Here is a 230,686-nt window from a genome sequence, read left to right as displayed (position 1 = left end):
ATCGTGACGTCAGTTGGCTTAATACGAGGTAGCTTCTCAAAGCCTTTCACGTAATACGCGATTTGCCCCATCATTGTTTTAAGCTTGCTTGGGACTTCGTAGGTAAGCTCCGTGAGAGTACCAGCTCCAGCTATATTTATAAAGTACTTAGGACCAACTTTGCCGACATCCACGGCGCGAATTTGACCCTGTACAAGAGTTTGCACTGCCTCTTCAATGTTTTTTGGAATATGTAGCGCTCGTGCAAAATCATTTGTCGTACCTCCAGGTAGCAGTCCTAGTAGTGGACGATTCTCCTGTTCTGCCATACCATTTACAACCTCATGAATCGTACCGTCTCCTCCGGCTGCAATAATTAAATCAAAGCCTCGCTCACAAGCAAGAGCAGCTGCATTTTTGGCACAGTCCGGTCCCGTTGTTGCGTGCGCAGACGCTTCATAGCCAGCCTTTTCTAACGTCTCTAAAATAAGTGGCAAATGCTTTTTAACATGCTCTCGTCCTGAGGACGGATTGTAAATTAGTCGGGCTTTTTTCATTGTTAACATCCTCCAACGTTTTCCATAATCGCCTGTTTAGTATACCACGTCTTTTGTCCTGAGAGAATTATCTTGACCATTAGACACATGAAAGCGGTCCTTTGTTTAACATATGTTAACAAAGGACCGCTATTCTATCCAATCATCTAACATGCAGGTAAGATTCCCTCCTTAAAAAAGATTTTGTGGTAAAAAGCACGCTCTTATCGCAAAACCCCTTTCATCGGATCGTCGCAGTGTGTCTGCGTAGAATTAAAGATACACCATTATCTTTGTATTGTAAATATTCAGATATTAATATTATGAACGAATTATGACTATTTTGCTCTCTCAAGCTCTTGTATTCTAGGTCTTTCGGCGATTTTTATTTTTTTTCGAAAATTCGAATTGTCTCACCTAAGGTCATCTTGTAAAATGAACTTGTAAAACGTAATCAACAAGTAAGGAGAGGATCATGATGTCATCGACTAAACAACGCCTTGCTCTCATCATGATGCTGTCTATGACGGTAATTTGTCTATTCTTTGTAGGCCTTAATGAAAGCAGCATTCAAGACGCTACGGAGCTTTGCCGTGAAGCCGGAGGAACCCCCCTTGTCTCACGAGAACTCTTCGTCGTAAACTGGAGCTTCCGGTGTGATGGAGCTTAAATCGTACATATAGAAAAGAGGGCTGGATGTTAAATCCAGCCCTCTTTTTGATAGTTGGGTTTTATTCACATTAATTTTTGGTTTGTATTAAACCAAGTTAATTTTAGTGCGCATATCTACTGCTTGAATGCGCGAGCTTTAACCCTCATCGCATGAAATTAGCTCCTCATTGCGTAAATCTCTCCACACATTGCGTACCTCTTTTAAAAACGCGCACATTTCTCGTCCAATCGCGCGAGTTTTCATTCCCATTGCGTGAATCCAGTACTTTATTGCGCGTATTTCTCCATACACTGCGTATCTCTTTTTAAAACGCGCACATTTCCCGTCCAATCGCGCGAGTTTACATCCCCATCGCGTATATCTCGTACCTCACTGCGCGAATTTCTCCATACACTGCGTATCTTTTTTTAAAACGCGCACATTTCCCGTCCAATCGCGCGAGTTTTCATTCCCATTGCGTGAATCCTGTACTCCATTGCGCGTATTTCTCCATACACTGCGTATCTCTTTTTAAACCGCGCACATTTCCCGTCCAATCGCGCGAGTTTAATTCCCCATCGCGTGAATCTAGCTCTTCATTGCGCGAATTTCTCCACAACTATCTCAATCGTTCCTTCACCACTACCAATTCCCCTACAAACCTTACTCTTCCACAACCTGCACACGCGGTTCCTTATATTTTCTCACCGAACGGGCTAGTTGAACATACGCATAGCGTGCGAGCATGATGATAGCTAGCGTGAATACTCCTAATCCGACGTTAGAAAAGAACACGTCACTCATAACGTTTGTCATTGTCACGATATAAAGCGCGAATGCAGTCACGTGAATAAGCGTGATCAAGTAAGGATACATGATCCGTAAAGGACGTCGCTGTACTCGGACGAGTTTGAGCCAATCAATCAGTTGAACCGGAATGATCCATAGTACAACCGCTGCCGAGAACGCTAAAAGAGCCGTCCATGATTCTATAATAACTTCTGCACCCATAATGGCCGAAGTCGTTTGTACAAGTAATGCGATAACACCTGTTATTGCTACTAACACTGCTACTGTCAGCAGTAAAAATCTCGTTAAAAATGACATTCCGTGCCTCCTCACTTACACACGAGTTTGATTATAACAAGCCTCACGATCCTAGTAAAACCGCCTGATCGCGACTATTACATGGCTAACTACGGCTATCCCCGTTCGTCGTGGCTATGTGTAGTTACTCACAAACATGCTCCTAAATACTCCGCTTTAAACACTAACTCAGTAAATACTCGTTAAACTCTTACAGATATTGCAAGAAAACACCGAATATTCTATACTTACAGGAGACTTATTTACATATATAGGGGGAATCACGCATGCAGCACGAGCAGTATTTACACGGCATTCAACAGGAAATTGGGAAGCGACTTGTCGGTCGAAACGACACAATTGAACTCTTATGGATCAGCATATTAGCAAAAGGCCATGTCCTTTTAGACGATCTACCAGGGACAGGTAAATCCGAGCTCGCTAAATTATTAGCTACCGTCCTCGGCGCAGAATTTGGACGCGTCCAAGGCACCTCTGACGTCACACCATCAGACGTCACCGGCTTTTATTATTACAATCAGCAAACAACAACGTTCGACTTTAGAAAAGGACCAATCTTTAACTCTGTCCTGCTATTTGACGAGATCAATCGCGCCTCTCCAAGAGCTCAGGCCGGACTACTCGAGGCTATGGCCGAGCGCCAGGTTACCATCGATGGACACACCATGCCTTTGCCTGAGACCTTCTTTGTCCTAGCAACACAAAATCCCGTTGACCAAAACCAAGGCACCTTCGCCTTACCTCACGCTCAATTAGACCGCTTTTTGATGAAACTCTCGTTGGAGGAGCTTTCAGAAGACCATAAACGCGACATTTTACGTCAAAGCAGACAACCCGAGGAGCCAGTTAAAGCCGTTCTCACACTAGCTGAACTTCAAAAGCTACAGGAAGAAGTGACCCGCGTTTCGGTCAGTGAAGAAATCGATACATACTTACTCGCTATTTTAGCAAGCTTGAAGGAGCAAGAAGAGACAGCTCACGACGTTGGACCACGAGCCGCACTAGCTCTACTTCGAGCTGCTCAGGCACGTGCCGCTGTGCACGGCAGAAGCTATGTACTCCCTGAAGACGTCTTTCTCCTAGCAGAGCACGTGCTGGCTCACCGCATTCAGCTCCAAGGGCGACTCACGTCAAACCAAAAGGACGTGGTGGAGCGTGCAAAAAACAGCGTCCCAATTACCATCAACTAGTTATTCACTCGATCAGTCGCAGCCTGAGCTCCTAGTAACACCGATTGGCAAAGCCTTTGGTATTATTGGTGCCATTATGCTCTTACTAGGTATTCTCATGCTCGATTTTTATGTGACGCTAGCAAGCCTTATAATCCTTTTTTATATGGTCGTGTCCAAAATTTTCCTATATTACGCAATTAAGCACACGAGCTTTTTTGCACAATCCACCGAGGTAGATATGCTACGAGGAGAGAGTGCCGTCTTATCATTTAGACTTCGCAACGCAAGCTACTTCTCCTTTCATATTCGAGAGATCGACGTTCTCCTCTCTACTGGTAAAGAGAGCGTCGCGCTATCAAAGCTCAAGCACGACGTGACGATGCACGCTAGGAAGCAAGCGAACTGGAAGCTGCCGATTACTGGTCTTGAGCGTGGTCATACGTATATCGTCGGTCAAGAGATCAAGGTTGAGTCGATCGGCGGTTTGTATGCATCAAAGCCAACCATTCATTTATCACCGGCGATTCCCGTCTACATTTTTCCTAGACACAGCCCTCTCGTTGTTTCTCAAAATACGAGTAAAGCCGCGGCGGAGGTTAGGGCCTATGATCCGTTTGAGGAGAAGGTGATGACGAAGGATTATGAGAACGGCGATGCCATTAAGGATATCTTTTGGAAAGAGCTTGCCGCGAAAAATCGCCTTGTGGTTAGGAAGCCACCTCCGACTGAAGCTCCAATCGCGACGCTTGTGTTGAGTCTTCATAACGAGACGAGCCCAAGTGGCTGGTCGAATATAGCCGAAGACTTGATCGAGGAGACTGCGAGCATTGCCCACACCTGGACGCAAGCTGGCAAGGTGTTTGAGGTGTATATCAATGATGATGCTGGTCGATACCGCTACGTTCACATTCCACCAAACGCTGGCAATCGTCATTTTACTGAGATCATGCGCGCACTCGCTCATTTGCGCTTCGGTAGTCGGCTTTATTCCGTGCGATTGCTTTTGGAAGAGCTACCTCACGATCGCGCTATTACTGTCATTGGGCACGTCCCTACCTCGGTGACGAAAGGTGGGAAGCGCTATGCGTAAACTATGGATCATCCTACTAATCACGTGGTCTGTTATCCTTGTCATCACACAGCCTCTTTTTGGAGCCATTGTCGGCATCATCTTTTTAGCGATTTCCATGATCCGCCCTATTTATTTAACTATCCCGATCTTCTCGTTAGGTGGCCTGCTCTTTTTAGCCATCCCAACGCTACTTCTCGGGGTTGTAGCAGGACCACTCGCCTGGCTTACAGTATCGTGCGTCCTTCTCATTAGCTATATCATCACCGTCCCAACAAGCTATATCCGCTCTGTCCTCCCTGCTTTCCTTTTAAGCGTTGGGACAGCAGCACTATTCGGCGTCCTAACACTCAGCACGCTCTCTTTCATCCCCTTCCTATCTCCACTAATCGGTAGTCTGGGAGAAACCATGTCAGAGCCTCTGCTAGATGATATGGTTGGCTTCTTATCGACTGAGCTCGAAGTTATCGAAGAAGAAGCGGAACCTGTAGAAGAGTTAGCTGAGCCAACGCCCGCTCCAGTAGGGCAATCACTCACACGAGAAATAGCCCCTTACGCTATTATTGTGCTTGTCTTAGTTATTGGCGCTACGCTATGGCTTCAGCTGAAATATTTAAAGAAGCGCTCCTTAGATGCGTACAGAGACCCTTCCGCCGAGGCGATTATTATTGAAGAAGCACCTTTAGAGAGGGTCGTTTCGCCACGTAAGAAAAAAGCCCAGACTCGACATATGAGAAAGGGAAGAAAATTGGAACAGCTACTCGCAAAGCACGGCTACGAGCGCCCTGAAGCGATGCCCCCATCCTACTGGGTCAAGGAGCTACCCGAGCATTTAGACGACGTCAAACGCGTTTATCACACATTAGACAAAGTCCGCTATAGCAACACCCCACTAACGAGCGAGGAACAAAAAGCCTTAGATGATGCCTATAAAAACGCTCTTAATAAACTTAAACAGAGTAGCTAAGCTACTCTGTTTAAGGGTGCGTTCATGTTATAGAATAGTGAATGCGCGTAACTTCTTCAACATATTGCCGAAGTACGCTCCGTTATTTTGTCGTTTGTTCATCTTCTCCTGTATTTTGAGGAAATGTGTTCACGTTCTCCAATAATGTGTTTAACTTCTTCTTCATTTCAGCAAAGTGTGTTCAACTTCTCCAATAATGAGTCCAACTTCAGCTACAGCGTCTGCTACTCATACACAGTCCACCACCAGTGGACACATCCATTGCCCAACTGCCACTTATCAAGACCATCCACGCGGCGGTAGCACATAGCAACTTCGCTTTTTTATCTAATAAGGATAACTTCACCTCGTGAACGGTTTACCTACCCCAACGAACGGATAACCTCAACATTTCTCATCGATCAAAACCTCCCCCAAACAAAAAAAGATCAGGCCACGTAGCCTGATCCCATCTTTTCAATCCCTTCCCTTACAGAAAGGGAGAAAGTCACCTATAAATGTAAAGCGCCTCTCGGTTCCCCGGAGCGTTTGGTGGCGACTCGAGGAGGGCTCTTTCGCGCAACGAAAATCCTTTCTGGCGCTCTTCAAGCGCCAGAAATAGTTGAGTAAGCTCCTCCTGAAAGCGTCCGCCAAAAAGCGTAGGGGAACCGAGAGGTTCCGCCCTTGACCTTAATCTCTTGATCTTACGCATTTGACCTTCCGCCCTTGACCTTCCGAACTTACCTCTTCTGAATCTCTTCCATCAACAGCTGATTCACAACCTGCGGATTCGCCTTCCCCTTCGACGCCTTCATCACCTGACCAACGAAGAACCCAATTGCCTTGTCCTTCCCGTTCTTGTAATCTTCAATCGACTGAGGGCTTCCGTCAAGCGCCTCGTTTACCATATCGCGAATTGCACCCTCGTCGCTAATTTGCACGAGACCTTTATCCTTCACGATTTGCTCCGCGTCTCCGCCGTTTTCAACAAGCTCTTTAAACACTTTTTTCGCAATCTTAGAAGAGATCGTCCCCTTCTCAATCAGCTTGATCATGCCAACAAGCGCTTCAGGAGTCATCGGAATCTCCGTGATTTCCTTGCCCTCTTGATTCAAGTACGCACTCACTTCACCCATAAGCCAGTTAGAAACCTGCTTCGCTGGGCCGTCCGCTTCAATCGCGCGCTCGAAGTAATCGCTCATCGCTTTTTGCGCAGTCAATACGGCTGCGTCGTACTCAGGAAGCTTATAGTGACTCACATAGCGCTTCTTACGAGCATCAGGAAGCTCTGGAATCTCTGCTTGTAAACGATCCTTCCAATCCTGCTCAATGTAAATGTTCATTAAGTCTGGATCTGGGAAGTAACGATAGTCGTCAGAGCCTTCCTTCACACGCATTAAAATCGTCTTCTTCGCGCTATCATCCCAACGACGTGTTTCTTGACCGATTGTTCCGCCACCAGTCAGCACTTCTTCTTGGCGCTTCTCTTCGTGCTCAAGACCCTTTTGCACGTGCTGGAACGAGTTTAAGTTTTTAAGCTCCGTCTTCGTACCAAATTCCTTCTGTCCCTTTGGACGAATCGAAATGTTGGCATCACAGCGTAACGAACCTTCCTCCATCTTACAGTCAGATACCTCTGTATACTGGATGATGGCCTTTAGCTTTTCTAAATACGCATACGCCTCTTCAGGTGTACGGATGTCTGGCTCTGATACGATCTCAACGAGTGGCGTACCTACGCGGTTGTAGTCGACAAGAGAATAGCCTTCTCCATCTGCGTGAGTCAGCTTACCAGCATCTTCCTCTAGGTGAAGACGTGTAATACCAATGCGCTTCTTCTCGCCACCAACCTCAATATCAATATAGCCATTCTCCCCTACCGGACGGTCAAATTGAGAAATTTGATACGCCTTTGGGTTGTCCGGATAAAAATAGTTTTTACGATCAAACTTTGTCATGTCCGCTACTTCACAGTTAAGCGCTAAAGACGCCTTAATCGCAAATTCTAGCGCCTGCTTATTTAATACCGGCAGGACACCAGGATGCCCTAAACAAATAGGACATGTATGTGTATTTGGTGGTGCACCAAACTCTGTGGAACAGCCACAAAAGATTTTTGACTTCGTTTTTAATTCGACGTGGACTTCAAGTCCGATGACCGTTTCATAGCTCATGCTGTTGTTCCTCCCAGATTTGGCGTTTGTTTATGGTGATCTGTTGCTTGCTCAAAGGCGTGTGCAACGCGGTATACCATTTGCTCATCAAAGTGACGACCAATGATCTGAAGACCAACTGGTAGTCCATCAACAAGCCCACACGGCACGCTAATTGCTGGCACACCTGCAAGGTTAACTGGGATTGTTAAAATATCGTTTGCATACATTGTCAACGGATCGTCTAGATTTTCGCCAATCTTAAAGGCAGTAGTTGGAGCAGTAGGACCAATCAGCACATCGTACTGGATAAACAGATCCTCAAAATCCTGCTTAATCAGCGTACGAACGCGCTGCGCCTTTTTATAGTAGGCATCGTAATAGCCCGTGCTGAGCGCGAATGTTCCAAGCATGATACGACGCTTCACCTCTTCACCAAAGCCATCCGTACGGGATTTACGGTACGTCTCGATGAGGTTATCATCTTCTTTACGCACGCCGTAACGAATTCCGTCAAAACGAGCTAGGTTCGCAGACGCCTCCGAGGATGCGAGTAGATAGTACGTGGCAAGCGCATATTTAGAGTGCGGAAGTGACACTTCCTCATACGTTGCGCCAAGCTCCACTAACTTATCTAAAGCCTCTTGAATCTTTTCGCGAACGCCTTCACTAACACCGTCGCTCAAGTACTCTTTCGGCACACCAATTTTAAGACCTTTTACGTCACCCGTTAACGCATGTAAATATTTTGGTACATCCACGTTAGCAGAAGTCGAGTCACGGTTATCATGACCAGCAAGCTCCTGTAGTAAAAACGCATTGTCTTCCACTGAACGTGTAATCGGGCCAATTTGGTCTAATGACGATGCAAACGCAACAAGTCCAAATCGAGACACACGACCGTACGTCGGCTTTAATCCAACGACGCCACAGTACGCCGCAGGCTGACGAATAGATCCACCAGTATCGGATCCAAGCGTAAACGGTACTTCGCCAGCTGCAACAGCAGCAGCAGAGCCACCGCTAGATCCGCCTGGTACGCGTGAAAAGTCCCATGGGTTCTTCACCGTTTTAAAGCTAGAATTTTCGTTCGACGACCCCATCGCAAACTCATCCATGTTTACTTTCCCGACAGTAATCGTTTCAGCCTCTACAAGCTTCTCCACAACCGTCGCATCATGCATCGGAATAAAGTTTGCTAGTAGCTGACTCGCACACGTTGTACGGAGTCCCTTCGTCACGATATTATCTTTTACACCGATCGGCATGCCGAATAGCGCTTTACTAGCGTCTACTTCGCCACGCTCAAGCTTCTCATCAAGCTGCTTCGCTTTATCTAACGCAGCTTCTTTATTAAGCGTTAAAAACGCCCCAACCTCTTCATCTACCTCTTCAATACGAGCAAAAGCCTGCTCCACTAGAGACGTAACCGTCGTCTCCTTATTATGTAAACGCTGCTGGAGTTCCTTCAGCGAATAATCCATCCATTCCATGATGTAAGCCTCCTATTCTAATACAGACGGCACTTTAATTTGACCGTCCTGATCATCCGGTGCATTCTTTAAAACTTCCTCATTCGTAAGCGAAGGCTTCACTTCATCCTCGCGCAGCACATTACGCACATCAATCACGTGCGAAGTCGGCTCCACATTCTCTGTTGAGACCTCATTCAATTGCTCCACAGCCATGATAATTTTATCTAGCTGCTCCCCAAACTTCCCAATCTCCTCTTCCTTAAACTCTAAACGCGCAAGATCCGCCACATACTTCACTTGCTCCTTCGTAATCCGCTCCATAAACTGCGCCTCCTCATGTAATTCACATACGTTTGATGATAGCAAATAAGTCCTGTATAGGCAATTGTCCGCGTCCTAAAGACAACTATTTTTCCCCGGTGAGAAACCACGTGGGGTTCTTTGTGGCGTAACACTTTAACAGACTGCTTTTGGACGAGCGTGTCCGATGTTCGTAATTTCGGCAATTTGCGTGTCGTTTCTTCGATATTGCGCGTCGCTACTTAATACTTTCTGCGTATTGCACGTCGTTTCTCTTCTTTAGCGTGTCACTTGTTTATTAATAGTGCGTGCGTTTACGTTCATCAATACTGCGTTCATCTTCTCATGAAAAAAGCGCCCCTTTAAAAGGGACGCTCACCGCTATTTATAGGCTTTCTTTAAACTTATCAAACGTATCTGTCACTGTCTTTTCTGGCGCACCAGAAGCAAGTGATACAACATATACTGCGATCCAAGCAAAGATGAAGCCTGGTACTAGCTCATATAGTGCAGCTAGAGCAAACGTTTCTGGTAGGAAGCCCCATAGCATAACTGTCGCTCCACCAACGATCATACCAGCTAAAGCGCCCCACTTCGTCATGCGTTTCCAGAACAGCGCAAGAATCACGACTGGTCCAAACGCAGCACCAAAGCCAGCCCACGCATATCCTACAAGCTCTAATACCGAGGATTCAGGATTATATGCGAGGAAAATCGCGAATAACGCAATCGCAACAACGCCAAGACGACCAACTAATACAAGCTCTTTTTGTGACGCATTCTTACGGAATAACGCCTTGTAGAAGTCCTCTGTTAATGCACTAGATGATACGAGTAACTGAGAATCAATCGTACTCATAATCGCTGCTAAAATAGCTGCTAGTAAGAAACCAGATACAACTGGATTAAAGAGAATCTGTGTGAAATCAATAAAGACAGTCTCTGAGTTTTCTAGCGGCGCACCAGCGAAATAAGCGATACCGACAAAACCTGTGAAGATCGCACCAAACAGGGCAAATACCATCCAAGACATACCAACTAGGCGTGCCTTTGGAATTTCAGCCTTCGACTTAACAGCCATAAAACGTGCCACGATGTGTGGCTGACCGAAGTAACCTAGTCCCCATGCTAATAGAGAAATAATTCCGATTGCAGATGTACCAGCAAATACGTCAAGGTACGCTGGATCAATTTCTCCAACACGTTGCACCGTATCGTTCCAGCCACCCATTTCCATAATCGCAACTACAGGGACAATAATTAATGCTAAGAACATGAGAATACCTTGCGCAAAGTCCGTCCATGATACAGCAAGGAATCCTCCAAGGAACGTGTACGAGATAATAACAGCCGCACCGATCCATAGTGCTGATGTGTACGAAAGTCCGAATGAACTTTCAAATAAAATGGCGCCACCTACAAGTCCTGAAGACGTGTAGAAAGCAAAGAATACTAAAATAACAAGTGCAGATACAATTCGTAATACCTTTGATGTATCATTGAATCGATTTTCGAAAAAGTCCGGTAACGTAATGGAATCCCCAGCAATCTCCGTATACATACGAAGGCGGGATGCAATAAACTGCCAGTTTAAATAGGCACCAACAGCAAGACCTACAGCTAACCAAATTTCCGACATACCACCTGCGTACATCGCACCTGGTAAACCTAGTAATAGCCAACTACTCATGTCTGATGCACCAGCACTTAATGCTGCTACACTTCCGCCAAGGCGGCGGCCACCTAATACATAATCGGATAAGTTACTTGTCATCTTGTAGGCGACGAGTCCGATTGCTAGCATCCCTACAAGGTAAACGATAAACGTAATTAACGTTGCAGTTTCCAAAGTTAAGCTCTCCTCTCAGTAAAGTACGTGATGATTGATAACACAACTAATAATGGCATTGGAACAAAGAGCCAAAATAATGTAGCTCCCGTGAGTGCAAATTCCATGTTTGTCACCTCCGCGCTTTTTTCGTTCGTTATACATTCATATACATTTTTGTATTGCTTCCCATTCGCCGTTACAGCACCTTTTCTAAGGCACAAGCAGAATCATAACACATTTTTATAGAAAGAACATTCAGAAATTTGCATAGTTTAAGTTCAAATGAATAAATATGCATATATTGATCGAATTTAAACGTTTTCTTCGCTATATAGACATATCTATTCATTAAAAAAAATGAAAATAAATTTGAGATTTTCACATTTTCGTCACTTTTTTAGTGAAAGTGCGTTAGCTCTTCGAGCTAAATTAATGAATTGCCAGCTAGTTAATTCAAGTGCCTTAGCTCTCCGAGCTAAATTGCTAAAGTGTCGACTAGTTTAGTTCAAGTGCCTAGCTCTTCGAGCTAGATTAATTAAGTGATAACTAGTTTAAACCTGCTCTCCGAGTTGTCAGCCCTCCAGACACTCTCCGACATCCATAGGGCCGGTCTTTGAGCTTCCTCGTCGGCAGGGTGCGGCTGTCGCCTTCCCCTTAGCGCCTCCTGTGGGATCTCAAAGACCTCTTTCCCCTATGGATTGTCTCCGAATGTCCTTCGGGTCTGCCAACTCTGCGTTTGATTTAAATAATATGGAATTATAAAGAATGGTGACGGCTTTTTTGAAGTCCCTTTAAAGAGAGAGATTGGTAATTTTAAAATTTCCTTTGTAGTATTTTAGGTTGAGATAGAAATGTTGATATTTAGTCAATTCTATGCAAAACCCTCGTTAACTCCTGTTAAAGTCATCGAGGGCTAATTATAGATATGAAATTACCTTTTTACTAAATGAAACATCTGGGGCTAGCAAACTTTCTTACTCGAATTACATTGTAGTGAAGATAGGCACATAAAGTAAGAGAGGAATTAACAAGGCAAGAATTGGAACAAGCATTTCTGATGGACTTAAATTTTTCTTCTTTTTTAATGTCCATAGCATCACTATAGTAAAAAGGGGATATACAACGAACGAGAAGATAAAAACTCCAGTAATAACATCTCGCGCCGATTCTGTTATTGCAGCTAGAAAAGGGACTAACGCCCATTGTAAAACACAGAATGAGACCAGACTAATCCAAAACCAAATAGGAACTTTATTGATCAAGTAGACCCCTTTAAAAGATGGTTTTTTAAAAAGAGCCTGTATCAATTAATTGCAGATAAACTATTTCATGTCATTATACCTGTAAATAAATCCCAATACCAGTTCCCTATTATGCTAAACTAAGCCTATAGGAGTAAAGCGCACAATTATTCAAAATAACATACTTAAAATATGGAGGAGGTTCGATTTCATGTTACTTATATTAGGTAGCATATTTTGCGCTATTATTATTTTCCAAACGATTTATTACTTAAACAAAGCTTTAAAAACAGCTCGCTATAAACATGAAATTACAGTCTCTAAACAAAAATCTCTTTTAACAACCTTTATAGTAACCGGATTACTCATTGCATTGATAATGCCTTTTGGTATAGACAAACTATTAAATTATTTATATTAAAGAAAGAGAGGCTCCCAGCATTGGGAAGCCTCTCTTTGTTATACACAAAAAAGTCAATTAAGGTTCGTATGGTTTGAAACCAACGTTACCTTTAAATAAATTAGCGTAACCTGCTCGTAGAGCTGGCAGACCCGAAGGACACCTGAAGACAATCCATGGGAGCAGGAGGTTTTTTAGGGTCCCACAGGAAGGCGCTTAGGAGAAGACGACAGTCGACTCCTGCCGACGAGGAAGCTCAAAAGCCGACCCCATAGATGTCGCAAGGTGTCCGTAGGGCTGACAGCTCGAAGAGCTGTTATGAAACTAGTTTATTTTTAATTAGTTCCCATAAACGTGCACAAACGGCTCTTGGTCCGGCATACTCGTGATCAGCGCCTCCGGTCCATTGATCGACTCCACGTAAACATTTACAGGTGCATTCACCTGGAACGTCGAATCTAAACGCCCACGAATAAACTGCGTTAACGCAATGATCTCTGCCTTCCCGTGTGACTGCAGATTTAACTCAATCTGAAGCTCTGAAAGCGTATCGTTCTGATAACGACCCTTTCCTACAACTCCAACCGTTCGACCAAAGAACGTTTCAATCTCATCTCTAAACACCGTAAAGCTATCCGATAGCGCAGGCTGCGCTTCACGAGCAGCACCAGATGGGAAGATCAGATTATCTTCATTAATCGCATCCCAGCCACTGATTTCGTTTTGACCTTGCCCTACCTCAGCAAGTGAAATAAACGAACCTGGAATAATCGATCCACGCGGTTCTTCACGATACAAGGCAAACGTAATCGGAACCTCTTCTAAGCCCTCGCGCTGTCTTAGACGCTCCAACATAATGCCAGCAGCATTACGCGCATACTCCTCCGCCTCAGCTGAATCAATCGCCTGCTCGAAGAAATTCAGACGACCATCTTCTGTTTCCGTCTGAAAATAATACACTGAGCGCACGCCAATACCGATCACAACACCGCCAAGATTCACGCCATCCTCTTCATTTCCCGAGAAATAATTGTGCTCCATAATATGAGAAATCATCAGAGGCGCATTACGCATTTGGTCCTCCATCGATTCCCCGCCTGCAAGCTGCGGATTGAGCCCGTTCACGTTATTCTCGTTGTCCGGATCATAGCGACGAAGCCAGCTATTAATCACCTCACCAGAAATATACGAACCCTCACGGAAATAAAATTCATCCTGACCAAAACGGTTACTTGCAATCTCCATCAGCCCAAGCTCAAACTGATCTAAATCAACGCGATTTTGCATCGCATCAGCGACCACACCACGAGCCTGACTACGGAAATATTCACCATCACCAGACAGCATATTACGATAGTAGCTATCCGGCGTATCAATCGAAGGCGTCACAATAAACTCCTGCTCCTCTTCAATCTCCGTCTCTTCGACGACAATAACCTCTTCCTCCGCACGCTCCACCTGTGGCAAACAACCAGCCAAAAGCACAGTAAAAGCAAGACTCGCCCCAATAACAATCCTCTTCATCTATATCCACTCTCCCAGCCTACAAAGGCATAAATCCAAAATTAACATATCCATCATATTTTCTCACAAACAAGCCGTCCGGTCTAGCCCGACCAAACGCTTAGGACCACTAGCCCTACTTTTGCCTAACCACACATGCGCTCTCAGCAAGCAGCAACAGGACATAACCTCACGCAAAAAGGACCGCCAGATAGCGATCCTTCCTCTATTAGCCCTTCTGAAGCTCCTCCAAAAAGGCCGCTTCGTCCAGTACTTTAATGCCAAGCTCCTCCGCTTTTGTAAGCTTCGAACCAGCCTTCTCTCCGGCAACAACCAGATCCGTCTTTTTTGTAACAGAAGACGTCACTTTACCACCGCGAGCCTCGACTTCCGTTTTTGCCTCCGCACGACTCATCTGCTCCATACTACCAGTTAAGACGACGGTCTTACCAGCAAACGGCGAATCTCCGCCAGTCTGTGGTTTAGGTCCCGTGTACGACATATTAATACCAAGTTCACGAAGCTCTTGAAGTAGCTCGGTGACTTCCTCCTGCTCAAAGTAAGTCGCAATAGAGTCAGCCATTTTCGATCCGATTTCGTCAACAGCCACAAGCTCTTCAACCGTCGCTTTTTCTAGGTTGTCCATCGTATCGAACTGCATCGCAAGCGTCTTTGCGGCTTTTGAGCCAACGTAGCGAATGCCTAAACCAAATAATAGCTTCTCCAGTGAATTTTGTTTAGATGTGTGAATAGCTTCAAGCAAGTTGTCGACTGACTTTTCGCCCATACGCTCAAGAGCTAATAGTTCGTCTCGATCTAAACGATAAAGATCCGCCACGTCGCTCACGAGAGAATGGTCAAAGAGCTGCGTGATCACGCGCTCACCGAGCCCATCGATATTCATCGCGTTACGGGATACGAAGTGAATCAAACCCTCGCGAATTTGCGCTGGACACTTAGGATTCACACAGCGAAGCGCAACCTCACCTTCGATACGCACAAGCTCACTCTCGCACTCTGGACAGTGAGTAGGCATGTGAAAGTCTTCCTCATCACCAGTACGTTGCTCGACTAACACAGCTACAACCTTTGGAATAATGTCGCCAGCCTTTTTAATCGTTACTTTATCTCCGAGTTTCACATCCTGTTCGCGAATGAGGTCTTCATTGTGAAGCGACGCACGTTGTACCGTTGTACCAGCTACCGTCACAGGATCTAAAATCGCCGTTGGCGTAACTACGCCGGTGCGCCCAATGCTTAATTCAATACGACGTAATGTCGTCACAACCTCTTCAGCCGGAAACTTGTATGCCGTCGCCCAGCGCGGACTTTTAGCAGTAAAGCCTAAGTCAGACTGATCGTCGAAGGAATCAACCTTTACGACAATCCCATCGATTTCATACGGAAGATCCGCGCGCTTCTCTACCCACTTTTCACAGTACGCAATGACTTCTTCAATCGTCTCGCAGCGCTCTGCTTCCTTGTTGGTTTTAAAGCCAAGCTCACGTACGTAGTCCAGTCCCTCCGAATGAGAGGAAAGTTGCTTTCCTTCTATAGCTCCAATTGAATAAATGAAGATATCAAGGCTTCGATCAGCAGCAATCTTTGGATCAAGCTGACGCAAAGAGCCTGCGGCTGCGTTACGAGGATTAGCAAATAGCGCTTCCTCACGCTCTTTTTTTGCTTCGTTTAGTCGTTCAAATGATTTCTTGGGCATGAACGCCTCACCGCGTACTTCCAGTGTTGCAGCTTCTTTTAAGCGCAATGGAATGGAGGGAATCGTCTTTAGGTTATGGGTAATATCCTCCCCAATCGAGCCATCGCCCCGTGTGGCACCTTGAATAAACCGACCGTTTTCGTATCTCAATGTGACGGCCAGTCCATCAATTTTAAGCTCACACATATAAGTGGGATCATGATCTAGACCTGATTTCACACGTCGGTCAAAGTCTCTCAGCTCATCCGCGTCAAATGCGTTTGATAAGCTTAGCATAGGCACCGTGTGCTCTACCTTTTTAAATTGTTTAAGTGGTTCACCACCGACTCGCTCTGTTGGTGAATCATCGCGTTTATGCTCTGGATTCTTCTCTTCAAGCTCCATCAGCTCGTGCAAAAGCTTATCATACTCGGAGTCCGGCACGGATGGATTATCCTCGACATAGTATGCATAGGCATAGCCATTCAATAAGTCCGTTAATCGATCTATCTCTTTTTTAGACACTGTCATCACCTTCAGACCTTCGTTATTGGCGCAAATTTAGCAGCAAGTCGCTTAATTCCAACCTGTGGGAACGCAATATCAAGCTCAATGTGCTCTCCCTCACCTTTGATGCTCACTACTGTACCTATACCCCATTTTTTATGCTCGGCTTTACTTCCAACACCCCACTCAAAGTCAGCGCCAGCTGTTGTATTCGTTGTTTGAAGTGGGCGACTCGTCGTAGCTGTTTTTCCTACAGATGTCGGACGAGTTTGCGCGCCTCTTGAGCCAGTCATCCAAGGCAATGCCTTCTCCGCCTTTTCTTCCTGCTTAATCACATCGTCTGGGAGCTCACTTAAGAAACGAGAGGCAGGGTTCACATTCGTACGTCCGTATAGTGTACGCATTCTTGCTCTACTTACATACAAAAGTTGCTCTGCTCGCGTGATACCAACATATGCCAAGCGACGTTCCTCTTCCATCTCCATCTCTTCCATGAGAGATCGACTGTGTGGGAAGACACCCTCTTCAAGCCCAATTAAAAATACGATCGGGAACTCTAACCCTTTAGCCGAGTGTAACGTCATTAATACGACCTTATCCTCTTCCTTCGTCTCATCGTCCTTACCTAGTGAATCAATATCTGCAATGAGCGCTAAATCTGTTAAAAACGCAATCAGTGTCTTATCTTCACTTGCTTCTTCAAACTCCTTCGCGACAGAAACAAATTCGTTAATGTTCTCAAGACGAGCCTCTGCTTCTAACGACTTGTCCTGCTTTAGCATATCGCGATAGCCCGTCTTATCAAGCATTTCTTCAACAAGATCCATTACTGTTAAATAATCCTGCATCGCAACCCAACCGTTTAGTTGCGTCGCAAACTCTTTTAACGTGTTTGTAAAGCGCGCACTAAGTCCAACCTCTTCAATCTCCTGCACAGCCTGGTACAGAGACAGGTCGTTTCTTGTTGCATACGCTTGGAGTTTATCGACCGTCGTCGCACCGATTCCTCGCTTTGGCACGTTGACAATTCGACGGAAGCTCAAATCGTCATCTGGGTTCGCAACAAGTCGTAAATAAGCAAGTACGTCTTTAATCTCTTTTCGATCGTAGAACTTCGTGCCGCCAATAATGGAGTAGGACATATTTGACTTTACAAGCAGTTCCTCCATTACACGCGACTGAGCGTTGGTACGATACAATATAGCTACATCCGACGCCTTGTATTTCCCTGTATCTAAATGCTTTTTCATCGTAGAAATAACAAACTGCGCTTCCGCATGCTCATTATCCGCCTCATGCAACGTGATTTTTTCTCCATCTACGTTTTGCGTCCAGAGATTTTTAGCCTTGCGATTTAAGTTATTATCAATCACGTGATTGGCAGCCTTTAATATCGTTTTTGTGGAACGATAGTTTTGTTCAAGGAGAACGACTGTCGCGTTTTTATAGTCCTTTTCAAAAGAGAGAATGTTTTTGATATCCGCTCCACGCCATCTGTAAATAGACTGGTCGGAATCCCCTACAACACAAAGGTTTTTATGCCGATCTGCAATGAGCTTTACAAGCTCATACTGCGCTTTGTTTGTATCCTGATACTCATCGACCATGACATAGCGGAAGCGTCGTTGATAGTACTCCAGCACTTCTGGTACTTGCTGAAACAGCCTGATCGTCATCATAATAAGGTCATCAAAATCAAGCGACTGATTCTTCTTCAGCTCTTTTTGATAAGCTTCGTACACTTTCGATACCGTATCCTCATAGTAGCCATTTGCAGTTTTAGCATAGTCTTTAGGTGTCATCAGCTCGTTTTTTGCGGAGCTAATGGACCCTAGCATGGAGCGAGGATCAAAACGCTTCGGATCAATATTTAAGTCCTTTACAAGTCTCTTTATTAACGTTTGCTGATCTCCACCATCTAAAATCGAGAAATTTCGATTAAAGCCAATTCGATCAATATCACGTCGCAGTATTCTTACACACATGGAGTGAAACGTAGAAATCCACATCTCCTCTGCCTCGCCACCAATAATATTCGCAACTCGATCCTTCATTTCTCTTGCAGCTTTATTCGTAAACGTAATCGCTAAAATAGACCAGTGCGGGGTACCCATCTCACTGATCAAATACGCAATACGGTGCGTTAACACGCGTGTTTTACCACTACCTGCACCAGCCATAATAAGGAGCGGTCCCTCGTTATGCTTCACTGCGTCTTTTTGCTGCGGATTTAAGCCTTCTAATAATTGTTCTCTCACAGTTCCACCACCAAACGTTTGTTCTTGTAAAATTCAGTATAGCCGATTCGAGGACGTGTGTACACTATTTTCTCCCCATAGAAACGGTTTTAATCGCCGCCTTAAAATCGCTATAAATAATGTTGCCAACGACGATCGTATCAGCGTACTGCGCCATCTCTTCGGCTTTGTCGACAGAATCAATGCCACCGCCATAAAACAATCTCGCATCCTCCAGCACATCCCGCACATCCTCGACAATCGTCGGATCCCCATACATCCCACTATACTCCAGGTAGAAAATTGGGAGACGGAACAGCTTATCAGCCATTCGTGCGTACGCAATAATATCCTCGCGATCAAGCTGCGTCATGCTAGACGTCACCTTCGCCACTTTCGCATCCTGATTCAACACACAATAGCCCTCGGTTAACACTTCCTCAAAGTTCATCATGTGTCCAAATTCCTTTAACGCTCGATGATGAAGCCCGTTCATCCACGTCGTTTGCGTCGTATTAAGGACGGACGGAATCAAATAATAGTCAAAGCCAGGAATGATTGCATGCAGATTTGATACCTCTAGCACACATGCAACGCTAAAACGCCGAACGCGCATGAGTAAATCAAGCGTATTGTCCTCCGTCACCCCATCGGTTCCTCCTACAATTACAGCGTCCGTGCCCGACTCACAAAGTGTTTGCAGGTTTTCATCTGTAATTTCCTTTGCAGGATCAAGCTTGAACACGTGCTTCCATTCGTTGTATTCTTTCATTCGGTTTGTCTCCTAACTGCTTTCGGTATTGTCTGTGGTTAGTATAACAAAATGTGTAGGGGTTGTCGTGAGGGGGTTGGTTAAACCATTTATATTCGAATCTTCGATTCTCCTGAGCTTAACGTTGAAAGGGGTCAGCTCTACGAACGCCCTACGACATTAGCAGGGTCAGTGCCTGAGCCTACTCGTCGGCAGGTCGCGGCTAATGCCTTAACCTAAACGCCATCCTGCGTGGTCTCATTCCCTGCCTATTCCTGCTAATTGTCTTCGGGCATTCTCCGAGTCTGCCTCCTCTTGAGCTTCCATACTTGATACAAAAGCAGAGACGCCAGCCTTCGCTCCTAAGAATCGAAAGGAACAGTTCCTTGATTACACGAACACCCTTTTTTTAATTTCATTACTAGGCGAAAGGTCGTTGCCTAGCTTTTGAAGAACTCTATAGTTTAGTAATGAATTTCGTTCGCAGTACATTTATCTTGTATATGGTACATAAAATTTTTATACGGTACGTAAATCTCGCGTAGCGTACATTTACTAAAGAAAGAAAGCCTTAACGTACATTCATTCCGAATACGGTACATTTATTTTGTACGCGGTACATTAATCTTAAATACAGTACATAAAAATCCTAATTGCCAAACAGCCACTTATCTTAACTGACAAATTCACACGAAGAAAAGCCTCTTTCATTATAAAAGAAGGCTCTTTTCTCGTGTACTTTTTAAATCAAACGTAGAGCTGGCAGACCCGAAGGACATTCGGAGACAATCCATGGGAGTAGGAGGTTTTTGAGATCCCACAGGAGGCGCTCTTTACCTCCGAGGAAGCTCAAAGGCCGACCCCATGGATGTCGTAGAGTGTCCGTAGGGCTGACAGCTCGGAGAGCAGATTTAACTAGTTAGCAATTGATTATTTTAGCCCGAAGGGCTTCTCTTAAAACTAGTTAGCACTTAGGTAAATTAAAAACCGCCATCAAGGAGTCTCACTCCTAATAGCGGCTTTCCTTTATTCCGACTTCTCATGCACACGATCAAGCGTAAACTTGTACCCATCGTTACCGTAGTTAATGCAACGCTTTACGCGAGAAATCGTCGCCGTGCTTGCACCAGTTTGGTTTTCGATACGCTGATATGTATCGCCATCCATGAGCATACGTGCAACCTCTAAACGCTGAGCAAGAGACTGGATTTCATTCATTGTACAAAGATCATCAAAAAACTGATAGCATTCTTCAAGATCCTTTAGGCTTAAGATCGCTTGGAAAAGCTGATCAAGCTCTTTTCCTCTTAGTTTATCAATTTGCATGCGATCACACTCCTTTATTCATTGATTAATGTTACGTCGTCAAGGCTCGGCACGATGCTGATCCACGTGCGGCCTGGTAAAAAGGAAAGGGCTTCCTCGTCTTGGAATGGAAGAATAATACCTTCTTCGTTTTGCCAGTCGACCTCTACTGCCTGACCGTCATAAATTAAATAGCCACGACCACCGCTCTCAATATCGATATCACGTCTTCCGACATCATCGATAACGCGATGATTTGCTTCTACGATAAAAAGGTTTCGTGGAGCTACCGGATTGTCGTCGATGTAATCATTCATTGGTTCACCACCGACAGACCTGATATATCCAGAGAGTTCCTCGTAGTAGTCAAATGATACATCGTTTAACGCGCTGCCGTAAGAAATACTGACCTCATTTACGTCAATCGTATTTTCTGAAATAGCATTGTCATTAAACGGCAGTGCTGGTGGCTCCATGTCCTCTGTTGTGAAGCCTAAACGCTCGGCTGCTGCAACAAGATCGTCATAGCTTGTATACAGATTGTGCGGAGCGCTTCTGTCTGAAGAGCGCCTGAAGTGAATACCGTCAAATTCAAGTCCGCTGATGGCGTTAACGGCACCGCGTTGAATCAGCTCGAAAGCCTGAGGACTCCCTCCAGCAGAAGCATAGATAGCATCAAAACCATTATTTAAAAAGATGTAGTAGTCACGGGCGCTTCTTACAGGACCAACATCATCAGGGCGTGTGCTGTGGTAAATAGCGAGCATTCGTGTAATACGCCCCTCGCTAAGTACCTCATATACAACGTCTGCCTGATATAGTCCGGTTTGCGGACGCGCTTGAGCAGAGTTTTCGATCATAACACCAAAGGCACGATGAGTCGTCTCATCATTCGTCCCAACTCCCGTTAAAGGTGACGTGTACGTGAAGCTCTCTTCCTCCGCCTCATCGTTACTGTTGTTTGGCGTAGTAGCTTCCTCGTTCACCTCTGGGGAATCTGACTCGTTATTAGCCGACGGCTCCTCATTGTTTTGGCAAGCAGTACATGCTATGATGACACCGATTATTGCCATCCCCTTGATCCATGCTCTCATTCTCCCGTACCCTACCTTTCCATTATATACACTTTAATAGTTTACCGCATAATCGAAGGAAAGAGTACCTTTTTCTTCTTGACATCAAATATCCCCTTTTGCGTCAATCGGACGTATGGGAGATGCGTCGCGGAGAAAAATAGTAGGCTATAAATAGGACCTGAGAACTTGTAGCCTCGTTCCTCTAACGTGTGCTTCATATGATTTTCCTGCTCCACAAGTGACGGGAAGGATGCGTCACTTAATCCACCACCGATTGGGAGAGGAATTGAAGCTGCCACATCGTCGCGGTTCATAACCACTATACCGCCATTTTGACGGTTCAACTCCTTAAAGGCATCAAGCAGCCCTTGCTTGCTCTTCCCAATTAACAGGATATCTCCTGTGTTCGAGAATGAACTTGCGAAGCCGTGAATAGAAGTCGCGAAGCCTTTAAGCAAGGTTTCAACCGACCACTTTCCGTTTCGATCAAGGAGCATCATAAAATGCTCATCACAGTCGAGCGGAAGCTCCTCGCACGTCAAGTCGCGACTGATTTGATATGGCTTCATAATTACTTCGTTTTCCATCTCTAAGCCTACAGGCATCGAGAATTTGAAGTCTTTTCTTGTTAATTCAAAATCTAGGTTAAACGGTTCAAAACCAAAGCGTGACCAATCGAATGTTGAGATATCTGGATACATGCTGTCTTGATCTCTTACCACCCATTTCCCTTTAGCTAACACGCTCTCAGGTTTAGGGTCATTCTCACTTGATAAAATATTTAGGCTAGCTAAGCGACCTGGAGCGATCATACCCAGCACATCATCTAAATACAAATATTTCGCCACATTATATGTGCACATATGCACGGCATCAATAAACGGGACGCCTTCCTCTACTGCGAGTGAGATCAAGTGATCCATCATGCCTTGAGACATAAACTCTGGTGGCGAGCCATCCGTTGTCATCATTAGCTCGTCATAGGACTTTAGCCCAGCAGCGTGGAGATCACGCAGAAGCTTTGGTAAATCCGGACGAATGGAAGAGTAGCGTAAGGACGACATAATACCGTTATCAAGACGCATTAAAACATCATTCGCCGTCATAGACTCGTGATCCGCCTCCACTCCAAGTAGCGCCATTTGAGCGAGCGTCGTTTCGCCTGCTCCTGGAAGGTGACCTTCAATTGGCTTCCTAGCATCCTTTGTCTCGAGCATCCAATGAAGCATCTGGTCGTCTCCCTGCAAGACACTCGGCCAATCCGTGAGCTCGCCGCCTTGAACGACATAAGGATGGTCAATCCAAGCTCTCATATTTGAATAAGAAAACACGTCGCTGTTATTCTTCAATTCCGTTTGGCCATCGTACCTCGCCCACCACAGGAACGTTGTAGGCATGCTTTGAAGCTCCTCTAGTAAGTGGAAGGCCTTCTCACGCTCAAGATGGAACATGAATGGCATATTATCGCATACAAGCGTTGTAGTGCCACGTTCAGCAGCAAACTCAGCTAGCGATAATGGATTATACAGTTGAAATGGATGCGCATGGTGCTCAATGTAGCCTGGTACGACATATTTGCCTGAGGCATCGACGATTTCTGTATTATCTAAATTAGTTGGCATATTTTCTCCCACATACACGATGCGGTCATGATGAATCCATATATTACCTGACACAAAGCATTTGCGCATACTATTTAAATACTGCGCGCCTTGAATCACCATTGTTGGAGCGACTTTGCCTTGAATCACGGCAAGTTGCTCACGAATTTGTCTTTTAGTCCAATAATGGGAAAAGCCTTTTACCATGATGTATCACCCTGTTCTATTCATACTATAGTCTTATATTTATGGAAGGAAATCTAACAAGATTCTCAAAAAATCTACAAATACTTTTCCCTTTATACCAATATAGAAAACGTTTTCATAATTGTAGCACACTTCATCTTAAAACTGGTAAATATCATGTGACAAAATTATTAATTCGTTATTACTGATTTTTGACCAATTGCATGAAGCCTAAACCTTTCGAGCATACTACCTTTTAAAGAAGGGAGTGGAGTTATATGATTAAGCAAAATATCGGTCTTGTTCAAGCTCTAATTCGTATTACAATAGGTTTTGTTTTAGTCGGTTATGGAATCGCTAAGCTCTCTGAGCGCTTCGCTCGCAATTGGCCCGTTTGGACGCTTATTGCTGGCGGGATGAAAATCGGAGAGGGTATCACTCGATTTTGTCCGGTTATATACTGGTTCACACGTAAAGAAGAAGATGATAAGCACGTCCTCTCTCGCGACATGTACGCTGGAGAATAAACATGAGTCAGTGGCAGTGGGCAATAGCAACAGAGTCTCTGTTTCTGTTTTTCTTCTTTTTTGGTAGCGTTGTGTTTGGCATGATGTTTTGGGTACGACTGCGAGCAAAAGCAGCAAAGAACTCTGCGAAGTAATGGGTTGGGACAAGGTGGTTAACTGTCCCGGCCTTTTCCTATTTCATGCAGGGAAACTGGGCTTAGTCATTTAGTTGGTTGGTGGCTCTTGATTAACTGGGTGTTGGCTTCGGTTTTCCGTTTGCGGGCTCGGATTATCCGCTTACTGCCTTTAATTATCCGGAAGTATGCTTCAATTATCCGTTTAATGCTTTCGATTATCCGTTTATCTCCCTCGATTATCCGGAAATGTGCTTCAATTATCCTTTTAATGCTTTCGATTATCCGAAGTCGAGGTTAAGCATCGGAATCAGGTTGATACTTCAAACAGTCGTTGTACCACCTTCCTTGCTATGACGAAGCTATGTTATAATAAGGAAAAAAAGGAAGTGACCTGATGTTTACTCACCAATTAGATGAAGCGACGTATTTAAAACCTCTACATATGAATGATGCCGAAGAAATTTTTACGCTTATTCAAAAGTCTGATAACCTCTCTCCTTGGTTACCTTTTGTAGAATTTACGAAAGAAGTTGCGGACACCGAAAGCTATATAAAGTCTGCTTTAGCGGAGACAGCAAAAGGCAATGGCTTTCAGGCTGTTATTGTACATAATGAACACGTAGCCGGTCTGATCGGTTTTCATTTTATTAATAAAGGAAATAACTCAACAGAAATCGGCTATTGGTTGGGTAAAGATTTCGAAGGCAAAGGTATTATGACGAAGGCTTGCCAGGCTATGGTTGATCATGTCTTTCGTGATCTTGATTTATACCGCGTGGTGATTAAGGCCGCTGTTGAGAACGAAAAGAGCCTTGCGATTCCAACTCGTCTCGGCTTTAAACAGGATGGTGTTTTACGTGCGAACGAAAAGCTAACTACGGGATACTCTGACTCTGCGGTCTTTAGTTTGCTGAAGCCAGAATGGGAGCAGCGTGCTTCCCTTGTTTCTCAAAAAAGTCGTGTACGCTAATCCAACCAAAGGCTTGCATAAACATGTCTCAAGACGTATGATTAGTTCACAAGAGTCTGATAATTAAGGGCAACCGTCCAAGATGGAAGGGGATTTGGCATGAGAAAAATTGCTGTATTTTGCGGATCTAGTAGTGGGCAATCTGAAATGTACACCAAAGCAGCGCAAAAGCTAGGAAATGAATTTGCCAGCCGCGATATCAAGCTCATTTATGGTGGCGGCGCCGTAGGAATCATGGGAGCTGTTGCGAACGCTGTACTAGAAGGCAAGGGTACGGTAACTGGGGTTATGCCAAAAATGCTTGAAGAGCGAGAGATCGCTCATCCAGAGTTAACGGAGCTTGTTATTGTCGATTCTATGCACGAACGTAAATCCACGATGGCAGAGCTTGCCGATGGCTTTTTAATCCTTCCTGGCGGCGCAGGCACGATGGAAGAATTCTTTGAAGTGTTCACGTGGGCGCAGCTTGGTCTGCATGCAAAGCCAATCGGTATTTTAAACATTGATGGCTATTATGAGCCACTCCTTAACATGCTTGATCACATGGTCAGAGAGTCGTTTTTACACGAGAGCTTTCTTTCTATGCTTCTAATTGGATCAGATTCTGGCCGACTCGTAGACACGATGATGACGTACGAGGCGCCATCGATCCAGCGTTATGTAAATGATAATAGTATTGACTACGACGACATGTAAGAGAGCTTCATTTTACTTTATGTTAAGAAAATAGATTGTAGAACCTCCTTTTTAAAGGGGGTTTTTTGTTTTGGGTGAGGGGGGGGGTTGGACTCGTAGAAGCGTGGTTGGCGGTATTAAAGTGAAGCAAACGGATCCTCACCTGATGCAAGGCAAATGACCAAATGCAAATGGAGAACGAAGTGACGCACTCACACCTCGATTTGGTGCAAATGAGGGTCAAGGTGATGCAAACGCCCCTTCAACTGACACAAGCAAAACGGCAATTCATACAACTACCAAAAACGCTCTAACTAACAGACATTAACCCACAAAAGTACAATGTCAGAATCCCCTTCTTTACATAAAAAGAGACCAGGCAGCAAACGCACGCCTGATCTCTTTTTCTTCTGGTCAGTATCGTATTTAGATCCCCACATACACCGGAGTATCTACCTCAATAATAACCGACTTCACTCGACGCCTTCGAACCTCTTCGACATGAATACGAATATGCTCATAGACGACAGATTCGCCTTTTTTGGGTAAATAGCCAAATAGCTCCGAAATCCATCCGCCTAACGTATAGGAATCTGTTGCTGGTAAAGAGATATCTACCGATTCACAGAAATCTTCTAAGGATATACTTCCGTCCATTCGGAAACGACTAGCATCCAGTGCCTCAATCAGAAGCTCTTTGTCGTCATGCTCATCCCAAATGTCGCCTACAATTTCTTCTAGAATATCTTCGATCGAAATAATACCAGCAGTACCACCATATTCGTCAAGGACGATGGCAAGATGTACTTTATTATTCTGAAGATCCTTAAGCAATCCGGATATTTTTACGGTACCAATTACGAAATACGGTGCACGCATCGTGTCTTTTAATGCGAATGGTTCGTTCTCTACATATTTTGTCATAAAGTCTCGGTAAGAAAGAACACCGACTATGTTATCAACAGACTCTTCGTAAATTGGGATACGTGAAAACTTTTCACGTATAAAGATATCTTTGACTTCTTCAATGTCTGCATCCACACCAACAGCTGTAATGTCCGGTCTTGGTGTTAAGATGTCTCTTACAATCGTGTCATCAAATTCGATGGCATTGTGTAAGAGCTCACGTTCTTGGATTTCAAACGTTCCCTCTTCTTCCCCTATTGTTACTAAAGCTTTTACATCTTCATCTGTTACGCTTGGCTCCATTTCAGACTTAATGAGACGATTTAAGCCCTTTTTAAGCTGAACGAATAACCATGTCACTGGTGTTAAAACAACAAGTACAGTCTGCAAGCTCCAAGATACTCCTAGCAGAAGCTTCTCTGGGCGCTGCTTAGCAAACGATTTTGGCAAGATTTCTCCAAAAGTTAAGACAACAACTGTAATAACAACTGTCGTTAATAACAGCGTCGTTGCTGTACCGCCAAATATGCTAGTAGCGATTGCTGTACCCATCGCTGTTAAACCAATGTTGACGACGTTGTTCCCAATTAAAATGGTCGATAAGCTTCGGTCAAAGTTTTCCGTTAATGCAAGGGATCGCTTTGCTCGTGGGTTGTTTTCTTCCGCGAGTGTTCGTAAACGAACCTTATTTGCACTCGTGATCGCGGTCTCTGATGCCGAAAAGTAAGCAGATAAAAATAAAAATGCCCCTAACAACAAAATGGAGCCATAGGGTATACTGTCCAAAATTCCATCACTCTCCTGAATAGGTAATAAGAATAGTATATAAGAAGTCAGGCAAAATTAGAAACAAAATCTTCAAAAAAATGTCGATTATCATTTAGTTAAAATTGGATGCCAAAAATATTTAAGTACCCCAATTGATAGGAGAGGATAAACACCGCTACTAACGCCACGTTCATGCTGGCTAAAAACGTCCAATCGCGTGTTTTAACCGTCATGTGGTGGTAGTGCGTTCGCGTTGTTGACCCAGTAAAGCCTTTGGACTCCATCGCGACAGCGACACGCTCGGCCTTACGAATCGCATTGGCCATGAGCGGGATCACATAGCGTCTAAACTGCGTGAGGCGCCCTTTAATTCCTTTAGCGCGACCGACTCCTCGCACGCGGTGTGCCTGTTTTAAAACCTCTAGCTCGTGACGGAAGGTCGGCAGGAAGCGATACCCTGCGAGAATGCCGTACGTGAGCTTTGGTGGTAGCTTGGCCTGTTGCATGAGGCTGAGCATAAATTTGGTCGAGTCTGTTGTTAAGATAAAGAGGAGAGACAGCGCGATAAAGCAAAGAGAGCGCAGCGCGAGGCTTATTCCGACCATAATCGAGCCAGTCGTAATATCAAAGCGCCAGAAGGTGAATAGCACTTCACCGCTCACAAAGTCTGCGTTTGTATATAAAACGGCCATCCAGCCAAACCCTAATGAGAGGACAAGAAATGGACTCATGTAGAGTGCCCATTTTTTAAAAGTAATGGGACTTAGGAGCATCGTGACTGCAAAAATAAAGAAGAGATAGGCAAGCGGTGTAACGATATCGAAGCTAAAGCTTAGAATGACACCTGGAATCAGGACTGCGATACCTTTAATCGTGGGGTTAATGTCTTGAATCATTGTCCAACCACCTCCAGTGCCTGTCTCATCCGGTACGGCTTGCGAAGTCTCGCTGCTTGAAGAAGCGCCTCGTTATGAAATAGCTCTTCTGGTGATCCATCAAATGCCAACTCTTGCTCGTGGAAAACGAGCGCTCTATCACAGTATTGATCAACGAGATCCATATCATGCGTAACAAAGACAATTGCTGTCCCCTGCTCCTGAAGTGATTTAACGATTTTAAGTAGCTCACTCGACGTGCGCGCGTCCTGACCAAACGTTGGCTCATCAAACAGCAGGATATCCTGCCCTTCGTGGAGCATTGTTGCCACGCTCAGCCGCCTTTTTTGACCGCCACTTAAAGAAAACGGGTTGGCTCTGCGGTGGTTTTTAAGATGAAAGCGTTGAAGCAGGTCATCAACTCGTGCTCCAATTCCACTCTCATCTCGAACCTCCATCCCAAAGGCTACCTCTTCTTCTACTGAATCCGTAATAAATTGATGCTCTGGATTTTGAAACACGAAGCCCATTTTCTCACGAAGCTCTAGCTCCTGAAAGGATGTAATAGCAGTTCCATGAAGCTCAATAGACCCTCTTGTAGGCTTTAGAAGCCGAGATAGGAGTTGTAGCATTGTTGACTTCCCTGCACCATTCCCACCAACAATCGCAACAAATTCTTTCTCATGAATCGAAAAGTCAATATTAGTTAAAATGACGTTCTTCTTTCGTTTAAACTGTAGATTTTGCACGCGTAAAATCTCGGAACCATGATCGACGTGAGGGAGTTCTTCATATACGGGAGAGAACGTGATGCCCTCCGCTTCGAGTTCGTTCTTGTGTTTACGTAATAGCTCCATCGGTTTTCCTTCAAGTACGAGCTCTCCACTTCGAGATAAGACAAGCATGCGATCTGTGAATCGAAGCCAATCCTCTAGCTGATGGTCAATAATAAGCGTTGTCATCGATAAACGTTCGATCAATTCAACAAACTCTAGTCGTGACTGAGGATCCAGATTCGCAGTTGGCTCATCTAAAATAAGCATCGTTGGCTTTAGTAGTAGCACGGCTGCGAGCGCGACTTTTTGCTTTTGCCCACCTGAAAGAGAGTGAATATCACGATGACGTAGCTTTGTTATTCCGATTTTTTCTAACACATCAGAAATGAGGTCGGCCATTTCCTCTCGCGGTGTTTCGATATTTTCGAGCGTAAAGGCTAGCTCATCCTCTACCTTAAGCATACAAAACTGGCTCTCAGGATCCTGAAACACAATACCGATTTGTTGATTGAGCTCTCCCTTCTCAAAGGACGTAACGCTCTTATCGCGGAAGAAAAGCTCTCCAGTACTGTAGCCTTCAACAGCCTCTGGATATAAACCATTTAAACAAAGTGCAAGCGTGCTCTTCCCAGAGCCGCTTGCACCTGCCAATATCGTGGTTTCTCCCTCTGAAATAGTCAGAGAGAGGTTGTTTAAAAGAGGGTGGTCTTGCTCATACGAAAACGAGTAGTTAACTGCCTGAACGAGTGTATTAGGAGACTTTACGCTCATAGCGTCCCTCGCGCTCCTTTCCTAACGCATAGCCGCGCAGAACGCCTGTGTTTGCGAGCTGATCACTTAGGAATTTACCGAGTAATCCAGCAAGTAGAGCACCACTGATCATTCGCACGATAAAGGTTGTAATAATGAGCCATGGCTCCATTGCCAGAAGACCGGACTGGAAGATTCCCCATACGTAGCTGAAAAGCGCTGCCGACATACCCGCCATCATTAACACGTACAGGTTATAAACACGATAGCGAGTCGCTGCAAAGACAAGCTCAGCGCCAATACCTTGAATAGCAGCAGATATGATTAGCATTGGACCTGCTGGCGTTCCAAGAAGTACTTGTACGGTTCCTGCAATAAGCTCCGACCAGAAGGCAGCCCCTGGCTTTCGAATAATATAGGCGGCGATGATAGAGACAATAAACCATATTCCAAAGATGACTTCATAGCCGAACGGGCCTAAACCAAACGGAATTAAGAAGCTTGTTAAGCCTTGTCCTGCAAAGAAAAAGAGCAGGTAAACAACAGCAAACACAACTCCTAAGATGGACATTAAGACAATCTCTTTAAGCTTCCAGGATTTCATCATGACGCGTTGTCCTTCTTTGATGGACTATTTGCTGAAATGTGAGCAGTCATTGTCACATGTGCGCGTTCTTTTGTTTTAGAGGCATTAACAAATGCTGTCTCAAGCGTATGGAAGACTTTATTTGCATCACCATCTAAACGAGACGCGTAGTGAACACCCTTCGTAAACGTACCGTGCTCTTGTGCAACTGCACACTGATCGGCAATAACCTGCATGTAGTTCGGGTTATCCATTGGGTAAAGTGCAAAGTGAGATGCCGCTTCGACAGATTCCTGTTGAGACTTTTCTTCGTTTAGACGCTCATCGTTCTCCGACATATACGTGTCTCCCTCGCTGTCACCAGGACATCCGATTGAAAATGTTCCGCTAAAGACAACGTGCGTTCCAGTTTTTGCTGCGTGGATAAAGATCGCTTTCGCCACGTCAAATACGTGTTCACTTCGACCTCGCACACATGTTGTCACGTCATCTGTTTGCATCCACACTTTAGATGTATCAACTTCTTCTAAAGCCCCTTTAATGATTTCGACAAAATTATCTGCCATTGGGTAAATAGCAAACCTTACTCCTACGATATTACTTGTTCCACATGATAGTCCTTGCATGCTAAACTCTCCTCCATCGTGATTACTTACAAACTAATTTGCCGTAAGCATCCCTTTTCTATTTCAACACAAGACGAAACGCAAAAAAGCCTGCACGCTCCTAAACTAATAGGAAGGTGCAGGCAATCGTTTACGAATAAGTGCGTGAATCGTATGATTAACTGCACTTCCCCACGCTAGTATTATCTAGTTCGGGTTCAAAGGGTTAACAGGACAAGCCTGTCTCTCAGCAAGATAGATGCACCCCTAGTGCGTTCGTGTCATTGTATTGTTACGTTCATTGTACCTATTGTCTGAAGATTTGTAAACAGCCGGCGGTTATCGAAGCGTTGAATCCGATAACTCGAACGCTAACTGCGCAAACACGCGACCAAGCTTCTCCCGCAGCTCTGACATCTGCGCGCGTTCCTCCTTGGTCGGCGCAACGCCACTTTCCTCGCTCATATATAGCCTTCGATTTATCTCCAGCTGAACGAACGGCTTATCTGTTTGTGCACCGTGTAATTGCGTCACATAGCCACCTTTAAACGGAGCATTGATCACACACAGCTCTACCCCGTCAATCCCGTAGTCAGCAAATGCTTCTTCTATTAGCTCTCGCATTCTGTGCATAAACGCAGGACTTGCCGTGACAGGCTCGTCCTCCTCTATGCCATCTTCTCCTCCACGGTTACTAATACAAAACAGCGGACGCGTTATCGCCTCTCCACCACCTATTACAGGACTTTCTGCAAGCATCGTGTGACAGTCTACACCAAATGAAATTGGTTGTAGAAGACCCTCACGCATAGCTTCATGATAAGGTGCGTGAATGGTCTCCACTAAATCCCTAATCTCTTCCTCTGAAAGCGATGGCTTCCATACGTTCTCACCTGTTACCGCAACCGTCTTTACGACACCGTCCACGTTATGCGGCGGCAGATCACCCGGCGCCCGGTTCATATCAACGACAATCCTCGCCACAGACTGACTAACAAACACGTGGGCAAGCTCCTTAAAGTCAAATAGCTCCCCTGTCCATGTGTCACCGTCGTGCACAATCTCAAGCTCGGAAAGCAGTAGTTTGTTGCGTAAACCCTCAGGCACCTTCGTTCCACCATGTGGCACCGACACAAAAATAGGTAGCTTGTCCATAAGCGTTATTCTCCCTGCAAATAAAGCGCTAATAGCAATGATCGTTGCACGAGCTCAATACGGTGTAGCGCCTCGTTCGGCGTATATAAATCTCTACTTGCCGGCGAAAATCCACATACTACTGGTGTTTCACTTGGAATGACTCCCGCCGCAGTCGAAAGTAGACTAGACTCAATGCCGAATGGAAGTTGCTTTGCCTCTGTCCACTCCTTTAACCTTGCAATGATTGGATTTAGTTTCTTCCTCAAGAGTGGTGGTCGATCGACGACCTGTTCCATGTATGTTTTCATTCCTGATTTCGCCCCCGAGAAGAGCTTTTTAAGCTCCTGCTCGACCTCCGTCGCAGTCGTCTCATCTAAATATGTGACAGAGAGCGTTGCCGTCACTCGGTGCGGCATAAGCACGCTATATCGCTCTGACTTCATATCCTGAACCGATACAGCTACCTTCTTCTTCCGACTATTTAAGCTCTTTAGCTTCTCTGCATTCTCAATAAAATAGCTCAGCACATCACTACTCTTTGATTCCTTCCCAATGCGCAACGGATCTCCCTCAATAATGAGCTGGAATTCCTTTGTTCCTCGGCGTTGGTCGACAACCTTCCCCTCCGCAAATCCAGGCTGCATGACAAGCACCTGCTTCGCCCGACTCGCCGCTTTTACAAGCATTTGCGAACTGTAGCGCATCCCTCTTCCTTCATCTGCATAGAAAAATACGCCGACCTTCGTTTTACTAAGTAGCTTCTCTTCCTTCAACGCCTGCAAAGCCGCTAACACAGTCGCAATACCACCGCGACTTGAAGCAATTCCTTCTCCAAACACCCACTCCTGCTCGCGGCGGTATGGAATTGGGAAGCCGTTACGTCCGCCCGGTACATCAATAGGAACGACAAGTAGCGTTCCGTCCGTTAGTCCTGCCTTCGTCTCCCACGTCCACGCAGAACGACCATTCGTCAGCGCATCGACTTGATCAAGCTTTAGCTTCCCTAAACGCTCCTCAAACAGCTTGCGTACGCTACTAAGGCCAACAGCATCCTCTGTGCGACTCGACATGTTCGTCCACGTCTTTAAATCGGCTTCGATCTTAGAGCGACTTTGCGTGACTCGGCGGAAAAGCTTATCAGCGGTTGAAGACGATTTGTGGCTTTCTTCATCAAAAAAGTCTTTGCCAAAATATCTCTCGCACGTAACATCTATTAATCTATTAACGAGCTTCGTATAGTCTAAGCCAATTTTATCTGCAGCAAATACGAGCGATCCGTCGCTACCTAGGCTCGCCATGGAATTGACCTCTAAAATATACGGGTTCCCATCCTGGTCAATACGAAAATCAACGCGAGCCGAGTCATAGCAGTTTAGTGCCTTAAACGTTTGCACCGCTAAGTCCTGCACACGCTTCGTTTCCTCTTCTGATAAAGGTGCTGGACATACTTTCTCTACCGTACGACCACTCGTATTCTTTTTATCTTCATACGTAAAAATCTTTGGACCATTGTGGAAAACAAGCTCCACGGGTGGTAATGGCTCGACGGGATTATTCCCAAGTAGGGCAACGTTTACTTCCCGTCCTTCAATATATTCTTCGACAAGCGTCGGCGCATTGAATTGTTCATAAATCACACGAACACCCTCGCGAAGCTCTTCTTCGTTATTTACGATACGAAGTCCAAAGGAAACCGCTTCGTCCTTAGGTTTTACGATTAGAGGATACTTCAAATTCTCCACAAGCGGGCTATCTGGTTTATTAAGCACCGCAAATTTAGGCGTTGGTAGCCCTTGTTGCATGAGCAAAATCTTTGTAACAACTTTATCTAATGCCAGCGCATGCGTTTCAGGACCAGACCCAACATAAGGGACACCAAGCATTTCAAGCATACCTGGTACATGCATATAGCGGCCTCTACCTTGAATGCCGTAGCTTAAGTTAAAGACAAGACCCGGTCGCTCTCCTGAAAGTACGGATGGCATAAAGTCCTCTAAATTTTTGATGAGATTTTTATCTCCCTCAAATGTCTTCACTTCGTGACCACCAGCAGTCAAACCGTCCTTAATACGTTTAATTGTCTCAAGTCCGTACTTCTCTCTGTTTTGTGTACCGAATAAATTGATGACCGCCTGACTTTCACGGTTATATACCACAGCAATTTTCACTATATATCCACTCCCAATTCGTTTAATTCTGGTCCTCTGGCTGTACCATCCCGTCTTGGATCTGCGACTCCAAAAAAGCGTTCTCGTTTGTTCTTAGGGAGCTGAATTCCTTGGACACACCCTAAATAAAAGCTATAGTCTCCGCGCTTTGTTATTTTAAAACCAGCAAGTCTGAGTGCTTCATTTACTTCTTCACTAAATCGATTGTGCTCAATCATCAATGACCCTGTATGTGATGCGTGGAAACGTGGGGATGCGATAGCATCATCGAGCGGCTCCCCTTTATCGATTAGCCTTGTAATGACTTGGGCAAGCGTCGTGGAAATCCTTGCGCTACCTGGACTTCCTAATAAATAACGAGCCTTTCCGTTTTCAAAGAGTAATACTGGCGCCACACTACTCCACGGACGGCCGCCAGGTAGCAAATAGTACGGATGCGACGTGTCGGAATAGTTAAACGCACTCATATAGTTGTTGTAAAAAAATCCGAGATCCTTCGCCATTGTTTTGCTACCGAATACAAGCTCAATAGACTGGGTGATCCCAACCGCATTCCCGTCACTATCTGCAGCGGAGAGGTGCGTGGTTTCTCCAGAAGTAGGTGGTGGTAGGAAAGTGTCCTGCAAGGCGAGCTTGTAAATATCGTTGATGCGCTTGACGGTCTCCTTGGCGTAGCCTTTGTCGATGAGCATTTGGTTGACGAACTGCAAATAATGGTCGGGATGCATCGGCGTTCGTTCACGATAGTTGAGCGCAAATCGGAACGCGAGCGCGGAGATGATGGCTCCGATCGCTTCGTCTGTATCGAGATTATCTGGTGGGAAGCCCTCTAATATTGCAAGAATTTGTACGAGCACGCGTCCTGCTCCCGGTGGCGGATACGTGTAAAGCTCATAGCCTCGATACGTGCTGTGAAGGGTCTCGCGTTCGACTGGAATCGGGATTTGATTCATGTCGATCTCCGTGATCAACCCTCCGCGCTTTTGCATGTCTTCGACAATCGCTTTGCCGATATCTCCTGTATAAAAGTCGCGCCAGCCGTGCTTCGCCATGCGCTGGAATGTGCGAGCAAGCTCTGGCTGATAGACATACGTACCAATATCTACGGGCTCTTTCTCGTGGAAAAAATTTTTAGTGATCGATGGATCCTTGATCAAATGCTCTTTTTCTTTCACGAGCATGCGGTGAATAAGCGGTGTAATTTCGATTCCTTCACGGCACGCGCGAACGGATGGTTCTAATATGTCGTGTAACGGTAATTTTCCATAGGTTTCGTGCAAATAACCAAGTGCTGCAACGGTTGACGGTACCGTGGAGGATTCAAGTCCAAGCATGATTGGTCTCTCCGGATTCTCTGCAGGAGAGAGCTCGAAAGGGGCTCTCGAGGAGCCGTCTAATGCAAAGATGCGGTTCTCTTCTTTTAAATAAACGAGCGCCATCGACTGTCCACCAATACCTGATGCCTGTGGCTCTGATACTCCAAGGCAAAATGCCGATGCAACTGCTGCATCAATGGCATTGCCACCTTTCGCAAGCATTTCAACTCCTGCGTTTGTTGCCTGTCTCGAAGCGGTTGAGACCATTCCTCCACTCGCTTCCATCGTGGAGGATGCTGGAATTTGCTGTTTCATGTAAACCACTCCATTCGTAAGAAAATTAGCACAATTCAATGAAGGACTGTGATGTGGTTGTTGACGGCTGTTGATTCAACTTTTTTAGTTATGTAGTGCAGGTTTGAAGACTATTGTTATCGTGTGATGTCATTTCAAGTTGTATACTCCTACTTTAGAGCCTATTCCCTCTTTAAGATAGGTATAACCGCTAGGGTATGAGCGATTTTTTCGCGAAAAAAATGGGACGTGTGCTCGCCATGGCGTCACGATCCCGAGAGTGATTGCTTTCATTATATTCCAACAAGGATGCGGTTACAATTAGATTTTGTTTTGTGAAAATAATTTTGTTTTTTGGGGTTGGGTGGGGGATGGAGGTTGAATAATTGGAATGCGTGTGAACGGGGTGGTAGTGCGCGTCGCTCGACTTAGAATGCATTCCGGCATAGTGGAAATGCATGTCGCGGATGGGGAAATACACACGGTTAAATAAATGCACGTAGAGCAGGGTGAAATGCAGACTGCGCGACTTAGAATGCACACCTACAAGGTAGAAATGCACGCCGCGGACCACGAAATGCATACTGTCAAAATTAATGCACACGAAACCAGGTGAATTGCAGACTGCGCGACTCTGAATGCAGAAAGACAAGGTGAAAATGCGCGTCGCGGACCACGAAATGCACACGGTCAAAATTAATGCACATAGAGCAGGGTGAAATGCAGACTGCGCGGCTAAGAATGCACACCTACAAGGTAGAAATGCACGCCGCGGACCACGAAATGCATACTGTCAAAATTAATGCACACGAAACCAGGTGAATTGCAGACTGCGCGACTCTGAATGCAGAAAGACAAGGTGAAAATGCGCGTCGCGGACCACGAAATGCACACGGTCAAAATTAATGCACATAGAGCAGGGTGAAATGCAGACTGCGCGGCTAAGAATGCACACCTACAAGGTAGAAATGCACGCCGCGGACCACGAAATGCACACGGTCAAAATAAATGCAAACAGAGCAGGGGGAAATGCAGACACCACTACTCAGAATGCACACCTACAAGGTAGAAATGCACGCCGCGGACCTCGAAATGCACACGGTTAAATAAATGCACGTAGAGCAGGGTGAAATGCAGACTGCGCGACTTAGAATGCACACCTCCATGGTAAAAATGCGCGCCGCCGATCACAAAATGCACACCAACAGCATTAAGAAAAACTCAACAAAAAGCAAACACCAAAATTAACAACACACTACCTAAAAATCCTCAAAAAATAGGCTAGGAAAGATGCACGAACTCTGTCCTAGCCTTTGCTTACTACCTATCCCGAAACTCTAAAAGCTTGTGTCCAATATCTTTTCTGTAAAAGAGACCTGGCCACTCTCTTGTCATTAAGATCTCGTATGTGTCCTCGAGGGCTCCTTCGAAGCTTGTGCCGAGTGTGGACAATAACAAAACGCGTCCGCCCGCATTTGTCCAAGTGGCATCTTCTTTAAAACGAGTCCCTGCGTGGAACCACTGCTGACCGACTTTAGTCAAATTAGGAATCGTAAATTCTACACCTTTTTCATACGAGCCAGGATAGCCTTCTGAAGCTAATACAACGCCTACGCAAACTTCGTCGCGCCAAACGATTGGGATTTCGTGACCGTCCATGATGGCTTCCATAATATCAACGAGGTCCGTTACTAAACGAGGCAAGACTACCTGCGCTTCTGGATCGCCGAAGCGCGTGTTGAATTCGATAACCTTCGGGCCTTCGTTAGTCATCATGAGGCCTGCGTATAGAATACCAGTAAACGGCATCCCTTCCTTGACCATCGCAGTAGCCATTGGACGTAGCACGCGTTTCTCCGCTTCCTTCAGCAGTGCATCATTAAACTGAGGAACGGGAGAGTAAGCACCCATGCCGCCTGTGTTTGGACCTTGATCGCGGTCAAATGCACGTTTGTGATCCTGTGCTGTGACCATTGGGATAACGAGCTCGCCGTGGACGAATGCCATAAAGGAGAGTTCTTCCCCGATAAGACATTCTTCGATGACGACTGATTCCCCTGCGTCACCGAAGGCGCGGCTACTCATCATCATCTCAATGGCTTCGTGCGCTTCTGCCACAGTTTCCGCTACGACGACGCCTTTGCCAGCAGCAAGACCGTCCGCCTTTACGACAATCGGTGCGCCTTGCTCTGTCACGTACGCTTTTGCTGCCTCAAGATCTGTAAACGTGCCGTAGCGAGCAGTTGGAATATCATATTTTTGCATAATGTCCTTCGCGAACTGCTTACTTCCTTCAAGCTGTGCTGCTTGTTTAGATGGTCCAAAGACGCGTAGCCCAGCATGTTCACACATATCCGTAAAGCCAGCCACAAGAGGTGCTTCTGGGCCTACGATGACAAGGTCTGCTTGAAAGTCTTTTGCAGCTTGAAGAAGTTCGTCATGATCGTCCACGCTGATGTTTACGACCTCACACTTATCTAGCTGTGCAATCGCATCGCTCCCCGGCGCAGCAAGAATTCCTGTCACTCGGTCAGACTGTGCTACCTTCCACGCAATGGCGTGCTCGCGACCTCCGCCGCCCACAATAAATATGTTCACAAACATGCCCTCCTCGTTGGTCGATTAATGCTTAAAGTGTCTTACTCCTGTTAGAATCATCGCGATACCGTGTTCGTTCGCCATGTCGATGGAGTCCTGATCTTTCTTTGAACCACCCGGCTGTACGATCGCTGTAATACCTGCTTTAGCAGCTGCTTCTACCGTATCATTCATTGGGAAGAAGGCGTCAGAAGCAAGAACGGCTCCTTTCGCACGTTCGCCAGCTTGCTCTAATGCGATTTTAGCTGCGCCAACACGATTCATTTGGCCAGCACCGACACCGATCGTTTGATCCTCACGACCTAATACGATCGCGTTTGACTTCACGTGCTTAACGACCTTCCACGCCATTTTAAGTTGCGCAAGCTCGTCTTCCGTCGGTGCTCGATCCGTTGCGACGGTAATCTCTGCATCCTCAAAGCTTAGCGCATCCGTTTCTTGAATGAGCGCTCCGCCGGAAACCGTTGTCACTCGGTTCTCCACCTGATCAGCTGGAGCCATTACGTCAACTGTTAGTAGACGAAGATTTTTCTTTTCTTGTAAAATCGCACGCGCTTCGTCAGTGAACGACGGTGCGATAATAATTTCTAAGAAGATTTCCTTCATTTTTGTTGCTGTTGCCGCATCTACTTCGCGGTTACACGCAACAATTCCACCGAAGATAGACGTTGGATCTGCTTCGTATGCTTTCGTATAAGCTGCCTCAATCGACGTTCCAACTCCAACACCACATGGGTTCATGTGCTTAATCGCTGCAACAGCAGGCTCCGTAAAGTCGCGTACGACAGCGATTGCCGCATCTGCATCGTTGATATTGTTGTAAGAAAGCTCTTTACCGTGTAATTGTGTCGCACGCGCAATGGAAGCCGACGCTCCAAGTGGTTTCTCGTAGAACGAAGCCTTCTGATGCGGATTTTCTCCGTAGCGTAAGGTTTGCTTTAAATTGTATGTAACCGTTAATTTCTCCGGATTTTCTTCCCCAGTTTGCTTCGTTAAATATTCCGCGATCAGCGCATCGTATGCCGCTGTGTGGCGGAAGGCTTTTGCTGCAAGCTTGCGACGTGTTTCTAACGAAATGTCTCCTGCGCGCACTTCTTCTAAAATACCCTCATAGTCGGCTGAATCCACAATAATTGCCACGCCCTCGTGGTTTTTCGCTGACGAACGAATCATCGATGGTCCACCGATATCAATATTTTCGATCGCGTCCGTAAATGTCGCATCCGGATTCTCAATCGTTGCTTGGAATGGATAGAGATTCACGATCACAAATTCGATCGGCTGGATCTCTTGTTGCTCTAGCGCCGCCATGTGCTGCTCGTTATCTCGAACCGCTAAAAGTCCCCCGTGAATCGCTGGGTGCAACGTCTTTACTCGACCGTCCATCATTTCAGGAAAACCAGTCACTTCCTCAATTCCAATGACAGCTACTCCTGCTTCTTCTAATGCTTTCTTCGTTCCTCCAGTCGAAATAACCTCGACACCTTCTGCTACAAGTCCTTTAACAAAGTCTACGACTCCGGTTTTATCTGATACGCTCACAAGCGCTCGTTTTGTCATGATCGTCACACTCCCTGAAGATGTTGGAGCATTTGCTCCACTGTTTTTGGATATAGGCGATGCTCTACTTCGCGAATTTTTTTCTCCACGTCGTCTCGCGTGTCACCAGGCTCAATTGTAACAGATTCCTGCGCTAAAATAGGACCCGTATCCATTCCAGCATCAACAACATGAACCGTAACTCCTGTCACTTTCACACCAAAGTCTAACGCTTGTCCGATCGCATCGAGCCCCTTAAAGGACGGTAACAAAGACGGATGAATATTGACGATGCGACCTTCAAACGCGTCTAAAAGCGTTGGGCCTACTAAACGCATATACCCTGCTAACACTAAAAAAGAAATATCGTATTTTTTAAGCTCTCGTAACAGCTCCGCTTCATAGTCTGCCTTTGAAGAGAAGGTCTTAGGAGAGAGCGATACAACCGGTACACCGTGACCTTCTGCTCTAGATTCCACAAGTGCGCCTGGCTTATCACAAATAAGTAACGATATTTTACCAGACAGCAGACCTTTGTCTGCTGCCCGCTTCATTGCTTCAAAGTTTGATCCACTGCCAGATGCAAATATCGCAATATTCATCGAAGCTCCCCCTCGATCGTGAGACCAGGAGCGTCTGTCACGTGTCCAAGTTCTACTGGATTTTCGCCTGCAGCAGTGAGCGTTTGTAGTACATGATCCTTGTGCTCAGGTGAGACAGCTAAGACCATGCCAATGCCACAGTTGAACGTCTCGAGCATGTCATCCTGCGTAAGACCACCGGCCTCCATGAGCCAGCGGAAAACAGGTAATAGCTCCACCTGGCTAACATTCACAGATGCACCGCACGTCTCCGGTAGCATGCGCGGGATATTCTCTACAAAGCCGCCACCTGTAATATGAGCCATACCGTTTACATACGGAAACAAGCCCTTCACCGCCTTTACGTAAATACGAGTTGGCGTAAGTAACGCCTCGCCTAAGAGTTGCTCAGGCGCAAATGGAGCAGACTCCATCAAATCTAATTCACTATCTGCAACGATTTTGCGCACGAGCGAAAAGCCATTAGAGTGAATGCCATTAGATGGAATTCCTATCAGCACGTCACCAGAACGAGCCTGGTCGATTAGCTTTGACTTTTCAGCCGCACCGACGACAAAGCCTGCAATATCGTACTCTGTCTCGTCGTATAGCCCAGGCATCTCCGCAGTTTCGCCACCAACTAGCGCACAGCCAGCCTGACGACAGCCTTCTGCAACGCCCGCAACAAGCTGTTCTACCACCTCAGGATCATTTTTACCGAGCGCTAAATAATCAAGGAAAAATAGCGGTTCCGCTCCCTGTACGAGAATATCGTTAACGCACATAGCGACCGCATCAATCCCGACTGTGTCGTGCTTATTTAACGACTGCGCAAGCATAAGCTTCGTCCCTACACCGTCTGTTCCAGACACTAACACAGGCTCTTTTAATCCAAGCTGTGATAGGTCAAACATGCCACCGAACCCACCAAGTGCGCCAATGACTTCCTTACGCATCGTGGATTCGACGTGGCGTTGCATCCGCTTCACGCCTTCGTAGCCAGCTTCAATATTTACTCCTGCAGATTCATAGGCTTTCGACATGACTATTTGCCTCCCATAACTTTATCGTACGGATGATCCGCTTCTGGGAATACTTCCGTTGGGTATTCTCCTGTAAAGCACGCTAAACACTGTCCGCAGTTTGGTGAGGAATCATTGCGACCAATTCCTTTTTTGAGTCCATCTACGCTTAAATAGGACAGAGAATCTGCGCCCATATCATCACGAATCTCATCGATTGATTTCGTCGATGCGATTAATTCTCCTTTAGTGGACGTATCGATTCCGTAAAAACACGGATTGACAATCGGAGGCGAACTGATTCGCACGTGTACTTCTAGCGCACCTGCCTCGCGAAGTAGTTGCACAATACGTCGTCCCGTTGTTCCGCGTACGATGGAGTCATCAACCATCACGACGCGCTTTCCTTCTACAACACCACGCACAGCGGATAGCTTCATCTTCACACCCTGCTCACGTAGTGCTTGAGATGGCTGTATGAACGTTCGACCAACGTACCGATTTTTGATTAAACCGAGCTCATAAGGAATACCTGATGCCTCTGCATACCCAATTGCCGCGGAGATACTTGAATCTGGCACACCAGTGACCACGTCTGCCTCGACCCATGCCTCATCTGCAAGCTGCTTACCTAAACGCTTCCGAGCTTGGTGCACGTTTACCTCATCTACGTTACTATCCGGACGCGCAAAGTACACATATTCCATCGAGCAAAGCGAACGATTTGTCGATAGCGAAAAACGGTCTACGTGAACGCCATCATCATCAATGGTAATAAGTTCACCAGGCTGGACTTCACGTAGGAATGTCGCACCAACAACGTCAAACGCACACGTCTCTGAAGACACCACGTACCCATCGCCAATACGACCAATGGATAGCGGACGAAGTCCATTTGGATCTAAGGCAACGATCATTTTATTTTCGACTAAAATAGCAAGGGCATAAGCGCCCTTTACCATCGTAAGGGCATTCCGTACAGACTCCTTCAGCGTCGGATAGCCACTACGCTTAATTAAATGCGCGATAACCTCCGTGTCAGATGTCGTCTGAAAAATACTACCCTGATGCTCCATCTGACGCTTAAGCGCCGTCGCATTCACTAAATTCCCGTTGTGTGCAAGCGCGAGACTACCCGTCTGCGAGTTAAAGAGGAGCGGCTGACAGTTAATAAAATCACTATCGCCAGCCGTCGTGTAGCGCACGTGCCCAATCGCACCTGTACCACCTAAACGATCCAAAATCTCCTCGTTAAATACATCATTCACAAGACCCATACCCTTATGGACCTTCAACTTCTCCCGGTCAGACACAACAATCCCTGCGCCCTCCTGACCGCGATGTTGCAAGCTATGCAAGCCGTAGTACGTAATCCGAGCAGCATCTTCATGCCCCCAAACGCCAAACACACCACATTCTTCGTTTAATCCTTTGATTTCAGTGCGCATCCAATAGCCCCTCTCCAAAGCGACTCCAACCGAGATACCTGCTGATTCACAAGCTCTTTTCCTTCTTGGCTAACCACAAGCACACCGCTATCAGTAGTACTGCCTAAACGGACTGCCTTTGGTACCAATTGTTGAAACGCTTCTTGGTCCTCTTCTGTAACAGTAACAATATAAGATGATGCCTTTTCACCGAATAGCATAGCTTCTGTATCTCCCGCAGGTAACGTAACAGTTGCACCAAAGTCTGTTCCAAACAGCTTTTCCGCAATAGCAACAGCTGTACCACCCTCTGATACATCATGAGCTGACTGAATAAGACCCTTGCGAATAGCGGTTAAAATCAGTTGCTGATTTTCTTTCTCGACGTTCAAGTCAATTTCTGGCGCTTGTCCAAAAATATCTCCTTCAAGAAGCTTTTGTAGCTCACTGCCACCAAACGTTCCTTCAAGTGCACCAACGTGATAAATGACGTCATTCGATGATTTTGCTTGTTGTGTCGTAATATGAGCCTGGTCATGAATCAGTCCAACCATCCCAATAACTGGCGTTGGGTAAACGGCGCCTTTTGCCGTTTCATTATAAAGTGACACGTTCCCTCCGATAACTGGTGTAGCAAGCTCTCGACATGCTTCACTTAGTCCATCTGTTGAACGCTCTAGTTGCCAAAAAATTTCTGGCTTATCAGGACTTCCGTAGTTTAGGCAGTCGGTTACGCCAAGTGGCTCTGCTCCTGATGCAACAAGGTTACGCGCCGCTTCTGCTACTGCAAGCTTTCCGCCTGTGTATGGATCGAGGTACAGGTAGCGAGAGTTACAGTCTGTTGTCATCGCAAGTGCTTTATTCGTATCGCGAATACGAAGTACAGCAGCGTCAGATCCTGGTGCGACAACCGTATTTGTGCGTACCATGTAGTCATACTGCTCATAGACCCACTCTTTACTCGCAATCGTCGGTTGTTGTAAAAGCGCCTTTAGCGTTTCGTTCGCGTCCTTCACTTCCGGCTTGTACGTTGTTTGTTGGAATTCCTTAAAGTACGCAGGCTCTGACGAAGGCTTATGGTAAACTGGCGCTTCCTCTGCTAATGCGTCGACCGGAATGGAAGCAGCAATTTCACCCTCGTGTTCAAGCGTCAGCATTTTATCGTCGGTTACTTCTCCAATAACGGTTGCATGAAGTCCGTAGTGCTCGAACGTTTCAATAAATTCCGCTTCGCTACCCTTTTCCACAACTAAAAGCATGCGCTCCTGTGACTCCGATAGCATCATTTCGTAAGGCGTCATATTTTTTTCACGCTGAGGCACGTCATCAAGGCGTAGCTTAATGCCAGACCCCGCCTTGCTCGCCATCTCGGCAGAAGAAGACGTTAGGCCTGCTGCTCCCATATCCTGAATCCCAACAAGCTTCGGATGCTTAATCGCCTCGAGACACGCTTCAACTAGTAGCTTCTCCATAAATGGGTCTCCAACCTGAACAGCTGGTCGCTTTGATTCGGATTCTTCGGACAGCTCCTCAGAAGCAAACGTTGCTCCGTGAATGCCATCACGTCCTGTGCTCGCCCCAACGTATAGCACGGGGTTCCCGACACCTTTTGCTAGACCTTTTTGAATATCTTTATGGTCGATAAGACCAACGCACATCGCGTTTACGAGCGGATTTCCCTCGTAGCATGGGTCGAACTGAATCTCGCCGCCAACCGTTGGAATTCCAATACAGTTCCCGTAGCCTGCGATGCCAGATACGACTCCTTCAAACAAATATTTCACGCGTGGATTTTTTAGCTCGCCAAATCGAAGCGAGTTTAGAAGCGCAATTGGTCTTGCGCCCATGGAAAACACGTCACGAATGATGCCTCCAACCCCAGTTGCCGCGCCTTCATATGGCTCGACTGCCGATGGGTGGTTATGACTTTCAATCTTAAACACAACTGCCTGTCCATCATCAATATCGATGATGCCGGCTCCCTCACCTGGGCCCTGTAAAACGCGCTCTCCGCTAACAGGAAACTTCTTTAAAAGCACCTTTGAGTTTTTGTAGCTACAGTGCTCCGACCACATAACAGAGTAAATACCAAGCTCCGTGTAGTTAGGCAAACGACCGAGTGTCTTTTCTATTAACGCAAATTCCTCGTCCGTTACGCCCATTTCCTTGTAGCCTTGCTGCTCTTTAATCATCTGTGGTGATGGTTCACGAAGTAATGGCATGTGAGTCCCTCCAGTGTGTCACTAGTGATTGAAATAGTGTTAAGCCGTCCTCTGATCCAAGAAGCGCTTCAACAGCTCGCTCCGGATGCGGCATCATTCCTAGCACATTCCCATGTTTGTTTGTAATTCCTGCAATGTTAGCGACCGATCCATTAATGTTATCCTCATACGTAAACACGATCTGATTATTCGCTTGAAGCTCTTGTAACGTCTCTTCGTCACAGTAGTAGTTGCCCTCACCGTGCGCAACAGGGACCGAAATACGTTCGTTGGCCTTATAACCCTGTGTAAACATCGTCTCATTGTTGGCGACGTTTAATTTGACTGGCTTACAAATGAAATGAAGATTTTCGTTACGACGCATGGCTCCTGGTAGTAGCCCAGACTCTAGCAAAATTTGAAATCCGTTACACACACCAAGCACTGGCTTACCAGCCTCCGCCGCTTCCTTGACTGCCTCCATGATCGGGGAGAAATGAGCAATAGCACCTGCGCGCAAGTAGTCTCCGTACGAGAAGCCTCCAGGAAGTAGCACCGCATCAAAGCCTTCTAAACTCGTTGTATCATGCCACACAAATTCGGTTTCCTCTCCGAGAGCATCCTTCGCTGCGTGGTACATATCAATATCGCAGTTAGAGCCCGGGAATACGATCACTGCAAATTTCATGTGCGAACAGCCTCCTCAATTTCAAACGTATAGTCCTCAATAACCGGATTAGCAAGTAGCTTTTCACACATCGCCGTTACCTTTTCCTCTACGTTCTCTGTTGCTTCTACTTTGAGCGTAATCATCTTGCTAATTCGAACGTCCTCTACCCCATCAAATCCGAGCTTATTAAGTGACGATGTAACAGCAGCCCCCTGCGGATCTAATACGCCTTCCTTCCACGTTACATAAACCTTCACATCATATACCATTTGTCTCGTCCTCCTCATGAGTTGATCTTAGCTATGCGCTTCTATAAGTCTCGATAAAATCGTTTCGTAACCTTCCTGCAAATCTCCCTGCTGGAAGCGGAATAAATCTTTATCAAACGAATCACCTGTATCTTTATCCCAAAGTCTGCACGTATCTGGAGAAATCTCGTCTGCTAGTAAAATCTCGCCGTTCGTTTTCCCAAACTCTAGCTTAAAGTCCACAATATCAACGTTAATCGTTGCAAACAGCTTTTGAAGCTCTTCGTTCACCCGTAATGCCATTTGCTGCATTTGCGCTAGCTCTTCAGGCGTTGCAAGAGCAAGCTCTTTGATGTGTGCCTCTGCTAAAAGGGGATCTCCAAGCGCATCATCCTTGTAGTACCATTCAACGAGTGGCGTCTTAAGCTTATGCCCGCGCTCAAATCCAAGTCGCTTCACAAGACTTCCAGCCGCAACATTACGTACAACAACCTCAAGCGGAATGATAGTCACCTCTTTGACTAGTTGCTCCGTCTCCGAGAGCCTACGTACAAAATGACTCTCCACACCCGCCTCTTTTAGGATAGAAAAGATGAGTGAACTGATCTCATTGTTGAGACGACCCTTGCCCAAAAGCGTATCCTTTTTCTCACCGTTAAATGCAGTTGCCTCATCCTTATAGGAAATCCTCAGGACACCCGGCTCTTCTGTTTGATAGATTTGTTTTGCTTTTCCCTCATACAACAGCATATGTGCGACCTCCATGTAGTCGGAATAGTAGGACTTATTTTAAATCAAGGTGGAAGAAAGCATGGGGCGAATTCGCCCCGCTTTATCCCATTTATTTTTGTAGTCCAAGACGTTCAAAAATCGTATCGACGTGCTTTAAGTGATAACGATAGTCGAAGCAATCCTCAATTTCTGCTTCAGACAGCTTGTCTGTAATCGTCTCATCTGCTTCCACAAGGCTTCGGAACTGAACGCCCTCTTCCCATGCTTGCATCGCCTTCGGTTGCACGAGGTCATACGCTTCCTCACGCGCCATACCCTTATCAATAAGTGATAGCAACACACGCTGAGAGTAAATAAGTCCGTATGTGCGCGTCATGTTACGCTTCATATTCTCTGGGAAGACGGTTAAATTCTTCACGATATTACCGAAACGATTTAGCATGTAGTTTAATAGAATGGTGGCATCTGGTAACATAATTCGCTCTGCAGAAGAGTGAGAAATATCACGCTCGTGCCATAGCGCTACGTTTTCGTAAGCTGTTACGACATGCCCACGTAAAATACGTGCAAGCCCCGTCATATTTTCAGAACCGATTGGGTTACGCTTATGTGGCATTGCTGAGGATCCTTTTTGACCCTTTGCAAAGAACTCCTCTACTTCACGCGTCTCGGATTTCTGTAAGCCACGAATTTCCACAGCCATCTTTTCAATCGAAGAAGCAATCAACGAAATCGTTGCAATATAGTGAGCGTGACGATCACGCTGTAAGGTTTGAGTCGAGATAGGAGAAGCCTCAAGTCCTAGCCCCTCACAGACGTGCTTTTCGACAAATGGATCGATATTCGCATACGTGCCAACCGCGCCAGAAAGCTTACCAACGCGAACAGTCTCACTCGCCGCCTTAAAACGCTCAATGTTACGCTTCATCTCTTCGTACCAGAGCGCAAGCTTTAACCCAAATGTAGTCGGCTCCGCGTGTACCCCATGTGTACGACCCATCATGACCGTATCCTTATGCTCGATCGCTTTATTCTTTAAAATCTCTAAAAAGCGCTCCAAGTCTGCGAGTAAGATTTCATTCGCCTGCTTGAGTAAGTACGAAAGCGCCGTATCGACCACGTCTGTTGACGTTAATCCGTAGTGCACCCACTTTCGCTCCGGTCCAAGCGTCTCCGATACCGCTCTCGTAAATGCCACCACATCATGGCGCGTCTCTGCTTCAATTTCTAAAATACGATTTACATCAAATGAGGCGTTCTCTCGAATCTTCGCAACGTCTTCCTTTGGAATATCACCAAGCTCTGCCCATGCCTCACATGCTAAGATTTCTACTTCTAGCCAAGCTTGAAAGCGATTATGTTCTTCCCAAATTTGTCCCATCTCCGGACGTGTATACCGTTCAATCATGATTTTGCCTCCTCTAATACGTTCAACTGCTCTAATGTCGCCTCAACGTCTGACGTCAACACGTTTACGTGCCCCATCTTCCGTCCAGGTCTTGCTTCTTTCTTTCCATATATATGTACGTGGGCTGCACTCCCTAACTCTTTGCGCATCTCCACCGCACGCTCTACTTCGTCACCAATCAAATTCACCATCACTGTAGGAGTAAGTAACGTCGTTTCCCCCAGCGGCCAGTCACAAATCGCACGAATATGCTGCTCAAACTGCGACGTCGCACACGCATTCATCGTGTAATGCCCAGAGTTATGCGGTCTTGGCGCGATCTCATTAATGACAATCTCTCCGTCTCGCACAAACATCTCAACCGCTAGTGTCCCAACTAGTGAGACCGACTCCGCAAGCGTCAACGCTGCCTTTCGAGCCCTCTCCTGCACCTCATCCGAGACTCTAGCCGGCACAATCGACTGATGCAAAATGCCATTCCGATGAATATTCTCAGCAACCGGGAACGTCGCCGTCTCCCCCGACACACTGCGCGTCACAATCACCGACACCTCACAGTCAAACGGAATCCACTGCTCCGCCACAAACGGCCCATTATCCTCTAGCTCTCTGACAGAAACCTCGTCACCCTTATTGATAACAAGTTGACCTTTCCCATCATAGCCACCGCGCGTTGTCTTCACCACTAGAGGAAGCCCCAGCGCCGACACCGCATCCGCTAAGTCGGTATCAGACTCTACCTTTTTGTAAGGCGCAACCGGTAACCCGTAAGACTCAATCGCCTCTTTCTCACGCAGCCTGTCTTGACTGATTAAGAGAAGCTTACTCCCCTGCGGGAAATGAAGCGAGCTTGCTAGATGATCGGCTGTCTCAGCACTTATGTTTTCAAATTCGTACGTAAGCACATCACAGCTCAAATCCTCGGCACCTTGCTTATCATCGTAGGCTGCGACCACTTCGTGATCTGCTACTTGCCCACACGGTGAATCCTTTTGAGGCTCAAGGACAGAAATACGATAGCCCATATTGCGAGCAGATAACGCCATCATTCTTCCAAGCTGGCCTCCGCCTAAAATTCCGATCGTGCTCCCTGGCTTTATAAACGTCACGCTAAGTCCCCCTCAGCTAGGATTTCTTCACGTTTTTTATCACGGCGCGCCTGAAGCTTTGAACGGATTTCCGCGTCATGTACCGCAAGCTGTTGCGCTGCTAAAAGCCCAGCGTTCGCAGCTCCAGCTCTCCCAATTGCAACGGTCGCCACTGGAACTCCAGCTGGCATTTGTACAATAGATAGTAAGGAATCAAGTCCATTCAATGCTTTAGATTGAACAGGCACTCCGATAACGGGTAGTAGTGTCTTGGCTGCAACCATTCCTGGAAGGTGCGCAGCACCACCTGCACCTGCAATAATCACTTCAATTCCTCGATCCGCCGCTTTTTCGGCGTAATCAAACATCAAGTCTGGCGTTCGATGCGCGGATACAACCTTTGCTTCGAACGGGATGTGGAGTTCTTCTAATACGTCTGTTGCATGCTTCATTGTCTCCCAATCGGAGGTGGAACCCATTATCACGCCAACCTTCTTCGTCATCAAATCGCTCCTTTTTTGGCCATAAAAAAAGTGTCTTATGCCCTGTTTAGGAGGACAATAAGACACACGACGTCAGATTATTGCACACGGTTAAACGTGCAGCATCCTGCGAAGCACATCGAATCTGTCGACGTGCGTGCATCGTATTCTCCTCATAGTCCATCGCTTTTCGGGCATTGGGTAGAAACTGTTGGGCCATATTCCCAACTTTATATGAGGTCATTTCATCTTTGTTTATCATAGCAGGATTTTGTCGAACTGGTCAACCTATTTTCGAACAATAATACATGTCTGACGTTTCATTGTTCGGTTTTTGGTTGTTTCCTTGCGTTCTTTGAGCTGCAATTGATCAAGTGCTAACTAGTTTTTAAGAACAAGCCCTTCGGGCTAAATTGATTAAGTGCTAATTTGTTTAAAACTGCTCTCCTAGCTGTCAGCCCTACGAACACTCTACGACATCCATAGGGCCGGTCTTTGAGCTGCCTCGTCGGCAGGGCGCGGCTGTCGCCTTACCCTAAGCGCCTCCTGTGGGATCTCAAAAACCTCTTTCCCCTATGGATTGTCTCCGAATGTCCTCCGGGTCTGCCAGCTCTGCGTTTGATTTAAAAAGAGCATTAGAAAAGAACCTTCCTCTTTGTGGAAAAGCTCTTCTTTATTTGAAAAGATGGTTGTATATTAGTGGCTCTTTAGCAATGGAGGTTTTTATGTACCGTACGCAAGATGTATGTACCGTATAAAAAATAAATGTACCGTATTCAGAATGAATGTACGTTGAGGCTTAGTTTCTTTAATAAATGTACGCTATGCGAGATTTATGTACCGTATAAAAAGTTTATGTACTATATACGAGATGAATGTACCGTGAGCAAGAGGTGCTCTTGAATAATGGCAATGACCATTCACCTAATAATGTAATTTTAAAAAGCGTTCGTGAAAAAAAGGTCGTTACCTTCAATTCTTCGTAGCGAAGGTCTGTCTTGTTTAAAGGATGTATAGCAATCCTGCTATTCCGAAGAAAATTAATCCAACTAGTCCTAAGATCATTGCGGCTTTCGTTCTGAAATGACGATGGTCAGCCGTTTCGGAGTGAAAGTCGGGTCTACGTTGCACATGTGGTCTCGGTTCGTTTGGGAAAGCTCCAATAAATATGGCTGAAATAATAATACAAATTAATCCGATGATAAGTAACGTATGTACCATTTGCGTTCCTCCTCTATTAATAAATACATCTACGTTATTGCGCACTAATACGATTCAAAAAAATACATTCATCAACAATTAGCAAAATCAACTAACTGCGTGACTTTTAGCAAACGAACATAGTAGCACTAAATCGTTTGAAACTTTTTACATAAATGATCGTACGTGTAAAAGAGAGGAGTGACATAATGTTAAAGAAATCTAGTTTATTAGGAATAGTGTTAATTGCTTCAGCATGTTCCTCCGAGGAAAAAGAAGTATTAGTCGAAAAAGAGTTACTAGAAAACTTATCAACCAATAATGATGTAAATACCTGGAGAATAGTTTACGAAAGTGACGACTATCTAATAGAGGGATTTGTGGCTAGTCCTAGCAATACAGAAGAAAAATATCCTACTTTAATTATTAATCGTGGTGGCAATCGGGATTATGGTGAGATAGAAGAAGAATGGCTACATTATCAATCCCTTTGGGCTGAAAGAGGTTATACAGTTATTTCTAGTCAATATCGTGAAGGTGGTAACAGCGAAGGTATAGATGAATATGGCGGCGATGATGTGAATGACGTCCTTCAACTTCAACATGTAGCAAGGGAATTGGAATTTGCTGATGAAGAGAATACGTATATGTTGGGTATTTCTCGTGGGGGGCTGATGACTTATCGTGCAATCCAAGAAGGCATGCCTATTAATGCAGCGGCTACGACAGGTGGGGTTTCAGATTTGCTTGGATCATATGAAGCGCGAGGTCTTGCTATGAGACAAGAGTTAGTTGAACTGGTCGGACATCCATCAGAAGTTCCTGAAGAATATGAGAGACGTTCCGCTATTAATTGGTCCGAAGATATTACTTCGCCACTTCTTCTCATTCATGGTGAGATAGATGAACGTGTTCCTTTTGAGCAATCCTTACAGCTTTATCAAGCCATGAATGAAAACGGACAGGTAGTTAAGTTAATTAGCTACGAAGACGGGGATCATGGACTTGATAATTATTTCTCAGAATATCATAGGGCAATTGAAGAATGGTTTGAAACGTATTAGTAGGTAGCTTTCTTTAAAATGTTTGATTTTTTGTCTAGTGCATGGCTCCTACATATAAATTAACCTTAAAGTTAAACCATTGACCACTTCGCTATGCTTGTAGTGAAAGTTCTTTCACCTATTTTTGATAATTCACCGTGACCTCCGGTTCTCCGGAGCGAAGGCTGGCGTCTCCTAGAGGAGTACTTTCGCGCAGCGAAAATCCTTTCGAACGGCCATTGGTTTGGCCGTTCGAAATAGTTGAGCTAGCTCCTCAGGAAAGCGCCAGCCGGGAGCGCAGGAGGACCGGTGGTCCTGGTGCTGCCTTTGAACTTAGAAAACAAAACTAAAGAAAGCCATTCCCTAAAAAATAGAGAATGGCTTTCTTTGTATAAAACGGATGGGTTTGGCCCCAGCCTCGTTCGCTGTGAATACCTAACAACAGCATGGAATTGATTTCTTCGCCTTCACTGGTTGTTAGCTTAAACTCGCCTACGGGGACTCCATAAAGGGCGACAACTTCGCCTTCTTCGAGTGCGCCTGGCTGCTTGTATTGGAGTTGTGTATAGTGGTTACCTTCAAGATCAATGATCGATATAAATGCATAAGACATGCCGTCACGTAGCATGGATTCGTAGCGATCGACCATGCCTGCCGTCGTGACAATTTCTCGGTTAAACGGCTCAATGCTATCAGAGAGCTCACGGTAGTTTGCTGTCGTTGCATTTTCAATAACATTGTCGACCTCTGATTCGGGTGAAAATAAGAGGACATTGTCTGAGACGAAATCAAACGTGCGCGCTGGTAGCTGTATCTGTCCATTCGTGATACTAGGTACGTCTTGCGCAAATCGCTCTGCGTAATTGTTCGTTGCGACAGGGTTGTCATCATAGGTGTTCTCTTGGTCGTCTAATACTAAAAGGAAGATAATTAAGGACAAAACCGAAGAGATGAGAAGTGCTATCGATAGTCGTTTGGACTTCTTATTCACTAGCTGCCATGAAAACAACGTTACTCCAGCAACTAATAGTCCGAAGCTAACGATAAATAAAAACACCTGCAATACAACCCCTCCTTTCTAAAAAAATTCTCCATCTATGTATACCTTTTTTTAATATATTCGTAAACCTCTTTTAAATAGACGTCAGAATGCGGCACAAGTTGCGATTTTTGCACAAAAATTTGTGTGGAATCATCTGTAAATGCCTGTGCGTTCTCACCGTTAATAAGCTTCTTCATTTCCTTAAGAGGCATAGAGACAATGCTATCTACTTCTTCTACTTGTATATCGAACGCAATCGGCCACGTGTGAAGCTCATATGTAAAAACGTGAGCAAACTCATAGTCCCTAAAAGAGTCTGTTATGATCACGTCCTGAATGACCCCAACCTTATCCAAATCTGTAAAGGATACATCAATCCCTAGCTCTTCGTGTAACTCTCTAATGCCGTCAGTGACCGTTTCATTCGAGAGGAGATGGCCTGCGGCAGTGATGTCGTAAAGACTAGCAAAATCCTTCTTACTCTCACTGCGCTTTTGGAAAAGGACGTGGACCTCTCCCCCTTGTTTATACACAAGCCAGCACTGAAAGGTTTCATGCCAGAGTCCTAAACTGTGAATCTCGTCGCGTGAATAAGGGCGGATAGGTTGTCTATTTTCGTCTACTGCCATGATATATTCCATTATGACAGCTCCTGACCAACAAAAACGATACGCTGGTGGCTAACCTCGACGTCCATTTTGCCATTACGTTTTACTTCTTTTAAGACAGGCTCTTCCATCCTTCTTACTGGCATGTAGCCTTCCTGTTTCATTCGTTCTAAGCATTGATCAATTGTTTCGTTCTCATTTACGTAAAATTTCTTTTTAGCCAACAGAAAAGCTCCTTTTTCTTTCCATCATAACAGATTTATGCGCATTCGTTGTACGTCTTAAGAACTAGAACACCTACATGTTAAGCCCTATTCTCTCGACCAACGTAATGCTTGTTCTTCTAATGGAATACGAATATAGGTGAGGAAGAGTAATTTAAACAGCAAAAATACAACTCCTGTAAAGTATGCTTGAAATAATAGAACAAGTACAAACATTTCAGCCATTACTACTACATAGTTCGGATGCTTTAGCCAATATTTGTACGGTCCCCGTTTAATTAGTGGTGCTCCTGGTATAACTAACACTTTCGTATTCCAATGATCACCTAATGAATAAAGGATCCAAACTCGTATAAATTGAAGCAAAAAGAAAGCGACGAGCAGCACGGCACTGTAGGCATGAAGCTCGCCCGCGCCTGTCAGCCACTCTGCCGCTAACGATAGGAAAAAACCTGCGTGAAGTGCAATCATTAATGGATAGTGCCGTTTACCAAATTCAACGGCTCCTTTTGCTTTTAAAGACCGTTCATTTCGCTTTGCTAAGACAAGCTCTAAGAGCCTTTGTATGACAATAAAAACTAGTAGGATAATCATCTTACCGTCTCCCTCCACTCTAATGCAAGTATTTCCGCACAAAATCCTGGTCCCATTGCAACCATAAGGCCACTTCCTTTTGATTCAAGTAATTCTTTTAGTACAAATAGTACGGTTGGGGACGACATGTTTCCGTGGCGCTTTAGGACCTCTCTAGCTGGCTTTGTTTGCTCGGGTGTTACCTGCAGCGCTTCTTCAAAGGCGTCTAACACCTTTCTCCCTCCAGGATGAGCGACTAAATGATCAAACGAATACCCAAACGCGTGCAAAACGCCTGGCATAAAGCTTTGGACAATGCCAGGTATGTCCTTGGAGAAGATCACTCGCAGCCCGTCTTCCTCTACTCCCCATCCCATCACGTCCTCTGATTCTGGAAGGAGGAAGGATGCGGTTTTTAAAATAGTAGGGGTTGAAGTTGGGAGCTCCCATTTGGACCAGTCGGCCAAATCTCCCCCAAGGACGGCGCACGCGGCTCCATCGCCGAAGAGGCAGGTGCCGATGAGATTACTTTTAGTGAGGTCTTGAGGGGTGTAGGTGGTGCTACAGCATTCGACTGTGACGAGGAGCACTTTGGCATGTGGATGAGCTTTGCAATAATCATAGGCTCGGCTCATACCAATGGCTCCTCCAGCGCATCCGAGGCCCCAAAGTGGCATACGCTGGATCTGGAAGTGAAGCGGTAGCTCGTTGATCAAGCGTACGTCTAGAGATGGGGTTTGAATACCGGTGCTTGTTACGCAAATAATTGCGTCGATTTCACCCATGAGTGCTGTAGGGACTGTCGCTTCTATGGCGTTCTTTGCGAGGGTGAACGCAGCGTCATGGTAGATGGCATTTTTCGTTGCAAAGCTTCGATTCTGCTGGATATTTTCAAGCGGTTCAACAAACTGTCTTGTCTCCATGCCATTGTCGTCAAAGACACGGAGGAGACGTTCTGCCTTTTTGGTTCCGACCGCTTCTTCAAAGATCGGCGCGATTGCCTGCTTCACCTGCTCCTGTGTGTAGGAGTATGGGGCTTCTGCTATTCCAACATTTGCTATCATGACCATGCTACGCCCTCCTTTTTGTTTAGTATGGAAAAGATGGATAGAGATCATGCACGCTGAATTCGCGCATAAAAAAAGACGCTCAAGGCGATGAAGCCTTGAGTCGTCTGGGGTTAACGGTTATTCTCCTAAGAACACAAAGTAAAGAACAAAAATTACCAGGAGTACGTACATAATTGGGTGAACCTCTTTTGCACGTCCTTTTGCTACCATCGTGATCGGATACATGATAAATCCGAGTGCAATTCCTGTCGCGATGCTGTACGTAAGTGGCATAGCGATCATCGTAAAGAAGGCTGGTACAGCAATCTCAAACTTCTTCCAATCAATATTTGAAATTGCTCCGGCCATTAAGACTCCAACGATAATGAGTGCTGGTGCTGTTACAGACTCTGTTACTACTGCGAGTAAAGGTGAAAATAGAAGAGCAACTAAGAACAATGCCCCTGTAACGATCGACGCAAATCCTGTACGAGCTCCTGCAGCAATACCAGATGAAGACTCAATGTACGCTGTTGTTGTAGAAGTACCAAGAATAGCTCCGATTGATGTTGCAGAAGAGTCTGCAAGTAACGCGCGCTGCGCGCGTGGTAGCTTATTGTCTTTTACAAAGCCAGCTTGATTGGCAACGGCGTAAAGCGTTCCTGCTGTGTCAAAGAAATCAACGAATAAGAATGTAAGGATAACGACTAATAATTGAATCGTGAAGATTTCTCCTAAGCTTTGTGTCGCAAACGGTTCAAATGCTGCTCCAAATGTTGGTGCAATGCTTGGAATTGGTCCAACGATAGCCCCTGGCATCGGGATGACCTGGAAGATCACACCGATAACAGCTGTGATGACCATTCCGTAAAAGATACCGCCCTTAAGGCCAATCGTCATTAAAATAACGGTGATTACTACACCGAAGATAGCAAGTAACGTAGCTGGATTTCCAAGGTTACCAACTTCAACAAGTGTTGCCTCTGACATAACAACGATCTCTGCGTTTTGTAATCCGATAAATGCAATAAATAGTCCAATACCTGCTCCAGCCGCATACTTTAGCTCTGCTGGAATGGCGTTTATAATAAACTCACGAATTCCTACTAATGTAATAATAATAAAGATAATACCTGACATAAATACGCCGAGTAATGCGGTTTCCCAAGGAATACCTAGGCCAATTACAACGGAATAAGTGAAGAATGCATTTAGCCCCATACCTGGCGCGAGTGCGATTGGATAGCGAGCTAATAGCCCCATAATTATTGTTCCGATTGCAGCTGCAAGTCCTGTTGCAACAAAGACAGCTGACTCATCCATTCCTGCTCCAGCTAAAATGGACGGATTGACGAATAGGATGTACGCCATAGCAAGGAAGGTTGTGAGTCCTCCCATAATTTCTCGGTTGTAGTTTGTGCCTAATTCATCAAAGCGAAAGTAACGATCCATCATTCAAACTCCTTCATAGTTGTTTTTTCTGTCTCACATACAACAGCAAAGGCCTAGATCTATGAGGGTTACTCACAGAACTAGGCCTTTGCTTCACATACGAGACGATGAAGGAAATTTGCGCACAAAAATGCCCGTTTCGCTTCATCGTTCGTAGTCGAATCATTTACGGTGATTCGGTAGAAACTTTTGGGCCTTATCCCCAATATTATACGAACGTTCGACAGATTTTTTATAGGTGTAAGTGTAGCAGGTGGAGTTGAAGATTGTCAATGTAAAATCCGAATGAAATTTTAATTTTGGATGTTTTTGTTAGGAAAACGGTTTATCGTTAGCCGGAATAATAGTGGAAGAGGTAGACGACGAGGAACATGCTGATGATGCCCCACGCTACTGTGAGCATAATCCATCTTATGATGGAGTTTGTTTTTGCAGTGCTTTGTGCGTTTACTGTGTCACCTTGGATGGAAGCTAGCTTCGTCTCCATTGCTTTTTTTCTAGAGATGAGAATAATAAAGCCTCCAACGATAAATGTGAGTGTGATGGGTAATAATAATTCCATGGGTAGGCCTCCTTTTTGAAGTGGCTGATTCGTCATGGTTAGCAGTTCTTTTGTTCAAGTATAGCATGATTTCCCATTAATTTGTTAAATGAATGTGTTTTGTCGTAGCTGTTGACCTCAAATGCTTATTATATCGTCTGCTTATCTTCCATTACGATGGCGATGCCCCTGCGTCGACAGTGTTACTCGTTGGAGGCATGATTTTGACGCGGGAGGTCGTATCGTTTGGGAGACTGCTTTCTAGCAGGTCTGTTATGTGGTTTCTGTAAAAAAGGCTAGGCAGTTGGACGCTTGATCAGTGATGTGATGGTTCGTCTCGATCAATTATTGTCTGGCTGATATTCTAGAATGTCACCTGGCTGGCAGTCTAATGTTTTGCAGATTGCTTCGAGTGTGGAGATGCGAATAGCTTTGGCTTTTCCATTTTTAAGAATAGAAATATTGGCCATTGTGATGCCTACTTTTTCAGATAGCTCTGTGACACTCATTTTTCTTTTGGCTAGCATGACATCGATGTTGATAATGATTGGCACGTTGTTCACCTCAGACTGTTAATTCGTTTTCTGACTTAATTAATAGAGCTTGGAGTAATAGCTTTTGAAGCAGCGACGCGAACACTGCAATAATTACAGATGCGAAAAGGATAGCTAAACCAACGAGCGCGATGCTCGGATGGAGCGCATGGAGGAAAAATAGAGCAATGATTCCAAGCGTATAAAGACCGGCTATTGTCATTGCGCATTGTTTAATATTTTTTAATGCCTTAACAGAAAAATAAGAGAATGCATTGTGTTCGTCAATTCGTTTTAACAGGGCAAACGATTGGTAGAGAGCTATAAAAAACGGTATGGCTGTGACGTATATGCCGATTAACACTGGGTATTGCAGATAGCTTAGATCAGGAGAGATTACGATGGCTTCTTGAGATAGCCACGGGAGTAAAAAGAGACTCATACTAAGAATAATGATACCAACTACTACTAAACTGATCTTTAAGAACAGTGTGGTTCCTTGTTTCATTATTTGACACCTCATTTCATAATATTTACAAGTAGTATATGCTATATTTTATCGTTTTACAATAAATAATTATTGTATTTTATAAATTCTTGCGTTTTATACAGGTTTGTTCGTTCGGTCGGTCTTCCTTTGCACTTTTTGGACCTTCGTTTGTCCCTCCGCTTAACCTGTTTGTCCTTCCTCGTACCTTGTTTGTGCCTTCTCCTATATCGTTTGCACGTCCTCGAGCATCATTTGCCAGCAGCCTTTAAAAAGCCTCCTAACATAAAATAAGCTAGGCATTCCTCAGCGGATGCCTAGCTTATTTAAAAAGTCTATATTCTTATTCCCACTCAATCGTTGAAGGTGGCTTAGACGTTACGTCGTACACGACGCGGTTGACACTCTTTACTTCGTTTACAATACGAGTTGAGATAACTTCTAACACGTCATAAGGGATACGTGCCCAATCGGACGTCATTCCGTCGATGGACGTTACGGCACGAATACCTACTGTGTAGTCATACGTACGCTCGTCACCCATTACACCTACGCTGCGCATGTCTGGAAGTGCCGTGAAGTACTGCCAGATTTCGCGGTCGAGGCCTGCTTTTTTGATTTCGTCGCGAAGGATTTGATCCGATTCACGAACGATCTCTAGTTTTTCTTCTGTAATCTCGCCAAGCACACGGATTCCTAAACCTGGGCCTGGGAACGGCTGGCGCCATACGATCTCGTCAGGTAGTCCAAGCTCAGAACCAACTTCACGTACTTCATCCTTAAAGAGGGTGTTAAGTGGCTCGATTAAATCAAACTTCATGTCTTCTGGAAGACCACCTACGTTATGGTGAGATTTGATTGTTTGAGCTGTGTCTGTACCACTCTCAATGATGTCTGTGTAAAGTGTACCTTGCGCGAGGAAATCAACGTCTTCAAGCTTGCTAGCTTCTTCTTCGAATACATAAATGAATTCGTTTCCGATGATTTTACGCTTTTGCTCAGGGTCGCTTACTCCATCAAGCTTAGATAGGAAACGCTCTTGTGCGTCGATTTTGACAACGTTCATGTCAAAGCCTTCTCCGAATGTCTCCATGACGCTTTCTGCTTCTCCTTTACGAAGAAGACCGTGATCGATAAACATACAGATCAGCTGATCGCCGATTGCTTTATGAATAAGAGCTGCTACGACAGAGGAGTCTACTCCGCCACTTAATGCGCAAAGAACTTTGCGATTACCAACAGCTTCTCGTACTTTTTCAATTTCAATCTCGATGAAGTTTTCCATCGACCAGTTGCCTTCACACTCGCAAATTTCGTACACAAAGTTACGAAGCATTTCGTTGCCGAATTCGGAGTTACGAACTTCTGGGTGGAACTGTACGCCATAAAGGTTGCGTTCTTTATTGCTCATTGCAGCTACTGGGCAAGAGACGTTTGTTGCATCAACCACAAAGTCTGCAGGTGGCGCTTTTACTAAATCTCCGTGGCTCATCCATACAGATTGCTCGTTTGGAAGACCTTTAAATAAAAGAGATTCTTGCTCGATTGTAATAAGTGCTTTTCCGTACTCACGATGATTCGCCGCTTCAACTGGTCCTTTGAAGTGGTGTGTCATAAGCTGCATTCCGTAGCAAATCCCAAGTACTGGGATGCCTAAGTCAAAAATCTCTTCGTCGCAGCGAGGTGCGCCGTCGGCATATACGCTACCTGGACCTCCTGAGAAAATGATGCCCTTCGGATTCATTTCCTTCACTTCTGCCGCTGTAATCTTGTGAGAAACGAGCTCACTGAATACTCCTAAGTCGCGGATTCTTCTTGTGATTAACTGATTGTACTGTCCACCAAAGTCTAGGACAATAACCTTTTCATTGATTTCCATGCATGCTCCCCTTCCTGCCTTATTAGGCAATGCAGATCAAATTCATGTTGAAAACAAAAAAGCTGGAACCTCGCACTCCGCATAAAAAAATACGAAGGCAGAATTCCAGCATAAGCAGAAAGACCACCTTCATAGTCAGACCCTTTACGGCGGTCCGGTAGAGACTCTCGAGCCATATTCTCGAGGATATATGAGGTAACACGTTTTCGTCTATAAATACTGCATCATTTTATCAATTCCTTTGATATAGGTCAAGTCTGTAGCGATTTGACGATTTGTTCCCAATCTTTCTGCAATTTCTCCCACTGTCCTTCTGTCGGCTGACCTCCATAGTAAAGCTTCTCATATTGAACGGTCAGCTTCATCATCGCCTGTGAGCTTAGCACCGAATCGACGCGCTTTGCGTACTCGCGAAGCGTCTCTCCTTCTGCTTTCGGTAACCCCTCATTTTCTAATAGCCAAAGAAGGCGTTTGTAGGCACCGGCAAAGGATTTATCGGTCTTTGTCGCGCGATAACGATAGATGAAGAATTGGCTTATGAGCAGCGACTGTTTGTTATACATGAGCATGACAAAGAGTAAAACGGGAATCGAAATGAGCACATTTTTAACGGTAAAAAGTGGTCCGATGGACGGTCCATTGCCTCCGCCACCAGCTCCAGCTTCGGCGTCATTTGTGTCTGTGCCTTCGTCTAAAAGATCATCCATGCCATCTGCATCCGGCATATCTGGACGCTCTGGCATTTCAGGTTCGTTTTGATTCTCATCGTTAGTGTCAACTTCAATATCAACTGGTTCTGCTTCAAAATCAGCGTAGTTCTCAAAGCCTTGCGTTGGCTCGAACGGAACCCAGCCAACCTCTGGGAAATACACTTCTACCCAAGAGTGTGCATTTCCACTCGACACTTCATATAGGTAACGCTCATCGTCTAGCTCCTCAATTTCTTCACCAGCTGTAAAGCCTTTTACCCAGCGCGTTGGGATATCTAACGCGCGAAGCATGACGGCCATCGACGTCGAGTAATTATCACAATACCCTACCTGCGTCTCAAATAAAAATTGGTCGACGTAGTCCTGCCCCTCCTCTGGGATTGGTACGTCCGTCGTTTGATACGTAAAGCCGCTTTGAGAAAAGTATTGTTCAACGGCAAGAGCCATATCGTAACGGTTATCTTCTTCAGCTGTAATTTCTTCTGCAAGCTCTACCACACGCTCTGGAAGATCATCAGGTAATTGTAAATAGCGATCTCTAATAGCTTCTGGGTCCTCACCAGAGCTACCTCGTAACGTCTCGATTGGGAAGGATGGATCCTCATATGTTAAATCGTACGATTCAAAAAAGACGTTTTCGCCGTTTTGTTGCGCTTGTAGACGTCCATTATTAATATCTGTAAAGAACGTCAGATCGCTCGGTTGCACGGTCTCCTGATCAACATCAACGAGCTGTCCAGGATAAAACAATAAAGCGAACGAGCTGTCCTCTGCCATATTGATCGAGACTTGCTCACGTTCGAGCTCCGCTCCATCTTCAAACATCGGGTAGTCCACGTTTTCTGTGTAAACAAGGGTTGATTCTACATAATCGGAGTCGGAGAGCCAGCCTCTGCCCGTGTACTCGTGCTTTGATTCGCCTCTCCAGTAATTAGCGCGATCGGTCTCAGCGGTGAAGACCACACGCTCGTCTTGGATAAAGCCTCCGCCTAACTGTTCATCGTTATCGCCATATCCTACTCGTCGCACCGTTTGACCTCCACCAGATCCACCGCCCTCGCCTAAAACAGCGCCTCGAAGAGATGGTACTGGATCACTCCATTGTGGACCAGGTTTAGGTGCAACGACGCCAACTAACACACCGATCCCAATGACACCAACGAGTGTGTAGAGCCACGGCGCAGATAAAAAGGCATTGCCGCGCTTTCCTATCCGAATTTCTTCTTCTTGGATGCGAAGCATGTGAAGAAGTGTCATAAGGAAGAATCCGATAATAACGATTCGGATGATCGCTGATGATGCATTAACAATCGTAAACGTATCTAAAATCGTCACATAAATAATCGTGCTCATGATGTATAAAAATGCTCGTCTGATGCGAAGCACCCAGAAATAAAGTAGATACGCAATGAGACCTAGCAACAGCAAGAGCAAGATCGTTCGAAATAAATCGGTCAAAAGTGCAAATTGACCGCTCATGATGAACTCGATATTTATTCGTACATCACTGATAATCATGCGGATCGTATCGCCCGCTCCTTCTCTCGTAAAGAACGATCCAAACGAAAACATTAAGTGAATGCAGTACACCATCGCCCCAAGTAAAATCGGGAGTAAGGCAAACAGTGGCACTCGTAGGAAAATTAATAATGCGCTTAAAAACGCAAACCACACAAAGATTTCTATCTCTCCAGTTGCTGAGATAACTGGAATGGGCCGAAGCCACTCCCAGAGAAGAAGCATCGTTAATAGATAAATAAACAGCTGTGTGACGGTCGTTTGGGATGTCATTTTTAGCCGATCCATCTCATCACTCCATCGTATTTATTGCACCATTGGACACATATATCGCATCAGCGCCTAATCCGCGCAGTTCCTTTAATCGTTTGTATTCCCATGTATCAATGTCTTTCCCTTTATCAATCAACGCAACAAGAACCTTCACACGTCTCGATAAAAGAATCTTTAATCGATCGAAGGTCGCATCATCAAGCACTGTCGTGACATAAATAAACGTAACTCCACTTGGAATAGCGTCCTCTTTATCCTTTAGCTCATAGGAGGCACTTCCGTCCTCTGGCCGTAGCTCCGCTAAGTACGTAATAATTTGCTTTTGTTGCTGCGACACTTCACTAATAGGGAATTCTTTATGCACCTTACTAAAGCTCCATAGCCCTGCATGCATATGGTGCTTTTGAGCATGCATGATAATGGATGTTACAAGCTCAATGCCCTTTTCATAGGCTACAAGTGTCTCATAATCATAATTCGGGACATAGTTATTCCAAGCAACGAGGAAGTTTTGTCCAATATATTCTTCAAACTCCTTTGTCATGAGCTTACTCGCACGTGCAGACGCCTTCCAATCAAGGCTCGTCAATTTATCCCCTGGCACATATTCTCTAGCACCAGATATAGATGTCATGTCCTCAATAAAGTCCTGCAACGATAGCGTCGTCTCCGAATCATGCTTCTCGTAGGCGTCCCATCTATCTAAGTCATAGTAATTTGGATAGACTAGTAGCTCATTTGTAAGTGGTATAAACGTACGTTTCTCGATAATGCCAAACATATCGCTCGTACTTAAATGCACACCAAAATGCTCATATTTGCCTCGCTCCAGCGCAGGGATTCGATACGTAAATGCGAGCGTGCGCTGCATCGATGGATAGAAAATCATTCGGGCGCTGTTAGCAGACAGCTGCTTGGACAGTCCCGCATCCATATCATCCATTACATGAATATAGAGGAAAGGAAAACGAAGGTTACGTGTGACAGTCAGCTTCGTCTCAAGCGCTGACCCTGCAGGTAAAGCCCCTCCACCACTGTCTCGAGATGCTCGAAAGCTTCCTAAAGGAATAAACGCATAAATAGCCATAAGCAAAATGATCGTTGTAATACTATAGAATAAAAACCAAGCAACAAAGTTACCTTGGAACATCGCGTACGCAAAAAGTGCACCGACTAAAACAAAAATAAGCAGTACCTTTAATACCCTTTTTGTTCGATTCCAGGCTATTAGCAGGTGGCGCCTATTCATTGCGCTCGTTCATTTCCTACTGGAATATGCACCTGCGTTAAGATGTCACTAATCACACGCTCGTTCGTTGTGTTTGACAATTTAGCATCAGAATTAAGCATGATGCGGTGCTGCAACGTAAATGGTGCTAGGAATTTGATATCATCTGGAATGACATACTCTCTACCTTGAATATACGCATACGCTTGTCCTGCCTTCATTAACGCAATTGATGCACGCGGACTTGCTCCGAGTGCGATAGAATGGTGCTGTCTCGTTGCATTAATCACGTTCACAATATATTGCTTCACGTTCTCACCTACGACGACGGTCTTTACTTGATCCTTCATGTGCAAGAGCTCTTCTAAAGTGAGGACCTCCGTAAGTGTATCGATCGGATGTTGCTTCTCTACTCGCGTTAAGACGTCTAGCTCCTCTTGCTTCGTCGGATAGCCAATGCGGAATTTAAATAAAAAGCGATCTAGCTGCGCTTCTGGCAGTGGGTAGGTGCCTCCGTATTCGATTGGGTTTTGCGTAGCCATTACAAAGAACGGTTGGTCGAGCTCACGTGTCTCGCCATCCGTTGTGACGCTCCCCTCTTCAAGTGCCTCAAGAAGTGCTGCCTGTGTTTTTGGTGATGTTCGGTTGATTTCATCAGCAAGAACAATATTAGCCATCACCGGTCCAGGTCTAAACTGGAACTCCATCGATTTTTGATTGTACACAGATACGCCGGTCACATCTGATGGAAGTAAATCCGGTGTAAATTGGATTCGCTTAAACTCTGCACCTAATGATTTCGCAATCGCCCGCACCATCATCGTCTTACCTACGCCTGGCACGTCCTCTAACAGCACGTGTCCCCCGCTTAAAATCGCAATTAAACTTAATTCTATTTCACGTCGTTTACCAACAACAACCTTCTCTACGTTGGAAACTAACGTATTTATCTTTTCATCTGTTTGACCCCAATAATCTGAACGACTCTCCATGTTTTCTTCCTCCTCATTCTTAAAAAGAAAGCTGTATATATTGCTTTTTCCAGTCTATTTCTATCATAGCATGTTAGGCAGAAAATTTCGTCGATTACCCCTTTAGGTAAAGTGACTTTTTTTGGCTGAGTATGAATGTAAAATTGCGGTCAACTAATTTAAGAGTGTGATCCTGACCAGTAATCTTTATCCGACCAACAAAAAAAGAGACGGCTACACGTTCTCTAGCCATCCCTCTCTCGGATATTTTCTATAATCCTTGCTTCATCTGATGATGCGGCATATGGTGATGCCCTTTTGGTGTACGGTGCTGATCGATCGTGTCTACATCCTCGACTGGGATTCTACCGATCTCTCGTTCCACTTCAACAAGCACGACAAAATTTCCATGTTCAAAGTGCTCATCGTACGCAGATGCTCCTTCATCCTCACGTGAGAGAATGTATACGTCATCCTTGTCGACACCTTTTATCTCAAGCTCTCTCATCACTGCTTCCTTTTGTTCTAACGTTTCTAACACGGCAACAAGCTGTCTATCCATGTTATCTCCTCCAAGAGTATAATACTTACTCTTTACCCTTTTCTTCCATCGATAAACGTTTCGGAATTCGAAGCGCTCATGCGATCGTTTACTCAACTACGATCCCTAAATGCTCCTTTGCCTTTAGCTTTAGCTTCGGGATCGTTACATGATTCGTTGGATCCTTATCAATCCAGTTCCATACAACCTGCTGCGATTCATCAATCAACCACGTTCCGCCTTGAATGTAGACATCCTGGGTCTTCATCGATTTCATCGCAAAATCCTTTTGTGCCTTTTCTTTCGGCAAGAAATTTTTCACCTTGCCAGTAACGGCTCCTAACGTTGCCATCGCCAGAAGCTTTGCTTTCGGCATCGTTTTGTGACCAGCTTCCTTATACAGCTTTCTAGAAGGGTCGCTATAAATCGCAAACGGATAGGCGCCAAAAGCCTCTTCAAACTGTGCGATGTACGATCCTTTGGATGGTACAATCACCTTTATTTCTATGCCTGCGTCTTTAAAATCATGATAATTCTCACGCAACTGCGCGAGGTGTTCTCGGCAAATCGGTCAGCCAAGGTGGCGTACAAAAACAAGCGCTGTTGGTTGGTTTAATACTTCCTGTAAACTCGTTTTGCCCCCATCAATCGTATCTAGCTCATAAGAGAGATTCATAGGCTTACCTCCCAGTTAATTATTTAACCTTGCACGTCTAAGTAAGAGTGACACACCAATAATTAATACCGCCATGACACTTAATAAAATGATAAATGTAGGTCCATGCATCGTACCATTCCCCTTTGCATCATCTTTAAAAATAATGCCATTTTACACAACGAATTATGTAAAATGGAAAAAATGCTTTTACCATGTTAATAATATGGTAATCTAAACTAGTTAATTATGCTAGTGAAACGAGGTATACCTGTTATGATGAAAGCTTTATCAATTATTCTTATTCCGATCATTGCTATTTTCTTTTTTATCTTTGGGACAGGCGGTGCAATGCTTGTAGCCACAAATGGACACGGCACGTTTGGTATCCCACTAATCATTATTTTTTGCTTGGGAACGCTTATTCTTTACACTATTGCTGTTTTGGATCTCTTATCTTCTAAAAAGCTCCGAATTGTATCTGTTGGATTCTTTGGTTCAATCGCACTTGCCCTTATTTCTTACGTAGCATTTGATTCTTATCAAGAAAGCATTACCATCGCCGATGGGCGTGGAGTTGATTTAAAAGAGTATGAACCATTCTCGTCAGATATGGTAGCAGAGCTAGATGGGCCTGCGACTTTGTCACTCACGGAGAATCTTCCTCGCTTAGATGGAGCAACAGCTTTGTACCCTATTTATTCCGCATTTGTCCAAGCAACTTATCCAGAGGATGACTACGACGTCAACTCTCCAGGAAACAGTCCCGTTGTTTCCACACAAACAGATGCAGCTTACGAGCGATTGATCGCTAAAAATGCGGACATTATCTTTGTCGCAGGTCCTTCTGCCACGCAAGAAACTATGGCTGAACAGGCTGGTGTCGAGATGCGCTTCACACCGATTGGGAAAGAAGCATTTGTCTTTTTTACTCACGAGCAAAACCCTGTCGAGTCTCTAACAATAGACCAGATCCAGCAAATCTACGCTGGTACTATCACTAACTGGTCCGAGGTTGGCGGAGCAAACAACCAAATCCGCGCCTTCCAACGACCGGAAGAAAGTGGTAGCCAAACTGCTTTGCAAAACCTTATGGGTGACATTCCTATTATGGATGCACCAACAGAGGACCGTCCTGCAGGGATGGGCGGGATCATTCAAGAGACAGCTGATTATCGTAACTCGCAGTCGTCCATTGGGTTTTCCTTCCGCTACTTTTCTACTGAAATGGTAGATGACTATGATATTAAGCATTTACAAGTAAATGGCATAGATCCAAACGTTGACACAATTCGTGATGACAGTTATCCAATTGCAAGTGAATTTTACGCGGTGACGCTCGCTGGCGAAGAAACGCCAGAAGTAGATGCTCTCATTGAATGGATTCTATCGCCAGAAGGACAGACACTCGTCGAACGAAGTGGCTACGTGCCAGTAGGAGCAACGGAATGAAAATAGCTATCGTAACGGGAGCCAATAGTGGGCTCGGATTTGCAACATCTGTCGGGCTACTTAAGCAAGGCATCCATGTGATTTTTGCTTGTCGTAGCGAAAAGAATGGGCATGAGGCAGTAGAGAGGGCGCAACTTCTCACTGGCTCTGACCAAGCTACGTTTATTCCCTGCGATCTCTCTTCTTTATCTAGCATTGATCGTTTTTGTGAGCTTGTGATGGATTCATTTGATCACATCGATATTCTCGTCAACAATGCCGCTATTTTGCCAACAAAGCGCACCGAGACAAAAAACGGCTTCGAGATGCAACTTGGCGTGAATCACCTTGGTCATTTCTACCTCACGACCAAACTTTTGTCTTTAATCGAAAAATCAGAGGATGGTCGCATTGTTGTGATCAGCTCCGATGCGTCAAAATGGGGATCTATTGATTACGAAGACCCCCATTTCACAAAGCGACGCTATCGATTATTTAAGGCATATGGGCAGTCTAAGCTTGCCAATTTACTATTTACAGTAGAGCTTGCGAAGCGATCCCATGTCTCTGTCAATGCTGTTCACCCCGGAGCAGTGGCGACACAGCTTGGCGTGAACCGTCAAACCGGTTTCGGCAAAACCATTCACCGCGTACTGCGTCCGTTTTTCCAAACGCCTACTGCCGCTGCCGAGACAGTCTTATACTTGGCAACAGATGACGACGCGATTGGACTTTCCGGTGGCTATTACTATAAAAAACAGGAGCGACCATTTAAGCCTCCCGTCGACCCAAGCGAGTTCTGGAATTGGAGCGAAGAACAGCTCCGCACAGCTAAACATATATAAAAAAAAGACCCTTCAACCTGGCTCGGATAGGTTGAAGGGTCTAATAACACCGCAGCGAAGCGTATACTCTCTACAAAAATGATGTTGCTCTATGCCAAGGGATCGTGATTAGCGCTGTTAAGCATCAAGCAAGTTTTCTTCCAGTATTTTAGAGAAAGCCTCGTCTATTACCTTCTTCAAAACTCCCCTGTACCTAATAAATCAACCTCCATTGACTGTGATACAGATAGCCAATTGTCTGCTGAAGCGGTGCCTCTGAGTAATCATACGCCTCGCTATCCTTAACAGGTGCCCATCCTCTCCCTTAAGCCTGAGGATCGAATGCCTTACACTAAAGATAACGAGACAAAGGATCAATTGGATCACTTTTTGGATGAAAAATATTCAAAACGTTAGCTCACCGAGATTTGCACGCGCGCAAGTAATTTTTTCAGTAGCATAAAGATAAGCCCTGAGGCTACAAGGGTGAGTAATGCAGCGAGATAGAGGTTAACTCCGTCTCCAAGCGAGTGTAATCCACTGAATATAGATTCTGTTCCGAATAGATAACTCTCAATAATTGTGATAAAAATAGCAACACCTACACCTAGTATTCCGATAATCCAGCCAAATCGGTAAAAGATCGAGGTGATAAACATGCCAAGCGCAAAGTAAAACACGTACGTACTTACCATGATAAGTGCCGCGTCGATGCTCAAATAATGAACAGCCGTCTCATTAATAACCGCCTGTGTTGGTTGATCAAAGATTGGTGTCAAGAGGGCGCTGACTAAAAGCGCACCAACAGAAAGGGTCACCGCCAATAATAATCCGCTTATTGTTAAAGCATGGATGTAGTCCTGACGAGTTTTACCGAATTCAATAAACAAGTTAAGAAATGTGTAAATGGCCATAATCCCAACTACTAACATAAACACTTTAGAGGATTGGTATATCGCTTCTAAAGCCGATGTGTCTGGGATTTCAATTCTCGAGACAAACGCAGGAATAACCTCCATTCCAATGACCACAAGCGTGAATCCTCCTATAAACCATAAGGTCCAGATATGTGTATCTGCAACTACTACCTTCGTCGCTCGTTTATCAATCATCCTGCTGCTCCTCCTTTGTTAAACTCGTAAATAAATCCTGTAGCGTCAAGCTGCCGATTTCAAAGCCAAGCTCCTCTGCTTCTTGCTTCAGTCCATCTGCATCCTCTTTAAAAATGACTACCTGCTTCGTGCCACCCAACGTCTTTTCCTTCAACACCTCAAGGCCTTTAGTAAATGCATCAACCTGACTCGCCTCTCCAGTGACAGAAAATCCGGACGAAAGTAGTTCCTCGTAGCTGCCCTCTTTAAGCACGCTTCCGTTATGAAGAATGATCGCGTGATCAAATAAATACTCTACCTCCGAAATATAGTGAGTGGAGATAATAAAGAGTCTCGGATGATGCTCTTGTTCCTCCTGAATTGCCTCATAAAAGATCTCTCTAGCTGGTGCATCCATACCTGCATACGCCTCATCAAAGATCGTAATTGGCGCTCTTGTTGCGATTCCTTTTACCACTTGAAACATAGAGGCCATACCTGTGGAATAGCTACTAGCTCGTTTGTTTAAGTTTAAATTAAACCGTTTTGCAAGCTTCTTCGCTACTTCCATATCAAAAGATGGAATCATTCGATCCATACGTTTTAGTAGTTTACTCGCTTTTTCTGTCTCTGCCGAAATGTCTTTGGGGTAGCAAAAATACACTTGGCTCGTTTGTTTCTTTTGCTCGAATAAAGGCTCTCCGTCAATATAAACGGCGCCATCTGTTGGGAATAGGTAGTTTGCCATGACGGAAAGTAGCGTTGTTTTACCTGCGCCGTTTCGACCTAACATTCCATACACGCCTGGTCCATTTAGTGTTATCGTAATATCGTTTAATGCTTTCTCTTTTTTAAAGTCGACGGATACGTGTTGTACTTCCATTGCTTTCATGAACGATCCCTCCCTTTCTGATAGGTTGAAATAATATCGATTAACTCCTCCTTCGTTATGGAGAGTTTCTCCGCTTCCGCAAGTAAATCGGCCACATAGCTATCCGCAAACGCTTGACGTCGTCCTTGCATCAGCTTTTTGCGAGCTCCGTCAGTCACAAACATTCCAACACCCCTCTTCTTGTATAAAATTTCCTCATCCACAAGCTCGTTAACACCCTTGGCAATCGTCAAATGGTTTACTTTATAAAACTTAACTAGCTCATTCGTCGACGGTGCTCTCTCCTGCTCCTTGATTCGGCCATCCAAAATTTGATCCTCAATCTGCTCTTTAATCTGCTTATAAATCGGCTTTTTATCGTGAAAATTTTGGCTCACGCTCTTCACCACCTCATCGTTTTGGCGTTCTATAGTTATAAGGTTATATAGTTATGTATATAAGTATATGTATGAAGTTTGGAAATGTCAACTAGGGTAGAAAAAATTATTTTTAAAAGAGGCATCATACTTACTACCGCAACAACCAATCAGGTAAAGATAGCTGGCTTTTGGTTCATTTGGGTTTAGGTCGTTATGAATAGGTCTAAAATGTTTAGAAATTTTGTTTTGATTCAAATAGACATTTTCCCTCTAAATAAGAGAAAGGCTTTACCCTATTAATCAACCGTAACCGTAGGTGCCCCGCAGTGGCGTTTGCGTACTACCAGTGGTAACCCTTCCGCGCAGCGAAAATCCTTTCGTTCGGCCATTGGTTTGGCCGAACGAAATAGTTGAGCTAGCAACCACAGGAAGTTGCAAACGCCACGAAGGGGCACCGAAGGTGACAATTTTTGATCTTGAGTTTGACCTTGAACTTAACCCCATCCTCAAAACAAAAAAAGCCCAAGCACATCAGACTCGCTGACATACTTGGACTTTCCATACTATTTACATGATTTTTACTGTGATGCAAGAACAATGGCACCTTGAGGTTGCTCACTGTTTGGCGCTGGCTCTAAACTAATTGCAAATTGACTGATTTCCATATCATCTAAATCACTTAAACGATAGGTAATCGCGCCATTTCCATTTTCATCTATATTGAAGCTACCTGCGGATACAGGGACGTCTTCATCGATGATCCATGCTTGGAAGGCTTCCGTACCTGTGAGCTCTGGCATACCAGTTACTGTAATAACTAAATCAACGTTACCATTTTCGGTGATAATCGTTGCTGTACCTGCTCCTTCAAAGGTTTCTTCCGTAGATGCTAAGTTAGATGCCAAAAGGACATCGGATACCCCACCTACTTCTTCACCTGGCTCGAGCGCTGCTTGTAAGTCAGACTCTAACACGTCTCGTTCAAACGCTAGCTGACTATTCGATTGATTAAGTTCCTGTGCTTGATTATACAGCACACCATTTCCTACTAATGATAGTAGAAGACCTGCAGCTAATACTCCAGCAACCCATGGACCACGCTTAATCGGTGCATTGGCTTTACGTTCTTCTATAGAAACAGGCTGATTGTTTGATGCTTTGCGTGTTTCCTTTGCTTTAGGCTCAACTGTGTTAGAAGTAATTGGTGCGGCCTCTGCTTTAGTTGGCTGTTCAACTGGTGCTTCATCAAAAACATTCGAAAGTACGCGCTTCTTCATACCCGCGTCTGGTTCGACTGGTTCTGAAATAAAAGCTAAGTCACCTGCAAGCTCCTGCCATTCAGCAAGTTCTGCTCGGCAATCTTCACACGTTTCTAAATGCTTTTCAAATGCTAGCTTCTCTTCGTCTGAGAGCTGTCCGTTAAAATAGTCAATAAGCTGATCATGCTGTTCTGTCACTGCAAATCCCCCCTTTCCTGATACAATTGATTGCGGAGGTTTTTAAGCGCTAATCGTATCCGCCCCTTGACCGTGCCAAGCGGGATGTCTACCTCATCTGCAATCATTCTCTGCGAATAACCTTTAAAATAAAACATCTCTATAATAACCTGCTGTTCGTGCTTTAGGTGCTTCATCGCTTGTCGGAGCCGGTCTCCTTGCTCCTTCCATTCCACTAATTCCTCTACTGACTGCTGCGTATCTGCCGTGTCAAACTCCTGATGCACTTCTTCTGACTTTACTCTTTTTTGCTTTCGCAAATAGTCAATGGCTGTATTTCGTGTAATCGTCAGTAGCCACGAGGAAAACTTCCCTTTGTCAGCGGCATAATCTCCTATACCTCTCCAAAGCTTAATCATTACTTCCTGAACAACCTCTTCTGCCGCTCCAGGATCTCGGACCATTTTATACGCAAACGAATAAAGCAGCTTTTCGTACTTATCATATAACGCCTCAAGTGATGCTTTATCACCTGAGCGGAGCTGCTCGTACAGCTGCAGATCTTCTGGCTTCTCCATACTTACCTCCCACCTGTAGGACTGCTCCTACCTATAATAACGAATTAGTTGCGTGTTTGGATCACTTATTTTTATTTAGAAAAAACAATCTTACTCTTTTACCCTACTGAATCCCCAAATAAACCACTTTCTTCAAGTTTATACGCTAATTGGAGAAGGAGATCTTCTCTTCCTTTAGAAGCTATTGCTTGTACACCTATTGGCAGCCCTTCCGTTGTTTCGTAAATAGGATAGGAAGCTGCTGGTTGTCCAGTTAAATTGGCTAGCTGAGTAAAGGGTGTATAGGTGAGACTCGGCAAGAACATGTCGTAAATAATCGCTTGCTTATCCTCTGCATGCATAAGTCTCTGCGCCCACTCTTCATAGTCGGCTTGCGATGGTGTGAGCTCGCCAATTTTTGGAGCATGGTTAGCAGTCGCTGGCGTAATGAGTAGATCATACGTGTGATGGTAGCGCGTCATGTCATAGGAAGCTCTATCCCAAGCAGCTAGGCTATTGGAGTAGCTTGCTGCAGATAACTCCTTGCCAGCTGTGTGTAATAGCCACGACTCCATCTCCAAATCCTCCTTGCCTAACGTGCGACCAAACGCTTGTTCAAGGGACATCACAACCGCATTCATCTCTCCACTATTCATGGCATAATAATGTCGCATAAGATCTATTCCATCAATTGGCGGCGTAGCTTCTGTGACCTCATGTCCCTCCGCTTCAAGCCATTTAATAAGCTTAAAGGTCGCATCTTTTGCGTCTTGAGAAACAACGGTATCAACAGGCGACTTTGTCGTAAAGCCAATACGCAGCGTTGGTAGCTTCTTTTCAGCGAGATCGGTGTAAACACCCTCATACTTTGGCGTGTGAAAAGCAGCAGATGGCTGATACGTTTGCAGATGATCAAGCATGGCTGCGCTATCACGCACAGAACGTGTTAATACAAAGTCTATCGCTGCTCCTTGCCATTGACGTCCTACAGCTGGACCTACTGGCATTCTGCCTCGTGTTGGCTTCAATCCAAAAACCCCCGTAAACGACGCTGGAATACGTATCGAGCCTCCACCGTCACTTGCTCCAGCAATTGGCACAATGCCAGAAGCAACAGCAGCTGCCGCTCCACCACTAGAGCCCCCTGGAGAATAGGCAGGATTTATAGGGTTCTTAGTTGGTCCGAACGCCTTCGGCTCTGTTATATTCTTAAGTCCAAACTCAGGTGTATTCGTTTGCCCAGTAGCAATAAACCCTTGATCTAAGACAGATTGTACAAAAGCCGAGTTTGCCTCCGCCTTCGATTGTAATAATGCTGATCCGGACGACAGTACCTCGCCCTTTATTGCCTGGGAAATATCTTTAAAAAGAATAGGCACCCCTGCGAATGGTGCATTGTCTTCGACTAATTGAGCTTCCTTTTTAGCAAGTTCTCTCCGCTCTCTCGTGATCGCGTTTAACTTGGTGTTATGTATATCAATCATACTGAAGTGAGCTTCTAAAACTTCTTCTTTTGAAGTGAGGCGCTTTTTGATTAGCTCACTGAGTCCAGTGGCATCAAGCTTTCTATATTCGTCTACTCTCATGAACATTCCTCCTCACTCTCTATCATAACGAAGTCTAGACAAAAAGGACATTAATCTGACGTGATTTGTAGGGAAATGACAATCTTTAGCACTATTCTTAGTAGTATGTCATCTGATTTTAGTTTTTATTTATGTGGAAAGTACTAATGAATGACGCGCATGGAGTAGCTTTATGCGCAAATTGCCACTGTATGTTAGTTAAAATTGCTCTTATCGCGCTAGTTGAGGTTCAAATAACGCATTTGTCTTTGGAAACTTGGGGTGATGTATGGGTTTTTAAGGAGGAAGAGGGGCATACTTTGGGTTTATGTACCTCATCCGTGAGTTATGTTCCCCATCCGTGAATTATGTGCCGCATTTCCAAGTTATGGACTTCCCCACTCGTAAAGTGGATGGACGCACCCCTGGTCATAAAGAAAACCAGACACCTTAACCAGTGTCTGGCCCCTTCATAAAAACTTACACTCCAAATAAGGAATCTTCGATAGATTTTAATTCATAGAAGTACCCTTGTTTTTGCATAAGCTCCTCGTACGTTCCGTATTCTACTAGTCTTCCATGATCCATCACTGCGATGCGGTCCCACGTTTCTAACCCGCGGATGCGGTGGCTAACAAATAGGACCGTATCTCCCTCAGAGGCTTCACGGATGTGATTTAGCACAGTCGCTTCTGTAACGGCGTCTATAGCAGATGTAGGTTCATCTAATAGCCAGAGGCGTGCCTCGTTTTTTCTTAATAGCGCACGGGCTATGGCTAAGCGCTGGCGTTCACCGCCAGAAAGATTCTCGCCACGCTCGAGTATCGTATCGTCGAGACTGAACGGGAGCTGCATCTGCGCTAAAACAGATGTTAATCCGTCATCTGTTACATCTGATTTAGCTAGTAACAAGTTATCTCGAACCGTGCCGAAGAAGAAGTGTTGGTCTTGAAGAATCGCGTTTGTGCGCTCCCACACCGCCTCCTCTTTTAGCGTAACCAAGTCATTGTTACCTAGCTTTACATGCCCACTAGCTTGCGCAATCATTCGAAGGATGAGCTGAAGTAACGTCGATTTACCGGACCCCGAGGCACCAACAATCGCGACGTTCTCTCCCTCTTTGATATGCATAGAGATGTCCTTAAGTGTTGCGCGGTTCTCATAGGCAAACGAAACGTGATCAAGTGTAACCGAAAAGGCTGTCGGCTTCTCTGTTCCTTCCGGCATTCCCTCAAGCTCGGTTACCTCCTCTAAACGCTCTGTTGCACGTTTCGAGTCCTCCTTGTACGACGGATAGGCAGCCATAGGTGCAGCGTTCTCAAATACGGTTAGGGAGACCATCACCATCATAGCTAAAAACACGCCGTCAAGCTGATCACCTGAGACTAATAAGGAGCCGATCAATAGCACGACCCAAGAGACTAATAGCGTCACACTTTGATTAAAGGACACGTTAAAGACGCGTCTTGCTCCTTGGACACCCTGTTCTGATACGTACACATCGGATTGTTCCAATAGCTCTTTTTCTTTTTGTTCTAGCCTTTGATGTAACTTCAAGTCACGATAGCCATATAAAAGCTCCGTTGCTTCTGTTGATAAATGACCTCGCTCTTTGCGAATTGTAGATGCGACTCGTCGTTGTCTGATCGAAAAGATAGCCGGAATCACTCCACCTGTAATCGCTACTCCAATCACAACAATGACAGCAATCTGCCACGAGAAAAACGACAAGAAGAATGTCGTTCCTAAAAAGATTGTCACCATCACGACTGGTGGATACCAAACGCGAAGGAAGTAATTTTGTAAGCTTTCTACGTCTCCAACAATACGTGCTAGTAAGTCCCCGCTTCGAAAGCGTTGCGACAAACTTGATGCTAACGGTTCAATACGGCTAAAGAAATGGACGCGAATATTGCTTAACATCGTAAACGTTGCTCGGTGCGATACAAGTCTTTCACCATAACGACTCAATGCTCGTGTAGCACTAAATAGCTGGAGGAGTGCAATACTGATCGTGATGATAAAGAATGGAGGCGAAATGGCCGCTACTGAAATTAAATAGCCACTGTTTGCAAATAAACTAACTGCACCAGCCCCTGCTAAAAAGCCGAGCAGAATCGATAAAAAGACATCCCGCCGTTCCTTTAATACCATTTTGGATAAAGAGATCATGATGCGTCACCTCCATGTGCACGGAACATTGCCTGATAAGTTGGTGAGTCGTGTAAGAGTTCCTCATGTCGGCCGATGCCTGTCACTTGACCGCTCTCTAAATAAACAATGCGGTCTGCTTCTTTAATCGTGTGTAGACGGTGAGCAACGGTTATCACTGTTGCGCCTTCGGAGAGCTCCTGAATAGAACGCTGTAAAATACGCTCGGTTTTGACATCTAATCCAACTGTAGGCTCGTCAAATAGAATGAAATCAGGCTTCTTAAGAAAGGCTCTGGCGAGTGCAACTCGCTGTTTTTCCCCACCTGACAACGCTCTTGCCCCTTCTCCTATCTTGGTGTCTAGCCCCTCAGAAAGCTCAGTTACTACATCCTCTAAACCAGCTTTTTTAACGGCTTGCAGGAGTTCTTGCTCACTTTTACCCAAGCCCATAGAGATATTCTCTCGTAAGGTGCCTGAGAAGAGATACGGTCGTTGCGAGATGTAGCTTAATCCGCTGAACCACTCGTGCTCGGCGAGGTCCGTGAGTGGCGTGCCGTTGACATGCACCGCACCGTCTGTAAGTGGGACCATGCCAGTGATAGCTGCGAGTAGCGTTGACTTGCCGGACCCGGTTTGACCGACTATCGCGATTCGTTCACGAGCGTTGATGTCTGCTGTGATTGGTCCTAGTGTAAATCGTTCGTCATAGGCAAACGTTAGGTTTTGAAGGCTAATAGCAGGTGCTCCTGACGCGCGCTGTGCCTGACCGAATGTAACAGGCTGCTCCTCTTGATCGAGCTCTGCTTCTATTCGCTTATATGCGGCCATTCCTCCTCTACCTGCGTGGAAGCCACTGCTCATATCCTTTAAGGATGCGAAGAATTCTGGTACGAGTATGAGCACAAAAAAGGCTGCAAAAAACGTGATGGAATCGTAAATAACGAGTCTTAATCCTACTTCGAGGGCCACAAGAGCGATGCTCAGCATGCTGATAAATTCGAGCATGAGTGAAGACAAGAAGGCGATTTTAAGCACACTCATCGTTGTGTCTCTATATTGTAAACTGCTGTATTCAATATCCTGCTGTTGCTTTTTACCTTGTCCGAATAGTTTTAACGTCGGCAACCCTTGAAGTACGTCTAAAAACTTGCCTGAAAAGGCGTTAAGCTTCTCCATTTGCTCATCTGATTTTGCTTGTGTATTTCGACCGATAATCGCCATGACGACAGGGATAAACGGCGCTGTAAAGATAAGGATGAGTCCTGATAGCCAGTCCATATAGAGGATTGCTCCGAGTAAAAAGAGTGGCACTAAGGAGGACTGCATCATAATGGGATAGTATTGACTAAAGTATGGATCGACCTCATCGACTGAGTCGAGCAATACGCTAACTTTAGACCCTGACTGTCCTTTTAAGGATGCCTGTAATGGGTTCTTTGTGTACTTTTGTACGAGCTGTTCCCGTAACGATCGCTTTGCTTTTCTAGCCATTTTTTCACCTGTGATATTATTCACAAACTGAAGCAATGCACGTAAAAGAAGCGCGACAAGTAAACCAATGAATAGCATGGCCACATCTTGTACTGCTCCTTGTTCTAGAAAAATCGTATCCACGATTGCCACAATAAAATACGCTTGGGCAATAATCGTAAGTCCAATTAGCATCGAGACGAACAGCAGCGTATAGCGATTTCGCGAATCCTCGCGTGCAAGTTGCTTGAGCTGCTTCGCCATAAAAGATCATCCCTCCGAATTTACATAGTACTATCATTATACGTCATAAAAGTCCTGCTATCATCCTTAACGCTTGTCGATTTTTTGACGAATTTAACGCCTGTACCACTCAAGCGCTTGCTTTTCCGTTGCGATCACAAAGGATGCTTTCCCATTAATATATGCTTCGATATCATCTGGATAGAGTGCAGCAAGCTGTTCTTTGAGGGTGCCATACGCGCGTTTCACTTCATGAAATTCTCTTAGATAATCGCGAAAGGCGAGGTGTCTCTCTACGTGCTCGCTGCCTTCTTCAAATACGTGAACATGGTGCGTGCGATCCATTTCGCCCTTCATAAAAAAGCGTCTATTCGGGATGCCGTTCTCTCCTCTAGCGATATAGTTCAACTCGCTCATTGCTGTGTTATAGCGATCCACTTCCTCTACATCCTTTACTTCTATTAGAAAATCAATGATAGGCTTTGCTGATAGTCCGTCAACGGACGTACTTCCGATGTGGTGAATATGAGTGACATTTTGTCCTAGTGCTTGGTGTAATGCTTTTGCTTCTTTGCTGAATTCTTCTGTCCATTGTTTGTTATAAGGAGTAACGATTACTTTTCTCATTTGTTGGTTTCTTCCTTTCTGTTTTTAATTAAATTGATCAAGTTCTAACTAGTTTAAATCAGCTCTCCGAGCTGTCAGCCCGCCAGACACTCTCCGACATCCATAGGGCCGGTCTTTGAGCTTCCTCGTCGGCAGGGCGCGGCTGCCGCCTTACCCTAAGCGCCTCCTGTGAGATCCGGGAAACCTCTTTCCCCTATGGACTGTCTCCGCATGTCCTTCGGGTCTGCCAGCTCTCAGTTTGATTTAAAAAGTGAAAAAGATTAGAGTCTTTCCTTGATAGAGAGGCTCTTTTTTATAGTTTTTTGGATTAAGTTAAGTGCCTTTTAGGTAATTAAAGCTTTTATGTACCGTGTGGAGAAAGAATGTACCGTATACGAAATTTATGTACCGTATTTGAGATTAATGTACCGTATAAAAAATTTATGTACCATACACAAGAGAAATGTACCGTAAGCAAGAGGTGCTCTTAAAGCTAGGCAAAGATCTATCGCCTAATAATGTAATGGAAAAAGTTTTTGTACAAGTAAAGAACCGTTCCTTCGATTCTTCGGAGCAAGAGCTGACATCTCCTAGAGGGGCACTATCGCGCAGCTACAATCCTTTCGACCGGTCTTTGGTTTGGCCGATTGAAAAGCCCGCCTAGCCTCTAAGGAAAGCGCCAGCTGGGAGCGCAGGAGAATCGAAGGGCCTTGGGTTTAACTATGTAATAAATGTAAGATGATCGAACAAAAAAGGCTGCTATGCAAGAGGAGTCTCTTGGAGCAGCCATTATGATGTTAATTTGCCATCCACTTCGGTGGCGTATTTTTATCCCAGTAGACTTCACCTATTGGGTGATGTTCTTCAAAGCCATCGTCGCTTAGATGATAGTGAAAATTAAACCAGTAGCCTTGCTTCGGCTTCATGTCTCGTCTCACGTGAAAACGAATGACGTCTTTTTCGGCGTGTTGATCATAAATATGAAAGATCTTCTCTCCGTAGCCAGAGCTTGTTGCTTCCGTAATGGTGTAATTCGGAATTAAATCATCGTCCGCTTGTTCATAAAGAGTTGTGATAACATCTTCAATCTGTGGCAAAATTTCCGTTAGGATTTCGTCTTCCACGCGATCAACAATTTTAGGACCGAGCTTCGCGAATGTTTGCTCGCGAGCAAGAGTTGTCATTTCGTCGACGTACTCATCTATGGACCACAGGGTTTCCTCACTATCTAAATGAGCAAACTCATTGCTTGTATCGTATTGATCGGTTTGTTGATCATTGCCCCCACCCGAGGACTCCCCCTCCATGGCAGATGCATCTTCATCTGCAAAGGAAGGTACGTAAAAGCCTAATGTAAGAATCGTTACTAGTACAACTACTACTCTTTGTAACCACAGTTTCATTGCCATCACCTCTTTGTGAAATCCCTTTCTCTTATTCTATCACGTCGGTGTTTTAAAAGGTATGACTAAATGGTCACAATTTTCCACCTTTTCGTGCAAAGCTTCTTAACATTCTCTTGAATTTCCTCTCTACATCATTCAATATAGAAACATGTGTATACATGAATGGATGAAATGAGGTTTCTATACATGACAGAAGAAAATGTGACCCGTATAACGATAGGTGAGAAGGAGTACATTTTAATTGGTACTGCCCACGTATCGAAGCAAAGCGCTGAGCAAGTAAAGGAAGTTATTGAGCGCGAGAAGCCAGACACCGTCGCAGTTGAGCTTGATGAGCAACGCTATCAATCGGTGATGGAGAATGATAAATGGCGCAACATGAATATTTTTAAAGTCATTCGCGAAAAAAAGGCGACGCTACTCTTTATGAACTTGGCGATTTCATCCTTCCAAAATCGGATGGCAAAGCAGTTTGGCATTAAGCCTGGTCAGGAGATGATCCAAGGCATTGAGTCAGCGAAGGAGCACGATGCAGAGCTTGTGCTCGCTGATCGGAATATACAAACGACGTTTGCGCGAATTTGGGGCAATGTCGGCTTTATGGGGAAGGCGAAGCTCATGACGCAAGTCTTTGGAAGTGTCCTTGTTCAGGAGAGCATTTCAGAAGAGGAGCTTGAGCGTATGAAGCAGCAGGACACACTAAACGCTGCGATGAATGAGTTCTCAAAGGCATTCCCAAAGCTTAAAACTCCGCTAATTGATGAGCGTGATCAGTATTTAGCTCAAAAAATCAAGGATGCGCCGGGCAACAAAATCGTTGCCGTGTTAGGTGCAGCTCATATACCTGGGATCTTAAAAGAAATTCACAATGAGCAGAATATGCAAGAGCTTGATTCTCGTCCACCAAAGTCAATTGTACCTAAAGTAATTGGTTGGGCGATTCCACTACTTATTATTTCGATCATTGCCTATACATTTATGAACAACCCTGCTGCAGGCTGGGATCAGACGATAAGCTGGCTATTGTGGAACGGGTCCTTTGCGGCTCTTGGAGCAGCCATTGCTTTTGGACACCCGCTTGCTATCATAACTGCTTTTATAGTCGCACCAATTAGTAGCTTAAATCCCCTTATGGCCGCTGGTTGGTTCTCCGGAATCGTGCAAGCAGCGTTAAAAAAGCCTAGCGTTGGCGATTTAGAAGCTTTGTCAGACGATGTACAGTCATTCAAAGGCTTTTGGCAAAACAAGGTCACTCGTATTTTATTAGTAGTAATCTTAACGAATATCGGTAGTACATTAGGTACCTTTATTGGAGGCGCCGATGTTATTCGCACCTTCTTCCAGAACCTATAAGACACATAAAAAGCATCGGAGATCTTCATGAACGTTGTGAAGATCTCCGATGCTTTTTTTATCTAAAATTCCACCTTCCTTCTATTAATTTGCGACACACTTCTCTATTGGTATCATTTTCCAACATGCAACCTCCTCCTTTATTCAAAACCTTCTGCATCTTTCCACCTAAAATCGCTTTCATCCCTTTTTTTAGTTGGGCTACTAGTTTACACTAGAGTTATCTTAAAATATTACGGAGGTCGAAATGAATAAAAAATGGATTGGTTTATCAGCTGCAACACTTTTCCTTCTCACGCAACAGGTGCACGCCGAGGAAGAAGAGACACACTCGTTTTCTCTTATCACATCTGCCGATTTGCACGGCTACATCATGCCCTATGACTATCGAACAAATGAATACACAGAGCATGGTATTGCAACCTTACATACGTTAGTTAAACAGCTTCAAGAAACAAGAGAGCAAACGTTATTTGTGGATAACGGCGACTTCATTCAAGGTAGTGATCTAGCAGAATATGAAGCTGTCACAAACCCAATTGAGCCTGGCCAAAAGCCAGCGGTCGTCCGCGCGATGGAAGTACTCGGCGTGGATGTATCCGTAGTGGGTAACCATGAATTCAACTTTGGACTCGATTTTCTAGCCAATACAATTGAAGTTGCTGAATTCCCTATATTGGCAGCAAATGTTTACGACGAAGCTACAGACGAGCGCGCTTACACGCCTTACGAGCTATTCAGCTATGACATAGGTGCTGAGGAGGAGCTTACTGTAGGCGTCATGGGTCTAACACCTCCAGGCTCCATGCAGTTTGACGGATTTTACTTAGATGGTGTGCAGTACATCACGGATATGGTTGAGGAAGCTGAGCTACTCATTCCGGAGATGAAGGAAGCTGGGGCGGATATTATCGTCGCAAATGCCCACACAGGAATTGACGCGGAATTTACTACTGGTGGCGACAATGCTGCCTATGTCCTTGCACAGGTCGAAGGAATTGACGCATTAGTGTTAGGACACCAGCACGCGGACTTCCCAGGGGGTAGCCGCTTCGATAACACAGAAGGAATTGACAACGAGAGTGGACATATCTTTGGCGTACCAGCAGTCATGCCTAACCGCTATGGCACAAAGGCAGGTACCATTGATTTCGACCTTACGTTTGAAAATGGGGAATGGGGCGTGGCTAATTCAGACGTAGCCATTCACTCTACGCAAGGCTTAGAGCCGTCTCAAGAAGTGATTGAAGTAGCTCAAGAGACTCATGAAGAAGTTATTTCGTTTTATCAAGAAGAGGTGGGTCAGTTTGAGACACCAATCACAGGATTCTTTGCACGCGTAACGGATTCTCCTTTAACGCAAATTATTAATGATGCACAAACTTGGTACGCAAAACGTGAGCTCGAGGGAACGGAATACGAAAACCTACCTGTCCTCTCAGCAGCTGCACCTTTTAGTACCTCTGTTAACATTGCAGCAAACGAAACGTTAACACGTGCTGATATGAGTGCTGTCTATCGATTCCCAAACACTATTCAAGTCGCAAAAATTAACGGGGATCAACTTAAAAACTGGTTAGAAGTGAGCGCTCGTAACTTTAATCAAATTGAGCCAAACGGTGTTGCTCAGCCACTTGTATCGTCTAACTTCCCAGGCTTTGATTTTGATGTCATTGATGGAGTTACGTACGAGATTAATCTGACGAAGCCAGAAGGCGAAAGAATTGAAAATCTTCGCTACGCGGGCGAAGCAGTAGCCTCCGATCAAGACTTTGCGATTGCACTAAATAACTATCGTGCAGGCGGTAGCGGTGGTCACGTCGAGCTTGATCTAAATGACGATATCATCGTCCGCACAAATGTGCTAAACCGTGACGCAATCATGGCTTACCTAGATGAATTCGGTCAAGTTGCGGCTGAGCCTACAAACAATTGGACATTAACTGGTGTAGAAGGCACACCACTAACGTTCTCAACTGAGGCTGCTGGCGCATCCTTTGTTGATCTATTCCCTGGCATCACTCATCAAGGGGAACGCGAGTTTACGTTTATGACAAGTGACGCTTCAGAGCCAGGCGTTCCATCGCCAACCTTCTCTGACTTAACGTCAGAGAGCTTTGCCTATCATGCGATTACAACATTAGCTGATCAAGGCGTTATTAATGGCTACCCAGACGGCACTTTCCGTCCAGAGGCATCTATTTCTCGCGCGGAGGTCGCGATTCTTTTATCAAACTACCTTGATTTACCTGAAGGCGAGCATGGATTTACGGATGTCGATACCTATCATCAGCACCTACCGGCGATCTCCGCAACCTACTCGGCAGGCATCTTCCTAGGTGATGATCGCGGTCGCTTCCACCCAGAGCAAGCTATTACTCGAGGCGAAACAGCAGCCGTGCTAGCTCGCGCATTCGCGCTTCAAAGTGACGGTGAATCAGGCTTTAACGATGGCGGTCAATTTGAAGAAGAGATTGCAGCGCTAAGTCAAGCAGGTATTACAAACGGTATTTCAGCAACGGAGTTCGGTACAGACCTTTCTGTTTCCCGTGCACAATTTGCGGCGTTCTTGTATGTACTTTCGCAAAATAGCTAATTTAGATATGTCAGATGAATGTTTAGAAGCAAAGGCTACTAGTTTTAGTAGTCTTTGCTTTTTTGTTGTGTTAGAAGCTTTGAATCTTCGATTCTCCTGCGCTCCCGGCTGGCGCTTTCCTGAGGGGGCTTACTCAACTATTTTGCCCGTCCAGGGGCCGTGCAAAAGGATTTTCGCTGCGCGAAAGGGCTCCTCTAGGAGACGCCAGCCTTCGCTTCGGAGCATCGAAGGTAACGGTCTTTAATTAAACGTACACTTCTTTTTTATTATATTACTAGGCGACAGATCGTTGCCTAGCTTTTGAAAAATGAAACTGCGGTGATTAGTAGTTTATAGTTCATTAATTTTGAGTACTGTTCATAAATTTTGGATACGGTTCATTCTTTCATCATACCGTTCATTTCTCTCTCATACGGTTCATAAAATCCTGATTGCTAAAGAGACACTTATTCAAGATCTAAAAAACCAATTAATAAGAGCCTCTTGGTGGCTACCCCTAAAAGTTAGAGTTTTTATTATGCAGCTAATTGGCTGGTTTGTGTTCGGTATTCGACTGGACTAAAACCAGCCAATTTTTCTTTTGATCGTATATGGTTGTACCAGTAAATATATTCTTCAATCTGCCTTTTTAATTCTTCGTAGCTCACTAATTTTTCTCCATAATACATTTCTTGTTTTAATATACCAAAGAAATTCTCTATTGAAGCATTGTCTGCGCAGGTTGCTTTACGTGACATGCTTTGAAATACTTTATTTTCTTTTAATGTCCTCACCCATTGGTTGTGCTGATAATGCCAGCCTTGATCGGAGTGGATAGTCGTACGATAGGTTGCCTGAGCTCCTAGTACTTCTATTGTTTCTTTTAAAGGTTCCATGACAAGATCTAATGTTGGACGTTTCTTGATACCAAACGCGATAATTTCCCCATTGTAAAGATCAAGGAGTGGATTTAAGTACAATTTCTCTTCTCCTAGACATTTGAATTCTGTAATGTCGGTTACTAATTTCTGAAAAGGAATAGGCGTGCTAAATCGGCGGGACAGTCGATTCTTCGCTACCTTTCCAACCTTACCCTTATAAGAATTGTATCTACGAGACTTCCTCATAAACTTTACGCATTTTAACCCTAATTCCCTCATAAGTCGATACACTTTTTTGTGATTAATACACCAGGCTGATTTCTTTAATTCCTTGGTAATGCGTTTATAACCATAACGTTCATGAAACGCCTTAAACAGCTCAGTAATGACTTCTTTTAGTTCTCTATCCGGATCTTCTTTCCCAAAGTTTTTCACATGATAGTGGTAGGTTGATTCTGGAATACCTACAATAACTAGAATATCTTTTAATCGGTATCCTTCTTCTTTGAGTTCGAACGCCACTGTTGCTTGTGCTTTTCGTGGAAGGCATTCGGATTCTCTCGAAAAGCTCTCAACTTTTTTAGGTAGGCATTTTCTAGCCGCAACAGTTCATTCTCGCGTTCTAGTTCGTCTTCACGTGTTAACTTCTTCTCTTCTTTTCCCTTTGATTTATTACTGTTTTTAGACATAGAAGGTCGCTCCTTTGATCTTGGTTTCAGGCCTCCTAATCCTTGTTCATTAAATGTTTTCATCCAACTGTAAATTAAAGCAGGATTATTCAATCTAAATTGTTCAGCAGTTTCCTGAAAAGAAGCACCTGTCTCAAGCATAAATTGTATCGTATCCACTTTAAATTGAACAGAGTACGCCTCATTCGTTCTTCTTCGTTTTAATCCTTCAACCCCTTGCGTTTTATAGGATCTTACCCAATTTTGTAGTGGAGTTCGAGAGGGCATATTATACTTTTTAGCTAATAATTTATACCCGAGATTTCCATTCAAATATTCGCTAACAAGTTTCATTTTAAATTCTTCACTATATTTGGCCATAAAAACACCCCCGAAAGTTAGATTATCTACTCTAACTTTCGGGGGTCGGTACCCTTTCATAATAAAAGAAGGCTCTTTTTTCATGCTCTTTTTAAATTAAACGCAAGCTTACCTACCCGGAGGACATTCGGAGACAATCCATGGGAGTAGGAGGTTTTTGAGATCCCACAGGAGGCGTTTAGGGTAGAGCGACAGCCGCACCCTGCAGGGCGAGGAAGCTCAAAAGCCGACCCCATGGATGTCGTAGAGTGTAGGTAGGGCTGACAGCTCGAAGTGTTGTAATTCTCCTTTAAAGCAAAGCATCAACCGCTAGCCTGAAATCAGCGGGAAAATCACCCACTGCTTTCTAAAGGCAAGGCTAGCTCAAAAAGCTTGCAAAGAACGCACCCTTTTTGTGATGCTTTTCAGACCGTGAAGACCACACGGTCCATGGATGTCGTAGAGTTTACGTAGGGCTGACAGCTCGGAGAGCTGATCTAAACTAGTTAGCTCTTGATCATTCTAGCCCGCAAAGCTAGTCTCAAACTAGTTAGAACTTCATCAATCTACTGCTCTTTTTCCCGATTCATTCCATACGGCATCGTATATAAATAATAGTCCTCTCTCTTATAAAGAGAATAAAACCCCTTCTCCTCGGTCGTCTCAAAGTACGATGCCGGCAACCTCTTACCTACACAAGGCGGAATCAACTTCCCCATAGTTAAAGGCGTTGTCTCTTTTGCTATAATACCTTCATAAACGAGCCCGTAAGAGAGCTTATCCTCGATCTCGATCATAATTTGATTAAATGACAAAAATGACTGACCGTCTTTACCTGAATATGCTGCATACAAGTAATACAATTCAAAATCAAGCCTTAAGAGCGTTAACAAAAAGGGTTTACGCTCCTTCTTCTTTTTAATCGCCATCATCTCCGCAAACGTAGCCTCTGCCTGCTTATGACGAGACAAAATCGCCTTTTCGATCGCCTGAAAGGTAGGTTCGATGTAGACACGTTTAGGCTTTTTAATTCCGTTATGAGCATGAAGCTCCACTTCAAATAAATAAAAGCCCTTATAATCCTTATAAATTGCTTCGTTGTTGTACATACGGCGAATATCGACGTCATGGTATCTCCTTAACGCCTGTAGCGATTCTACTGTTGGGGTTGATGGTAATGTGACCGCTTTACTCATGCTGACACCCCCTATACTAGCAGTTTATCCCGATTGAACAGAAGTCACAATTTTCTCGCACAAAATCACGCAAATCACGACTTTCTTCCTAACCTTTCCTGTAGGAAAATCAATGTACTTAGTACAAGGTGCGAGCGTTTTCCTAAACGTGTATAGTAGGCTTGTAGATAGTTAACATATAAGGAGGGCAAACTAGATGACTGAAAGAGAAAAAATGCTAGCTGGAGGCATGTATTTTCCTCAAGACGTAGAGCTCATAGCAGGTCGTGCTCGCGCAAGAAAGCTTTGTCGAACATACAATCATACGGATGAAGAGAACCTTCAGGAGCGAACCGCGATTCTTAAAGAATTACTTGGTGGCACCGGTAAAGACATTTATGTCGAATCCTCTTTTATCGTTGATTACGGGGCGAATATTTACGTCGGAGAAAACTTTTATGCGAATTTTGACTGTGTCATGCTTGATTGCTGTGAAATTCGCATTGGTGATAATTGTATGATTGCTCCAGGCGTACATATTTACACAGCTACTCACCCACTCGATGCAACCGAGCGTAATAGTGGATATGAATTCGGAAAGCCGGTAACAATTGGCGATAATGTGTGGATTGGCGGCCGTGCTGTTATTAATCCTGGCGTAACGATTGGTGATGGCGCCGTGATTGCATCAGGTGCTGTTGTCACAAAAGACGTACCAGCTAAAACAGTTGTTGGTGGCAACCCGGCTCGACCTTTAAAATCTATTTAGTTATTTTAATCAGTATCGATAGTGATATGCAAAAACGGACAACCCATTGGATTGTCCGCTTTACCTATTTTAAGATGAGAGCTCTCTTCCTCTAAACGTTACTTGGCGCCTACCATTATTTTTAGAGAAGTAAAGCGCTTCGTCCGCTCGAAGTAATAAGTCCGAAAGTGTGTCTCCCTCTTCAAAAGAGGACACTCCTCCGCTCACATATATAGGCTTCGTTGCCCAGTTTCTTATCTCTAAAAACTCCGTAAAGTGCTGTGCAAATTCATAAGCTCTGTGTCCGTTTGTCGAAGGGAGAACAAAAATAAACTCTTCGCCCCCCATTCTCCCGACAATACGTGTGGAGTTAGCGAATTCACTTAGGACTTGTGATAGCTCTTGTAGTACCTCATCGCCAATCTGATGACCAAATTCATCGTTGATACGCTTAAAGAAATCAATATCTAATAGGATAATCGAAAACGGTACATGATCAACAATCGCTCGATGAAGCATCTCTTCTAGGCGCTCCTGCATAAAACGTCGGTTATAAAGACCTGTTAGCGGATCGATTGTTGCAAGTCGCTGCAACTCCTCATTAAGCTTCGCTAGCTCCTCTTGCTTTTCTTTCGTCTGCTTTACGATATTCTCCAGCTCTTCATACGCTGTTTTGCGATCTTTCATATCCTTCTCTATCTTTCGTTTATCCTGAAGAAGATTATTTTCATACACATCTCGCGTTTTCATTTGTAGCATGACGCACATAATACGATCATCATGTACCTCTGCATTCACTAATACCGGAATCTTCATTGCGTTTTTCCCGTTAATCGTTAAATACATTTCATTTACTTTCCGATTAATTGATAGCATAGGAGGGAAGTAAGTCTGAAAGTAAACACGAGAAATATTTGTTAGCACCATATGGAAATGTCGATCGACTATTTGCTTGCGATCAAGCCCAATCCATTCAAGTAGCGTTTGATTTAGGTCAATGATGATTCCGTCTAAATCGAGCTCTAAATAGCCACACGGCGCAAAATTAAGATTAGCTTCCATATTACTTCCCCTCGTTCCGTTCTTGCAGATAATTGTTTATCCCTGTTAACAACTCTTCTGGTGCACTTAAGTGCGGGTTATGTCCCTTAGCTTCCATAATAATAAGTGTACTGTTTTGCATATTACCATGTACAAATTCACCTGATTCTATTGGCGAGATATTATCCTCTTTAGTCTGAAAAATGAGCGTTGGTGTAGTAGGAATAGATAACTCTTGTCGCAAATCAATGTAAAACGTCACTTCAGCAAATTTTTTAATAATTTTAGCATCATTATGTAAAAGACGCTTCTCAAAATCCTCTGAAAGCTCAGGACGATCAGGGTTGCTACTAGCAATCGGTGCTAGCGTTTTTGTCCACTCAGAAAAATTTCGTTCCATCATCTCAATTAACGCTTCGATCTCGTTTTCTTTAAATAAATTTGGTATATCTTCATTCGCAATATAAATGGGAGACGGTCCTACCATAATAAGATCTCTTATTAATTCTGGCCTTTTGATTGTGACAAGTAGACCTATCATAGAGCTTATAGAATGTCCGATCAGTATAAAGTCTGCGAGATCAAGTTCGTCTGCAATATCGATAATATCCTGAGCATATCCATCTAACTCTCCGTAACGGGCCTCATTATATGCTTGTTTATCAGAGTGTCCCGACCCAACGTAATCAAATAAAACAAGGCGGTAATTTTCTTTTAAGTGCGGCACTATTAGATGCCAGACTTGCTGATCTGTACCAAAGCCGTGCGCGAGCATTATTGTCGTTGTACCTTCACCTACAACCGTCACATTATTTCTTCTTAAAATTGGAGTCAATTAACTTCCCCCTTACTCACATCATTTCTAGAACTATTTAATTACATATTACCAGTAACTGCTTTCTCCTGTCACGAAATGTCTGTTTTTGTAGTATTTTTTAAAGACAAATCATTAAAGTACTCATGCCTTTTGATGTGCTTAAGATCACATCCAATACATGTAATACGATCGCTAACTTGGTATTCTTACGTAATAAAAAGCGAATGTACACGTTGTTTATACATTCGCTTCATTGTTTGATTTACTTCTTTAGTAATTGTACTAAATCTTCTACTTGGTAAGGCTTTGTTAAATATCCTGCTATTCCTGAGCTTTCAATCTTTGCTACATCAGGCTCTAAAGCCGAAGTTACAACGATAGGTAGATCTTTAAACCCTAGCTCATGCTGCAAGTTAGTAATAACATCCCATCCGAGAACCTCATCATCAATGATTAAATCTATTACTGCACCTTTTAAATTTTCGCCCTTTAACACATCACTAATATCGGTAGATTTAGCTTGATGTATGACGCGATACCCATGCTGTTTCAAATTTTCCGCTAAGAGAAAAGCTGCTGTATAGTCATCCTCTAACACAAAAATCGGATCAAGCTGACTAATCGTCCTACCTACCTCTCTCAATGGCAAAGGTAAGGTAAACGTAAAGATAGAACCTTTTCCTTCTTCAGAAGAAATGGAAATGTCACCATGGTGAACTTGTGCAATCTCCTTACAAATAGCTAGACCTAAGCCAGTCCCACTAATTTTGTATTTAGATGCATTATGCACACGTTGAAACTTATTAAATAGCTTATCCACATACTCTGCCGGAATGCCTAGCCCTTCATCTTCCACAGATATAGCTAAGTCATTCTTATTATTTGTAACAACGATGGTGACCAAGCCACCTTCTGGAGAGTACTTTACCGCGTTACTGATTAGATTTACTAAAACTTGACGAAGCTTTTCACGATCACCTTTGACCGTTGTCATGTGAGCCCTATCATCAACAACGATACGGTGTTTGTCACTTATCTCCATACTATCAAGCGTTTCTCGTAAAACAGTTAAAATGTTTACTTCTTCCATAATAAATTCCTGCTTCCCTTGCTCCATGCGCTGAAGATCTAGGAAGTCGTTAATGAGACGTGTTAAACGTTTTGACTCTGAATAAATCGTACGTAAATATTTATCTGCCTTCTCCTTTTTTAGCTCCCGTGTCATCAAGAGCTCCGTAAATCCAAGGATACTGGACAAGGGAGTTCGTAATTCATGGCTTACAGTACTAACTAGCTCCGATTTCATCTTATTCACTTCGAAATCCCGTGTGATATCTCGGTGGACAAATAAGGTGCCCTCTCTTTGTTTACCACCATTTACTTTTACAGCGTATAAACTTACATGCTTTTCCTGCGTAGCGTAGACTACACGATAAGTCAGCTGATCAATACCGTCAAAACTGCCCATGGTTGCCTGTTTAACAAATTGCTCAACCTCTTCTTTTTCGACAATATGGGTCAAAAAATGTGGTAACCACTTAAAACCCTGTTTTTCGTCCTGAGTCACGCGTTCATTACAGCTCGTAATCTCACAAACAGCGGTATTAAATTGAATTAAATCTCCGTCCTTCGAGATAAATAAAATCCCTTCTGTAACGTTATCCAAAATATCCTGATTAAGCTGTTGAGAAAGCTTAATTTCTCTATAAGAGTATTGTGCCTCAATTGCTAAAGCCGCTCGTTGGAGGATAGATTTTAATGTCAGTACCTCGTCTGAAGTCTGCTCGCGACCAATTTTAGCAAAAGCTAGTACAGCAAGTAGCTCACCGCGACTTGTCATTAGAGGAAAATATAGCTCCTCTACGAATAGTTTACCTTCTGATAAAGTTTGTTCTGCTTCTGTCGCGTCACGTTTTGAGCGATACATCCCATCCGTCATAAGTACTTCCTTTATTTCAGGAACTCTAGTATCGCAAAATAATGCAACCTGTTCTTCCGTTATCCCTCTGTATTTTGCATAGCTCCCATCAACTAATGACAAAACTATTTTTTCAGCCCCCGTGAAGGATTGGACAAATGTGAATACTTCTTTCACTTGTTCATCAATGGAATGGCTCGAGGCAAGCGCCGTATTAAGTTGATTCATTCGAGCAAGCGACTCTTTTTGATCTTCAAGAAGAAAATTCTTTTGAAGAATATCCTTCTGTGAATCTTTTAATGATTTTGTCATACCTGCTAACGCAGTCGCAAGGCTACCGATTTCGTCCTTTCTCTCCTGAAATGGAATAATTCCAGATGGCTTCCCATCGCGAATAGATGTTGTTACCTCTTCTAACGATTCAATAGGTTTAATAACTCGTAGGAGTGTCCTAGTGAAAAGGGCAATGACAATTATTAATAACGCGACGCCCACAGATGCTAAAAGTTGTTCAAACAAAATCGCCTCTTGGAGAGACCGATCAAATATTCCATTTAATTCTGTTTGGGTTTCTTCGTCAAATTGCCTTGTGAATTCTAAAAATCTATTAACCGTAGTATTTGTGCCACTGTTTGCAAAAGCTTGTAATTCTTCATATTGCCCCGTCTCTGCTAACATTCTCGCCTGAGGAAAGAGCTCCGCCTCATATACAACAATAAACTCGGATAGCTCCTCAGCAATTTGTTGCTCTTCTAAAGAATCAGCAACTCTATCAAACGCCTCAATCTCAGCCGGTAAGTCGGCTATTGCCTGCTCGACGCCTGCAAGCTCCGCTTCGTTTAAAAAGGCATAGTAACCTCTTGCGCGTAATAACAAGTCATTAAACGTTTTATCTAACTCCTCAACGACTTCCGCTTTCTCTAAAAGCTCATCACGTTCATTCTCCAGTTGATTTTGATTATAAAGTGAATAAGAGATTAGCGAGACAATAATTAATAACGATATAATTAACGTAATGATAACCGTGTTATAATGACGTTTACGGATACTCTGCGACTTCATTTATCCTCACCCCTGCGGTGTAAATCATAATACTTCCTAGCTTAGTTATACAATTTTTGACGGTTATTTACAATATTTACTTTCGAGAGAAGTGTCCTAATTACAAACATATATTTGAATAAAAGAGGTTATACGAATGAAGAAAAAAAGAATTCTAGTAGGCGAGCGCCTCAATGAAGTAGCATGGTTGTTACGATGTCCTATCTGTAAAGAGCCTTGTACTGTAGATGAGGGCACCATTTATTGTATACATCAGCATTCCTTTGATATCGCAAAACAAGGTCATATACATGTAGCGACAAAATCTATGGATTCCTTGTATACAAAAGACCTTTTTGAAGCAAGACGACAGCTCTTAGTTCATTACGGACTGTTTACCCCTTTTCTTAAGAAAGTAGCGGAAATAATAAATAACTTAGCTTTAGATAAAGAGTGGACGATCGCGGATATGGGTAGTGGAGAGGGTAGCCCGCTTATTATTATGCAAGAGTACTTGGGCACTAGACCGCGTGCAAGCTTTGGATTTGATCTTGCGAAAGCTGGAATCGTAGAAGCAGCAAAAGCATATGAAGAAGCTTTTTGGTTTGTAAGCGATCTTGCGCAAACACCGCTTAGCGACCATTCGATATCAATTGTTTTAAATATTTTATCGCCATCTAATTACGAAGAGTTTGGACGTGTGTTATCTGACAGAGGTTACATCATAAAAGTTGTTCCACGAACGAATTATTTGAAGGAAATTCGCGAAGCTGTTAATAAGCCCGCTTATTCGAACGAGGACACGGTAGCTCGATTTAATGACCGGTTTCACCTACTTCAGACAGAGCACATGACATATACGGTTGATTTGCCTGTGGAGGCGAGCCAATTGCTAATTGCCATGACACCACTGGCTGAGCATGCTACTCAGGAGCAAAAAAGTCGTATAGGCCATACATTTACTGTTGATGTGGACATTCTCTTGGGACAAAAGAAATAGTAAAAGCAAGAAACGCGCGATTGACTGCGGCGTTTCTTGCTTTTTATTAGGGTGGTTTAGTGTTATGGACTTCGTGCCAACCACAAGCTTAGTTATATTACGCATCCATCAGGTATAAACCTTCGTCCATAAAAACAGGTACTGTCCCACGCCTGATCACTTCTGCGTTGCTTGACATACCTCGCAAAAGTATAAGCGCCTACTTGCAACTTGTGTCTTTACAACTGGCGTACCACACGTATGACAGGACTGTTCTTCCCTTGCAAACACCCAATGCCGGAACTCTTTTCGTTTACGACCGTCTGCTTTCATCTTATCTGCCAGTGATAAATCATTCGTTATCCCATTATGTCGATACGATTGCCACATTAATTCAATTGTCGCACGAGCAGCAGCCTCCAACTGCTCATCCGTGCAGTCGATTGGGCGCAAACTAGGGTGAATCCTTGCTACATATAAAATCTCACTCCGTAAGTAGTTACCGATACCCGCAATAAAATGCTGATCAAGTAACAGCCCACCCCAGTTACGCTTCACAAAAGATTTAGAGGTAAACCGGTTTAGAAGCATTTCTTCTGTAACATCTTCACTTAAAATATCAGGACCAACCTTCTTTATAAACGGATGATCTGCGACTTCCTCGTCACGTAATACTTCTATATCAGACGCACTATATAAAAGCGCTGACTTCTTTTCATTGTGCACCGCAAAACGAAGCTGGCGGTTTGTCTTGGGATAGTTGTATGCGTTGCGGATCACCCATTTACCGTAAAGTTGATTGTGAGAATACACGGTATAACCATGGTCAAATCGCGTGAGCATCGCCTTCCCTTTTGTGTCAACGCCTGTCACCACTGCCCCCGTCAACATTTCCTCATAGCCTGCCAAATGCTCTTTTGCAAAATAGACATCCAGCACTCGCTTACCCTGTAGTGCTTTTTCTACTTGATCTGCCGCTTTACGAATCTCTGGACCTTCTGGCATCTGTATCGTCCTCTCCTTCGATTGTTGAAACAGAGTATATACGCAAGCCCGAATCATTGCAACGATTCGGGCTTCTTGAAGGGTGTTATGTGGTTAGACAAAAGTAAAGGTTAGATATTTAGTAGTAGTCCAAGCGCGCCTAAGACGGATAGCGCTAGGATGAGGTAGTTGAAGGATGCTTGTGGGATGCGTTTTAATGCTAGAATGCCAATAATGGAGCCTAAGAGTACCGCTGGGATAAGCCACACTGACATGGTGAGTGCCTGAGTTGAAAAGAGCCCTAGGTAAGCAAATAGTGGGAGTTTAATCACGTTAACCGTGAGGAAAAACCACGCACCAGTACCGATGAATTGCTCTTTTTTGAGCCCGGCTGCGAGTAAAAAGATGGCCATGACTGGTCCTGCTGCATTGCCTGTGATAGTCGAAAACCCAGCAAGTGTACCCAGTCCAGCTGTAAGTAAAATGGAGGCTTTGGGCTCTTTATTTGTGCGTTGATTATAGAGCTGTAAAGTCACCATTAATAAGATAATACATCCAAGTACGATCTCTAAAGGGCGATTTAAGTCAATTAAAAACAAGAAGAGGAAGCCGAGCATTAGTCCTCCGCTGACCCACGGAATGAGTCTTAGAAGCGTTCCCCAATTAACGCTACTTCTGTAATAAGTAACTGCCACTATATCAGCTAAAATAAGCATAGGTAAAACCAAAGCGATTGATTCCCGTGCGGGGAAAACTGTCGCCATGATCGCCGTGACGAGTATTCCTAATGTTGGTAATGCTGTTTTTGATATTCCGATTAAGATCGCGCACATTACCACGATCATAAACAAGCCTAATTCTAAATCCATTGCCGTTATCACCTATCTCTATTTTGATTGTTATATAGTAGCATAGGTTCTAGACAAATAGATTCTATTTACACAATCTTAATACGAGAGCGGCTTTTGATTTGGTGATCGAAACCGTGCTTCTTCTTTAGGAAACTTGGATAGATGCTTTGTTTGTCGGTTGTTCATTCGTTTTCTCCACATGTTAAAGGAGGATGCCTTCATTTCTTTCCTCATTAATTTAATAACATCCTTCTCTTTGAGTCCGTATTGAATCTCAATTGCTTCAAACGGAGTACGGTCCTCCCATGCCATTTCGACAATACGATCAATCTCTTCTGCTGTAAGTTTAGTTGCCATAAAACTCACCCTCTCATGATGGTAGCTTTATACTATCATGAGCAAAACTTTGACATCTAATTTTCTGCTCGAAAAAAACTGAAAAAATGAAGGGACTATACTGTTTTATATGCCTAATTTTTGCTACTCTATAAGGTAGAGATATATTCACCTACTAGGAACGACAATCGGGGAGGAGATTTCGTGTGAGTAACGAGAAGAAAATTCAAAAAGAAGCGATGAGTATGTTAAAGGACACGAGCAGAACCTTTTACATACCAATCACCCTTCTTCAGCCTACATTAAAGAAGACGGTGGCATCTGCCTATTTGTGCATGCGCGCAATTGATGAGATCGAAGACAGTGAGGTACTGCTACCACAAACAAAAAACTATCTTCTCCGAGCTACGAGCTCCCTTTTAAACGAAGAGCAATTTGATGCTACGGCTTATCAAGAGCTAGTAGCACCTCATAAGGACGTACTTCCTGAGGTAACACTTCGATTAAATGACTGGCTATCAACTTGCCCGGACGGAATCATCCACAAAGTCAAAGAGTTTACAAGCACGATGGCGACTGGAATGGCTGATTGGGCAGAGAAGGAATGGGTCATTCGAACAAAGGAAGACTTAGACGATTATACGTATTACGTGGCAGGTCTTGTTGGCGTTATGCTATCAGATATTTGGGAATGGCACGACGGGACTAAGACAGATCGTGATCTTGCAATTGCTTACGGACGCGGTCTTCAAACAGTTAATATTCTACGTAACGTTGAAGAAGATAAAGAACGTGGTGTTTCTTTCATCCCAGATGGCTGGACTATCAGCCAAACGTTTGATTATGCAGAAGCAAATCTTGCTCTAGGTGACGAATATATGAAGGATATTTCGACTAAAAATATCCTCTTGTTCTGTCGCATTCCTCTAGCTTTGGCTAAAAAAACACTGAAGGCGCTTCGAAGTGGACGTGAAAAAATGTCCCGTGCAGAGGTAGAGCAAACGGTAGAAGAAATTAAGGTGGACAGGTAATACGAGTAAAGGCATGACGCAATTGCGTCATGCCTTTTGTGATGCTACACGTATAAGCTTGTATGTAGTCACCCTTTGCTTATGAATGCTTAGGGTAACGAGATTCTACTTATATTGCTCCGTCGACTCAAAGTGCCCAAATGGACAAGGCTAGAGCGGAAATAGCCGAAGCTGCTACAAGTGATTTAACCATCCATGCAGGCGGCTCGTGGTTACGTACATTTAGTAGTAGACCGATGGCAAAAGCAGAAGCAAACACAATTGCCCCAGCTCCAAGGACTCGCTCTATCGTCATAATCGTTCCAGTCAAAAGAGTCGAGGCAACATAAGACATGTTGAATATGATAACCATCTTACCCGCGAAAATAGATGTTTGTAGCACAGCAGAGTGGCTCGACTGCGTTTCGCGCATAGTTGACATCATTCCTCACCTCTTCCTTTAAATATATATCTGTATTTTATCAGGGATTTTGCTAGTAAAAAGTCGTTGCGTCATTTCTCTACGTTCTTTTATTGTTTGCGATAGTTTCATACAATATGTATTTCTTTTTACCTATTAATGCATCTTAAAATGAGAGTGATTTACGTGACTGTTGCTCTTTATGTTGATGATCGCACATCACACACATGTAGCGCTGACTAAAAATAGAATAAACTGAAGAGCTTCGAGCAAAGCTTCTAGTGCGATACGGTATCGGCTTTTTTTATAGCGACTTCTTTTTTGGACGAAGTAGTGAGGGGCTTGACTATACGGGGGATTATACATTTAAATCAGTCGGTTATATTTGATTCTTGTTCGTTCATTCCACCCACATGTAAAAGTCTCTACATCCCTTCGGCGGCATCGCGCCTATCTACATTGCAACAAGCTATCCATAGATATAAAGGTTATAGACTTCCCAAAACAACAAAAAAGCTAACACCCAATAAGAAGAGTGTCAGCTTGATTCAAATTCAATATAAAGAACATACAGATACGCCATCTTATTCACACGCTTGTTACACCACTAGTTCATCGTGTGAATAGGTTAACTAAGAGATGTATTCTTGCTCTAGTTGTATATGTTGTGATAAAGCTTGATTTAGTAAAAAGTCTCTTACCTGTTCGGGTGGTATTCCTAATTCCCGCGCCTCACTCAATAACCTCTCCCATTCCTGCTTCATTACCATCCAATTTTCCACTGCTCCCTAGGCCTCCCCGTGTCCGCTTCCCTTAGGCAACCCGGCTATCATAGAGTCATTCTCCTTAGACCCGTGGCTTTGCGTCTCTATATTTCTATAGATTTGCTATTTTCTAGTAGAGTGGTTTTCAATTTTTTGTTTCACACAACATAACAACTTACACAAGATCCTCCTCTCTATGCTTCCATTTCAATATTTTGATAACTCCAACAACTTCATATTAATACTGTATCCTATAAAGGTTAAAATGAAGTTAAAAAGAGGTAAATAATTAAAAATTATGGATAAACATCAAAAGCCATCCTTTTCACTATTGTGCATGAACAAATTTATATCCGAACCCTCGCAATGTTTTAATATAAGAAGGGTTGGCAGGATCGTCTTCAATCTTTTTTCGCAAATTTCTAATGTGTACAGAAACTGTCTTAATATCTCCATAAAGACCCACATCCCATATTTGCTGATAAATTTGTTCAGCACTAAAGACTTGATTAGGATGCTTCATTAAAAATAATAGTAGCTGTAATTCTTTTGCATAAAGGGAAATGGATTTGCCCTTAACCTGTACATCAAAACTTGCAAGGTCTACTCTAATATCTCGAATTTGCAGATGATGAGTAGTCTCCTCTTTTTCAACAGTTCTTAATGAGTGCCTTCTTAAAATGGCTTGTATTCGAGCTTCAAGCTCCGCCATATCAAATGGCTTTGTTAAGTAGTCGTCCCCACCAGCATGCAATCCCCTAATCTTATCCGTTGATGAACGCTTGCAACTTAAAAATATAATTGGTACATCTAACTCTTCTCTTATCTTTTCACACACCTCATAGCCCTCCATGCCTGGTAGAAGGACGTCGAGTAACACTAAACACGGCTTTGATTCCTTCACTTTATTTAAAGCAACTAACCCATCCTCCGCGAGATCAACTTCATATCCTTTTTTCGCCAAGTAAAAAGCCGTTAAATCTCGAATGTCTTTGTCATCCTCCACAATCAAAATCTTATTACCCATACGTACCCTCCTCACTAATAGGCTGTGCTAATGTCGAAATATACAATGGTAAACGTATATAAAAGACTGTTCCAACACCTAACTCACTTTCTACCCAAATGCTGCCCTTGTGATAATCAACAATCTGTTTTGTAATAGCGAGCCCTAACCCAGTTCCGCCACTACTATTAACAGAGGATGATTTAAAAAATCTTTCAAAAATATACGGCAGTTTATCTGCCTCTATTCCCGCTCCATTATCACGGATTTCTAAGATTAATTCCCCATTAAATCCAAGCTCCTCTCCTGATTCGTTTACTGTGATAGAAAATGTAAGTAAGCCTCTCTCATCTGTATGCTTGATCGCATTTGAGACTAAATTTACAATCACTTGATTCATACGTTCCATATCAATACTTAATTCAGCTTCTTTTGCAGGTATATCTCCCTTATTCCCTAAAAAATAAAAGTCGCAGGAAGTGTGTTCTGTCTCACCCTCAATGACAAGTTGAATACTCTCAATCCACTCTTCGACGTTAACTAATTCAATATCCATACTCATACGACCTGATTCAAATTTTACAAGGTCAAATAAGTCATAAATAAGACGATCTAATAATTTAATTTTTTGTTGCACAAGCTCTAAGTAATGATGGTCGTTGTAATCAATAATTCCCTCTCTCACCATTTGCAAGTACCCTTGTAAGAAAGTAATCGGTGTACCAAGCTCATGGGAGATATTAGACAGTAATTGCATACGTGATGATTCAATCTCCATTAATTCTTTATTTTTCTTTCGGAGCTGCTGATTTATTTCTTGAATTTCCACGGTTCGCTCAAACACTTTCTCTTCTAATCGATCGTTTACTTCTGTTAGCTCATTTGCTTTAATAGTTAACTCTTTTACAGACTCTTTAAGCGATAAATGTGTCGCTGTCCGAGCGAGAAGTTCACGTCGGTCGAAAGGCTTTACAATGTAATCGTTAGCGCCTATCTCAAAGGCATCAATTCGATCCTCTGAGTGGTTTTTTGCTGTCAGTAAAATTATCGGCAATTCCGTAATAGAATACGATTTGCGAATTTCATGACATACTCTAAGCCCAGACAGCTTCGGCATCATGACATCTAATATGACAAGATCAATGTCCTTTCTTTCATGTAGTACTTCAAGCACTTCTATCCCATTATTAACAGCTATCACCTCATACCCTTCCAAGGTTAAATAATTTCTCAACACTTGAATGTTTATCGGCTCATCATCTGCTATCAAAATCTTTCTACCCCTATCGCTCTTCCTTCCCTCGTCTTGCATAAGAAAATAGTCAGATACGATTGGTAATTCCTTTTTACTTACTGGCACAGCTTGACTTACTTGGGATTGAGTTTTGTAAACTGGTAAGGCAAATGTGAATGTCGTGCCTACTTCAAGAGTAGATTCGACCTCTAACTTTCCTTGTTGCATAGACAATAAACGCTTCGTCACACTTAATCCAATCCCAAGTCCATTGGTTTCCATAGACCCTGTTTCGTAAGGAAGAAAGATACGTGTTAAGTCATCTTTACTAATTCCTTGACCTGTATCTTCAATATGAATATACACGCATCCTTCTTTTTCGGAACTAGTAAGTGTAATTGTGCCACTTTCTGTGTATTTGATCGCATTATGTAGCAAATTATAGAGGATTTGCTGCGTTCTATTTTCATCTGCAAACACCAGTGGCAATGATGGAGAAAGCTTATTAATAATCGTAATCTCCTTGTCACCAATAAGTGTCTCTGAGATAGCAACTACTAAACTAGTTAACTCCACCAAATCAACTTTACTTCTAAACAGCTCAATCTCATTATTTTTCATTTTAGAAAAATCGGTAATATCATTTACCAGCTGCGATAGTCGTCGACCACTTACAATGATCATCGATAAGTTTTTTCTCATTAGAGGAGATGTCTCTCCAGCAGCCCCATCATAAAGGGACTCCGCTATACCGATGATACCTGCTAAAGGCGTGCGGAGCTCATGTGAGGTAACTGTTAAAAAATCGTCCTTGAGTCGATCTACTCGCTCCAGCGTTTTTAGTCTCTCAAGCTGGTTCTTTTGACGATCAAATTCAAGCTCTTCCTTTTCTTTACGCATGCTGTTAATTTTGTCTGCTAAGGCAAATGATAAAAGCAAGAGCTCCACAATACTCGTTATTTGCCATGCATATTTAGTAATAAAGGTAAATGGAATAAATCCTAAATCTGTAAAAATAGAAATTAAGACACCTATAATAAACACATACCACGCCAGTAAAAAGAACCTGGCAGGGACGAAGCCATTATTCTTTGATATGTAGGCTACTGTAATATTAAAACTGAGTGTCATAATCGTACCGATCAATACAAGATTTAATGCTAGTGGGTAAGAGAATAAAAGAATAGCTATAATCACAAGATTAGAAGCTACAGTAATGTAATAAAACTTATTTGCTCGAGGAAGTCTTTGCGGTATTTCTAAGAAGCTATTAGCAAATATTACGGCGAATAGATTTGTTGCAGCGATAAAAAAGACAATGGATCGGTTGTTCCACCAGGTAAGTTCAGGCCAAAAGAATTGATAAGCAAGACCAGAGAAGGCCATGAATGTCATTAAATTCACTGCAATAAAAACAACATAGTATAGATAGCTTTTATGACGCAGAGAAAAATATAGGAAGAGATTGTATAGCCCCATTACAGCTGTTAACCCAGCTAGTAACCCAAGAATTAAATAATCTAGCTGAGAATATGTAATAAAGCGTTCCTCTGCCATTAATCTTAGAGGGATCTGCATCGCTCCTTCAGATTGTAGCTTCATATAGTAGGTTTTTATCTCATCGCCTGACAAATCAAGATGAAATACAAAAACGCGATTATTTATCGGTCTCGTTTCATAAGGTAATAGATCACCTGATACAATCTCTTGATAGGACCCGTCCTCCAATGGCTTGTACAACCAAACTCGGTCCATCGTTGGGTTATCTAATTGTAAAAGGGAACGATCATCAAACTCGATCGGATTGATAGAAAACGACACCCAATAGCTCGTATTATTTGTATAGCCATAGCTAGGTATCGCGTCTCCTGTATAGTCAAATTGTTCTGAAATTTCAACCTGTAAAATATCTTCTAAAGACATCTCGCCTGACTCATCTGTAAACAAGCTCATATAAGGGTTCACTTCAATCAGCGGTTGAAATTCTGAAATAACAGAGTTACTCGCTTTGGAAGGATAAGAGATAAAGCTTAACATGAACAGGCCTATACAAAGTAACAAAATACTCTTTCGCCCCATATACGAGATCCTCCAAGGTTTATCATTTTCCCTATTATCTCAATAGAGAACAAATTTAGCAATATTATATTTGTAAAATAGATGAAAAATAAAATTTTATTGCGTGAATTAGTTATCATATAAGGGTTTAAGGAAAATATCGGAATATAGGGGGTCGTGTTGATACTTGGAGGTTTTTGTTCTTTATAATGAACTTTTCGATGCGATTAAATTAAAGTCATTTGTCGATTTTACATGTATGTGTCCTTTTAAAGAGAAAATTAGGAGGCTAATATAAGGTAAATTAATTTTTTATTTTAATAGATAGTAGTCATTCTACACAGCTATTTGTAATTTGAAGTCAATGCCTTACATATGGTACATAAATTCATTGCAAGATTTCAACGAACAAAAAAAGCCGTGAACAGGGGGTCCCTTTCACGGCTTTTCATTCGTTTTATTAGTGGCTGATAGATACAGAACGAGTTTGAGCATTCCAGTTAACTGATGCGCCAAATGCTTCCGCTACAACACGTAGTGGCACAAGTGTACGCCCGTTAACGATTTGAGCTGGCTCATTAAGTTGTACAGATGATGTTGATGTGTATGCAACGCTGTTTCCGATAGTTAGACTAATTGTCGTATTGCCTTGAGTTCCTCTAACTGTTTTAGAAGCATTGTTGAAGTCGACATTTGCACCTAATTCTTCAAAGATGGCTCTCATTGGCACTAACGTGCTACCGTTATTTGTCAAAACTGCACTCTGATCAGTGCTTAATGACGATCCATTAATAGCTACGTCTACTTCTTCGTAAGAAGCTGCTGCTACTTGAACTTCCTCTTGAATAACACGCTTAGCACCAACGTAACGTGGAGACCAGTATGTATTACTCATGCTTGCGATTGAAACGCCGCGAGATGATGCTGAATGAATGAATTGATTACCACCAACGTAGATTCCTACGTGTGAAATGCCGCTGCCTGTGTTAAAGAATACCATATCTCCGCGTTGGAGATTCGAGCGTGATACAGGTGTCCCTACCTGATACTGCTGTGCTGCTGTGCGTGGTAATGAAATACCTGCTTGACCAAACGCGTAACGTGTAAATCCGGAGCAATCAAATCCGCTAGTTGTTGTTCCACCCCAGCGATATGGTGTTCCGAGTTGTGAGTTACCTGCACTAATAACTTGATCTGCGATTGACGAAGCATGTACTTCATTATTCTCGAAAAATGGTACAAAAGCAAAAACAAATGCGACTGCTGCAATAAACCACCGTTTCATAAATAAAATCCCCCATGTGTTTGATTATTCTTGGTGTGAATCGTTCTGTCCCTGTCCACGAGATTTATAGTATCACGTCGAAGAGCTTAATAGATTACAGTAGTGTAACAAAACGATGATAAGTCATTAACATTCCGTTACATGGGGTTTTAAATATATGCAATCGGGTACTGTTATCGGCCATAATTTTATAGCAAAATACTAATAAGTTGTGTGAAATCGTCCCATTATTTTTCACTTTGTTACGAATTGTTGCTGTTTGTATCATCTTTAAAAACCCTGTTATATCAACAATTAATAGCTGTTATACTTTGTGATATTTATTTTTATCATCAATAATTTGCGCTTTATGTTACATTTCGATCTATTTACGTAACAAACCAATATTTTTATCTTAAACTTCATTATTTTCGATAGTAAGGATAAAACATGTTTCACAAGAGAATGTCCACACTTTCGTCACAACATTGTAAATGAGATGGATTTTCAAAGCAGAATCCCCTTCATTACTCAGTATATTCCTAATTGGCCCTCTTCTATAATAGACATAAGAGAAGAGAGCCAGTTTTTATTAGGTTGCTTTTTCAAATAATCTATTCGTACGTGGCACTATCCCTTGTTTCTCTAATAGTACTTGCATGTCTTGTAGCCAAATTCGCCCTAGAGATTGAAGTTTTGGATAAGGATGACGATATCCCCACGTTGTTTTTGGCGAACGTAACCCGATATATGGAATCTGTTCGTAGTTAAGCTTGTCTAACGCTCTTGTAGCTAATCCTTCAATTACTTTGCTTTGACCCCAAACATTAATTACTGGAATATCCTCATTAAAGGCTGCTCCCCATTCATTTGATCGCAATGGCGATAAAAAGCTGTGCCTACTATAGGCAGATTTCTCCACCTCCTTCATAGTTTGACCTAACTCTTGAAAACCTAATGCACATATATCGGTTAAGTAAATAAGATTAGCTTGATTCCATCCCATTAGATCCATTAGTCGTATGAGCTGCTCATGAATCTTTCCTGGCTTTGCTTTTGTGAACGGCGCGAAAGAAGCTTCTCTTGTATGAACAGGTGGGAGATACCAATTATCTACTGGTCTTGTGTATCCTGGTCCTCCTAAAAAGAAAGTGACATCTGGCATTGATTCTTCGTAATCAGAACGGACAATAATCGATCCGCTACACATCATGATTTGATCTTTCTCTTCTCTTCGATAGTACTTTGACCAAAGCGAAAAACGTTCTACTTGATTCGTGTTAGATCCATTCATCCTCATCTCTCCCTTAGCAATAATTGTTTAAGTGGACTTCTCAAAGCCATGTCCTTAGCATACATGCACATGAATACGCACCCTACCAAAAAAATGATAGGGTGCGAGGTGCTTGTTATGTATAGTGAAGATTCATCTTATTAATCTCACTCTGTACCATATCGCGTAGCTTGACAGGATGAATAACTTTAATATTAGCTCCATTCGATAATATCCATCTTACAAGTCCTTTCCCAACCACGGATTCCGCATACAAATGATAGCTACCATCGCCATGCTTTCGAATATCTGCCTGTGTACCAAACTGGTCGATCACGATACGAATCCATTCGGAAGCAAATGAAAGCTCAATAGATTGTTTTTTACCACTGAACATATTAATTCGATTCTCCACATATTTTTCTACTGAAAAATGGGGATCTCTTTTGAAACATTCCTCTGTCATCTCAACGTTGACCATCCGATCGATTCTAAAATGCTTTGTTACATTACTCTCTATTGCTATAAAGTAATAGCGCTCTTTATGCCAATAAACACCTAGTGGAGAAGCTTTATACCAGCCCCCATCCCTTTTTAATGTTCGAGTAGTGGAGTGATGATACGTTTCATAACGAAAACGAACCATTTTATTGTTACTGAGCGCATCATAAATAGTTGATATATGGTAGCGCACACCATTGTTCAACGATTTTTTGTAAGATGACTTACTCACTTGAGCTTTAAGCCCCTCCATATGATGCACACTAATCAAACGAGAGAGTTGCTTTAGTAAATTCTCTGTTCGACTTTGTGTTAAAAACGTGGCTGAACTTATAGCATCCATTAGAATTCTCACATCATATTGATCAAGAATTCTGGTCGCTTTATAATACCGCTTAGGCAAACCGTTTTGTTCATAACACTCTTCAATACCTGCTTCTTCCCAACCTATTAGCTCTAGTAAATCTTGTTTTAATGCTGCAGTTGATATTACTACATCGTAGGTTTCTTCTATTAAACTAGCTAATTCACGAACTGTATAAGTATGATCTTCATCAGAATGCGTGTGTAGTACTTCGAGTAGCATTAATAATCTACGTCTATTAGTGGGTTTCATAACAACACCTCCTCCATCTCTATATTTATACAAAAGGAAGTAATTATCCTTTAATGATCTATTTATTCTAATTAACCTACTAAAGAATGGAACTTACCTGTTAATCAAAGCTATGGAATTGGCTAAAAAGCATTAAAAAAATTCTAAAAATAGGTAATATCTTGTGTTATTAATCTGATATAAGGGGTACATATAATCCGTTGTACTAATTTAATCACTAGGAGGAGTCGTACATGTCTATCCATAAAAAATTTACTTTCATCGTTGCACTGTTACTTGTAAGCGCTCTATTAATCATTTCTATTTCTTTTGCCATTACGTACAACTCAGATCAACTAGAAGCCTCTCAAGAAAATCGATTCGACTCATTTCTATTAGCCGATGAGCTAAGACAAAGCTCGGACGATTTAACCCGATTCGCTAGAACATATGCCGCAACTGGAGATGAGTTGTACGTTACCATGTACAACGAAATACTCGCTATTCGGAACGGCGATCAAGAAAGACCCCTTGATTATCAACAAATTTATTGGGATTTTTACGCGAGTAATCGAGAAGCTCCACGAGGTGATACGCAAGCCATTTCATTACGTGACTTAATGTTACAACAAGGCTTTACAGAGGAAGAGTTTGCGCTATTAGCTGAATCAGAAGAAAATTCAAATGAGCTAGTAGCTACTGAAGTTCTTGCCATGGAGGCCGTTGCAACAAATATTGCTCCAGCTGACGCTGAACCAGGAGAAAGCGCACAGGCTTTTGCTATACGAATTCTTCATGACCCTACATACCATAGTCAAAAGGCAGAAATCATGCAACCAATCAACCAGTTTCTAACAACCCTTGATACACGAACGGCGCAAGAAGTCGCTTTTTATCAAGATAGACAGGTCCTACTCGATACAGTTAAGTACGTTATCTTAGGATTTTTAGTAGTAGCTATGATTACTAATTACTTTTTAATGAGAAGCATTACGCGCCCTCTGTTAAAGCTTGAAGGTGGAATAAAAGACCTAGGGAATTACCAATTAACTACTTCATCCAATGACGCGTTTACGAACCTGCGCAATCGTAAAGATGAAATTGGTTCAATTGCTAGTTCGTTATCTCAATTAAGAAGTAACTTTGTAAGACTGATCAATAAAATCCAAGTAAATATATCAGATACGACTCATGCAGCGGATCAACTATCTGTTATTTCAAGCGAGACAGAGGATGCCTCTCACCAAGTCGCCGAAACCATTACAGAAGTAGCAGAAGGAGCAAATCAACAAGCCTATCACACAACTACTCTCTTTGAAAACGTACATGATGTGACTATTAAAACCTCTGATGCAAAAGCTTTAGCAGAAAAATCCTTACATCTAGCCGAGCAAACAACAGAGAGTGCCTCGCATGGCCAACGTTCCATCAAAGAAGCACGCGAGGAGTTATGCACTGTTATTCAGAGCATGAATAAGATGAACGACTCCATGCAACAACTCTCTGAGCGATCAGATAGCATTGGACAATTCGTAGCATCTATCACGTCAATTGCAGATCAAACAAATTTACTTGCCCTTAATGCATCGATAGAAGCAGCCCGCGCAGGAGAACACGGCAAAGGCTTCTCCGTTGTAGCAAATGAGGTGAGAAAACTTGCTGAAGAATCCAATTATGCAGCAAAGCAAATTACTAGTTTGATAGATGAGATGCAGCACGATACTAAGTCCACCTCACTCGCAATGGATTCTCGCGTAAAAGAAGTTACACAGCAGCTTACTTTAATTGAGACTGGGGAAAAAGTGTTAACACAAGTCGTGACCGATGCAAAACGGAATGAACAGGCTTCTAACGAGACAGTGTTGCTTCTAAATCAATTAGAATCACTTTCAAATGAAGCCAGAGCATCTATTCAAGAAATTTCTGCAATTATTGAACAATCTGCCGCTGCTACCGAAGAAGTGTCAGCTTCAGCACAACAACAGGCCGCCTCAGCAAGTACGGTTAAACATCATGCTTCTGACATCGAGGAGATGGCTAAACAACTTTCCGCGAGTATACACGTTTTTAAAGTGTAAGCTTACATAGTAAAAACAGAGGCCGTGATACGGCCCCTGTTTTTACTTAAATGTGTATAAATTCTTTGGCTTGTCATGACACACTTTTAACTCATAAGGCTTTACTTGTTGCGTCTTTTCTAAACGATCTCTTATTTCAGCCACATGCCTTAAATAAGGCTTATACAAACCCTCCTTAACAGCATCTGGGAAATCAAGTTCTTCTAACGTCCATATATCTGCAGAGTTTTTATCACAAAAGCGGACGCTACCATAGTGATAACAAATGACTTCAACCCCATCCATTTTTACAGTCCCATCGCCATCCATCCATGTAGGAAATAACTCTGTATTCATGACAATATTCCATGGGGCTGCGTTTACACCTTTATGCTCAATCAATTTTATATTCGAGAACGTGTTCGGAATTGTTGTAAGATACTTTTGATCTCCCCACTTACGATGATCACTAAAGTCGTTATAGCACCATTCTTCACAGCGTGCCTTCCACCAGGCGAGCATTGTTCTACTATTTGATTCATTCTTAAATCCAAGCATACCTGCTTGATAAATACCGTATTTATTTTCTACATCACGCGTGCTACGTTGGCGACACATAAAGATAGAATATGTCGACCACTCTTCAAAGACTATTTTAGGATGCTTATGGAAGTAGAGGTCGGCATCACAATAGACTATATGGTCAACTTCACCAAATTTATCCAAAATGTACGTACACAAAGCTGGTTTCATCGACCAGCAGCGCTCCTGCATTGTTTGATCAGGTAAAAGCTTTGCTCCGACCTCGGTATCGTGAATGAGCGTAATATGATCCCCCGCAAGCTTTTTCCACGCTGCATGTGATTCTTCGTCCATCGCACAAACGAATAATTGAAAGCTTGTCGTGTGTTTTTTTATCGACTCATATAGAGCTACGGAGCGACTCAAGTATTCTTTACTAACTATAGTAGCAAAGCAGTAAAAGCTATGGTGTTGATCAATGCTTCGTCTAAAAGGCGTAAACTTATAGTAAGTTTTCGCTTCTGTAACAGCGCCCTGACTATAGTAGTCCTGAGCGTTGACCCCCTTTTTTTCTATCAGGGAAATAACGTCTTGAATTTGAAAGAAGTAAGGCGTGTAGATCGTACTTTTGATCACAGCAGGAATGTCAATTTTATTTAGCATCCAAAGATCAAACTCTCTCTCGTTATAAATCGACATACAGGCAAAATGAAAGGATACAAGACGATCATTTTTTATATAAACGTCTTGCCCGCTTTCTTTAATAGGATAATGATTATTATAGACGCAGTTCCATGGTGCAGCATTAATACCTAAGTGAGAGGAGATTCGAATGTTCGAAAACCTCGTCGGAAATTCATCTAAATATTTTTGGTCACCAAACTTCCCGTCCTGTGGTTCCTTTTGACAAAAAGCAATACATTCCTTCCTCCACCATCGTAAGGCCTTTTTACCTTCCTCATCGTCTTTAAAACCAATAAGTCCCGCTTGATACTTTCCGTACTTTGCTTCTACCCAATCTAAATCTCGTTGTGGAGTTAAATATACAGATGCGTTATTCCATTCACTAAAAATTTGCTCAGCATCACTAAAGAACGCCATATCGCCATCGCAGTAAAGAATTTCGTCCACATCAAAGCTTTCTAAGATATACAGCATTAGAGGTGCTTTAAGCGTCCAGCAGAACTCACTAATACTTCTCGACTTACGAGTAGCTAGAAGCTCTTCATCCTTCAAATCGTCCACCATAAAATAAATCGCATTTTTAAGAGCAATTTTTTTCAGTGCTTGATACGCCTTATCATCAATACAGCAAATCCAAACCGTCATGGTCGGCGAGTGCTTCATCAACGATTCATAAAACGACACTATTTTTAAAAGATAGTCTGCACTTGCAATAATACAAATATGGCGACTCTCTTTCCTCACTTCCATTGCTTCCCCCACCTCGTTTTTTTTCCATGCTTGATAGATCCTTGATAGATAGCTCTGGGCCAATACTCTCCCTCCTTTTAAATCCCCGACCTTCCATACTTCTATATGAGCTTCACAGATAATGTGAACCCCTAGACAAACGTTGATACACGAACGATCGACACGAATACGCTATTCCATAAACAGAAAAGGAGGATTCACATGAAGGTTGTTATACTTGCCGGAGGTTTTGGTACACGCTTTGCAGAAGCAACTAGCAGGATACCAAAGCCTATGATTGAAATTGGTGGTAAACCAATTTTATGGCACATTATGAAGCACTATTCTTCTTACGGATTTAACGAATTTATCATTTGTTTAGGCTACAAGGCACATGTTATTAAGGAATACTTTCTACAATATGCCTATTCAACACCTAGTATTACCGTGAATATGACCGAAGCTCATCCTACTATCACTGTCTTAGACAAACGTGTTGAGCCATGGAAAATTACACTTCTTGATACAGGAGATCAAGCAATGACTGGAGGAAGACTGAAGAAAGCGGTTGACTATGTGGAGGAAGATACCTTTCTTGCAACATATGGCGATGGATTAAGTAACGTCAATATTCCTCAGCTACTTTCTTATCATCAGTCCCATGGAAAGCTTGCCACACTCACTGCTGTTCAGCCTGAAGGTCGTTTTGGCTCATTAGCTATTTCACCAGATAATACTATTACGTCGTTTGAAGAAAAGCCGTTAGGCGATCATCACTGGATTAACGGAGGGTTTTTCGTCTTAAATAAACACATATTTGATGCTGTCCAAGACGAACAAACTATTTTTGAATCAGACATACTCCCTGAACTTGCTAAAAATCATGAATTAATGTCTTTTAAACACACAGGCTTTTGGAAGCCAATGGACATGCTTAAGGATCAACAGGCTCTTGAAGCGATTTGGAATAAAGGACATGCACCATGGAAGACGTGGGGCTAAATGATTAGCACTGAATTTTGGAAGGGTAAACGTGTTTTCTTAACTGGTCATACGGGCTTTAAAGGGGCTTGGATGATGTCTTGGCTCGAGCAATTAGGCGCACACGTAACTGGCTATAGTTTAGAGGCCGAAACGCCGTCTCTTTATCAGCTTTTAGCAACTTCGTTTAAGGGTGACTCCATTATTGGAGATATAAGAGACACAAAAAAACTGACTGATGCACTAACTGCCGCTAAGCCAGATATCGTGATTCATATGGCAGCTCAGGCGTTTGTCGGTGAGTCCTACGATGAACCACTTCGCACGTTTGACGTCAATGTTATCGGTACCGCAAGTGTATTTGATGCAACACTTCACGCTTTAGCAAACGGAGCACCTATACGTGCAGTCGTGAATATTACGACTGATAAATGCTACGAGAATAAGCAGTGGGTTTTTGACTATCGAGAGAATGATCGACTAGGAGGCAAGGATCCCTATTCTGCCAGTAAAGCATGTGCAGAGCTACTCACGACCTCTTATAGAAACTCGTTTTTTACTAACACACAGGCTGGACTAGCCTCTGTGAGAGCGGGTAATGTGATCGGTGGGGGGGATTTTGCGGATAGCAGACTCATTCCACAGCTTTTGCATGCATACGATCAAAAGAGGGAGCTCACGCTTCGTAACCCTAGTGCCATTCGCCCGTGGCAGCATGTGCTAGACCCCCTTCACGGCTATTTGATGCTTGCACAAAAACTGTATCAGCATCCTGATCAGTTTGCCGAAGGATTTAACTTTGGTCCCGAACGAGTGGATTGTGTTCCGGTGAATGAATTAGTGGATAAGCTTTCTCACGCACTCGGTCAACCCGTGCCAACGCGTAGTGTAGCTGCTTCCTATCACGAAGAACAACTATTGACACTAAACTGTACAAAAGCAAAAACCGTTCTAGGCTGGCAGCCTGTTTGGGGAATTAATCAAACGGTAGCTAAAATTGCAGAATGGCATCAAAATACAACGCTCTCTACTAGTGATATCGTGCATAAGCAGATCCACTCCTTCATGCAGGACGCATCGCGATGAGTACGAGTATCTTTGTAACAGGTGCCACTGGTTTTGTAGGTAGACATCTCTTTCATATGTTAGAGGAGCTATCCTATGACGTTCACATCGGGGTAAGAACAGCCTCACCATATTTCCCACCTGAAAAGACGCATTACATCACAACTTCTTACCAATCAATCGCAACCGCCATTGAAGCCGCTAAGCCAGAGGTGATTTTGCACCTCGCCTCCTTTGCGCAACTAGGTCTCAAGGCAAATGAGATAAAAGGAATGATCGAGAGTAATATCACACTAACTGGTCACTTGGCCGAGGCAGCTGTAACTCATGGAGTGAGAGGTTTTATTAATACGAGCTCCTATGCTCAATTCGGAGGGACGACGAGCTATAGGCCTAACAGTTTTTACGCTACGACAAAGCAAGCAGCAGAGAACATCCTCTACTATTATTCTCTGCACAAAGATCTAGCAGTTGTGAATCTCGTACTTTACGATAATTACGGTGAAAACGATACGCGTAAAAAGCTCCTTAATCTTATCAAGCAAGCCCTGATAAATCAGAGTCCCCTCGACTTGACGCCAGGTGACCAACTGATCAACCTCCTTCACGTGGAGGACGTTTGCAGAGCCTTCACGGTCGCACTCGACCACCTTCTCACTCGTCGCCTTACGGACTTTCATCGCTACAGCGTCATGGCTGACCAAACCTTATCTCTCAAAGCGTTGGTAACAAAATTGGAGGAACTCTCCGGAACATCTGTACAAGTTTGCTACGGCACCTTGCCATACAGAGACAGTGAGATTATGATTCCACGTGAGGCTTGCGAAAGATTGCCGGGCTTCACGCCACAAATAACGCTTGATGACGGACTCCGACGTTTTTTAGCCGGTACATCTCCTTTACAGGGGGAGATTTAGGTGGAAAAATTAATTGTGATTAGCGGACCATCCGCAGCAGGTAAGTCTACGTTAGCTCCTCTATTTAAAGAAGGGCTAGATAGAGAGGATTATTTGAGAAGCTGGGTTATCGAACTGGATTTACTCTTTTTAATGCTAGACCCCACTTACACGTATGAAGACCCCTATGTCGTGTGGTCAGAAGCCCGCAAGCAGGCAAGCATTTTGCTAAAGTCTTTGCATCCAAAAACGGAGAATCTCCCCATTTATGTGTTAGGTAGTACCATATTTTCTCCCGCAGCAGTAGCGCAGTTGCTCGAAGAACTTGTAGAAGAGGACATTTTGTTTTACCACTTCACGCTTGCACCATCGATAGACGCGTTGAAAGAACGCTTTATTAAAAGGCAAAGTGAGGTACCCGACTGGATCCTCTCTCATCTGCAGGAGCGAGTGCCCTATTTACATGAACCTTGGACAACCGTCATAGATACAAGCACTCTTACCCCTGCACAAACTCGGGACATGATCGAATCACATGTGAAGCAAGGAATAGGCAATTCCTTCACCATCAAGGACTGGCTAACGAACTATGCATCTCTACCTACTTGAGGAAAAAGAATCATAGCCCAGGCACTAGACACGTGAGCCTTTTATATGATATCATTCCAATAATGAAACGCTTACATTGATCAGGATTGTTACTGTGCGGCAGGCAAAACCTACATGTAAAGCTCCGCTATGTGCGAGGGCTTTTGTGTAGGTTTTTTTATGTCCAAGGATCGAACGGTATGGTGGGCGTGCCAGTTGGTAGCGCAACTCGTGCGATTCTTTGCACGAGTTGTGCATGTAGGTGTTTACAGCGCGCATTAAATTTGGTTTTGTATAGGTATCACGAAATTGAGCTCAGTTATCACCGTTCACCATCTAGTTATCACAAAATCACGCTCGGTTATCACAATATAAACTACTACCAACCCGGAAGGAGGAAGCACCGTGAAGATCGAAAAAATACTGAACAATAATGTAGTAATCACAGAAAACGAACAAGGAAACGAGCTCGTTGTAATGGGGAAAGGACTCGCTTTTCAAAAAAAGGTGGGGCAGCAGGTAGAGGACGAGAAGATTGAGAAGACGTTTGTGCTGACTAATAATAATGTATCGCCGAAGCTTCAGGAGCTGTTGCGCGACGTACCGGAATCATTTTTAGCACTGTCTGAGAAGATTCTGTCGTATGCAAAAAAAGTGCTACAGGCTCCATTAGATGATCACATTTATGTATCATTAACGGATCACTTGAGCTATGCGGTAACTAGACATCAGCAGGGTCTCAAGCTTAAAAATCCGCTACTTTGGGAGGTTCGGAAATTTTACCGGAAAGAGTATGAAGTAGGTCTTCATGCATTGGCGATTATTAAAGAGGAGACGGGGCATGAGCTTGATCAGGACGAAGCGGCTTCCATTGCGCTTCACCTTTTAAATAGTCAGCTTCCTAACCAAGGTATGGACTCCATGGTGAAGGTGACAAAGCTTGTAAACGGCATCCTCACTGTGGTGCGCTATCACTACGGCACCGTTCCGGATGAGTCATCGATTAACTATGAACGTTTTCTCACTCACCTTCGTTACTTTGCGTTTCGCCTGATCGGAAATGAACGACTTGAGCCAACGGATGCAGATGATACCTTCTTATTCCAGCAGGTGTCTAAAAAATATCCTTCTGCTTTTGAATGTAGTGAAAAAGTGACGCACTTTGTTAATCAAACCTTCGGGTACCACGTAACGACAGAAGAGCAGACGTATTTAATGATTCACATTGAGCGTGTCATGAATCGACATACGACCTAAAAAGAGCTACGACACTTGTCGCAGCTCTTTTCTTTATTATGATAGGTTTTGACCGTTTGACGCAATAACGCGCTTATACCAATCAAAACTCTTCTTTTTAATACGGCGATTTGATCCGTTACCTTCACTGTCACGATCTACGTAAATATAGCCGTAACGCTTTTTAAGCTCTGCTGTCGAGGCACTTACTAAATCAATCGGACCCCAAGACGTATACCCAATTAGATCGACGCCGTCTCTTACAGCGAGCGCCATTTGCTCAATATGCGCGCGCAAGTAATCGATTCGGTAATCGTCATTTACGACATCTCCGTCCTCTAGCTTATCAACGGCACCCATCCCATTTTCTACGATAAATAAAGGCTTTTGGTAGCGATCATACAGCTGGTTACACACGGTTCTAAGCCCGATAGGATCGATCTGCCAGCCCCAGTCTGTCGCCTTTAAGTAAGGATTTTTAACTCCCGTCAGCAGGTTGCCTCCAGTCGAGTCCTTCAAAAGCTCCTCATCTGTCGTCGCAACGAACGACATGTAGTAGCTAAAGCCGATGTAGTCAACGGTGCCCGCCTGTAAAATGGCTTCGTCGTCCTGCTCCATCTGAAGCGTGATCCCTTTCTGCTCGAGCATCGCCTTCACATAGCTTGGATAATAGCCTCTTGCCTGCACGTCAGAAAAGAAGAGTGTGTTGCGATCCTGTTGCATCGCTTTTTGCATATCCTCAGGCTTTGACGAATACGGGTAGGTGATCATAGAAGCAATCATACAGCCAATCTGAATGTCGGAACGAAGCTCATGTCCATAGCTTACCGCCTTTGCACTCGCAACAAACTGATGGTGAATGGATTGGTAAATGTCCTGTTCGCTAACTTCTCCATTTTCTACGTATAATCCCGCTCCAGTAAACGGCGCGTGGAGGTTAATGTTGATCTCGTTAAAGGTCATCCAGTATTTCACCTTGTCATGGTAGCGATCAAGCAAGACGTTCGCAAAACGCTCGTAAAAATCAACGACTTGACGGTTCTTCCAACCACCATAATTCTTCACAAGTCCTAATGGCATTTCGTAGTGAGAAATCGTAATAACTGGCTCAATATCATGCTTGTGCAGCTCTGCAATCACATCATCATAAAACTGCAGGCCTTCTTCGTTAGGTGTTTGCTCGTCCCCATTAGGGAAGATTCGTGTCCATGCAATGGAGAAGCGAAATGCCTTAAATCCCATCTCTGCAAACAAAGCGATATCCTCTTTATACTTGCTATAAAAATCAATTCCTTGGTGATATAAGTTGTGCTCGCCTAGCTCAAAGTTTGGTGGGTGCATAATACCGTTTGGGGAGACGTCAGCTGTTGATAGTCCTTTCCCACCTTCGTTAAATGCTCCTTCTAGCTGATTGGCTGCTACCGCGCCACCCCATAAAAATCCGTCCTTAAATGATTGTGTTGCTTGTGTCATATCGATTGTCCTCCTTCTGATAGATCCTCGCCATTTGTCTCTATAACTTGTTTGTACCATGCAAAGCTCTTCTTTTTCGCTCGCTTGAGTGAGCCGCTTCCATCGTTATTTCTATCTACATAAATGTAGCCGTACCGCTTTTTCATTTCACCTGTTGAGGCACTAACTAAATCAATTGGTCCCCAAGAGGTATATCCTAACAGCTCTACGCCATCTAAAATTGCTTCCTTCATTTCCTTCACGTGTGCCTGTAAATAGGCAATGCGGTAATCGTCCTCTACGACAAAGTCGTCAGTCGGTTGGTCGACAGCCCCTAACCCATTTTCCACAATAAAGAGAGGTTTTTGATAGCGCTCATAGAGCTGATTAGCTGTGATACGTAGTCCCTTCGGATCGATTGCCCAGCCCCACTCCGAAGATTTTAAGTATGGATTAGGCACTGATCCAAACACGTTGCCCTGCGCCGCCTGCGCATTTACCTCCGGATCGGTAGATGTCGCACGGCTCGAGTAGTAGCTAAAGCCAAGATAGTCGACCGTGTGCGCCTCCAATATATCCTCGTCTCCTGGCTCCATGTCTGGGAACAAGCCTTGCTCGCGCAGCATTCGCTTGGCATAGCCTGGGTACGCCCCTCTCGCCTGCACATCAATGAAGAAAAACGTGTCGCGATCTTTTTGCACGGCGTCCCAAACGTCCTCTGGATCTGGCGTGTACGGATAAGTGGCACCTGCTGCGAGCATACAGCCACACATCGCGTTCGGAATGATCTCGTGGCACGCTTTGACAGCTAAAGCACTTGCAACAAGCTGGTGATGCGCTGCTTGATACTGAATCTTTTTCTTATTTTCGCCTTCCTTAAACACGAGCCCTGCTCCAATGTAGGGCAAATGCAGAAGCATGTTGATCTCATTAAACGTCATCCAATAGCGCACTTTGTCTTTATAGCGAGTAAGAATCGTTTTCGCATATGTCTCAAACAATTCGACAAGCTTACGATCGCGCCAGCCACCGTATTTCTCCACGAGTGCTACTGGCACGTCAAAGTGCGCCATTGTGACGACTGGTTCAATATTGTACTTGCGAAGCTCATCAAAAACACTGTCATAAAAGGCGAGTCCAGCCTCGTTCGGCTCTGACTCTTCTCCTGTTGGGAAAATACGCGTCCACGCGATTGACAGACGCAATGCTTTGAATCCCATCTCCGCAAAAAGTGCAATATCTTCTTTGTAGGTGTGGTAAAAATCAATACCTTCATGTGACGGATAAAACGTATCAGGATCCGGTGTGAATCCCTTTAAGTCACCTAGCATAATCTCAAAACGGCGTTCCCCTTGTGGAAGTAAATCAACAGTGGTCAGTCCTTTGCCATCTTCTAAATAAGCACCTTCCACTTGATTGGCCGCAACGGCTCCGCCCCATAAAAAGTCCTCCGGAAATCCCTTCATATGCTCTACTCCTTTCATCAAAAAAGAGGGAGAAGCCCTCTCTTTTTAGCGCATTAATGTCATTAATAAATCTCCCGTTTTTAATTCTTTATCAGCTGTCGTTTTGAAGGTATATTCCTTCGAGTTTGAGATCACGACTGGCGTCGTAAGCTCATAGCCCTCGTTTTTAATACCTTCCATATCAAACTCAATTAACAGCTGACCCTTCTCCACTCTATCCCCCTGCTGAATGTGCGAGGTAAAGTACTTCCCATCAAGCTGCACGGTATCCATTCCAATGTGGATTAAAATCTCTGCACCAGAATCAGTCGTAATACCAACGGCATGCTTCGTTGGGAAAAGTGCGGTTACTGTCCCAGAAGCAGGTGCAACGAGTCTACCTTCAGACGGATTAACCGCAAGTCCTGTACCTAATGAGCCTGATCCAAACGCCTGATCCGCAATTTCAGAAAGAGGAATGACCTGTCCAGATAACGGGCTCTCAATTTGCTCTCCTGCTTTGACGATACCTGGCTTCGCTTCAACTGCTTCGCTTGATGCAGTCGCCGTTTCATTCTCAATAGGCGCTTCATCTTTATTGACTCCACCAAAGAAGTACGTGAGGACAAGCCCTAATACGAACGCTACGACCATGGCAATGAGTGCTCCGTAAAATCCAACGGTAATTCCTTCTGTTGGGGAAATAAAGGATGGAATTTGGAAGATACCTAAGCCTCCAATAATATATCCCTGTCCACCAAAGAATCCGATAATACCACCACCGATACCTGCTCCAACACAGCTTAAGATAAACGGCTTCTTCTTAGGTAGCGTAACCCCGTAAATTGCTGGCTCCGTTACCCCAAACATACCCGAAATAAAGGCTGGTACACTTAATGTCTTTAACGTCTTACTCGTCGTTTTCAGATACACACCTAGTACCGCACCGATTTGAGCGAAGGAAGCCGCAAAGATCGTTGCTAACACTGGGTCTGAGCCAAGTGACGTTAAGTTGTTAATGGCAACTGGTACAAGTCCCCAGTGGAGACCAAAGATAACGAACACTTGCCAGAAGGCTCCAAGTAGCGTCCCTGCAACTAGTGGGCTCAGCTCATACACAAACACGGTACCTTGACCGAGTAACTGTCCTGCCCAAGTTGCAATTGGACCAATCACGATAAATGTAATCGGTACAACAATTAAAAGTGTGAAGAATGGAACTAAGAACATTTTCACAACATCTGGAATGATCTTTTTAACAAACGGCTCTACTTTTGACGCGAAGTACGTTGCTAAAATAATCGGAATAACGGATGTTGCATAGCTCATTAAAATAACAGGTATACCTAAGAAAGTGATGTAAACCGGCGATTCAAACACCGTTCCTGCAAAGAGCGTATACAGCGGATCGCCTGTTGTTAATCCCTCTAACGCTGGATACACGAGTGAAGCACCAATCGCGATCCCGATAAATGGCGCTACACCAAACTTCTTTGCGGCCGTATATCCAAGAAAAACTGGGAAGAAGTAAAACAGCGAATCCCCAATCGCATTTAAAATTTGGTACGTACCTGACTCTGTATCGAGCACACCAACCGCGACGAATAACGCGTTAAATCCTTTAATCATCCCGGTTGCAGCAAGTACACCAAGAATTGGAGTAAAAATACTCGCAATAATATCAATAAAACGGTTTAACAAATTTTTATCCTGATCCTTCTCTTCCTCTTGAGACGAAGAGGTATCCTGCGAAAATCCACTTACAGCAAGCACCGCCTGATACACATCAGGCACATGATTCCCAATAACAACCTGGTACTGTCCACCGCTCTTCATTACGGTCACAACACCGTCCATTTGCTTGATCTCTTCTGTCTTCGCCTTACTCTCGTCCTTTAGCTTAAATCGAAGTCGCGTAATACAATGCACAACACTTCTTACATTCTCTTTCCCACCGACACGAGCTAAAATATCCGTAGCTAACTGCTCATACTTCATGCCACTTACCCCCTCTTTGACTTTTGCCAATAAAAAAACCTGTATAAAAAAGCATGTCGAAGCATGGCTCATTCACACAGGTTATGCCCACTTAAGGTAACATTCCAGGTCGGATCGTATGTGCGACGCGTGCCTCCTAGGTTAGGCGCGAGTGGCTCTATTTAAACAAAAAAACCTAACTCTCTACAAAACAACACCGATTCTGTGCTGGCTTGTAGAAAATTAGGTTTTGCCTGATTAAACAGTAACAATCCTTGTTTATTCTTTTGTAAGCGCTTGTTTTATTTTTACCATGATTCTTATATGAATGCAAGCGCTTTATTTATTTTATATTAGTTTTATTATTTTGGAGTTCAAGGTCAAGGTCAAGTTCAAGGGCAGGACCTCCGGTCCTCCTACGCTTTCGGCTGACGCTTTCCTGAGGTGCTTGTTCAACTATTTCGAACGGCCAAACCAATGGCCGCTCGAAAGGATTTTCACTTCGCGAAAGGGCTCCTCTAGGAGACGCCATCCTTCGCTCCGGAGGACCGGAGGTCACGGTAATGACATCAATTTATTTTTTATCATAAAAAAAATTTAATACTTTCTCACCTGTAAATCTATCGAAAAATATTAATTTTAAACTGAATATTCTGATTTTATAGTAGGTAATTATGGTATACTAAATTCAACAAATTTCTGTCGCTCATTTTTTTGTTTCTAGTTACTTATGATACTTAAAATGGGAGGGTATCACAATGGCTGACAAAAAACTCGTTTCTGTACCCGGTACCGGTAGAACAGCTTCAGGAATGGATCAAAATCTAGCAGCATTGTTAACGTATTTACTCGGCTTTATTACTGGGATTATTTTTCTCTTCATCGAAAAAGAAAACCAATACGTCCGCTATCATGCTATGCAGTCTACAATCATGTTCGGTTTTTTGTTTGTTCTCTCCATGGTCGTTGGGATTATTCCATTAATCGGTTGGTTGATCAGTCTACTCATTACACCACTTACTCTTGTTATTTGGATTTATGCCATGTACAAAGCTTACAATGGTCAACGGTTTAAATTCCCATTTGCTGGAGACATGGCAGAAGCTCAACTTAAAAAAATGTAGAGTAGCGTTATACATGATTACATGCATCTAAAACTAGCAAAAAGGAAAGGATTGCTCAGATAGCAATCCTTCCCTTTTTGTTTATACATGAGTAAGCTTTTTTGTCTATTCATGTGATGCTACTACCTTTAGAGAAGTGCAATTTTTATTTTTATGCTCGTAGCTCCTGCACTACTTCTTCTAGTCTCATACCACGTGAGCCCTTTACTAACACAATCGCGTCGCGAGTAACGGTCTCTGAAAGTACTTCTACTAGTTCTGTTTTATCTGTAAACGAAAATACTTTTCCTTCTTGGAATCGTTCACTTGCACCCGTTGCAATGGATTGACCGAGCTTACCAAAGGTGAATACATAGTCGACCTTCTCTGGATTCAGCTCGCGTCCAACCTTTTCGTGGAACGCTTCCTCCTCTTCGCCGAGCTCCAGCATGTCCGCTAAGACGACGATTCGCTGTGAGTAGCCTTCCATTGTTTCTAGCAAAGAAACGGCTGCGGCAACGGAAGTTGGACTCGCGTTGTAGGCGTCATTTATGAGCGTAACGCCGTTAGCGCCCTCAATTAGCTCTGTGCGCATGCCAGTGATCGCGAGCTCACGCAAGCCTTGTTGCATAGCTGCAACAGGGACATGCATCGCGCGACCGACTGCGATACTTGCTAATGCATTATTGACGTTATGTTTGCCTAATACGGGAATATAAAAAGCGTCTCCATCAAACGTAAAGTCCGTACCAGACTTTCCTTGCACAATGTCGTTAGCTACAAGTCCACATTCACTCGACGTACCAAACGTCTCTACCGTAAACGGTACATCTGCTACTAATGGCGTAAGCAACGGCTCGTCGCCGTGAATAACAAGTACTCCGTCAGACTTCAATCCGGCCGTGATTTCAAACTTTGCTTCTGCAATGCCTTCACGTGTCCCGAGATTTTCTAAATGAGACTCGCCAATATTCGTGATTACTGCAACGTCAGGCTTCGCAAGCTTCGACAAGAGCTCAATCTCTCCGCGATGGTTCATGCCCATCTCAAGAACCGCAACCTCCGTGTCCCGCTCCATCGCCAAAATCGTCAGTGGCAAACCGATATGGTTATTAAAATTCCCCTGCGTCTTATGCACCTTATACGATGTACCAAGCACCGACGCAAGCATATCCTTCGTCGTCGTCTTCCCGTTACTCCCCGTGACTGCGACGACACGAGTTGCCAAAGAATCCAAGTAATTTTCTGCTAAAAGCTGAAGGGCATCGAGCGTATCGTCCACAAGCACTAGCGTCATGCCACTTGGACGATCCTTCGCTTGCTTACTCCAAAGCGTTGCTACAGCGCCAGCCTCCGCCGCATGCTCATAAAAATCGTGCCCATCAAAGCGCTCCCCAGCGAGAGGCACATATAGGTTGCCACCGACAAGCGAGCGCGTATCCGTCGACACACCCGCAATCTCTATCGCACCATCGCCAACAACCTCACCGTTCGTCCAGGCCGCAACCTCAGACACCTGACATCTAATCATCCAAACCCCTACCTTCCAAATCTTCTTGGGTTAACCACATTTGCGCTTTATTCATTAAAACGTGTGCTTAATCTTCTGCTTTTCCTCATGTCGTTCGACAGCAAGTGCTAGTAGCTTTTCAATAAGCTCTGGGTAGGAGACACCTGATTCCTGCCAAAGCATCGGGAACATACTAAATGGCGTAAACCCAGGCATTGTATTGACCTCGTTCATTAATACCTCGCCAGCGTCTGTTAAGAAGAAGTCTGCGCGCACAAGTCCAGAGCAGTCGAGTGCCTTGAAGGACTGAATCGCTACTTCTTTAATGGACTCATATTCTGCTTCCGTAATTTCTGCTGGAATAATAAGTCCTGTGCTTTGATCCTCGTATTTAGCTTTATAGTCATAAAAGTCCGCTTCTGGTACGATCTCACCAACAACCGAGCATTCTGGCTCGTCGTTACCAAGTACGGCAATCTCTACTTCGCGTCCAATAATGCCTTCTTCAATAATGACTTTGCGGTCATATTCAAATGCGAGCTCAAACGCTTTTACAAGCTCCTCGCGGTTTTTCGCTTTACTAATCCCAACGCTTGATCCAAGGTTAGCTGGCTTGACAAAGCAAGGATAACCAAGCTTTTCTTCTACTTCTTTGTAGCTCGCTTCAGGATTCTTTGTCCAGTCAGGACGTACATACCACACATAGTTTGGCTGCTTGATATTCGACTGTGCGTAAATGTTTTTCATCATGACTTTATCCATACCAGCAGCTGACGCTAACACGCCATTACCAACATAAGGGATGTTCATAAGCTCAAGCATGCCCTGAACCGTTCCATCCTCGCCGTTTGGTCCGTGTAGTAGTGGGAACACGACGTCCAACTGTGTTTGATTTTCCGTAGTCGTTGGGAAGATTTCTGCATTAAGAGCCGTTGGTGACACAGGATTGTCGTTGAGCTTCAGCTGACTAACGTCATCTACTGGGTTTAAGAGCTGTTCTCCACGAACCCATTCTCCTGTCTCCGTTATGTAAATTGGGTGCACATCGTGCTTTGTTAAATCTAGTGCTTGGATAACTGCCTTTGCAGTTTGTAGTGATACTTTATGTTCTGCGGATTTTCCGCCGTATAGTAAACCAATTTTCATGTTTATTCACCCTCCAAAATATAATTCCGCTAAAAGCCTTCATGGCTCACTAGCTCATTTTACCGTACTATATGCGACTTGTGTGAATTCGCGATATGGTTTTTTGTGAAAAGTCCGTGTATGACGCTGATTGCAAATTGGGGGTATTAGGTTCACCCAATTAAAAGCAATTTCTGGTGATTTAGGAAAAATAACAGGTTTAAGGAGATTCTAGGAGTGGAATTATAGTATACTTATTTCCAGAGACCTAGTTATAAAGCAACTGGTCTTATACATATAACACGCCTATTAGATGAACGAACAGGAGGTACCTCGTGCTTGATTTAGTCAAAGAACTCCTCGCCAATATAGCCATCATTACATCAGGGCTATTCGTATATTCCCAATTAACAAAGGATAAACCGTTAAATCGTCACTCCTCCTTCCTCCGCAAAATGTTTGTCGGATTAACGGGAGGTATGCTTGCGACCGTATTAATGACTTACAGTTTACGACTAGATGAGGCATTGCTTGATTTACGCTTTATTCCTGTCATTATTTTAGTTTATTATGGTGGTGCAATTCCAGCATTATTCAGCATGATCCCTATCATTATCGGACGCTTTTTAATTGAAGTCTCGGAAGCTGCTTTTTACTCTCCGATTCTGCTCATCTTAGTTGTTCTTTTAGGACTTCTTATTACAAAATTACCAGTCTCACAACTCGTCAAAGTATTCCTAATGATTTCGTCGACATTTTTCTGGTTTTCGTTTCTCCTAATTGAAGTAAATATGGAGACAAATGAGCTTTTATCTGTGTTAGCCTTTTTTGCATGCATGTCTTATATAGCCGGTTTTTTAGCTTTTTACACCATCGATTATGTACGAAATGCTCAAAAAATCATGCGTGAGTACAGAAAAGCAGCCTTAACCGATCCACTTACAGGCTTACATAACATACGCCAGTTTGATCAGTTATTTAACAGCTGGTCTAAACAAGCCCAACTTTCTAAAAGCTCACTAGCAATCCTATTTATCGACATTGATCATTTTAAAAAAGTAAACGATACATATGGCCATCCAGAAGGTGATATTGTACTCAAAACGTTAAGTCAACTAATCGAAAAAGAAGTACGGTCAGACGATATCGTTAGTCGTAATGGAGGCGAAGAGTTTACAGTGCTCCTACGAACTATCTCTTTGTCTCAATCTATGCAGCTCGCAGAACGAATTCGTCAACTTGTAGAGCGCACACCGTTTGCTCTATCAAATGGCACAAAAATCTCGATCACTGTCTCTATTGGTTTCGCGCACTACCCAGAAACAACTGCATGTGGTGATCGTATTTTAAAGGATGCGGATGCAGCTTTGTATGTCGCTAAAAACTCGGGGCGTAACCGTGTTGTAAAAGCAACGGGCGTAACCCTATTTTCGCCAGGAAAGGAAGATGAGAAATGAAGGAGGAGCTTTTCTTACGGCCCATGACAAAAGATGATTGGCCGAGCGTCTCACAAATCTACAAAGACGGGATCGATTCAGGAGTGGCAACATTTGAGCATACTGTTCCTTCTTATGACGACTGGGACCGAACGCACTGTAAACCTTGTCGATTCGTTGCAACTTTAGGAGAGAAAATAGTTGGTTTTGCGGCTCTCTCGCCGATCTCTGCTAGAGCGGTCTATGCTGGTGTTGCGGAAGTTAGCCTCTATGTAGCCAATGGCTTTACTGGACACGGTATTGGCAGAACCCTTTTACATACTTTGATCCAAGCAAGTGAACAAGCCTCCTTTTGGACGCTCCAGTCTACTATATTTGCAGTAAATACGCCTAGTACCTCCTTGCATCTTGCCTGCGGATTTAGAGAGGTAGGCAGACGCGAGCGAATTGCGCAGCGCGAAGGCATCTGGCATGATACTGTCTTGTTCGAGCGGAGAAGTGAGAAAAAGTAATGGAATTAGGACATGTTTTGTCGTGCGCACCTTAATTTTATAGGGTGCGCTTTTTTAATTTAGAAGGCACACTTACATGGTTGTTACATAAAATGCCTTATCATCAATGAAAGGGATTGAAAACTATGCATAATGTGCCTTATTTCTATCCAATCTATCCTTACAACTATAGTCGCTCTCATTCTGAAGTGGAGCATCATGGTGCTCCATTTTTTAAGGAGGAGAGTTCAGAGCATCGAAACGACTACGGTGCAAAGCCATTTGTTGTTAATATTGAACAAGCAACAAATCAGAATACTGCGTTTCGTAAAGCAATTTGGACGGGAGACCATTTACAAGTGACGTTGATGAGCATACCACCAGGTGAGGATATTGGTCTTGAGATGCACCCAGACGTCGATCAATTTTTACGAGTCGAGCAAGGGAACGGGATTGTGAGGATGGGCAAAACGAGAAATAACTTATCTTACGTTCGCCATCTTCATGATGGAACAGCTATATTAATTCCCGCTGGGACATGGCACAACATCGTCAATAGCGGAATTGTTCCATTAAAACTGTACTCTATTTATGCCCCGCCTAATCACCCTTTCGGAACGATTCACCAAACAAAAGCCGATGCGATCGAAGCGGAGGAGGCTTACGATTAGCTAGTGGAAGAGCTACGGAGGCGTCGTCCTTTGTAGCTTTTTTTCCTTTCGCGAAACATATTCGGGTGAAAAAACGTATGAGTATGAGATAGTAATACATTTTAGTTTAAGTGCCTTCAACCTTATACATAGTTATGTAACATCTGTTTGCACCTGTCTTTCCACAACTTTCGACATCTCTTCAATTCGTGTCATGATATGATTAAAAAAAGAGTTGATAAAGGAGCGTTGCTACCATGGATACCGTACCTTCCGTGCCAATTCATCAGTTGAAAAAAATAAAAACAGAGATGACTCGGTTTTTAATGACCTATCAATTTGCTATCGATGAAATGACAACGAAAATTGAAATTCTTCAACAAGAGTTTCATTACATGAATGACTACAACCCAATTGAACATGTAAATTCCCGACTAAAAACGCCGGAAAGCATGCTTAAGAAGCTTTATCGTAAGGATCTCCCTGTATCGATTGATTCCATGCGTGCCAATATTAAAGATATAGCCGGAATTCGTGTAACCTGCTCGTTTATCAGCGATATTTATGAGATAAGCCGCATGTTACAAAATCAACGGGATGTAAAAGTGTGTGAGGTAAAGGACTACATCGAAAATCCGAAGCCAACCGGCTATCAGAGCCTGCATCTGCTTGTAGAGGTACCTGTATTTATGTCTGATCGCACGGAGAGTGTGCCAATCGAAATACAGATACGAACCATTGCGATGGATTTTTGGGCAAGCCTAGAGCATAAGATTTTTTACAAATACGATCGCGATGTTCCAGAGCGATTAAAAAGAGAACTGAAAGAAGCAGCCGTCTCCGCAGCAGCTCTCGACCATAAGATGGAAAAGCTACACAATGAAATGAAAGAAATTAAAAGCCAAGACGATGATGAGGACGAGATGCTTGAACTCTTCCTGCAAAATAATCGCCTCCGCCTTCCCGAAGCATTTATTCGAGAAAATGAAGACGAATAAGACCGCCTTTTTTGGCGGTCTTTTTGGTGTGGTGTATCAAAGTGAGGTCGTGCTTAGGTAAACATTCCTTTCCTTCATTTAGCACAGGTTAGTTTGCGTTAAATTGAGGTGCATTTGCTTCACTTCTAACGCTGTATGCATCAACGCAATTTCTATACGTTATCTGCAAGGGCGCTTGCATCAGGTGGATACTCGATTGCACTACTAGTCACTTCGTATGCGTCAAATCAAATCTCGCTTTCATCAATTCGATGCCCGATCGAATCACTTCCATTCCCGTTTGCGTCAACTCACTTACTACCCGAGAAATTCAATCACTACCTTCTCTCCATCAAATTAAATCCAATCCCAGCAAAAACCACGCTCATCAATACGAGTACCGAAGTGGAAAGTAGCATGTCCTCAGTTTGCATACTGCCATAAGTCACTCCAATCAATAGATCCATGCCGTGCTTAAGAGGTATAAAAGAAGCTACCTGTTGAAGGAATTCCATTGAAACGACTTCTAATGGCCAAAAAGCTCCTCCTAGCATGGCCATCGAGACACTAACGAGTGGAATCACTGCATCAAGCATTTTATAGGAGGTGACAATACCACTAATTAGTATTCCAAGCGACACAACTGCCAGAATATATGGTAAGACGACGAGAAGCGTTAGCCAAAAGCCTCCGTAAAAGTCTACTTGAAACACAAATTGAAATAAGAATAAAATGATATACATGTTTAAAACACCAAATCCAAATGCAAATAGTACATGCCCTAGATAGAGCTCTGCTTTAGATACCGCGGACAAAATCATCCTATCCCACGTTCCCTCCTGGCGTTGGACGACAATAGAAGAGATGCTAAATACAACGGTGTTAATCGTAAAAAATAACATAAATCCAAATATAGCATGCAAAGCGCGGTCGTATGCAAAGACAGATTCTGTCGTCTCCATTTCATAGGTAAAGCCAGCTGCTTCTTCAAGTCTCTCTGACCATTCATCCGCTTCAACAAACGCTTCTACCGCGACTTCATACCCCTTCTCTCGATAAAACGCCTGCAGCTCCGATGTAAACAAGACGATCTCTGGCGCGTCATAGACTTTGAGTACAGAAGCATCCGCCTCATTTAATACGATTCCAAATGGAGGACTGCTGCGTCGCACACGATCCTCTAAGCTCTGCATAGTAGTCGGCAAAAGCTCTATATTTTCATCCGAAAAATTCTCGATCTCGGTGGCAATAGTAGCCAATTCCTCCTCCGATAGTTCTTCTGAGGCAACCGGTATGGTAGATGTGTCTCCTCCACCACCTATGACAGCAGCAAAAACGATTGCGAGTACCATGCTCCCAAAAAACGTCAGTGGTCTTCGTATAACCATACGCACGTAATGATATAAAACAGCTCTCATATTACCTTACCTCCTCTCGGGGGAAAATCATGACAGATAGCACTGCCAATACGAGGAAGGATCCAACTAATGAGAGAAAAAATGGGTACAGTAACTCTATTCCGCCTCCGCCCATAACGGTTAAAATCCCTTGCATTGCTGCGCCATTAGGCAGAGTTTGACCAATACGCGCAACTGTTTCAGAAATCTGTCCTACGTTGAAAAAGCTACCGCCTAAAAAGGCTAATATGGTAATACCTGCACCACTAAAAAGAGCAGATGCTTGCGCATTTTGAAGCCTAAAATTAAGTGATGTTAAAAACATCGTCAATGCACCTACAAACAATACCATGCCAAGCCCAAGTAAACTGATGAGACCCAAATTAGGATACTCGACTCCAAAAACGAGAGAACTGAACAAAAAGAGAATCACTAACTGGATCGAAGCAAGCAGAGCTCCAGCCCCTCCTTTTGCACTTAAATATAGCCAAATTGGTACGTTTGTTAATAAAATTCGTTGATAGACATGTGTTTGCCTTTCCACATGCGCAACTCCAGCTAAAAATGTCCCTGAGTAGAGCACAAACATCATCGCCATTCCAACTGTATAGTAGTCAAAGGCACTTAAAATTGTGCGATTATCTACTTCTCGCGTATCGATTTCTACTGGAGGCAGCATAGGTACCTCCTCGCCATTTATAGAAGCAACATAGGCTAACTCTTTTTGGTTATTAAACTCCCTAAAAAACCCCTTTGTAATTGCTGTAAATATAGCGCTTCGAGATGAAATATCTACGTGAAGGGGCATTGCCTCCCCCTCTTGCAAAAACATATTCCGCCACGCCGCTTCCCGATACCCCTCTTCAAAATACCAAACACCGTTATATGCCTCTTCGTCTATCTCGCCATCACGAATAATATCAACGGTAATCGGGCTTACCTCCGACGTGGTATCTAGCATCTCAACGAACTGCTCAGGGACAGAAACAACTTCAGCCTGCGCCATAATTTCTTGCTTCATCCCTTCAGGAACGCCATCAGCTTCTAATCGGTCCTCAAACCTTGCAAGCTCTTCTTCTAGAGACTCTGCCAAGACTACCGCACCAGTGACCTCACTTCCTGACGTTCCCCCTGGAGAAATCATTCCTGAAAGAGCATTTCCAAGAATCGTAATCAGCACGATCGGCATTAATAGAAGGACGAGTAACTCGCTTCGATCTCTAAAAAGTTGCTTTAATTCTTTTAATAAAAAGGATCCATACATCATGATCGTCTCCTATTCTCGCAGTTTGCGGCCGGTTAAATGTAAAAATACGTCCTCTAAGCTTGGGGAACGCACCTCGACAGATTGAATATCGAGATCAGTATTGCGAGTGAGAGCAATAACTGCTTCTAACACTGGCGCATCCTTTTTACAGGCAACCATCATCTCTTTACCAGTCACGTGTACGTTTGTCACATCTTTTCTCTCTTGCAGCTCCGATACAATTTCTTCTGGATCTTTACTAAATGAGATCACGACGCTATCTTCCTCCATGAGCATGCCCTTAAGCTCTTGCTTTGTTCCTGCCGCAATGACTTCTCCGTGGTCCATAATGTAAATACGATCACACAGATACTCGACTTCCTCCATGTAATGGCTCGTATAAATAATCGTCATATTCGTTTTGCGATTGAGCTCCCGCACTGTTTCTAAAATATAATTACGTGACTGAGGATCAATGCCGACGGTGGGCTCATCCATGATAAGTAGCTCTGGTTCGTGCAAAAGCGCGACTGCAATATTAAGGCGACGCTTCATCCCACCTGAGTACGTTTTAACAAATTCATTTGCTCGGTCGGTAAGCCCGACAACGTCTAACACGTGCGCAATGCGCTCCTTTAATACAGAACCCTTCAGCTTGTATGCTCGCCCGAAAAACTGTAGATTCTCCCGTGCCGTTAGATCCAAAAATACGGCTATATCCTGAGGGACTACGCCAATGAGCTTGCGGATTTTTTGACGATCGCGTTTAGTAGATAAGCCAGCGGCAAAGATTTCTCCTTCGTCAGGTGAAATTAGGCTTGATATCATGGAGATCGTCGTCGACTTTCCGGCACCGTTTGGTCCAAGTAGCCCGACAATTTCCCCTTTCTCTATGAATACATTTACTTGCTTTACAGCAGTTCGACCTTTAAATGATTTTGAGACGTCATTTACTTCAAGCATGATCGTATGCCTCCTTCGTTTGCTTTTGTCTATGTATAGCTTACATGCGATTTGTATTATGGGGATGTAGCTTCAGTCATAAGTTGATCGTTAAAAACATGACTTGAGTCATGAAAAAGTTCAGGTGAATAAGTGCTAGTGAGTTTTTAGAGCAGCCCTTCGGGCTTAAATTGCTTAAGTGCTAATTAGTTTAAATCTGCACTTCGAGCTGTCAGCCATCCGGACACTCTACGACATCCATTGACCGTGTGGTCTTCACGGTCTGAAAAGCATTACAAAAAGTTTGCGTTCTTTGCGAACTTTTTGAGCTAGCCTTGCCCTTAGAAAGCAGTGGGTGATCTTTTGACGCTGTTCTCAGGCTAGCGGTCGATGCTCCATTAATTTGCGCCTCCTGCGGGATCTCAAAAACCTTTTTCCCCTATGGATTGTCTCCGAATGTCCTACGGGTCTGCCAGCTTTGCGTTTGATTTAAAAAGAGACTTCCCCTTTGTAGAAAAGCTATTCTTTTATTGGAATTATAGTTTTAGATAAGAGGTATTTCGGCAATTAGGATTTTTATTTACTGTATTTGAGATACATGTATCGTAATCACGTTTTATGTACTGTGAGCAGATTTACTACTAAACTGTAAAGTGCTCTATTGCTTAGTAATGAAATTTTAAAAAAGACTGTTTGTTTATTTGAACAACCGTTACCTTCGATTCTACGGAGCGTAGGAGAGGAGAATCGAAGATTACGAAAAAATCCCGCATAGCCTGTGCTATACGAGATAGTGTCGAATGGCGAAAATAGCTAGTTGTGTTCGATCGCGCAGTTCCAGTTTATCTAGGATGACCGTGATGTGGTTCTTGACCGTTCCGATAGACAAAAATAAATGGGAGGCTATTTCTTGATTTGTTTTACCTTCTCCTACTAATTCGATGATTTCCTTCTCTCGCTTCGTTAGAGGGACGTCGATTTGTTTTGGTCGTTTTTGCTTCATTAGCTCTGGAATAATTCTACCTGCAATGCCTTCGTCGATCGTGATTCCACCTTCGAGCGCTTTTTTCATCGCTGTAATGAGCTTTGTCGCATCGGCATCTTTGAGCATAAAGCCCTTTGCTCCGCTCTCGAGTGCTTCGAGTGCATACGCATCATCATCGAAGGTCGTGAGCATGAGGATTGGGAGATTTGGATAGGCTGTTGCTAGCTTTTTGCAGGCTTCAAGACCTGTCATGAGAGGCATGCGAATATCCAATACAGCAACGTCAATGTGAGAAGATACTCCTTCCACTGCTTCTATCCCATTCGCTGCTTCGACTGCTACATGAAATTCTCCGCTTTCCTCGATCATCATTTTTAGCCCTTGGCGGACAATTTGCTGATCTTCCGCAAGTAACACGTGTTTGGTCATCTTGATTCGCTCCTTTCTATCGGAAATACCGCTTCAATTTCAAATACGTCTCCTTGATGATCCCACTTAAAGCTTCCTTGTAATTGCTCGAATCGTTCCTGCATGCCTATAAGGCCGTTTCCTGCAGGACGATTTGTCTCTTCTGAGCACGAATTTTTCATTCTTAATACGGCCTGCCTTCCTCCACGAACAAACACATGTAGCTCTACCTGGCGTGTGCGACCATGCTTCATCGCATTGGTCATTCCTTCTTGCGCAAACCGATAAATAGCGATTTGCTGATCATTCGTAAACGGCACGGACAAAAATCCATCCTCCGCTCTCCATTGCACGGTCATCTGCGATTCTCGCTCAAGCTTTCTCAGCAAATGAATCACTGCATGAATTCCACCTGGGAGCTCTTCACTGCGAATTTGTCGCACGGCTTCACGCGTTTGTTCTAACGCATCTCCCGCAGTTTGCTCAATTTGCACAACGAGCTTGCGCTTATCCTCCTGATCCATCGATCTCTTTAAAATACCAGCCTGCATTAATAGCGCCGTTAGCTGATGACCAACGGAGTCATGAATGTCTCTCGCGATCCGCAACCGCTCTTCTTCGCGCACTGCCGTCTCCTGAGACGCAACATTTCGCCTCAGTCTCCGATTCTCCCGATCTATTTCTACTAAATCCTGTTCTAGCTTCTCCACCTTCGTTGTCTCTAACCCATACACAAGCGCAAATCCCCCTATCGCCATGACTAATAGCGTATACCCAATCGTTTCCTCCACAGAAAATTGGGGTGGTAAGTAAATTGGTAGTAACGTTGTTAGAATGGCTGCGATTGTTAATAGGAGGTGATGAGCCTGTGCGAGCGATATTATGAGTAAAAATGGCACGATGATGAGCAAAAGAATAGGTTCGCTAGCAGGTAAATAAAGGAGCTGTAGCCCAAGCCACAACACATATGTAAGTAAGATTGGATAATGCGTGTCACGCCACAGCATCGTCGTGAAGAAGGCTGTGAAAAAGAGACTTGTTGTGATATAAAACCCTATAGTTGGTGTATGTAAATCTGCTAGCAGTGCTAGGATGATGCACGTGATCAAAAGCACTGTTGTTACGATGAGAAACCTCCCCACACAGCCACCTCCTTTTAGACTTAGTATAGCGAAAGTGTGAGATAATGGAAATAGGGTCGTTGGGTGCTAGGGATTTTTATTGAGGGATATATATGGAGAGTGATTCGAGTCAGTTTGGGGTCCGATTGCTTTACTTTGGTGGTCGTTTGCACCACATCGCCCTTCGTTTGCATCAAGTCATTTTGCTTTGCTTCTGTTGAGGCTCCGTTTGCTTCACTTACAATGCCGTATGCATCAAACTGAGTTGAAGGTGCGTCAGGTGAGGTATTGTATGCGTCCGTTCAAATAGGTTTGCGTCAAATGCGGGTCTGGCTGCACCAACTGGCTAGTGGTATCCATCAAACGAAGGGTCTGTTGCGTCAGTTGACCCTCCGTATGCATCTACGCAATTTCTATACGTTATCTGCAAAGGCGTTTGCACCAGGTGTGTACTCGTTTGCATCACCTCTCCCTCCGTATGCATCAAACCGCTCTTAGCAACGAAATTACCTCCACCTCTTAAACATAAAAAAACAGGGACTGAATCTCTCATCAGTCCCTGCAAATCTATCTTTAATTACTTCCTGGTAACGGCGCGTCTTTCGAAATAAGATTTTTCTCTCTTAGTTCGTTCCAAAATGCTTCTGGAATCGTCTCTTTTAACGCAGCTATATCTTCTTTGATACGATCTGGACGTGTGGATCCAGGTATTACAGCTGCTACTGCTGGGTGAGCAGTTGAGAATTGTAGAGCCGCTGCCTTTAAGCTGACACCGTGCTGATTCGCAATCTTTTTTAGCTCCTGCGCATGTTGCTTTGTTTCTTCACTAGCAGGCGCATAATCATAGTGATCGCCACCGAGCAGTGCTCCGGAGTTATACGGTCCTCCAACGACGATACCACTACCTTTTTCCTCTGCAAGCGGCATAAGGCTGTTCAACGCGCTGTGATGATTCATTAGCGTATAATGTGTTGCCTGTAACGAAAGCGTCGGAACCGTTTCTTCGAGTCCAAGCGCTACTTCGATTGGGAGCGGTAAATTAACGCCTAGTCCCCAATCACGAATCACGCCTTCCTCCTTCATTTCTTGAAGGACTTTAAACGCACCTTTACGCGCTTCGTCGAACAAGCTAATCCATTCGTCGCCGTGAAAGTCCGGAGAAATGTCATGGACGTAGACAATGTCTAGATAGTCTGTTTGTAAACGTTCGAGACTATCTTCGATTGATTTTCTTGTCCCCTCCGCCGTATAATCTTGAATGATTTTATTTTGATTTCCGTATTCAAAAAGACCTGTTCCTGACTTATCCTCTTTCTCATCAGATATCAAGCGGCCAACCTTCGTACTAATGATGTACTCATCGCGTGGCTTATCTTTTAAAAACTCGCCTAGTCTCGTTTCCGCGAGTCCTGCTCCGTAAAATGGTGCTGTATCAAAATATCGAATCCCTTCGTTCCAAACAGACTCGATCGTCGCCTGCGCTTCCTCTTCTGGTACATCGCGAAACATATTGCCGAGCGGCGCTGTACCATATCCTATCGGTTGATTTAAAAATGTTTTAAGAAAACTCATGGAAAATCCTCCTGTTTTCGAAATAATTCGTTCAGAGTTTTCTATTACCAGTTTGGTTAGAGATTAAACAATGTATTTAATTAAGGAGGAGAGGAGACATGATATTTTGTGACATGGTCCTACTGAGATGTGCCATACTCCACACGAAACTCCCCCCTTGCATTCTCCTCCACAATCTTATACAATCCAATCATAGACATTATGAGTCTGTAATAGAGGGAATAGGTGATGTATCGTGAAATACTCGAAAGCAACAAACTACGCGCTGCATACGATGGTGTTTTTATCAGCAGCAGAGACAAAAAAAGCTACTGGGGTTGAGGAGCTCGCAAAAAGACAAGAGCTTTCGCCATCCTACTTATCAAAGATATTAACAAAGCTTGTTAAAGCTGGTCTTATTGAATCGTCACCTGGTGCTAACGGTGGCTATTTATTAAAAAAGTCCGCTGATGATATTTCTTTTCTTGATGTCATCGAAGCGATCGAAGGAGCATCCTCCATGTTTTCATGCTCGATGTCGCATGAGCACTCAGGCCACTCACGAGGCTGTTTAATTGCTGAAGTGATGACTAGTGCAGAAGACAAAATGAAGCAGCACTTAGAAGAAAAGAAGATCTCTCACGTTACCCCCAAAATGCGTGAGCACCTAAAAAAATAATAATTTTTTTACCTCAATTACAGACATAATGACTCTTTAATATCTATAAAGGAGGCAATACGTATGATAGAATGCGCGATTATTGGAGGAGGCCCTGCAGGGCTTAGTGCTGCACTGGTTTTAGGAAGAGCGAAGCGACACGTCACAATCTTTGATGAGGATAAGCCGAGAAATGCCGTTACAAACAAGTCTCACGGATATTTAACTCGAGATCAAATCACTCCACGTGAGTTTAAAGACATTGCCATAAAAGAAGTCCTACAGTATCCAACTGTCTCGATTGAACAGGAAACAGTTACAGCGATAACAAAGATTTCTAGCGGATTTGCTGTCCACATGTCGAGTGGTCGCGAAGCAACGGCCAAATATGTGCTACTGGCAACTGGGCTTGTGGACGTCCTCCCAGACATCCCGGGTCTACGTGACTTTTATGGGCATTCGCTCTACTCTTGCCCATTTTGCGATGGATGGGAGATGCGCGACAGACCGCTTGCCGTTATTATTGATCAACCTCAAACGATGCACTACGCGATGATGATCTCTAACTGGACGGATGATTTAATTCTATTTACTAACGGTGCCGATCACCTAAACGACATCGATCGCGAGCGTCTAGCTTTTAATAACATTGCCATTATCGAGTCGCCAATCACTAATTTTTCAGGAGAGAATAAGGAGCTACAGACCGTGCACACAGAGGATGGACGCACCATATTACGGACAGGTGGCTTTATAGCACCACATTCGATGAAGCCACCACAGCTTGTGGATTCATTAAACTTAGCTCGTACAGAGCATCATGGATTACAGGTGAATGGTTTTGGAGAAACGTCTTTAGAAGGAATGTATGCGGCAGGAGATACCGCATTGAACGTGCAACCGCAGCTGATAAACGCAGCAAGCGAGGGCAGTAAAGTAGCAAGTATGATCTTAAAACGGTTAATCGAAGAGGAGTTTTACAAACGTCCGTCAGCTATTAGCGAGTGACTTTTTCTTTCTACGGTCGTGTAATTCGTCCTTTTGGCGCACCCAATTCGACTGCACGCGCATAAAGAAACCGATGCTTATACACGTCGTTCCGAGCATCGTCGTAAGCATTGCGATAGCAAAAGAAGCTTCCGTTGTGCCAAATGACGCACCTTGCCACATAAGGAGGATAGCCAAACTTATAAGGAGAATTCCTAACCCATAGAAAACAACTTCCATCTTCGTTTGCGTCATACAATTAGTCCTTTCATAATGGAATTTTTTTCATGATTTACTTACATTAATTTTAGCATTATTTGTATATTTAGACTATCTTTATTTGACAAAACCCACGACAAACATGCCAAGCGATCCTAGTGATCGCTTGGCATGTTTTCTATTCAAGCAGCTCTTCTACCCGATTTTCTAACCGACGAAGTGATGGGTGTATCCACATATATGCGCTAAAAAGGATATATCCGACTCCACTTATTTGTAGCACGATCAACGGATGAAGCCACTCACCAATCACCCCTCCGAGCACAAAAGCAGCTGGACTGAGACATCCTAAAAATGCGGTTAAAAAGCTGAAACCCACGCCAATATACTCCTCAGGAATATTCACTTGAATGAGCGTAGGCAAATAGACGCCGAACATACCGATTCCAACCCACGCAACACCGAACAGTACAAAGGATAAAAAGGAAATTGGGAGCGAAAACGCCACTATCCACGCAATTCCAACAAACATACCTAACGCGCTAAATAGCCATCTAATTGGAACGTCCGCCACACGCTTAGCCAAAAGCGAGCCTACTAACATACCTATTGACGTTGCTAGTAGCCAGAGGCCGTATTGATCAGCTCCGCTCGCGATAGCCGGCAACACTGCGAGCCCCATCGCACCAGACACATTCATCAACACAATTCCTGCAAAAATGGCCAGCAATCTTCGCCTTCCAATTACCACCTTTGCGCCTTGAAGAAAATCACGACGATATGTGTTCAAAAAAGAGGCATAAGTCGTCTTCGATTTCTTATGATCATGCTTCAACCAGACAGCAAAGAGAAGGCCTACGCCGATTAATGTAACGGTACTCAAGCTAAAGATAACGCCAATTCCAACAAGTGCAACAGCAAACCCAGCTAATGCATCTCCTATTATGTCTACCGTTTGATAAGAAAAAGCAAAATATCCATTCACTTTCGTTAAATCCTCATCTATTGTCCACCTACGAATCATCGTCTGCTCCGTTATACGCATACTAACAGAGGCTAGCTGAGCGATGAACAGCATGACTAATAAAAAAGGAACAGACAACGAGGATGCATAATAAGTTCCAGCAATGGACAGAACCGCTATAGATTGTACACCTATCGAAACGATCAAAATAGTCCTCTTTTGATAACGATCAATGATGGGACCGAGTATAAATGATAGTACAACAGGCAAAGCCTGCACCGCACCAGTAACTCCGATAAGCAATGGTGAATTTGTTTCGACCGTCACGTACCATACTGCAGCAATAAAATAAAAACTATCAATCACATTCGTACTAACTCTTCCACCTAATAATAGTTTGAGTTGATTATGCATATTCTTCCTCCTTTGATTGTGTTTTATAAACAACACATCAAAGGCGGACCACGCAATCAAACGTGCTAATGCTCAAACGGACATACAAAACGACGCATACAAACCGCTCCTTTAGATACTTTTTTTTACCATTATATCATATTAGCTGTAAATACAAATCCAGCGAAGCATCGACTTCCTTTGCGCCTTCGTTCTCCCAGTTTGCGCACTACTTCCACTAAGTTCTGTCCAACTCCTTCAACTTTGCACATTGTTTCTTCAGATTTCCGCGTTACTTCTTTATTACGAGCTACTTTGCCCAAGTTCCGTTCTATTTCCCGTTCGTTCCGCGCTAATTCTAGCAACTTCCACCTTACTATTCGTAGTTTCCGCATTACTTCTTCTGACACAATTTAACTTTGCAAATTATGTTGCTCACAAATTCCCAAGTAACCTAAACTAAAAAAGCGATATAGCTACCTAAGTAGTTACATCACTTTTTCTAAAATAGATTTATTTTTAGTTTTTGTTCTTTAGCACTTGATCTTAAATATATCCTTTCAAGCTCTTGATCTTTCTCTCTCACTCTCTCCCTTCTACTATAGAAGCACAAAAGGTGGCAGACTCGGAAGACATCCGCAGACAATCCATAGGAATAGGCTGGGCGTAAGACCCCACAGAAAGGCGCTTAGGGTAAGGCGATAGCCGCACCCTGCCTTTCGAGGAGGCTTAAGACCAGACCCTATGGATGTCGGAGGGTGTCTGTAGAGCTGACGCCTTTCAACTCTAAATAAAACAACAACCTATTTAATCAAATCGGCATTTTATCAATAAAAGCTCAAAGAGCTGCCCTAAACTAATTGGCACTTAAGCAACTAGATCTATTCATTACCGAAACAAATCAACTAGCTTCTGCCAAAATCCAGTCGCCTCTTCTTCCTCTATCTCTTCCGCTTCCTGCTCCTCTACCTCAATCGCCTCCGTGCGAATCACAAACTGTACCGTACCAATATTTTCGTTTTGGTCTGATACAAACGAAATCGGCTCAAAGTCAGAATGGTCAAGCTCCGCTACTAATTCATCAATCTGCACCTGTACTTGATTTGGCAGATCAGACGTTTCTTCCGCTAGCTCTTCTGTCCCGTCGTACAATGTGTTGGCACCAGATAGAAGCTCTTGAACACCGCCACGTAAGTCACCAATACCACTGTTTAGTTCTCTGTAACCGCCAGCAAGATCACTCACACCTGCTGTGTAATCGCGAAGACCACTGTGGAAGCTACCGTATTCTGAGGACAGTTGCTGTAGTCCGCTAGAAAGCTCTTGAATACCACGCTGCATATCGTTAGAATCCGCTGCGGCGTCTAATTCACTAGCTATCGTTCGCAGTCCACTGCTCATTTCTCCTAACGCACCTGTACTTTCCTGTAAAGCAGGCTGAACCGCTGCAAACGCAGCATTAGTTGCGCCATATGTTTCTTTTACTGCTAGTGCTGCACGCTGACTTGCAACGAGCTGGTCAACTACCTGCTGATCGGCTCCGCTCTCATATAATGCCTGAATATCCGCTTCTGAAGCAGCACCTTCAGGAATTGCGTTGATCGCGTCACTCAGCGCACCATACGCCTGAGCATAGCTACTATTTAGCTCAGACAGTCCTTCACTTACTTCATCTAGTCCTCCTGCAATTTCACGCAGGCTACCACTAACCTCCGCAAGGCCTCCAAGCCCCATATCACCAGTGCTACCAGAAAGGGACCCGCTCATTTCTTCTAACGCATCGCGAATCGCTGCAGAGCCACTTACAAGCTCCGAAGAATTTGCGTCTAGTTGATTAAGTCCATCTCTAAAGGAAGCTGATCCGCTTTCCAATTCTCCCACACCATTATTCAGTCCAGAAATCCCATCACGAAGCTCTCCGACTCCTTCACTCACGGAAGCAGTCGCATCTGCTAATGGAACGAGTTCCCCTTGAAGGTCATCCGTATCCGGAGCATCAAATGGAATGTTGGAAGGAACGCCCGCTATTTCAACAGCCGCCATTTCAAACTCCTCTACGTCTGCCGCTACTGTAAAAGTACCCTCCGTCTCTGGCATAAGCGTAAACGTCACCTGTCGATCCTTACCTGCGTTAGCCACGGTGCCATCGGCTGCCTCGATGTTTCTCACCCGATCCGAATCAAAGGTCATGGTTACTTGTAGCAGGTAGTTCTCGAAGAAGGCTGCTTCGCCGGCGGTGTTTTGCGTCACATCGAGCTCAATCTCGACCGGTCCAGTCGCGCCCGCAAGCTCACTCGCCTCGCGCTCCTCCCCGTCTAAGTGATACGTAAAGTCAAAGCTCCACGGTAGTGGCGCCTCCTCCAAATTCCCCTGATAATAAAATTCCTCCGCTGTCTCGGCTTGGAGCGTAATCTCCTCGCCGTCCTGCGTGATCTCATACAAATCCGTCAAGTTTGAGACCGACGTGTAATCACCAAAATCGATGATCGTACCAGGCTCCGTGACAGAAAAATTGTTGACGACGTATAGCTGTTGTTGCTCTCCCGTCGCATTGAGATTGGCGTAAATGACCTCATCCTTTTGCTCAAATTCTCCGGTGCCTTCGGCTAGTGTAGCCGTTGGAGCAACGAGGAGTACGGCTAGCATGATGCTCAATGTTTTTGTTCTATTCATCCCTCACGACTCCTTATAAAAATTCGTTTTTAGTGATGTTTTTTCGATTAGCTTATCAAATACGACGAGCATCGCCGGTAGGACGAATACAACCATTAAGAAGGCTAGTAAAGCACCTCGTCCAAGTAGCATCCCAATAGAGGATACGATTGGATTCGTTGAAGTGAGTCCTAAAATAAAGCCGACGCTTGATAAAATCGATGCAGAAATAAAGATCGCAAACAGCTTTTCATCAATCGTGCGTTTGATCGCCTGCATCGCATTCATACTCTTTCGCAAATGATAGTAGTTTTCGGTAAAGAGAATCCCGTAGTCCACCGTTGCGGCAAGCTGAATCGTACTAATCAGCAAATACCCCACATAGACGAGTGGATCGTCATTAAAGTAAGGAACCGCTAAGTTAATCCATACGGACGTTTGTATCGTGAGTAAGAGAACAACCGGAATGGAAATCGACCGGAACGTAATCATAATCACAAGTCCCACTGTAACGACGGTTAAAATATTCACGAGCGTATTATCCTCTTGGATAATGTCTCGAATATCATAAAGGGAGACACTCTCTCCTAACAGATGACTCTCTTCGTAATAGCTAGCTGCCGTCTCTCTCACCTGTTCAATAAGGGAGAAGGCGATGTCTCCTTCAGGATCTGTCTCCGCAAAGATCGTAATCCGCGCGTAGTCACCTGAATAGAAGGACTGTGTGATAGTTTCGCCCACAAACTCTGGTGGGATGGCGGTCCCGACGGCATTGACGTAGGACATTACGCTTGAGACGTTCGGCAGTCGCTCTAAATCCTGCACGAGCTCCTCTTCAATCCCTCGATCAAGCTCTGGTACGAGTAGCACCATCGGCATCTCCTTGCCAAATATCGCTTCCACTGCCTGTTCATCCTGACCGGCTCTCGTATCCGGCGGGTGCTCCCCTGCTCCGTAAAGGAACGTTGTGTTGCTTTGCGCCAAGAATGCTGGCACGATCACGATCAACACGAGTAAAAGCATCGGGAATCGCACCTTCATTACTTTAGATCCGACGTTTTTAAAGTCCGGAATGAACTGACGGTGCTCCGTGCGATCAATCCACTTATAAAATACGAGCGTTAGCGCCGGTAAGAAAATCATGACGCTCAAAAAGCTAAGTAAAATACCTTTTACTAAGTTAATTCCTAAATCAGATCCAATCCCAAAGTCCATAAACGTCAGTGCCATAAAGCCAAAGAACGTTGTAGACGCACTTGCGACAATGGCTGGGAAGGATCGCTTCATCGCCATCCCCATCGCCTTCGCAGGGTCTGACTCTGTCTTTCTGTAATCAGAAAAGCTGTGTAGTAAAAAGATCGCGTAGTCGAGCGAGACGGCGAGCTGTAAAATTGGCGCCACCGACTGCGTGATAAACGATATCTCTCCGAGGAAAATATTCGAGCCTAAGTTGATAACAATCGAGACCCCAATCGCCGTTAAAAAGAATACTGGCTCAATCCACGATTTCGTCGAGAGCACGAGAATAATGATGATGATCGGCACGAGCAATAGCGCCGCATTTAAGGATTCACTCCCCGTCATCGTCTGCGAGACAGCCGTCGTGACGGCCTCTCCCGTGATCGCATCGTCCTCTTTAATTAGCTCGTAAATCGCGTTTGTCGCGTCTACCTCTCGCTCCTCTTCAATAGCGACAGAAAATAGTGCCGCACGGTCCTGATAGTAAGAGGACAGGAGATTTTGTTCCATCATTTCTAAGGGGATCGTCATATCCATCATGTCATCTAACCATGTGACTGACTCCACCCCATCTATTGCTTCAAGCTCTCGTTTATATTGGAGAGCTTCCGCTACCGAGACATCCTGTACCATGACGCGGGCGTTTTCAACAGGTTCATCAAATTCTTGTTCCATGAGGTCAACGGCTTGTATCGACGGTGCCTCATCTGGTAAGTAGTCCCCCATATTGTAGTTAACGGATACGCCAAATTGAGCGATACCACCTACAACGGCTAGAACAAAAAATAGGACTACAATTTTTGTTTTATGTGCTATGACTCGCTGTGTCCAGTCGATAAGTCGTCATCCTCTCTTGCTCATTCTTCCACTGTCCTTTACTATTGTATGGACACAGTGTTGGATATTCAACAAACAGTTTAGTAACGAACGTCCGTTATCCAACACTATTTCGTAAAGTGTCGGACGTTCACAATTTTTTCACAATCTAAGGAGGCACAAATGAGCAAAAAGCTGGATCATCGCAAGCGCTACACGCGCAAGGTATTAAAGGATAGTTTGATTACATTGATGGCAGAAAAGAAGATAGCGGCAATAACGGTCAAGGAGATCTGCGCGCTTGCGAAGGTAAATCGCTCCACGTTTTACGCTCATTTTAAGGACCCCTTTGATTTATTAGATCACATCGAAGAAGAGATAAGCGAGGATATGCAACGCTACCTTGAAAATATTCCATTGAATTCGGATGAAGTAGCGCAAGAAATGACGGAGCAAATACTCCACTATTTAAAGGAACACCGCATGATTATTGAAACCCTTTTGAACCATGAGGGTGCACCTACATTCGAGAAGAAACTCATGACGCTAACACGACAATATATGGTTAAAGGCGCGCTTCGCGACGCCGAAGTAGATGATACGGAGCTCCGTTACTTAACAACGTTTGTGCTAAGTGGCGCTATTCACGTTATTAAAGACTGGATTGAGCAAGACATGGTGCAATCACCCGCAGAAATCGCGCGGATGATCAATAGCTTTGTTACGAGTGGGTTTTCGTATTTGAGGTAGGGGGAGTTGCTTCTGAGGGAGGTAAAGTAAGGAGGAAACGGGGAGAAGTAAGGCAGAAGTTGCTGGAAGTAAAGCGGAACGGCCGGGAAACAAGGTAGAAAGTTGTGAAAGTAAGACGTAAAAAAGAAGTAATGCAGAAAAGTGGAGAAACGGTACGGAAAATAGAAGAAGTAATGCGGAAAAATGTTGAAGTAAGCCGCAAGTTGCCAGAAGTAGCGCGGAACGGTCAAGAAACAAGTTGGTACTTCTGCAAAGAAGGTCGCAAAAAAGAAAAGGGTTTGTCAAATAAACTGTGTAAGTTTCTTACTCCAGGTACTTGGCAGCCCTAGTCTGTAGGCTTTCATTGATCAATAGCTGATTTAATACTTGGGCCCAGTTAGGAACGAAGCCAGTTGCCCATTTCACTTCTAATTCTCTAATCCGTAAAAAGAGTAGTTTTAATAAAGCATTCTCATGGGGGAATGCTCCTTTTTTAGTGACTTTTCTAAAGCTGGAGTGAACACTTTCGACCGCGTTGGTGGTGTACATGATTCTTCGAATCGCACTGCCATAATCAAAAAGCTGTTCAACGTGTTGAAGGTTTCTTCTCCAGACATCAATAGCGCCTGGGTATTGTGTCCATTGCTTCTCAAACTCATCAAAGGCTTTTCGGCAAGCTTTCAAATTTGGAGCACCATAAACGGTTTTAAGAGATTTAGTGAAAGCACGATAGTCTTTATAAGGTACATAACGGACAGAGTTGCGTATTAAATGAACAATACAACGCTGGACCACGACCTCTGGGAAGACGGCTTTAGCGCCTTCTTCTAATCCACTGACACCATCCATTGAAATAAAGAAGATGTCTTCGACACCTCGGGACTTAATCTCATCGAAGATCTGCATCCATTTGTGTTTACTTTCTGTTTCATTTAGCCACAAACCTAAAATCTCTTTTTTACCTTCAAGTGTATAACCGAGAATCGTATAAACGGCATACTTTCTCGTCTCGTGGTGGTTACGAATGGTGGTATACATACAGTCTACAAACAGAAATGAATAACAGCTTTGAAGTGGACGGAACTGCCACTCTTCAAGATCTGGCATCACACTGTCTGTGATGTCTGAGACCATCTCGTGAGAGATGGAAAAGCCATAGATCTCCTCAATTGTAGAGGAGATATCACGTTGTGACATACCTCTCGCGTACATCGAGATTACCTTATCCTCCATCTCAGAGAGATTCTTTTTACGCTTTGGGACAAGAAGAGGTTCAAATGATCCGTCTCGATCACGTGGCACTTGAATGTCCAGTTCACCAGAGCTCGTTTGAAGCGTCTTTTTCCCATAACCATTTCTTCTGTTTAGTGATTCTTTCTCTTCTTTACTGTTAGATTGGTAACCTAGATGGTGATTCATCTCGCCTTTTAGCATAGATTCAAACATTGGACCAAAGATATCTTTAAGGGCTTCCTGCATATCTTGAACGGATTCAGGCTCATACGTCTCTAGTATCTGTTTTGCCAACTCACTCGCTTTAGCATTTCGATCCTTTTTCACCATACCCATCCTCCTCCAACCATATGAATTTATCTTAACAATAAAAAACTAAACTGCGAAGTAAAAGTCGTACGCACTCTTACTTACACAGTTTAGTTTACAAGGCCAAAGAAAATTAACGAACGTGCTGCGCGACAAACCCAGCTTCAGCCGCGCATCACGTTTGTTCATCTCCTAATTCATTCCCTTTTTTGCACAACTCCCTGTGAATTTGGCACAACCCTTCATCATTTTTGCACCTCTTCACACCATTTTGTCACCAGCCTCCCTAAATTCAGCACCATCCCTCCGTCATGCATCATACACTCACTCTTGTCCAGGTTAGGACTACATGGAAGCACCACACATTATTTAATGCTCCCGTACTTCCCCTCCACAGATCGCTTGAGCTCATCCAGTTCTGCATTACCGGTTGACTCGAATCCGCCATCCGCATCAGATGAAACCTCGAATTTGCCGTGATACGTGGCTATAGGTAAATATGCGATTTCATCTGAATCTTTTTTTCTCAAAAACAATAAGTAAGACGAGTCTTCTTTCGTAACTTCATAGTACTGTGATGCAATCAGATTATTAGACCTTACATAAGCATACGGCTCTATTACCTTTAGTTGCTGCGGCACCTCATTCGGCACCTCACCATGATACACGTGCTCTACCTCAAACATTGTCTCGGTCCAATAATAGTGTGGGAACTTCCCATCCATTTCTACATGATTATACGGCTCACCCACAGGCCTAGCGAGCACAACTAAATCCGAAGCCTCTTCTAACCGCTCCACATCCGTATAAATCTCTACAAAAGATTCAGGCACATCGGTTCGCTTCACTTCCCCGATCGCAGTCACCCCGCCGTTCACAAACACATACCCAATTAAAGCTATCAAGCTAATTCCTAGAACCCCAATTATTTTTTTCATCTACTTCTCCTTTTCAGAAAATAAAGTAAGAACATACATACAAGCAATTACTATTCGATCGTTACAGGCACATCGGTAATTTCGATTTTGTACTCTTTATCTCCATAGTAAAAAGACGCTAAGAAAAACATATCGTACGTCCCAGGCTCTCGTTTGAAAGTCGAGGCTTATGCAAAACCGCTTGAGTCTACTACCGCCTCATTAGCAGGCAATTGGAATATATGTCTTGCGCTATGGAACGAGAAAGATGTTAAAGGATACCCATAATCTACTTTTACATGAGCCTCTTCTCCTAAATAGCGCAACGTTCTCGTAACCTCTCCGGATGGATCTACCATGACCTCTAGCTCAAATAATCCGTCCTCACTTTTTTGACGAAGACTATCATTCGCCTGATCATTCCTATCGTCTTCGATAATTAGCGATACGTCGTTGATTTCCATTTGATAGATTCTACCCTCATGTTTAAACGTCGTATGAAAGAATACTTGGTACGTACCTGGATCCCGTTCAACCCTAGTTGCTTCTACAATACCATTGGAATCAATTTTAGTTATCCCATCTCCTGGTGTATCCGTATAATCAACAGGTTCCTCAATATAATAGTCTATAAGAGGCGTCGGATGTTCAATTTCTATTTCCTCTTCCTCCCCTAAATAATGAAGCGTCCTAGTGAGTAACCCTGTTGAATCCGTTGTTACCTTTAGCTCAAACAAGCCGTCCTCACTTTTTTGACGAAGAATATTATTCTCCTCATCAGTCGTAAACTGTTCTTTCTCATCATTCGTATCGTCTTCGATAGTTAGCTGCACATCCGTTATTTCAATTTGATAAACTCTTCCGTCATACGTAAACCAAGATTGAAAGAATAGTTGATACGTACCTGGATCTCGTTCTATCGTCGTTGTTTCAACAAAACCATCTGCATCCACGGTAGCGGTATTCCCTGGCGTATCAAACGCATATTCCGTATTACCCAGCGAATACGTGGTCAGTGGCGATCCGTAATCTACCTCTACTTCCTCGTCATCGCCTAAATAACGAACCGTTCTACTAATATCTCCAGACGATTCTACCATCACCTCAAGCTCAAACAACCCGTCCTCACTTTGCTGCGTATATACTCCATCTTCGCTCGCATCGGAGCTATTTTCTTCCACTACCATCGGAACGTCTCGTATCTCAACCTCATACATTATGCCATCGTAACTGAATGAAGACCTGAAGAAAACTTTATAAGCCCCTGGGTCAACGTCTAATTGATACGTTTCCGAATATCCTTTAGCATCTAAAGCTGTTCCCATTGCAACATCTTCAGCACTAAAGATATAGTACGTATTATTTACCGATGGAATGGTTAACTCTGTACCGTGTTCAATCATAGCCATTTCCTGATCACCAACATACCGTAGCGTTGATGTCACCTCACCAGTCGAGCCTGTCTCAACTTCCAACTCAAAAAGACCATCTTCGCTTAGCTTGCTCTGAACTCCATTCACGTCTGTAGAATGCTCGACACCCTCAAATTTCATGGGAACATCTCGTATTTCGAGCTCATACCTATCGCCGCCGATATAATCAAACTTTGCTAAAAAGAATAAATCATGCTTTCCTGGTTCCTCATCTAACATAGATATTTCAACAAAACCATCTGCATCTAGCTTCGTTCTATTGCCAATAGTCTCATAAATATAACCCGGTTCATCTATCGAATAGGCAGTCATCGGCGATCCGAATAGCACCTCGACATCTTCTTCCTCACCTAGATAACGAACCGTTCTCCTAATTTCACCTGTTGTCTTCACCATCACCTCAAGCTCAAACAACCCATCCTCACTTCGCTGCGTATATACTCCATCTTCGACTTCTTCTGAGTTGCTCTCAGCTTCTTCCACCATCATAGGAACCTCCCGTATTTCTATCTGATATTTTTGACCATCATAATTAAACTCTGATAAAAAGAAGAGGTCATACGACCCAGGATCTAGTTCAAAATCAATCGTATTCTCTAAGCCATCTGTATCTATCATTGATGTAACTTCCATGTCATCAAACGCATAATTTGGACCATGGAGCGCCACAGATGTAAGCGGGGAGGCCGATGTAACCTCCACTTCATCATCATCGCCAAGATAACGTATAATTGTCGTCACCTCACCTGTCGATTCCGCATTTACCTCGAGCTCAAATAACCCATCCTCACTTTGCTGCGTATATTCGCTCATTCCTCCATCTATCTCCTGTAGCTCACCAGTCGACTCACACGCCACCAGCACCACAGCACAAATCAGCCATATAACATATCTCATACACCTACTCCTTTCAGAAAATCACGTCATTATCTTACTAGTTAGTCGGTTCAAATACACTTTAGTTACAAATTTTTGCAAATCAAAAAGAGGATGCCCCAACAATCTGCGCGACAACCCCTGCACCTCCCGCGCATCACGTTCATTAACCTCCTAATTTATTCCCTTATTTGCACAACTCCTTCTGAATTTAGCACAAACTTCGCTCAATTTTGCACCAAGCCTCGCCATTTTGTCACCACCGACCATACATTCAGCACAACCCCCTCCGAATTTAGCACTACCTTCAAAATCAGCCCCATTGTCAGCATTCCTCACAGAGAAATTCACTTTTCTGAAAATTAGCTCTTTCAATTCTCAAATAATATGGTATCTTACTGTTAACGGAATAATTTCAGACAATGTCCGTTAATATGAATACTAGTGGAGGGATTCGATGTCGAACGAAGGAGCACAAAAGAAGGGCTTTTTCTTACGCATGCTTGATAACGTAGAACGAATAGGGAACAAACTGCCTCACCCGTTTATGCTATTTATTTACTTAGCACTTGGAGTCATTTTATTATCTTGGGCACTCAGTTCCTTAAATATGTCCGTTATTCATCCGCAGGATGGCGAAACCGTTTCGATTCAAAACATGGTTAGCTTATCTGGTCTTGAATTTATTCTGTCGTCCATGCTAGACAACTTTACAGGCTTTGCGCCACTCGGTCTTGTTCTTGTCATGATGTTTGGTATTGGACTCGCGCAAAAGGTTGGCTTAATTGAGACCTTTATGAAGAAGACGATTCTTAATGCGCCTGTGCGCCTCGTTACATACGTAATTATCGGGGTTGGCGTACTTGGTAACCTTGCTTCAGACGCAGCCTTCGTTATTATTCCACCGCTTGCTGCGATGGTGTTTTATTCCTTAGGACGACACCCTCTAGCTGGAATGGCCGCAGGCTTCGCAGGTGTTGGGGGCGGATTTACGGCCAACTTCCTTATCACAGGAACAGATGCCCTTTTATCCGGTATCAGCACAGAAGTGGCACAAACCGTTAATCCGGATCTTGTCGTTACTCCCGTTGATAACTATTTCTTTATGGCATTCTCTGTCTTAATGCTTATGATCGTTGGTGGATGGATTACCGAGCGTGTGATTGAGCCTCGTTTAGGGAAGTTTAACGATAAATATGCGGATCCTGACACGATTTCTCAAACAGCGGAGCATCCATCAAAGCTAGAGCTTAAAGGGCTTCGCAACGCTGGAATTGCAGCTGCTGCATATATCCTTTTAGTCGCAGCAACGATTGTGCCACCTAACGGCATCTTACGTGGCGAAGAAGGAACAGTCGTCCCGTCGATCTTTTTATCTAACATCATTCCAATCATCCTCTTCTTCTTTATCATCATCGCTGTCGCATACGGAGTGACCGTTAAAGCGATCACAAAAACAGCCGATGTGCCAGAGTTTATGGGAAGTGCGATGAAGGATATGAGTGGTTTTATCGTCCTCATCTTTGCGGCGTCGCAATTTATCGCCTACTTTGAGTGGACAAACCTCGGTACGTTTATCGCCGTCACAAGCGCAAACGGCCTCGAGGCAATCAACTTTACCGGAATGGGCTTAATCGTCGGCTTTATCTTGCTTGGCGCCATCTTAAATCTCTTTATCTTCAGTGGCTCCGCTCAGTGGGCGCTGATGGCACCAATATTTATTCCGATGTTTTATTTCCTAAACTACGACCCAGCATTTATTCAGCTCGCCTATCGCATTGCCGATTCATCAACTAACATCATTACACCGATGAATCCCTATGTCCCGATGGTGCTAGCCTTTATGAAAAAATACGATAACCGCGCAGGCTTTGGAACACTATTCTCCATCATGCTTCCTTACGCGATGTCGTTCCTCTTTATTTGGATCGCCATCTTCGTCGTTTGGAACCTGCTCGGTATCCCAATTGGGCCTGGCATTACACCAGGACTCTAAATCAGAGAGACTGTTCCGCTACAGGCGTATTACGCGTCTGTCGGTGCAGTCATTTCTGCTTTTACCTTAACGAGAGAGGATCATGTCTATGTTTATTGGATTAGGTCAAACCATTCATGAGGAGATTATATCTCTAAGACGCGAGCTACACCAATTCCCCGAGCTCTCACATGAGGAAACAAGGACGACTACTCGCATAAAAGAAGAGCTTACAAAAGCCGGCATCCCCTATAAGGACGGCTTTGCAACGCATGGAGTCTTAGGCATCATTAAAGGAGCTCATCCTGGTAAGACGATCGCCCTTCGCGCAGATATGGATGCGCTTCCGATTGTCGAGAAGAACGATCACGACTTTGTTTCTCACAAAAAAGGGGTGATGCATGCGTGTGGTCACGATGCGCATACGGCGATGCTCGTTGGAGCGGGTAAGCTACTAAATACGCAAAAAGACAAGCTGTCCGGCACGATTTTACTCGTCTTTCAACCGGCAGAGGAGGATGCACCAATTGGTGGCGCACAGGCGATGATGGACGAAGGCGTTTTTAAGGAGTACGTTCCTGACGAGATCTACGCGCAGCATGTGTGGCCGGACTTACCTGTAGGCACATTTGGTGTACGCCCTGGAGCGATGATGGGGAATTCCGATCGATTTGAAATCCGCATCACCGGATCATCGGGTCACGCCTCTATGCCACATCAAACGACCGACGCCATTGTGATTGCTGCGCAAATGATTAATTCTTTGCAAACAATAGTGAGCCGGAGCACGGATCCGCTTCAATCTGCCGTTGTGACGGTAGGGAAAATCACCGGTGGCTCGCGCTATAACGTGATCGCAGATGATGTCGTGCTGGAAGGAACCGTTCGTACGTATAAAGCGGACGTCAAGCAAACCGTCAAGGCACGCCTTATGCAAATCGTCGAGCAAACCGCTAGTATGCTTGGTGGCTCTGCTTGCTGTAAGTATCATGATGGCTACCCAGCTACTCGTAACAATGCGGACGCTGCGGCACTAGTCGCAAAAACCGTGCAAGACGCTTACGGAGAAGATGCTCAGCCGGAGATTTTACCGAGCATGGGTGGCGAGGATTTCGGTCGCTTCCTTGAGCAGTATAAAGGCGCCTACTACTGGCTTGGCACCGCGATTCCGTCACGTGAGGTCCAGCGTCCGCTTCACGATCCGCTATTTGATATCGATGAGCGCGCGATTCCTTACGGCGTAGAAATGCTCGCCGAGCTTGCCTACCAAGCCTCTAAGGAGGAATCTTCATGACACACAAACACGCATGGCCAATCGACACAGCTAGCATCACCGAATTACGCCGAAAGCTTCACCTTATTCCAGAGCCAGGGTGGTGTGAATACCAAACGACAGCTGCGATTGTAAACGAACTTCGCGAGCTTCCCCTCACCCTTCATGTTGGCAGTGACGCCGTAAAGCCAGATGGACGCATGGGGCTTCCACCAAAAGACGAGGAGCAACAGTTTTATGAGCTAGCAAAGCAAGCTGGTGTGGACGAGGAGCTGCTAACTCGTATGCAGGGAGGATTAACCGGCGTCGTGGCCGTACTTGATACAGGTAAACCAGGGCCCAATACGGCGCTTCGTTTTGATATTGATGGTTTACCAATAACAGAAGCAACGTCCGATCACCCGCCTTCTAACGAGGGCTTCATAAGTACTCATCACGGCTTCATGCATGCTTGCGGTCACGACGGACACACGGCAATTGGTGTCCATGTGGCAAAGCTTTGCTGTGAATACCGAGATCAACTCTCTGGCACGCTTACGTTCTTGTTTCAACCAGCAGAAGAAGGCAGTCGTGGCGCATTAGCGATGATCGAAAACGGCTGGCTTGATCAGCAAGACTACTATTTGAGTGGTCACATCGGCATTCATGATTTAGAGGTTGGGACGATTGCGAGTGGGACGACGCAGTTCCTCGCAACGACCAAGCTCGACGTCCATTTCGAAGGTGTATCGGCTCACGCGGGCGTGGATCCTTCGTCTGGTAAAAACGCGCTACTTGCTGCGGCAACAGCCTCCTTACAGCTACAAGCCATCGCGCCTCACCGAGACGGCGTTACGCGTCTCAACGTCGGTAAACTTACTGCTGGCGAGGGACGCAACATCGTCGCCGAGCGAGCAACAATGATGATGGAGACCCGAGGCGAGACCGACGAGCTCAATGCCTATGTCGAAAAGGAGGCGAGACGCATCCTTCAAGCAGCCGCCGAAATGTACGATGTGTCCGTGACGATTGAGACCGTTGGACGCGGTAGCACCGCAGAGTCGAGCTCTTCCATTGGCGAACGTCTTCAAGCTGATGGAGACCTCGTAAAAAGGGTGATTCCGCCTCTTTCGTTAGGTGGATCTGAGGATGCGACGCACATGATGAATCACGTCGCCGCCCAAAGTGGCAAAGCTGCCTACTTTCTCTTTGGCACGCCGCTTCCTTTTGGACATCACCATCCACGCTTCACGTTCGACGAAGGCGTGCTACCTAGTGCCGTTGCCGCACTCACCCAGCTCGTTCGCAGCTATCATGCAAAGGAGACCCTATCATGACAATTCAAACATGGCTAGATACAACCATCCGAGCCCTTAATTTGGTGGAAACAATGGAACAGCCGAATGGCTTTACGAGACTTAGTTTTTCGAAAGAAGAACTAGAGGCTCAAGACGTTTTTAAAGAATTAGCGACTTCTCTTGGCATGACTGTTCGCACTGACGCAATCGGGAACGTCATCGCACGACTAGAAGGTCGCAATTCAGGTCCTGCCTATGCGTACGGCTCGCATTTAGATACCGTTACAAACGGCGGTGGATATGATGGCGCTGCTGGAATCCTGACTGCACTAGGTGCGGTGAAACTATTAAAAGATCGAGACCAAACGTTGGAGTATCCTTTAGAGGTAATTTGCTTTGTGTCAGAAGAATCGTCCCGTTTTTCTATGTCGACGGTTGGGAGTAAGGCGATGGCAGGGATGCTTACGGAGGAACAGCTCGAGACGATGGTCGATCAGGATGGGGTGACGCTCGGGGATGCGATTGATGAGGCGGGCTATGATCCAGCTGCATTCCGCGAGGCGGAGCGTGACGCTGATGAACTGCGCTCGTTTGTCGAGCTGCATATTGAGCAAGGGATGCGGATTGAGAATGCGGGCAAGGAGTACGGTGTCGCTCGCGCGATTGCGTGCCCAATTCGGTTAAAGCTGACGATTAAAGGGCGTGCCGGGCACACTGGCACAACCCCGATGAATCAGCGCCAGGACGCACTTCCTGAGGCATCGGAGCTCATCTTATTCGTGCAGAAGCAAGCGAATGCCTTGAATGAATCAGCCGACTATCCGCTCGTCGCAACGGTAAGTACGATCGAAAGCTATCCAAACGCGATGAATGTGATCCCTGGAGAAGTCGTGCTCGGCATCGATATTCGGAGCGTTAGTGATGCGCTAAAGGAGCAAATGGAAGCCGCAATTGATCGCTTTATCAGCGACTCCTCTTTTGATATCGACAAGCAGGTGCTTGTTCGGAATCCATCGGTCACCCTTGATGCAACTATCTGTGATAAACTAATGAAATTAGAGAACGAAACCGGATACACGTGTTTACCAATGGAAAGTGGCGCTGGTCACGATGTGATGAATATGCAGACAAAATGGCCATCAGGGCTACTGTTTATTCCCTGCAAAGACGGATTAAGCCACCATCCAAACGAGCACGCTTCCCTCCAAGACTTGGAGAAAGGAACGGAGCTTCTCTACCATTACATGATTACAGCTGGCAGGTGACGTTAATGAAGGTGCGATTAGGGATACTCGGTCCACGGGACTCCGTCTCGATGATGGAGGAGGTTGTGCGTCCATTCGAAGATTTTGATTGGACGAGCTACTATTACGAGACTACTGAAGAAACAGAAGATCTTATTAAGCAAGCAGAAGGTAGCGTTGACTGTTGGCTCTTTTCTGGACAGGCGCCTTACGCCTATGCTTTGCAAAAAGGACTTGTCCAACCAGAGAACGCCTTTTTCCCTCCTTTACACGGTGCGAGTCTTGTTGGAGCTCTCCTTAACATGTTTTTTCACGAAAAGAATCCAACGCACGTCACCCTCGATACGATTGATGAAGAAGAGTTTTTACACGTAAAGTCGGAGCACGATTTAGTCGGTCTAGACGTGACGAGTTACTCGTACGATGGCTATCGCTCTGCGGATGATATTATTCAGTTCCACTCGGAAGCTCACGCTGAAAATGGAAGTACGATTGCATTAACTTGCATTCGCTACGTGTATCAGACGCTTCGGGAGAGAGGCATTCCTGTTTATCGTATTACGGCAAGCAGATTTGATGTGAGTGAGACGTTAAAATTCATTCGTGAGCGCCGGTCCGCAAGCTGGTATCGCAGTCATCAGCTTGCCATCATTGGTATTGATGTCCGCGAGCCATCAACGAGCCTGGAGGACTACCATTCCTTCCGCCGCAAGCACCGAGAACTTGATTTAAAGCGCATTTTATATCGCTACGCAGAGGATGTAAAAGGATCATTTGTTCAAATGGGCGATGGATTATTCCACCTCTTTACAACAAGAGGCGAAGTCGAACGACGTCCGCTTCCGTTTGCGCTCATGGAAGAAGTGTCCTTGCAGACAAAGCTTCAAATTGGCATTGCAATCGGCTATGGCAATAGTGCGATGCAGGCAGAAACCCACGTCCAAGAGGCGCTTCAGCAGGTGCGTCGCACCGACGAACGCGTCATTTATGCAGTCGATGAAGAGAAGCGTCAAACCGAGCACTTCCCATCGTCAGATAGTGTGACTTACTCTGTGCAAAGTGGTGATCTCCCTGCCGTAGATAAGCTTAAAGGTCGCGTCGCGCCTGGCGTTGTCTCTAAAATTCTCTCCTACGCACGCTACCACCAACAATATGAGGTGACATCCAAAGACCTCGCCGCGTGGCTCGCAAGCTCAGAGAGAAACGCTCGCCGTATTCTTCACGAGCTTGAAGAGGCCGGCTATGCCGAAGCCATCGGCGAAGAGCAAGGCGTGCGCCGCGGTCGCCCACGCCGTTTATTCAAGCTCATGCTAGGAAAATAGGAAGGAACGTATAACCCGCCTGAGGAGGCGGGTTTTGTTATGTAGTCGTGGTGATATGGTGCTATGACGATCTGCGCGACAACTACAGCTTCACCCGCGCATCACGCTTGTTCACCTCCTATTTTATTCCCTTTTTTGCACAAAGTCTTCTGAATTTGGTAAACGTCAAAGGAACCACACCTACGGAGAAGGTGTGGTTCCTTTGACGTTTACGAATTTGGCACAAACCTCCGGCATTTTTGCACCAACCTACCGCATTTTGTCACCACCTTCTCCGAATTTAGCACCGACCTCTCCAGTTTTAGCACCAACCAAAATTCCGCCGCCTTCCCTCTCCGACGACGTTCTACATGTTTTTGCCACTTTTAACAAATTATTTTCTGAAAACTATAGACAAATTTGATAATAAAAAGTACTATTCTTCCTATATAGTAAAATAGGAGGGGTAAATATGTTGATGAAACGGTTCGTGAGAGTATTACTAGTTACTTTGTTAGTTGTTGGATTTGGAGCAGCAAGTGTTGCAACGGCTCACCCAGGTGGGACGGATTCTAATGGTGGTCACAAGTGCCATACAAATTGCTCTAAATGGGGATTAAAGAATGGAGAATATCATTACCACAATGGCGGAGGATCTTCGGCACCGGCTCCAAAACCTGCTCCAACTCCCGCTCCAGCACCTAAACCAGCACCCCTTCCTACCGCAGATGTGTATATTAATGGCGCATTACTAAAGGTAGATCAAAAGGCAGTCATTAAAGATAGTACTACCCTCGTTCCTATGAGAGCGATCTTTGAAGCTTTAGGAGCAACTGTGCAATGGGATGATCAAACGAAAAAGATAGTAGGTACAAAAGGTACGCAAAAAATCACCTTAACAGTAGGGAATAAAGTTGCCTACACATCAGCAGGTGCCATTCAACTTTCTCAGCCGGCTCAAATAGTCAACAAACGTACTCTCGTTCCGCTTCGCTTCATCGCCGAGACGTTAGGAGCAAACGTTCAGTGGGATAAAGATACGAGAACTGTGAAGATTACAAATTAAACATACAAGGCTGGGACAGAAGTGATCTTACTGTTCCAGCCTTTTCTACAGAATGAATAGTAATGACTAGATTGCAGTATTTGAGTTTCTTTTTGCTGGTAATGGTAGTACCTAAGGCAATTGATTGGTAGAGGGCCAATATTGACCACTTCACTTCTGCTACTGACCACACGAGTTTCGTTATTGACCGTTCATCAGCTCTTGACCAGTACAGCGCCGGTATTGACCGCTCCACTTCACTATTGAACACTCGAGTCCCGTTATTGATCGCTCCATCTCCTATTGACCGTTACATCGCCACTATTGACCGCTCCACTTCTACTAATGACCACTCAAGTTACGTTATTAACCGCTTTACTTTTTCTCTATACAATTGCCCGTCCTACTCTACATCAAAAAGGTCGAGACAAATGACTCCCTCTTGTCTCGACCTCTTTCGTGTAAAACTGATCAATTACCCTTCCAGTAACAAAACAACCTTCCCCACTTTCCCTGACTCCTTAAAATATGTTTGCGCCTCACGCGCTTTTTCTAACGGAAACGTACGATCAATTACTGGCTTCACTTTGCCTTCTGAAATAGCCTGTAGCATCTTCTCAAATTCTTCTCGCGTCCCTAATACAGACCCATACATCGTGATATGCTTTAAGTACAGCGTTCTAAAATCGAGCTCTGTTTTCTGTCCACCTGCAGATCCTGAAATACAGTACTTCCCACCATTTTTTAACACGTGAAGAGAAGTTGCAAACAGTGCATCTCCAACTACATCTAACACCGAATCAACTGGACCTTGATTCCATGCTAAAATGTCATCAATTAGTTCCTCTGATTTGTACGAGACAACATAACTTGCCCCTAACTCTTTCATCTTCTTTTCTAAAGCCATATCACCAACCACGGCAATTACTTTTGCGCCAAACACTCGAGACGCAATTTGAATGTTGAGTGAGCCAACGCCTCCGTTTGCACCCGTTACGAGTATCGTCTCACCAGGCTTCGCCCCAATTTGCTCGACCATGTGCCACGCAGTCAAGCCACTGACGCTAAACACCGCGCTCTCTGTATAATCCGCTAGCGGCATATCGTAGCAAAGATCCGCCGGCCAAACGACATATTCGGCATATCCACCATCATATTCCGAGCCGATGAAGGACATATCATTAGCAATATGCTCAAATCCACTCGCTCCACTCGACGTAAATGGGAACAAAACAACATCCTTTCCGACTAAATCCGTATCAGCTGCGTCCCCCGCTTTTACAACGACTCCAGTTATATCAGACCCTGGAATACGAGGGAATTGCACTCCTTCAGGCTTCCAACCAGACTTTGAATCCGTTCCGTATGCCCCCTCCCTCATCCAGATTTCTGTATTATTAATCGCGCACGCCTTCACTTTTATTAATACTTCATCCTCTTTAGGCTCCGGCACAGCTCGTTCCACAACTTCAAGCTTATCAACATCCCCATATCCCACTACTTCAACTGCTCTCATAAATCCCACTCCTCTATTTCTTTGATGAAAATACGATTAAGATCTTCGAACCGCATCGCTCTATTTCCTGCATACCCGTTATTAAGTGCCTTCGGACATCCCTTGGCGAATTGGAAAACCGTTTACTTATTTGCACAACTGACGCTCGTTTTAGCACAGATTAGCTTAATTTTTGCATGCCCCTTCTCCTTTTTGGTACAGCCACCTCCACATTTAGCACCATTGCCCTCCAGCAAGTTGCACCTTATCATTCTAGAGTGATATTCTTAATAGAGACTAACAATCTATTCCTAATTTGGAAGCAGAAAGTTGAAGCCGTCCCCCTAAGACCTTAATTCAATGATACGTGTACGTATAGTACTCTACATAACAATAAGAACCATCTAACATCCACAATAAATTTGGAGGTATCCGCTATGAAAACTAGTTTACTATTAGTACTCTGCGGATTAGTAGTAGCTACTCTCATTTTTCTCAACAGACCGGTATCAGACGATGTAGTTCGTGAAGAATTGCTAGTGGATAGGGAGAATGATTTGCCGGAGGAAGTGATGGAACAAGGTGTTGCGGTTGCGATCACAACCGATGCAACCACGGTAGATCGCGGAGAACACGTGGAGGTTACGGTGCAAAACAATGGCGCGAGTCAAATTAGCACACACGACACAGGACTCTCCTTAGAAACAGTAGACAGTGACAATAGTTGGCGACCGCTCGAAGAGGATCCCATCATCCAAGATGTGTTGCGCACGATTGAACCTGGCGAAGAGGAAGTGTTCGACATGCGCCTACCAAACTCGGCTGGAGCCGGAGTGGCAAGAGTCGTCTTATCCTTTACGACTATGGAGGGAGACGAACACCAGCTAGCAACTTCGATTTATGTAAACTAAACGCGACGGAGGAAATGAATATGAAGAAACGTGTAGCAACCTTTTTTATTGGGGCGACGATGCTCCTTAGTGCGTGCGGTGAGTCTGGGATGGAACTAAGTGGAGGATCATCTATAATTGGAGAATCAGATTTAAGGTTTGGAGATAACACCATTTCGGATCAGGATACGATTGAGCGATACTTAGGAATCGTTGACCGAGATAACGAAACACTAGAAGATGATGAGTATGCTAGAAGAATAGCTGATCACATTATTTTTGTTAATGATCACGATGATGCTTCGTTCTTTAATGGTGTAAGCATCTTTGCGAACGATGACACAATGGTGTATAGACCATTTGCCTCTATGGGACCATTCTACTCCATCAACGAAGAAGACGTAGATTTTATCTTAAACATCATGGCTGAACTTCAGGGTACGAATTCCAACTAATACTCAATACTATCTACTATAAATGGAGGAAATATGATGAAGAAGCTTTTAGTTATTATTTTAAGTCTTGCCTGCTTATTGCTTGCCGCGTGCGGTGACTCTGGACTTGAGTTTACCACCGGCGAATACGTGAACGACTTTTCCATCGATTTTAGTGAGGAGGCAATTAATGACAAGGAGCAGATTCAACAGGCACTCGATATTTTTGCCGAGCAGGAGGAGACCGATACGCAAGCGACCGGTCAGCCTGACCACGTCGTGACAATCAATGACCTCGATAACTCAACAGCCCTCGTGTTCGCAAATATTTGGACAACAGACGATCAAACACTCATTTATAATAGCGCAGGCGCAGAGGATACGTTTTATTTGATCACCGGAGAAAATGCAGATGTGCTGTTAGGCATGATTGAGGAGCTTCAATAAACTAATAACACTTCAAAAAACCCAGAAAAAATGAAGAGCATCATGATTGTGGAGACAACTCCTGTTAAAGGTACGGAAATATGTTTCTTTCCGATGATATCTACAAATAATTTTTTAAAGAAGATACTTAATAAGTAACCTGTAAGTCCCGACACTACGATGAGGATTAGTAATGTTACATGTTCTGGTATGATAACTGTACTGGACCATATAGCCATCATGAATGAGAACGTAGTGATGAAGTAGACGAAGACCATAATTAACACTGCAATAATCAAAAACGCTACCAGTGGTTTTATGTGTATACTCATTTACTCACTCATTTGCAAGGATAATCTAAAGGAATAGATACAGGCTTGCTTGTATTTAAATCGGCTGAAACACTCTAGTAAAAAGGATAAGCATCATGATTCCTGAGCTAACCCCTATTAAAGGTACGGAAAAATACTTCTTTTTAATAATATCGATAAATAATTGTTTAAAAAATGCACTTACTAAGTATCCAGTTAATGCTGACACTCCAACGAGGATTACTAGTATAACAAGGTCTGATACAATAACCGAACTAGACAAAGATATCATTATGATAGAAAACGTAGTTGTGAAATAGATAAAAATCATTATTAAAGCTGCAATAATCAAAAACGCTACCATTGGTTTTATGTATGTACTCATTCACTCACTCCTTTGCTCGATTTTTTGGTGCACACTGCGATGGAATTCCCATGTCCAAAAGCTCCTCCATTTGTTCCATGTGATCCGCAAATCGGAGCTTTTCTACCAGATTTTCGTGCAAGCGTAGGAATTCTGGGTACATGGCGCGCCCTGTCGAGAGTAGCCGCTCCGGATCACGATCACAGTGCCACGTTACTAAAAGGCGCTGTTGCTCCGTTGTCAACGGACTTCTCTCGCCTTCAAGCCTCGCCCAATCGCCAAATGAGTTTGGTCGGATTCCTGCTTCCATCAGCCACCCCAGCACGACCGAATAACGCATCGAATCTATTATCTGCAAGGCATAGTAAAACTCCCCTCTCCTCACGCGTCGATAAAGCTCGTGCGCGTAGGACACAAACTTCGTCCTCCATATCTCCACATCTACCTTGCTCGGTTCGTACGTGATGGCTTGAGATCGCTTCTGCAGTTTCTGGAGAAAATCATGTGGATCATGGGCAATTTTGATTTCCTGTAACCATATCGATGGAGTAAGATCCTCCTTTTTATAGTAAAAAGAATCTACTTTAATAAATGAATCAAAATGTGCAATCGTGTATGGTGCATACGGAAAATCTTCAAAGAATAACACGCTTCCCCAACGATGAGCTCGCTCCTTTTTATTTGTACGATAATCTTCAAATTGGTGATCCTCTACAACAATTCGTAAGTCAATATCTGAGTAAAGATCCTCATTATCCGCTCCTATGGAGCCTCCATAAAACACTCCTAGTACATGTTTATCGTGACATAAGTCCGCTTCAATCGCACGCATTAATTCAGCACGATGCTTAGGTAGCTCTGCGTCTCTTTTGCGTAAGTCGTAGCTATTCATAAAGTTACCTCCTTTGATTTGCATGTCCGCCGATATGGTTCGCTCGTTCTGCCGGGTGCTTTGCACGTGCTGACGCTTCGTTTGCTCGTTCTCATACCTCGTTTACCCCTTTTCCTAATTCCTCCACGCTTCGATCCTATTTTCTCCCCCAAAAATTGCTTGAGGTGTCCGTTCGTGCTACGATGCTCTTACTTATTAGACGTGTGAGGAAGCGTTTGGTTGCACATCCGACTAAACTCGTCGCAAAAATATCGGGTGCACCGCGGCAATCGGCGTTAGTATTAATGCATAAGGAGGGACCTGGCATGCTAAAGCAAATGAACGAGGCCATCGACTACATCGAGGCTCATTTGGAGGACGACATCGATCTTCTCGAGCTGGAGAAAATCACGGGAACGTCTCTCTACCACTTTAAGCGCATGTTTTCGTATTTGTCGGGTATGCCCCTTAGCGCATATATTCGCAATCGAAGGCTGTCGACAGCGATGCAGGAGCTTTTGCGAACAGAGGCGACCGTCACGGATACGGCGTTTAAATACGGATACGATTCCGTGGATGGCTTCGCGCGTGCATTTAAGGATTGGGCAGGATTTCCGCCCTCAGAGGTAAAGGAACACGAAGCGCAAAAGCTTCAAGCCTTCCCAAAGCTATCCTTCCAACTAACTATTCAAGGAGGAATGAACATGAAATACAAAATTGTACAAAAGGACGCTTTCGCAATTGTTGGCGTGAAGAAGAGAGTACCCATTCAGTTTGAGGGTGTAAACAAGGAGATTGAGGAGCTCGCAGGAAATATTACCGATGCTCAATATGAAAAAATGGACGAAATCGCTGATTTAGAGCCACATCAAGTCATGAACGCCTCGTATCAATTCGACGATGGGCGTTCGGAGGAGAAAGGCTACCTCGATCACATGATCGGCGTATTAACAACACAGTCTGACGCAGTTGAAGGACTAGAACGCTTGGAGATTCCTGCTCATACATGGGCCATCTTCTCTTCAAAAGGTGCTTTCCCTAAAACGATGCAAGACACATGGGCAAAAATCGCATCCGAGTGGCTACCAGCCTCCGACTACGAGCTAGTCGATGCACCAGAGCTCTCTTTTGTAGAAGATTACTCCGATATGGAGAACGTGTACAGTGAGATTTGGATTGCGGTGAAACAGAAGTAAGTGTATAAATGATAATCCGAAGAACGATGCCGAATGCTGGCATCGTTCTTTTGTGTTGAGGTTTTTGTATTATGATAGTTGGGCAACGTTGGGTTGGGGTGTGGGTTTATGAACCGCATTTCAGATTTATGAACCGTGTCCACGATTTACGTACCATGTCTCTATAAATGATAACCCTCTTCTTATATCCAGTAACCTTATTCACAACTGGTTATGTATTTATCAATCTCACAAAGACGCCTGCCTTTAAAATAAATTTAATATCATATCTGCAACATACGTTTCCATAAATGCAGCTACAATTATTAATGGAAGTACAAAAACACCGTATGTTAAAAATGTCCCTAGTAATCTCTTTATTATTGTATTGCTTTCTTCCCTTGTATGATCTTTCTTGAATATTCTCTTTAACCGGCTTCTGACAGCTTGATTTAATTTAAAAAGAACTGCTGCAAAAATGCAATAAGCGATAATTTCGAAAAATGTGTATGGAACGGCGCTTAATATAACCTCACTCCCTTGTTTAATATCAAGTTGTAAAACAACTCCATAAACAAATCCAGTTATAATAGAAGTGGAAACGACATTAATAAAGTATAAAAATTGAATAGGGATTAAGGCTATTACGAACATCTGTAAAGGGACCATAAATCCGTTATTAACTATATATGCCCATACTTTAGTTAAACCGTCAGCTTCGCTAACTTGATCGGATGATCTACTATCTAAAAATTCTTGTACTCGACTAATATCAGGATGGATAATTAAAGTTACTATCATTGCAACTATTATTAACGTTACCGATACTATAAAAAAATTCATAGTTCTTTTTACGACGCCTTTTGATATAAAAATAAATTTTCCTCCTTGTTTATTTGTTTCAGTAATTTCTGGTACGAAAATTTGATGCACCTACTTTTTTTCTGCCACAATAAACGTATAATCACCGTTCAAAGACGTGTATTGATTCTGCACATCTACAATATGTCCACTTTTAATATCTTCCTCTAATTGTCGAACTCCTCTACTAACCTCGTCAGGCTGTCCAAACTGCTGAAAGATAGAGATACCTTTACGGACATGCTCATCTACATACATGGCAGGTCGATGCTTTCCACTATAGAGGAAAAAATCTTGAAGATTCGGCTGCACCAGTAGGCTCTCTACTCCATGCACGGCAAATCCACACTCTTTTAACTCCTCTAGTACGCTCTCTACGCGCGGCATTTGCTTGATAGAATCTCGCATCGCCTGTGGGAAATAATGATTTAACCAATAGTGCTCCATTTGAGTAGGACATGATGTAAATAGAACGAATCGACCTGCATCCATTACTCGAAATATCTCAGCAAACGCCTGCTTGAGATCGTTAAAATGATGAATACTTAACATACATGTTACGCCTTGAAAAGTACGATCTTCAAACGGCAGCTGATGCACATCTGCCTGAATCCAATCTAGACGATCATCCTTTTTGCCAGCTCGCTCGAGCATTTGCTCAGATACATCAGCTCCTACCATATTCATGCCACCAGCCGACTTCATCGCAATCGTATAATTCCCGCTACCGCATGCCATATCTAGATACTTCCCCGTTTCAGAAGCATCAAGTAGATGCACCATCCTTCTCGTAATCTCCTGATTCTCTCGCCTTGTCGTATCATAACTAACACCAATCTGATCATACAAAGCCACTATTACCCCCATTTTTTAACTCATATACCATTTTTTAATTATAAACATAATACCAATGCTAAACAATGCTTTCTTTAAGAAAATTGAGTTTAATAGAATTACGACTTAGTGTAAGTCACTTTTAAAAAATCTCCCTCAAAAATCTCGTCCTAAACTGGGAACTTCCTGCCACTCCGACACGTAACTCTTACTATACAGAAAGGTTGTGCTATGATGACGAAAACGAAAATGCTTCTTTCTTCGGTTACACTTGTTGCGTTGCTTGCAGCTTGTGGCAACAACGATGAAGGACAAACGAATGTGAATGCAGATCCAGCAAACAATATCACAAACGAAAACACGAACGTGACAACAGAAGAAAACGATAATGACCTTACGACAGAGGATCCCGATGAGGTTTCTGCAGAAGAAGTGGATTATTCAGGTGACGGCGGATACTTTTATCGTACGGCGAATGGCGATACAACTGTATACATGTTAGGTACGATTCATGTCGGGCACGAGGACTTTTACCCGTTGGCTCCAGAGATTGAAGACGCGTTTGAGGCTTCTGACGTCGTGCTACCGGAGATCGATCTTTCATCGGTCGAGCAGGATGATGCCGCATTTATGAATATGGGAATGTTTGAGGATGACACGACGCTCCAGGATGTGCTGTCAGAGGATGCGTATGAAGAGCTTGTCACCATCGTCGAGAGCCAGGGCCTCTCAAGCGAGATGATCAATCAGTTCCAGCCGTGGATTATCGAATCGATGCTACTTGAAATTCTTATGATGGATAGTGAGCTGTCAGCCTTTGAAGGCGTGGATATGCACTTCCTCCAGCGTGCGCTTGATGATGAGAAAGAAATTAGAGAGCTCGAGTCCGTAGAGGAGCAGTTTGCGATGATGTCTAGCTTTAGCATGGAGACGCAGGTGCAGACGCTTGAGGAGATGATCGAGACGTTTGACGAGCAATCATCCGGGTTAGATGAGCTTGCTTTAGCCTGGATCAACGGTAACGACGAAGAATATCGCAACGAAATGATCGACACACTTGAGGAGAGCTTTGACAACGTAGACGAGGAGTACCGTACGGCCATCAACGACGAGCGCAACATCGATATGGCAAACTCCATCGACGAGATTCTTCAAGAGGATAGCGGCCAAACGTACTTTGTGATCGTAGGTGCCGCCCACTTCCTACTTGATCCAAGCATTCCAAGCGAGCTTGAGGACAAAGGTTACGAGGTCGAGGAGCTTTACTAGGATTTTTTGAGGAGAAAATAACGTCAACAGATCGGCCCACCGCGGGAAGCGGTGGGCTTTTTTGGTTAGGTTATGCATGAAATGGCTGGCTCTTTGGTAATTTGGGGTTGTTTTTGTATGGGATGGGTGGTCCTTTAGCAATTTGAAGTTGTTTTGTATAGAATGGCTGGCTCTTTAGCAGTTTTAGAGTAGATTTAGAGTAACTTGCGCATGCAGCGGGAGAATTATGTTCCGCATTGCAAATTTATGTTCCCTATCTGCTTTTTATGTTCCTCAATCCAGATTTATGTGCCTTATCTGCAAATTATGGACTTCCACCTATTCCTCCACTGAGTTATGTTCCCCATCTAGCTTTTATGTTCCGCATTCCAGATTTATGTGCCTTATCTGCAAATTATGGACTTACACCTATTCCTCTACTGAGTTATGTTCCCTATCTAGCTTTTATGTTCCGCATTCCAGATTTATGTGCCTCATTCGCAAGTTATGGACTTCCACCTATTCCTCCACTGAGTTATGTTCCCCATCTAGCTTTTATGTTCCTCAATCCAGATTTATGTGCCTTATCTGCAAATTATGGACTTCATGATTGCCAGGACCACTATTCAGACAAATTCAAAAACCGTCGAAGGCTCTATACAATAAACAGCCTATGTTTCTAATGAAAACAAAGGGGAATATTTTGTTAAAAGGCGGTGAGGATATGTCTGTTAACATGATTATTATTTTACTAGCAATTGGTTACATAATATTTACGATAGATAAGAAAAAGGAGAACTTTCCCGTCCCTACGATATTGCTTTTAATTGGGATTGCGCTAGCTTTTATTCCTTTTTTCGATGCAGTCGAGGTAACTGAAGATACTATTTATCATATTTTTTTACCAGCACTATTATTTGTTTCGGCCTATCAATATCCAATCAAAGACTTTCTTAAAAATGCTAAAACGATTATTTCACTTGCAACAATCGGTCTCATTCTAACAGTAATTCTATTAGGTTATCTCATTTCGCTTCTCTCACCGCTTGGCTTTATCGAGTCAGCCATTGTTGCTGCTATCCTTACACCAACCGATCCGGTATCAGTTGTGTCGATTATCAAAAAAGCGACGGGAAATAAAGAGATAGCAAGTGTAGTCGAGGGTGAATCAATGTTGAATGATGGCACAAGTATTGTGCTTTTCACCACCTTAATTGCCGTCGCTACGAGCGAGACAGGATTTTCTGTTTCTGCTTTTTTCGGAGATTTCTTATTTGTTTCCTTAGGCGGTGTAGCGATTGGAGTCGTCTGTGGGTATTTAGTAAGCAAGATTGTTCACTACTCTCATCACCGCAATTATCAAATTATGCTCAGCATCATTTTAGCTTATGGAGCTTTTTCCATTGCGGAAGCCGTAGGTATTTCTGGTGTGCTAGCAACTGTAGCAAGTGGGATGATGATCTCCTTTGAGTATGGACAGGCCCAGATGGAAGACCATTTCCGTGAATCAATGGATGGCTTTTGGGAGATTGTAGAAAATAGCTTATTAGCAATCTTATTCCTAGTGATAGGAATTGAGATTACGGAATTTATGGCTATAGATTATTGGATGTATGCTGCAATTATTTTTGTTCTCATGATTGCTGTTCGTTTCATGACGACATATGCCATAACAAAAGTCACTCATCCTACTTCCTGGCGTTATAATGCGCTAGTGTCGTGGGCAGGATTAAAAGGATCCATGTCTGTGTTCTTAATACTTACCTTATATGCTCAGAACGATACTAGTCTAAACAGCGAATGGATGGTTGGAGTCAGCTTTACCGTTGTTTTACTATCATTAATTATACAAAGTTTTAGCATGGTATCCGTATCGCGAGCTATGTTGAAATAAGGCTTAGGATTCGATAGCTGCCTTTACTCGGTTGCTTCTATTCGCTTGAGCTTGATGATTTTGTAAGAATTGCTTATTAAGGTGGTAAATACAATAAGCCAAATCAACGGATGATCGACCCTTAAACCAACAGTAGATTCGCCACCTAGTAAAGTTAAAATGCCTAAAAAGGCAACTAATCCTAATGAAATACTGATACTCAAATAACACTCCTTCATCGGATTCAACGTATTTCCCCACCCTGCAATAACACTAATTATCAAGCTCACTACAAGTACAAAAATCAAGATAGATACAGGTACGGATACCTGTGCAAAATAGTCAGCAATTAAGAGTAATGCCAACATGAACAGAGCTGTAAGTAATGAACTCACATATATGGTTTGTTTCATCTAATTTCACCTCTCAAAATAGAAGGAAACCCTTTTTACTAAGGACTATAAAAAAGTAATTACACTAAGCTAACAACAAATACATGCACAACGATGACAGATGCAAATGCTACCATTCCAACAACCCGTACAGGGTTCGAAAGCTTCATTTCAGCAAACGGTGTTATTCGGTTAAAAATCATACCAAATAAAAAGGTGCCAGCGCCTCCAAGAACAATTTGCAGGAATACAGAAGCATTCATATCTATAAATACGTGGTTTGCAAACAAAATCCATAAATAGCCCAAAAACAAATGAATTGCTACAGTTGTAACTAGGTCGGTTAGTTTCATGAAGAACCTTCTTTATAATAAATCCTTTCCTTCTGAGAAAAAATAACTTCCTTCTAAATCCTATTATAACATTTTTCTGACAACTCCCGACGATCCAACTAGCGCATATCTTCTTAAAATGAACAACTTATCGATCTCTAAAAGAATAATCCGTATATAAATTAAGATTTCCAAAGAATACTACACTAAGTCCAAAGAACGTTATCATAAGAGTGACGTTAAAGTTCGAGGTTACAATCCCACTTATTAGTAACATGATACCTAAGAGCAGATTAATTCCTCCTGAAATAACGCACATTTTGCCGTATGTAGATAATTTATTAATATGGAACCCTCCTTAAATGCTCAGACTTGTACGGAAATATAGCAAACTAAAATGATAAAAGTAAGAGTAAACCACAAATTAGCTTTATCTGAATACTTAAATTACAATTAATTTAAATAATAACCTTTTTTATAGTACTTTACTATGTTAGACTCTCACAGTAGTAATTAATAGGGGGACTTTACATGAAGAAAATGTCAGTAGTACTAGGTACTATCACGTTATCTGCAGCTTTAGTTGCGTGTGGTAATTCAGAAGTAGAAGTAATGGAATCAGAGGACAATGGCAATGTTAACATAGAAGAAAATAACCATCCTGCTAATTCCGGAAATGAAATGGAAGAGAACGATGCCGAAAATACTTCAGATGAAAATAGCGAAAATAACGAACCTGAAGAAGTAGAAATTGAAGAAACCGTAACTATCGGCGATACTATTTCTTTTGACGGATTAGAAATCACCTTAAACGACGCTTATTTATCTGAAGGCAATGAATTTGAAGAGCCTAGAAATGATAGCTTCTTATTATTAGATATGACAATCGCTAATACTAACGAAGAGTCCGCTGATATTTCAACTTTCATGCAAATGTCAGTACAAGATGACGAAGGCTTCACGCACGACCCTGAGATCTATCTAGATGCACAAGGTTCACTTGATGGAGAAATCGGTCCTGGGAGAGATAACCGTGGAGAAGTAGCTTTTGACGTAAACGAGTCTAACACATATGACTTCATTTTCCAAAACCCATTTACATCTGGTCAAGCTATTTGGACTATTGAAGAGGTAGAATAAATATTTCTAAGAATATTTTATAGGTGGCCAATTTTCAAAGTGCTCAGCGAATTTAAATTAAATCGCTGAGCACTTTATACGTTTAAAATACTCTAATATTCTAAAACTATATCCAGTTTCACTTCAAAAGTCTGAACTCTATAGCCATTAAATCTATGTTTCATACTACTTCTTTTCGGGCTTATTTCTCCATTTTTCCAACCTGCTTGTTCACCAAAAAACATCACACATCCTCGTAAACGTTACGAAAACATACGATGCCTTTAAACACTTTTTAAACAGAAACTATTCCATATTTTCTAACTCTAGCCTTGATAAAGAGAGTATACGTGATGAAAATGACCCTTCGCTCTCACCCGCGAAAAATACGCCTGCTGGGCCTTCTACTAATGTATAAACTGGCTCTTCATTCACGCTAATACTCGACTCCTCTAAAAATAGAATATGAGACTCATTGAGCCCCATGAGCGGGTTGCTTAATACTTCTGCCGTTTCTATACCATCTTGAAGTAACAAAACCGTGGAAGCAGAATTGTCCTCAAGGTCTTTAAATACTTCATCTACTTCAAACTCAAACGCAGTCATCGGAAAGCGAGTACCCTCTTCCAAAACTTGATCAAACTCTTCCTTTGCAATAGGTCTCCCGCTAACAACTAGTTTTGCACTCTGATACAATTCATCTACAGTTTCTACCAAAGGATATGTAGCTTCGATTTGATAGTTCCCTACCCTTGGCTCCGCCTTCACAAATCCAGGCATCGCTTCTTCAAGTCCACTCAGCCGACTCCCAGTCGCTTCACTCTCAGCCTGATTCAATTCGATTTCCTCGTCACCCTGTGTCGCTTCCACGTCCGCGTCACCCTGCGAAGCGTCCGCCTCACTATTACACGCAGCCATCAACCCTAGCGCGCTCATCATTACCAAAACCCTTTTCACACAAACTCCTCCTTCAAATAATAACGTTCAGCCGCTTATAGCCAATTAGTCGCCATCTAATTGGTAAAAGTTACATACAGTTCCAGCCTCACATCAATGAAGAAGGAATACGTCATCATCCAACCCGAACCGATCGCTCTTTACCAAGCACCTCTTCCCGCAAAATCTCCATAAACCGCTCCTTCTCCTCTAAATACGGAGAGTGAGCACTGTTTTCAAACGTAAAAAATTGCTTATGAGGCGCTTCGACGTGCTCAAAAAATCGCTTCGCCTCGCTGTGACTCGTTTGATAATCGTATAATCCGTGCACAATATACACCGGTATATCAATCGTCGGAGCAAGTACCGTTGTGTCGGACCCCATCAATGTTTCTGAAATCGACGCATAGGTCGAAAAAAGCGCTATCGGAAAACGAAGTCGCTCCATAATCGAATATTTATTACACAAAAGGACCTGCTTCATCGCCGTATAGTTAGAGAAGCCCTCGCGCTTCATGCCACCACCGTAAGGGATCAAGTAGCGATCCATAATCCGAACAAGGTCACGATTTTTATAAAAATCCTCATCAATTGTCACCGCTCGAATATCCGACTCCGCCTTCGCATCCCCACGCTCCATCGCCGTCTTAAGCAAAAACGCATGCATATCTTTCGTCGACTCCAGCTGACGGCCCATTTGCCCGACACCTATATACGCGTGATAGTGCTCCGGATGGCGATGCGCCATGATACTCCCAAAAAACGATCCCCACGAATGCCCAAATAAATAGACCTTCTCTTTGCCAAACCGCTCCTTCAGGTACTCCGTCACCGCCAACGCATCCGCCACAAGCCGATCCAACGACAACTCCCCCTGCGTCTTCTTGTTATAGGACATCCCAGCACCCCGCTGCTCCCAGTAGCAAACCGTAAACTCCCGCTCCCACTCCAAGGAAGCGTCCTTCGTAATCGCATACTGCGGAAATCCCGGCCCGCCGTGCACCACTAGAAGCACCGGATTCGCCTCATCCGTCGACTCGATAAACATCCCACTCTTATGCCCATCAATCTCTACAAATTCTTTGGTAAAACGTACGTCAGACTTCGCCATATCATTATCCTTCCCCTTTACTTCTCATTTGTTGTATAAAAACAGGCCACACCTGTTAGTATTATCTTCTAAAAATGTAGCAAAACTTCTTTAATAAATTGAGTTAAACCCCTTCAAACCGGGAATAGTATATGTATTCAGTCTACTGGAGGTGAGAAGATTGGACGTATTATGTGAAGTAAGTAACTGTGTACACAATGAAGCAGGCGAGAAATGTGGCGCAACCTCTATTTTCATCGTAAGCGAATCCGGTAAAACAGCTTCCTCCCAGCACGAGACAGACTGCAAAACATTTGAACCACTAGAAAACTAATCGTCCCTCGTAGCCAATTCGTTGGCTACACTTTTTAGCCCATATTGATAATGAGTGTCATTATCGGTCAATCAAATGATGCAACAGCCTCTCTTTATCCTCAAAAAACTGCTTCATTAACGTGTAGTGCCCCGTATTTTCTAAAGACGTCTCAAAGGTCCCGTTCTCACTTAGCTCCAAAATCCGAGCGTATGGATACGCCATTAAAAGCGGCGAGTGTGTAGAGATAATAAACTGCGAGCCGTCCTGCACAAGCTCATGAATTCGAGCGAGCATCGACATTTGGCGAAGCGGCGATAACGCAGCCTCCGGCTCATCTAAAATATACACCCCGTTCCCATCAAACCGATTCATGAAAACAGAAAAAAAGGACTCCCCATGTGATTGCTTATGTAGAGATGTGCCACCGTATGAATTAATCACACCTAACTCTTCTATGTTTGTTGCGACATTATAGAATGTTTCTGCACGAAAGAAAAAGCCGTCCTTTGGACGTTGCGGTCCCTTCGATACACGCAGATAATTTTCTAAATTAGAGTGTGAGTCGAAGGTAGAGAAGGTAAAATTCCGCGTACCTCCTTCCGGATTAAAGCCATAGTGAATAGCAAGTGCCTCCAAGAGTGTCGATTTACCCATCCCGTTTTCTCCGACGATATACGTAACATTCGGGTGAAGCAGTATCTCGGTTAAGTGTTGAATCACAGGAAGATTAAACGGAAACGTATCCGGTGGAGGTGGATCTTGCTTTAAACTAATTCGCTTAATGTATTGATTTTGCTCGTTCAGCATCATCTGTACCAACACCCCTCTTTTCTTTAAGTTTACCACACCAAATTGTGAACAAAATACCAATTTATACTAGAATTAAGCTGGGTTTTCTTGTAAAGTTAAGAGTGGATATACATAGATAAAGGGTGAATTAGCAATGCGTTTACATGTCATAAGCCTCATCGCAGGTGTACTATTATTAACCGGCTGCTCTAATTATGGCGAGCCATTAGGGTTAGACGGCGATCGCGTCTTCGCAGCGGTCAAAGAGCATACGATAGAGTTAGAGGAGTTTGAGAGCGATTATACGGAACGCGATATCGAACTAGAGAGAATCTGCGCGGTAGCTGACGAAGATTTTGAAGTGATCTATCGCATATTCTGGCAAACTTCCGATGCTCCTAGAGCAAATTACGGTGGCTATTATGTCACTTTCATGGAAGAACCTGATTATCAGCTTGTTAACAATGCTCCAAAAGACATATACAACTCAATTGGCTGCCACGAATTTAACTAAGCAGGAGGAATGCGTGTGGTAATACTCATTTTTATGGGGATCATCTTACTTATTGTCGCTATTGACTATGTGATTTTTAAGCTAACTGATTTAAATCGCACCCGCCGTCTGATCGCAGGGGCGATCGCTCTTTTCGTACTACCACCACTTGCATATTGGACCTCTGTTTCCTTGCTCATGCCGCATGATCCAGGTGGGTTTGGCACGGTCAGCGTCGCATTTTTAATTACAGGATTATTTATTATTAATGGCATTATCATCTTCATTTCCTCGGCATTTGCATAGAAAATATGCAGGTGCTTTTTTTGTTTTTAGATTTCGCCTTCTTTGATCTTGTTTGAGCGTGCGTTTACTTTCCTTTGCACTTCCTGGCGCCTTGTTTGCACGTCTACTTTTCTTTGCACGTCCTCACACACTGTTTGTTCCTCCTACCCCTGGCTTTGCGCCTGCTGGCACTTGGTTTAACCCTCTTAACAACTCGTTTGCTCCTCCCTCTCTTCCCCGCATCTAAAAAGGAATGTCCCCTCATCTCAAGCATAAGCTAAAGTACAACCACTCTAAACAAGGAGGAGCGCACATGGATATACTCATTTTACTCGGCGTTTTAGTTCTCATCGCAGGCATCAACTACGCCATCTTTAGGCTTACTGCTTTACATCGTCCAAGCCGTGTTATCGCTGGTGTCGTTACTCTCCTTGCGCTCCCGCCTCTCTCCTACTGGGCTACCTTTTATTTAATGTTGCCCAACGACTCCGGCGCATTCAACTCGGTGTTGGTTGCTTTTTTAGTCGCCAGCTTCTTCGTTATTAACGGCATCGTGCTCCTAATTTCAACTGCCTTCGCATAGAAAATATTATAAATGTGCCATCAACTTTCCTTTGCACATCCTCAAACCCTGTTTGTTCCTCCGACTTTCGTTTACAACTCTATCTTCCTCATTCACTCCTTCGGCTTCAACACTAACGCCACAAAGCCTACAGCTGCATACACAAGAAACACAGCGTCGAATCCGATTGCTCCTGCGAGACCGCCGGCGACTGCTGAGCCAATTACTTGTCCAGCTGCGAGGAAAATGAACGGGATTCCAATACCTAGTGACGGACTGTCTTTAAAGATACGAATGCCCCATAAAATGAGCACGCCACTCATAAAGATGTACGAGCTACCAAATAAAATGGCGGACAACACGCCGATCAAGGCGCTCGTCACCGTTGCCACAATAGTCGCGGAGGAGAGTGCTAATACAATCACGGAAAGTCTAAATGCCACAACGAGTCCGAATCGGTTAATGACCGCTCCAACCGTCCCTCCTAATAACCCCGCTAACCCAATAATGATCCAAAAGCCTTGTCCTAAAAAGGCTGGAGCCTCCTCTAAGTTAACAATATAGTCACGAGAAAACGTCCAATAGGCTGCACTAGAAATACCTAGTAGCATGGAGGCTATAATGAGCTTCAAAGAACGTTGCACATCCGCCTTGCCAAAACGTATCGCACGATTTGCCCCCGAAGAATGATTTTTAGGAAGCACTTTGTAATTTATCGCAAGCACGGCTAGAGCTACGATCATGAACGCGAGGTAGCTCACGCGCCACTGATCCCCGATGACGAGCGCGACGATTCCGGCGAGCGCGGTACCGATGCTCGTGCCGGAGTTGATCCACGAGTTTGTCTGGTTTTGCTCGGTATCGGCGATGTTGGCTCTGACGATACCGGCATATGGCGGGGAGGCAAATCCGGTGCTAAGCCCGGCCACAAAGATGCCAATCCCTAAAATAAGTGGGTTCGGTGAGCCAGCGATGATGCTCAAGCCCACTACGGACGCGGTGCCGGCGACGATGAGAATCGTTTTGGGCGTGACGCGTTTGGAATAGATCATGGCTAACAGAATTGCAACACAGTAGGCCAGGTACGACAGGGACGAGATAATGCCGGTTGTCGCTGGTTGCATCTCTAAAGTTTGATTTATATATGGAAGCATGAGTCCGAAGCTAAATCGCGATAGGCCATAGGATACTGCGATCATCGGGAGCCCTGCTAAAATTAATTTGTATGGATTCATTGTTTTATTGTCCTCCTTCATTCAGATAGAACGATCATTCTAATAAAGGTGAAAATAAAAGGAAGTAGCGAATGGCTATTTCCTTTAAGGCGTTTTGGATTAGTTGCTTGCGCTGCTGAAGATTCCTTCTACGAGCTGATGGGCATGGTGTTTGACGTCCTCTTTATCGACTAATTGAATCATGGAGGTCATGCCTTCTATGATAATAGAAAGGTACAAAATACATTCCTTTTCGTTTGTAATCCCTGAGAGATCCTTCTCGATTTTGTCCATGAGCTTTTGCTTATGAGCCTTGCTTATTGACGCTATCTGCTCATTCGATTCTGCGTACTCCTGCTTCGCACGTAAAAATAAGCATCCGTTTTTCCCGCTCTCCTCAAGCCAGGCCTGGTGCGCGTCAATGAGGGAATGGGCGTAAGTACGTGCGTCTGCGTGCTTGTTAAGTTTGCTATCGATGGTCAGAAAATAATGTTGCTCTCTTCGAAGTAGGATCTCCTCGATTAACTCTTCCTTCGATTTAAAGTGATAGTACATCGTCATAGTCGCCACGCCAGCTTCTTCTAAAATTCGCTTAATCCCAACTGCATGAAAGCCGTGCTTATAAAACAGCGTCTCCGCAGTATCTAGGATAGCTTCTTTCTTCGATGATCTTGCCATATTCACACCTCTTTGTTAGAACGATCGTTCTAGTAACTGTAACAGATGGATGGGTGTTGTGCAATGGTTGGGTGTTAGTAGGAAATTTCACAAAATCACACCTAGTAATTACTTCCAATTAAGGTGCACCTCTGATACAATGGCAAAAAAAGGAGGTGACAGTCCATGAGTGAATTAATCAAGCCAGGCACAGACAACCAACGAGCAGGCACCTATGTAGAAGTTGGTCCAAGAGGCGGAAGCGTGAGCGACGCTCGTACCGTCAAAATCGATCAAGGTGATCGACTCCCTCCCACGCAAGAAGAAGGTAATATGTGGAGAAAACAGTAAGTAAACATGGCTACCCATTTGTGTACATGCAGGTGGGTAGCTTTTTTTGATTGGATAAAGTGATTTTTATTCCATTATGCAAAAAAACGTCCACCCCCTTCGATAAAGTAAAACGGGGGGGACAACCTGTTTACTTAATTGTATGTTTTTCATCCGTTCCACCCACTGATCAATTGAAACTAATCTGATCCCTATAACAAGAACACGCAATATATACATTGAAAAATGCAATATATATGTTACACTAAAAGAAAAAAAGGAGCAGGATATTGAGCAATAGAATGAAAGTTGCGAGAACGGAAAAAGGCCTTACACAACAGGAGTTAGCAAAGCTTGTTGGGATTACGAGACAGACAGTAAGTTTAATAGAAAAAGGAAAATATAATCCATCACTAAAGCTTTGTTTAGAGATCTGCTATCAGCTAGATAAAACGCTTGATCAATTGTTTTGGATCGAAAAGGAGAGGTGACACTAGATGTTTAAAAAGATAACTGATGAAAGAGTCTTATTAAAAAATCTAAAGATGTTCAGAACACTATTTTTAGTGCAGACCGCTGGAATCATCATCGTTTTACTTTTGCATGTATTGGAAAACGGCATGCAGGAACTTACCTCTACTCCTGTGTGGTACGTATTTATCCTAACTGCGATCGTATCTGGTTACTTACAAATGGATGTTACTGTAGATAACGATGACAAGGATAAGGCGCCACCTACATATTTCTATGTCGTCGGATTCATCGGCTGTTTAGCTATCGCGGCTTCCATCTCTTTCATTGCCTTAGCAGAAAATTCATTTGCCGTAAAAACACTTGCGACAGCTTTACTCTTCATTGCTTGCTATGCACCTTTTTCCTATGCTCTTTATTTAAAAACAAAGAAGGCAAAAGAGTTGAATGAAGAGTAGTTCTATTTGTAAGTAACCGTACATACATGTTTCATCTAGACAAATTCGAGAGGACTGATTGAGTGGGTCAAACAAAAGAAGAGCCTGTCATATTAGGTGGCATGGCTCATGCAGACGGAGTGACATTTTTTAGTGAGTCGCATCAAGTGAAAGCATTCTATCAAAAAGACGGCGGGATCTCCGTATCGAGTAAGGAGCTTCGACCAGCTCCTCAGAAGTTAAAAGAACTAGTAAAGATCCCCGTTTTTCGCGGTTACGTGGACGCTCTTCGCGCGATTTACATAAACTGGGTAGCAGGACTGCTCATGATACTGTTTCCTTTCGGAGTAGCCTTCGGTCTATCAATTCTACAAGCTACGTCCCTTGATCAGGCCTTCTCGTTCTTAATTGGTATCGCAAGTGGTCTGGCACTTCCCATAATTATATACATTTTTCTTATTAAATCTCGAACAAACATTACGAAGTTTCACGGCGCGGAGCATATCATTCATAACCTGCATTGGCATGATAAATCGATTGATTCCTCCTACCTAACCTCCTATCGCTTTCATAAGTGGTGTGGGTCGTCCTGGATCGCAATTTTTATGACGTACATGATCGTCATGTCGTTTTTACCCGTGCCACCTATCGTTACGGCTCTCCTCTGGTTCGCATTCTACGGAGAGCTTACGATGAATGAGCACCCAATCGTGAGCAAGCTCCTCAAGCCGATTCACTACATCGGCTTCGCTTTCCAGCTTGTCACAACCTCCAAGCCCAAGGACTACCACCTTTCAGCTGCGAGAAAAGCGGCGAAAGTGTTACTTGCAAAGGAGAGAAAAGTACACGTACGTGCAGAGTCAGAAACAAAAGCGCTCTAAATATGTAAAAAGGAGAACCGGTGCTATCTTTAAGTTAACAGACATGACGTTAAACACGATGACGTTTTTGGCCTTCCCTCTACTACCAACAGGACACTCTGACAGCTGTCTCATTTATAAAGGCAAAAAATCCGTTCGAACTCTGCCGTGTCTTTGCGTTTAATAGATAGTAGGACACGTAGACGAATCCTTTACTTCAATCAACGGAGCCCCTTACCCAACATGTTGGGCAGGGGCTATTAGCTAAGGTTTTGTCACAGTATGTTTTTGCTGATCTATTTCCAAAATCACTGTGTAGAGGTTGATTGACATAACGTTATAAATGATTTAAATACGTTTTGATTGGTTTTTTCTGTTCTATAAACTAATTGACTAAAGAAATCTAAGTCTTCATCCATATAATGAATCCCCTTAAGCTTTTCGTGTTTTTCTATCACGAACTCTGGTAGAAACCCAATCCCCCAATCATTTTGAACGGCTTTCTTTATCGTTTCCACACTACTCAGCTCCATTGAGACATTATAAGTCATCGTTTGTTTCTTTAATTGATCGAGCAAGCGTGCACGGTATGTACACCCCTCTTCCGTTAGGATCAATGGTTGATGTTCTAGGTCTTCTACCTTTATTGACGTTTTCTTAGCCAAAATATGGTGTTGAGGAACAACTATCATCATAGCTTCCTTTTGAATAGGAAGACTTTTAATACCAGAAGATTTATAAGGAGAATCTAGAATAAGGCCAAAATCTATTTCTTTTTCTTTTATCATCCGAATGATGTTTTTTTCCGAGTCTGGAACTATACGTATTAAAATATTAGGATATTGTTCCTTAAATATCGCTAGTATTTTTGGTAAATAGTAAATTGCTAATGTCTCAATCGTTCCAATTGAGATAGATTTAACTTCCTGTTCTTGTAATGCCAAATGAGATTCTTGATATAAAGAGAGCATCTGTTTTGCATAGTCAAAAAGTAACTCTCCGGAAGAAGTTGGCTTCATGTACCTACCTTTTCTCTCTAATAATGCATTTCCACCATATAATTTCTCCAGTTTTTGTATATGATTCGTAACACTAGATTGAGCATAGTCCAATTCCATAGCTGCACGAGTGTAACTACCAACTTCCACAACCCGCACAAATGTTTTAAGGTATAAAAGTTCGATACAGACCAGCTCCTCACATCATAATTAGTGATAATAAGTATCTATAATTATCTATAACAACAATGCAAAAAACAAGATAAGATTAATTTGTAGTAAAAAAACAAATACAAAGGTGGTTTTAAAAAATGACATCAAAACCAAGATTTGCATTAACATTAGACGTTGAACCTGCTAATCCAAAGGACGCTTATAATTTTTTCATGCAGAAATTATCTTATGAAACCGACGTTGCAGACCTTTCAATAGATATAAAGAAAGGATATGAAGGTATTGTTATTGTGGATGTAAGAGATGTAGAATCGTTCGAAGAATGTCACATTCCAACTGCAATATCAATCCCGACTAACAAAATTAGTGAGGAGACAACAAACAACCTATCTAAAGAAAAAGTGATTATCACCTATTGCTGGGGTCCAGCTTGTAACGGCGCAACTAGAGCTGCCGCTAGATTTGCACAATTAGGTTTTAGAGTAAAAGAACTTATTGGCGGAATCGAGTATTGGCGTAAAGAGAATGGTGAAGTTGAAGGCAAGCTAGGTCAGAAAGCAGATTTATATTGGAAGATAAAGAGGTAAAAATCGATTTTATTAAGATGTGATTAGCTTAAATACACATAAAATCCTTAGTCAAATTAAATGTAGTATTACTATATACACTCAAACAAACGAGACAGAATCCTTGAAGGTACTTTCAGTTCCAGTGCATGGCCAAAAGGATATTATAGTAAATTTCAAGAGCACTTCATTGTGTAAGTTACTCTGATGTTCGCGTTACTATTATGACACAGCACAGTGGGCTATCGGGTTATTTGCGTAAAGAATAAATACTGTTCAGATAAACTTAACATCACCTATTTATTTCATCACACGTACTGGAGGTATACTATTTTGGAACACGTTAAATTAAGAAAAAGCTTTGCCTCATCGTTCGGAAAAATTAGTTATGATTTCATGGGTGAAGGCCCCCCCATCATCCTTGTACATGGAACCCCATGGTCATCGTTTAACTGGCGACATATTATCCCCGCACTAAGTCAATGGTTTACGGTATACTATTATGATCTTTTAGGTTATGGACAGTCAGATAAGCCTGAGGGAGATGTTTCACTGGGCGTTCAGAATAAAATTTTGCTAGAATTTCTCCATCATTTGGAGCTAAACAAACCTATCGTTATCGGCCATGATTTCGGAGGAACCACTGTTTTAAGAACACACCTATTAGGAAAACAAGACTTTGAAAAAATGATCCTTATTGATCCTGTGGCTCTTGCCCCGTGGGGCTCTCCTTTTTTCTCACATGTAAATAAATATGAGATAGCTTTTCAAGGAATCCCGGAATACATTCATGAGTCCATTGTTTCAACTTATGTCCAAGGAGCAGCATATAAGACCCTAGATAAAGAAACATTAGAAGGAATTGTGAGCCCATGGCTTGGTTCTAGTGGACAGAGTGGATTTTATCGACAAATTGCACAAGCAGATCAACGATACACGGACGAAATAGAACCCTTTTACAACGATATTAGAGACCCTGTTTTGCTTATTTGGGGAGAGCAGGATAATTGGATTCCAATAGAAAAAGGAAAAGAGTTACGCGATAAAATTGAAACAGCAGAATTTATTTCTATCCCTAACGCTGGGCACTTAGTGCAGGAAGATCAACCCGCCGAATTGGTATCACACATACTTAAATTCCTTTTTACAAAAGCTTAATATGATTTCCCTTTCCAGCTTGTCACAACCTCTAAGCCCGACGACTACCACCTTTCACCTGCGAGAAAAGTAGCGAAAGTGCTACTTGCAAAGGAGACAAACGTACACGTTATGTAAAGCACTTCGCTCATGATGGCGGAGTGCTTTGCTTTTCAATCTTTAATTGTATTTCTCTCTACTTTAAGTATACTGTGAATTTTTGTTTATTTGCAGACTATTTTTTCTGTAGTCGCTACACTATACTGATTTTACACCTTAATTAGAAGGAGTGGATTTGTATGAGTGAGCCAACACCAGCTTTAGATAATGGGCCTTTCTTTCATGGTACGAAGGCGAAACTAAACATCGGTGACCTGCTAGAGCCTCAGTATGTCTCTAATTATCAAGAGAAGAAGTCAAATCATATTTACTTTACGGCCACATTGGACGCCGCTAAATGGGGGGCAGAATTAGCTAAAACAGATGCAAAAGAGCGCATATATATAGTGGAGCCTTTAGGAGAGTTTGAAAATGATCCTAATGTAACGGATAAAAGGTTTCCGGGTAATCCAACACGCTCTTACAGATCTAAACAGCCACTAAAGATTGTGGCTGAATTAGGAGCATGGGAAAGACATAGTGACGAGCAAATTAAGGGAATGCTGGCGTCTTTAAACAAGCTTCGTGAAGAAGGAAAATATAGTATAGAAGACTAAGCTTTATTCACGCTCATAGCTCATATTTAGAAATTCATACGTGCCTCCGTTTGTTTGTTTGTTGGATAAACGTCTCGCCTTCTTCGAAAGTGCTAGGACTAGCTTTTGGCCTAATAGGAGGATATATCCTAATTTGGTTTTTAAGCTTGTACGTAGTCGGCTCCGTGTCCTTGACCAGTTAGATCTGGTCTCATGCCTAACCCTATCTCGTAGGTTCCTTCCTCCCTTTTACTGACAGTGAGGAAGGCAACCAAGCTGTTTTCCTTGAAAGCAGCAAACGTTGTCTCTCCTTATGTACGATCGCTACTTAGTTAGTCCACCTCATTAATACCACTTAGGCGTTATCCTCCTGAAGTAATCATGGTCATCTAAGTACGTATACACTTTATCTAGCATCTCGTCTAAGCTGTCCGGAATCACCTTTAACGTCCAAATCACTGTGGAAAACACGCACATGGCAAGATATAGAGAATACAGTCTCCAAAATTCGTCGTCTGGATCTTCGTTATAAAAGTAGCCTCTAATTTGCCCTCTTGAAAAAGGAATACTTACCCCTCTAGTAAAAATGCCAACCTTTAAAAATTCGTGATAAGGATCGCCCCAGTCAAATCGACCAAAGTCTACTACTCCCACAAATTCTTTGTTGCTTACAATGATGTTACTTACATGATAATCGTCATGTTGAAATAGGTTAGGTCGATGTTTCATTAAATGAATGTTTTGATCAATAAACTCCATAATAGTATGATCATTCTGCACTTTTACATCACATGCCAAATACGCCTCGATATAACGCTGATGTTTTTCAACTTTCCTCTCATACCACGAAGAAATATCGGGAGGCGCTTCTAGCTGATGCATCCTTCTGAGCTCTTCTCCTGCCCTCAACCCTAGCTTATACTGTTCCACTTCGGAGTAGGTGGAGATTTCATCCTCCGCGTCATTCCCATCCAGATAAGATGTGACCGAGTATCCCTGTCCCTCTACCTCACCAATTAATATAGGCTGCGAGCAAGTGATCTTGTATTCCTGCATCCTTTCCAAAATTCTGAACTCCGCCTTTTTTGACTCTAACTCCCTCCCATCAAACAGTCGAAGCAACAATTTCTGTCCATCTTCCATATGTACTAAATACTTTTTATCTGTAGAAAATCCCTTTTTGATTTCTATCACTTCGGTGCATCTGCTTTTTAATTGTAGTTGGTTAATGAAGTCTATATTCATGATGTCCCTCCCTCTTTGCTTATGTTGTATGTTTAATCACAGCTAATCTTAGGAATCTAGCATAAAATTCTCACCAAAAGGATGGCGCGAGCTTAAGCAGAAGCGCCATCCTTTTGATTTTAAGAGGGTTCGATAATAATGTCTATGCTGGCAGGAATTTTGAATTCTTTTTGACCTTCCTCTGATTCATAAAAGAATTCCGCAATGAATGTAAAGGTATACGTTCCTGCTGGATACCCGCCGACTTCGTCATATAACGCTCTTATCTCTTCTAAATTTCTATCAGCTTGAGGAGTCAACCCTACACCATAGCCAAAACCAGAGAAATTTTCATTTGTAATTGATTCCCCAGGAGTTAAGGTGGTCAGTTCTTGAGAAGTTAATCTCTCAGCAGACTCGAAAAAGTCTCGCTTGTGATCAATGACCGATCTGTAAACAAGAGAGGTAGCATGTACAATCTCCATTTCATCCTTATCACCTACATACGTAAGAGCACCTGTTATATCAAGCTCTTCCCCTTCTACGTAGACTCGTTTAGCAGAAGATAGAGTCACCCGAAAATCATCCTGCTCCGTCGTTGCAATTACTTCTCCTTCAGCTGGAATACTGATTGCCTCAGCAACCTGAGCCTCTTCCTCGGTGTTTTCTCCATCAGTTTGGCTACAAGCCGTTATTACAGCAAGCAACAACAAGGAGGACAATCCATACTTAAATGTTGTCATTTTATAACTCCTCTTTTAAGACTTATTTGCTTAAAATCAACATGACCTTTTCACACTCACTAAGTGTGTTCTCGCTTTATTAGTAGGTAATATGTGTGAAAAGTTACCATTTCTTTAAATTTTTTAAGTCTTATAAAGGTGTGGATTAGTAAATAACAATAGGAAGTATATTTTTACATTTTAACTGATGATGACATCCAAATGACCAAACATATTCACCTCGTCACTCTCTAGTTGCCTTATTAATACGCCCTTTTATAAATCAATCACAACTCACTTAATAGGTATCCAAATTTCCGAATACAAATCCGGACTACTTGGATCATCCCTATTATATAATTCAAATTCCGGTGTGCCCGCGTGCTCGTATCCAGTCGATGGGAACCACTCTGAGAAAATACGTTTCCATGCCTGTTGCATCGCTACAGGCATTGGACCGTGTACTTCAAAAACTGCCCACTTCGAAGCGGGCAGTTCGAAGCTATGCATTCCTTCAGGTACCGATGTAGCATGCGACGTGCCTATCCAATAGTCAAAGGTCTGATTCTGCTTTTGATTTTCACTGATTTCTCCGCAAACACCTAAGACACCGTCTACTACTCCGTCATTTAAATCAAACAATACGTCACTCGTACCATTTTGGTTAACCTCTTCCCAAAACTCCGGAATGCCTTTCACATTCTCTTCCTCTGCAACCGCAGAAAATTCTCGTTTGATTCCATCAACTTGAAACGCATCCTTTTCGACTACACTGTATTTCATCGGTTTTGCCCCTTTCAAGGACACCTGAATGACCAGGCGATTATAGGATTGCAGCTTTCCTTTAAGCTTCCGCGCTTCACTTGGAGTCACGTCATGCTGCCTGCGGAAAGCTTTCGAAAAAGCCTCGGGAGTGTCATAGCCATACTTATAGGCAAGATCAATAATTTTTACATCTGTTCTCAGTAACTCTTCACCGGCCAACGTTAAACGTCGACGCCGTATATAGTCACCGACTGTGACTTCTGTTAAAACCGCAAACGTTCTCTGGAAATGTGATGAAGATACATTCGCTTGTTCAGCAATGCTATCAATAGTTATATCCTCTAACAGATTACTCTCCATAAACTCAATTGCTTTTTGTATCGACTCTACCCACGCCATGGCTTTCAACTCCTTACAATCATCCTATCAATCCGAAAGAAACATCTCCGGTCATTTTACGCTTTGTTTTGGCAGGTTCCTTTAAATACGAATATCCTTCTGCTTAATAAGAAACATTCGTAGACTTAAAACCCATACACATCAAACGTCTTCTCATACCGATAGTTCTCAATCGCTTTTTTCACATACGGCACCATATTGTCCGGCAGCTCGTCGATTGGGGTCCATCTCAATTCGTCGCATTTAGATGGCTCCATATTGGTGATCTCCCCATCCCACTTTTCGCAAGCCAAAAAGAAATCGATCCGCTCCTCGGCCGACCTCCGATGCATCACACCAACTACGCGCAAATCTTCCCTACTGATGCGGACGCCACCCTCCTCATGCACCTCACGCTGAGCCGCCGCGATAAAATCCTCACCCCCATCAATATGACCAGCCAGCACGCTATAATTACCGTCCTCATAACCCGTGTTAAAGCGTCTCAGTAACAAAATCTCCTTCTCTTTTAACAGAAAAATATGTACAGCTGCCACTACCTTAAATCGTTCCTTTATCATGGTTATCACCTCTACTGAAGAGTATCATAGACAGTGAGAAAGATTAATCAGTTACTAACAAATGACAGTTTCTTTCACACTATTTAAAATCATAGGCTATTTCTTTATATATTCAAATGAGAATCAGGGGATATTTCAGGCTAGTGGCGGCTTCTTTCGGAGGTAAATTAGCCATTGATTTTTATCTTGAACATCCTAAAAAGTGTTTAAGTTTAGCGCTACTTCACCAGCGTTAGGTGGGTGGAAAGATTCTTATTTCCTTCAAGGCTATGAGAAAGAGGAGGATCAAATGCTGCAACAAGGAAAATTAGAAGCCGTTGCACAGTTGAACTACGAGACGTGGATATCTAGAGGACGGGAGCTAGAAGCTGTACAGTCGCATGTCAAACAACTAATTCTCGATATGCAAGTAAAGACTCTCAAGAAGCCAGCATCTGATGAGACCGTTGTGGAAGTAAAGTCCACAGCTACCATCTCACGATTAAAAAATATCCATGTGCCTGTTTTAATTTTGATTGGTGAGGGGGCCTGATTTGATACTATACCAACCTTTATCTATCCCCTTTAATTATGCAAACTTCAGCATAAAAAAACACTTATCCCATATACAAGGAAAGACTGGCCAATATGGCTGCGCTTGGCGTGCAACTATAAAAAGGGCTTCTCAATAGTGTAGTCACTAATGAGAAGCCTTTTACAATTCTTCTTTAAAACAATCCTTCGTATCCTTTTAGCCTAGCTAATCCTTCAACAAAATAGTAATCTCCATAAATCAAGGGAACATCTACATTGCTTCTTTCCGGATAATGACTTGTTCCGTGAAGAATTAAGCCATCTTCATGTTGATTTTCCCAATCACCATAATTCACATAAAGAGACTTCAATATCTTCATACCTGCACGAAGATAGGCTTCCCCTGCAATCACTCCAGCTTTTTCTCCTAAGAGAAGGAGTCCAGAGGCAGCTATCGCGCCTGCGGAAGAATCTCGATGTGTTGGTACATCTTCTGGAATGTGCATATCCCAATGTGGCACCATATCCTCTGGCAAATGGGCTAAAAAGAAATGGGCTACTTTTTTAGCTCCTTGTAGGTATCGCTCATCTCCAGTGTAGTGATAGCTTAGTGCCAGACCGTAAATGGCCCAGGCCGTTCCACGCGACCATGCGGAATTCTCCGCGTACCCTTGACCACCGATATTCTCTACATGCTCCCCTGTTTCTGAATCGAATCTCACGATATGGTGAACGGCCCCATCGGCTCGAACAAAATACTCGAGCACCGTATCTGCATGTTTCCTTGCCGCATTTCTAAATCGTGGGTCTTCCGTTTCGTCTGATGCCCAGTACAAAAGCGGCAAATTCATGAGACAGTCAATAATTGCCCACCCAGAGTTTTCTTCTCCTTCATACCAAGGGTTCCAGGCACGAATAAAGTTTCCATTCGTATTAAACCTCCCTAGTAAGAGATTCGCCACTAACAAGGCACGACGTTTTGAATGTTCACTACCTGTAAGCTTGTAATTGGTAAGACTAGTTAGTGTCCACATGAAGCCCATATCGTGATCAAGCCGATAATAATCCGTTATAACTTTATCTAATTGTTGCTCACATTTTTCTGCAATTGTCTTTAGTTTTTGGTCTCCTCCATCACGGTGTACCAGCCAGAGAAGCCCTGGCCAAAATCCAGCAGTCCACCAGTGAGGAGGCTCTAGCTTATATTCTCCGTTCACACTTGCATGGGGAAAGTTCGCACCGATCTTGTCACTTGTCCGTCCCACTTTTTTAGTTATTTGTTCCCATGCTTTCTCCACCCATGCTATTTCCGTTTTAGCCATTCCTATCACTTCCTAGCTTAAATTTATCTAGCATTCTTTATAAGTAATTTCTAATAGCGTGGACAACATTTCCGCGATACAAAACGTCGAAATTATGGCCATCTGAACTAGTAACTAGACTAGGAGCTTCCTTCCACACTTCTGTAACATCCACATTTCCGACATATCCGAAAACTGCAGCACCGTACCATGTGACACCCTTCTCGATCAACCCTTTTAGCGATGGAATAAACGTAGAACTTGAATACAAGACATTCGTGTTCGGGTCCGTTTTGACTACTTTCGGTTGACGATCCCCATATAAAGGGACGATGCCACTAACTCCCCAAGGTAAGGAGACATATCCCTTCTCCTTCTCTATCATCGTTAGCTCCCCTCTCCCCGTCGGAAAATCGGGTCTTTCCCATGGGATAGAGAAGCCCCCTTCTATTGTATCTAATTCTCGCTCTGAGCTTAAGCGGTGAACTCGAACATGCCAATGCTCATCGATTGGCACAAGCCAGGTCTCAACGGTTACGTCCTTCCATGGTTTCCACAGAGAATAGAGCGATCCGTTCTCCCACTTCAGCACTTCACAACGTTTGCGAACGCGGTAATAGCCATCTCTTTCGCTTAATGCCAACATGGAATCAAAGGCACCTTGTTCCACCCCATCATTTCCTCGTTGTACACAAAACCCAAATTGGTTTGAATAAGCAAACTTCGCATATTTTGCATCATTTTGTCCATGAATTGACTTTAAAAATTGACCAGATGTTAAAGCAAACACATGATCTTGATTTTCATTATGAAAGAGAATCATACGAGGCTGCTTTTGCACCTTCCGTTTTTGAAGCTTAGGAAAGGGTTTCTCCTCTGCTAACCAGAATGGATGATTTTCTTCGAGTGCTAATAATAGGAATGTCTTTAACGCCCAATACGGTGATCCAGGTGAATTATAGTTTTCAGCCATTAGTAGATTTGGATATGTATATCCGATCGTTAATAATCCATCTTTAGAAAAAATAGATTGGTTCATCCACCAGCGAAGATGACGGAGTACTATCCCCTTTACCACACCCCAGTCCAAAACCTCTACTTCTGCAAATGCAAGAGCGCTCCAGAAGGCCCCTTGAGCAAACCGATATGTTAGGCTTCGTCCAAAAGGAAGGGCTGATCCATCTGAAGCAAACCAGTATAGAAAGTCATTTGCAAATATGGAAGCGCGGTCAACAAATCGCTGTGACCTTTTCGGATCTATCTCCTTCATCAGTTTCGCATAAATAAGACCGTAAAAATGGAAGGCAAAAGGAATATAATAGTCCTGTTGTGCCGTTTGTCCATCACTATACCAACCATTATCACTATAATAAGACTCAATTTTATCTAAAGCTTCTTCCTGTTTCCCCTTATCGTAAGGAAGTCCTACATGCTCAAAGCCGACATTGACGAGGATTCGAAAAAACTGCCAGTTGCTTGGAACAATTTCTTTTTCATTAATTTGGTTAAGCCATTGATATACATTATTTTTTTCCTTCTTAGTGAGAGACCCCCAAACTTTATCCGGCACAAGGGCTAGGGCATAGCCAAAAACAGCCATCTCTACTAAGCGTTGATCAAAATCGTCTACTTTTCCCCAATACTCTTCATGCTCAGGGTCAGTACCATTTCTTATTCCTTCTAAGTAGTCCTCTAATAGCTTTGTTTCTCCGCCCCCAGCAAGTAATGGGACCATCCCCCATAACACTCGAGAAAAAGTTTCCATCCCTGCAATATCATGACCGAAGTGTGCATTCGTGTCCCCTACATGTAGTCGAGTATGCCCCTTACTAAAATGAGGTTTTAATGGCTGCGATATAGTGTGAAACAGATTAATTAAATCAGTACGAGTTCGTAACAGATTCTTTTGTACAGCATTCATAAAGTTGAACCTCCTTCGTCATAAAACAAGTAGGTGTCCGTTCAAGAAAAGTGCTCGTTCTTTGAACATGCTCCATAATCACTATTTTATAGGGGAGGATTCTTTTATACATCAAGCTATTTTGACAAAAGATATAATAAATTTGACTTATCCTAAAAAGGACTTTATTCGAAGGTTTCGTACACAAAATATAATGCTAATTCGCTTTTCGGTACTCTAATGGAGACAGTTGATTCGTTTTTTTGAATAACTTAATGAAATAACTGGTGTTTTCATAGCCAAGTTTATTCGAAATATCTTCAATGGTGTCCGAAGTATTCGTTAAAAACTCCACAGCTTTTTTCATTTTTAACCTTGTCACGTACTCAATAAAGGTTTCGTCTGTTTCTTTTCTAAAGATTCTACTAAAGTGACTTGGATTCAGAAATAGGTGCTGGGCGACGGCCTCCATCGTAATACGCTCATTTATATGCTTTTCTACGTACTTTTTTGCCTCCCATATTTCCGGTCTCTCTGATTTCCCCTCAGCCTCTACATACTGAATAACCGCACGTATAAATTGACACATGTACTCTCGTAGCTGTTGAATATTAACAATGGAATGAATGTCACTATGAAGCAAATCAATAGGTTGATTTTTGTGGTTAATCACAACATGATGACTTAATGAAATCGTAACTAAGATATTATTCACCCAGCACTTGATCTTATCTGGGTGATATTTAGTCTCCTTAAGTAGATCTATCCACTTATTCACGGTATGCTCTATAGTCGATTCACACCCTTCATATACCAACCTTTTTAACTCCTCTACTACTGTAGCAGAGTGGATAAAAATATTATCTGTTGAAAACGAGCTTGTTATATTATCTAGAGCAAATATACTATTGTCATCTATATAAAACCACTCATGTTCTATATGAACCATTTCCCTGACTGTTTGTTGGAATTCACAGATTGTTTTAACAGGCTTACTATAAATGAATGCTATCTTAATTCCATAGTATTGCTCGAGGGTGGCCTGAAGTTTTGACATAGATGTTCTAATATCATCGTACGTATTCTCTTTAATCCCATTTGAGGTTGGGAAGAACCATAAGATTTGGAAATCATCATATATGAAGCCGTCCATATTCATTTCTTGTGCAATATTATCTATTGAATACATAACTAAATCTGCTGTTTTAAACTGCTCGAGCGAGCTATTACTGTTTTGGACATACCCAATAACCGGGATATACTTTTTTGTCTCTAAATCAATGTTGAACTTTTTACTTCGAGCTATCCATACTTTATCCTGAATAATCGGACTGTCTTCTAGTGTTCTTAGCCACTGCTTTTTTAGCGACAGTTGATTTTGATCGACGATCGATTTCCACTGATTCATATCATTTTGTTGCTTATTCTTCTCACGAATCTTTTCCATAATCCTATTAATCGCTTCCAGTAATGTTTCGGGTTCTATGGTCTCCTTAAGAATATAATCATTTACTAATAGCTTAAGTGCTTTTTTTGCATAATGAAAATCGTCGTGACATGAAATAATTAACGACTCCATATTTGGGTTTAAATGCTCCAATTGCTCTAATAGCTGCAGTCCATTCATATGTGGCATATCAATATCTGTAATAATAATGTCCGGTGTGTTCTTTTTAGCAATTTCTAAAGCCTCTACCCCATTTTCGCACAGACCAATTACGTCTAACCCCTTATCAGTCCAAGGAATACAATGAAACATAAACTCTAACATTTGATAATTATCATCAACTAGTAATACCTTCATTTATGAAACCTCCTCCTTGAATAGGAAAACGAATGGTCACAGTCGTTCCTTTATACAATTCACTTTCAATCTTCATCGAAAATTGATCTCCATAAATTAAACGCATTCGTTCGTAGATATTTTTTAATCCAATTCCAAACGTTTTCTCCTCATCCTTTAGATATTTTGACACAATATTCTGTTTATCTAATTCAAGGTTAGCTTGTAATAAGTTTAATCTTGTTTTAGCGATGCCCTCTCCATCGTCCTGAACGGTTACAATGACATAGCTATCTTCTACTGTTGTCTTTAGTTCAATGTTGCCTGATTGATTACTAATCCCATGCTTACAAATATTTTCAACGATAGGCTGAATAAAAAATCGCGGCACTGTAACGTTTAATGTAGCTGATGCTAATGTCAGGTGTGTTTCTAATGGATGCTTTCTCATGAAGTTAATGAGATCCAAGTAATCTAACGTATAATTCACTTCCTCATGTAACGTGATCCATTCTTCTCCTTTGTAGGTGTTTCTTAAATATTTATTAAACGAAACAATAAAACGAGAGGTTTCTGTATCCCCATTTTTAATCATGTTAATTCGTATCGTATTTAAAATGTTAAAAATAAAATGTGGTTTTATTTTTGCTTGAAGGATTTCCATTTCTGCTTTCCGTTTCATAGATTGTTCCACTTTAACCTGATGGATCATGTCTTGTATTTTATCTAGCATCAAATCAAATGCAGTCCCTAACCTCCCTATCTCATCTTGTCGTTGAATATTCGATCTGATCTTAAGATTCCCTTTTTCAATTTCATGGGAGATGTTTGCTAGCTTTCCAATAGGCTTGGTGAATTGGCTTACAACAAAAAATAAGATAACGATTAACACCACAAGAGAAGAGCCTAGCAAATAAATGTTTACAGTATAGGCTTTACCTAATGCAGAAGTCGCTTCGTCGTATGAACTTACACTTACTAGACTCTCATTCGCATAGCCCACATCTTTATGACTCATCAAAAAAGTATTTTCATCCTCATGAATAAATACGGAGTTATTACTATGGAGCTCAGAAAAATACGGAAATTGTGTTCCAGTATGCTCCATTTTATCATCGTATAAAACTCTCCCATCCTCATCTAGTAAAAAAATTGTACGATTCTCATTAATATCGCTACTAGAGAGTACTTTATCAATTTCTGTTTTATTCATGCCTGCGAATAGATAGGCGGTAGTTTGGTTATTATAATCAACCAACCTTCTTCCTAATAAAATCATATGATCGTCGTAATCTATCATTTCCTTACTATCACTTTTTATATCTAGAGACGAAAAGCCATGAACTTCAAATGTATGCAGGTCATCTAACGTATTAATTCTTTCCCGAGCACCATCTATGTCCACCTTGCCACGGTAACTTTTATTAACAAAATGCTTCTCCCCTTGTAATGGAATTATGTAGATGTCGATATTGCTATTTCTAGTTAGATGGTCTAGTTTGGAATTGAGCTCTACGTAAGCACTTGGTGTGATTGTTTCATGAATTCCTCTATTTAAAATACTCTTGATTTCATTATCAAAAAGAACATAATTCATAACCTGAATCATATCGCCTATCACTTTATTAATAGAAAGGCTGCCTATTTCTAATGAATAGTTTTCATTAGAAATAGTTTGATCTTTCATCACATTACTACTTGTATAAATAACACTTCCCATACTGAATAAGATTGGAAAGGAGATACACAGAATAATAACAATCAACAATTTATGCTTAAAAGAAAATTTATCGCGGATATTAAGACTTTTCTCCTTTATGAGCCTCATCCTATACACACCCTATACTAAATTATATTTCCAAAAAACGATGTAATCCTATCGTATCATGAAAGCGCATTCATAATAAGGTTTAATATTCAGTCAATGAGGAAATTAGCTCTTAATAAATACGAAGGAAAGATTGAGAACTATAAATAGTCTCAACCTTCCCCATCCATGTTATGTGGTCATCTCTAATTACGATTATCGTCAATAACCTTCTGTACTGCTTCATCTGCTCTTTCAATTGTTGTATCAAGATCTTGATCTTCTAGTAAAAATTTCTCCACTTCATTATTGTATGCAGTCACAACTTCATTAATGAACGGTACCGGTATATAAAGGTCGGCAGCTAATGTCGTTTCTAGTGTATGAGCAAGGGAATCTAAGTTTACCTTGTCTGGATACGTGGACTCCATTAAATTATCTAAAACAACATCTATATCGGCTCCTAAATAGTCAGGTAGGTACTTCCCTTGCTCGACAATTCCTTCAGTCGTATACCATTGAATAAATTCAAACGCTTCTTTTTTATGATCAGATCCTGAATATACAGTCAAAAAGTCAGCACCTGCAGGAGTAGTAATCTCTGCATCCTCATCGGCTTTAGGATATGGTGCAAAAGCGGTTTTAAAAGTGGACTCTTCTCCTGGCAAACCACCGGCTTCGTTTATCATCCAGCTTCCTGTCATAATCATCGCTGCTTTCTCAGAAAAATATTCTGTCCGATAGTTCAAGCTCATTGAAATTGTATCTGAGTAAGGTGTTGCGGACCCATCTTCATGTCCACGCTCACGAATCTCTAATGATTTCCTCATAAGCGGACTATCTACATTTGAGGTCATACCATCATCTTTCACAAAACTACTATCTTCTGGTTGATTAAATGTTGCTAAACGAACATAGTCATCCCACGTATGAAAGAAAGTACCATATCTTTTATTTTGTCCTTCTCCTGTCGTCAATGCCTCTGCATAATCCATATATTCATCCCAAGTCCATTCAGTTGGAACCGACAGACCAGCTTCATTTAAAGCATCTTCATTAAGCATGACGAAGTTCATATTGTACTTTCCAGGTAATGCATAATAGTTCCCATCAACAGATGTATCTACTCGGAAATTTTCCCCATAGTCCATACCAGATTCTTCGATATATTCATTCAATGGTTCAAACATTCCATGAGTAGCGCGTTGGGAATAGTTGGCTGGACTATTTACCATGATTACGTCTAACTGGTCACCAGATGCAGCTGCAAGGTCAATTTGTTGCATCGTTTCGTTTGCATCATTGTTCTCTGGAGTAATGGATTCTACTTTAATATGAGGAAATTCTTCTTCAAATTGAGCAATAACTTGATCCCAGTTATCTGCTTCTTCGTTGTACCAGTGGTGCAATCTAATTGTGACAGCCTCAGACTCAGATTCGTTACTAGTTGCAGCTGAATCATTCCCATTTGGCTCACTGTTTGTTTCTGCTTCCGTATCATTGGAGCACGCAGCTAGTGTAAAAAGCAATCCCATAAATAAAGCTGGTTGTACAATTCTTTTCATTTTAAATCCTCCCCTTATCAATCTGTTTTTTTATCCTTTCACTCCACCCATAGCAATTCCTTCAATGACATACTTCTGGCCAATTAAGAAAATGATAATTAGTGGAAGAATGGCTGATACAGTACCTGCCATCGTTAAACTGAAAAGTTGCCCACTTTCAGTAGCAAAACGAGATATAGCTAGCGGAATGGTAGACAATTCGTCGGATCGAAGGAAAATTAATGGTCCTTGATAGTCGTTCCATGTCCAAATAAAACGTAGAATGGCATAGGTGGAGATTGCCGGTAGCACTAGTGGCACTGCTACTTTTCTAAAAATTGTAAACTGGTTGGCGCCATCAATCTTTGCTGAAGCAATATAATCATCATGGATTCCAACAAAAAACTGCCTTAGCATAAATGTTCCTAGTACACTGAAGCTATTGAGTAAAATTAAACCTAGGTGTGTATCAAACAAGTCTAAGTACATATAAAGCAAAAACTGTGGTACTAAGATGGCCTGTGCTGGAATCATAAATGTCGCTAGAACGACGATGAATAAAGCGTTTCTACCACGAAATTCAAGCTTCGAAAAACCATAAGCTGCCATAGCTGAAACGGTCGTCGAAATAACGGTTGTTATGACAGTTACTTTAATTGAATTCCAATAATATAAAGGGAAATCTCTGGACCAGACCGTTGCATAGTTTTCCCATCTCCAAACATCCGGGATCCATTTGATTGGATAAGTAAACACTTCACTTTCTGGCTTTAAAGAGGCTGATATCATCCATATAAAAGGAAGTAGGAACACGATACCTACCACTATCATAAATAGAGTGATCATTAGTTTCGATACATTAATTTTCATGGAGCTATCTCCTTCCTTAATAGTTGACCCATTTTTTCTGACCCAACCATTGTAAGGCCGTTATGACTAATAGAATCAAAAGTAACACAATAGAGATGGCTGACGCATAACCAGAGCGCAAGCTTTCAAATGCTTGTTCATACAGGTAATACACGATCACAGATGTGGAATAGCTTGGTCCCCCACCCGTTAATACAACGATCAGTTCAAAAGCCTTAAAGCTATAAATAATTCCTGTTATTAGTAAGAAAAATGTTGTTGGCGAGAGCATTGGGAGCGTAATAAATCTAAATTTTGCCCACGTTCCTGCTCCATCCATGTTTGCCGCCTCATACAAATCGCGAGGGATATTCTGAATAGCAGCTAAATAAATGATCAGGTTAAAACCTATTGACGTCCAAATGCTAATAATAATAACCGATACTAGTGCCCAACTTGAATCTGCAAGCCATCTTGGCGGATCATTTATTCCTAGTGCCATTAAAAACTCGTTAACGGGGCCGTAGGATGGATGAAATAGCAGTTGATAAACAATCGCAATGGCAACGATACTGGAAATATACGGTATGAAGTAGACAACTTTAAAGAATGCTGAAAAATAGACATGTTTATTAATAATAATGGCTAGTACTAACGAAACAGCCATGGTTAACGGGACGGCTAGAATAAGCCAGATATTATTTTGAACAGATTTGATAAATAAATCATCGTTTGCTAACGTCTTATAGTTTTCCAAGCCTACAAAATTTAAATCACTCACCCCACGGATAAAGACCCAGTCTGTAAAACTCATGATGAAAGCAGCGATAATCGGTAAGATTACTAATATCGTTGTCCCGAGAAGCATTGGAGCAATGAATAAATAGCCTGCCAATGATTCCCTTGTTTTCATAGTGAGTTTACTTTTTTTTCTATGTTTTGATTCTATTGCAGACCCTACATAGCTTGTTTTCTTTTCAATAACTGGGTCCATAACCATCACTCCTCGATTTTTATCTGATCAAAATAATTAGGTGATCATTGATCCATTGGTCGTTAACTAGGCTATCTTCTTTCTATAATGACAATTTTATCAATTAAATGTATGCGTTTGCATGAAACATTTTTGTTCATTGATAAAAGAAATTTGACTTCTATAAGACTAAGTATGTTTAAAGAATGTATGGTTACTTCAATATAAGCTTAGGTACGAAGAACGGGAGCTATAAAGGCTTATTCTTCACATTTATGACGTTACCGTATTTACGTTTTGACGCTTTATTTCTACTTTACTGAAGACGCGATACGTGAACCACATCATGACAAAGCTTATTAAGCTTCCGGAAAAAAACGGAATAAGGATAGGAAAAAGCATATTAGTAAGGACGATTAAAAAGGTACTCATTGCAATCATTAATGTGTGAAGAGGATAAGAAATGCCTGTAAACATGGCATATTTTAAATATTGGAAAATTGTTAATTTAAAATGAGAATAAAAAGGGAATATAAAAGCCAAAGTAATACCATACATGATTAAAAAAACAAACAAAATAGTATATAAAGATGTATAGAGTAAACCTTCCAAATGAAACAGAAATGTAAAATCAAGATAAATAATATAACCGATAGCAACCAAAATCACACCGATGACATTCACGTTCATAAAACTTGATCGATAATTCTCCCAGAATACCGAAAACACAGGGATACCCGCTTCGCCTATTATCCATTTCCGTATCACTGCGAACATGGCAGCCGTCGCAGGAAATATGCCCAGTATAATTAGCCCAAGCATACTAAATAAAATCCATAACAAATTCACATAGGCCAGTCGCATAATCCACTCACAAATACGAAATAGCCCCCCCATTAAGCCCTCGGATTCCATTTCTTTTTCCTCCTTTTTATTACATGTATATTCTTATAACAAGCCCTTTTACACGTTTATCTTTTAGATAACATGCCCTAAGCTCTACTCATTGTATTAATAGTACTAATTACTACGTAGGTAATGAATCCAATATTTTTGTGTGATCATGCAACTAATTTGCGAATCCCTCGATTGACTATTTTTAATGAAGCTAAAACCAATTTATGAATGACTACCTATAAAAAGAAATGTCCAAGAAAGAAAGAGGGCGTAACCAAAAGAACCTTCTTTGGTACACCCTCTGCCCTCTTTCCCCTAGTCTTGTCCAACTTTTACTAAGCCTTCTAAGGCTTCTTTCACTGCTTGTTCAGCAAGATCCACTTGATCTTGGGATGATTGTGGGTTTTTTAATACGGCTTTTGCTCTCTGCATGGCAGAGTGGAATGGCTTCCAGCTTTCCTTCGTATAATCTTTGCGTTTTTTCTCAGCTAATTTATCGTATAAGCGTTGTAAAGCTGATTTATCTACTCCTACTTTTGTTTCCCCTTTTATCACATCGATCGCATCTATTCTAAAGGTACCGCCCTTGACAACTATTTTTACCATGTGTTTGGTATTTTCAAGCTCCCAAAGATGATAAGACGTTTGTCTATCTCCTTTTGCATGAATACGATAATCTTTGTGAATTAATTGATTGTCAATATAGACATCAATTAGTGCATCTGGAGTTGCTCCAAGTAAATTGAACCCTGTTCCCTCAAAGGAAAAGTTTATACTTTGATTCTCACTATCTCGGTCAGGAATGCTGTATATATTAACGCCGCGATAGTCCATCCAGTCTCCTATCCGCTCATTATCCTTCAGAGAAACCTTTAAGGTATGCTGTCCGTCTTCAAGATCTCTAACAGAAAACATAACACCTGTACGTGCATCTACGTGATGGTTGCCTACATCTTCACCATTCAGTTCGAAATTATACGCATGTTTATCTGCTGAGTTCACCAAGTAATCGATACCTGTACCAGAGAAATGAATAAATAGGTATGGGTTATCATGAAAGTTCGCCCATGCATTTGTACTATTTGACCCCCATCTTAACCCGTTATCTCGGTAAGCATAAACGGTATTTTCCTCTCCTCCAATCTCTGTTTCATCATGAATAGCAACAAAGTTATTAGGTGCCAAGAATGTCACTGCTTCAAAAGACGCCTCATCTTCTGTTTCAATTTCTGCCTTTGTAAAACTTGCCCAGTTCTCTGTTGCAACGACTCGAAGTGTGTGCACATCCTCTTCAAGTCCTGTAGCTGACCAAACCATTTGTTCAATGGAACTATTGTTCAAATAACTTGCTTCCCCCACGAATTCATCGTTTAAATAAATATCTGCTGTTCCATTAGTCGGATTGGTCACACCATATAATCTCACTTCATTCCCTTTAAAAGTAATCTCAAAGGAAGCGTTATTCGAAGCATTGCCCCACGAGTTGCTACTATTTGATGACCATCCATCGGAATAATACACTTTATTCAGTGTCCCCTTTTCTTCGGTAGAGTCACCGTGGCCGATTGTTCTTCCATTCCACACGGGGAAATCTGTCGTAGCAGTCATTTGACTACGATTATGATGGGCATATCCAGCTTGAGTATATACCCAATCTCCAACATATCCTAATGGATTCCATCGATCCGTGTTAGTAAGAGCTTCTTCCTCTGAATCAAATCTCTTTCCTTGAGAACTATCGATTTTCTCTGATTCATAGGGGTATCCTTCGATTGGATCAACACGCAAGTTATCATACAGTGTTTCGTAGTAACCTGAACCTAATGCCACTCTTCCAGCCATTACGGTCGAATCCTCATCGGTATAAGAAGCAATCTCTTCATTGTTAAGGTAAAGTGTAAATACATTTCCTTTCGCTTCGAACGCTAGATTGTTCCAAACCTCATTATTAAAATCATCCATCATCCCATTCACTTCGACTCTTCCAAGCTTCAAAATTTCATAGGTGCCATCTGTATAAACACGCGCATTATACGGTGCATACGAATGCTCTCCATCCGCTTTTACTTGTCGAACTCCTATTAGGGCATAGTTGCTTCTGTTTTCTACAGTAGGTGTATGAGTATCTAAGAGAAAGTCGTAGGAAACTTTGTAGTGTACCCAACGATAGTCTCCAAAATAAGTATGTGGGTTACTGGTACTCGCTGACCCGTCCGTTCCTCTCCAGACAGCCCAATCTGCACCAATGATATCAGGAGTTATTTTTTGTTGTAACATATTCCCCCGTTGGTCCGCATCTGGAATCGTACGTTTTATTCGGTTAAAACGACCGCTGGTTTCCGGTTTTGTTGCTTCTTTTACAACTTCAAAGGCTCCACGTTGATCCGTTGTATAACGAGGTGTGCCTCCACGACGATCTACATAATCTCTACCTTTCTCATCAACAGGATATGTTGCATATTCAAAGTCATCCGTATATGGAAGTGGTAAGATTGTGTCTTTTGATAAATCAACTGGATTAGACTCATACTCGAAACCTTCTATTTCTGATCCTCTATCTAATGTTGACATAGTGATGATCGAATAAGGCTTCACCTCAATTTCATACTCTCCGTCTACAGGTGTAAGGACATTGATCTGTTGAAACCAATTGGCATCGTATGCTTGCCCAGCTTCTGGGCCTCGCGTTTCCCAAACATAAACAGGTGCATGTCCCTTCTCATTTAGGTTCGTTGTTTTAATCTTATAGCTCCGTGTTTCTCGTGTATTGTTTGCAAATATTGTGGTATAATCATTTGTTTTTGAATCCTTTAATGTCATGTAATTATGTGTACTCGTATCGACATCCACACCGCCATCCATGAAATTTCCATCACTGAAGGTGGCGCCTTTTACATATTGCCAACGCTCATTCTCATTAGTCGTTCTGTCATTATAACCAATAAAGTTCATCACATGACGAACACCTAGTATTCCACCGTCCATTTCATAAAAACCAGACCAAGGAGAATGTGCATTAATCAGATGCTTTGGACTGTACGATGATCCTTGGTAAAAAGCGGCAACAGCAGGCTGAAAGTCAAATGAAACAGCATGTAAAGGATTGCCTCCCGCTCCTTCCCACGTATACATGGAAATAATACGAGACGTTACGTCAACTATCCCATACCTTCCTCCAAGTCCTGCATAGTGCGGTTCCATATTTAGACGATAACGGGCATTTATCATCGGAGAAACTCCCTCAGAGGACCACACTTCTTTCGGTTCTTTGCCTTCTTGAATCAATTTATTTTGTAATTGAGTCAGCTCATTGGATCCAGTTAACCCATAATGAGTAGCTATAACATCAATTTCGTCAATCAAGTCTGGATGATCTAAAAGTGTTTGAGGAATTGTTTTCGTATCGCGGTAGCCATCACCGCCAACAAGCTTAATCGCCTCGTAGTCTACTGCATAATTTGGTTCTTCTTTTATTCTCTTCGTGAAAAATTTCAACCACTCTAACTCATTTTTTCCGTTGTCGTTCTGTGCTCGTTCATTTTGGGAAATCCCCACGTAGTCTAATCTGAATCCATATTCTTCATAGACGGCATCAATGGTCTGTTTATACCACTGGTAGCGAGCCTCATAGTCCTGATTTGCAGCACCATTCCAAGTCCACCTTGGCTCCCCCCATCGTAAAATCTCCGTTGTAATAGTTGGGTTAATTGATTTTGCATCTGCAGCGAACTGAAAACCAGCTCCTCTGAGTACATTCGCCGGTTCATCCGGATAGCGCATCGTTGCTGGCTCTGTACCTGAAGAGGAATCTATATCTGCACCAAACTCTACTTTTACGTGAGTGAGTCCAGCTCCTGTTTGAGGATTAAACAACTGATTCATTATTTCCCAATAAGCATCTGGATCTTCTTCCTTATAATCTAGCATTAAACGAGATGTGTTATTACCAGACACCGTCCCAAAACCTTTAAAGCGATTATATTCATCCACGTCATGTCCATCAATGACAATTGTTTTAGTATGGTCATTGGCTTGTGCATCATTTGGTACGACATAGGTAAACAATCCCGCTAACAGAAACGTAATAACGATAACCCTAATAATCTTTTTATAATTTATAGTAGTACATGTCATTTAAAACCGCCCTTTCCTACTCCATAATATGGGATTAAATGCTTGTTTCACGAACGATTCTCCTCCTCAAAAAATTTTTGACAGTGTGTTATTCGTTTTGTCCATCTACTTTTTTGCTTTATCGCCCCCACTTCCATTCATTGAGTTTTAATTTGACAAGACATACATAGGAGTACCTAGATTTCATTTTACCTATTACTGCAAGCGTTTACATATAACTTTTTTGATTAAATTTGCAAATATTTTGACTTTTATTAGTTTGAGAACTTTAAATTTTGTTTGTCCCTACTTATGACCAACATCCCTATGATAATTCCTGCACGTTATATTTCATGATAGTTACTCAGCTTTCGGATAATGAAATTAGTAAATATGTATGGTATGTTTACTATTTTCATGCAAGGGAAGGTGAGTCATATAATCTTACTGAGGAGTGATTCATGTGGCAGACGTAAAGAAGCAAGCAGAAGAAAAGCTAGATAATATGTCGTCAGACAAAAAGGATGAGATTTTAAGTAGCTTTGATGAGTTCCAAAACTACTTAAACGATAAGATTAGTAAGGGCGAGAAGCTCGGACTAAGCGAGGATCAGCTAGCTAAAGGTGCAGAGCGCGTCGCTGAGTATCTGAAGAATCACGAAGCTCCTAGAAATACAGAAGAAAAGTTACTTCAAGAGATGTGGAAAGTCAGTGACGATGATGAAAAACACCAAATGGCTCACGTACTCGTCAAGTTAGCGAAAAAAGAAGGTAACTAAGAATTTTAGCTGACCTTAGGGACCATACCCTAATTAAAAATTGTTAAATACATTATTAAAACAGACCGCTTATCCTCTCAGTTACGAGAAGGCTAAACGGTCTGTTTGTTTGCTTAGTATGTGCTCCGTTAACCTTCGAGACAGTAGAATCACTTTCTTGCCAAATACAAATCAATCGTATCGTAGACGTTCAGACGATCACCGGCCTCAAAAATTGCTTTCCTCACATCATTTTCTAATAGCAATCTCGTATCACTCGGCATGCGGCTATGATCGGAATATGTGTTAAGAAGCGAGGTGTAGTCATCTGCTCAAAACACACGCGTCCTATGGTAGAGTTTGCACGTGACGTCCTTGAATCCATAAGCTTCAATCGCTTGCACTCTTGCCTCATATTTCTCCGTATCGTGCTCAACCAGTTGCTCCGTCGTTGGTCTGTACGTCTGATAGATTCGCCTAATGGCTTGATGTACGTCATCATCTGGTCGGCTCACAAATGGTCGGTTCCAAAACAACGCCAACGTCCCATTTGGCTTTAATAATGAAGCAGCCTTCGAATAACCAATGTCTTCTGGGATCCAATGAAAGGCCGTGGCTGAATAGAGTAAATCGATACTCTCGGCTGGGTATGAGGCATCTTCAAACGCGACTTGCTCAACGGAAAGATTGCTATATTCTCGATACTTCGCTCTGGCGTACTCCGCAAGATCCGCGCCAATCTCCACCGCCGTAACATCGCAGCCCACCTCTAAAAATGGCCTAGTTGCCTGCCCTGTTCCAATGCCAACCTCCATCACCTTACTGCCTTTATCGATTTGAGAAAATGCGAGAATGTCTTTGAACATTTCGCTACAATACGTCGGTCTCCATTTGTCGTAGTTTAGTACGTTTTCGTTGAATGCTAGACGGTTGTTGAGCATGATAGGTTCTCCTATAGCTTGTTTTATATTCCGATTTCAAACAAATGTAGTATACATATTACTGCTGGTTCTGGTAATCTACTTTCTTGCACAAAAGTAATATAGTTCTTTCTAGGAGGTAGTTTCCCACTTTCCTCCATCTTTACAATAAGCTCTGAGTCTTCATATAGCATTGTTTGTGTAGTATTGGCTTTTTTAGAGATTATGTATGTATGTCCATTTGACTTAAATTCTAATAATCTTTCCGTCATTTTAAATTTACTAGTGTCAGTTAGAAGTATGCCCTCTGCATAAGTCGAGTCAATTAAAGACCACTTCCGTTTCACTACTCCAATATCCTCAGCCTTAGCAAGTGAAAAACCACTTGTATTTTTTATGGAGATATTGATAAACCACGTAGTGAAGTGTAAGGCTAAAAGTTTTTGCCAAATATTCTTATAATACTTTTCTAAAGAATAGACTACCTTTCCATCAGCATTTAAAACATCAATCTCCAAGTTAGAAGTAACTCTTGTTGGCACATCATAGCAAAAATCATACTGCAAATTTTAACCTACCTCTCTTCTCATAGCTTTTATATGTTGTAGCTCATTATACAATACGACGTAATCGGAGTTTAGTTTCACCTGTTCTCGAGCGATGGAAAAGCATTTCTAAAGATGTCTTCACGCGTCTTCGAACATACTGTCAGTATCCACTGGGCGGCCTGACTTAAGGTAGTGCTTCAAGAAAGACATACTTATAGACCATAACCGCCAAAGGTGACTTATATTATTACTATTATGTTGAACATTGCCATGCTTTATAAAATACAAAGAAAACACAAAAATTAATATTGAACATAAGAAAACTCCCCTTACCAAGTAAGAGGAGTCTCTACATAATCCCTAACACCTAAATTAAAACTCAATCTGATTCGCAATATCATACAAGACATCGTCCGAAACTTTTGTTCCTCCAATAGTATAGATCTTCTCACCAGTTGTAATATGGATGACCTTCCCGTGTCCATTGTCATATAAGGCATCATATCCTTCTACATCAAAGAAAGTAACGTCACCCTCTTCATACCAAGATGCAATTTCCTCGATTGTTATTGCCTCTTGTATTTCAACCACCGTTATTTCATTACCTTCCGTCGTCATATAAAATGCCGTAACGGACTCCTGGTTATTAGATTGACTTGATGTAACACCATCTTGTGAAAGGATTGATTCTGCGCCATCCGTAGCAACTTCATTCTCATGTAAATGCAGTGGGATCGTAACCTCCATATTTAACTCCTCTAATGCTATTGGTTGAGGTCGCTCTATTTGAGCATCCCCTTCATGTGTTTGTGAAGCCACTAGAGGTTCGTCAGGTGCACTCGTGAATGAGTTCTCCTCTCCTGTGAGGTTTATGTAAGCTGCCGTTATTGCGAATGCTCCTACAAGAGTTGTAACCCCTAAGTTTGTTTTTTTCATTGTGTATCTCTCCCCTACTTAATAAGTATCTTTCTTATCAACACTTCTAAAATAAATAAACTTCGTGCATGTTTCTAAAGCGAATAGATCTTCATACTTGCACCATTTACAGATTAATAGACTCGTTTACGACCGTACAATTACTAACAATACAGGAAATTAACTGGTTGTTCAAACGTTTCCCAAAAGACTTTTCTCTCTAAAAGGGAGTAGAAGGATTCATTTGGACTTAATATAAAAAACACCCTATAAACTTTAATTTCTTGTAATAGGTACTTCCGATAGCCTCACAAGAATTATCCTTCTAACCAGCAAGTGGTGACTTCAAAAACAACAATTTTAATTGCCTTCGGATAACCGATACTTTTCAAGATCTAGAGTGAAAAGAAACTAAACTTCCTGCTCTATCTTTTTAATATCAATGACTTATTTGCTCTTAAAATGGTTCTCTCGCTCAAGATCAATTAGCCATTTCTTTCTTGCACTCCCTCCCCCATATCCGCCTATTGAACCATCACTAAGAATTACTCGATGGCAGGGGATAACGAGCGCGAGTTGGTTCGCACCATTGGCCCTTGCAACCGCTCGAACAGCAGTTGGTTTTCCAATTTCTCGGGCAATGTCTGAGTAGGAACGAGTTTCCCCTGCTGGAATTTCTTTTAGCTTATCCCATACCATTTGCTGAAATGGTGTTCCGATGAGCTTAATCGGCGTGTTAAATTCAGTACTCTTACCTTCAAAATAAAGCTCCAGCTCTCTTTCAATTGATTCAATGGTTTTTGTCTTTCCCGGAATGATGGCTGATACCGTTTTTTTCCTTAGTACTTCAATCTCTTTTTCGAGACCACGTCGATCTACAAACTCAACAAGGTATAGTGCATCCTCATCCGCTATAGCAATCATCGGACCAACCCTCGTATCAATCCAGGAGGCTTTTAGCACGTGATTTTCCTTAGCTGACGCAGTAGCATCTCCCATGATTTTTGAAAAAGCATCTCTGAAACCGCTACTTGATTCATAGCCTGTGGACAATTGAGCATCAATCATTCCTTTGCCAGATCTAATTTCCTTCATCGCGATGCCCATTCTTCTAGCACGTGCATATTGGACAAATGTCATGCCAAAACGTTTTTTGAACTGTCGGCGGGCTGTTGATTCATCAATAGACAATTCACGAAAATCCTTCTCTCTCCATTTTTTCTCTGGATTTTCTTCAACTGCCTTAACTAATGTCTGTATAAGCGTAGAAACCTGATTTGGATGGGAGAGCGGTAAGCACCTTTTACATGGACGAAATGAAGCCAAAAGTGCCTCCTCGGCCGTATGATAAAACTCACAGTTCTCCAATTTAGGTTTTCTTGCCGGGCATGTTGGACGGCAAAAGATACCCGTGCTCTTTACACCAACAAAAAATAACCCTTCGTACGATGAATCTTTCTCGATTAGCGCTTCATAAAATTCCTTCTTACGATCCTCCATCATCTAAACACCTCAATTCTCACTTATTCTAATCTCTATTATAAGGAGACTAAAAATAATTGCCGCCGAAAATCAGGCATGGATATAACAGACCGTTAATTTCACTCAATTCGAATTACATCTATTTTTCTATCAATAAAAAAACGCCCTTTACTAAGGCGTTTTTTTACAGATTAACGACTATTTTTTTCTCAAGTTACTAGCGACGATACCATCTGTACCAATCCCACCAGACTTTGAGATACACCATGTATGTATTGTATAATCTTAAATTTTTTTGCTAATAATATGTATCAATATGGCATTTTAAAGAACTGAATAAAAAAATGCTCTTCTCAAAAATAGGGGGTGAGATGCACATGTTTTGGAAAAAAAGGGAGAGCCACGAAAGACGGAGTGAAGAAAAACAAAGCGAAGATAATCTGGTTACTCCATCAACAATGGAATCAGAATTATCCATGGAATCTCTGAAAAAAAGCCTTGAGCAAATCGATGATGCAGAATTTCTAGAGATGAATTGTTCAAATAATCGTATCATTCATCTTGTTTATATTCGAACTCTCATTGATCAAGAGAAATTAAATGAGACCATTATCGATCCTTTAACAAATTGTTCGAAAGCATCTATTCAAGATTGCCTTGTCAACTCCTCCACTATTTCCATTCCAGTCCTGAAAGAAGCCAAAAGCCAATTGTTCTCAGGATGCATTTTGTTAGTTGATTCTTCCCAAAACCTTTGGTTTGCTGTGCCATTAAAGAACCCTATTGGACGAGCCATTGAAACTTCCGAAACAGAGACCATCTTGTATGGAGCAAAAGACAGCTTTACTGAACAAATAGAAGAGAATATAACACTTATCAGAAGACGACTCCCCATTCAAGAACTAAAAACGGAGAAGTTTTCTCTCGGTACTATGAGTAAGACAAATGTTGTTTTAATGTACATAGATGGGGTTACTAACCCAGATTTTGTAACTACAATCAAAGAAAAAATTTCTGAAATTAATTTTGACCTTTTCTTAGACTCCTCTCAAGTTGCAGCATTTTTAGAAAAACATCAAAACAGTATTTTTCCTCAATTCCAGCAAACAGATCGACCTGATGTCGTTACTTATTCACTAGGATTAGGTAAGATCACTCTTTTAATTGACAATACACCATTTGCTCTTGTTGCACCTATTACCTTTTTTCATTTATTCCAGTCACCTGAGGACTATATTAATCGCTGGGTAGTTGCCAGTTTTTTGCGACTTATGCGATATGTTTGCTTCATTTTATCGGTCACATTAATTCCTTTCTATGTTGCATTAACCACGCATCACTATCAAATGATTCCTATTCAAACTCTTCTGATCTTGGTTGACTCGCGGAGCCAGCTTCCCTTCACTCCTTTTTGGGAAGCATTTATCATGTTAATTTTTATCGAAATCTTAAAGGAAGCAAGTTTAAGGATGCCTACCAAGACAGGTCTAACACTTGGGGTTATTGGAGGTATTGTAATTGGTCAAGCAGCTGTTGAAGCGGGCTTCGCTAGTAATGTATTAATTGTTATGGTTGGGATCTCGACAGTTGCTTCTTTTCTTATTCCTAACTACCTTATGACAAAGGCAAATCCATTAATCCAATTAATATTACTTATTTTATCTTCTCTTTTCGGCTTGTTTGGGATCATATTAGGAAGTGTAGCAATATTAGCACACCTAAATAGCTTGTCTTCAATCAAACAACCATATTTTTCACCCGTTTCCCCATTTTATAGAAAGGATTGGAATGATTTATTCATTCGAGGACCATTCTTTAAAATGTTGGAGCGTCCTGAGCATCTAAAACCTCAAAAATTGAAGAGATATAAAACAAGGAGATGACTCAATGGCAACCCAGCAATTATTTGAGAAGAACGAAAGCTACAATGGATTCTATGCGATGTTGCTGGTAAATCGCTTTCAAATGCTATATTTCTTTCTGATTATGCCAGGTATTTTAATCTATCCACATATGATTTGGGTAATTATAGCATTAGGGGGACTGTCTCAACTAAACCTTCTGTTTATATCTAAGTGGCTGTTATCGCCTGTATCACGAGAGGGCTATAGTGGTTTTGTCCGACTGTTTGGAAAGGGATTGGTGCGGCTTCTCACTTTTATCGGCTTGTTTTTTTTATTCCTTAAGCTTTCCGTCATAACGTTAGGTTACAGCGAAATTATTCAAACATTTATTCTTCCAACTACAGATACGAATTTCATTATCTTATTTATTCTGTTGTTCAGCTTTTATGTCGCGGGTAAGGGCATGGAACCTACTATTCGTTTTGTTGTTATTTCTTTTTTATGTTCATTTTGGATCATTATACTTTTCGTTTTTTTCTTCCTTCCCCCTATTGCTCAACTAAGTGATTTGTATCCTCTTATTCCATTAGAGTGGAAATCAGACAGTTGGAAAGCCGTTTTTTTAATTATGTCTTCCTATTCTGGCCCGGAACTTTTACTGTTTTTAGGACCATGGCTTAAAGCAGATAATAAAACCTTTCGCTATTTGTCTTACGGTAACGCCTATACAGTAATAGAGTACGTCTTCTTATTTATCGCGTCCCTATTATATTTTGGATCTACTTATTTAAGTAAAAGTCGATATCCGATTGTTGATATGGCCCGCTATTTTCAAAATCCCGTTTTTGAAAGAACGGACATGATCTTGCTTTCCTTTGAATTATTTAACATTGTTTTTGCAGTTTCTCTATTTCTCTTACTATTTTATGGAGCGTCTAAAATTGTTCTGAGTAAAATGAAAAAACCGTCGAGTGGAAAGGGGTTGTTATTTAGTGTAATCCTTATTTATATCGGGATGGTTATTGTGAATGAGTTATTTTGGAAGTCGTGGGAGACACAGATCTTTTTATTACACATTCAAATTATAGCTGGATGTATAACCTATTTTCTTCTCCCACTTGTTATTGTGATAATGATGAAAAAAAGAGGGGGTAATAAATATGCGCCTACATGAAAAGATACGTGAAGGAATGATATTCCTCTTTGTAGCTTTTTGGTTATCGGGCTGTTCCCCTATTACAGAAAATAACCTTATTGAAGAGATTTCACCCATTACCTTTTTATCAATTAGTAAGGCAGATGAAGGGAAATTAAAAGTTAGTACCATTTTTCCACCACTCAGTAAAGAAGATAAAATAGTTATATCGCATGAAGTCGACTTATTAAAAGAAGGAATACAGAAGTACAACTTTAACTTTTATCAGGAAGTTAAGTCCGGGCAAATGCGGATGCTCGTAATTAGCGAAGAGCTTGGACAAGAAGGGATTATGTCAATTGTAAATACATTATTGACTGATCCGGATATTTCTCCGAGAATCTATTTAGTTATTATGAGAGGAAATTTCGAAGAATTTTTAGAAAGTCAATTGGACAATGCTGAAAACTTTGATTACTCCTTTTACAGAATGCTGAAGCATTATGAGGACAGAAATCAAGGTGAATTAACTGTCGTCAATCTTCATCAATTCAAAAACTTACTCTATACCCCTTATTCAGATCCATTCTTACCCATATATAGCATACAAGGAGACGGGGTTAACTATGAAGGGACAGCCTTGTTTCAAAATGATAAGCTAGTTGAAACCATTTCATCTATAGATGATCGCATCTTTCAGCTGATAAACAATAATCACTACTTAGCAGTTTTGCCGATACGAGAATTTGAAATTGTATTGGGTCATGTGAGATCTAAAATAGATGTTAATATTGATAGCAGTAATTCGACAATTTTTTTTACAGTAAGTATAGACAGTAAGATTGAGGAATATCGGGGAGAAAAACAATTATTTGATCCACAGGAATTAGAAAATTTAAAAGCGGATATTGAAACTTATCTTGAACAACAAACATATGAATTCCTTAAAAAGATGCAAGAATTAAAAGTAGATCCGCTTCAACTGGGCATACAAACAAAAAGACCTTTCTCAAAACCAATGGAAGAAGAAGAATGGATCGACATGTTTGAGAAGATGTACATGAACGTAAAATACAATGTTAATATTGATCCTTTGACTGATGCAAACTCAAGAAGGCCAAACTTTTAGTATTGCCTTCTATTACCTTGAAGATATACTAATTAAAAAATGAACGCTATATCCCATTTACTCTGAATTTTTTAGGCGTAAAGGTTTTGCAGGAAGTCAATAGAAAAACCCCCTCCCAAGTTCAAAACAAACCTGAGAGGGGATTTTTATTTATGATCTAAATGGAAACGAGCTTTAACTGAAGTGTATCAAAGCCTTCAACACCTTTTTTAAAAGGGATTGGGACAATGATTACATCATGCCGCCCATTCCACCCATTCCGCCCATGTCAGGCATTCCGCCGCCTGCACCAGCTTCTTCTGGGATATCTGCAACGACTGCTTCTGTTGTTAGGAACATAGCAGATACGCTTGCTGCGTTTTGAAGCGCAGAGCGCGTTACTTTTGTTGGGTCTACGATACCTTCTGCAACCATGTCCACGTACTCGCCAGTTGCTGCGTTGAAGCCGATTCCGACTTTTTCGCCCTTGAGGCGCTCAACGATGATTGAGCCTTCAAGTCCAGCGTTTTCCGCGATTTGACGTACTGGCTCTTCTAGTGCGCGTAGCACGATGTTTACACCAGTTTGCTCGTCGCCTTCTACGTTAACAGCTTTGATTGCGTTTAGTACGTTTACAAGTGCCGTACCACCACCAGCTACGATACCTTCTTCTACCGCTGCGCGTGTAGAGTTTAAAGCATCTTCAATGCGTAGCTTGCGTTCTTTCATTTCTGTTTCTGTAGCTGCTCCAACCTTCACGACTGCAACACCGCCAGCAAGCTTCGCTAGGCGCTCTTGTAGCTTTTCACGGTCGAAGTCAGATGTAGTCTCTTCGATTTGTGCTTTGATCTGGTTAACGCGACCAGCGATCTCAGCAGCGTCTCCAGCACCGTCTACGATCGTCGTGTTGTCTTTAGAAACAACAACCTTCGATGCGCGACCAAGCTGAGCGATTCCAGCAGACTTCAGGTCAAGACCTAGGTCTTCTGTGATCACTTCACCACCAGTTAATGTAGCAACGTCCTCAAGCATAGACTTACGGCGATCACCGAAGCCAGGTGCTTTAACTGCCACTGCATTGAACGTTCCGCGTAGCTTGTTCACAACTAATGTTGCAAGCGCTTCGCCTTCTACGTCTTCTGCAATGATTAAGATTGGACGGCTTTGTTGTACAACCTGCTCAAGGACAGGAAGTACTTCTTGGATGTTACCGATTTTCTTATCCGTGATAAGGATGTAAGGATCATCTAAAACAGCTTCCATCTTATCAGAGTCCGTCACCATATATGGAGAAGCGTAGCCACGGTCAAACTGCATACCTTCTACTACTTCTAGCTCTGTAGCGAATCCTTTAGACTCTTCTACTGTGATAACACCGTCGTTACCAACGCGCTCCATCGCTTCTGCGATTAGCTGGCCAACTTCGTTGTCAGCGGCAGAAATCGATGCAACCTGTGCGATAGACTCTTTGCCTTCGATTGGCTTCGAGATGTTACGTAGCTCTTGAAGCGCTGCCTCTGTAGCTTTCTCAATTCCACGACGAATCACCATTGGATTCGCACCAGATGTTACGTTTTTAAGACCTTCCTTGATCATTGCTTGCGCTAAAACAGTCGCTGTTGTCGTACCGTCACCAGCGATGTCGTTTGTTTTGCTCGCAACTTCTGATACAAGCTGTGCTCCCATGTTCTCAAAAGCATCCTCAAGCTCGATGTCCTTTGCGATTGTTACTCCATCATTTGTGATAAGTGGAGATCCAAACTTCTTCTCAAGAACTACGTTACGACCCTTCGGTCCAAGTGTTACCTTAACTGTATCTGCAAGACGATCTACCCCGCGCATCATCGCGCGACGAGCGTCTTCACTAAATTTAATTTCTTTAGCCATGCGTAAAACCCTCCTCAAAGATATATGCTTCTTTTATTCGCGTTCGCTACATTAGCCGATTACTGCAAGTACATCGCTTTCGCGTAAGATTAAGTATTCCTTGCCTTCATACTTCACTTCGGTACCAGAGTATTTAGAGAAAAGAATTTTTTCTCCTTCTTTTACTTCAAGCGCCACGCGCTCTCCGCTCTCTGTTACACGGCCGTTACCTACTGCAACAACCTGGCCCTCCTGCGGCTTTTCTTTCGCAGAGTCCGGAAGTACAATTCCGCTCGCCGTTTTTTCTTCTTGTGCTACAAGTTCGATAACTAAACGATCACCTAATGGCTTTAACAAGGAAAACACCCTCCTTTAATATTCATGCACGAACCATTCGTGCTATGTTGACATCATCTGTTAGCACTCGACATTCACGAGTGCTAACACAAGTATTAGTTTAATAAACGCCACTTCTTTTTGCAACCCTTACGCCTTATTTTTTTATGAAACTAAGTTAATTTATTTGTACTACTTATGTTTTACTATCATATAGAAAGGACAAGGTGAATGAAGAGCTGTATTGGAAGTGCGTTAGTGCGTTTGGCGATCTCGTTTGCTCGTTCAACTGCTCCCTTTGCTTCTCCTCACACTTTGTTTGAGCCACTTCGCACCTCGTTTGCACGTTCGTCATTCTTGACCGATTCCATCAACCTCACTTACTCCCCTTCCCCATTGCAACGCTCACACAAACGTCATAGCTGAAAACTGAATAGTAAGAAGGCATATGCTACAATATATAAGATGTTAGATAAAGGAGCGATAACTACGTGAATAAACACTATTGGTGGATATTAATTGTCTTTGCACTCTCGCAACTCGTGTTCCCCCTGCCAATTGCAATCATTTTGGGCGCAACTGATCTGGCAACAACCGAGGCAGAGTTAATGGGACTGTCTATTTTTATAAGCTTTACGATCGCCTTCCTTATTATTAGCGCGATTGCGTATCGAGCTCCTAAAAATCCAGCGATCGCAGATCAGCGCATGGACGTTGGTGGTACTATCGGCTGGTCTCTAATTGGAATCGTATTAGCTTTTGCTGCGCAGTACATCGCAGCGATTTTGCAAATGACTTTGCTCGGCATTGAGCCTGGATCTGAAAACACGCAGCAAATCGTCGACATGACAAACGCCGTGCCGATTTTAGCATTTGCCGTTGCGATTTTTGGACCCGTATCAGAAGAGATCGTTTTCCGTATGGTTATCTTCGGAGCGCTTTTAAAACGCTTTGGCTTTTGGATTGCCGCCGTTGGTAACGGACTGATTTTTGCCGTGGTTCACTGGGATTTTGAAAATATCCTTGTGTATCTTGCTATGGCGATTGTATTTTCGTATCTATACTACCGAACTGGACGCATTATCGTGCCAATCGTCGCGCACATCGGGATTAACTCCTTTGTTATGCTCGTGCAGGTGGTATTCGGTGAACAGATTCAAGACTTTTTAGAGCGTATGGAAGAGATGGAACAAAGTGCGGCCTTCATCATGGCTGTTATTGGGAGGTTTATGTAATGCAACAAGGATCACGCGCGAGCGGATTTTTATTCCTCGCGCTCGGGACAATGTTTGTTTTCTTTGCGATACGACGACTAGAGACATCAGGTGAATGGGATGCTCTGTTAATTCTCCTCGTTGCCTTCGCAGCCTTTGACTATATGATGGCATTTAAACACTTTGGTGCGGTTGCCAGACAAAAACAAAAATAAAAATAACGAAAACAAGCAGCCCCACTATTGGGAGCTGCTTGTTTGTTCTTCTAACCGCTTTTGCTTTTTATGCTCCCGCCCTAGTAAAATCCCTGCTGGTATGGACAGGAAGATGAGGATCGCGATCACAAAGAAGCCTTCCGTGATGGCAGTGAGACTCGCCTCCTCCATGGAGGCGCCGTTTGTAGTTGTGATTTGGTTTCGCCTGACCTCATAGTAAATGGAGACAAACACGATTCCTAAAGCCGAGCTCATCTGCCGAAACACATTGTTCATCGCCGATCCGCGGCTCACGAACTTTTCCGGGATGGCATTCATCCCAGCTGTCGTGGACGGCATCATACTTAGCCCCATACCGATTCCCCGGATGGCGTTGAGCAGGATGATGATCCACAGCGCGGTTTCTAACCCAATGAAGCCTAAAAGTAAGGTACCGACGGCCATGACGCTGAGTCCGGACGTAACGATGAGCGACGGGCCTTGTTTGTCTAAGAGGCGGCCGCCGATCGTCATAAAAATTCCAGACATCAGTGCTGCGGGGAGAAACGCGAGTCCTGTCATGATCGCATTTAGTCCGTAGACGTTTTGAATCAAAAGTGGCAGTAAAAAGATCCCGCCAAAGAGGCTGATGGAATTGATCATCGCAACCCAGACACTGTACGTATACGCTTTAGCTCGGAAGACGGATAGGTCTAGGAGTGGCTGTGCGACAGTAAGCTCGATGCGTACAAAGACGACGAGCATGATCAAACCGAAGGCGACGAGCGCTAAGTTAACGGGATTATATAAATGTGTAAGCTCTGACATGCGGCCGAGGGCGAGCAGGATCGAGCCGACACCTAATGTGACGGTGACGAAGCCCCAGAGGTCAAACTGGATGGCGCTGTTCTTTTCGGTGCTCTGTAAGTATTTCCATGCAAAGAGTAGTCCTAGGATTCCGGTCGGGATGTTGCTTAGGAAGAGCCATTCCCACGAGGCGAATTCGATGAGGAAGCCTCCGAGTGTTGGTCCTTTAGTAGTAATAGAACACATCATGCTCTTTTGCATTAATCATAGCTATAACTTACTATAGCATTGAGGTGATAAATATGACAGATGCAGAGCGTAAGGTGTTAAGGATCATTATTAATATGTTTACATTGCATGATAGAAAACCGACTTTTGAAGATTTATCTATAAAAACAGGGAAGCAATTGAATGAGTTAATAATTGTATTGAAGTCATTAGAAGATATAGGTAAAATTGAAATAGATTATGAAAAACGTTTAGCGATGTTACCAGAAGAGTATCATTATGAGAAAAGAGCTAGATTGGATCGAGAAGTAGAAGACCAAAATAGGAGGGGATAGAATGTCTCTAAAGTCTGAGATCTATAAGATGCTAAGGATCTGGAATGATATCGATGCGATTAGAAAGGGTAAAATCAAACAGAGGATTGGAAGAAGAATCGTCGGAAAGGCTACAGGTCGAGGAATTGGCAAGCTATTCAAGTAGGAGGATAACACATGTTATTAAGAACTTTACTATATAGTTGCTATCTTATATTCTGTATAACGTTCTTGCCGATCGGTAATTTATTTTCATATCTGAACTCTATATTGTTTTCAATATTTTAAAAAGAAAGGGGCATAACGCCCCTCTTTTTTTATTTGTCTAACAATCCTGCTCGATCAAACATAGCAGCCATTTCTTGACGCGTGACAGGCTCTTGCGGTCTGTTGCCGTCTACAATGCCAGCCTTTGTTGCTTTTTCCCATGTAGCTTTTGCCCAAGCACTTGGTTCGTTTGTTGGCTTTGCACTCACATTAGTCACCCCCATATATTTTTGAACTCGTTTACGGAAATCAACCATATCAAAATTTCTTCCTGGACAGTCAGTTTGTCCAACATCCCTATGTCCTCTAACGGTGGTAGCATTTACTGGTAGGTTAGCTTGCTTTAATACCCACGCTGCAAACTCAGCCATGCTTTCTAAAACAACTTCTCTCGGTCTTGTATTATTAAAATTACCAGGCGTTGCTATACCAAAGTGTCTAGCATTATATCCCCTAGCATGTGCTCCTTGCCTAAACATGCGACCTCTCACTTTAGTGCCGTCTGTATCTACTAGTCCGTTATAGCCAATACCAGCAGAAATACCAGCGCTATTTCTTCTCACATCACTATGATCACGATGAGCGCTAGCAATCGTGTATGTCTCAGGTGCGCCAAAATGATGAATGATAACTCCGTCGATATTTTCGGCTGGCATAGAAGCGATGTTGCTAAATGTAAATCCTCTATCCACAATATTCATTTATTTGTCCTCCCTTGGCTTTTCATACTTCAGCGCCTGTCTGCTGTCACCTAGTCCTCGTACAGTAGGATCGTTTAACGCGTTATACACGCTCATAACTACAAGGATTAACACATAAGGGTTAAGAAGAGCATCTACTATTAAACTACCTAATGCGCTCCATGTTGTGAGATCCTGTGCTGTTAAACCGAAATAAGCTAAGATCGGTACAAAAATAGATAGTACTAACTGCGTAACAAATTGCGGGTTTTTAAACCGTACTTTCCAATTGATTTTCATGTCAGCCTCCTATAATTGTTAAAATAATTGTTAAAACAAAACCTGTAAATCCCATTACGACTGTTGCAATTAATCCGATTAGCCATCTGCGATGTACTACTTGCTCTTTTTTTTGCTCATCAATTTTTTCTATTATTTCTGTTTTGTTTTCTCTGTCTCTAGTATATAATCGCTCAATATGCACAGCTTGCTCCTCTATCTTATCTAGAGCTTTTCGCGCTTGGTTCTCTGCTGACTCTGCTTGACTAGATGCCTCAGACGCAAGAGTTTTTGTGTCTCGCATGTCTTCATAAATACGATCTACTTTTTGATTAAAGTGCGCCATCGTGGTCATCAGCTCTCTTATATCTGCGCGAATGAGTGACATCTCGTCAATTAAGCGATACGTAAGATCGTTGTCTCCTCTCATTTCTTTTTGCTCCTCGCTATCCATATTTGCCCCCTAATATAATTGTTTCGACATAAAAAAAGAGCCCCAATGGGACTCTCCAAATTATTGAACAAGGTATCTTTTATGTTGCTCTTGTTTCTTTTGATCGCTTAGCTGTGAATAAATTAATGTTGTTTCAGGGCTCTGGTGACCTAATAAGGCCTGTACCCCTGCTAACTCAGCACCATTATTTAGGAGCAGAGTGGCGAACGTATGCCTCAATGTGTGAGGACTGACTTTCTTTTCTAACCCTGCTTGTATAGCAATCTTTTTAATTTCTTGCTGTACAGCTCTTTTAGACAGTCGTTTATAAGGCTTTCTTTCTGTAACAAATAGTGCCTTATCTTCGTCCGTGCGCTGCTTCAAGTATTTTTTTAAGTGGTACAAAGCACGAAAAGAGAAATATACTTTTCGCTCTTTATCGCCTTTTCCAACAACGTATGCCGACATATCTTGAGTGTTTATGTGGTCGATATTCATATCGTGTATTTCACTTAATCGACAACCAGTCGCATATAGAACTTCTACAAAGGCCCTTTGCCTAATAGTTTCAGCCGACTCCCTAAGCATCTCTAATTCTTCGATCTTTAACGCCTTGGGAACCCTCTTAGCCTTTTTAGGTGATTTGATCTTACGTGAAGGGTCTCGTTGCAAAATCTCTTCATTGTGAAGCCAACCAAAGAAACTTTTTAAAACAGATAACTTAGTTTCGATTGTCGATGGCTTAGCCGTTTTAAATGAGCCAAGGTAAACACGAATATCGGCAGCCGTTATGTTATCTGTTCGTTTTTTAACGTGTTCTTTGAACTTTCGTAGTTGCAACTCATAATTGGATAACGAGTTTACACTTAACCCTTCAATGCCTTTTGATGCTAAAAACAATTGAATTTTTTCGTCTAAGTCTGGATGAACTTCGGTCTCTGGTACTCTCGTGATGTGGTATTTGTTCGTAATGTGAGATAGCTTTTCTTTTATCTCGTCCACATTGATCGGCAGCAACTCCGAAATAAACCCTGTCACTTCGCTAATCATTAGCTCTCCAGCAGATACACCATTAATATTCATATTCAATTTCCCCCTGAGAAGGTAATTCGCTTTAAGATGCTAGCCTACAAAAAAAGAGTAGGCACGCATCTCAGGTGCGTGACGGATGGGGAGCTACCCCTTCCTACCTACTCACAACATAACATACCATCTGCTGGGAAATGAAGCAATATAAATATATTTTTACAAATATGGTTCTTTTATCCTGCATGGATTTTTATTGCGCATAAGGCGTCTTATGCGTTGTTGAGCGACTCTGTCAGCTCGTTGTACTCATCTTGGCTAATACGACTATTAAGCAAAAAGATGTCTAGCTTCTGCTGCATGTCCTCCACTGATGCGTATGAGCGTCTATCTATCATTGATTTACAGCCTCTATATGTTAATGACATAGTGACCTCCTTATAGTCCTAGCTCGACCATTGAAAGTCTAAAATCAATGTCTACTAGGTAATCTGAATAGTTTCCTTCTTGATCATCTTGAGGGATTTGCGCGACTTCCCACGTACGTACCACCTTATTCTCTTGTACCTCCGTTTGAGGATTCGTTGCGTAGTGAGTATCCGTATCATACTCCTCAACGACTTCCTCGACAGGAAGCCAACCGTGGGATTTATGCACTTCATGTGGCAGTAAGTTAAATCCACTGATCGTCTGACCGTCCTCTAACCGTAAAACTTTAGGTAAACTGGCGAATCGATCAATCTCACCGTTCTTAATATGTGCGTACAAGGCGCTCACCTCCTATTTCTCTAGCCATAGATTAAATACCGAAGTAGTGTAAGAAATATCTGTCCCTGATGTGTTTCTGGCATATACAGCTATAAAAAACTCACCGTTAAAACTTGATATATCAATTTCATCCGTTCTTCTAGCAAAGTTTCCTGTTTGTAAAACTTCTGCTAAATTAGTTGTTCTTGGGTTAACATCTCTCTGGTTCATAATGACAAAACCAGTCGTTCTTAATCCACCAGAAGTTTGATTTTCCCAATCTATATACGCTTTAGAATATGGAGACAAGTCAAATGCTACTTCTGTAACTGCTGTTCTAGTTGCGCTAATATCTAATCTTCTCGCATTAATAAGCATTCTTCCGTTCAGTGGAAAACTTAGACTTCCTGCACCTTCTGCGAATCCTTGTATGAATGGAGCGTTATTATTAAATAATTCATAAAGATACAACTCTCTTGGTATCCCTCCACCTGCATAGCGCAATTTATCAGCTAACATCGAAATCACCTGCTAAGAAGCCTAGCCACGTTGTGCCTCCGTTGTATGTGATAAACGTTAGCGCATACGTAAAGTTAGGCTCGGACACATCAGGGATCTCACCACCACGCCATTTGATTGCAGAACTAAACGTAATAGGATGGGCTGTGCCCCCTTGCTCTAAAAACACGGATAGGGAGACAACCTCGCTACTTGTAGTAGATAGATTGAGTGTTGTTGTGCCTGCCATCGTTAAACGATATGCAGGGGAGTTATCAGCGTTTAGTGTAACTGTTCCAGTGCCTGATACGGTGGATATTTCTTCTCGGTATGCGCCAAATAGAGGTTCATGCGCTTCGGTGACAGTCTTACCTTCGTGTTGCGTAAATTCTTCCTTATGCGCAATAGCGTCCGTCTTCGTTTCAAACTCCTCATCTGCATAATCCTTGGCGTTTTGCTCTGCATCTTCCAAAGCTTGCGATAACCCATCCACTTCGTTAATCTCATGGCCATGTTCGGAAGGAGAGAATGTTGTAGGCTTATCTTGCACCTGTGTCCATGTCACTGATTCTAGTTTGCTATTAAGCGCTGTTTGTAGGCCTGTGACCTCCGAGATTTCATGTTGATGTTCTAAATCAGCCTTGTCTTCTAAACCATCATCAGCATACTGTTTTGCACTTTCTAAAGCAGCAGTTGCTTTTTCTTGAGCTCCACTAGGCGTTTCGAATATTAAGGAGTTATCAATCTGAGCAGTGACGTTTTGAGCATTACCAACGATTGTGACAATATCAATTGCCTTTTCTACGATATCTTCTCCCGTCGGAGGTATATACTCGGCCAGTGCCCCAGCGTTTCCATAACAGTATAGGATCTCGCCTAAGTCAGGATCTTGTGCAAAAACACCTAGCTCCCTAAAATAAAAACCTGTTGTGATTTCTTGGTTAGTCAGAGTAGTTCCAACTACTGCTCTACCACCTGTCTGGACTGCAAGTTTTGATATATCAAGACTTCTCACTACACTGATTAGATCATTCAAATTTAAAATAGATGAGGAGCCTAAATTACCATTACCTATTTTAATTCTTGTGTAGTTAAGTTCTACGCCCGTTTGTGCTTTTGATTGCAGATTACGCCCACGATTAGTTAGCGTTAACTTACCAAATGCGCCCATTCATATCACCTCACTGACTATAAGTTTCTTTTGAACCTTCATGTACAACTGCTGCAAATAAAAGATCCATTTCCTCGCGTTGCTGAAGGATCACGCTATCTAAGTGCGACCTTGCGTTTTTAACTGTATTTACAGCTCGTACAAATTCAGCAGCCCTCTCTTGAGTGACTTCAGGATTATTTGTGATCACTCGGAACGTATATGGCTCTCCTCCGTATTCATACCACTCTTCAACGATGCCTTGGCCGAATAATTTTTCAACTAATAACTCGACTGCACGAGGTGTGCCTTTAATACGGTGCAGGTAAATCGATTCATTAATCAACTCAATTTTTACTTCTCGCTCAAATGACTGGTCATAAAAATCTACATGAAAAAAATATGCCACGTGGTCAAGTAACTCATCAGAGAGCTCATCTACACGTGGCAATATATTTAGGTTAGTTACAAAATTTAGAATTAATTGATCTCTCTTATCTAAAGACTTACTTGCAGCTATTATATCTTGGTCTTCTCGGAGGTTTTCTGGTAAAAGCTCTAATGTAGTGACTGTGCTTAATGTTTTAGTCATCTTCAATCCCTCCGTACTCTACAGTTTTTACATTAACAACTGCTAAAGAGAGATTATCAATTTCAATATGTTCAGGTAATCTGACCTCAACCCTTTTTGCTCCTGAACGAACCATTTTCGCGATTAATTCAGAAGGATTGACGTCCCTACCTATACGACTTCTTTGCCAAGTGATAAATTCATCCACAGAGTTATCCACATTTTCTCTCGTTTTAACCAATGATTCAATGTCTGTAGATCTAAGATAATACGTAACATCAACATCGTACTCGATTAGCTCAGGCGCTGCTGCTGAGAATTGATCTGTAAGAGGTCGTCGATCTCGCTCATTTAAATGATTCGACACCTCATTAATAACAGATTCAGTAGGAATTTCTCCAGATTGTAAAATAAATCGCATATCTACTACTCCGGGTGAAGGCGATACGGCTTTTACATGTAAAATAGATGGCATAAACTTCTTTGCTAGATGTTCATAAGCTCCTGAAGGTCCAGCTACGGAAAATCCTTCTGGTGCTTCGTGGATTCGTTCCCTGTAACTATCTTCAGATTCGATGAAACCACCCTTACTCTCGTCGATATTTTCAACTGTCGCAACATAAGGCAAAGGATCGCTTAACTGATTAATTTGCCCGGCTAAAAATCCATTTCCCACTTCCCCTAGCTCTTCACAGTAAACCAGATAGGTTAGTGATGTTTGTCCGGCAGGAACACTTAAATTCTCTCGATTGCTAAACTGTAGGTCCTCGCCGGGACTGACTCGTGTACCGGCTGGAATAACAATATCAAATGGTTGTGCCTCACTTAATTCTAAATACATCACTGTACTAGCTGCTGTTGGCTCTGCTGGCTCTGTTTTCGTAAAGGCTCCTAAATTAACAAGGTTTTCGCCTCGTGCGTACTTTAATAAATTTTGTTTGCCTGTATCGTCGATTACCGTACGTAACTGAATTTCTCTTAATGCGCGAGTATATAAAAAAATCCGAATAGGATCGCCTGGATAAAGTCGTTTTCGTGTTCCGGTTTGCTCAAAATAAGCATTCTCATATTCAGCTACGATATCAGCTAGTATTTGTTCTGCATCTACTTCAGCAAAACTAACCTCTGGTAAATCAGTCAGCTTCAAGGTCAACGTCAATCACCACCTTTGGGATTAGATTTCCCTTAATATCACTTTCAAATTGTACCTCTGTGACAAAAGCTCGAGGTTCATATATTTCTGTTTTATTTGCATATTCAGCTCTTAACAAAGCTTGAGCAACGTTAATAGGCTGATCTAAAAAAGAAGTATCAATGCCGAATTCTCGATCTAAAGGGACAGTACCAATTGGTGTAGTAAACAGCATATGCAGATTTTGAATTACTTCATCAGAGCCGTTGGCTCCAAAGTTAACTTCAATAGTAACGTTATCGTAATCTATCATCTAACCACCGCCGTCTGCTGTTTCTAATCACTGCTGTGTATTCTTTTAGCTCAATTGATACATTAGCGCTTAATAGCTCGCCACGATTCATCACAATGTTCCAAGCTTGACTAACACGAGTGATCATCCATCTACTTACTCCTAAACCCTTTCCACCAATAAATAAAAATTCAGCATCTCCGTCTCGTTCTTTAATCAACCACTGTTCCATTTCTTCGCGTGGCTTCACTCCATGAGCTCCGTGTAGCTTTATGGTAAAGCTTACTGTATCTAGTCCAGGGCCATTCCACTGTGTAACTGGCTTTTGCCCTAGCACTTCATGATCTGTAGACCTGCCAGTTGAATCTCTTGTCAACTGATTAAAGGTATGGACGCGTTTATCATTAACTTCAAAAACTATTTCTCCAAATGATCCAATCATTAGATCACCCTCTTTCTAATAAGTGCCTAGGCAAAAACCTTCATCTAATGCCGACCCTAAAAAAATACACAAAACAGACGATCCTACAGGAGGTGGATCTAAATTATTTAACATTGGCAAAGGATCGGTCACTAAGTTGTCTCGATCTTCAAAGACTACACTTACATTTCTTCCTGATATACTGCTTACTCTGCCTACTTTCGCAATATTTAAAGCTACAGACATTGCATCCATCGTTAACCTCCTAAGACCTTTCGTGCTCTTACTTGAGTTGTATATCCACCAGAACCAATATCATGCCGTGCTTGCTCAATAAAGTATTTACCACTAAATTTACCGAAACCATCTAATTGTAGTGTGCTGCCTCCAACTAAATTCACATTGCCTAATAAGGTTAAATCTACTTGTGTTTCTCTCTTGTTGAGATTTCTAAGTTTATTTTGTGCAGCTCTTCTTGCTTCTTCGCCTGTATGGACTTTTGTGTTAAGGAGATAAATTTTATTTTTGTTTGCTTCTTCTTCTTCATTTGTATTAGAAATGTCGCGAACTGTATATAGAAATTCAATTTTCCTTTTCAGTTTCACATCAAAATAAGACAGCTTTACGCCTGCATAACCTTTGCTATAATCTGAATTGAAATTATAGCTCAATACTCTTCCGGCTTTACGATGGTAACTATCTACAGGTTTTTCTTTTTCAAAATCACTTTCTTTAAATATGATGATTTTTCTATTTGTTACCTTCATGGCAAGTCCTTCAGACTCACACAATTCAGATAAGAACGCTGCATCAGTCACACCACTTTGTTCCTTTGAACCGTACCACGGATTATTAGCTAAATATTCGAGCTTTAATCCACTACGGAAAGCAATATCATTTGCGATGCGCTTTAGACCGATACCTTTCCATTTTTGTGTTCGTGGTCGAGACATAAGTTGTTCGTTAGCTGGGACGGATGCAGCATTAATTGTGACTTCATTCGGAAATCCTGATAGTTCAGGCATATCAATAAAAAATGTCCCGCACAACAATCTTTCTGAATCATTTTGTGTTTTCCAGTTCATTGTATTAATTATTGCTCTTATCTGGTCACTCTTATTGGCAAACCATTCATTCATCCAAACTTCGTTCTCATCTTGGAGAGTGATACTGATACTGTCAGACTCACCAGATGCATTGTCAACGTATGAAAAGCTCTTCAGATCTTTTGCGAAGTCTTTTGATACATTTATTCCGTTATAATGCACCTCTACTTCTGTTCTTCTCGCTTTAGTCATTGTTACAGACCTCGCTTCCAAGGAGGGAGATTTAAGCGAGGTGTTTCAGTTAATTCCGGGATTGTTAATGTAACGTTAGCGCTAAATATGACAGTAGAAATATAATCTGGGTTAGCTTTCATTAGATCAACTAGCTTATTTTCATTATTAAAAACCTTATAAGCGATAAGATCCCATGTATCCCCTGATACTGTTTCATAAGTGTTCATCTACTATACTCCCTCCTTATCTGAAGGCTAATCTGTCTTTCTCACGAATGATCTTCTCGACGAGACGAACTAATTCGTTGCGATCTTCATCGAGTAAACGTTTTAATAATGATGCATCTGAGCTTCCTTCGACTCTAATCGTTCTATTATCGTTTATTTCGATCGTATAAGAGCCACCGACTCCCATGCTATCTTTGTTATTTAGAATGCGTGTACCGCCAGGCAATTGTGCTAGCTCTGGTCCTTGTTCACCAACCCAAGCTGTTTGACCATGCGAAACAGTTCCACCTTTTGCGAATCCTCTACCAACAAACGGCATTGGATTGATGGCCATGCCTCCGCGTCGCACTTCATAATGTAAATGAGGTCCCGTTGAACGTCCTGTAGAACCGATTAGACCTAGTAAATCACCAGCGCTTACTTGACGACCTACGTTCGTGAGTATTCGCGATAAGTGAGCATACAAGTGAGTGAACATACCGGACTGAACTTGAACCGTATTACCATATCCGCCTAAATAACTTGCACCTGATACGCGACCACTTACGTTTGATCGTAATTGTGTACCTGTAGGTGCTGCATAGTCCACACCTCTATGCATTGTTCTGCGTCCTGTGATCGGATGAACACGCATCCCGAATGGTGAGGTTAGTCGCCAGTTAGCAAACGTATTTGCTCCTACGCCACCACTACCTCCATCGGCGCCAAAGTCTCCTATCTTGCTCGTAAGAAATTCCACAGCTTTATTTTTGATAAAACTAAAAGCACCCGGTACTAATTTACCGGCTGCACCATTTAAAGAGGGTAAAGCTACACCTAGATCATTTAAGACATTTGTAAGTAGCTTGGATGGATTAGAGATATAACTAAATACATCTGTAGTAACATCTTTTACTCTGCCTGCGAAGTTCCTCACGCCATCCCACGCTCGATTAATTAAGCCTGTTCCTTCAGCGTAAGCAGGAATGCCTTTCATTAACTGTGTAGTCTTTTCATAAGGTAATACTTGCGTTCCCTTTGGAAGGTTCATTAACGTGTCGGTGCTCGGAGAAAGCATTTGCCTCCCGTTCGGCATAACCATTAATTCTGGTCCTCCACCATCACCTACAATCGCCGGACCACCGGGGTGATAGTCTGTTCCTTTTGCATAAGCAGGAGGAACCCACGATGGAATAGTAAAGCTCACGCCGATCTTACCTAAAATCCAGTTAACTCCTTCACCAACGCCATTGATCGCGGCAGCTAATCCATTTACCATGTCATTACCTAATTTTTTTACTCCGTCAACAGCTTTACTAGCCATGGCACGTATTCCTGAACCTAACCGCCCTGGTAACTCTCTTGCTCCTGTTACCATGCTATCAAATCGTGATTTAACAGCATCATACATTCTTCGCATTGTATCGACTACAGCTGTTCGAGCGCGTGTAAATCCATTTCTTACACCAACCACAAAGCGACCAACTGACGTTACCGCATTGACAACACCATTAGTAAAGAAAGTTCGTATAGCAGTCCACATACCAGAAAGTATTGTTCGAGCACCAATTGCTAACGCTCTAATACCTCCAATTATTCGACCGTAGAAAGTAAGTTGGATCATATTCCAAATGAGTTTTACCCCACTCATGAATATTTGTTTCAACGCCTCCCACATGCCTGCCATATCGCCAGTAAACACAGATGCTAATAACTTAATGATTCCTGTAATGACGCCGACGGCACCAGAAATAACGCCTTGGATATTACCCCAAACCGCCTTTACAATTCCTAAAATAAATGGAAGTAAAAATATAAATGTGTCTTTTAAAAACCCACCAATATTTACTAGTGCTTGAATGATCTGCGCTCCGTTTTCTTGCCAAAAAGTAGATATTTGCTCTAAAATCCCTTTAAAGAAACCTACTACTGGACCAATAGCGCTAACAATGTAAGGCATTAAAAAGGCTATTCCATCTTGTACATTTTGAAAAACCATTTGAAGTATTGGCCATAATGTATCAAAAGCTGATTTAAAATAAGTTACTACCGTCTCACCGAATTCTCTTACATTCTTAGCAATATCTAATAACCTCTTTGTTGTATCAGGTCCCAAATTTGCGCTTATGATAGATGCATTACCGTCTTTTCTATCGCCGAATAAGTTTTGGATGAATCCTTTACCAATACTAATTGCATCTTTAACGTTCGAAGCAATCTCGCCAACAGACTTTGCAAAATTATCTACCATTTTGATGATGCCAGGAGAAAATCCAGACTCCACAAAACTGATGAATCCATCATATGAATTGCCACTCATATACTGGAAGATCCCTTGCACCACTTTACCTAGACCCTTTAAAGGCTCAGCGAACTGATTAGCAAATTCACTTACTTTCGGCCAAACCTTATCGAACAAGTCCATCGTCCAAGTAAGACCTTCAGCTATAATCGGTAGAAACTTATCTCCAATATTTATGGCAGCAACATTGATGTATTGTTGTATCCTTGCCCATGCTGCTTTAGCTGTTTTTTGCTTCTTTTCAAATGCTTCTTCTGTAGCTCCTACAGCATTGGCCATTTCTTTAGTCTTTTCGGTAAAGTTCTCTGCTTGTGATCCCGTAAGTGCCAAGACTGCGTTTTTAGCTTCAACTGAACCAAACAAATTAGAAAAGGCAATTTCATCGTTACCGACTTCTTTGCGCAAACTCTCAAGTATTCCTTGCAAACCTTCTGATTGTAAGGCTACTTGTCCGTTCTCATAGCCTAAACTCTTTAAGGCGTCGCCCATGGCTCCTGAAGGCTGGAGAAACCCTTGTAACGTTGATCGTAGCTGAGTAGTTACCTCTGCTGTGTTACCTGTAACCCCCGTAAGGGTTGCCATAGCTCCAAAAAGTTCTTCTTGTTCAGCGCCTAGTGTAGCAGCAAGAGGAATTACTTTACCCATACTTGATGCTAATTCCGGAAATGAGGTTTGTCCTAATCGAACTGTTGCAAATGCTAAGTCAGATGCTTTCTGAACGGCTTCTGCGCTCGTGTCGCCGTAACCCTTTGTAACGGCTGAAAGTAAGTTTACGCTATCAGCTACTTCGGCATTACCAGCTGAGGCTGCCTTCGTTGCAATTTCTAAGACTTCTGCATTATCTTTCGCTTCACCAAAGGCAGAAACAACTTGATAAAGACCATCAGCTAAGAGCTCTGTCGATACACCAGTCTGTTTAGCAATTCTTTTGATATCTTCATTCATAGATTGCATACTCGCCGATACGTCGCCAGTTAAAAGAGTTGATATGTTTGCCATTTGATCTTCAAATTCACTTGCAGCACCTATTACAGCTTTAAATGTTCTTGCGCCTAAATAAGTAACTATTAATCCACCTGCTAACTTAGCAGCGCCTGATAGATTACCAAAAGAACGACGAAGGAGCCCAGATTTTTTCTGAGCTCCTTCCATGCCTTTCTCGAGGCCTTTCATATTCTTTTGTGTATCGCCCATTACTTTTTGCATGGAGGGGTCCATTTGCGCGCCAAGTTTAAAAGCTATCTCATAAGCTTTTTGACTCACTGCCTATTTCCCTCCCCTCCTCGATCCTGCATAACTTTATTCACAGTTGCAACCCAACCATGCAACTGTGACAGTGTTCTAGACATCCAGTATTCAACGGATGTGTAAGTGTTTATAGAAAGGTGAACGGCGTTTTCTCTGATTGAATTTACTATGCTTACAGGCGACGACTGCTCTAAGTCGTAACCTACTCCCCCAAAAAAATCTGAGCCGCGTTAGTTGCTTTTTGATAGTCCTTCGCTTTAAATGATGCAACTAATGCTGTAGGCACTCGTGCTGCTCGTGCTGCAAATGCAGCGAGAAAAGGTGTGCTAATACCCGGGTTAATTACCATGTGTCCAGCCGATGCTACTTCTTTTCCGATGGCATCCATGTCGTTACCTGTTAAGTCGTCAAAATAACAAACTAGTTCATGATAAGTTTGACCTTCGAACACAACTGGTTTGGATAGTTTGATCACGGTAGGCTTTGACTGGTCAAACTCAACTAGATTATTATTGCTAACTGTTAAATTACTTTCAGAAGACTCATTTTGAGTCTCCTGATGTTCGCTAACTACATGCGAATTTGGGTTTTCTGGATTATTCCTTCCAAAAGAGTCATCTTGATTACTCGATTGAGATTTCTCATTCGCTTGTGCTGCTACTTGGCTTGCCTGAGTGTAATTTTCGTTTTGATTCATAATAGTTTATCCTCCTATAGTGCGTTTCTAACATCAGCTAAGACGTCTACGCCATCCAAAATATAGATATAGTTTAATTTATCAAACTCTAAAATTGTGCGACCTTCGAGTTCGATCTTAATGTACAATACTTCAATCGTAGCGTTACTGTTTGTTTGTGCTCCTGGCGCAAGGGTTCCTAATTCTCCACCTTTAGCCATGCCTTTAACAACAACCTTAAAAGGACGAACTAAATTTCTTCCTGCTGCTTTGTCATAAGATTGTTGTGCTGCCCGAATCGTCAGCGTACGCGCTTGATTACGCATTAAACGGAAAGGCGCTTCATTTAAAACTCTGAATGACATTTGCATGGTTTGAGAACCAAAATGTCCAATAGTTGGTGATTCATATTCACCAGCAATGCCAGCACCTGAGATAGATTCTGACATTGCTTCAAAACTTGGTAACGTTACTTCAGCTTGCACACCGGCTAGTTTTTCTTGATCGTCATAAACGTTGTAGTTAATCAATTTTTCAGGAATAACTGTACTCACGATTAAGCACCTCCAAATAATGCATCATTTAAAATTGTCGGATTGAATGACAGACGGTTTTTAATGTGTTTAGCAGGAGGATAGAAAGCAATCTCCTGATCAAACACAATCTCACCAGCTAAAATGCTCTCAATAGGGTTTTCATCTTGACTAAATGAAATTCGAGCTCCTGCGATTTGTCCAGCAGCCTGAAAACCATTGGCACGAATGTTTTCATCATCAACTAACTGTTCAATTAATCTAAAATCAGTGGGGTTATCGACTTTGCTAAAGTAACTTAGAATAAATGAATTTGACCACCAATCGAACATACGTCGATTTGAAATATACAGATCTGCAATATCAATCTCTTCAAGTGTAGAATCAAAGGCTGCTGTTTCATTGCCCCACGTTCTCCATCCACCTACATTGATTGCTGTAACGATACCTTTTGCATTCAATTCATTACCATGTGTTTTATCCTGAAAAACTTCTTGTCCTCCAGGAGTCTCTAAACCGCTAATTGTGATGCGCTGATTAGATGGAGACTTGAACGGAACATTATCATTAACGCTATCTAATTGAGCAATTACAGCTGACATGTAGGCGCTATACCAATACTTCTTACTAGCTACTACAACCTTAGGCCATAAGACAGTAGATTTACCGGAGTCATAGCCAGCTTCTACTTTTGCTTCTAATGCTTGTTGTCTTGTTTCTCCTTCCACATCAAGCAGGACAAATGCATTAAGAATCCCGTTGATAAGATCAGCTTTAGCAGTTAATGCTGCACCTACAACTGCCGATGCTGAGAAACCTGGTGCACTGATAACATTAGGAATTAATTGATACTTAGGATATACCTGTGTTAAAAGCTCGATTCCCTTATAAACGTTAGTGGCAGGATCATATGAACCAACTACATCTTCATCCGTTACCAGACTCGGATCAATTCGATCATACGTAACTTCTACCGAACTTGAGTCAGCAATTGCGTCTGCATCTAGTAAACTAATAACTAAACGATTACGAGGATCACGAGAGACAATAAAGTCTGTATCAGCAGTTAATTCTTCTATTTCTACAGTATCTAAGAGCGCACGTGTATCATTAATAACCGCCTCACCAGACGTAAGGTTTACAGTAGTTGTTTCAGACTCTTTATGAGTAGCAACATCAAGCACATTGACTACTAAAATCGGAGATATTTTCAGCTCATTAAAGGCTGCATCAATAGCCTGATTCAATGTAAACTCGAAATCTGTAGAAAAACCTACTAGCTCGCGAGCTTCACGCGGATTGCGAATTAGTACAGGTTTATTTAAATTTGAGGATGGATCAGATGCTAAATTTGATTGCGCTGTACCAAATACCACTGGGACTGTGTTAGCTCCGCCAGTTGCTAAAGACAAGCCAAACGGCTGTCTATCAACTTCAATACCATGTCGGTATGCCATTAGATAACCTCCTTCGCTTTTTCGACTAATTGATATTCTCGTGTTCCTGTCTTAAATACATTTTGACGCGCCTTAGGAAAGTCACTGAATTTAACAAAAAGGTATTTGAAAAAAGCGTGTTCTTCATTTACTTCTTTAAACGATTCCGGTACTTTTTCTAGCGCTGTAAACTGCTGAATACCGTTAAATGTAGGTCCAATATAAATAACCTTCTCATTTTTCGGCTCTGCCTTAACCTCAATCGCTTCCTGCTCTACCTTTTTACTTTGCGCTTTAGGCTTCGCCTTTGGTGATTCGTTGAGTGGGATAATTGGCTCCACCTTTTCATCTTTTACTTCTTTCTCGTTCATATCATCGCCTCCACATCTTGTCGCATTGCTTTTGGTGCTTCAAAACTAACAAATAGTCCGGTAAAAAAATAAGGCATCGCATTTTCGCTATGATAAGCCCATTTCATGGGTAACATGGCTTGATACGTGCCTTTGATATACCTATCTTTTTGTAGACTATTAAACACACGATCAATAATTAAAAATGCATCTTGATAACCTTGATAATCGTCTTGCTCATCATAAACGCCAGCCATAAAAATCACTGATACTTCTTGTGGCTCATCCTCAGATGAAATCTCTCCCTCGTCTAGTTGAATGATCAGACATGGATAGTGTGAATCTTTTTCATCTTTAGACGTCTTTTTGTTTGCTGGTAAGTGTTGTTTGAAGATTTGTAGAGCAACATCTCTTCCACCCTCATCCGGTCTTTCTAGGCGTAAGTTTGCAAATTCCCTCTCAAACCTTTTTTTTAGTTCAACCTGTAAAGTAAGTGGATTCATTGAGACATCACCTGATCTAAGATTCGACTTACATTGTGGTCAAATCGCTTTTGAAATGCTTCTTGTCCTGTTTCTCTAATTACCTTATTCACTCTGTCGTTATTAAGCATCTGAGGGATAGATGGACCCGATAAACGACGAATAGGGTTTCTTGATTTAGATTGTCGCATTGCAGCACCAACAATATTTCCTAATCTGCGATCTTTAAGATTTGTTACAAAGGCTCCAGGTATTGCTTTGGTAGCACCTTTCTTAACAGCAGCCTTAATCGGAGCCTTACGTTTAGGA

At 42.9% G+C, this 230,686-nt stretch carries 215 protein-coding genes and 5 riboswitches (2 of these 220 cut by a window edge); of the genes, 64 read left to right on the top strand and 151 right to left on the bottom strand.

The window, feature by feature from the left end; all coding sequences use genetic code 11:
• Positions 1 to 536 carry the 5' portion of a diacylglycerol kinase gene (locus tag FLK61_RS05405; protein ID WP_176008490.1) on the bottom strand. The gene continues 379 nt to the left of window position 1, outside the view, so 536 of the gene's 915 nt are visible here — the first part of the coding sequence; the start codon lies at positions 534 to 536; its stop codon lies beyond the left edge, outside the window.
• 454 nt (positions 537 to 990) lie between these two features.
• Between FLK61_RS05405 and FLK61_RS05400 the strand changes: the two genes are divergently transcribed.
• On the top strand, positions 991 to 1,185 hold the full coding sequence (locus FLK61_RS05400) for a hypothetical protein (RefSeq protein WP_176008489.1): 195 nt from the start codon (positions 991 to 993) through the stop codon (positions 1,183 to 1,185).
• 645 nt (positions 1,186 to 1,830) lie between these two features.
• Here FLK61_RS05400 and FLK61_RS05395 read toward each other — a convergent pair.
• On the bottom strand, positions 1,831 to 2,274 hold the full coding sequence (locus FLK61_RS05395) for a hypothetical protein (RefSeq protein ID WP_176008488.1): 444 nt from the start codon (positions 2,272 to 2,274) through the stop codon (positions 1,831 to 1,833).
• Positions 2,275 to 2,540: 266 nt separating this feature from the next.
• Between FLK61_RS05395 and FLK61_RS05390 the strand changes: the two genes are divergently transcribed.
• Genes FLK61_RS05390 through FLK61_RS05380 form a run of 3 tightly spaced genes read left to right on the top strand, consistent with a single transcriptional unit; the run spans position 2,541 to position 5,482 of the window.
• A complete protein-coding gene (locus FLK61_RS05390; protein ID WP_176008487.1) occupies positions 2,541 to 3,464 on the top strand; it encodes an AAA family ATPase in 924 nt (307 codons plus the stop codon).
• On the top strand, positions 3,430 to 4,536 hold the full coding sequence (locus FLK61_RS05385; protein WP_176008486.1) for a DUF58 domain-containing protein: 1,107 nt from the start codon (positions 3,430 to 3,432) through the stop codon (positions 4,534 to 4,536). The genes FLK61_RS05390 and FLK61_RS05385 overlap by 35 nt, the downstream gene beginning before the upstream one ends.
• Complete coding sequence (locus FLK61_RS05380; RefSeq protein ID WP_176008485.1) at positions 4,529 to 5,482, top strand: DUF4129 domain-containing protein; 954 nt, start codon at positions 4,529 to 4,531, stop codon at positions 5,480 to 5,482. The genes FLK61_RS05385 and FLK61_RS05380 overlap by 8 nt, the downstream gene beginning before the upstream one ends.
• A gap of 719 nt (positions 5,483 to 6,201) precedes the next feature.
• Here FLK61_RS05380 and gatB read toward each other — a convergent pair.
• From gatB to putP, 4 genes are all read right to left on the bottom strand, one after another.
• A complete protein-coding gene (gatB, locus tag FLK61_RS05375) occupies positions 6,202 to 7,635 on the bottom strand; it encodes an Asp-tRNA(Asn)/Glu-tRNA(Gln) amidotransferase subunit GatB (protein WP_176008484.1) in 1,434 nt (477 codons plus the stop codon).
• The gene (gatA, locus tag FLK61_RS05370; RefSeq protein ID WP_176008483.1) at positions 7,632 to 9,107 is read right to left on the bottom strand and encodes an Asp-tRNA(Asn)/Glu-tRNA(Gln) amidotransferase subunit GatA; all 1,476 of its coding nucleotides are present in this window, start codon (positions 9,105 to 9,107) and stop codon (positions 7,632 to 7,634) included. The genes gatB and gatA overlap by 4 nt, the downstream gene beginning before the upstream one ends.
• Before the next feature lie 12 nt (positions 9,108 to 9,119).
• Positions 9,120 to 9,410 carry an Asp-tRNA(Asn)/Glu-tRNA(Gln) amidotransferase subunit GatC gene (gatC, locus tag FLK61_RS05365; RefSeq protein WP_176008482.1) on the bottom strand — a complete coding sequence of 97 codons (291 nt, stop codon included), beginning with the start codon at positions 9,408 to 9,410 and terminating at the stop codon, positions 9,120 to 9,122.
• A gap of 364 nt (positions 9,411 to 9,774) precedes the next feature.
• A complete protein-coding gene (gene putP, locus FLK61_RS05360) occupies positions 9,775 to 11,238 on the bottom strand; it encodes a sodium/proline symporter PutP (RefSeq protein WP_176008481.1) in 1,464 nt (487 codons plus the stop codon).
• A 1,434-nt stretch (positions 11,239 to 12,672) separates the two neighbouring features.
• Here putP and FLK61_RS05355 point away from each other — a divergent pair.
• Positions 12,673 to 12,882: a hypothetical protein gene (locus tag FLK61_RS05355; RefSeq protein ID WP_176008480.1), complete on the top strand. Its 210-nt coding sequence runs from the start codon at positions 12,673 to 12,675 to the stop codon at positions 12,880 to 12,882.
• 318 nt (positions 12,883 to 13,200) lie between these two features.
• Here FLK61_RS05355 and FLK61_RS05350 read toward each other — a convergent pair whose 3' ends face one another.
• The 7 genes from FLK61_RS05350 to FLK61_RS05320 form a co-directional block, all read right to left on the bottom strand.
• Entirely contained in the window at positions 13,201 to 14,385 is a 1,185-nt protein-coding gene (locus FLK61_RS05350) for a CamS family sex pheromone protein (RefSeq protein ID WP_176008479.1), read from the bottom strand.
• Positions 14,386 to 14,593: 208 nt separating this feature from the next.
• The gene (gene ligA, locus FLK61_RS05345) at positions 14,594 to 16,591 is read right to left on the bottom strand and encodes an NAD-dependent DNA ligase LigA (protein ID WP_176008478.1); all 1,998 of its coding nucleotides are present in this window, start codon (positions 16,589 to 16,591) and stop codon (positions 14,594 to 14,596) included.
• 5 nt (positions 16,592 to 16,596) lie between these two features.
• The gene (gene pcrA / locus FLK61_RS05340) at positions 16,597 to 18,825 is read right to left on the bottom strand and encodes a DNA helicase PcrA (RefSeq protein ID WP_176008477.1); all 2,229 of its coding nucleotides are present in this window, start codon (positions 18,823 to 18,825) and stop codon (positions 16,597 to 16,599) included.
• A gap of 64 nt (positions 18,826 to 18,889) precedes the next feature.
• A complete protein-coding gene (gene pcrB / locus FLK61_RS05335) occupies positions 18,890 to 19,576 on the bottom strand; it encodes a heptaprenylglyceryl phosphate synthase (protein ID WP_176008476.1) in 687 nt (228 codons plus the stop codon).
• Positions 19,577 to 20,581: 1,005 nt separating this feature from the next.
• A complete protein-coding gene (locus FLK61_RS05330) occupies positions 20,582 to 20,881 on the bottom strand; it encodes a YerC/YecD family TrpR-related protein (protein WP_176008475.1) in 300 nt (99 codons plus the stop codon).
• Positions 20,882 to 20,895: 14 nt separating this feature from the next.
• Complete coding sequence (locus FLK61_RS05325) at positions 20,896 to 21,954, bottom strand: DUF3048 domain-containing protein (protein WP_176008474.1); 1,059 nt, start codon at positions 21,952 to 21,954, stop codon at positions 20,896 to 20,898.
• A gap of 41 nt (positions 21,955 to 21,995) precedes the next feature.
• The gene (locus FLK61_RS05320) at positions 21,996 to 23,744 is read right to left on the bottom strand and encodes an adenine deaminase C-terminal domain-containing protein (RefSeq protein WP_176008473.1); all 1,749 of its coding nucleotides are present in this window, start codon (positions 23,742 to 23,744) and stop codon (positions 21,996 to 21,998) included.
• 257 nt (positions 23,745 to 24,001) lie between these two features.
• On the opposite strand from FLK61_RS05320, the gene FLK61_RS05315 reads away from it, so the two are divergent.
• The 4 genes from FLK61_RS05315 to FLK61_RS05305 all read left to right on the top strand — a co-directional run bounded on the left by FLK61_RS05315 (position 24,002) and on the right by FLK61_RS05305 (position 26,032).
• Positions 24,002 to 24,250: a YgaP family membrane protein gene (locus FLK61_RS05315; protein ID WP_176008472.1), complete on the top strand. Its 249-nt coding sequence runs from the start codon at positions 24,002 to 24,004 to the stop codon at positions 24,248 to 24,250.
• 2 nt (positions 24,251 to 24,252) lie between these two features.
• Positions 24,253 to 24,384: a hypothetical protein gene (locus FLK61_RS20165; RefSeq protein WP_283811889.1), complete on the top strand. Its 132-nt coding sequence runs from the start codon at positions 24,253 to 24,255 to the stop codon at positions 24,382 to 24,384.
• A 376-nt stretch (positions 24,385 to 24,760) separates the two neighbouring features.
• Positions 24,761 to 25,336 (top strand): GNAT family N-acetyltransferase, encoded by a 576-nt coding sequence (locus FLK61_RS05310; RefSeq protein ID WP_176008471.1) that lies wholly within the window; start codon positions 24,761 to 24,763, stop codon positions 25,334 to 25,336.
• A 99-nt stretch (positions 25,337 to 25,435) separates the two neighbouring features.
• Positions 25,436 to 26,032, top strand: coding sequence for an LOG family protein (locus FLK61_RS05305; protein WP_176008470.1), 597 nt, complete (start codon positions 25,436 to 25,438; stop codon positions 26,030 to 26,032).
• Positions 26,033 to 26,437: 405 nt separating this feature from the next.
• On the opposite strand, the gene FLK61_RS05300 is transcribed toward FLK61_RS05305, so the two are convergent.
• The 21 genes from FLK61_RS05300 to FLK61_RS05200 form a co-directional block, all read right to left on the bottom strand.
• A complete protein-coding gene (locus FLK61_RS05300) occupies positions 26,438 to 27,703 on the bottom strand; it encodes a hemolysin family protein (RefSeq protein WP_176008469.1) in 1,266 nt (421 codons plus the stop codon).
• A gap of 98 nt (positions 27,704 to 27,801) precedes the next feature.
• Positions 27,802 to 28,581 (bottom strand): energy-coupling factor transporter transmembrane component T family protein, encoded by a 780-nt coding sequence (locus FLK61_RS05295; RefSeq protein ID WP_176008468.1) that lies wholly within the window; start codon positions 28,579 to 28,581, stop codon positions 27,802 to 27,804.
• Entirely contained in the window at positions 28,578 to 30,107 is a 1,530-nt protein-coding gene (locus FLK61_RS05290) for an ABC transporter ATP-binding protein (RefSeq protein WP_176008467.1), read from the bottom strand. Before FLK61_RS05290 ends, FLK61_RS05295 begins: the two co-directional genes overlap by 4 nt.
• A complete protein-coding gene (locus tag FLK61_RS05285) occupies positions 30,088 to 30,693 on the bottom strand; it encodes an ECF transporter S component (RefSeq protein WP_176008466.1) in 606 nt (201 codons plus the stop codon). The genes FLK61_RS05290 and FLK61_RS05285 overlap by 20 nt, the downstream gene beginning before the upstream one ends.
• Positions 30,690 to 31,298, bottom strand: a complete 609-nt coding sequence (locus FLK61_RS05280) for a YkoF family thiamine/hydroxymethylpyrimidine-binding protein (RefSeq protein ID WP_176008465.1) — start codon at positions 31,296 to 31,298, stop codon at positions 30,690 to 30,692. Before FLK61_RS05280 ends, FLK61_RS05285 begins: the two co-directional genes overlap by 4 nt.
• 151 nt (positions 31,299 to 31,449) lie before the next feature.
• A riboswitch (TPP riboswitch) is annotated at positions 31,450 to 31,556 on the bottom strand.
• A 60-nt stretch (positions 31,557 to 31,616) separates the two neighbouring features.
• Positions 31,617 to 32,432, bottom strand: coding sequence for an N-formylglutamate amidohydrolase (locus FLK61_RS05275; protein WP_176008464.1), 816 nt, complete (start codon positions 32,430 to 32,432; stop codon positions 31,617 to 31,619).
• Between the two features lie 5 nt (positions 32,433 to 32,437).
• Positions 32,438 to 34,582, bottom strand: coding sequence for a M20/M25/M40 family metallo-hydrolase (locus FLK61_RS05270; protein WP_176008463.1), 2,145 nt, complete (start codon positions 34,580 to 34,582; stop codon positions 32,438 to 32,440).
• On the bottom strand, positions 34,582 to 36,213 hold the full coding sequence (locus FLK61_RS05265) for a gamma-glutamyltransferase family protein (RefSeq protein ID WP_176008462.1): 1,632 nt from the start codon (positions 36,211 to 36,213) through the stop codon (positions 34,582 to 34,584). Before FLK61_RS05265 ends, FLK61_RS05270 begins: the two co-directional genes overlap by 1 nt.
• A gap of 1,299 nt (positions 36,214 to 37,512) precedes the next feature.
• Positions 37,513 to 38,790 (bottom strand): phosphoribosylamine--glycine ligase, encoded by a 1,278-nt coding sequence (gene purD, locus FLK61_RS05260; RefSeq protein WP_176008461.1) that lies wholly within the window; start codon positions 38,788 to 38,790, stop codon positions 37,513 to 37,515.
• A gap of 24 nt (positions 38,791 to 38,814) precedes the next feature.
• Positions 38,815 to 40,350: a bifunctional phosphoribosylaminoimidazolecarboxamide formyltransferase/IMP cyclohydrolase gene (gene purH, locus FLK61_RS05255; RefSeq protein WP_176008460.1), complete on the bottom strand. Its 1,536-nt coding sequence runs from the start codon at positions 40,348 to 40,350 to the stop codon at positions 38,815 to 38,817.
• A 5-nt stretch (positions 40,351 to 40,355) separates the two neighbouring features.
• Positions 40,356 to 40,931: a phosphoribosylglycinamide formyltransferase gene (gene purN / locus FLK61_RS05250; protein WP_176008459.1), complete on the bottom strand. Its 576-nt coding sequence runs from the start codon at positions 40,929 to 40,931 to the stop codon at positions 40,356 to 40,358.
• On the bottom strand, positions 40,928 to 41,953 hold the full coding sequence (gene purM, locus FLK61_RS05245) for a phosphoribosylformylglycinamidine cyclo-ligase (protein WP_176008458.1): 1,026 nt from the start codon (positions 41,951 to 41,953) through the stop codon (positions 40,928 to 40,930). Before purM ends, purN begins: the two co-directional genes overlap by 4 nt.
• 2 nt (positions 41,954 to 41,955) lie before the next feature.
• The gene (purF, locus tag FLK61_RS05240) at positions 41,956 to 43,380 is read right to left on the bottom strand and encodes an amidophosphoribosyltransferase (protein ID WP_176008457.1); all 1,425 of its coding nucleotides are present in this window, start codon (positions 43,378 to 43,380) and stop codon (positions 41,956 to 41,958) included.
• Positions 43,356 to 45,581 carry a phosphoribosylformylglycinamidine synthase subunit PurL gene (purL, locus tag FLK61_RS05235; protein ID WP_176008456.1) on the bottom strand — a complete coding sequence of 742 codons (2,226 nt, stop codon included), beginning with the start codon at positions 45,579 to 45,581 and terminating at the stop codon, positions 43,356 to 43,358. The genes purF and purL overlap by 25 nt, the downstream gene beginning before the upstream one ends.
• Positions 45,565 to 46,248, bottom strand: a complete 684-nt coding sequence (purQ, locus tag FLK61_RS05230; protein ID WP_176008455.1) for a phosphoribosylformylglycinamidine synthase subunit PurQ — start codon at positions 46,246 to 46,248, stop codon at positions 45,565 to 45,567. The genes purL and purQ overlap by 17 nt, the downstream gene beginning before the upstream one ends.
• A complete protein-coding gene (purS, locus tag FLK61_RS05225) occupies positions 46,245 to 46,499 on the bottom strand; it encodes a phosphoribosylformylglycinamidine synthase subunit PurS (protein WP_176008454.1) in 255 nt (84 codons plus the stop codon). The genes purQ and purS overlap by 4 nt, the downstream gene beginning before the upstream one ends.
• 27 nt (positions 46,500 to 46,526) lie before the next feature.
• The gene (purC, locus tag FLK61_RS05220; protein WP_430708791.1) at positions 46,527 to 47,228 is read right to left on the bottom strand and encodes a phosphoribosylaminoimidazolesuccinocarboxamide synthase; all 702 of its coding nucleotides are present in this window, start codon (positions 47,226 to 47,228) and stop codon (positions 46,527 to 46,529) included.
• A 91-nt stretch (positions 47,229 to 47,319) separates the two neighbouring features.
• Complete coding sequence (purB, locus tag FLK61_RS05215) at positions 47,320 to 48,618, bottom strand: adenylosuccinate lyase (protein WP_176008452.1); 1,299 nt, start codon at positions 48,616 to 48,618, stop codon at positions 47,320 to 47,322.
• Positions 48,615 to 49,727 (bottom strand): 5-(carboxyamino)imidazole ribonucleotide synthase, encoded by a 1,113-nt coding sequence (purK, locus tag FLK61_RS05210; RefSeq protein WP_176008451.1) that lies wholly within the window; start codon positions 49,725 to 49,727, stop codon positions 48,615 to 48,617. The genes purB and purK overlap by 4 nt, the downstream gene beginning before the upstream one ends.
• The gene (purE, locus tag FLK61_RS05205) at positions 49,724 to 50,209 is read right to left on the bottom strand and encodes a 5-(carboxyamino)imidazole ribonucleotide mutase (RefSeq protein ID WP_176008450.1); all 486 of its coding nucleotides are present in this window, start codon (positions 50,207 to 50,209) and stop codon (positions 49,724 to 49,726) included. Before purE ends, purK begins: the two co-directional genes overlap by 4 nt.
• A gap of 135 nt (positions 50,210 to 50,344) precedes the next feature.
• Positions 50,345 to 50,446, bottom strand: a riboswitch (purine riboswitch).
• A 744-nt stretch (positions 50,447 to 51,190) separates the two neighbouring features.
• Positions 51,191 to 51,409, bottom strand: coding sequence for a DUF5316 family protein (locus FLK61_RS05200; RefSeq protein WP_176008449.1), 219 nt, complete (start codon positions 51,407 to 51,409; stop codon positions 51,191 to 51,193).
• 188 nt (positions 51,410 to 51,597) lie between these two features.
• Between FLK61_RS05200 and FLK61_RS05195 the strand changes: the two genes are divergently transcribed.
• The gene (locus tag FLK61_RS05195; protein ID WP_176008448.1) at positions 51,598 to 52,452 is read left to right on the top strand and encodes an alpha/beta hydrolase family protein; all 855 of its coding nucleotides are present in this window, start codon (positions 51,598 to 51,600) and stop codon (positions 52,450 to 52,452) included.
• A 325-nt stretch (positions 52,453 to 52,777) separates the two neighbouring features.
• Here the strand turns inward: FLK61_RS05195 and FLK61_RS05190 are convergent, their stop codons facing one another.
• The 15 genes from FLK61_RS05190 to FLK61_RS05120 all read right to left on the bottom strand — a co-directional run bounded on the left by FLK61_RS05190 (position 52,778) and on the right by FLK61_RS05120 (position 66,628).
• Positions 52,778 to 53,494 carry a hypothetical protein gene (locus FLK61_RS05190; RefSeq protein WP_176008447.1) on the bottom strand — a complete coding sequence of 239 codons (717 nt, stop codon included), beginning with the start codon at positions 53,492 to 53,494 and terminating at the stop codon, positions 52,778 to 52,780.
• A gap of 32 nt (positions 53,495 to 53,526) precedes the next feature.
• Positions 53,527 to 54,114, bottom strand: a complete 588-nt coding sequence (locus FLK61_RS05185) for an NUDIX hydrolase (RefSeq protein ID WP_176008446.1) — start codon at positions 54,112 to 54,114, stop codon at positions 53,527 to 53,529.
• Positions 54,114 to 54,308: an NETI motif-containing protein gene (locus tag FLK61_RS05180; protein WP_176011144.1), complete on the bottom strand. Its 195-nt coding sequence runs from the start codon at positions 54,306 to 54,308 to the stop codon at positions 54,114 to 54,116. Before FLK61_RS05180 ends, FLK61_RS05185 begins: the two co-directional genes overlap by 1 nt.
• 84 nt (positions 54,309 to 54,392) lie before the next feature.
• Positions 54,393 to 54,899, bottom strand: a complete 507-nt coding sequence (locus FLK61_RS05175; protein WP_176008445.1) for an isoprenylcysteine carboxyl methyltransferase family protein — start codon at positions 54,897 to 54,899, stop codon at positions 54,393 to 54,395.
• The gene (locus FLK61_RS05170) at positions 54,896 to 55,948 is read right to left on the bottom strand and encodes a type III polyketide synthase (RefSeq protein ID WP_176008444.1); all 1,053 of its coding nucleotides are present in this window, start codon (positions 55,946 to 55,948) and stop codon (positions 54,896 to 54,898) included. Before FLK61_RS05170 ends, FLK61_RS05175 begins: the two co-directional genes overlap by 4 nt.
• A gap of 117 nt (positions 55,949 to 56,065) precedes the next feature.
• Complete coding sequence (locus FLK61_RS05165) at positions 56,066 to 57,379, bottom strand: NCS2 family permease (protein ID WP_176011143.1); 1,314 nt, start codon at positions 57,377 to 57,379, stop codon at positions 56,066 to 56,068.
• Between the two features lie 134 nt (positions 57,380 to 57,513).
• Positions 57,514 to 57,615: riboswitch (purine riboswitch) on the bottom strand.
• Between the two features lie 95 nt (positions 57,616 to 57,710).
• Positions 57,711 to 57,941, bottom strand: coding sequence for a hypothetical protein (locus FLK61_RS05160; protein WP_176008443.1), 231 nt, complete (start codon positions 57,939 to 57,941; stop codon positions 57,711 to 57,713).
• A 320-nt stretch (positions 57,942 to 58,261) separates the two neighbouring features.
• Entirely contained in the window at positions 58,262 to 58,483 is a 222-nt protein-coding gene (locus FLK61_RS05155) for a helix-turn-helix domain-containing protein (RefSeq protein WP_249777684.1), read from the bottom strand.
• Between the two features lies 1 nt (position 58,484).
• Positions 58,485 to 58,961, bottom strand: a complete 477-nt coding sequence (locus FLK61_RS05150) for a DUF2975 domain-containing protein (RefSeq protein WP_176008441.1) — start codon at positions 58,959 to 58,961, stop codon at positions 58,485 to 58,487.
• A 322-nt stretch (positions 58,962 to 59,283) separates the two neighbouring features.
• Positions 59,284 to 60,819 carry a glutamine-hydrolyzing GMP synthase gene (gene guaA / locus FLK61_RS05145; protein WP_176008440.1) on the bottom strand — a complete coding sequence of 512 codons (1,536 nt, stop codon included), beginning with the start codon at positions 60,817 to 60,819 and terminating at the stop codon, positions 59,284 to 59,286.
• Positions 60,820 to 60,931: 112 nt separating this feature from the next.
• A riboswitch (purine riboswitch) is annotated at positions 60,932 to 61,033 on the bottom strand.
• Positions 61,034 to 61,070: 37 nt separating this feature from the next.
• On the bottom strand, positions 61,071 to 63,335 hold the full coding sequence (locus FLK61_RS05140) for a DUF4129 domain-containing transglutaminase family protein (protein ID WP_176008439.1): 2,265 nt from the start codon (positions 63,333 to 63,335) through the stop codon (positions 61,071 to 61,073).
• Positions 63,336 to 63,339: 4 nt separating this feature from the next.
• On the bottom strand, positions 63,340 to 64,569 hold the full coding sequence (locus FLK61_RS05135; RefSeq protein WP_176008438.1) for a DUF58 domain-containing protein: 1,230 nt from the start codon (positions 64,567 to 64,569) through the stop codon (positions 63,340 to 63,342).
• Positions 64,566 to 65,540 carry an AAA family ATPase gene (locus FLK61_RS05130; protein WP_176008437.1) on the bottom strand — a complete coding sequence of 325 codons (975 nt, stop codon included), beginning with the start codon at positions 65,538 to 65,540 and terminating at the stop codon, positions 64,566 to 64,568. The genes FLK61_RS05135 and FLK61_RS05130 overlap by 4 nt, the downstream gene beginning before the upstream one ends.
• Before the next feature lie 250 nt (positions 65,541 to 65,790).
• Positions 65,791 to 66,081 (bottom strand): hypothetical protein, encoded by a 291-nt coding sequence (locus FLK61_RS05125; protein ID WP_176008436.1) that lies wholly within the window; start codon positions 66,079 to 66,081, stop codon positions 65,791 to 65,793.
• Positions 66,082 to 66,169: 88 nt separating this feature from the next.
• Positions 66,170 to 66,628: an AhpC/TSA family protein gene (locus FLK61_RS05120; protein ID WP_176011142.1), complete on the bottom strand. Its 459-nt coding sequence runs from the start codon at positions 66,626 to 66,628 to the stop codon at positions 66,170 to 66,172.
• A gap of 363 nt (positions 66,629 to 66,991) precedes the next feature.
• Here FLK61_RS05120 and FLK61_RS05115 point away from each other — a divergent pair, with 363 nt between their 5' ends.
• A complete protein-coding gene (locus FLK61_RS05115; protein ID WP_176008435.1) occupies positions 66,992 to 68,167 on the top strand; it encodes a PstS family phosphate ABC transporter substrate-binding protein in 1,176 nt (391 codons plus the stop codon).
• Positions 68,164 to 68,991 (top strand): SDR family oxidoreductase, encoded by an 828-nt coding sequence (locus FLK61_RS05110; RefSeq protein ID WP_176008434.1) that lies wholly within the window; start codon positions 68,164 to 68,166, stop codon positions 68,989 to 68,991. Before FLK61_RS05115 ends, FLK61_RS05110 begins: the two co-directional genes overlap by 4 nt.
• 392 nt (positions 68,992 to 69,383) lie before the next feature.
• Here FLK61_RS05110 and FLK61_RS05105 read toward each other — a convergent pair whose 3' ends face one another.
• The 10 genes from FLK61_RS05105 to FLK61_RS05060 all read right to left on the bottom strand — a co-directional run bounded on the left by FLK61_RS05105 (position 69,384) and on the right by FLK61_RS05060 (position 80,745).
• Positions 69,384 to 70,082 (bottom strand): hypothetical protein, encoded by a 699-nt coding sequence (locus FLK61_RS05105; RefSeq protein ID WP_176008433.1) that lies wholly within the window; start codon positions 70,080 to 70,082, stop codon positions 69,384 to 69,386.
• Complete coding sequence (locus FLK61_RS05100) at positions 70,075 to 70,953, bottom strand: ATP-binding cassette domain-containing protein (RefSeq protein ID WP_176008432.1); 879 nt, start codon at positions 70,951 to 70,953, stop codon at positions 70,075 to 70,077. Before FLK61_RS05100 ends, FLK61_RS05105 begins: the two co-directional genes overlap by 8 nt.
• On the bottom strand, positions 70,950 to 71,330 hold the full coding sequence (locus FLK61_RS05095; protein WP_176008431.1) for a GntR family transcriptional regulator: 381 nt from the start codon (positions 71,328 to 71,330) through the stop codon (positions 70,950 to 70,952). Before FLK61_RS05095 ends, FLK61_RS05100 begins: the two co-directional genes overlap by 4 nt.
• Before the next feature lie 560 nt (positions 71,331 to 71,890).
• The gene (locus FLK61_RS05090; protein ID WP_176008430.1) at positions 71,891 to 72,769 is read right to left on the bottom strand and encodes an anti-sigma factor domain-containing protein; all 879 of its coding nucleotides are present in this window, start codon (positions 72,767 to 72,769) and stop codon (positions 71,891 to 71,893) included.
• Entirely contained in the window at positions 72,766 to 73,326 is a 561-nt protein-coding gene (locus tag FLK61_RS05085; RefSeq protein ID WP_176008429.1) for an RNA polymerase sigma factor, read from the bottom strand. The genes FLK61_RS05090 and FLK61_RS05085 overlap by 4 nt, the downstream gene beginning before the upstream one ends.
• 98 nt (positions 73,327 to 73,424) lie before the next feature.
• Positions 73,425 to 74,891, bottom strand: coding sequence for an amidase family protein (locus FLK61_RS05080; RefSeq protein ID WP_176008428.1), 1,467 nt, complete (start codon positions 74,889 to 74,891; stop codon positions 73,425 to 73,427).
• 459 nt (positions 74,892 to 75,350) lie between these two features.
• Positions 75,351 to 77,042 (bottom strand): thiol reductant ABC exporter subunit CydC, encoded by a 1,692-nt coding sequence (cydC, locus tag FLK61_RS05075; RefSeq protein WP_176008427.1) that lies wholly within the window; start codon positions 77,040 to 77,042, stop codon positions 75,351 to 75,353.
• Positions 77,039 to 78,757, bottom strand: coding sequence for a thiol reductant ABC exporter subunit CydD (gene cydD, locus FLK61_RS05070; RefSeq protein ID WP_176008426.1), 1,719 nt, complete (start codon positions 78,755 to 78,757; stop codon positions 77,039 to 77,041). The genes cydC and cydD overlap by 4 nt, the downstream gene beginning before the upstream one ends.
• Before the next feature lie 93 nt (positions 78,758 to 78,850).
• Positions 78,851 to 79,363 (bottom strand): GrpB family protein, encoded by a 513-nt coding sequence (locus FLK61_RS05065; RefSeq protein WP_176008425.1) that lies wholly within the window; start codon positions 79,361 to 79,363, stop codon positions 78,851 to 78,853.
• Positions 79,364 to 80,139: 776 nt separating this feature from the next.
• Positions 80,140 to 80,745 carry a YpjP family protein gene (locus FLK61_RS05060; protein WP_176008424.1) on the bottom strand — a complete coding sequence of 202 codons (606 nt, stop codon included), beginning with the start codon at positions 80,743 to 80,745 and terminating at the stop codon, positions 80,140 to 80,142.
• 189 nt (positions 80,746 to 80,934) lie between these two features.
• Between FLK61_RS05060 and FLK61_RS05055 the strand changes: the two genes are divergently transcribed.
• Entirely contained in the window at positions 80,935 to 82,101 is a 1,167-nt protein-coding gene (locus FLK61_RS05055) for a TraB/GumN family protein (protein ID WP_176008423.1), read from the top strand.
• Positions 82,102 to 82,348: 247 nt separating this feature from the next.
• The gene (locus FLK61_RS05050) at positions 82,349 to 84,697 is read left to right on the top strand and encodes an S-layer homology domain-containing protein (protein ID WP_176008422.1); all 2,349 of its coding nucleotides are present in this window, start codon (positions 82,349 to 82,351) and stop codon (positions 84,695 to 84,697) included.
• A 515-nt stretch (positions 84,698 to 85,212) separates the two neighbouring features.
• Here the strand turns inward: FLK61_RS05050 and FLK61_RS05045 are convergent.
• The 3 genes from FLK61_RS05045 to FLK61_RS05035 all read right to left on the bottom strand — a co-directional run bounded on the left by FLK61_RS05045 (position 85,213) and on the right by FLK61_RS05035 (position 87,781).
• Complete coding sequence (locus FLK61_RS05045; RefSeq protein ID WP_176008054.1) at positions 85,213 to 86,079, bottom strand: IS3 family transposase; 867 nt, start codon at positions 86,077 to 86,079, stop codon at positions 85,213 to 85,215.
• The gene (locus tag FLK61_RS05040) at positions 86,043 to 86,606 is read right to left on the bottom strand and encodes a helix-turn-helix domain-containing protein (protein ID WP_176007880.1); all 564 of its coding nucleotides are present in this window, start codon (positions 86,604 to 86,606) and stop codon (positions 86,043 to 86,045) included. The genes FLK61_RS05045 and FLK61_RS05040 overlap by 37 nt, the downstream gene beginning before the upstream one ends.
• 545 nt (positions 86,607 to 87,151) lie before the next feature.
• Positions 87,152 to 87,781 carry a hypothetical protein gene (locus FLK61_RS05035; protein ID WP_176008421.1) on the bottom strand — a complete coding sequence of 210 codons (630 nt, stop codon included), beginning with the start codon at positions 87,779 to 87,781 and terminating at the stop codon, positions 87,152 to 87,154.
• A 196-nt stretch (positions 87,782 to 87,977) separates the two neighbouring features.
• Here FLK61_RS05035 and FLK61_RS05030 point away from each other — a divergent pair, with 196 nt between their 5' ends.
• Complete coding sequence (locus FLK61_RS05030) at positions 87,978 to 88,529, top strand: sugar O-acetyltransferase (RefSeq protein ID WP_176008420.1); 552 nt, start codon at positions 87,978 to 87,980, stop codon at positions 88,527 to 88,529.
• A 69-nt stretch (positions 88,530 to 88,598) separates the two neighbouring features.
• Here FLK61_RS05030 and FLK61_RS05025 read toward each other — a convergent pair whose 3' ends face one another.
• The 3 genes from FLK61_RS05025 to FLK61_RS05015 all read right to left on the bottom strand — a co-directional run bounded on the left by FLK61_RS05025 (position 88,599) and on the right by FLK61_RS05015 (position 93,346).
• Positions 88,599 to 89,570, bottom strand: a complete 972-nt coding sequence (locus FLK61_RS05025) for a sensor domain-containing diguanylate cyclase (protein ID WP_176008419.1) — start codon at positions 89,568 to 89,570, stop codon at positions 88,599 to 88,601.
• A gap of 1 nt (position 89,571) precedes the next feature.
• A complete protein-coding gene (locus FLK61_RS05020; RefSeq protein WP_249777682.1) occupies positions 89,572 to 90,384 on the bottom strand; it encodes an alpha/beta fold hydrolase in 813 nt (270 codons plus the stop codon).
• 244 nt (positions 90,385 to 90,628) lie between these two features.
• The gene (locus tag FLK61_RS05015; protein WP_176008418.1) at positions 90,629 to 93,346 is read right to left on the bottom strand and encodes an ATP-binding protein; all 2,718 of its coding nucleotides are present in this window, start codon (positions 93,344 to 93,346) and stop codon (positions 90,629 to 90,631) included.
• A 136-nt stretch (positions 93,347 to 93,482) separates the two neighbouring features.
• Here FLK61_RS05015 and FLK61_RS05010 point away from each other — a divergent pair, with 136 nt between their 5' ends.
• Positions 93,483 to 94,325, top strand: a complete 843-nt coding sequence (locus FLK61_RS05010) for a putative RNA methyltransferase (RefSeq protein ID WP_176008417.1) — start codon at positions 93,483 to 93,485, stop codon at positions 94,323 to 94,325.
• A gap of 156 nt (positions 94,326 to 94,481) precedes the next feature.
• Here FLK61_RS05010 and nei read toward each other — a convergent pair whose 3' ends face one another.
• The 3 genes from nei to FLK61_RS04995 form a co-directional block, all read right to left on the bottom strand.
• Positions 94,482 to 95,309 (bottom strand): endonuclease VIII, encoded by an 828-nt coding sequence (gene nei / locus FLK61_RS05005; protein WP_176008416.1) that lies wholly within the window; start codon positions 95,307 to 95,309, stop codon positions 94,482 to 94,484.
• Between the two features lie 110 nt (positions 95,310 to 95,419).
• Positions 95,420 to 96,157: a sulfite exporter TauE/SafE family protein gene (locus FLK61_RS05000; RefSeq protein WP_176008415.1), complete on the bottom strand. Its 738-nt coding sequence runs from the start codon at positions 96,155 to 96,157 to the stop codon at positions 95,420 to 95,422.
• A 78-nt stretch (positions 96,158 to 96,235) separates the two neighbouring features.
• On the bottom strand, positions 96,236 to 96,496 hold the full coding sequence (locus FLK61_RS04995) for a TIGR03643 family protein (protein WP_176008414.1): 261 nt from the start codon (positions 96,494 to 96,496) through the stop codon (positions 96,236 to 96,238).
• Between the two features lie 185 nt (positions 96,497 to 96,681).
• On the opposite strand from FLK61_RS04995, the gene FLK61_RS04990 reads away from it, so the two are divergent.
• Positions 96,682 to 97,506 carry a squalene/phytoene synthase family protein gene (locus FLK61_RS04990; RefSeq protein ID WP_176008413.1) on the top strand — a complete coding sequence of 275 codons (825 nt, stop codon included), beginning with the start codon at positions 96,682 to 96,684 and terminating at the stop codon, positions 97,504 to 97,506.
• Between the two features lie 127 nt (positions 97,507 to 97,633).
• Here FLK61_RS04990 and FLK61_RS04985 read toward each other — a convergent pair whose 3' ends face one another.
• The 7 genes from FLK61_RS04985 to FLK61_RS04955 form a co-directional block, all read right to left on the bottom strand.
• Entirely contained in the window at positions 97,634 to 97,930 is a 297-nt protein-coding gene (locus FLK61_RS04985; RefSeq protein ID WP_176008412.1) for a hypothetical protein, read from the bottom strand.
• A 608-nt stretch (positions 97,931 to 98,538) separates the two neighbouring features.
• The gene (gene sinI / locus FLK61_RS04980) at positions 98,539 to 98,670 is read right to left on the bottom strand and encodes a DNA-binding anti-repressor SinI (protein ID WP_249777722.1); all 132 of its coding nucleotides are present in this window, start codon (positions 98,668 to 98,670) and stop codon (positions 98,539 to 98,541) included.
• A 49-nt stretch (positions 98,671 to 98,719) separates the two neighbouring features.
• Positions 98,720 to 98,805, bottom strand: a riboswitch (cyclic di-GMP riboswitch).
• A gap of 193 nt (positions 98,806 to 98,998) precedes the next feature.
• On the bottom strand, positions 98,999 to 99,697 hold the full coding sequence (locus tag FLK61_RS04975; RefSeq protein ID WP_176008411.1) for a response regulator transcription factor: 699 nt from the start codon (positions 99,695 to 99,697) through the stop codon (positions 98,999 to 99,001).
• Positions 99,690 to 102,989: an ATP-binding protein gene (locus FLK61_RS04970; RefSeq protein ID WP_176008410.1), complete on the bottom strand. Its 3,300-nt coding sequence runs from the start codon at positions 102,987 to 102,989 to the stop codon at positions 99,690 to 99,692. Before FLK61_RS04970 ends, FLK61_RS04975 begins: the two co-directional genes overlap by 8 nt.
• 439 nt (positions 102,990 to 103,428) lie before the next feature.
• Positions 103,429 to 104,253 carry an NlpC/P60 family protein gene (locus tag FLK61_RS04965; RefSeq protein ID WP_176008409.1) on the bottom strand — a complete coding sequence of 275 codons (825 nt, stop codon included), beginning with the start codon at positions 104,251 to 104,253 and terminating at the stop codon, positions 103,429 to 103,431.
• A 571-nt stretch (positions 104,254 to 104,824) separates the two neighbouring features.
• Complete coding sequence (locus FLK61_RS04960; protein ID WP_176008408.1) at positions 104,825 to 105,526, bottom strand: hypothetical protein; 702 nt, start codon at positions 105,524 to 105,526, stop codon at positions 104,825 to 104,827.
• Between the two features lie 115 nt (positions 105,527 to 105,641).
• Positions 105,642 to 106,622, bottom strand: coding sequence for a helix-turn-helix transcriptional regulator (locus FLK61_RS04955; protein WP_176008407.1), 981 nt, complete (start codon positions 106,620 to 106,622; stop codon positions 105,642 to 105,644).
• Between the two features lie 233 nt (positions 106,623 to 106,855).
• Between FLK61_RS04955 and FLK61_RS04950 the strand changes: the two genes are divergently transcribed.
• The gene (locus FLK61_RS04950) at positions 106,856 to 108,679 is read left to right on the top strand and encodes a methyl-accepting chemotaxis protein (RefSeq protein ID WP_176008406.1); all 1,824 of its coding nucleotides are present in this window, start codon (positions 106,856 to 106,858) and stop codon (positions 108,677 to 108,679) included.
• Positions 108,680 to 108,721: 42 nt separating this feature from the next.
• On the opposite strand, the gene FLK61_RS04945 is transcribed toward FLK61_RS04950, so the two are convergent.
• Positions 108,722 to 110,614, bottom strand: coding sequence for a glycosyl transferase (locus FLK61_RS04945; protein WP_176008405.1), 1,893 nt, complete (start codon positions 110,612 to 110,614; stop codon positions 108,722 to 108,724).
• A gap of 201 nt (positions 110,615 to 110,815) precedes the next feature.
• Between FLK61_RS04945 and rfbF the strand changes: the two genes are divergently transcribed.
• The 5 genes from rfbF (at position 110,816) to licT (ending at position 115,380) form a co-directional block, all read left to right on the top strand.
• Positions 110,816 to 111,595, top strand: a complete 780-nt coding sequence (gene rfbF, locus FLK61_RS04940) for a glucose-1-phosphate cytidylyltransferase (protein ID WP_176008404.1) — start codon at positions 110,816 to 110,818, stop codon at positions 111,593 to 111,595.
• Complete coding sequence (rfbG, locus tag FLK61_RS04935; protein WP_176008403.1) at positions 111,596 to 112,660, top strand: CDP-glucose 4,6-dehydratase; 1,065 nt, start codon at positions 111,596 to 111,598, stop codon at positions 112,658 to 112,660.
• The gene (locus FLK61_RS04930) at positions 112,657 to 113,556 is read left to right on the top strand and encodes an NAD-dependent epimerase/dehydratase family protein (protein ID WP_176008402.1); all 900 of its coding nucleotides are present in this window, start codon (positions 112,657 to 112,659) and stop codon (positions 113,554 to 113,556) included. Before rfbG ends, FLK61_RS04930 begins: the two co-directional genes overlap by 4 nt.
• On the top strand, positions 113,557 to 114,144 hold the full coding sequence (locus FLK61_RS04925; RefSeq protein ID WP_176008401.1) for an AAA family ATPase: 588 nt from the start codon (positions 113,557 to 113,559) through the stop codon (positions 114,142 to 114,144).
• A gap of 384 nt (positions 114,145 to 114,528) precedes the next feature.
• Positions 114,529 to 115,380, top strand: coding sequence for a BglG family transcription antiterminator LicT (licT, locus tag FLK61_RS04920; protein WP_176008400.1), 852 nt, complete (start codon positions 114,529 to 114,531; stop codon positions 115,378 to 115,380).
• 36 nt (positions 115,381 to 115,416) lie between these two features.
• Here licT and FLK61_RS04915 read toward each other — a convergent pair whose 3' ends face one another.
• From FLK61_RS04915 to FLK61_RS04905, 3 genes are read right to left on the bottom strand one after another with little or no spacing between them, the layout of a single operon-like run.
• The gene (locus FLK61_RS04915) at positions 115,417 to 116,832 is read right to left on the bottom strand and encodes a glycoside hydrolase family 1 protein (RefSeq protein WP_176008399.1); all 1,416 of its coding nucleotides are present in this window, start codon (positions 116,830 to 116,832) and stop codon (positions 115,417 to 115,419) included.
• Positions 116,829 to 118,277, bottom strand: coding sequence for a 6-phospho-beta-glucosidase (locus FLK61_RS04910; protein ID WP_176008398.1), 1,449 nt, complete (start codon positions 118,275 to 118,277; stop codon positions 116,829 to 116,831). Before FLK61_RS04910 ends, FLK61_RS04915 begins: the two co-directional genes overlap by 4 nt.
• Positions 118,278 to 118,322: 45 nt before the next feature.
• Entirely contained in the window at positions 118,323 to 120,254 is a 1,932-nt protein-coding gene (locus FLK61_RS04905; protein ID WP_176008397.1) for a beta-glucoside-specific PTS transporter subunit IIABC, read from the bottom strand.
• Positions 120,255 to 120,991: 737 nt separating this feature from the next.
• Between FLK61_RS04905 and FLK61_RS04900 the strand changes: the two genes are divergently transcribed.
• On the top strand, positions 120,992 to 121,357 hold the full coding sequence (locus FLK61_RS04900) for a DUF4870 domain-containing protein (RefSeq protein ID WP_176008396.1): 366 nt from the start codon (positions 120,992 to 120,994) through the stop codon (positions 121,355 to 121,357).
• 151 nt (positions 121,358 to 121,508) lie between these two features.
• On the opposite strand, the gene FLK61_RS04895 is transcribed toward FLK61_RS04900, so the two are convergent.
• Entirely contained in the window at positions 121,509 to 122,867 is a 1,359-nt protein-coding gene (locus tag FLK61_RS04895) for a UDP-N-acetylmuramoyl-tripeptide--D-alanyl-D-alanine ligase (protein WP_176008395.1), read from the bottom strand.
• Between the two features lie 54 nt (positions 122,868 to 122,921).
• Entirely contained in the window at positions 122,922 to 123,992 is a 1,071-nt protein-coding gene (locus FLK61_RS04890; protein ID WP_176008394.1) for a D-alanine--D-alanine ligase, read from the bottom strand.
• Positions 123,993 to 124,306: 314 nt separating this feature from the next.
• Here FLK61_RS04890 and FLK61_RS04885 point away from each other — a divergent pair, with 314 nt between their 5' ends.
• From FLK61_RS04885 to FLK61_RS04870, 4 genes are all read left to right on the top strand, one after another.
• On the top strand, positions 124,307 to 125,428 hold the full coding sequence (locus FLK61_RS04885; protein ID WP_176008393.1) for a GGDEF domain-containing protein: 1,122 nt from the start codon (positions 124,307 to 124,309) through the stop codon (positions 125,426 to 125,428).
• Positions 125,425 to 125,919, top strand: coding sequence for a GNAT family N-acetyltransferase (locus FLK61_RS04880; RefSeq protein WP_176008392.1), 495 nt, complete (start codon positions 125,425 to 125,427; stop codon positions 125,917 to 125,919). The genes FLK61_RS04885 and FLK61_RS04880 overlap by 4 nt, the downstream gene beginning before the upstream one ends.
• A gap of 125 nt (positions 125,920 to 126,044) precedes the next feature.
• On the top strand, positions 126,045 to 126,569 hold the full coding sequence (locus FLK61_RS04875) for a cupin domain-containing protein (RefSeq protein ID WP_176008391.1): 525 nt from the start codon (positions 126,045 to 126,047) through the stop codon (positions 126,567 to 126,569).
• A gap of 236 nt (positions 126,570 to 126,805) precedes the next feature.
• Positions 126,806 to 127,546: a GTP pyrophosphokinase gene (locus tag FLK61_RS04870; protein ID WP_176008390.1), complete on the top strand. Its 741-nt coding sequence runs from the start codon at positions 126,806 to 126,808 to the stop codon at positions 127,544 to 127,546.
• Positions 127,547 to 127,863: 317 nt separating this feature from the next.
• Here FLK61_RS04870 and FLK61_RS04865 read toward each other — a convergent pair whose 3' ends face one another.
• The 6 genes from FLK61_RS04865 to FLK61_RS04840 form a co-directional block, all read right to left on the bottom strand.
• Positions 127,864 to 128,943, bottom strand: coding sequence for an ABC transporter permease (locus FLK61_RS04865; protein WP_176008389.1), 1,080 nt, complete (start codon positions 128,941 to 128,943; stop codon positions 127,864 to 127,866).
• A gap of 1 nt (position 128,944) precedes the next feature.
• Positions 128,945 to 130,189, bottom strand: coding sequence for an ABC transporter permease (locus FLK61_RS04860; RefSeq protein ID WP_176008388.1), 1,245 nt, complete (start codon positions 130,187 to 130,189; stop codon positions 128,945 to 128,947).
• Between the two features lie 9 nt (positions 130,190 to 130,198).
• Entirely contained in the window at positions 130,199 to 131,131 is a 933-nt protein-coding gene (locus FLK61_RS04855; RefSeq protein ID WP_176008387.1) for an ABC transporter ATP-binding protein, read from the bottom strand.
• 760 nt (positions 131,132 to 131,891) lie between these two features.
• The gene (locus FLK61_RS04850) at positions 131,892 to 132,524 is read right to left on the bottom strand and encodes a response regulator transcription factor (protein WP_176008386.1); all 633 of its coding nucleotides are present in this window, start codon (positions 132,522 to 132,524) and stop codon (positions 131,892 to 131,894) included.
• Positions 132,521 to 133,645, bottom strand: coding sequence for a sensor histidine kinase (locus FLK61_RS04845; protein WP_176008385.1), 1,125 nt, complete (start codon positions 133,643 to 133,645; stop codon positions 132,521 to 132,523). The genes FLK61_RS04850 and FLK61_RS04845 overlap by 4 nt, the downstream gene beginning before the upstream one ends.
• Before the next feature lie 552 nt (positions 133,646 to 134,197).
• Positions 134,198 to 135,196 (bottom strand): aldo/keto reductase, encoded by a 999-nt coding sequence (locus FLK61_RS04840; RefSeq protein ID WP_176008384.1) that lies wholly within the window; start codon positions 135,194 to 135,196, stop codon positions 134,198 to 134,200.
• Between the two features lie 232 nt (positions 135,197 to 135,428).
• On the opposite strand from FLK61_RS04840, the gene FLK61_RS04835 reads away from it, so the two are divergent.
• Together FLK61_RS04835 and FLK61_RS04830 are read left to right on the top strand one after the other, a co-directional pair.
• Positions 135,429 to 135,854 (top strand): RrF2 family transcriptional regulator, encoded by a 426-nt coding sequence (locus FLK61_RS04835; protein WP_176011139.1) that lies wholly within the window; start codon positions 135,429 to 135,431, stop codon positions 135,852 to 135,854.
• A 63-nt stretch (positions 135,855 to 135,917) separates the two neighbouring features.
• Entirely contained in the window at positions 135,918 to 136,841 is a 924-nt protein-coding gene (locus FLK61_RS04830; RefSeq protein ID WP_176008383.1) for an NAD(P)/FAD-dependent oxidoreductase, read from the top strand.
• On the opposite strand, the gene FLK61_RS04825 is transcribed toward FLK61_RS04830, so the two are convergent.
• The 4 genes from FLK61_RS04825 to FLK61_RS04810 form a co-directional block, all read right to left on the bottom strand.
• Positions 136,824 to 137,075 (bottom strand): hypothetical protein, encoded by a 252-nt coding sequence (locus FLK61_RS04825; RefSeq protein ID WP_176008382.1) that lies wholly within the window; start codon positions 137,073 to 137,075, stop codon positions 136,824 to 136,826. The genes FLK61_RS04830 and FLK61_RS04825 overlap by 18 nt on opposite strands.
• Positions 137,076 to 137,217: 142 nt before the next feature.
• Positions 137,218 to 138,417 (bottom strand): MFS transporter, encoded by a 1,200-nt coding sequence (locus tag FLK61_RS04820; RefSeq protein WP_176008381.1) that lies wholly within the window; start codon positions 138,415 to 138,417, stop codon positions 137,218 to 137,220.
• 867 nt (positions 138,418 to 139,284) lie between these two features.
• Positions 139,285 to 141,069 carry a coiled-coil domain-containing protein gene (locus tag FLK61_RS04815; RefSeq protein ID WP_176008380.1) on the bottom strand — a complete coding sequence of 595 codons (1,785 nt, stop codon included), beginning with the start codon at positions 141,067 to 141,069 and terminating at the stop codon, positions 139,285 to 139,287.
• Between the two features lie 3 nt (positions 141,070 to 141,072).
• Positions 141,073 to 143,013, bottom strand: a complete 1,941-nt coding sequence (locus tag FLK61_RS04810; RefSeq protein ID WP_176008379.1) for an efflux RND transporter permease subunit — start codon at positions 143,011 to 143,013, stop codon at positions 141,073 to 141,075.
• A 273-nt stretch (positions 143,014 to 143,286) separates the two neighbouring features.
• On the opposite strand from FLK61_RS04810, the gene FLK61_RS04805 reads away from it, so the two are divergent.
• Positions 143,287 to 143,853: a TetR/AcrR family transcriptional regulator gene (locus FLK61_RS04805; RefSeq protein ID WP_176008378.1), complete on the top strand. Its 567-nt coding sequence runs from the start codon at positions 143,287 to 143,289 to the stop codon at positions 143,851 to 143,853.
• Positions 143,854 to 144,156: 303 nt separating this feature from the next.
• Here FLK61_RS04805 and FLK61_RS04800 read toward each other — a convergent pair whose 3' ends face one another.
• From FLK61_RS04800 to FLK61_RS04790, 3 genes are all read right to left on the bottom strand, one after another.
• Entirely contained in the window at positions 144,157 to 145,401 is a 1,245-nt protein-coding gene (locus FLK61_RS04800) for an IS256 family transposase (RefSeq protein WP_176008377.1), read from the bottom strand.
• A 338-nt stretch (positions 145,402 to 145,739) separates the two neighbouring features.
• Positions 145,740 to 146,312, bottom strand: a complete 573-nt coding sequence (locus tag FLK61_RS04795) for a hypothetical protein (RefSeq protein WP_176008376.1) — start codon at positions 146,310 to 146,312, stop codon at positions 145,740 to 145,742.
• Positions 146,313 to 146,479: 167 nt separating this feature from the next.
• A complete protein-coding gene (locus FLK61_RS04790) occupies positions 146,480 to 148,621 on the bottom strand; it encodes a hypothetical protein (RefSeq protein ID WP_176008375.1) in 2,142 nt (713 codons plus the stop codon).
• A gap of 436 nt (positions 148,622 to 149,057) precedes the next feature.
• Here FLK61_RS04790 and FLK61_RS04785 point away from each other — a divergent pair, with 436 nt between their 5' ends.
• From FLK61_RS04785 to FLK61_RS04760, 6 genes are all read left to right on the top strand, one after another.
• Entirely contained in the window at positions 149,058 to 150,596 is a 1,539-nt protein-coding gene (locus tag FLK61_RS04785) for an AbgT family transporter (RefSeq protein WP_176008374.1), read from the top strand.
• A gap of 88 nt (positions 150,597 to 150,684) precedes the next feature.
• Positions 150,685 to 151,869, top strand: a complete 1,185-nt coding sequence (locus tag FLK61_RS04780; RefSeq protein ID WP_347338988.1) for a M20 metallopeptidase family protein — start codon at positions 150,685 to 150,687, stop codon at positions 151,867 to 151,869.
• A complete protein-coding gene (locus tag FLK61_RS04775) occupies positions 151,866 to 153,164 on the top strand; it encodes an amidohydrolase (protein WP_176008372.1) in 1,299 nt (432 codons plus the stop codon). Before FLK61_RS04780 ends, FLK61_RS04775 begins: the two co-directional genes overlap by 4 nt.
• Positions 153,161 to 154,390, top strand: a complete 1,230-nt coding sequence (locus FLK61_RS04770) for a M20 family metallo-hydrolase (protein ID WP_347338987.1) — start codon at positions 153,161 to 153,163, stop codon at positions 154,388 to 154,390. The genes FLK61_RS04775 and FLK61_RS04770 overlap by 4 nt, the downstream gene beginning before the upstream one ends.
• 5 nt (positions 154,391 to 154,395) lie before the next feature.
• Positions 154,396 to 155,691, top strand: a complete 1,296-nt coding sequence (locus FLK61_RS04765) for a hypothetical protein (RefSeq protein ID WP_176008371.1) — start codon at positions 154,396 to 154,398, stop codon at positions 155,689 to 155,691.
• 451 nt (positions 155,692 to 156,142) lie between these two features.
• Positions 156,143 to 156,736: a copper amine oxidase N-terminal domain-containing protein gene (locus tag FLK61_RS04760; protein WP_176008370.1), complete on the top strand. Its 594-nt coding sequence runs from the start codon at positions 156,143 to 156,145 to the stop codon at positions 156,734 to 156,736.
• Between the two features lie 454 nt (positions 156,737 to 157,190).
• Here the strand turns inward: FLK61_RS04760 and FLK61_RS04755 are convergent, their stop codons facing one another.
• Entirely contained in the window at positions 157,191 to 158,231 is a 1,041-nt protein-coding gene (locus FLK61_RS04755; protein WP_176008369.1) for a zinc-binding dehydrogenase, read from the bottom strand.
• A 416-nt stretch (positions 158,232 to 158,647) separates the two neighbouring features.
• On the opposite strand from FLK61_RS04755, the gene FLK61_RS04750 reads away from it, so the two are divergent.
• The 3 genes from FLK61_RS04750 to FLK61_RS04740 are packed head-to-tail and all read left to right on the top strand — an operon-like array spanning position 158,648 to position 159,981.
• The gene (locus FLK61_RS04750) at positions 158,648 to 159,121 is read left to right on the top strand and encodes an immunoglobulin-like domain-containing protein (RefSeq protein WP_176008368.1); all 474 of its coding nucleotides are present in this window, start codon (positions 158,648 to 158,650) and stop codon (positions 159,119 to 159,121) included.
• Positions 159,122 to 159,141: 20 nt separating this feature from the next.
• Positions 159,142 to 159,555, top strand: coding sequence for a hypothetical protein (locus tag FLK61_RS04745; RefSeq protein WP_176008367.1), 414 nt, complete (start codon positions 159,142 to 159,144; stop codon positions 159,553 to 159,555).
• A 33-nt stretch (positions 159,556 to 159,588) separates the two neighbouring features.
• Complete coding sequence (locus FLK61_RS04740; protein WP_176008366.1) at positions 159,589 to 159,981, top strand: hypothetical protein; 393 nt, start codon at positions 159,589 to 159,591, stop codon at positions 159,979 to 159,981.
• Here the strand turns inward: FLK61_RS04740 and FLK61_RS04735 are convergent.
• The 3 genes from FLK61_RS04735 to FLK61_RS04725 are packed head-to-tail and all read right to left on the bottom strand — an operon-like array spanning position 159,975 to position 161,527.
• Entirely contained in the window at positions 159,975 to 160,292 is a 318-nt protein-coding gene (locus tag FLK61_RS04735) for a hypothetical protein (RefSeq protein WP_176008365.1), read from the bottom strand. The genes FLK61_RS04740 and FLK61_RS04735 overlap by 7 nt on opposite strands.
• Before the next feature lie 55 nt (positions 160,293 to 160,347).
• Positions 160,348 to 160,656, bottom strand: coding sequence for a hypothetical protein (locus FLK61_RS04730; protein ID WP_176008364.1), 309 nt, complete (start codon positions 160,654 to 160,656; stop codon positions 160,348 to 160,350).
• A gap of 4 nt (positions 160,657 to 160,660) precedes the next feature.
• Positions 160,661 to 161,527, bottom strand: coding sequence for a hypothetical protein (locus tag FLK61_RS04725; RefSeq protein WP_176008363.1), 867 nt, complete (start codon positions 161,525 to 161,527; stop codon positions 160,661 to 160,663).
• Positions 161,528 to 161,832: 305 nt separating this feature from the next.
• Between FLK61_RS04725 and FLK61_RS04720 the strand changes: the two genes are divergently transcribed.
• Entirely contained in the window at positions 161,833 to 162,702 is an 870-nt protein-coding gene (locus FLK61_RS04720; protein WP_176008362.1) for an AraC family transcriptional regulator, read from the top strand.
• A 246-nt stretch (positions 162,703 to 162,948) separates the two neighbouring features.
• On the opposite strand, the gene FLK61_RS04715 is transcribed toward FLK61_RS04720, so the two are convergent.
• Both FLK61_RS04715 and FLK61_RS04710 read right to left on the bottom strand, forming a co-directional pair.
• Positions 162,949 to 163,614: a stage II sporulation protein M gene (locus FLK61_RS04715; RefSeq protein ID WP_249777681.1), complete on the bottom strand. Its 666-nt coding sequence runs from the start codon at positions 163,612 to 163,614 to the stop codon at positions 162,949 to 162,951.
• A complete protein-coding gene (locus FLK61_RS04710; RefSeq protein WP_249777680.1) occupies positions 163,615 to 164,397 on the bottom strand; it encodes a class I SAM-dependent methyltransferase in 783 nt (260 codons plus the stop codon).
• Between the two features lie 210 nt (positions 164,398 to 164,607).
• Here FLK61_RS04710 and FLK61_RS04705 point away from each other — a divergent pair, with 210 nt between their 5' ends.
• A complete protein-coding gene (locus FLK61_RS04705) occupies positions 164,608 to 165,645 on the top strand; it encodes a TraB/GumN family protein (RefSeq protein ID WP_176008361.1) in 1,038 nt (345 codons plus the stop codon).
• A 703-nt stretch (positions 165,646 to 166,348) separates the two neighbouring features.
• Positions 166,349 to 167,518, top strand: coding sequence for a cation:proton antiporter (locus tag FLK61_RS04700; protein ID WP_176008360.1), 1,170 nt, complete (start codon positions 166,349 to 166,351; stop codon positions 167,516 to 167,518).
• A gap of 23 nt (positions 167,519 to 167,541) precedes the next feature.
• Here the strand turns inward: FLK61_RS04700 and FLK61_RS04695 are convergent, their stop codons facing one another.
• Both FLK61_RS04695 and FLK61_RS04690 read right to left on the bottom strand, forming a co-directional pair.
• The gene (locus tag FLK61_RS04695) at positions 167,542 to 167,910 is read right to left on the bottom strand and encodes a hypothetical protein (protein WP_176008359.1); all 369 of its coding nucleotides are present in this window, start codon (positions 167,908 to 167,910) and stop codon (positions 167,542 to 167,544) included.
• A 59-nt stretch (positions 167,911 to 167,969) separates the two neighbouring features.
• Positions 167,970 to 168,242 carry a hypothetical protein gene (locus FLK61_RS04690; RefSeq protein ID WP_176008358.1) on the bottom strand — a complete coding sequence of 91 codons (273 nt, stop codon included), beginning with the start codon at positions 168,240 to 168,242 and terminating at the stop codon, positions 167,970 to 167,972.
• A 510-nt stretch (positions 168,243 to 168,752) separates the two neighbouring features.
• On the opposite strand from FLK61_RS04690, the gene FLK61_RS04685 reads away from it, so the two are divergent.
• Entirely contained in the window at positions 168,753 to 169,361 is a 609-nt protein-coding gene (locus FLK61_RS04685; RefSeq protein ID WP_176008357.1) for a DUF4352 domain-containing protein, read from the top strand.
• Between the two features lie 92 nt (positions 169,362 to 169,453).
• Here the strand turns inward: FLK61_RS04685 and FLK61_RS20160 are convergent, their stop codons facing one another.
• The 3 genes from FLK61_RS20160 to FLK61_RS04675 form a co-directional block, all read right to left on the bottom strand.
• Positions 169,454 to 169,585, bottom strand: coding sequence for a hypothetical protein (locus tag FLK61_RS20160; protein ID WP_283811886.1), 132 nt, complete (start codon positions 169,583 to 169,585; stop codon positions 169,454 to 169,456).
• A 61-nt stretch (positions 169,586 to 169,646) separates the two neighbouring features.
• Positions 169,647 to 170,297, bottom strand: coding sequence for a hypothetical protein (locus tag FLK61_RS04680; protein WP_176008356.1), 651 nt, complete (start codon positions 170,295 to 170,297; stop codon positions 169,647 to 169,649).
• A 115-nt stretch (positions 170,298 to 170,412) separates the two neighbouring features.
• A complete protein-coding gene (locus FLK61_RS04675; protein WP_176008355.1) occupies positions 170,413 to 171,387 on the bottom strand; it encodes an alpha/beta fold hydrolase in 975 nt (324 codons plus the stop codon).
• A gap of 160 nt (positions 171,388 to 171,547) precedes the next feature.
• Between FLK61_RS04675 and FLK61_RS04670 the strand changes: the two genes are divergently transcribed.
• A complete protein-coding gene (locus FLK61_RS04670; RefSeq protein ID WP_176008354.1) occupies positions 171,548 to 171,700 on the top strand; it encodes a DUF1540 domain-containing protein in 153 nt (50 codons plus the stop codon).
• Positions 171,701 to 171,760: 60 nt separating this feature from the next.
• On the opposite strand, the gene FLK61_RS04665 is transcribed toward FLK61_RS04670, so the two are convergent.
• On the bottom strand, positions 171,761 to 172,492 hold the full coding sequence (locus FLK61_RS04665) for an AAA family ATPase (RefSeq protein WP_176008353.1): 732 nt from the start codon (positions 172,490 to 172,492) through the stop codon (positions 171,761 to 171,763).
• A 133-nt stretch (positions 172,493 to 172,625) separates the two neighbouring features.
• On the opposite strand from FLK61_RS04665, the gene FLK61_RS04660 reads away from it, so the two are divergent.
• The 3 genes from FLK61_RS04660 (at position 172,626) to FLK61_RS04650 (ending at position 173,832) form a co-directional block, all read left to right on the top strand.
• Positions 172,626 to 172,985 (top strand): hypothetical protein, encoded by a 360-nt coding sequence (locus tag FLK61_RS04660; RefSeq protein ID WP_176008352.1) that lies wholly within the window; start codon positions 172,626 to 172,628, stop codon positions 172,983 to 172,985.
• A gap of 15 nt (positions 172,986 to 173,000) precedes the next feature.
• The gene (locus tag FLK61_RS04655; RefSeq protein ID WP_176008351.1) at positions 173,001 to 173,270 is read left to right on the top strand and encodes a hypothetical protein; all 270 of its coding nucleotides are present in this window, start codon (positions 173,001 to 173,003) and stop codon (positions 173,268 to 173,270) included.
• Between the two features lie 292 nt (positions 173,271 to 173,562).
• Positions 173,563 to 173,832, top strand: a complete 270-nt coding sequence (locus tag FLK61_RS04650; RefSeq protein WP_176008350.1) for a hypothetical protein — start codon at positions 173,563 to 173,565, stop codon at positions 173,830 to 173,832.
• A gap of 92 nt (positions 173,833 to 173,924) precedes the next feature.
• On the opposite strand, the gene FLK61_RS04645 is transcribed toward FLK61_RS04650, so the two are convergent.
• Both FLK61_RS04645 and FLK61_RS04640 read right to left on the bottom strand, forming a co-directional pair.
• The gene (locus tag FLK61_RS04645; protein ID WP_176008349.1) at positions 173,925 to 175,046 is read right to left on the bottom strand and encodes an MFS transporter; all 1,122 of its coding nucleotides are present in this window, start codon (positions 175,044 to 175,046) and stop codon (positions 173,925 to 173,927) included.
• A 99-nt stretch (positions 175,047 to 175,145) separates the two neighbouring features.
• Positions 175,146 to 175,703 (bottom strand): TetR/AcrR family transcriptional regulator, encoded by a 558-nt coding sequence (locus FLK61_RS04640; RefSeq protein WP_176008348.1) that lies wholly within the window; start codon positions 175,701 to 175,703, stop codon positions 175,146 to 175,148.
• Between the two features lie 165 nt (positions 175,704 to 175,868).
• Here FLK61_RS04640 and FLK61_RS04635 point away from each other — a divergent pair, with 165 nt between their 5' ends.
• From FLK61_RS04635 to FLK61_RS04620, 4 genes are all read left to right on the top strand, one after another.
• The gene (locus tag FLK61_RS04635; protein ID WP_176008347.1) at positions 175,869 to 176,033 is read left to right on the top strand and encodes a YjzC family protein; all 165 of its coding nucleotides are present in this window, start codon (positions 175,869 to 175,871) and stop codon (positions 176,031 to 176,033) included.
• Positions 176,034 to 176,302: 269 nt separating this feature from the next.
• Positions 176,303 to 176,503, top strand: coding sequence for a helix-turn-helix transcriptional regulator (locus FLK61_RS04630; RefSeq protein WP_176008346.1), 201 nt, complete (start codon positions 176,303 to 176,305; stop codon positions 176,501 to 176,503).
• A gap of 6 nt (positions 176,504 to 176,509) precedes the next feature.
• On the top strand, positions 176,510 to 176,941 hold the full coding sequence (locus FLK61_RS04625; RefSeq protein ID WP_176008345.1) for a hypothetical protein: 432 nt from the start codon (positions 176,510 to 176,512) through the stop codon (positions 176,939 to 176,941).
• 62 nt (positions 176,942 to 177,003) lie between these two features.
• Positions 177,004 to 177,801: a DUF1385 domain-containing protein gene (locus FLK61_RS04620; protein WP_176008344.1), complete on the top strand. Its 798-nt coding sequence runs from the start codon at positions 177,004 to 177,006 to the stop codon at positions 177,799 to 177,801.
• 287 nt (positions 177,802 to 178,088) lie between these two features.
• On the opposite strand, the gene FLK61_RS04615 is transcribed toward FLK61_RS04620, so the two are convergent.
• Positions 178,089 to 178,937, bottom strand: coding sequence for a LysR family transcriptional regulator (locus FLK61_RS04615; RefSeq protein ID WP_283811885.1), 849 nt, complete (start codon positions 178,935 to 178,937; stop codon positions 178,089 to 178,091).
• Positions 178,938 to 179,089: 152 nt separating this feature from the next.
• On the opposite strand from FLK61_RS04615, the gene FLK61_RS04610 reads away from it, so the two are divergent.
• From FLK61_RS04610 to arr, 3 genes are all read left to right on the top strand, one after another.
• A complete protein-coding gene (locus FLK61_RS04610) occupies positions 179,090 to 179,539 on the top strand; it encodes a rhodanese-like domain-containing protein (RefSeq protein ID WP_176008342.1) in 450 nt (149 codons plus the stop codon).
• A 312-nt stretch (positions 179,540 to 179,851) separates the two neighbouring features.
• Positions 179,852 to 180,676, top strand: coding sequence for an alpha/beta fold hydrolase (locus tag FLK61_RS04605; RefSeq protein WP_217706308.1), 825 nt, complete (start codon positions 179,852 to 179,854; stop codon positions 180,674 to 180,676).
• A gap of 278 nt (positions 180,677 to 180,954) precedes the next feature.
• Positions 180,955 to 181,371, top strand: coding sequence for an NAD(+)--rifampin ADP-ribosyltransferase (arr, locus tag FLK61_RS04600; RefSeq protein ID WP_176008341.1), 417 nt, complete (start codon positions 180,955 to 180,957; stop codon positions 181,369 to 181,371).
• Positions 181,372 to 181,695: 324 nt separating this feature from the next.
• On the opposite strand, the gene FLK61_RS04595 is transcribed toward arr, so the two are convergent.
• The 4 genes from FLK61_RS04595 to FLK61_RS04580 form a co-directional block, all read right to left on the bottom strand.
• Positions 181,696 to 182,595: an aminoglycoside phosphotransferase family protein gene (locus FLK61_RS04595; RefSeq protein WP_176008340.1), complete on the bottom strand. Its 900-nt coding sequence runs from the start codon at positions 182,593 to 182,595 to the stop codon at positions 181,696 to 181,698.
• 119 nt (positions 182,596 to 182,714) lie between these two features.
• Entirely contained in the window at positions 182,715 to 183,317 is a 603-nt protein-coding gene (locus FLK61_RS04590) for a hypothetical protein (RefSeq protein WP_176008339.1), read from the bottom strand.
• Between the two features lie 273 nt (positions 183,318 to 183,590).
• On the bottom strand, positions 183,591 to 184,460 hold the full coding sequence (locus FLK61_RS04585) for an AraC family transcriptional regulator (RefSeq protein WP_176008338.1): 870 nt from the start codon (positions 184,458 to 184,460) through the stop codon (positions 183,591 to 183,593).
• A 125-nt stretch (positions 184,461 to 184,585) separates the two neighbouring features.
• Positions 184,586 to 185,020 carry an NUDIX hydrolase gene (locus tag FLK61_RS04580; protein ID WP_176008337.1) on the bottom strand — a complete coding sequence of 145 codons (435 nt, stop codon included), beginning with the start codon at positions 185,018 to 185,020 and terminating at the stop codon, positions 184,586 to 184,588.
• A gap of 289 nt (positions 185,021 to 185,309) precedes the next feature.
• Here FLK61_RS04580 and FLK61_RS04575 point away from each other — a divergent pair, with 289 nt between their 5' ends.
• Positions 185,310 to 185,552, top strand: coding sequence for a hypothetical protein (locus FLK61_RS04575; RefSeq protein WP_176008336.1), 243 nt, complete (start codon positions 185,310 to 185,312; stop codon positions 185,550 to 185,552).
• Between the two features lie 175 nt (positions 185,553 to 185,727).
• Here the strand turns inward: FLK61_RS04575 and FLK61_RS04570 are convergent, their stop codons facing one another.
• The 9 genes from FLK61_RS04570 to FLK61_RS04530 all read right to left on the bottom strand — a co-directional run bounded on the left by FLK61_RS04570 (position 185,728) and on the right by FLK61_RS04530 (position 200,721).
• Positions 185,728 to 186,855: a glycoside hydrolase family 88 protein gene (locus FLK61_RS04570; RefSeq protein WP_176008335.1), complete on the bottom strand. Its 1,128-nt coding sequence runs from the start codon at positions 186,853 to 186,855 to the stop codon at positions 185,728 to 185,730.
• A 37-nt stretch (positions 186,856 to 186,892) separates the two neighbouring features.
• Complete coding sequence (locus FLK61_RS04565; protein WP_176008334.1) at positions 186,893 to 188,755, bottom strand: DUF2264 domain-containing protein; 1,863 nt, start codon at positions 188,753 to 188,755, stop codon at positions 186,893 to 186,895.
• Between the two features lie 196 nt (positions 188,756 to 188,951).
• Positions 188,952 to 190,538 carry a response regulator transcription factor gene (locus FLK61_RS04560; RefSeq protein WP_176008333.1) on the bottom strand — a complete coding sequence of 529 codons (1,587 nt, stop codon included), beginning with the start codon at positions 190,536 to 190,538 and terminating at the stop codon, positions 188,952 to 188,954.
• Complete coding sequence (locus FLK61_RS04555) at positions 190,519 to 192,204, bottom strand: sensor histidine kinase (protein WP_176008332.1); 1,686 nt, start codon at positions 192,202 to 192,204, stop codon at positions 190,519 to 190,521. The genes FLK61_RS04560 and FLK61_RS04555 overlap by 20 nt, the downstream gene beginning before the upstream one ends.
• Positions 192,205 to 192,530: 326 nt before the next feature.
• Entirely contained in the window at positions 192,531 to 193,889 is a 1,359-nt protein-coding gene (locus FLK61_RS04550; RefSeq protein WP_176008331.1) for an ABC transporter substrate-binding protein, read from the bottom strand.
• Between the two features lie 30 nt (positions 193,890 to 193,919).
• Positions 193,920 to 194,738 (bottom strand): carbohydrate ABC transporter permease, encoded by an 819-nt coding sequence (locus FLK61_RS04545; RefSeq protein ID WP_176008330.1) that lies wholly within the window; start codon positions 194,736 to 194,738, stop codon positions 193,920 to 193,922.
• A 16-nt stretch (positions 194,739 to 194,754) separates the two neighbouring features.
• A complete protein-coding gene (locus FLK61_RS04540; protein WP_176008329.1) occupies positions 194,755 to 195,711 on the bottom strand; it encodes a carbohydrate ABC transporter permease in 957 nt (318 codons plus the stop codon).
• A 252-nt stretch (positions 195,712 to 195,963) separates the two neighbouring features.
• On the bottom strand, positions 195,964 to 196,605 hold the full coding sequence (locus tag FLK61_RS04535) for a YesL family protein (protein WP_176008328.1): 642 nt from the start codon (positions 196,603 to 196,605) through the stop codon (positions 195,964 to 195,966).
• A 297-nt stretch (positions 196,606 to 196,902) separates the two neighbouring features.
• A complete protein-coding gene (locus tag FLK61_RS04530; protein ID WP_176008327.1) occupies positions 196,903 to 200,721 on the bottom strand; it encodes a glycoside hydrolase family 30 protein in 3,819 nt (1,272 codons plus the stop codon).
• 484 nt (positions 200,722 to 201,205) lie between these two features.
• On the opposite strand from FLK61_RS04530, the gene FLK61_RS04525 reads away from it, so the two are divergent.
• Entirely contained in the window at positions 201,206 to 201,478 is a 273-nt protein-coding gene (locus FLK61_RS04525; RefSeq protein WP_176011134.1) for a DUF3243 domain-containing protein, read from the top strand.
• A 311-nt stretch (positions 201,479 to 201,789) separates the two neighbouring features.
• Here the strand turns inward: FLK61_RS04525 and FLK61_RS04520 are convergent, their stop codons facing one another.
• The 4 genes from FLK61_RS04520 to FLK61_RS04505 all read right to left on the bottom strand — a co-directional run bounded on the left by FLK61_RS04520 (position 201,790) and on the right by FLK61_RS04505 (position 205,343).
• Positions 201,790 to 202,398: a class I SAM-dependent methyltransferase gene (locus tag FLK61_RS04520; RefSeq protein ID WP_217706307.1), complete on the bottom strand. Its 609-nt coding sequence runs from the start codon at positions 202,396 to 202,398 to the stop codon at positions 201,790 to 201,792.
• 23 nt (positions 202,399 to 202,421) lie between these two features.
• Complete coding sequence (locus FLK61_RS04515; RefSeq protein ID WP_430708811.1) at positions 202,422 to 202,919, bottom strand: tubby C-terminal domain-like protein; 498 nt, start codon at positions 202,917 to 202,919, stop codon at positions 202,422 to 202,424.
• Positions 202,920 to 203,297: 378 nt separating this feature from the next.
• A complete protein-coding gene (locus FLK61_RS04510) occupies positions 203,298 to 203,861 on the bottom strand; it encodes a hypothetical protein (RefSeq protein ID WP_176008325.1) in 564 nt (187 codons plus the stop codon).
• Between the two features lie 426 nt (positions 203,862 to 204,287).
• The gene (locus FLK61_RS04505; RefSeq protein WP_176008324.1) at positions 204,288 to 205,343 is read right to left on the bottom strand and encodes a bifunctional transcriptional activator/DNA repair enzyme AdaA; all 1,056 of its coding nucleotides are present in this window, start codon (positions 205,341 to 205,343) and stop codon (positions 204,288 to 204,290) included.
• 356 nt (positions 205,344 to 205,699) lie between these two features.
• Here FLK61_RS04505 and FLK61_RS04500 point away from each other — a divergent pair, with 356 nt between their 5' ends.
• From FLK61_RS04500 to FLK61_RS04490, 3 genes are read left to right on the top strand one after another with little or no spacing between them, the layout of a single operon-like run.
• Positions 205,700 to 207,205 (top strand): spore germination protein, encoded by a 1,506-nt coding sequence (locus tag FLK61_RS04500; RefSeq protein WP_176008323.1) that lies wholly within the window; start codon positions 205,700 to 205,702, stop codon positions 207,203 to 207,205.
• Positions 207,206 to 207,209: 4 nt separating this feature from the next.
• Positions 207,210 to 208,340: a GerAB/ArcD/ProY family transporter gene (locus FLK61_RS04495; RefSeq protein ID WP_176008322.1), complete on the top strand. Its 1,131-nt coding sequence runs from the start codon at positions 207,210 to 207,212 to the stop codon at positions 208,338 to 208,340.
• Positions 208,327 to 209,430 (top strand): Ger(x)C family spore germination protein, encoded by a 1,104-nt coding sequence (locus FLK61_RS04490; RefSeq protein WP_176008321.1) that lies wholly within the window; start codon positions 208,327 to 208,329, stop codon positions 209,428 to 209,430. Before FLK61_RS04495 ends, FLK61_RS04490 begins: the two co-directional genes overlap by 14 nt.
• Before the next feature lie 231 nt (positions 209,431 to 209,661).
• Here the strand turns inward: FLK61_RS04490 and groL are convergent, their stop codons facing one another.
• On the bottom strand, positions 209,662 to 211,296 hold the full coding sequence (gene groL / locus FLK61_RS04485) for a chaperonin GroEL (protein ID WP_176008320.1): 1,635 nt from the start codon (positions 211,294 to 211,296) through the stop codon (positions 209,662 to 209,664).
• 51 nt (positions 211,297 to 211,347) lie between these two features.
• On the bottom strand, positions 211,348 to 211,632 hold the full coding sequence (gene groES / locus FLK61_RS04480; protein ID WP_176008319.1) for a co-chaperone GroES: 285 nt from the start codon (positions 211,630 to 211,632) through the stop codon (positions 211,348 to 211,350).
• 470 nt (positions 211,633 to 212,102) lie between these two features.
• Here groES and FLK61_RS04475 point away from each other — a divergent pair, with 470 nt between their 5' ends.
• A complete protein-coding gene (locus tag FLK61_RS04475) occupies positions 212,103 to 212,846 on the top strand; it encodes a CPBP family intramembrane glutamic endopeptidase (RefSeq protein WP_176008318.1) in 744 nt (247 codons plus the stop codon).
• Positions 212,846 to 213,040 (top strand): DUF4305 domain-containing protein, encoded by a 195-nt coding sequence (locus tag FLK61_RS04470; RefSeq protein ID WP_176008317.1) that lies wholly within the window; start codon positions 212,846 to 212,848, stop codon positions 213,038 to 213,040. The genes FLK61_RS04475 and FLK61_RS04470 overlap by 1 nt, the downstream gene beginning before the upstream one ends.
• Positions 213,041 to 213,064: 24 nt before the next feature.
• Here the strand turns inward: FLK61_RS04470 and FLK61_RS04465 are convergent, their stop codons facing one another.
• A complete protein-coding gene (locus tag FLK61_RS04465; protein WP_249777679.1) occupies positions 213,065 to 214,075 on the bottom strand; it encodes an MFS transporter in 1,011 nt (336 codons plus the stop codon).
• Positions 214,076 to 214,128: 53 nt separating this feature from the next.
• Between FLK61_RS04465 and FLK61_RS04460 the strand changes: the two genes are divergently transcribed.
• Complete coding sequence (locus tag FLK61_RS04460; RefSeq protein WP_176008315.1) at positions 214,129 to 214,389, top strand: hypothetical protein; 261 nt, start codon at positions 214,129 to 214,131, stop codon at positions 214,387 to 214,389.
• 1 nt (position 214,390) lies between these two features.
• Entirely contained in the window at positions 214,391 to 214,534 is a 144-nt protein-coding gene (locus FLK61_RS04455; protein WP_176008314.1) for a hypothetical protein, read from the top strand.
• A gap of 151 nt (positions 214,535 to 214,685) precedes the next feature.
• Here FLK61_RS04455 and FLK61_RS04450 read toward each other — a convergent pair whose 3' ends face one another.
• From FLK61_RS04450 to FLK61_RS04345, 22 genes are all read right to left on the bottom strand, one after another.
• Positions 214,686 to 215,336 (bottom strand): peptidoglycan recognition protein family protein, encoded by a 651-nt coding sequence (locus FLK61_RS04450; protein ID WP_176008313.1) that lies wholly within the window; start codon positions 215,334 to 215,336, stop codon positions 214,686 to 214,688.
• Positions 215,337 to 215,615, bottom strand: coding sequence for a phage holin (locus FLK61_RS04445; protein WP_176008312.1), 279 nt, complete (start codon positions 215,613 to 215,615; stop codon positions 215,337 to 215,339).
• A gap of 1 nt (position 215,616) precedes the next feature.
• A complete protein-coding gene (locus FLK61_RS04440) occupies positions 215,617 to 216,048 on the bottom strand; it encodes an alanine-zipper protein (RefSeq protein ID WP_176008311.1) in 432 nt (143 codons plus the stop codon).
• Positions 216,049 to 216,108: 60 nt separating this feature from the next.
• On the bottom strand, positions 216,109 to 217,110 hold the full coding sequence (gene xerA / locus FLK61_RS04435) for a site-specific tyrosine recombinase/integron integrase (protein ID WP_176008310.1): 1,002 nt from the start codon (positions 217,108 to 217,110) through the stop codon (positions 216,109 to 216,111).
• A gap of 215 nt (positions 217,111 to 217,325) precedes the next feature.
• Positions 217,326 to 217,481: a hypothetical protein gene (locus FLK61_RS04430; protein WP_176008309.1), complete on the bottom strand. Its 156-nt coding sequence runs from the start codon at positions 217,479 to 217,481 to the stop codon at positions 217,326 to 217,328.
• A 10-nt stretch (positions 217,482 to 217,491) separates the two neighbouring features.
• Positions 217,492 to 217,821: a hypothetical protein gene (locus tag FLK61_RS04425; RefSeq protein ID WP_176008308.1), complete on the bottom strand. Its 330-nt coding sequence runs from the start codon at positions 217,819 to 217,821 to the stop codon at positions 217,492 to 217,494.
• Positions 217,822 to 217,833: 12 nt separating this feature from the next.
• Entirely contained in the window at positions 217,834 to 218,319 is a 486-nt protein-coding gene (locus FLK61_RS04420; RefSeq protein WP_176008307.1) for a hypothetical protein, read from the bottom strand.
• A complete protein-coding gene (locus FLK61_RS04415) occupies positions 218,309 to 219,469 on the bottom strand; it encodes a phage tail-collar fiber domain-containing protein (RefSeq protein ID WP_176008306.1) in 1,161 nt (386 codons plus the stop codon). The genes FLK61_RS04420 and FLK61_RS04415 overlap by 11 nt, the downstream gene beginning before the upstream one ends.
• Before the next feature lie 10 nt (positions 219,470 to 219,479).
• Positions 219,480 to 220,040 carry a phage tail protein I gene (locus tag FLK61_RS04410; RefSeq protein ID WP_176008305.1) on the bottom strand — a complete coding sequence of 187 codons (561 nt, stop codon included), beginning with the start codon at positions 220,038 to 220,040 and terminating at the stop codon, positions 219,480 to 219,482.
• Positions 220,033 to 221,172: a baseplate assembly protein gene (locus FLK61_RS04405; RefSeq protein ID WP_176008304.1), complete on the bottom strand. Its 1,140-nt coding sequence runs from the start codon at positions 221,170 to 221,172 to the stop codon at positions 220,033 to 220,035. Before FLK61_RS04405 ends, FLK61_RS04410 begins: the two co-directional genes overlap by 8 nt.
• A complete protein-coding gene (locus tag FLK61_RS04400; protein ID WP_176008303.1) occupies positions 221,153 to 221,464 on the bottom strand; it encodes a hypothetical protein in 312 nt (103 codons plus the stop codon). Before FLK61_RS04400 ends, FLK61_RS04405 begins: the two co-directional genes overlap by 20 nt.
• Entirely contained in the window at positions 221,448 to 221,885 is a 438-nt protein-coding gene (locus FLK61_RS04395; protein ID WP_176008302.1) for a phage tail protein, read from the bottom strand. The genes FLK61_RS04400 and FLK61_RS04395 overlap by 17 nt, the downstream gene beginning before the upstream one ends.
• A gap of 15 nt (positions 221,886 to 221,900) precedes the next feature.
• Positions 221,901 to 222,119 (bottom strand): hypothetical protein, encoded by a 219-nt coding sequence (locus FLK61_RS04390; RefSeq protein WP_176008301.1) that lies wholly within the window; start codon positions 222,117 to 222,119, stop codon positions 221,901 to 221,903.
• 2 nt (positions 222,120 to 222,121) lie between these two features.
• On the bottom strand, positions 222,122 to 223,162 hold the full coding sequence (locus FLK61_RS04385; protein WP_176008300.1) for a phage late control D family protein: 1,041 nt from the start codon (positions 223,160 to 223,162) through the stop codon (positions 222,122 to 222,124).
• A gap of 2 nt (positions 223,163 to 223,164) precedes the next feature.
• A complete protein-coding gene (locus FLK61_RS04380; RefSeq protein ID WP_176008299.1) occupies positions 223,165 to 223,371 on the bottom strand; it encodes a tail protein X in 207 nt (68 codons plus the stop codon).
• Between the two features lie 16 nt (positions 223,372 to 223,387).
• Positions 223,388 to 226,915, bottom strand: a complete 3,528-nt coding sequence (locus FLK61_RS04375) for a phage tail tape measure protein (RefSeq protein ID WP_176008298.1) — start codon at positions 226,913 to 226,915, stop codon at positions 223,388 to 223,390.
• A gap of 187 nt (positions 226,916 to 227,102) precedes the next feature.
• Entirely contained in the window at positions 227,103 to 227,597 is a 495-nt protein-coding gene (locus tag FLK61_RS04370; protein ID WP_176008297.1) for a hypothetical protein, read from the bottom strand.
• A 14-nt stretch (positions 227,598 to 227,611) separates the two neighbouring features.
• Positions 227,612 to 228,130 (bottom strand): phage major tail tube protein, encoded by a 519-nt coding sequence (locus tag FLK61_RS04365; protein ID WP_176008296.1) that lies wholly within the window; start codon positions 228,128 to 228,130, stop codon positions 227,612 to 227,614.
• 2 nt (positions 228,131 to 228,132) lie between these two features.
• Positions 228,133 to 229,566, bottom strand: coding sequence for a phage tail sheath family protein (locus FLK61_RS04360; RefSeq protein ID WP_176008295.1), 1,434 nt, complete (start codon positions 229,564 to 229,566; stop codon positions 228,133 to 228,135).
• Positions 229,566 to 229,916 (bottom strand): hypothetical protein, encoded by a 351-nt coding sequence (locus FLK61_RS04355; protein ID WP_176008294.1) that lies wholly within the window; start codon positions 229,914 to 229,916, stop codon positions 229,566 to 229,568. Before FLK61_RS04355 ends, FLK61_RS04360 begins: the two co-directional genes overlap by 1 nt.
• The gene (locus tag FLK61_RS04350) at positions 229,913 to 230,398 is read right to left on the bottom strand and encodes a hypothetical protein (protein ID WP_176008293.1); all 486 of its coding nucleotides are present in this window, start codon (positions 230,396 to 230,398) and stop codon (positions 229,913 to 229,915) included. Before FLK61_RS04350 ends, FLK61_RS04355 begins: the two co-directional genes overlap by 4 nt.
• A protein-coding gene (locus FLK61_RS04345) for a phage tail protein (protein WP_176008292.1) crosses the window boundary here: on the bottom strand, positions 230,395 to 230,686 show its 3' portion. 290 nt of this gene lie beyond the right edge of the window; the window shows 292 of its 582 coding nt (coding positions 291-582); its start codon lies beyond the right edge, outside the window — the gene reads right to left on this strand; the stop codon is at positions 230,395 to 230,397. Before FLK61_RS04345 ends, FLK61_RS04350 begins: the two co-directional genes overlap by 4 nt.

This window comes from Paenalkalicoccus suaedae, from assembly GCF_006965545.2.
GTDB lineage: Bacteria > Bacillota > Bacilli > Bacillales > Salisediminibacteriaceae > Paenalkalicoccus > Paenalkalicoccus suaedae.
This window is presented reverse-complemented; position numbering and strand designations above follow the sequence as displayed.

Bases quoted from the DNA above. Each gene is read 5' to 3' on its own strand.
- FLK61_RS04500 (WP_176008323.1), top strand. From the start codon at position 205,700: ATGTTTTGGAAAAAAAGGGAGAGCCACGAAAGACGGAGTGAAGAAAAA.
- FLK61_RS04705 (WP_176008361.1), top strand. From the start codon at position 164,608: ATGATGACGAAAACGAAAATGCTTCTTTCTTCGGTTACACTTGTTGCG.
- FLK61_RS05400 (WP_176008489.1), top strand. From the start codon at position 991: ATGATGTCATCGACTAAACAACGCCTTGCTCTCATCATGATGCTGTCT.
- pcrB (WP_176008476.1), bottom strand. From the start codon at position 19,576: ATGAAAGAATACAACGAATGGAAGCACGTGTTCAAGCTTGATCCTGCA.
- FLK61_RS04360 (WP_176008295.1), bottom strand. From the start codon at position 229,566: ATGGCATACCGACATGGTATTGAAGTTGATAGACAGCCGTTTGGCTTG.
- FLK61_RS05140 (WP_176008439.1), bottom strand. From the start codon at position 63,335: ATGGATCGGCTAAAAATGACATCCCAAACGACCGTCACACAGCTGTTT.
- FLK61_RS05265 (WP_176008462.1), bottom strand. From the start codon at position 36,213: ATGAAACAGCAAATTCCAGCATCCTCCACGATGGAAGCGAGTGGAGGA.
- FLK61_RS04415 (WP_176008306.1), bottom strand. From the start codon at position 219,469: ATGGGCGCATTTGGTAAGTTAACGCTAACTAATCGTGGGCGTAATCTG.
- FLK61_RS04575 (WP_176008336.1), top strand. From the start codon at position 185,310: ATGCTGCAACAAGGAAAATTAGAAGCCGTTGCACAGTTGAACTACGAG.
- FLK61_RS04865 (WP_176008389.1), bottom strand. From the start codon at position 128,943: ATGAGAGCTGTTTTATATCATTACGTGCGTATGGTTATACGAAGACCA.
- FLK61_RS04355 (WP_176008294.1), bottom strand. From the start codon at position 229,916: ATGAACGAGAAAGAAGTAAAAGATGAAAAGGTGGAGCCAATTATCCCA.
- FLK61_RS04720 (WP_176008362.1), top strand. From the start codon at position 161,833: ATGCTAAAGCAAATGAACGAGGCCATCGACTACATCGAGGCTCATTTG.
- FLK61_RS04535 (WP_176008328.1), bottom strand. From the start codon at position 196,605: ATGGAATCCGAGGGCTTAATGGGGGGGCTATTTCGTATTTGTGAGTGG.
- FLK61_RS04635 (WP_176008347.1), top strand. From the start codon at position 175,869: ATGAGTGAATTAATCAAGCCAGGCACAGACAACCAACGAGCAGGCACC.
- FLK61_RS04700 (WP_176008360.1), top strand. From the start codon at position 166,349: ATGTCTGTTAACATGATTATTATTTTACTAGCAATTGGTTACATAATA.
- FLK61_RS04525 (WP_176011134.1), top strand. From the start codon at position 201,206: ATGTCGTCAGACAAAAAGGATGAGATTTTAAGTAGCTTTGATGAGTTC.
- FLK61_RS04805 (WP_176008378.1), top strand. From the start codon at position 143,287: ATGAGCAAAAAGCTGGATCATCGCAAGCGCTACACGCGCAAGGTATTA.
- FLK61_RS04640 (WP_176008348.1), bottom strand. From the start codon at position 175,703: ATGGCAAGATCATCGAAGAAAGAAGCTATCCTAGATACTGCGGAGACG.
- arr (WP_176008341.1), top strand. From the start codon at position 180,955: ATGAGTGAGCCAACACCAGCTTTAGATAATGGGCCTTTCTTTCATGGT.
- rfbG (WP_176008403.1), top strand. From the start codon at position 111,596: ATGATTAGCACTGAATTTTGGAAGGGTAAACGTGTTTTCTTAACTGGT.
- FLK61_RS04775 (WP_176008372.1), top strand. From the start codon at position 151,866: ATGACACACAAACACGCATGGCCAATCGACACAGCTAGCATCACCGAA.
- FLK61_RS04780 (WP_347338988.1), top strand. From the start codon at position 150,685: ATGTTTATTGGATTAGGTCAAACCATTCATGAGGAGATTATATCTCTA.
- FLK61_RS04455 (WP_176008314.1), top strand. From the start codon at position 214,391: ATGTCTCTAAAGTCTGAGATCTATAAGATGCTAAGGATCTGGAATGAT.
- FLK61_RS04985 (WP_176008412.1), bottom strand. From the start codon at position 97,930: ATGATGTCAACTATGCGCGAAACGCAGTCGAGCCACTCTGCTGTGCTA.
- FLK61_RS05320 (WP_176008473.1), bottom strand. From the start codon at position 23,744: ATGGTAAAAGGCTTTTCCCATTATTGGACTAAAAGACAAATTCGTGAG.
- purS (WP_176008454.1), bottom strand. From the start codon at position 46,499: ATGGTATATGATGTGAAGGTTTATGTAACGTGGAAGGAAGGCGTATTA.
- FLK61_RS04975 (WP_176008411.1), bottom strand. From the start codon at position 99,697: ATGGGTAATAAGATTTTGATTGTGGAGGATGACAAAGACATTCGAGAT.
- FLK61_RS05060 (WP_176008424.1), bottom strand. From the start codon at position 80,745: ATGAAACTGTGGTTACAAAGAGTAGTAGTTGTACTAGTAACGATTCTT.
- FLK61_RS04950 (WP_176008406.1), top strand. From the start codon at position 106,856: ATGTCTATCCATAAAAAATTTACTTTCATCGTTGCACTGTTACTTGTA.
- purE (WP_176008450.1), bottom strand. From the start codon at position 50,209: ATGACGAAGAAGGTTGGCGTGATAATGGGTTCCACCTCCGATTGGGAG.
- FLK61_RS04595 (WP_176008340.1), bottom strand. From the start codon at position 182,595: ATGAATATAGACTTCATTAACCAACTACAATTAAAAAGCAGATGCACC.
- FLK61_RS04505 (WP_176008324.1), bottom strand. From the start codon at position 205,343: ATGATGGAGGATCGTAAGAAGGAATTTTATGAAGCGCTAATCGAGAAA.
- FLK61_RS04970 (WP_176008410.1), bottom strand. From the start codon at position 102,989: ATGGGGCGAAAGAGTATTTTGTTACTTTGTATAGGCCTGTTCATGTTA.
- FLK61_RS20160 (WP_283811886.1), bottom strand. From the start codon at position 169,585: ATGTTTTTTGGTGAACAAGCAGGTTGGAAAAATGGAGAAATAAGCCCG.
- FLK61_RS04465 (WP_249777679.1), bottom strand. From the start codon at position 214,075: ATGATGTGTTCTATTACTACTAAAGGACCAACACTCGGAGGCTTCCTC.
- FLK61_RS04440 (WP_176008311.1), bottom strand. From the start codon at position 216,048: ATGGATAGCGAGGAGCAAAAAGAAATGAGAGGAGACAACGATCTTACG.
- FLK61_RS05310 (WP_176008471.1), top strand. From the start codon at position 24,761: ATGTTTACTCACCAATTAGATGAAGCGACGTATTTAAAACCTCTACAT.
- FLK61_RS04350 (WP_176008293.1), bottom strand. From the start codon at position 230,398: ATGAATCCACTTACTTTACAGGTTGAACTAAAAAAAAGGTTTGAGAGG.
- FLK61_RS04420 (WP_176008307.1), bottom strand. From the start codon at position 218,319: ATGTTAGCTGATAAATTGCGCTATGCAGGTGGAGGGATACCAAGAGAG.
- FLK61_RS05185 (WP_176008446.1), bottom strand. From the start codon at position 54,114: ATGGAATATATCATGGCAGTAGACGAAAATAGACAACCTATCCGCCCT.
- FLK61_RS04580 (WP_176008337.1), bottom strand. From the start codon at position 185,020: ATGATAAAGGAACGATTTAAGGTAGTGGCAGCTGTACATATTTTTCTG.
- FLK61_RS04785 (WP_176008374.1), top strand. From the start codon at position 149,058: ATGTCGAACGAAGGAGCACAAAAGAAGGGCTTTTTCTTACGCATGCTT.
- FLK61_RS04735 (WP_176008365.1), bottom strand. From the start codon at position 160,292: ATGAGTATACACATAAAACCACTGGTAGCGTTTTTGATTATTGCAGTG.
- FLK61_RS05285 (WP_176008466.1), bottom strand. From the start codon at position 30,693: ATGATGAAATCCTGGAAGCTTAAAGAGATTGTCTTAATGTCCATCTTA.
- FLK61_RS04910 (WP_176008398.1), bottom strand. From the start codon at position 118,277: ATGAAGGGATTTCCGGAGGACTTTTTATGGGGCGGAGCCGTTGCGGCC.
- FLK61_RS04875 (WP_176008391.1), top strand. From the start codon at position 126,045: ATGCATAATGTGCCTTATTTCTATCCAATCTATCCTTACAACTATAGT.
- FLK61_RS04790 (WP_176008375.1), bottom strand. From the start codon at position 148,621: ATGAGATATGTTATATGGCTGATTTGTGCTGTGGTGCTGGTGGCGTGT.
- cydC (WP_176008427.1), bottom strand. From the start codon at position 77,042: ATGATCTCTTTATCCAAAATGGTATTAAAGGAACGGCGGGATGTCTTT.
- FLK61_RS05125 (WP_176008436.1), bottom strand. From the start codon at position 66,081: ATGGATAGACAGCTTGTTGCCGTGTTAGAAACGTTAGAACAAAAGGAA.
- FLK61_RS05165 (WP_176011143.1), bottom strand. From the start codon at position 57,379: ATGGATCGTTACTTTCGCTTTGATGAATTAGGCACAAACTACAACCGA.
- FLK61_RS05035 (WP_176008421.1), bottom strand. From the start codon at position 87,781: ATGAGTAAAGCGGTCACATTACCATCAACCCCAACAGTAGAATCGCTA.
- FLK61_RS04840 (WP_176008384.1), bottom strand. From the start codon at position 135,196: ATGAGTTTTCTTAAAACATTTTTAAATCAACCGATAGGATATGGTACA.
- FLK61_RS04900 (WP_176008396.1), top strand. From the start codon at position 120,992: ATGGCTGACAAAAAACTCGTTTCTGTACCCGGTACCGGTAGAACAGCT.
- FLK61_RS05025 (WP_176008419.1), bottom strand. From the start codon at position 89,570: ATGGAAGCTAATCTTAATTTTGCGCCGTGTGGCTATTTAGAGCTCGAT.
- FLK61_RS04495 (WP_176008322.1), top strand. From the start codon at position 207,210: ATGGCAACCCAGCAATTATTTGAGAAGAACGAAAGCTACAATGGATTC.
- FLK61_RS05085 (WP_176008429.1), bottom strand. From the start codon at position 73,326: ATGGAGAAGCCAGAAGATCTGCAGCTGTACGAGCAGCTCCGCTCAGGT.
- FLK61_RS04880 (WP_176008392.1), top strand. From the start codon at position 125,425: ATGAAGGAGGAGCTTTTCTTACGGCCCATGACAAAAGATGATTGGCCG.
- FLK61_RS05390 (WP_176008487.1), top strand. From the start codon at position 2,541: ATGCAGCACGAGCAGTATTTACACGGCATTCAACAGGAAATTGGGAAG.
- groL (WP_176008320.1), bottom strand. From the start codon at position 211,296: ATGGCTAAAGAAATTAAATTTAGTGAAGACGCTCGTCGCGCGATGATG.
- purL (WP_176008456.1), bottom strand. From the start codon at position 45,581: ATGCCATTACTTCGTGAACCATCACCACAGATGATTAAAGAGCAGCAA.
- FLK61_RS04795 (WP_176008376.1), bottom strand. From the start codon at position 146,312: ATGAAAAAAATAATTGGGGTTCTAGGAATTAGCTTGATAGCTTTAATT.
- FLK61_RS05325 (WP_176008474.1), bottom strand. From the start codon at position 21,954: ATGAGAGCATGGATCAAGGGGATGGCAATAATCGGTGTCATCATAGCA.
- FLK61_RS04995 (WP_176008414.1), bottom strand. From the start codon at position 96,496: ATGGCAACTAAACTTACAGCAGAAGAGATTGATCGTATTGTCGAAATG.
- FLK61_RS04650 (WP_176008350.1), top strand. From the start codon at position 173,563: ATGGATATACTCATTTTACTCGGCGTTTTAGTTCTCATCGCAGGCATC.
- FLK61_RS04945 (WP_176008405.1), bottom strand. From the start codon at position 110,614: ATGGAAGTGAGGAAAGAGAGTCGCCATATTTGTATTATTGCAAGTGCA.
- FLK61_RS04800 (WP_176008377.1), bottom strand. From the start codon at position 145,401: ATGGGTATGGTGAAAAAGGATCGAAATGCTAAAGCGAGTGAGTTGGCA.
- FLK61_RS04565 (WP_176008334.1), bottom strand. From the start codon at position 188,755: ATGAATGCTGTACAAAAGAATCTGTTACGAACTCGTACTGATTTAATT.
- FLK61_RS04755 (WP_176008369.1), bottom strand. From the start codon at position 158,231: ATGAGAGCAGTTGAAGTAGTGGGATATGGGGATGTTGATAAGCTTGAA.
- FLK61_RS04830 (WP_176008383.1), top strand. From the start codon at position 135,918: ATGATAGAATGCGCGATTATTGGAGGAGGCCCTGCAGGGCTTAGTGCT.
- FLK61_RS04820 (WP_176008381.1), bottom strand. From the start codon at position 138,417: ATGCATAATCAACTCAAACTATTATTAGGTGGAAGAGTTAGTACGAAT.
- FLK61_RS04825 (WP_176008382.1), bottom strand. From the start codon at position 137,075: ATGACGCAAACGAAGATGGAAGTTGTTTTCTATGGGTTAGGAATTCTC.
- FLK61_RS05380 (WP_176008485.1), top strand. From the start codon at position 4,529: ATGCGTAAACTATGGATCATCCTACTAATCACGTGGTCTGTTATCCTT.
- FLK61_RS04905 (WP_176008397.1), bottom strand. From the start codon at position 120,254: ATGAAGTATGAGCAGTTAGCTACGGATATTTTAGCTCGTGTCGGTGGG.
- FLK61_RS04730 (WP_176008364.1), bottom strand. From the start codon at position 160,656: ATGAGTACATACATAAAACCAATGGTAGCGTTTTTGATTATTGCAGCT.
- purC (WP_430708791.1), bottom strand. From the start codon at position 47,228: ATGCTGTTGTATGAGGGAAAAGCAAAACAAATCTATCAAACAGAAGAG.
- FLK61_RS04555 (WP_176008332.1), bottom strand. From the start codon at position 192,204: ATGAAAGATCAAACTATTTCTAATGAAAACTATTCATTAGAAATAGGC.
- FLK61_RS05280 (WP_176008465.1), bottom strand. From the start codon at position 31,298: ATGCAAGGACTATCATGTGGAACAAGTAATATCGTAGGAGTAAGGTTT.
- FLK61_RS05350 (WP_176008479.1), bottom strand. From the start codon at position 14,385: ATGAAGAGGATTGTTATTGGGGCGAGTCTTGCTTTTACTGTGCTTTTG.
- FLK61_RS20165 (WP_283811889.1), top strand. From the start codon at position 24,253: ATGAGTCAGTGGCAGTGGGCAATAGCAACAGAGTCTCTGTTTCTGTTT.
- FLK61_RS04750 (WP_176008368.1), top strand. From the start codon at position 158,648: ATGAAAACTAGTTTACTATTAGTACTCTGCGGATTAGTAGTAGCTACT.
- FLK61_RS04850 (WP_176008386.1), bottom strand. From the start codon at position 132,524: ATGACCAAACACGTGTTACTTGCGGAAGATCAGCAAATTGTCCGCCAA.
- purH (WP_176008460.1), bottom strand. From the start codon at position 40,350: ATGACAAAACGAGCGCTTGTGAGCGTATCAGATAAAACCGGAGTCGTA.
- FLK61_RS05150 (WP_176008441.1), bottom strand. From the start codon at position 58,961: ATGAAACAAGGAACCACACTGTTCTTAAAGATCAGTTTAGTAGTAGTT.
- nei (WP_176008416.1), bottom strand. From the start codon at position 95,309: ATGCCAGAAGGTCCAGAGATTCGTAAAGCGGCAGATCAAGTAGAAAAA.
- FLK61_RS04660 (WP_176008352.1), top strand. From the start codon at position 172,626: ATGCGTTTACATGTCATAAGCCTCATCGCAGGTGTACTATTATTAACC.
- gatC (WP_176008482.1), bottom strand. From the start codon at position 9,410: ATGGAGCGGATTACGAAGGAGCAAGTGAAGTATGTGGCGGATCTTGCG.
- FLK61_RS05160 (WP_176008443.1), bottom strand. From the start codon at position 57,941: ATGGAATTATTATTACCCATCACACTCACATTTATCGTTGGAGGCTTT.
- FLK61_RS04890 (WP_176008394.1), bottom strand. From the start codon at position 123,992: ATGAAAATTGGTTTACTATACGGCGGAAAATCCGCAGAACATAAAGTA.
- cydD (WP_176008426.1), bottom strand. From the start codon at position 78,757: ATGGCGAAGCAGCTCAAGCAACTTGCACGCGAGGATTCGCGAAATCGC.
- FLK61_RS05275 (WP_176008464.1), bottom strand. From the start codon at position 32,432: ATGGACAAGCTACCTATTTTTGTGTCGGTGCCACATGGTGGAACGAAG.
- FLK61_RS04625 (WP_176008345.1), top strand. From the start codon at position 176,510: ATGTTTAAAAAGATAACTGATGAAAGAGTCTTATTAAAAAATCTAAAG.
- FLK61_RS04645 (WP_176008349.1), bottom strand. From the start codon at position 175,046: ATGAATCCATACAAATTAATTTTAGCAGGGCTCCCGATGATCGCAGTA.
- FLK61_RS04395 (WP_176008302.1), bottom strand. From the start codon at position 221,885: ATGATTGGATCATTTGGAGAAATAGTTTTTGAAGTTAATGATAAACGC.
- FLK61_RS04390 (WP_176008301.1), bottom strand. From the start codon at position 222,119: ATGGATGCAATGTCTGTAGCTTTAAATATTGCGAAAGTAGGCAGAGTA.
- FLK61_RS04550 (WP_176008331.1), bottom strand. From the start codon at position 193,889: ATGAAAAGAATTGTACAACCAGCTTTATTTATGGGATTGCTTTTTACA.
- FLK61_RS05200 (WP_176008449.1), bottom strand. From the start codon at position 51,409: ATGGTACATACGTTACTTATCATCGGATTAATTTGTATTATTATTTCA.
- FLK61_RS05315 (WP_176008472.1), top strand. From the start codon at position 24,002: ATGATTAAGCAAAATATCGGTCTTGTTCAAGCTCTAATTCGTATTACA.
- FLK61_RS04770 (WP_347338987.1), top strand. From the start codon at position 153,161: ATGACAATTCAAACATGGCTAGATACAACCATCCGAGCCCTTAATTTG.
- FLK61_RS04745 (WP_176008367.1), top strand. From the start codon at position 159,142: ATGAAGAAACGTGTAGCAACCTTTTTTATTGGGGCGACGATGCTCCTT.
- gatA (WP_176008483.1), bottom strand. From the start codon at position 9,107: ATGGAATGGATGGATTATTCGCTGAAGGAACTCCAGCAGCGTTTACAT.
- FLK61_RS04385 (WP_176008300.1), bottom strand. From the start codon at position 223,162: ATGACTAAAGCGAGAAGAACAGAAGTAGAGGTGCATTATAACGGAATA.
- FLK61_RS04570 (WP_176008335.1), bottom strand. From the start codon at position 186,855: ATGGCTAAAACGGAAATAGCATGGGTGGAGAAAGCATGGGAACAAATA.
- FLK61_RS04725 (WP_176008363.1), bottom strand. From the start codon at position 161,527: ATGAATAGCTACGACTTACGCAAAAGAGACGCAGAGCTACCTAAGCAT.
- purN (WP_176008459.1), bottom strand. From the start codon at position 40,931: ATGAATATTGCGATATTTGCATCTGGCAGTGGATCAAACTTTGAAGCA.
- FLK61_RS04410 (WP_176008305.1), bottom strand. From the start codon at position 220,040: ATGACTAAAACATTAAGCACAGTCACTACATTAGAGCTTTTACCAGAA.
- guaA (WP_176008440.1), bottom strand. From the start codon at position 60,819: ATGGAAATCAATGAAAAGGTTATTGTCCTAGACTTTGGTGGACAGTAC.
- FLK61_RS04695 (WP_176008359.1), bottom strand. From the start codon at position 167,910: ATGAAACAAACCATATATGTGAGTTCATTACTTACAGCTCTGTTCATG.
- FLK61_RS05065 (WP_176008425.1), bottom strand. From the start codon at position 79,363: ATGAGAAAAGTAATCGTTACTCCTTATAACAAACAATGGACAGAAGAA.
- purB (WP_176008452.1), bottom strand. From the start codon at position 48,618: ATGATTGAACGGTATACACGTCCGGAGATGGGACAAATTTGGGAAGAA.
- FLK61_RS04870 (WP_176008390.1), top strand. From the start codon at position 126,806: ATGGATACCGTACCTTCCGTGCCAATTCATCAGTTGAAAAAAATAAAA.
- FLK61_RS04585 (WP_176008338.1), bottom strand. From the start codon at position 184,460: ATGGCGTGGGTAGAGTCGATACAAAAAGCAATTGAGTTTATGGAGAGT.
- FLK61_RS05010 (WP_176008417.1), top strand. From the start codon at position 93,483: ATGAAGAAAAAAAGAATTCTAGTAGGCGAGCGCCTCAATGAAGTAGCA.
- FLK61_RS04590 (WP_176008339.1), bottom strand. From the start codon at position 183,317: ATGACAACATTTAAGTATGGATTGTCCTCCTTGTTGTTGCTTGCTGTA.
- purQ (WP_176008455.1), bottom strand. From the start codon at position 46,248: ATGAAATTTGCAGTGATCGTATTCCCGGGCTCTAACTGCGATATTGAT.
- FLK61_RS04540 (WP_176008329.1), bottom strand. From the start codon at position 195,711: ATGGACCCAGTTATTGAAAAGAAAACAAGCTATGTAGGGTCTGCAATA.
- xerA (WP_176008310.1), bottom strand. From the start codon at position 217,110: ATGAATATTAATGGTGTATCTGCTGGAGAGCTAATGATTAGCGAAGTG.
- FLK61_RS04610 (WP_176008342.1), top strand. From the start codon at position 179,090: ATGACATCAAAACCAAGATTTGCATTAACATTAGACGTTGAACCTGCT.
- purM (WP_176008458.1), bottom strand. From the start codon at position 41,953: ATGTCGAAAGCCTATGAATCTGCAGGAGTAAATATTGAAGCTGGCTAC.
- FLK61_RS04510 (WP_176008325.1), bottom strand. From the start codon at position 203,861: ATGAAAAAAACAAACTTAGGGGTTACAACTCTTGTAGGAGCATTCGCA.
- FLK61_RS05115 (WP_176008435.1), top strand. From the start codon at position 66,992: ATGATGAAAGCTTTATCAATTATTCTTATTCCGATCATTGCTATTTTC.
- FLK61_RS05135 (WP_176008438.1), bottom strand. From the start codon at position 64,569: ATGAATAGGCGCCACCTGCTAATAGCCTGGAATCGAACAAAAAGGGTA.
- FLK61_RS04930 (WP_176008402.1), top strand. From the start codon at position 112,657: ATGAGTACGAGTATCTTTGTAACAGGTGCCACTGGTTTTGTAGGTAGA.
- FLK61_RS04815 (WP_176008380.1), bottom strand. From the start codon at position 141,069: ATGAATAGAACAAAAACATTGAGCATCATGCTAGCCGTACTCCTCGTT.
- FLK61_RS05015 (WP_176008418.1), bottom strand. From the start codon at position 93,346: ATGAAGTCGCAGAGTATCCGTAAACGTCATTATAACACGGTTATCATT.
- FLK61_RS04445 (WP_176008312.1), bottom strand. From the start codon at position 215,615: ATGAAAATCAATTGGAAAGTACGGTTTAAAAACCCGCAATTTGTTACG.
- rfbF (WP_176008404.1), top strand. From the start codon at position 110,816: ATGAAGGTTGTTATACTTGCCGGAGGTTTTGGTACACGCTTTGCAGAA.
- FLK61_RS04855 (WP_176008387.1), bottom strand. From the start codon at position 131,131: ATGCTTGAAGTAAATGACGTCTCAAAATCATTTAAAGGTCGAACTGCT.
- FLK61_RS04520 (WP_217706307.1), bottom strand. From the start codon at position 202,398: ATGCTCAACAACCGTCTAGCATTCAACGAAAACGTACTAAACTACGAC.
- FLK61_RS04545 (WP_176008330.1), bottom strand. From the start codon at position 194,738: ATGAAAATTAATGTATCGAAACTAATGATCACTCTATTTATGATAGTG.
- ligA (WP_176008478.1), bottom strand. From the start codon at position 16,591: ATGACAGTGTCTAAAAAAGAGATAGATCGATTAACGGACTTATTGAAT.
- FLK61_RS04690 (WP_176008358.1), bottom strand. From the start codon at position 168,242: ATGAAACTAACCGACCTAGTTACAACTGTAGCAATTCATTTGTTTTTG.
- FLK61_RS04760 (WP_176008370.1), top strand. From the start codon at position 156,143: ATGTTGATGAAACGGTTCGTGAGAGTATTACTAGTTACTTTGTTAGTT.
- FLK61_RS05175 (WP_176008445.1), bottom strand. From the start codon at position 54,899: ATGATTATCCTACTAGTTTTTATTGTCATACAAAGGCTCTTAGAGCTT.
- FLK61_RS04490 (WP_176008321.1), top strand. From the start codon at position 208,327: ATGCGCCTACATGAAAAGATACGTGAAGGAATGATATTCCTCTTTGTA.
- FLK61_RS05100 (WP_176008432.1), bottom strand. From the start codon at position 70,953: ATGAAAGCAATGGAAGTACAACACGTATCCGTCGACTTTAAAAAAGAG.
- FLK61_RS05050 (WP_176008422.1), top strand. From the start codon at position 82,349: ATGAATAAAAAATGGATTGGTTTATCAGCTGCAACACTTTTCCTTCTC.
- FLK61_RS04675 (WP_176008355.1), bottom strand. From the start codon at position 171,387: ATGGCGAAGTCTGACGTACGTTTTACCAAAGAATTTGTAGAGATTGAT.
- FLK61_RS04400 (WP_176008303.1), bottom strand. From the start codon at position 221,464: ATGATAGATTACGATAACGTTACTATTGAAGTTAACTTTGGAGCCAAC.
- FLK61_RS05305 (WP_176008470.1), top strand. From the start codon at position 25,436: ATGAGAAAAATTGCTGTATTTTGCGGATCTAGTAGTGGGCAATCTGAA.
- purF (WP_176008457.1), bottom strand. From the start codon at position 43,380: ATGCGCACTGAAATCAAAGGATTAAACGAAGAATGTGGTGTGTTTGGC.
- FLK61_RS04460 (WP_176008315.1), top strand. From the start codon at position 214,129: ATGACAGATGCAGAGCGTAAGGTGTTAAGGATCATTATTAATATGTTT.
- FLK61_RS05000 (WP_176008415.1), bottom strand. From the start codon at position 96,157: ATGGATTTAGAATTAGGCTTGTTTATGATCGTGGTAATGTGCGCGATC.
- FLK61_RS05295 (WP_176008468.1), bottom strand. From the start codon at position 28,581: ATGATTCAAGACATTAACCCCACGATTAAAGGTATCGCAGTCCTGATT.
- FLK61_RS04450 (WP_176008313.1), bottom strand. From the start codon at position 215,336: ATGAATATTGTGGATAGAGGATTTACATTTAGCAACATCGCTTCTATG.
- FLK61_RS04810 (WP_176008379.1), bottom strand. From the start codon at position 143,013: ATGGGGGACTACTTACCAGATGAGGCACCGTCGATACAAGCCGTTGAC.
- FLK61_RS04915 (WP_176008399.1), bottom strand. From the start codon at position 116,832: ATGACACAAGCAACACAATCATTTAAGGACGGATTTTTATGGGGTGGC.
- FLK61_RS04530 (WP_176008327.1), bottom strand. From the start codon at position 200,721: ATGACATGTACTACTATAAATTATAAAAAGATTATTAGGGTTATCGTT.
- FLK61_RS04965 (WP_176008409.1), bottom strand. From the start codon at position 104,253: ATGAAACGGTGGTTTATTGCAGCAGTCGCATTTGTTTTTGCTTTTGTA.
- gatB (WP_176008484.1), bottom strand. From the start codon at position 7,635: ATGAGCTATGAAACGGTCATCGGACTTGAAGTCCACGTCGAATTAAAA.
- FLK61_RS05030 (WP_176008420.1), top strand. From the start codon at position 87,978: ATGACTGAAAGAGAAAAAATGCTAGCTGGAGGCATGTATTTTCCTCAA.
- FLK61_RS04765 (WP_176008371.1), top strand. From the start codon at position 154,396: ATGAAGGTGCGATTAGGGATACTCGGTCCACGGGACTCCGTCTCGATG.
- FLK61_RS05395 (WP_176008488.1), bottom strand. From the start codon at position 2,274: ATGTCATTTTTAACGAGATTTTTACTGCTGACAGTAGCAGTGTTAGTA.
- FLK61_RS05080 (WP_176008428.1), bottom strand. From the start codon at position 74,891: ATGAGAGTAGACGAATATAGAAAGCTTGATGCCACTGGACTCAGTGAG.
- sinI (WP_249777722.1), bottom strand. From the start codon at position 98,670: ATGAAGCAGGAATGGGAGAGGTTATTGAGTGAGGCGCGGGAATTAGGA.
- FLK61_RS05355 (WP_176008480.1), top strand. From the start codon at position 12,673: ATGTTACTTATATTAGGTAGCATATTTTGCGCTATTATTATTTTCCAA.
- FLK61_RS04665 (WP_176008353.1), bottom strand. From the start codon at position 172,492: ATGATGCTGAACGAGCAAAATCAATACATTAAGCGAATTAGTTTAAAG.
- FLK61_RS05055 (WP_176008423.1), top strand. From the start codon at position 80,935: ATGACAGAAGAAAATGTGACCCGTATAACGATAGGTGAGAAGGAGTAC.
- FLK61_RS04560 (WP_176008333.1), bottom strand. From the start codon at position 190,538: ATGAAGGTATTACTAGTTGATGATAATTATCAAATGTTAGAGTTTATG.
- FLK61_RS04685 (WP_176008357.1), top strand. From the start codon at position 168,753: ATGAAGAAAATGTCAGTAGTACTAGGTACTATCACGTTATCTGCAGCT.
- FLK61_RS04895 (WP_176008395.1), bottom strand. From the start codon at position 122,867: ATGATTAGATGTCAGGTGTCTGAGGTTGCGGCCTGGACGAACGGTGAG.
- FLK61_RS04955 (WP_176008407.1), bottom strand. From the start codon at position 106,622: ATGAAACCCACTAATAGACGTAGATTATTAATGCTACTCGAAGTACTA.
- FLK61_RS04430 (WP_176008309.1), bottom strand. From the start codon at position 217,481: ATGTCATTAACATATAGAGGCTGTAAATCAATGATAGATAGACGCTCA.
- FLK61_RS04470 (WP_176008317.1), top strand. From the start codon at position 212,846: ATGCAACAAGGATCACGCGCGAGCGGATTTTTATTCCTCGCGCTCGGG.
- FLK61_RS05330 (WP_176008475.1), bottom strand. From the start codon at position 20,881: ATGCAAATTGATAAACTAAGAGGAAAAGAGCTTGATCAGCTTTTCCAA.
- FLK61_RS04960 (WP_176008408.1), bottom strand. From the start codon at position 105,526: ATGAATGGATCTAACACGAATCAAGTAGAACGTTTTTCGCTTTGGTCA.
- FLK61_RS05110 (WP_176008434.1), top strand. From the start codon at position 68,164: ATGAAAATAGCTATCGTAACGGGAGCCAATAGTGGGCTCGGATTTGCA.
- FLK61_RS04860 (WP_176008388.1), bottom strand. From the start codon at position 130,189: ATGATGTATGGATCCTTTTTATTAAAAGAATTAAAGCAACTTTTTAGA.
- FLK61_RS05040 (WP_176007880.1), bottom strand. From the start codon at position 86,606: ATGGCCAAATATAGTGAAGAATTTAAAATGAAACTTGTTAGCGAATAT.
- FLK61_RS04370 (WP_176008297.1), bottom strand. From the start codon at position 227,597: ATGAATCAAAACGAAAATTACACTCAGGCAAGCCAAGTAGCAGCACAA.
- FLK61_RS05170 (WP_176008444.1), bottom strand. From the start codon at position 55,948: ATGGTCATGATAGCAAATGTTGGAATAGCAGAAGCCCCATACTCCTAC.
- FLK61_RS05195 (WP_176008448.1), top strand. From the start codon at position 51,598: ATGTTAAAGAAATCTAGTTTATTAGGAATAGTGTTAATTGCTTCAGCA.
- FLK61_RS05130 (WP_176008437.1), bottom strand. From the start codon at position 65,540: ATGGAGAGTCGTTCAGATTATTGGGGTCAAACAGATGAAAAGATAAAT.
- FLK61_RS05105 (WP_176008433.1), bottom strand. From the start codon at position 70,082: ATGATTGATAAACGAGCGACGAAGGTAGTAGTTGCAGATACACATATC.
- FLK61_RS04740 (WP_176008366.1), top strand. From the start codon at position 159,589: ATGATGAAGAAGCTTTTAGTTATTATTTTAAGTCTTGCCTGCTTATTG.
- FLK61_RS05290 (WP_176008467.1), bottom strand. From the start codon at position 30,107: ATGAGCGTAAAGTCTCCTAATACACTCGTTCAGGCAGTTAACTACTCG.
- FLK61_RS04380 (WP_176008299.1), bottom strand. From the start codon at position 223,371: ATGAACACTTATGAAACAGTATCAGGGGATACATGGGATCTTATCGCT.